The following is a 230686-nucleotide window of genomic DNA, read 5'->3' on the forward strand; positions in this document are numbered from 1 at the left end:
TATTTTATCGCGCCGCCTATTTAATCTAAAAGGCTAGCGCAGAAGCGGAGTTTATATGTACGCGGTTTTCCAAAGTGGTGGTAAACAACACCGAGTAAGCGAAGGTCAGACCGTTCGCTTGGAAAAATTAGACATTGCAACCGGTGAAACTGTTCAGTTTGACCAGGTTCTGATGATTGCTAATGGCGAAGAAGTGACTATTGGTGCACCGTTAGTTTCTGGTGGTGTTATCAAAGCTGAAGTCGTAGCTCATGGTCGTGGCGAGAAAATTAAAATTGTTAAGTTTCGTCGTCGTAAACACCATCGTAAGCAGCAAGGCCACCGTCAGTGGTTCACTGATGTGAAAATTACTGGCATCAGCGCTTAAGAGGAGATTTAACAAATGGCACACAAGAAAGCTGGTGGTTCGACTCGTAACGGTCGTGACTCAAATGCTAAACGTCTTGGCGTAAAACGCTTTGGCGGAGAAACTGTATTAGCGGGTAGCATCATCGTTCGTCAACGCGGAACCAAGTTCCACGCAGGCAACAATGTTGGTTGTGGTCGTGACCACACTCTGTTTGCAACCGCAACAGGTCAAATCAAATTTGAAATCAAAGGTCCAGACAACCGTAAATACGTTAGCATCGTTGCTGAGTAATTCGGTTATCTCCACAGGTTTACCTGTTAGGACTTAAGAATTAAAGCCCCGCAGCTTTGCGGGGCTTTTTACATTCTGATGTAAAATATCGTAGAGTACGCGAACGAATCCCTTGTTTGATCACCCATTCCTACTCACAATTAATGAGATCAAACATTACGATCCGCTGCCGGTCAGCTGATATGACCCTGGCGGACCCGCCGACCTGATTTTGGACGGTGTATGCATGACGGAGAGAAAACATGAAATTTGTTGATGAAGCAACGATCCTTGTCGTTGCGGGTGATGGCGGAAATGGCTGTATCAGCTTTCGCCGTGAAAAATATATCCCTAGAGGCGGCCCTGATGGCGGTGATGGCGGTGATGGTGGTGACGTTTGGCTTGTGGCCGACGAAAACCTGAATACGCTCATTGATTACCGCTTTGAAAAAGCCTTCCGTGCTGAACGGGGACAAAATGGCCAGAGCCGTGACTGTACCGGTAAACGAGGCAAAGATGTAACGGTAAAAGTCCCGATGGGAACGCGTGTCATCGATCAGGGGACTGGCGAAACGCTGGGCGATATGACGGTACATGGGCAAACGCTGATGGTCGCTAAAGGCGGCTGGCATGGTTTGGGGAATACCCGCTTCAAGTCATCCGTTAACCGTACACCGCGCCAAAAAACGAATGGTACGCCAGGTGAAGAGCGCGATATCCAGCTTGAGCTCATGTTGTTAGCTGATGTCGGTATGCTCGGCTTACCGAATGCGGGTAAATCAACGTTCATCCGCGCAGTGTCCGCGGCGAAACCCAAAGTGGCTGATTACCCGTTTACCACCTTAGTACCGAGCTTAGGTGTGGTACGTATGGACAATGAGCAGAGCTTTGTGGTTGCCGATATTCCTGGGTTAATCGAAGGTGCTGCGGACGGTGCTGGACTTGGGATCCGCTTTCTAAAACACCTTGAGCGCTGTCGTGTATTACTTCATCTGATTGATCTTGCGCCGATCGATGAAAGTAATCCGGTTGATAACGCTCGTATTATTCTGGGTGAGTTGGAGAAGTACAGCGACAAACTGTATCAAAAACCGCGCTGGTTAGTCTTCAATAAAGTCGACTTACTCGATCCGGAAGAAGCGGCGAGTCGTGCAAAACAGATCGCTGACGATCTGGGCTGGGAAGGGGATTACTACCTGATTTCAGCCGCCAGTCATCAAGGGGTTAAAGACCTTTGTTGGGACGTAATGAAGTTTATTAATACTCAGCCGAAAGAAGAAGCGAAGGCAGAGAAAGCCGCTGAGAAAGTCGAATTCATGTGGGATGATTATCACCGTGAAACCCTCGAAGAGCATGCCGTCGAAGAAGAAGAAGATGAAGACTGGGATGACTGGGATGACGAAGACGAAGAAGGCGTTGAGATTATTTATCAACGTTAATTAAGAGGCGGGGCAACATTGTGTTGCCCCGTTTTTTTATCCCAGTAATGCGACAGTCAGCCGGGCACTGCAACAGAGTTTTCCACGAATATTTTTAATCTCGATTTGCCAAACTTGTAATTGACCACCGAGATGAAGCGGTTGGCATACCGCCGTAACCTTGCCACTGGCTACTGCACGATGGTGACTTGCATTCACTTCAACGCCGACCACGCTTTGTTCCTCGCGACAGGTTAACCATCCCGCCATTGACCCCATTGATTCGGCTAAGACCACACTGGCTCCACCATGCAGTAATCCAAAGGGCTGTTGAGTCCGCGAGTCAACAGGCATTTCTGCTTCTAAACTGGTTGCCGTGATCGCAGTAAATCTAATTCCCAGATGCTCGATCAAACAGTTCTCCCCCATCTGATTTAGAGCATCAATATCGATCGCTTTCTTCCAAATTGTCTGCATGATCATGAACCCAAAGTCGCGCCGCCATCGACCACGATATCTTGTAAAACAATGTGGCTGGCAAGATCCGAGGCTAAAAAGAGGATCGCGTGCGTAATTTCACGAGGCTGAGCGATCTTTCTTAATGGGATACCTAATTTAAACTGATCCGGAAAGCCATTGATCATCTCTTGTTCCGCATCAGGGGTATGCCACAAGCTGCGCTGCATTGCCGTATCGGTTGAGCCAGGAGAAACGATATTACAACGCACGCCATAAGGAGCCATCTCTAATCCGACTGTTTGGCAAAGACTGCGAAGTGCTGCTTTCGAGGCTCCATAGGCAGACATTCCTACGCGGGGCGCGTGGGCGGAGTTTGAAGCAACGGTTACAATAGCGCCGAATCCTTGTTGGCGAAAACGCGGTAAGGTTTGAGAAAACAAGTTAAATGCACCGCCGGCATTGACATTTAAACAGGCCTGCCAGTCTTCAAAACTGAGTTCATCAGTCGCCCCGACGCGCAGAATACCTGCGGCATTGACCAAGACATCCAGACGAGGTTGCTGCGCTAATTGCTCTTGACAAATTTTGGCGACTTGTCGCGGGTCGGAAACATCCAGTATTTGGCAGGTAAAAGGATATTGTTCGCCAGAAAACTGTTTATCAAAGCCGATAACGTTAGCCCCCGCTTGGTGAAACGCGCAGGCCGTATCATAACCAATACCTTGACCTGCACCGGTCACCCAGACATATTTTTCGTTGAAATTAAGGCTTATCATCGGTTAATTCTCCCCAGAAAGCAGTGCCCACCAAGCATCAAAAGTCGGCGTTTTAGCCAAGGTAATGAAATCCATGCTTGGGATAGCCTGCCGCCAGCGAGAGGCGAGCGCCATCATTCGTACTGAGTCGAGACCATAGTCGATAAGGTTTTCATCGTCCTCTGGAATATCCTCATCTTCAAGCAGTGGCAAAATGGTATCGCGTAATGCCTGTTTTGATGTTGGAAGAAGTAGCAGGTCTTGAGTCATAACGACTTTACCGCTACGCCCTGCGGTATAAGTCAGCGCCATCATGTGTTCATCACGACTAAAGTCGGCTAGAGCATCGGCAACCATAAAGGGCTTTATATCACGCATAAATGCATCAGTTGCCGTGGTCAGGCAACCAATATGGGCATATACCCCAGTGATGATGAGTTGGTCACGGCCCATCGCCTTGAGCTGTTGTTCCAGATCGGAACGTTGAAAAGCGCTATAACGCCATTTAGTTAAGACGATATCATGCTCATCGGGTGCTAAAGCCTGTGTGATTTTCTGTTGCTCGGGATGACGGTTAAGCCCTGGGCCCCACATATCATTGAGTAATGCACGGTCCGTATCACTTTGCTCATTAGGTTGGGCGGTATAAAACACCGGAATACCCATCGCTTTGCACTGTTGGCGAAGTGCCGCGATATGTGCGACAACGGTATTGATAAATGCACTTTCTTCTCCCCAAAAATTGAGGAAATAATTTTGCATATCATGGATCAGTAAAGCCGCACGTTGTGGCTCAAATGTCCAAGTAACTTTGTTATGTGGTAATTCTTCAGTAGTCGGCAAGGAATAGGCCGTTAATTTAGGAATACTCATTACAACTCCAAACTGGGTATAGTAAATAAGGGTAAGAATTAAGCTTTATTCTTATTATCATCAATAAGTTGCTGACGTAATTGTTTTTTATCCACTTTGCCAACCGGTGTGAGAGGTAGCATTTCGGTAAATACAAATCTGTCCGGTAACTTGAATTCAGCGATACCTTGCTCACGTAAATGGCGGCGAAGTTGTACCGCTTTGAGGGGCTGTTTGGCGACAATGTAAGCACAGCTCTTTTCACCCAATAACTCATCATTCATCGAGACTAATGCCGCATGAATAATATCGGGATGGCGCTGTAACAGGTTTTCCACCTCTTCCGCTGCGATTTTTTCACCACCACGGTTAATTTGATCTTTTTCTCGGCCTTGAACAGTGATATAGCCTTGCTCGCTGATGGAAATCAGATCACCTGAGCAATAAAATCCTTGTTGATCAAAACAGGTCGCATTATGTTCAGGACTATTGTAATAGCCGCGAAAAGTGTAGGGCCCCCTGGTCATCAAGCGACCGGTCGTGTTTGGGGGTAATGGATTTCCCTGTGTGTCGGCGACCCAGACTTCGTCATCTGGTGAAATGGGACGACCTTGGGTGGTGAGGATAGTCTGCAAATCGTCATCAAGACGGGTATAGTTGACCAAACCTTCAGCCATACCAAATACTTGCTGTAGTTGGCAGCCTATTTCTGCGGGGATACGCGCTGCAAGCGATTCGCTTAATTTTGCGCCACCCACCTGTAGCAAGCGTAGTGAACTGAGCTGTTCGGCGCAATCCCACTCCCTGATCGATTGTAGCCAAAGACTGACTGCTGGGGGTACCAGAGCGGTTACGTTTATTTGATGGTCTGCGATTAACGTAAAACAGGTTGTTGGGCTGGGATCTGCCGCTAATACACTGACTCCTCCGGCATATAACACACCCAGAATACCCGGCGAGCTCATTGGATAATTATGGGCGATGGGTAGGGCACAAAGGTATCGTGTCTGTGCAGTAAACTGGCAGATCTCCACACTCGCTACAATGCTGTAATAATAATCATTATGTGTGCGAGGTATCAGTTTTGGTGTACCGGTGCTACCGCCTGATAACTGAAAAAAGGCGACGTTATCGGGAGAGCTAGGGGTTGGGGTAAACGTTTCATCGTGTTGTGTAAACAGGGCATGTAATCCACTGTCATCGGCGAAGGGATGATGCCAAAGCGTTTGTTCGAGTTCAGGGCACTGCGCATGCAGCTGCTCCAAGAAGCGATTATCGGTAAATACCGGATGCTCGCGATCCGCAATCAGCAGCCGCGGACGGATTTGTGTGGCATAAGCCGTTAACTCACTTTGCTGATGACTAAATAGGGCATTAACGGGAGCGATACCAAGTTTAAGTAGCGCGAAAAAGACGATATAGAATTCGCAGCAGTTGCTGAGTTGTACCAATGCCGTATCACCGGTTGTCAGTCCGCGAGCCTGTAGCTGTGCGGCCAATTGGTCGCTGTAAGTGGCTAACTGGCGATAACTTAAGGTCTGAACCTGATCGATAATCGCGGGATGATCACTCTGACGGTGACGTTCGCTGATCGCCGTTAGCGGTTTATCTTGCCAATACCCTTTTTTACGATAACGTGTGGCCAAATCCGCCGGCCAAGGCGTAAATGAAATGCTCATCAAAGATTACCTACATTAATGTAAACCAAATGCTTGCAGCATGGTGCTCAGCTTTGTACCCGTTTCATGCCATTCAGAGAGTGGGTCGGAAGCAGGAACAATTCCCGCGCCAGCAAAGAGAGTGACCAGTTGTTGATGGAGTCGCGCACAACGAATCGTGACAACCCATTCCCCATTACCTTCGTCATCACACCAACCGACCATACCGCCAAACAGATCACGAGAAAAAGGTTCTAGTTGTTGAATAAGCTGACAGGCTAATTGATGAGGGTAGCCACTTAATGCGGGAGTAGGGTGAAGTAATCCCGCAAGCTCCAGCGCATTTTCGTTGGGCTGGTTAATCTCACCCTGTATGGTCGTAGCAAGGTGCCAAAGTTTTGAGGTCGTGACTAAGTGTGGGGTTTCTGGCACGCTTAATTGTGTAGCGATAGGCGTCAGAACTTTAGTCATTCCTTCAATAACAAGTTGATGTTCATGGCGATCTTTCTGTGAAGCCAGTAAACGTTCACCGATTTCTTGGTCATCCCCCCACTCAACTTGACGTTTAGCAGAGCCCGCAAGAGGTCGGGAGCTGAATAGGCTTCCTCGTTTACGGAGTAACAGCTCAGGGCTTGCTCCTGTTAATACCTCTTGACCCGATAGGGGTACATGAAAATGATAATTATCCGGATTTTGTTCCATAATCCGTGCCATCAAAGCGGTACTATTTATCGGGGCACGAGTAGAGAGTTTCAATAGCCGTGAGAGAACGACTTTATCCAGTTCTCCGCGCTTCATTGCCGCTACCGCTTCACTGACCATATTGGTGAAGTGGTGCTGATCAGGAAAAGCCTGCTGAGCAATAACTTCAGCCAAGGAGATTTGCTGATAAGGGCGTAATTGAGTGATGAGCTGCTCGCGATCTGTTTCAGTAACATGCTCTGGAATAAACAGCGCGGTGGGCTGATAGGAATTAAAAGGAATGGCTCCGACAACTTTAGGGCGCGTAATACCAGCAGCACGCGCTAGGCGAAACTGCTCACGAAGAGCCTGCTGGAAGGCAACTTGATTTCCCGTGTTATCCAGTAGTGGTTGCGAAATTCGCTTAAAGCAGCCGCTAGTAATAAGACTGGTTTCAGGAGAAGTAAACAGAAAACGTTCGTTTAGTGCGCTCTGTTGTTGAATTTTACTGTTTAGAATATTTTCAATGGCAGTGATTTCGACCATAATAGCACCATTAAATGATAAGATAATTAATAATGATTATCATTTGAACTTTGGCGGTAAGCTACGCTTAACTCCTTTACCTGTCAACTGATGAAGCCAGCTTACATATAACTTCTCATTTAGAGCTCACGATTACGCACTAGATGCTCATTAAGGATAGCTATTATGACCCGAAGCTCAAGACTGCTTAATATTCTCTTAGCCATTGTTTTATTCCCACTAGCGGGAATGAGTCAGGCAGCGGGGTGGCCGAGGCAAGTGGTCACGGATAATGGAACGGTAACCTTAAAGAGCGAACCAAAAAGAATTGTCTCTACCAGTGTGACGCTGACGGGATCATTACTCGCTATTGATGCTCCAGTGATCGCCAGTGGCGCGAGTGTCCCAAACAGTCGGTTTACTGATAATCAAGGTTTTTTTAGCCAGTGGGGTGCGATTGCCCAGCAAAAACAGGTACAACGTTTATATATCGGTGAGGCAAATGCCGAAATGGTCGCAGCGCAGGCACCGGACTTAATCATCGTGAGTGCGACTGGGCACGATAGTGCTTTACGTTTAGTGAATCAATTATCCAGTATTGCACCGGTTATTGTGGTCAATTACGACAATAAAAGCTGGCAACAAGTCGTAACCTTATTAGGACAGGCTACCGGTCATGAAAGCCAAGCTCAAACCATTATTAAGCAGTTCGATCAACGCGTGGCACAGCTCAAACCAAAACTGCAACTACCACCACAACCCGTATCTGCCTTTGTATGGAACGGAGGAGGTAAAGAGGTGAATCTTTGGACACCTGAATCGGCACAAGGAAAATTACTTGAGCAGCTTGGTTTTACTCTTGCCCCTGCGCCGGCTGAGCTCGCCTCTAGTCAGAGTATGGGGCGGCGTAAAGATATCATCCAACTGTCAGGTGAGAAGATGACGGAGGGATTAAGTGGTAAGAGCTGGCTAATGTTTGTGGCCGATAGCGACACGCTCAAGCAGGTGAGCGAGGATCGCTTCTTACAGCAAGCTCCAGCCGTTAAGCAGCATAATGTCTATGCCTTAGGGAATGATAATTTTCGTTTAGATTATTATAGTGCAACTCAGACATTAGCTACGCTCGAAAAACTGTTTGTGCATTAAGGTGAAACTCTCTACTACGTCTTTGCTGAGTAAACCGTTTTATCTTTTTACATTACTGCTACTGGTGTTATTCGGTTTAGTTGTGATGAGTTTAGTGACGGGTGCAAAAACGATCTCCGTGTCAGAAAGCTGGAGTAGCCTTTCACTGTGGCAAGTTTGTCATAGCGAGAATTGCGATATTATTCGTTTTTCGAGGCTTCCTCGAACGTTGGCGGGCCTGGTAGCCGGTTGCGCGTTAGGCCTTGCTGGGGCGTTAATGCAGTCCCTTACGCGTAATCCTCTTGCTGATCCTGGTTTATTAGGGGTAAATTCCGGTGCCAGTTTTACTACCGTGCTGGGCTTGAGCGTGTGGGGATCACTCTCTTTTTGGCAAAGTTACTCTCTAGCTTTCTTCGGTGCGCTGCTTGCCGCTGTAATTGTGGCAGTCACTGGCGCAGGGCGTGGGGGGCGATTAAATCCAATCCGACTTACTTTAGCAGGCGTCTCTTTGGCGGCCATCTTAGAAGGGCTGACCAGCGGCCTTTCATTGCTTAATCCGGAAATTTATGATCATTTACGCTTTTGGCAAACGGGTTCCTTAGATGTACGCCAGCTTTCTGTCTTCACGCTCTTAAGTCCGTTTGTTATTACCGCGGCAGGGCTGACGCTTATGATGAGCCGATCGTTAAATGCCCTCAGCCTAGGAGAGGATTTGGCGCGTACGCTCGGAATACGTGTTGGCCTTGTACAAATATTAGGGGTGTTATTGATCGCACTATTATCTGCATCGGCGACTGCATTAACGGGCCCTATTGCTTTTATTGGTCTTATCGCTCCGCATTTAGCCCGAGGATGTTTCGGCAGCGATCACCGCTATTTTCTTCCCGGCACCCTACTGCTAACGCCCGCTGTACTCTTACTGGCCGATATCATTGGGCGTAGTATTGGCCCGGGCGAGATCCGCGTATCCATTATTACTGCCTTTATTGGTGCTCCGGTATTAATTGGACTTGTTCGGTATCGAATAGGTCGAGGGATATCATGAAAAAGCGGCCACTGTTTATTTTTGGTTTATTACTGATAGCGCTCTGTGGGGTCATGATCAGTGCGTTATCTCGTGGTGCGATGCCTCTTTCTCTCCACGATCTCTGGCAAATTCTTAACGGACAAGGGCCAGCAGGATTACGTTTGGTCGTGATGGAATGGCGTCTACCGCGCGTTTTGATTGCAGTAGTCTGTGGGGCGGCTTTGGGAATAAGTGGGGCTATTTTTCAGTCTATTTTAAAAAATCCGCTGGGGAGCCCAGATGTACTGGGTTTGAATGCAGGGGCTTTTTCTGGGGTATTAGTGGTGATGGTATTTTGGCCCACTCACCTTTTTGCGATGACCTTAGCTTCACTGGTTAGTGCAGTGATCACTGGAATTACGATTTATCTTTTGGCTTGGCGTCAAGGTATTACACCTTACCGATTGATCCTCATCGGTATTGGTATCCGTGCGTTATTAATGTCTTTTAATGGCTGGGTGATGACTTCAACGTCTTTAAGTACCGCCATGAGTGCAGGACTGTGGAGCGCGGGATCACTGAATGGCGTGACGTGGCAAAGTTTATCCCTCGTTTTCCCAATGATTGGACTCACCGTTTTTGGCGTTGCAGCTTTAGCTAAGCGTATGCGCTTGCTCGAAATGGGCGATGACTTAGCCTGTGCACTGGGCATCCACACTGAGCGGACTCGCGTAGGGCTTTTAGTGCTAGCGACCTTACTCACCGCCGTGCCCACAGCCGTGATCGGGCCGGTCTCCTTTGTTGCCCTTGTTGCCCCACAAATTGCCAGACGGCTGACAAAGAGTGCTTCAGGAGTTTTATGGAATACGGCGATTTGTGGAAGTCTATTGTTGTTAGCTGCAGATTATTTGGCTCAACATGCATTCCTTCCCTATCAACTTCCAGTGGGCGTAATTACTGTAAGTTTAGGCGGTATTTATCTGTTATCGCTTTTAGTAAAAGAGGCTAGACGTTCATGAATTCATCGCCATCTCGTCTTGCAGCCAGTGATCTTACGCTGGCTTATGAGAATAAAATCGTTACAGAACATCTCTCTGTCACGATACCTGACGGGGAATTTACCGTAATTATTGGGCCTAATGCGTGTGGTAAATCGACACTTTTAAAAGCATTGAGTCGTATCATTAAACCCAGTGCAGGACAGGTCATTTTGGATGGCCAAGCCATCCAACAACGTCCGGCAAAAGAGATTGCACGGCAACTTGGTTTGCTTCCACAAAATAGTCATACGCCAAGTGGGATTACGGTCGCGGATTTGGTTGGGCGTGGTCGCTACCCCCATCAATCGTTATTTGGTGGATGGCGCGCAGAAGATAGTCAAGCGGTGGCTGATGCGATGGTGGCGACCCATATCGAACACCTGGCCGAACGTCCCGTCGAGCAGTTATCAGGGGGGCAGCGCCAACGTGTATGGATTGCCATGGTGCTGGCACAACAAACGCCACTATTATTGTTGGACGAGCCAACTACTTGGTTGGATATTACTCATCAAATAGAGCTGATGGAGCTCCTGCGTGAATTGAATCAAAATCATGGCCGTACTTTGGTTGTCGTACTCCATGAATTGAACCAAGCCTGTCGTTACGCCACTCATCTGATTGCCATGCGTGATGGCGAGATTATTGCTCAGGGTAAACCCAACGATATTATTAGTGCGGAATTAATCGAACAGGTGTATGGCTTAAAATCCGTTATTATTGCCGACCCAATCGCCGGCACGCCGATGATCGTGCCTATTGGTAAATAAGGAGGCCTTAGCCTCCTTAAGAACTAGCGGATGAGGTTTTTTAGGCGGCGGTTAATTTCAGGGCCAATAGTTTCAAACATTTTTGGCGAAATAATCTCCACATGGGCACAATCAATGGGAACAATATCCAAGGTGTGAATAAAAGGAGCCCACGCCTGTTGTGCACTCAATGAGGGCTGTACCGTTTTTAAGGCTGAAAAGAGGGTCGCTTGCCCCTTGGTTTGACGGCTTCGAGCCGTTGTGAGTAAACGGACAGAGTGGGCATAATTTGCTTCAATCTGATCGAAAAGATGAGCAAGCTCTTCCCCTGCTTGCTGGCGTTGACTCTGTACGAACTGCTCCCGCTCGCGGTTGACCTCTTCGATGACCTGAGCATCGAGTACGTTTTTCCCCTGTTTTTCATCCCAGTTCTGTGTTTCCGGCGGCCAAGTATCCAATAGACCTAGGAAAGCGACTTCTTCGCCACGCGCTTCGAGCCGTGAAGCGATACCTTGTGCTAAGGTTCCCCCCAATGAATAGCCAATAAAGTAGTAAGGGCCTTTAGGTTGATCTGCCAATAGGGTTTTGAGATGGCGTTCGCAGACATCGTCAATATGCTGGCCCTTGCCTAGCGCGCCCTGTTCATCGGGCGATTGGATACCAATGATCGACCAAGTTGGGTCGAGGTAGCGCTGTAATATACTAAATTGCCACGCGAAGCCGGAAGCGGGGTGGAAACAGTAAAGCCGAGGCCCGTTAGTTTGGCGAAGTGGCAGGAGTGTTTGTAGTCCACTATTTTGCTGTTCAGGATTTTGTTGGATCAGCTGCGCCAATTTTTCTACCGTTGCATTGACCATCACATGTCCAACGGTCAGTGGATAATCAAGTTGCTTACGAACTTGCGCTGCTAAGCGCATGGCTAAGAGTGAGTGCCCCCCTAAAGTAAAGAAATCTTGAGTCGCACTGACGTTCGGTAACTGCAAAAGGTCGGCAAAGAGTTTGGCTAACGAAACCTCTATTTCTCCCTTGGGAGCACGCAATGTGGCATTAGGGTCGAGCTGTGGCATCGGTAAGGCTTTACGATCTAACTTACCGTTACTACTTAACGGAAATGTCGAAACAGGAATAATGACGATGGGTACCATGTGCGGCGGTAAACGATCGGCGAGTTGTTGGCGTAGCTGATCAGTCTCTTGTGGGGTTTCAGTGATAATGTAGCTCACTAACTGTCGGTCATCAGCCAGTCCCGAGAGATTTTGGTTAAGGCTGACCGCGACTGAAGTTGCTTGTTTTATACCAGGTAATGAGAGGAGAACGGCATCAATTTCGGATAGTTCGATGCGTTGTCCACGAATTTTTAGCTGATCATCATTTCTTCCTAGATACTCAATTTCCCCATTTGGTAGACGCCGGGCGATATCGCCACTGCGGTATAAGCGCTGGGTAGCATCCCAAGGTGCAGGCATAAAACGTTCAGCGGTTAACGTCGCACGTCCTAGATAGCCTTCAGCTAATTGAACTCCCCCTAACCATAGCTCGCCGGCGATGCCATAGGGGACAGGTTTACGTTGGCTATCAAGAATATGTAATTGAGTATTCCACACTGGCCAGCCAATCGGTACGCTATGCCCTGTCACTTCAGCCAATTCGCGGCCAAAAGCGGGGAACCAGCTGACATCGACAGCCGCTTCTGTTGGACCATAGAGATTATGGCACGGGATAGCCAGTGTGCGTTCCCATTGTCGTGCCAGCGCGGTAGGGAGGGCTTCACCACTACAAAATACAAGACGTAATGTTTGCGGTAATACGTCAATAGCAGAATTTGTTAAGCTCTCTAAAAAAGCGGCTAACATCGATGGGACGAAGTGAGTAACCGTTACTCGTTGTTCAATCATCACTTGCTGTAACCATTCAGGATCACGATGGCATTCCGGAGGTGCCATAAACAGTTGTGCACCAGTGAATAGTGGCCAGAAAAATTCCCAGACAGATACATCGAAGCTACTAGGTGTTTTTTGCAGTACAACATCTTGCGATTGGAGGGGATAGTGATTTTGCATCCACTTCAAGCGGTTGACGATCGCTCGATGACTGACTAAAACGCCCTTTGGTCTTCCGGTTGACCCAGAGGTGAAAATTAAATACGCACCTTGTCGTGGGGTTGGCGCGGCAATGCAAAGAGAGGCAGTCTCCTCAAATAATGATTGATAATAATAGTGAGGTGTACCGCTAATTTTCTCAAAGCGTGTGCATAACGCTTGTTCAGTAATGATAAGACGAGGGGTGGAATCTTCTAACATCATCGCCAGGCGATCATCGGGATAACCTGTATCCAGTGGCAGCCAGATGGCCCCGATACGGACGATTGCCTGCAATGCCAACGAAAGAAAAATCGAGCGAGGGAGGGCGACGGCAACGATATCGCCGGCTTGAACGCCTCGACTCACTAGTTGGTTCGCTAATGCATCAACTTGCTGCCTCATCTCCGCATAAGTGAGTGCGTACTGCGAGTCTGCTAAGGCAGTACGGTCGGGGGTTTGCTCACACTGCTGAGCGATTAATGACCATAAAGTCTCGTCACTCAGTGTCACCTCAGTGGCATTGACAGCGGTAAGTTGCTGCTGTTCTTGTTCAGTAAGAAGATTAAGATCACGCAAGGGTAGCGTCGGTTTTTGTATTAACTGCTCTATAATCAGTGGGATGCGTTGAAGATGCTGAGAAAGTTCTCGTGCATCGTAGCGATTTTTATTGGCCAAACACTCTATCGTGATAGCCCCTTCGGCATTAATGAGTAAAGCAATTTCGATATCTCGCACAGGTCCTGAGGCGAGATGCTCAGTAGTCACCGATTGACCTTCAAAGACTAAATCATAATCGAAAAGTTTGACGTTTAATACCGGGCCAAATAGTGGCGAGTTATCACCAGTAAGCCCAAGGTCACGGCTAATCTGTTCTGCATCATAGCGCTGGTGGCGACGATTTTTCTTAATTTCTTTACTTAAAATGTTCGCAAACTCGGCAAATGAATAGGTGGGTTGATAGCCAATACTCATCGGGAGAACATTAATCACCGGGCCGATGGCGCTGAGCGCCGTAGAACCCATCCGGCGCATAAAAATAAATCCAGCGCTAAAAGGCTGTTGCCCCGTCAGATGTGCCAGCCAAGTGCTAACAAGTGTTATGGCCCCTTCGACAGGGGTTAATCCCTGATCGGCTAGGTGTTGATAAAGGGGGGCAAGCGTATGGGCCGGAAAAGTGATGTGCTGGCGTATCACTTCTGGACTGGCAATCGCTCCATTAAGCGGAGTTTGCGCAAGGCTTAAGGGATCGGGCAGTTGTGAGACTTTCTCCTGCCAATATCGTTTATCCTTTTGGTACGTCGCACTTTGTTGGTAGGCGATATACTCTTCAACCACTTCATTAAATGACGTGAAAGGTGTCGCAGTTAAAGGTTGTTGTTGCCGTAAATTCGCATAAATCTCACTGATCCGTTTAGTGATTGCGACAAAACTAAATCCATCAACCTGTAAATGGTGATAGCGCTGATACCATATCCACTGCTCTTCATTAATCTGTAGGAGAACCTGCCTAATCGGGGCACCTTGATCGGTAATACGTAAAGGGCTATCAAGATCACGTTGAATTAAAGATTTTGCAGTATCAAGCGCTTTTTTCTCGTTACGTAAATCGATGCATTCTATGTAAATAGGGGTCGGCTGATCTGGAATTTGGTATATTTCGCCCTCACACTCTTCAAAGCGAAAATGTAAGGTATCCGCCTCTGCCAGACCTTGCTGAATAGCTTGTTTCATCACAGTGATATTGAGTGTGCCCGGTAAGGTAATCGCGTGGGCAACAGCGAAAGCGTTATGGTAAGGAGAAAGCTGTTCAGCAATCCATATTCCCGGTTGTGCGGCAACGAGCGGTAAGCGACTCACCGGTAAAGATGGTGACACATTCTTTGTGCTATTACTTTTAACTAACTGTTTCTCTATGACTTCTTCGATGTTAATCATATTATTCATCCTGCCATAACGCTTGTAATCCACGTAATAAACTTCCCCGCCACCAAAGTGCATCGTGCCCACCTTCAACATAACGCAATTGATGGGGGATATGGTAATGGCGCAACCACTTTTCCATTTCTTGGTTAGCCTCACAAATCAATTTTTCTCGGCGACCCGCTTCTAAAATAATATGTCGTGGGGCCAAAGGGGGAGCATGTTGTTGTAACTGCTGAATCAGGTGGCCATTGGCTTCGCCTCGGTGGGGCCACCAAAATGATCCGGATAAACTGAGGGCTTTTCCGAAGTGTTCAGGCCAGTTTAAACAGGCATAGACGGAGGCTAACCCACCAAAACTTTGCCCGGCAACGAGAGTTCGATCTGGCTGAGGCCGCCAGTGTAGAGTTTGACGGATTAAAGGCAATAGCTCTTCATGAATCGCTTGCCAAAAATTGGGATTGCAAGGGTATTCTTGTCCACGATGTTCGCGATCGATAATATCCGGCATGATGTACAACGCTGGCGGAAGTCGCCCAGCATCAGTTAATTGCTGTAATGGGCCAGCAATAGGCATAGTATTTGCCCAAAATTGACCATCTAGTAGTAGTGCTAGGTGTTGATGCTGCTGATCGGCCGGACTTGCGGTGCTATACCACCATACTTGGCGTTGGTTGCCCAATCGGGCGCTTGTCCAAGTCATTGATTGCAATGTGATCCCAGAGTGCTCGCCCTGATCCCACGCTGCCCATTCTCTTTGAGGGGGAGCATCCGGCATATGCAATGGCGAAACTGCCATTCCTCGTCCCGCAGACCACGAACGTAACCCATTCAGTTTATCATGCTCAGCTTGCCGAAATTGTTCTCGCCACCATTCACGACGCTGAAAGGTACCGTTTTGGGGTCCGCTAATTTTGTCGCAGCCATCTGGGATAAGGCAATAACTTCCCCGCCAATCGGCAGGCAAGGTAATGGTGATATACCAGACGTCCGTATTGGCGTGATGTTTAAGCGATACCGGTGGATTGGGCTGATGATGATCAGTCATCCCCGTAATGTTGATCCAGACAGCGCGCACTGGTTTTGTTTTGTCTTTGACTATCGGTTGGCGCCAAAGGAAAGTCACGTCGCATTGCTGAGGGTTAATTCGCTCAATACGCGGAATTCCATGCTGTTGCTGTCGTTGCCACCATGTTTCAGAACCGATATCAGAGGTAAACCATTCAGGAATAAGCATTTGAGTCATTATCTTTCATAAAAGTTATCAGTAGATAGCCATTAGGATCGCGATTTGTTGATAATAGTATTGATAATTATTTGCATCTGCAATAGATTGCAATATCTCTTTACGTAGTTTGTGATTTATTGCCGTCTTTATTGCAATTTTGAACAAATAGTAAAGGACTCTATTACTTTTACTTTCATACTCAGCGTTAGCCTAGGGAACTGGGATTATAAAAATGACAAAATTATCATTTCTTTCTGCTGCAATTTGTTTTGAACTCGGTAGTTCATTATTAATGTATGGTTTACCCGCTTCTGCCGCGTCTATCGATACTACAACTAATAGCTCAGCTTCAAAAGAAACCTCTGCAGAGGCCGTAGCAAGTAAAAAAAGCGAGCGTACACTCTCTACAGAAGATGAGTCGCATAATTCTATTGTCGTGACCGCTCGCCAGCAAACGCTGCAAGCACCGGGTGTCTCGACAATCACTGCGGACGCTATCCGTAAACATCCACCGGCTCGTGATGTCTCGGAAATTATTCGTACAATGCCGGGAGTCAATTTAACCGGTAACTCCACCAGTGGTCAGCGTGGCAACAATCGGCAGATCGACATTCGAGGTATGGGGCCGGAAAATACCTTGATTTTAATCGATGGGCGTCCGGTCAGCAGCAAAAACTCGGTACGTTATGGCTGGCGCGGAGAACGCGATTCGCGTGGCGACACCAACTGGGTACCGCCGGAAATGATCGACCATATCGATGTTATTCGTGGGCCTGCGGCGGCACGTTATGGCAGTGGGGCGATGGGTGGCGTGGTCAACATCATCACGAAACAAGCGAACAAAGAGTGGCATGGCTCTTGGAATGCTTACTACAACGTCCCACAACATAAATCTGAAGGGGCGACGAAACGAACCAATTTTAGTTTAATGGGCCCAGTCAGCGATAGTTTAACTCTTAGTATCTGGGGAAATATCGATAAGACGCAAGCCGATGCATACGATATTAACCAAAACCACTCTGAAGCACGAACGGGGACTTATGCAGGTAGCTTCCCTGCGGGTCGGGAGGGGGTGAGAGATAAAGATCTCCACGGTAAACTGAATTGGGAATTTGCCCATAACCAACATCTTGAATTTGAAGCAGGGACTAGCCGTCAAGGTAATATTTATGCGGGTGATACGCAGAATACTAATACGTCTGACTATGTGAAAAGTCAGTATGGCAATGAAACCAATCGTATTTACCGCCAAGATTACGCCTTAACCTGGACTGGAGTTTGGGATAACGGTGTCAGCACCAATACTTATGCACAATATGAAAGAACCCGAAATTCAAGGATCACCGAAGGACTAGCCGGTGGAACAGAAGGGATCTTCAATAATAATGCCGGGTTCTCTGATATTGATCTGACCGATGTACTGCTGCACAGTGAAGTCAGTATTCCGTTTACGGCTTGGGTAGACCAGAACCTCACCTTGGGGACTGAGTGGAACCAGCAGAAAATGAAAGATGGTACATCTACCAGTCAAGCGCTTACCGGTACTAATACCGGAGGAGCGATCAGTGGTGTCGGCACGAGCACTCGTTCGCCGTATTCTCAAGCGCAGATCTTCTCTATGTTTGCTGAAGATAATATGGATGTGACCAACTCCACGATATTGACGCCAGCAATTCGTTTTGACCACCACTCGATTGTGGGAACAAATTGGAGCCCATCACTTAACCTAACTCAGCAGTTAACCAATGAGTGGACGTTAAAGATGGGGATTGCGCGTGCCTATAAAGCCCCTAATCTCTATCAAACTAACCCTAACTACATTCTTTATAGTAAAGGACAAGGTTGCTACGGTAGCTCCAGTACCGGGTGTTATCTACAAGGGAATAGCGACCTCAAAGCAGAGACTAGCGTCAATAAAGAGATCGGCCTGGAGTATAAAGACCTTTCTGGACTTCAAGCAGGTCTGACGTATTTCCGTAATGACTACCACAATAAAATTGAATCTGGCACAGTGGCTAGCTCAATCAATAGTAAAGGAACTCGTCTTTATAAATGGCAAAATGTCCCTCGTGCGGTCGTTGAAGGGTTAGAAGGGACATTTAATGTTCCTGTGACCGATACGGTCACTTGGAATAACAATATGACCTGGATGCTACAAAGCAAAGATAAGACCAATCATGATCGTTTATCGGTGATCCCACAGTTTACGCTTAATTCTAACTTAGCATGGCAAATACGCCAGGATCTGTCTGTGCAAGCGACCTGGACGTGGTACGGTAAGCAAAAACCGAAGAGCCTTAATTACCAAGGAAATAAAGTCAGCTATCCGGACACTCGAGAAGTTAGCCCATATAGTATCATTGGCGCGAGTGCGACGTGGGATGCGACTAAAAATGTGAGTATTACAGCAGGGATCGACAATCTGTTTGATAAACGTCACTTCCGCGAGGGTAATGCACAAACTACCGGCACTATTAACTCAAAGACAGGTGTCACAAGCTACCTATACGGTGCGGGTGCCTATACTTACAACGAGTCCGGTCGAACCTTCTATATGAGTCTTAATACACACTTCTAATAAAATATGCACAGCGACTGCACCCTAAAAGTTGGAGACCTCACTGAGTAAGGTGCAGTTTTTATGGCTAATAATTACGATATAAATCACTATAGAGTCGGCTCTCAAACCGGACTAAAGGGACTCGTCTGGTTCGTTGATCCTCGGGAGGTACGGCATAGCCAGAGAGGTATTGTACAAAGGCAATACGCGTTCCGCGTGATGTCGTTAAGAAGCCTGCTAAGTTATACACTCCCTGCAGCGACCCCGTTTTTGCAGAAAGTTTTCCATCGACGCCCGCCTCATGTAATCCGCCACGATATTGTAATGTTCCATCGTAACCGGCTAATGGCAGCATGCTGATAAAATCAAGCGTCGTGTCATTTTTCGCGATAAATTGTAGGGCCTGCATCATGGTATCGGGGGCGACAAGATCATGGCGCGATAGGCCTGAACCATCGACTTGAATAGTATTCCCCATATCGACGCCGGCTTTCTCGCGTAAAATTCGGCGCACAGCATCCGATCCTGCTCGGTAAGTTCCAGGTACATTAAAATAGTGATGACCAATGGTACGAAAAATAGTATCTGCAATCATGTTGTCTGATTTTTTCAGCATAGTATGCAGGAGATCGTGTAGAGGTGCTGACTGTTCGATAGCCAGTACCGTAGTCGGTGAGCTTGGCTGCGTTTGGCGGACTAAGTGCCCTTGGTAGTCAATATCGGCTTTCGTTAATTCGTCACGAAGAATCTCACCGGCCCAAGCAGCGCCGTCTTGTACTGCAAATGCCAAGGGCAGGGGGTCATTACGTTGACGCAAGCAGCCGGTTAGGGTGTAGCGGTTAAGCTCGCCGGGATTAACATCCAGTTCACAGTATTGTGCTTCGCCAGAATTAGGGGCGAGGGTCTTTACTTCGCTATACATATGAGCAGGATAATAAGACGCGATACGAATAAACGCATTTTCTCCCGGTGTTTTTGCACTATAGAGTGAAATAGAAAAACAGTTCTTATCGATAATCGCCGCTGCAGGGGGAGCACTAAAACATTGGGTTAAATCATTCCACGGCCAACCCGGTGCCATATCATGGCTGGCGAACACTGAGGTATCGATAACCAGATTCCCTTGAATGTGGGTAACACCTTTTTGTTTGAGTTGAGCGACCATGTTACGTAAATCTTGACGGGTAAAGGTAGGATCGCCGCCAAAACGTGCGACTAAATCACCTTGTAACGTATCCCCTGATATTTTACCGCTACTTTCAAAGGTCGTTTGAAAACGAAAGTCCTTCCCGAGTTCCAACAGTGCAGCCAGTGCGGTAAAGACTTTCATTGTACTGGCCGGCAGTGCCATTTGTTTTCCGTGATAATCGACAATCGGTGTTGTATCGCCTACCCTTTGCGCCAAGAACGCGAGATTGGTACCATCAGGAAGGTATTGGGTATATTCCTCGATAGGCGTTGCGGAGGCTTGAAGCGTTACCCCAAAGGTAAGTGCTATGATGAGTCTTGAAAGTCGCATAATCTCGGCGTCATTAATAATGGAACCCGCAATACTACGTCCCCTTGAGGGGCAAAGTAAACGATGATCCGGGCGGAACTCTCGGGTAAAATATGTATCAAACTGAAAAATTTACTCGTCTTGGGTGGCATTACTATCTGAGACGGGGTTGTTTTGTTTCAAATTTATGTGCGGCTTAATACGTTAAGCTAGTCATGAATCAGGATGATTGACTGAATAACAGAATAATGAGGAGTAGAAGATGAGCCAAATTCCAATGACTCTGCGTGGTGCAGACCAGCTACGTGAAGAGCTGAATGAACTGAAAAATATTAAGCGTCCTCGTATTATTGCGTCTATCGCTGAAGCGAGAGAACATGGTGATTTGAAGGAAAATGCTGAATACCATGCTGCCCGTGAAGAGCAAGGTTTTTGTGAAGGGCGTATCCAAGAGATTGAAGCAAAATTATCTAACGCACAAATTATTGATGTGACGAAAATGCCTGCTACGGGACGCGTTATCTTTGGGGCAACAGTTACCGTTTATAATACCCATTCGGAAGAAGAAGCAACTTACCGTATTGTTGGGGACGATGAAGCTGATTTCAAACAAAATTTAATCTCCGTTAATTCACCGATGGCACGTGGTCTGATCGGTAAAGAAGTGGATGATGTGACGGTGGTTAAAACACCGGGTGGTGATGTGGAGTATGAAGTGATTAAGGTCGAATACCTGTAATCAGCAGAATACGATGATATCTCGCGATTGTTATGGCTTTTCGCCATTTCGGTCCCGCAAGGGTGATTAACCGTGCTAATATATCTATAGGAAAAGAAAAAGGCTGTAAAACAGCCTTTTAACTGGATATAAAATAATGTTATTTTTTCCAGAATTAGCGCGGTAAAGAAATTTTCTTTTCTTTAGAAGGACGATAGAGCACCAGCGTTTTACCGATAACTTGAACTTCGACTGCTGAAGTCTCGCGAACAATCGCTGCCACAATCAGAGCTTTCGTCTCTCGATCTTCAGTTGCGATTTTGACTTTGATCAGTTCATGGTGTTCTAAGGCTTGATCAAGCTCAGCGAGAACACCTTCGGTTAATCCATTGTTGCCTAACATCACGACTGGCTTCAGTGGATGGGCGAGACCTTTTAGGTGCTGTTTTTGTTTAGTACTTAGATTCATCGTATTATTTACTTACTCAGGGATTGAAAACAGGTCATTGTACCGCCATCTCTAGTATATCGCCAAATCTACGCAGCATTTTGCGTAATGATTTATCACTGCGATACAAAAATGTTGGAAAAAGTATGACGGGAAAAAAGCGTTCAGCCAGCTCGAGTCGCTGGTTACAGGAACACTTTAGCGATAAATATGTGTTACAAGCACAAAAGAAAGGTCTACGTTCGCGGGCTTGGTTTAAACTAGATGAGATCCAACAAGGTGATCGGCTATTTAAACCTGGTATGACGATTGTAGATTTAGGTGCTGCACCCGGTGGTTGGTCACAATATGTGGCTGAACAGATTGGGTCAACAGGCCGAATTATCGCATGTGATATATTACCTATGGATCCGATTGTTGGTGTAGACTTTCTTCAAGGTGACTTCCGTGAAGAAGCTGTACTAAAAGCGTTGCTCGATCGTGTGGGTGACGGTAAGGTGCAGGTAGTAATGTCAGATATGGCACCGAATATGAGTGGCACTCCTGCGGTGGATATTCCTCGCGCGATGTACCTCGTAGAACTCGCACTTGAAATGTGTCGCGATGTTTTGGCGCCAGGTGGTAGTTTTGTTGTAAAGGTGTTTCAGGGAGATGGGTTTGATGAGTACCTACGCGAAATTCGCTCCCTATTTACGAAAGTCAAAGTTCGTAAGCCAGATGCTTCGCGTTCACGTTCTCGCGAAGTATACATTGTAGCGACTGGGCGCAAAGTATAGCTCCCTACGCTTTCTGTTAACATCGTTGTAAATAAGAGGTTAATCCCTTGAGTGACATGGCGAAAAACCTAATTCTTTGGTTAGTTATAGCTGTAGTGCTAATGACTGTGTTCCAAAGCTTTGGGCCCAGCGAGTCAAATGGCAAGAAAGTTGATTATTCAACTTTCGTGACAGAAGTGAATCAAAATCAGATTCGCGAGGCGCGTATTAATGGGCGTGAGATTAACGTAACCACAAACGATAGCAATAAATACACCACGTATATTCCTGTCAATGATCCACAATTACTGCAAAATCTTTTATCTAAAAAGGTAAAAGTTGTAGGTGAGCCACCTGAAGGTCAAAGTTTGTTGACCTCTATCTTTATCTCTTGGTTCCCGATGCTGTTGCTGATTGGTGTATGGATCTTCTTTATGCGTCAGATGCAGGGAGGCGGTGGCAAAGGTGCCATGTCTTTCGGTAAAAGCAAGGCGCGCATGTTGACGGAAGATCAAATTAAAACCACTTTTGCTGACGTTGCAGGTTGTGATGAAGCGAAAGAAGAAGTCAGTGAGCTGGTTGAGTATCTCCGTGAGCCTTCGCGTTTCCAAAAGCTGGGCGGGAAAATTCCTAAAGGCGTACTGATGGTTGGTCCTCCTGGTACTGGTAAGACATTACTGGCCAAGGCAATTGCGGGAGAAGCCAAAGTTCCTTTCTTCACTATCTCGGGCTCAGACTTCGTCGAAATGTTCGTCGGTGTTGGGGCTTCACGTGTTCGTGATATGTTTGAACAGGCGAAAAAATCAGCACCTTGTATCATCTTTATCGATGAGATTGATGCGGTTGGCCGTCAACGTGGAGCAGGGTTAGGGGGCGGTCACGATGAACGTGAGCAAACACTAAACCAAATGCTGGTTGAGATGGATGGCTTTGAAGGGAATGAAGGAATTATCGTTATTGCGGCGACTAACCGTCCTGACGTACTCGATCCTGCATTGTTGCGTCCTGGCCGTTTTGACCGTCAAGTCGTTGTTGGACTTCCTGATGTACGTGGCCGTGAGCAGATCCTTAAAGTTCATATGCGTCGTGTTCCTCTGGCAACAGATATTGATGCCGCGATTATTGCTCGAGGCACGCCAGGTTTCTCTGGTGCTGATCTAGCAAACTTAGTCAATGAAGCCGCGCTATTTGCTGCACGCAGTAACCAACGTGTTGTGTCGATGGTTGAATTTGAAAAAGCGAAAGACAAAATCATGATGGGTGCAGAACGTCGCTCAATGGTGATGACAGAAGCCCAAAAAGAGTCTACCGCTTACCACGAAGCAGGACATGCCATCATTGGTCGCTTAGTGCCGGAGCATGACCCTGTGCATAAGGTCACGATTATTCCTCGTGGTCGTGCCTTAGGTGTCACCTTCTTCTTACCTGAAGGGGATGCGATCAGTGCTAGCCGCCAGAAATTGGAGAGTCAAATTTCGACGCTTTATGGCGGACGGTTGGCTGAAGAGATTATCTATGGTTCAGAGAAAGTCTCTACTGGTGCTTCAAATGACATTAAAGTAGCGACAAACCTTGCACGCAATATGGTCACGCAATGGGGTTTCTCTGAGAAATTGGGACCTCTACTGTACGCGGAAGAAGAAGGTGAAGTATTCCTCGGCCGTTCAGTGGCGAAAGCGAAGCATATGTCTGACGAAACTGCGCGGATTATCGATCAAGAAATTAAACATTTGATTGATAGTAACTACCAGCGGGCTCGCCAACTGCTTAATGAGAACATCGACATTCTTCATACAATGAAAGATGCACTGATGAAATACGAAACTATTGATGCACCGCAAATCGATGATTTGATGGCACGCAGAGAAGTTCGTGCTCCAGCAGGATGGACGGAACCAGCAGTGAAAGAGGAAGAGTCTGTTGCGCCACCGCAAGCGGCTCGACCAGTTGATGCCCCAGAGAATAATGATCCCGGCAATCCAATGTAGTGTCTGAATCATTCGATATGTAGTGTCAGTTCGCGCTACAATAAAACCCCGCTAATGCGGGGTTTTTTTTTGCATCGATAGAGTAAAAGAGGAAATTGAATGAAATTGCGTGCCAGAGGGAGCGAACTTGATCTCTCCTTTCCCCATATAATGGGGATCTTAAATATGACTCCTGACTCTTTCTCTGATGGCGGCCGTCATAAGACGTTAATTGATGCTATTACTCATGCCAATCAAATGGTTATTGCTGGGGCGACTATTCTCGATATTGGTGGAGAATCTACTCGACCGGGCGCCGACGAGGTTACTGTGGATGAGGAGTTGGCACGTGTTATTCCTGTCGTTGAGGCTCTCGCCCAGCGTTTTGAAGTCTGGATCTCAGTCGATACCTCAAAACCGGAGGTCATCCGTGCCGCCGCCGCCGCGGGCGCACATTTGATTAATGATATTCGCTCGTTAAGCGAGCCCGGTGCCCGTGATGCCGCTGCACAGGTCGATCTACCCGTTTGCTTGATGCATATGCAGGGTGAACCTAAATCGATGCAACATAATCCTAATTACCAACACATTATCGAAGACGTGGATAGCTTCCTCTCCACTGAGATTGAAAATTGTATCGCAGCGGGTATTCGTCGAGAGAACCTATTAATCGATCCCGGTTTTGGTTTTGGCAAAACACTACAGCATAACTACGAATTACTCGCTAAGCTGGGGCATTTTCATCATTTTGATTTACCATTGTTAGTAGGAATGTCTCGAAAGTCTATGATTGGTCAACTCCTTAATGTGGGGCCAACACAGCGGTTGAGTGGTAGTCTGGCCTGTGCAGTCATCGCCGCAATGCAGGGAGCACAAATCATTAGAGTGCATGATGTTAAAGAAAGCGTTGAAGCGATACGCGTGGTTGAAGCGACTCTCAGAGCAAAAGGATAATCCATGAGTGAACGTAAATATTTTGGTACCGATGGTATTCGCGGTAAAGTTGGTGAAACACCGATTACCCCTGATTTTGTTTTAAAATTAGGCTGGGCGGCTGGAAAGGTACTTGCTGGGCAAGGATCTAAAAAGGTCATTATTGGTAAAGATACCCGTATATCCGGATACATGTTGGAATCTGCACTGGAAGCTGGACTGGCAGCGGCCGGATTATCCGCCGCTTTTACAGGCCCAATGCCGACACCTGCTATTGCCTATTTAACACGGACATTCCGTGCAGAAGCAGGTGTTGTGATTTCGGCCTCGCATAATCCCTTTGATGATAATGGCATTAAGTTTTTCACTACCGAAGGGACGAAACTCCCCGATGAAGTGGAAGCCGCTATTGAAGCCGAAATGGAAAAAGTTATCACCTGTGTACCCTCTGCAGAACTCGGTCGAGCGAGTCGGATTGTGGATGCCGCGGGGCGATATATTGAGTTTTGCAAAGGTTCGTTTCCGAGTGAGCTGAGTTTAAATAGTTTAAAAATTGTTGTCGATTGCGCGCATGGTGCAACGTATCACATCGCGCCGAATGTTTTGCGTGAGCTCGGTGCTGACGTGATTACCATTGGTGTTTCACCAGATGGTATGAACATCAATAAAGAGTGTGGGGCAACTGACTTACGGTTACTTCAGCAACGTGTTTTGGCCGAAAAGGCCGATTTAGGAATAGCACTCGACGGTGATGGCGATCGTATTATGATGGTTGACCACCTTGGTAATACCGTAGACGGCGATCAAATTCTTTATATCATCGCACGCGAACGCTTACGCCAAGGTAATCTTCGTGGGGGCGTTGTAGGGACCTTGATGAGTAATATGGGTCTTGAGCTGGCGCTGAAACAACTTGGTATTCCTTTTGAACGTGCAAAAGTCGGCGACCGCTATGTATTAGAAAAACTTAAAGAGCAATGCTGGTTTGTTGGGGCAGAGAATTCTGGACATGTGATCTTGCTTGATAAAACCACAACGGGTGATGGCATTATTGCTGGACTACAAGTGCTCGCCGCCGTGGTTGGAAATAAACTATCGTTACATGATCTCTGTAGTGGAATGAAGCTCCTACCACAAGTTCTTGTCAACGTTCGCTTCTCGGCGGGCAGTGATCCACTACAACACCCAGACGTAACTGCCGCATTGCATCAAGCTGAGCAACAGTTAGCCGGCCGTGGTCGGGTTTTATTACGTAAATCGGGAACTGAACCTTTGATTCGCGTCATGGTAGAAGGCGCCAATAAAGACGAAGTAACTGCTTTGGCCCAAGGGATTGCGGATATTGTCGAGCGCTTATAGTCTGCGGTGCGAAGAGAGTGGTGGTGACTTTTCATTTTTTTAGCGTCGCTGAAGGCTGTGTGATCTCTTCAGTTATCGCTATTTTTGATCTGTACTACCGTAAGCTGCTGTTTTTTTCCGCGATCAAATACCGCAACGTAAATTGCACTTGCAGAGTCCGTTGCCTTTGGTTAGTATTCACATCCACTTCAGGGGAGTTCTTTCTCTATGAAGGTAGATGCGTTTTAAATGTACGATTATGTACAAGGAAACAGGTTAATTATGTACGAAGCTCTTTTAGTTATTTTCCTGCTGGTCGCTGTTGCGTTAATCGCTATGGTGATGCTACAGCAAGGTAAAGGCGCTGATATGGGAGCATCTTTCGGTGCAGGTGCCTCTGGAACATTATTTGGTTCAAGCGGTTCAGGTAATTTCCTGACACGTATGACCGGTATTCTTGCTGCGCTGTTTTTCATTATTAGCCTGGTGCTTGGTAATCTAAACAGTAATAAAACACATAAAGGCAGTGAGTGGGATAATTTGAGTGCACCAGCAAAGTCTGAGCAAACTCAACAGCCAGCGAAAACCTCTTCGCCAGCAAGTGATATCCCGCAGTAACGCCAAACTGATTGCAAGTATCAGCAGTGCCGTGGTGGTGGAATTGGTAGACACGCTACCTTGAGGTGGTAGTGCCCAATAGGGCTTACGGGTTCAAGTCCCGTCCTCGGTACCAAATATTGAGAAAAAAGACGCTAAATTAGCGTCTTTTTTTGTTTTTGAGAAAAAAAGGGTAATGAGTGCCATCAATACCGGATTTGTAATGACACCCTCAATAATCGCAACCTCTTCATGCTTTGCTAGGTTACCCCAAGATATAACAATGAGCGGATCAGTGATTATTCCTTTTTGTCCCCACGATGAAGTAAACACCCGCGACAATTAATCCTAAGCCTAAAAGCGACTGCCAACTTAATTCTTTTTGTTCTTCTGGGAGCAAAAAAGAAGAAGCCCATACCAATATGTAACTAATACTCAGTAAGGGGTAAGCTTGGGAGAGGGGGAGGGAACGTAATGCTTGCGTCCAACTGAATACGGATAAAAAATAGCAACCCAAGCCTAATAATAGATAGAGTGTTTCTATTTTCCCACTGAAAAGCCATGTGGGCGATAGTAGCGTAATACCACTACGGTAGGCAGCTAGACGTAGTAAAATCTGGGCAAGCGTGACTAATCCAATACTGGCAATTATCCAGTAATACTTTTTCAATATGTCGCTCCTAATAACACTGTTCCGACGATGATGAGCAATATGCCTAACCATTGTCGCGGAGTGATCCTGTCATGCCATAGCAAGCGAGAGAGTAAGGCGACCCATAAATAATTAAGACTTAATAAGGGATAGGCTATACCAACCGGAAGTACAGATAATACGCATAGCCAGCACAACATGGCGATAGCGAGTAGCCCTAATGCGACAAGCATCCAAAGGTAAAAATGGTAACTTGGTGAGTGAACATGATGGTTCATGGCTGCTTGTTTTTGACACAATTGTGCCATGCCGCTCAGTACACTCGTTAATAGTAATAACCCCCAAACCTTCATTGTGGAAAATACTGAATTAAGATCACTTTACCCTGTTGTACGTAACGATCAGCAGGTGGAAGTGCGGGAAGCGTTTTTGTATTTTCTAATTTAAGGAAAAGCGAGATTGTTCCTGTTTGTCGATGCTGAGTAAGCCATTCTGGAAATTGTGCCAAAGATACATATTTATGTTGTGCGTCAGCATAGTTGAGCCCGTAGCTTAATTCACCGTGATTATTGAGCATCATCACGTCACTCCGCTGTAGTTGCCATGCGATACCTGCAGCCATCCCCACATCATTACTTAAAACAAACTGACTGGTACGTAGCGTTATAAGATGAGGTTTGAGAAAAAACTCTGGGGATTTTGTTAGTAAGATTTTCGTCGGTATGACCGAACCAAACGTTAGGGCTATACCAATTAAGCAGCTAGCAATCAGTTGCCAGTAGCATTGAGTAATATTGAGAGCTAGATAGGCGCAGAGCCACCAGAATGCAAAGGCAAGCATAGCCAACAGCGGTTTTGAGGGCTCAGAGAGCAGCCAAAGTGGCTTATTCAGAGGCCCCCAAGGGGATACAATAATGATCGCAATGATCATGATGCTGGCAAAAATGAGGTTTATCCAAGCATTTATACGCAAAATGGAACATTTTTTTTCTAAACTGTCATACAGATAGCGTGCAATAAGTAGCGACAATGGTGCAAAACAGGGCAGTATGTATGTCAGTAATTTCCCATTCGCCAAGCTAAAAAAGAGCAATGGCATTAAGGCCCAGGCTAATAGATAGCCGCCTGTTTTTTGACGATCTTGCCATCCCTGATATAACGCACCCGGTACCAGTCCTAGCCAAGGAAGTGAACCGGCAATTAACCACGGCAAGTAATACCAGAAAGGAGCATTGTGTTGTGCATTACTTTGGGCAAAGCGTTGAATATGCTCTACCCAAAAGAAATAGTTCCAAAAATCAGGCTCTTGCCGGGCAATAATTAAGCTCCAAGGGAGCAGAGTTAATAAACAGCTGATCATCGATATAAAGCTGTAAACAATGATCTCTCTACGCCGTGATGTAATGAATAACCAAGGCATAATACTGACTACGGGGAGTGCTAGCGCAATAAAGCCCTTGGTCATCACACCCAGTCCACAGCAGACCCCTAAACAAACATAGTAAAATAGTTTATCGCGTCGACACGGGGCGTTGTGGGCAAACCAGAAGCTCACCATCGCACCTACCAGCCAGAGTGAAACGATAGGATCCAATACGGCATAAGTCCCGACACCGTAGACGAGAAATAGACTCAAATGAATCACGGCTGTTAAATAAGCAATCAGGCGGTTACGCCACAAAGTCCATGCAAAATAAGCACAAAGGAATGTTGTTAGCAATGTTGAAGCGATAGCTCCGAACCTAACGGCAAAATGACTTTCGCCAAATAACCATTGCCCAATGCTATTGATCCAATACCCCATTACGGGTTTCTCAAAATAACGAATGTCGAGAAAATGAGGGACGGCCCATTGTCCTGTGGCTAACATTTCACGACTAATTTCAGCATAGCGTGTTTCATCGGGTTGCCAGAGTAATCGACCATTGATAGGAATAAAATAATAGATGATCACTAAGGCAAAAATAATAATGAGTGATGAACGGTAGCGGCTCACGAACATTGTTCCCTTAGTTGCTGATGACCCACCCAGCCTTCTCGCCCGGGGAGAGATTGACGAACAATAGTTCCTAAAGGTAACTGTGTGATATCGTCGGGAATCAGTTCACCCAGAGGACAAAACTCAATACCTTCTTCGGTAGCTAGTTGTAATAACTGTTTAAAATATGTTGATGCAACAAGCCCTTCGACCTCTGCATGGATGGTATAAACGGGGTTTCCGCCCGCACGATGAATAGTATCTAATAAATAGCGATTAAACGCTGAGGCGGACAGTGTTCGACCCACTACTTCATCCCATGTTGGCAAGGTAACAGGAATTTGTATTGTGCTGATATCTGAAGATAAATATTGGGGTCTAAATAAGCCGACACCCCGGCAATCGCTCTGGTAGCGTAATCCAAAACGTTGTTGACTCTCAATGACTTGCTGGTCAGCTCGCCATCCAGGGGCAGCTGAACACTCGACAGGGCGGTCAATAATACGCGAAAGTTCGTTAAGGCCTAGGGTGAATTGCTCGTGTAACTGTTCTTCACTCCAGGTATCGATATGGGTTTGCCAAGCGTAGTGATCCCAAGCGTGCAAGCCAACCTCATGCTTATTGGCGGCTGCACGAATAATGGCTTCACATTCTTGACCGATTTTTTTACCCGGCCAGCAGGTTCCTGCTAACAGAATATCCCACCCATATAGCGAGGCTGCGCGAGAACGGATCATTTTTGCTAGGAAAGCCGGTCTGATCAAGCGCCAAAGGTGTCGGCCCATATTATCTGGGCCAACACTGAAGAAGAAGCTCGCTTTGCAGTGGTACTGGGATAAATCCTTAAGGAGGGCTGGAACACCGTAGCGTGTTCCGCGTAAGGTATCGACATCGATTCGTAACCCTACGCGCTTTACATTATTTTTCATCATCATTAGGCACAATTGAACGAAGGAAAAAATCAAGGGTACGTTCGATAGTTTGTTCTATAGCAATCGTCGGTTGCCAATCAAGGTAACGTTTTGCGTTAGTGATACTTGGTTTACGATGTTCGACATCTTGGTAACCTTCGCCGTAATACTGGCGACTTTCAATTGCTTTGAATCCAGCAAACGGCGGAAAGTGATGGCGTAAAGGGTGCTTTTCAAAGCTAGCTAAGAGCATCTCGGCAAGTTGGCGTATACTGACTTCATTATTCGGATTACCAATATTGATGATTTTGCCATCACAGGCATGGTCGTTGTTCTCAATAATACGAAATAGTGCAGAAATACCATCTTCGATATCGGTAAAACAGCGTTTTTGTTGCCCGCCTTCAATTAATTTAATCGGTGTACCTTCGACTAAATTAAGAATTAATTGTGTAATGGCGCGCGAACTGCCGATGCGTGCTGCATCAAGACTATCTAAACGTGGCCCCATCCAGTTAAAGGGTCTAAATAGCGTAAATTGCAGCCCTTGCTTATCACCGTAGGCCCAAATGATTCGGTCGAGTAATTGTTTTGATACGGAATATATCCAGCGTTGTTTATGTATCGGGCCGACAATGAGAGAGGAATGGTTTTCATTGAATTCATCGTCGGTGCACATCCCATAAACTTCTGAGGTCGAAGGAAAAATGACTCTTTTCTGATACCTGACACAGTCACGAATGATTTTTAAATTTTCTTCAAAATCGAGCTCAAAAACCCGTAGTGGGTTACGGGTATATTCGATAGGTGTTGCAATGGCGACTAAAGGCAAAATAATGTCACATTTCTTGATATGGTATTCAATCCATTCTGAGTGGATACTGATATCACCTTCCACAAAATGAAAATGAGGGGAGTTAAGAAAACGTGCTATTGCTTCCGAGCTGATATCTAAGCCATAGACATCGTAATCGCCCGCAGCCAATAGTCGCTCGGTCAGATGGTTTCCGATAAAGCCATTTACCCCCAAAATCAGTACTTTTCGCCGTCTTTTTTTCCGTTCAGTGGGAGCGAGTTGTAAACATGAGCCAACGACTAATCCTAAATGCTCTGCAAGCTGGACGCCTTGCATATAGAGGCCTTGTGGTGTCTGGCCAGTAATAATCTCTAGCGCATTTTCCTGACAGGCAATACGTAAGGGTGAAAGGGATAAAACTGTTCCTGGCTTTTTACCATGCTGACACGGATAGATAGCCGATTGCCAAACTACTAATGGGTTATTTCCCACATAACTGAACGCACCGGGCCAAGGTTGGGTAACTGCCCTAACCAGATTATGTAATTGTTCAGCAGATTGAAACCAGTTGAGCCGCCCATCTTGGGGATTTCGGTGTTGATAATAAGTGGCTTGCGTCTCATCTTGCGGGTAAGCGGTATAGTTTCCTTGAATAATAAGCGGTAACGTTTCTTGTAAAAGTACCCTCGCAACATCACACATTTTACGGTGCAGAGTTAATGCATTATCCTCGTCATCAATCTTAATCGGATATTGTGCAATGATTTCTCCAGCATCGGCACGTTTGACCATGCGATGTAGGGTTATCCCCGTTTCTTTTTCACCGTTCGCGATGGCCCAATTGAGTGGTGCACAGCCGCGATACTGAGGAAGTAACGATCCATGTAGATTGAATGCTCCGCAAGGGACACTATCAATGATTTCTTGTGCGAGCAGTTGGCGATAATAAAAAGAAAATATTACATCAGCCTTATATTGCGTTATTTTTTCAATCCATAAGGGATGGTTAATATTTTCAGGTGCATAAACTGGAATTCCATGTGTTGCTGCTAACTGAGCGACAGAATCAAAAAAGATATTTTCATTCTGATTATTAGTATGTGTAAATATTGCGTCTATAGAAATGCCGGTGTCGAGTAAAGAACGAATCCCTGTGCAACCAATATCGTGATAAGCAAATACGATAGCTTTCATTAATAATATTCCTTTATTTATTATTTCTTATTTGATTTTATCGTCTTTTGGATAAAATAACGGGGCCTAGCTCTGACATCATTATAAATTCGACCGATATATTCGCCGAGCAAGCCCATTCCAATAAATTGAGCACCAATAAAAATAAAAAGCAGTGCGAATAAGATAAATACACCTTCGGCTGACCATTGTGGGCCGATAATGAGTCGCATAACGATCAAGAAAAGAGAACAGAGGAAACCCATCAATGCGATGATGCCACCAAAAATACTGAGCAGTCGTAAGGGGGTTGTAGTTATGCAGGTCACTAAATCGAACATTAGATTAATGAGCCGCATGGTGTTGTACTTAGATTGCCCAAATTCACGCTCTGCATGCTTCACGGGAATTTCAATAACGCGGCGTGCGAAGGTGTTAGCAAGCAGTGGGATAAAGGTACTTCTTTCGTGGCAGCTCATCATAGCATCAATAATATGGCGCCGATAAGCCCGTAACATACAGCCATAATCTCCCATCTGTTGACCGGTCGATCGCTGAATTAAGTGATTAATTATTCGAGAAGCCGTTTTACGAAAGCGGCTGTCTTGACGATTTTTACGCACTGTTCCGACGACGTCATAACCTTCTGCTGCCTTTTTGACCAAACGAGGGATCTCTTCCGGAGGGTTTTGTAAATCTGCATCAAGAGTAATGATCAGGTCGCCCTTTGCTTGACTAAAACCAGCCATTAATGCCGAGTGTTGCCCATAATTACGATTTAGGAAAACCGCAGTAATGATGTTTTCACTTTTACAAGCGGCTTCGCTAAGGAGCTGTGCGGAACGGTCGTGACTGCCATCGTCGACCATAATAATCTCGTACGAATAATCCAGGCCTTTGCATACAGCTACCGTACGAGCAATTAACTCTTCTAGGCATAGCTCCTCATTATATACAGGGATGACCACGGATATGAGGTGTAGTGGGGAATGAGTTGACATAGTATTACCTTAAGGTATCGCGAAGTACGTTACTTACCAAGAGAACATCATCTTGTGTCATTGCTGGAAACAAGGGGAGTGAACAGACAGAATCACTGTTCCACTCACTATGGGGTAGAGAAAGGTGAGGATATTTTTGACGGTAGAAAGCATGGGTATGTGCGGCTCGAAAGTGAAGGCCACTACCAATTCCACGTAAGTGTAGTTTAGTCAGTAAAGTATCGCGGTCGAGACCACAGAGTTGCTTATCAATGCGAACAATGAACAGATGCCAAGCATGGGTGTGTTGCCATACTGGTTGTTGGAGAGGGAGCAGTGGTAAATCCTGCAATAATGTCAGGTACTGTTTGGCTAACCATTGACGTTGTTGATTAAAAGCGGCAAGTTTCTGCATCTGTACGATTGCAATTGCTGCATTGATGTCGGTGAGATTATATTTAAGACCGGGTTGTATAACTTCAGCGAATGGAGATCGCCCTAACCGAGTAGGGGTTGACGGTTCAAGACGTAAACCATGGAATTTTAAACTTCTTACTCGTTCAGCCAATTCATCATCGTCGGTGACGATCATCCCACCTTCTCCGCAGGTAATATTTTTAATCGCGTGAAAGGAGAAGATTGCGGTGCCCTGTTTGCCAATCCGTTGCTGCTGATATTCACTGCCCAAGGCATGGGCGGCATCTTCAATAATAGGAATCTGATAGCGCTTGCCGAGTGCATAAATAGGCGATAAGTCAACGGGTACACCAGCGAAATGTACCGGGATAATAGCTTTAGTTTGCGGAGTGATAGCCGCTTCAATCGCCTGAGGGGTGACCATTAATGTCTCACGGTCAATATCAATCATAATCGGGGTAGCACCGACCATTTCGATCATATTAAGGGTAGAAACCCAAGTAAAAGAGGGCGTAATCACTTCGTCCCCTTTTCCTATTCCAAGGGCCAATAAAGTGACATGCATTCCTGCTGTGGCAGAATTAACGGAAATCGCATGTTGATTACCGGTATAATGACGAAAAACCGCCTCTAACTCGTTATTTTTAGGTCCAGTGGTGATCCAACCGGAATCAAGCACTTCTTTAACAGCGAGTAATTCCATTTCGTCGAATGTTGGTTTCGCGAACGGTAAATAATCACGCATAAATCTTCCTTGAAATGTAGAGTGGTATTATTCATTCGCTACATGATTATTTTTATATTATTGAATGAGCGATGGTGATAGTAGAGTGTTTGTTTTCTTTTAAACGAGAGATAAACGAAGAGAAATTGTCTTATTATTTTTTAAATTTCAATGATCGTAATTAATATTTTTAATGATTATCAATTATTGAGTTTTAATAATATAATTTTATGGTAATAACCGGATGGGAAATGAATGATTAATGAATCTAACTATTTATTAATGGATTAATTATTTTTCTTTTTCTTATAAATTTAATATCAACTTGGCAGTTTTGCCTACACTTCGTCTTTTATCAAGAAACGTGCATTTTCCTCGATGCGGCCATCAGTTAAATTTGCTTTTGTTCTTTTCTAGGCGTAATATTGAGCTGTTTTTCGGACGCGGGGTGGAGCAGCCTGGTAGCTCGTCGGGCTCATAACCCGAAGGTCGTCGGTTCAAATCCGGCCCCCGCAACCATTTTCTTAGTTTTTTTTCCAAATCGACGTCGCATTGCAACGGGTTTTAGAAAAATGTCTATCGAAAATGGCTCCTGTCTTTGACAGGCCCATACAGGATTCTGATTAAAACCCCGATTTTTCGGGGTTTTTTATTATCAGAAAAGCGTTGTTATACTGGGCGTTAGCCCTTTTTTTATGTCTTGGGGGTGGCTTTGTCCACGTTAGAACAAAAATTAACAGAGTTGATTACAGCACCAGTTGAAGCACTGGGTTATGAATTGGTCGGTATAGAGTTTGTGCGGGCTCGCACCTCTACGCTTCGTATCTATATTGATAGCGAAAATGGTATCAATGTTGATGACTGTGCCGATGTCAGTCATCAAGTGAGTGCTGTCATGGATGTTGAAGATCCGATTACTGTGGCTTATCACCTTGAAGTGTCTTCCCCAGGGCTGGATCGACCCTTATTTACCGCAGCGCATTACGAACGTTTTACTGGCCAAGATGTCAGTGTGGTATTACGTATCGCTGTACAAAATCGTCGCAAATGGCAAGGCACTATCAAATCTATTGAAGGTGAGATGGTCACATTGTCTGTTGATGGCAAAGACGAAGTGTTTGCACTGAGCAATATTCAGAAAGCAAACATTATCCCCCGTTTTTAAACGTTCTGATTGAGGCTAACCAGGATGAATAAAGAAATTTTAGCGGTTGTAGAAGCCGTTTCAAATGAAAAAGCCCTGCCGCGTGAGAAAATTTTTGAAGCGTTAGAAAGCGCGTTGGCGACGGCAACTAAGAAGAAGTATGAGCAAGAAATTGAAGTTCGCGTCGAGATTGATCGTAAAAGCGGTGACTTTGATACCTTCCGTCGTTGGGTGATTGTTGATGAAGTCACGATGCCAACGCGCGAAATTACGCTTGATGCGGCACGTTTTGAAGATGAAAGCCTGCAGCTTGGTGAATATGTCGAAGACCAAATTGAATCGGTAACTTTTGACCGCATCACTACACAAACGGCGAAACAAGTTATTGTTCAAAAAGTCCGTGAAGCGGAGCGTGCATTAGTTGTTGACCAATTTCGTGAGCAACAAGGTGAAATTATCACCTCGATTGTCAAGAAAGTGAATCGCGATAATATTATCCTTGATTTGGGTAATAATGCAGAAGCGGTGATCTTACGTGAAGATATGCTGCCACGTGAAAACTTCCGTGCTGGCGATAGAATCCGCGGTGTATTATATGCGGTACGTCCAGAAGCACGTGGTGCCCAGCTGTTTGTTACTCGCTCTAAACCAGAAATGTTGGTTGAATTGTTCCGCATTGAAGTACCTGAAATTGGTGAAGAAGTCATCGAAATTAAAGGTGCTGCACGTGATCCGGGATCTCGGGCGAAAATTGCAGTAAAAACCAATGACAAGCGTATTGATCCAGTTGGCGCTTGTGTAGGGATGCGCGGTGCACGTGTACAAGCCGTTTCAAGTGAATTAGGCGGTGAGCGTATTGATATCGTACTGTGGGATGATAACCCAGCGCAGTTCGTCATCAATGCAATGGCGCCAGCGGATGTCTCGTCAATTGTCGTTGATGAAGATAACCACACTATGGATATCGCGGTTGAAGCCAGTACATTAGCTCAGGCTATTGGACGTAACGGCCAAAACGTTCGTCTCGCCTCTCAACTGAGTGGTTGGGATCTGAACGTGATGACGGTTGAAGATTTACAAGCTAAGCACCAAGCGGAAGCGCATGCCGCAATCGCAACTTTCACCAAATATCTTGATATTGATGAAGAGTTTGCCACCGTGCTAGTAGAAGAAGGGTTCTCTTCTCTCGAGGAGTTAGCTTATATTCCAGTTGATGAATTACTGGACATTGATGGCCTTGATGAAGAGATGGTAGAAGCTTTGCGTGAACGCGCTAAGAATGCGTTGACCACCTTAGCCCAAGATACAGCTGCTGGAGCCATTAAACCTCCTGCAGAAGACCTGTTAAACTTAGAAGGAATGACTCCTGAGTTAGCTGGACGCTTGGCCGCTATTGGTGTTTCCACCCTGGAAGATCTTGCGGAGCAAGGTGTTGACGATCTCGCAGATATTGAACAACTGGATGAAGGAAAAGCCGGTACGCTGATTATGGCGGCTCGTAATATCTGCTGGTTTGGCGACGACGCATAACACACAGGAAGGAAAAGCATGACTGACGTAACAGTAAAAGCGCTAGCAACACAACTGAATACTCCGGTCGATCGCTTAGTTCAGCAATTGGCTGATGCGGGTATTCGTAAATCGGATAATGATTCTGTGACGCAAGAAGAACAAGACACCTTGCGTACTCATCAGAAAAATACAGCGTCAAGTAAATTGACGCTACAACGTAAAACCCGTAGTACGCTTAACGTCCCGAGTACCGGTGGGAAAAGCAAATCGGTACAAATTGAAGTCCGCAAAAAACGTACTTATGTGAAAGAAGATGCCGAGGCTGAGCGTAAGGCTCAAGCGGAAGCACAGGCACAACGTGAAGCGGAAGAAAAGGCTAAGCAAGCAGCTGAAGAAGCCAAAAAAGCAGCTGAAGAAGCGAAGCGTCAAGCGGAAGAAAAGGCTAAACGTGAGGCGGAAGAAACCGCTAAACGTCAGGCGGTGGAATCAAATAAAGTGACCCAACAGAATCAAACTATGAATAAAGACGCACAGTCAGAAAAAGCACGTCGCGAAGCTGAAAATGCTGAGCTAAAACGCAAAGCGGAAGAAGAAGCCCGTCGTAAAATTGAAGCGGAAGCACAACGTGTTGCCGAAGAAGCTCGTCGCCTTGCTGAAGAAAAAGGCGAAGAGTGGGAAAAGGCAAGTCAGAAGACTGAAGAGGATACTGACTATCACGTCACCACTTCACAGCATGCACGTCAAGCTGAAGACGAAAATGACCGCGAAGTTGAAGGCGGCCGTAGCCGTACCCGTACAGCGAAGGCACCTCGCGCGAAGAAAGGTAATAAACACTCTGAAGCCAAAACTGACCGCGAAGAAGCGCGTGCAGCTGGCCGTGGTGGTAAAGGTAAACAACGGGGTAAAAGTTCACTTCAGCAAGGTTTTAACAAACCTGCTCAAGTCGTTAACCGTGATGTGCAAATTGGTGAAACTATCACCGTTGCTGAACTGGCTAACAAAATGGCCGTTAAAGGTTCACAAGTTATCAAGGCGATGATGAAAATGGGCGCAATGGCGACCATTAACCAAGTTATCGACCAAGAAACTGCACAACTCGTTGCGGAAGAAATGGGTCATAAAGTGATCTTACGCCGTGAAAATGAGCTTGAAGAAGCGGTAATGAGCGACCGTGATACGGGGACTACTGCAGAGTTAGAACCTCGTGCTCCAGTTGTGACGATCATGGGTCACGTTGACCACGGTAAAACTTCATTACTGGACTACATTCGTTCAACGCGTGTTGCCTCAGGTGAAGCAGGCGGGATTACTCAGCACATCGGTGCTTACCACGTTGAAACTGATAACGGTATGGTCACGTTCTTAGATACTCCAGGACACGCCGCGTTTACCGCAATGCGTGCACGGGGCGCACAAGCGACCGATATCGTTATCCTTGTTGTTGCGGCTGACGATGGCGTAATGCCACAAACTATTGAAGCCGTTCAGCATGCGAAAGCGGCTGGTGTGCCGGTTATCGTTGCAGTAAACAAATGTGATAAGCCTGAAGCTGATCCGGATCGTGTTAAAAACGAACTGACTCAGTTCGGTATCGTGCCGGAAGAGTGGGGCGGTGAGAACATGTTCGTTAATGTCTCAGCGAAAGCAGGTACAGGGATTGACGATTTACTGCAAGCAATTCTGTTACAAGCCGAAGTATTAGAACTGACGGCTAACCGTAATGGTATGGCAAGCGGTGTAGTCATCGAATCCTTCCTAGACAAAGGTCGTGGCCCGGTTGCTACTGTCCTTGTCCGTGCAGGAACGTTAAACAAAGGCGATATCGTTCTTTGTGGTTTTGAATACGGTCGCGTCCGTGCGATGCGCGATGAATTAGGTCGTGAAGTGCTGACTGCAGGTCCATCTATTCCAGTCGAAATCCTTGGGATGTCGGGTGTGCCGGCTGCAGGGGATGAAGCGACTGTTGTTCGTGACGAGAAGAAAGCGCGTGAAGTTGCCCTGTATCGCCAAGGTAAATTCCGTGAAGTTAAGCTTGCGCGTCAGCAGAAGTCTAAGCTGGAAAACATGTTTGCTAACATGACCGAAGGGGATGTTTCTGAATTAAACATCGTCCTGAAAGCGGACGTTCAAGGTTCTGTCGAAGCGATTAGCGATTCATTACTGAAACTCTCTACGGATGAAGTTAAAGTGAAAATCGTTGGTTCAGGTGTAGGTGGAATCACCGAGACTGATGCAACCTTAGCGGCAGCCTCTAATGCAATTCTGGTCGGATTTAACGTTCGTGCGGATGCCTCAGCACGCCGTGTGATTGATACCGAAAGCTTAGATCTTCGTTACTACTCCGTCATCTATAACTTGATTGATGAAGTTAAAGCGGCGATGAGTGGTATGTTAGCTCCAGAATACAAACAGCAAATCATTGGCTTGGCACAAGTTCGTGATGTCTTTAAATCGCCGAAGTTTGGTGCGATTGCTGGCTGTATGGTAACTGAAGGGATCATCAAGCGTCACAATCCAATCCGTGTGCTACGTGATAACATCGTTATCTACGAAGGTGAGCTCGAATCATTACGCCGCTTTAAAGATGACGTCAATGAAGTGCGTAACGGTATGGAATGTGGTGTCGGCGTTAAGAACTATAACGATGTTCGCGCGGGTGACCAAATCGAAGTCTTTGAAATCATTGAAATCAAACGTACTATCGATTAATTGTTAGCTATGCTGGCAGTATTTGGGAGGCCTTTGGCCTCCCGAATTGTTTGAGAGGAAGACAAAATGGCAAAAGAATTTGGACGCTCGCAACGCGTCGCTCAAGAATTACAAAAAGAATTAGCGCTGATTATTCAACGTGAAATCAAAGATCCCCGTGTTGGGATGATGGTTACCGTTTCAGGTGTTGAGGTTTCTCGTGACCTCGCCTACGCAAAAGTGTTTGTGACATTTTTAAACGATAAAGATGAAGATGCCGTGAAGCAAGGCGTGAAAGCGCTTCAAGATGCGTCTGGTTTTATTCGCACTTTACTGGGTAAAGCGATGCGTCTGCGTATCGTACCTGAGCTAACTTTCTTTTATGACAACTCCTTAGTTGAGGGGATGCGCATGTCGAACCTCGTCACGAGTGTCGTAAACAAAGATAATGAACGTCATGTAAAGGATGAGAGCGAGGATAAGGAGGACTAATGGGTCGTCCACGTCGTCGCGGTCGCGATATCCACGGTGTGCTATTGCTGGATAAACCACAAGGCATGTCGTCGAACGATGTCCTACAAAAAGTTAAGCGGCTCTACAATGCCAATAAAGCGGGGCATACCGGAGCGTTAGATCCTTTGGCTACGGGTATGCTGCCAATCTGCCTCGGTGAAGCAACGAAGTTTTCACAATATTTGCTCGATGCAGATAAGCGATATCGGGTGATTGCGCGCTTAGGGCAACGCACGGATACGTCAGATGCAGACGGGAATATTGTCGAAGAGCGGCCAATTCAGTTTAGCCAAGCACAACTCGACCAAGCATTGGCACATTTTCGGGGAGATACAGAGCAAGTCCCGACCATGTTTTCTGCGCTAAAATATCAAGGCCGTCCGCTCTATGAATACGCGCGGCAAGGCATTACTGTGCCACGTGAAGCCCGACCTATTACTGTGTATGAGCTACTGTTCATTCGGTGGGAAGGTGAAGAGTTAGAGCTTGAAATCCATTGCTCGAAAGGGACCTACATTCGTACCATCATTGACGACCTTGGTGAGCGGTTAGGCTGTGGGGCACATGTAAGCATGTTGCGTCGTTTACAGGTTGACCGTTATCCGGCCGAAAAAATGGTGACCTTGGCACAACTCCAACAATGGGTTGCTGAGGCGGAATCTGCAGGTACTTCGGCTGCCACGCAGCTGGATCCATTACTATTACCTATGGATACTCCGGCTGCCGCTTACCCTATGGTCCACCTACCGCAAGTCAGCAGTCACTGGTTCAAACTAGGTCAAGCTGTACAAGTCGCTGGTGCGCCTATCGAGGGTTTAGTGCGTGTTTTTGAGACTGAGAGTGAAAAGTTTTTAGGGATGGCACAAATTGATGATCAAGGTCGTGTTGCACCAAAACGCTTGGTCGTTGAATTTCCTCTCTGAGTCATTTGCACTCTTGTCTAGCGCAGAGTAGAATGGCTGCGCTAAAAGTGAGTCGCTGAATTAGAGATCGGCGGCTCGAATTCATTTAATTTATTTGGAGTATATTATGTCTCTAAGCGTAGAAGCTAAAGCTGAGATCGTTGCTAAATATGGTCGTGATGCTAACGACAGTGGTTCAACTGAAGTTCAAGTTGCTCTGTTAACCGCGCAAATCACTCACCTGCAAGGTCACTTTTCTGAGCACAAGAAAGATCACCACAGCCGTCGTGGTCTGCTGCGTATGGTTTCACAACGTCGTAAGCTACTGGATTACCTGAAGCGTAAAGATGTTAAGCGTTACACTGACCTGATCGCAAGCCTAGGTCTGCGTCGCTAAGTTAAAAATCTTTACGCGAAACTGCCTTGTATTTATACAAAATGCAGAATCAATGTTAAGATTAGAACGCACAAGATGTGTAAGGGGCCTTCAAGGCCCCTTTTTTTGAATACTCGTTGTCCATTTTGTAACGAGCGTTACAGTGTTATACTGTTATTGAGTGAAAAAAAGTTGCACGATTCGCGCGGCTAATGATAGGGCTTAACATGAATAATGAACCTTACCATTAGTCGCGAGGATGCAAACCACTCTAATAACCACTAATAATTGCTTTACTCTCCTCGATAAAGGAAAAGATTTTGCTTAATCCGACAATCCAAAAATTCCAATACGGTCAACATACCGTTACCATCGAAACCGGTATGATGGCTCGTCAAGCCACCGCCGCAGTGATGGTCAGCATGGACGATACCTGTGTATTTGTTACTGTTGTAGGCCAGAAAAAAGCGAAAGCAGGCCAAGACTTTTTCCCTTTAACAGTTAACTACCAAGAGCGTACTTACGCCGCAGGCCGTATTCCAGGCAGCTTCTTCCGTCGTGAAGGCCGTCCAAGTGAAGGCGAGACATTAATTGCTCGTCTTATCGACCGTCCGGTACGTCCATTATTTCCAGAAGGCTTCGTTAACGAAGTACAGGTTATTGCGACGGTTGTTTCCGTTAACCCACAAGTACACCCTGACATCGTTGCGATGATCGGTGCTTCAGCAGCGCTGTCGCTGTCAGGTATCCCATTTAACGGTCCTATTGGTGCTGCACGCGTTGGTTATATCAACGATCAATATGTTTTAAACCCAACGGCTGACGAGCTGGCGACCAGCCGCTTAGATTTAGTGGTAGCGGGTACTGAAAACGCAGTATTGATGGTTGAATCTGAAGCTGAAGTTCTGTCAGAAGACCAAATGCTAGGTGCAGTGGTCTTCGGTCACGATCAACAACAAGTTGTTATTGAGAACATCAAGCAACTGGTTGAGAAAGCGGGCAAACCACGTTGGGATTGGCAGCCAGAAGCTGTTAACGAAAGCCTTAACAGTCGTATCGTAGCACTGGCAGAAAGTCGTTTAAGCGAAGCTTACCGTATTACTGAAAAACAACAGCGTTATGCTCAAGTTGACGTTATTAAAAGCGAAACAACCGCGACTTTATTAGCAGAAGATGAAAGCCTAGACGAAGGTGAAATCAGCGATATTCTGCACGCGATTGAGAAAAACGTAGTACGTAGCCGTGTCTTGAACGGTGAACCGCGTATCGATGGTCGTGAGAAGGACATGGTTCGTGGCCTCGATGTCCGTACCGGTGTTCTACCGCGTACCCACGGTTCAGCGCTGTTTACGCGTGGTGAAACTCAAGCGTTAGTGACTGCAACATTAGGTACAGCCCGTGATGCACAGAGTCTTGATGAGTTGATGGGTGAAAAATCCGATGCGTTCTTGTTCCACTATAACTTTCCTCCATACTCAGTGGGCGAAACCGGGATGGTTGGTTCACCTAAGCGTCGTGAAATCGGTCATGGCCGTTTAGCGAAACGCGGTGTATTAGCAGTAATGCCTAAGCAAGATGAATTCCCGTACACTGTGCGTGTTGTATCTGAAATCACAGAGTCTAACGGTTCTTCTTCTATGGCTTCTGTATGTGGTGCTTCGTTAGCGCTGATGGATGCAGGGGTACCGATTAAAGCAGCGGTAGCCGGTATTGCTATGGGTCTTGTGAAAGAAGATGAGCGTTTCGTCGTGCTGTCTGACATCTTAGGTGATGAAGACCACCTGGGCGATATGGACTTTAAAGTTGCGGGAAGCCGTGAAGGTATCACTGCACTGCAAATGGATATCAAAATTGAAGGTATCACTCGCGAAATCATGCAAGCGGCCCTCAGCCAAGCGAAAGGCGCTCGTTTACATATTCTGAGTGTGATGGAAGAAGCGATCGGTACTCACCGTGGTGATATCTCAGAGTTCGCTCCACGTATCCATACCATTCGTATCAGCCCAGATAAGATTAAGGATGTCATCGGTAAAGGCGGTTCAGTGATCCGTGCACTGACTGAAGAAACCGGCACGACTATCGAAATCGAAGACGATGGTACCGTCAAAATTGCTGCTACAGATGGCGATAAAGCGAAAGAAGCTATTCGTCGTATTGAAGAAATCACTGCAGATATTGAAGTTGGCCGTATCTATCAAGGTAAAGTTACTCGTATCGTCGATTTCGGAGCATTCGTTTCAATCGGTGGCGGTAAAGAAGGTCTAGTGCATATTTCTCAAATCGCGGATAAGCGCGTAGAGAAAGTGTCAGATTACTTACAAATGGCGCAAGAAGTACCTGTTAAAGTATTAGAAATCGACCGCCAAGGCCGTGTGCGCTTAAGCATGAAAGAAGCTGTGGAAAAACCACAGACCGAATCGAATGAAGCTACCGAAGCGCCGACCTCAGACGCAGAGTAATCTTTATTATTTCTCCTGCTTCAATGATGAAGCAGGAATTATTTTTTAAGGTGTCAAGCTAATGAGACACCTTAATGTTGACTGCATCCGCATGCTGGTACCTGGGAGTGGAAGAATGAAGCCTTATTTACGCTGGGGTTTTATTGCGACAGCTTTGTTGCTGGCTGGATGTAGCAACGCAAATTGGCGTAAGGATGAAGTATTAGCGGTTCCGCTACAGCCCACCTTACAACAAGAAGTGATGCTCGCACGTATGGAACAAATACTTGCCAGTCGCTCACTTACAGAAGATGAACGTGCCCAGTTGTTATATGAGCGCGGAGTGTTGTATGATAGTCTAGGTTTGAGGGCACTTGCGCGGAACGATTTTTCCCAAGCATTGTCCATAAGACCTGATATGCCCGAAGTCTTCAATTATTTAGGCATTTATTTAACGCAGGCGGGCAACTATGATGCTGCCTATGAAGCGTTTGATTCTGTACTGGAACTTGATCCAACTTACAATTATGCGCATCTTAACCGCGGCATCGCTTTTTATTACGGTGGTCGGTATAAGCTAGCGCAAGATGATCTGCTGGCGTTTTATCACGACGATCCCAATGATCCTTTTCGGAGTTTATGGCTTTACTTGGCAGAACAGAAAATCGATGCCGACAAAGCAAAAACTGCACTGCAACAACGTTACAATGCAGCGAAGAGAGACCAATGGGGATGGAAAATTGTCGAATTCTACCTGGGAAAAATCAGCGAAAAGCAGCTGATGCAGAGCCTACAGGCAGATGCTACGGATAACACCTCGCTCGCTGAACATCTCAGTGAAACCAACTTCTATTTAGGTAAGCATTACCTAAGTCTGGGGGAGAAGGATAGCGCAGAAGCGTTATTCAAACTGACGGTCGCTAACAACGTAAATAATTTCGTTGAGCACCGATATGCATTGTTGGAGCTGGCGCTACTTGGCCAAGCACAAGACGACTTATCAGAATCTGACCAGCAATAGCTGACAAACTTTTCACCGAGGAATTTATTTTCCATCATCGTTTACGATGAGAGTGTTTATTTGTCAAAAACTTCTAATTTGAGCCGGTTCACACTTATCAATGAAAAGACCTGAAAGTTTTCATGACGAGTTATGTAGACTGGCCGCCGCAATCTAAGAGGCACTTGTACTACATGACTGATATTCAAACCACTTTTTCCGATCTTGGCCTAAACGAATCTATTCTTTCTGCATTGAATGATCTGGGTTACGTAAAACCATCTCCTATCCAAGCTGAGTGTATCCCACACTTATTAGCGGGACGTGATGTATTGGGTATGGCGCAAACCGGAAGTGGTAAAACTGCAGCATTCTCGCTGCCATTACTGCACAACATCGATCCTACCTTAAAAGCCCCTCAAATTTTGGTGTTAGCACCAACTCGTGAGTTAGCGGTACAGGTAGCTGAAGCGTGTAACGAATTTTCTAAACATATGCGTGGCGTTAACGTTCTGGCACTTTATGGTGGCCAACGTTATGACGTACAGCTACGCGCATTACGCCAAGGTCCACAAATTGTCGTGGGTACCCCTGGTCGTTTACTTGATCACTTAAAACGCGGTACGCTTGATCTGTCTAATCTGCGTGGCTTAGTCCTTGATGAAGCCGATGAAATGCTACGTATGGGCTTCATCGAAGACGTTGAAACCATCATGGCGCAGATCCCAGAAGGTCATCAAACTGCACTGTTCTCGGCAACTATGCCGGAAGCGATTCGTCGTATTACGCGTCGTTTTATGAACAACCCGCAAGAAGTTCGCATTCAATCGAGCTTAACAACGCGTCCTGATATCAGCCAATCTTATTGGACTGCTTACGGTCGTAAGAGCGATGCACTTGTGCGTTTCTTAGAAGCTGAAGACTTCGATGCGGCAATTATTTTCGTACGGACTAAAAACGCAACGCTTGAAGTCGCTGAGACGTTAGAGCGTAGCGGTTATAATAGTGCAGCATTAAACGGTGATATGAACCAAGCTCTACGTGAACAAACGCTTGAGCGCTTGAAAGATGGCCGTTTAGATATCTTGATTGCAACTGATGTTGCTGCGCGTGGTCTGGATGTTGAACGTATCAGCCTGGTTGTCAACTATGACATTCCATTAGATGCGGAGTCTTACGTTCACCGTATCGGTCGTACTGGCCGTGCAGGCCGTGCAGGTCGTGCATTACTGTTCGTTGAGAACCGTGAGCGTCGTTTACTGCGTAATATCGAACGTACGATGAAACTGACCATTCCTGAGGTTGAATTACCTAACGCTGAATTGTTAAGTACTCGTCGCCAAGAAAAATTTGCAGCACGTGTTCAACAGCAATTAGAAAGCAGCGATTTAGATCTCTACCGTGGTCTGTTAACTAAACTTTCTCCACAAGAAGATCTTGATATGGAGACGTTGGCTGCAGCATTACTGAAAATGGCTCAAGGCGAACGTTCACTGATCGTTCCTGCTGAAGCACCACGTCCTCCACGTCGTGAATTCCGCGAGCGTGACGATCGTCGTGATGAGCGTCGTAGTGATGATCGTCGTGGTAACCGTGACAGCGGTCCACGTGAAGATCGTCCACGTCGTGAGCGTCGTGATGTCGGTGATATGCTGCTATATCGTATTGAAGTTGGCCGTAACGATGGTGTTGAAGTCCGTCACATCGTGGGTGCGATTGCTAACGAAGGTGATATCAGCAGCCGTTACATCGGTAACATCAAATTGTTCGATGGTCACTCTACTATTGAGCTGCCTAAAGGCATGCCTGGCGAAGTGTTACAGCACTTCACCAAAACACGTATTCTGAATAAGCCTATGAACATGCAGCTAATGGGCGATGCTCAACCGAGCGAACCACGTCGTGGACGTGGCGGTCGTGACGGTGGCGGCGCTGGACGTGGCGGCCGTGATGGTGGTGCAGGTGCGGGTCGTGAAGGTGGACGTCGTTTTGGCGGCGGAAACCGTAATGAAGGTAACCGCGGTGAAGGTCATCGTGGACGTCGTGAAGAATCGCGTCGTTAATCATTACGTATGATGACTATCTAGGGAGCCTATCGGGCTCCCTTTTTTTATGCCGATAATCGGTGTATGGCTTGATGGGCTTCCATCGCCAGTTGATAAGAATAGATCCGCGCATCATTATCGTAAATCTGCCCATTAACGATCATCTCATCAACTTGGTACTGGTGTTGTAACGTTTCAAGTCCATGCATTATCGTGGCGAGATCACCGACCAGTGACAAACTTAATGCACGTTCTACCCCAAATTTTTCTGCTGGTGTCCAAATTTTGTCCATCGTTTCTATTGGTTCGGGCAACTTACCCGGCACTCCACGACGTAAATTAATAAATTGCTGTTGTTGAGATGTAAATAAATAGCGCGCTCGAGCGCGACTCTCAGCCGCAATAATATTTACGCCAATCATCACGTAAGGATGTGATAGGCGTGATGAAGGGACAAAGGCTTCTCGGTAAAGTGCGATAGCTTGGCTTATCACATCGGGTGCAAAATGAGAGGCAAACGCAAAGGGAAGTCCTAATTTTGCCGCGAGTTGTGCGCTGTACATACTGGAACCCAATAGCCAAATAGGTACCTGTAATCCAATACCGGGAACGGGTTGGACATTGAAGTGCTCATTGGCGGGGGCATCAAACCACGTTATTAGCTGTCGAACATCCTCTGGAAAATGTTCTTCTCGCAGGACAGAGGTATCACGACGTAACGCATGCATCGTGGTGGGATCACTACCTGGTGCACGGCCAATACCTAAATCAATACGCCCGGGATACAGTGATTCCAAGGTGCCAAACTGCTCGGCGATCACTAATGGTGAGTGGTTAGGTAACATTACTCCCCCAGATCCTAAGCGTAAATGATGAGTGTGAGCGGCTAAATAGCCAATCAATACGCTAGTGGCTGCACTGGCTATACCGGGCATGTTGTGATGTTCAGCTAACCAATAACGATGATAGCCGGATTGCTCTGCAAATTTCGCTAAAGCTAAAGAACGTCTGAATGCCTCTTGCGCGTCACCCATCTGCGGAATGGGGGCAAGATCGAGTACAGATAATTTAAAAGGACGATTCTCAGACATAGGACACCTTCGTTAAAAGGGATGGCTTTGATGGTGATACTCTACGCATAGCAAGCAAAACGTAACGCACAGTTTGTGCGAACTTCGATTTCACTGTATTGATGCTTCACAATTTTTAGTGTCGCTGGGCAGTGCCTTGCGCGATTACCTTGATAGAAAGGAGTATGCTATGCTCACTTTTTATTAAGGTAAACTGATGGGCGTCACGACTCTCTTTTTACCCGTTGCCAATATTTTCACGCTTAGCAGAGGAAAAATTATGCTTCTTCGTACTGAAATTGGTCTCGACGCAACAGGCATTGATACGCTCATCCGTCACGGCCTTCAACGCCCTGAACTTGCTGAGCATATTCAGGTTTTACGTGAGGCGGGGCTGATTACTTTAGGGGTAGTGGCGACTGATGACGAAGGTAGAGTATTAGGCTATGTGGCGTTTAGTCCAATATTAGTCGAAGGTGAAGAGCAAAATTGGGTTGTTATCTCGGCAATCGCCGTTGAACAACATTACACCTCGACCTCTTTAGCCAAGGATCTTCTTTTTGAAGGACTTGATAGCTTAAATGAATTTAGTTATCACGCCGCAGTTGGCTATCAAGACCTTGAATGGTTGAAGGTGCAAGGTTTCCAGCCGGCAGCCAATCTGACTATCGATACTCTTACCGATAAAGTGATGGTTTACCCTCTTAACGACAATGCTGCCGCGCAACAGCAGGGGGTATTAACTTTACCCAATGTCGAGGTATCTACTTTAACCACTCACTAATGTCAGCGGGCTGCACACGAACTATCTCGAGTTTTTTTAAGTGACTCAGTTGTTTAATCCGGTATTCGAGGCGTAATGCATCGGCGCGGTCACCGACAGAACATTGAAAGACTAATGTTAGCGGACCTCGACCCCGTAATGCTTTGGCACCGCGACCCCGTTCATGCTCGCCGAAACGACGGAAAACATCTGTGCTGATACCGGTATAGAATGCGCCTTTCGCTGTTTGAATAAGATAAACAGACCATTGCGGTTTGTAATCTTGTAGTGGCGTATTCTGATACATTTCAAGGGGATCCTTATGGATGAGTTAACACATTGTCTTGACTATTTAGCGCGTCAGCATGTACTGACACTCTGTACTTACAGTGGTGACGAGTGTTGGGCGGCCCACTGTTTTTATGCATTAGACCGCGAGAATATCAGTTTTTGGTTGATGACAGAACCAAGCACCTGTCATGGGCGCTTAATGGTGGCTTCGCCGCAAGTTGTTGGAACAGTCAGTGAACAAACGGAATCGGTATCGACATTACAAGGCGTACAGTTTCGAGGCGAAATAGTGTTGGCTGAAGGTGAAGACTATCAACGAGGTTTAGCTGCCTACCAACAGCGTTTTCCGATAGCGAAGAAAAAAATTGCACCGCTTTGGGCGTTACGGCTCGATACATTAAAAATGACGGACAACAGTTTAGGTTTTGGTACTAAGCTACACTGGCAGAGACCGGAGTAATGGCCTCTGCCTGATATTAATTTAACTACGCAATGCAATAGCTTCAATTTCAATGCCGACATCTTTTGGCAGGCGTGCAACTTCTACGCAGGACCGTGCAGGAAAAGGAGCATGGTGTTCAGTAAAAAACTGTTCATAGGTCGCATTAACCGTCGCGAAATCGTTCAGATCTTTCACAAACACTGTTGTTTTCACGATATTTTTCACACCTAACCCAGCTTGCTCAATGATAGCTCTAACATTTTCTAAAGATTGTCGCGTTTGAGCGGCAATATCTTTAGCCACTTCCCCAGTCTTGGGATCGATGGGAATTTGGCCAGATGTAAGGACCAGTTGTCCCAAATCGACAGCTTGTACGTAAGGCCCGATTGCGGCAGGTGCGTGCTCAGTATTGATTTCACGTGACATACTATTTCCTCATGACGATAACAGTAAAGTGAGTTCCATTATAGGGAGCCCTCTGTTGATTACCAGTGTCCGATAACCGCCTGACGTGAAAACTCTTTTTCACAATAATGGCAGCGTAAGTAGAGGTCGTTACGGCGCGTTTTTACGGCAAAACGTGAATTCACCGGTTCATTGTGGCTTATACAGTTGGCATTGGGACATACCAGAGCGGCCTTGATTTCGTCGGGAAGTGTCGGCCGTAACTTCGCGACGACTTTGAAATTTTCGATTTTATTAATCGTAGCGTTGGGGGCGTAAATCGCGAGCTGGTTGATCTGATCTGCCGTAAGAAACGTGTTTTCAATTTTAATTAGATCTTTGGTGCGCCCTTCACTTGTTGGGAGATTTAGGCCAATGGTGACACGCTGATCCGTTTCAGTGAGGCGAAATAACGTTAATAGTCGAAAACCTAATCGCGCCGGAATATGGTCGATAACACTACCATTATTAATGGCTTCAACTTGTAGTTTATCTTGATTCATGACGCCTCTCCGAGTAACGAATTATTTAAGACCAATGACAAGAGTGCTTGTCGCGCATAGATACCATTTCCCGCCTGTTGGAAATACCATGCATGCGGTGTTTCATCGACATCTGTGGCAATTTCATCTACGCGAGGTAGCGGATGTAAAACTTTCATATTAGGTTTTGCAACGTCTAAATGTGAGGCTTGTAAGATAAACTGAGCCTTCATATTGGCATATTCAGAAGGGTCTAAACGCTCTTTTTGGACGCGAGTCATATAGAGAATATCCACTTTAGGAACGATCTCTTCGATACTTTCGTGTTGTGACCAAGGGCAGCCGCTTTCTTCCAACATATCGGTTATATAAGTCGGCATTGCCAAGGCTTGTGGTGCGATAAAATAAAAGTGATTCCCTGAAAATTTAGACAAGGCTTGTGCTAAAGAGTGTACGGTACGGCCATATTTCAAATCACCGACCATTGCGATATGTAAATTATCAAGACTCTGTTGCGTTTCTTGAATCGTAAAGAGGTCTAACAACGTTTGAGTCGGATGCTGATTAGCTCCGTCCCCAGCATTCAAAATGGGAATATTACCGGAAAACTCGGTAGCGAGGCGCGCAGCGCCCTCTTGGGGATGCCTCATAACAATGGCATCTACGTATTGGCTGATAACCGATATCGTATCAGCCAGCGTCTCTCCTTTTTTCCCAAGTGAAGTGTTCCCGCCATCAGCAAAACCGACCGCAGAGGCACCCAAACGTTGGATCGCTGTTTCAAATGATAAGCGAGTACGCGTTGAGGCTTCAAAAAAACAGCTACCAATCACCTTATGCTTTAATTGTTCTGGCTGTGGGTTTGCTTTTAGGTAGGCAGCTGTTTTCAATACCAGTTCTAGCTCACTACGGCTGAAATCATTAATTGAAATTATATGTTTTCCATAAAGGGGGTTAGCCATGAATTACGTCCTCGACATGGTTAGGAAATAGCAAAAAAAAAGCCCCTAAATTAGGAGCTTTTTTCTGAATGGACGAGCTTAGGGAACCAAAACGCTTACTCCCGCTGCAAAGCAGGAAAAAGACAGGTAGTGGCCGAGTATGGGTGAGCATAACAATTTTTCTCTAAGCTGAATGCCCCATATTATACGCAGAGAGCCAAGGTTGGAAAATAGCTAATCGTCACTTTTTCCTTCGTCGAGTAGCCAATTGCGTAAACCACGACAAAGTTGGGGAGTGCGTTGACAATCTTTGGGCGCAATCCAGACATTATCATTTCCCGCTACGACGCCTAAAATATCTTCAGCATGTTGGCAGTCGATCAATCTTGCAATGGCTTGACTATACCCGGGTGCTGTTTGTACTAGGACAAAACTTTCACTACTCACGATATCCAGAACCATTTCAGCCAAGGGTTTTTGTGGGGTCAAACTGGGTTGATGTGACCCATCAATCGCATAAATACGTTGCCCTCGCGCATTTTGAATTTTAACTACCCCGAGTTGATGCAGTAATCGAGAAATCGTTGCCAAACTAATACTGCCTACTCGCTTTGCTAAGGCCTGTTGTAATGCGGTTTGATTGGTATAAACACCTTGTGTAATCAGTCTCTGACAAAGATTCAGTAATTCTTTCTCTGTAATACCTTTACGTTCCATGTCGTGGTCTCCTAATGAGAAGGAAATTACGTAATTAAATCAAAGCACTAATACTTAATAAGAGAAGGTTGACGATAATTAATCCCAGCATGAGCGGAGCGACCCATTGCAGATAACGCACATAGGGAACTTTAGCAATGGCCAATCCACCCATCACAACACCTGAGGTAGGGGTGACGAGATTAATAATCCCTGAGGCTGATTGATAGATGGTTACCATCAAATCACGCGGTAATCCTGCAAAATCTGCCAATGGGGCTAAAATTGGCATACTCATCACGGCCAAACCGGATGAAGAGGGCACAAGGATAGAGAGGATCGCTTCTAGACACCAGCTAACGAAAACGAAGATTAATGCAGGCAATCCTGACACTAAACTCTCTGCAGCATGGAGTAGAGTATGTGTAATCATACCGTTATCCATCATCACCACTATCCCTCTCGCAATACCAATAATCAACGCAACACCGAGTAATTCTTTTGCACCCTCGATAAAGGTTTCGGTAAAGAGGCTTTCACCCATGCGTGCGACAAGACCAATCAGTATTGAAAACCCTAAAAACATGGCCGAAATTTCAGCCATCCACCATCCCTTGGCGGACACGCCATAAATCATTACGGCAAAAGCACAGGCAAAAAGAATCAGAATAATTTTATGTGTGCGAGTGAAGGGGATGTGTGTGGGCGCGCTGGTTTCAATCGGACTCTCACCGGGCAGCGATGCCAAGCAAGAGGCTGCGGGATTTTTTCTAACGGCAATTGCATAACGTAGCACCCATGCGACAGCAAGGCACCAACAAATGACGAGTAAGAGGATACGAAGGCCCATTCCTTGAGTGAAGGGGATCCCCGCAGCATTTGCCGCGATCACTGTGGCAAAAGGGTTAATCGTTGAACCCAAGGTTCCTATGCCTGCTCCGAGTAATACCGTCGCGGCAGCAACCAGTCGATCAAAACGGGCAGCAACCATAACGGGAACTAAGAGTGAATAAAAAGGGAGTGACTCTTCTGCCATTCCATAAATGGTGCCGCCTAACGCAAAGAGAGCCATCAGAATCGGGATCATGAACTCTTCTTTCCCTGCTAAGCGACCGGTAACTCTTTGGATCCCTGCATCAATGGCGCCAGTTTTATTGGTGACTCCTAAGAAACCACCAATAATTAAGATGAAAAGAGCAACATCAATAGCTGCCGCTTGACCCGTACGGTGGTTCCAAAGACCATCTATAGGGGCGAGTAGAATATCGGCGATACCTTGTGGATGGGATTGCGTCACAGCATAAGTGCCAGCAACGGGGACTTCAGTGCCAAGCAAAGGGTTAACGACGAGCTGATATTGCCCAGCAGGGATCACCCATGTTAATAGTGCAACGAAAATAATTAACCCAAACAGAATGGTGTAAGCAGAGGGAAATTTAAGGCTTTTCATAACTGAGCTCCAGGGTGGGACACCGGCCCCACCCTTACAGGTTAGTCAGCGAGTGTCGCAACCATCACCGCTTTGATGGTGTGCATACGGTTTTCAGCTTGGTCAAAAACAATAGAGTGGTCAGACTCGAAGACCTCCTCTGTTACTTCCAATCCAGTCAGTCCAAATTGCTTCTCAATTTTTTTCCCAACGGTCGTCTCGGCATTGTGGAAGGCCGGTAGACAGTGCATGAATTTAACTTGCGGATTGCCGGTAGCATCGAGTGTTCGCTGGTTCACTTGATAAGGCTGCATGATACCAATACGTTGTTGCCAAGCCTCATCGGCCTCTCCCATTGAGACCCACACATCGGTATAGAGAAAATCGACGTCCTTAACGCCGAGTGCTACATCGTCGGTCAGTGTGATTTTTGCATGGCTTTTTTCAGCTAATACTCGGCATGTGGCAACAAGATCGGCATCAGGCCAATATTCGCGAGGTGCAACAAGGCGAATATCCATTCCCATTATTGCTGCGCCAACCATCAATGAGTTCCCCATATTATTTCTAGCATCACCGAGATAGGCGAAACGGATATCTGCCAGTTTTTTACCTGGCGAATATTCCAGCATGGTCATTAAATCGGCTAGAATTTGTGTGGGGTGGAATTGGTCAGTAAGGCCATTCCAAACGGGCACACCAGCAAAGGTTGCTAATTCTTCAACGATATCTTGCCCGAAACCACGATACTCAATCCCGTCATACATTCGGCCTAATACCCGGGCGGTATCTTTCATTGTCTCTTTATGGCCGATTTGTGAGCCAGAGGGGCCGAGATAAGTAACCTGAGCCCCTTGATCAAAGGCGGCGACTTCAAAGGCACAGCGTGTACGCGTCGACGTCTTTTCAAAAATAAGAGCGATATTTTTATGCATTAGCTTAGGTTGCTCACGGCCCGCGCGTTTGTCTGCTTTAAGTGATCGAGCGAGGTCGATTAAGCCGGCAATTTCATTGGCATTGAAATCAAGAAGTTTTAAAAAATGCCTGTTTTTTAGTGAGAGAGTCATGCGCTATTTCCCTATATGATTTACTGTGGATGAATACGAGTTCCTTGTTGGCCTCTTAAAATATCAAGTGCGTCCTCAAGAGCGCCAATGGCGGCAATACCCTGTGTTTTCTCGACAAATGTACAGCAGGCTTGTACTTTAGGGCCCATTGAGCCTTTATCGAAAGATAGCGCTTTTAACTCGCGAGCAGTGATATCTCTCAGCGCGGTTTGTCGAGGTGTGTTCCAATTTATATAGACGGCATCCGCATCGGTAAGAATCAGTAAGGCATCAGCTTGCAACTGTTCAGCGAGTAAGGCTGCCGCTAAATCCTTATCCACCACAGCCGGGATACCTTGTAAGCGTGAGTCTTGTTCGACGACCGGCACTCCACCACCGCCACAACAAATCACTAAATGGTCATGATGGAGTAGATCGAAGATGGCGGAGGCTTCGAGGATTTTTTTCGGTTGTGGCGAGGCGACGACACGTCGAAAGTAGTCGCCATCTGCTTTGATGTGCCAAGTAGGGTCGAGATGCTGTAGTGCTTCGCGTGAATATATTGGGCCAATATATTTACTGGGTGAGAGATAGGCCGGATCATCGCTATCAGTCAATACTTGTGTTAATAAACAGGTCACCGATTGGCCAGGTAGACAATTTTGTAATGCTTGCTGTAATAGGTAACCAATCATCCCTTGGGTTTCAGCGACTAAAATATCCAGTGGATAGGGACGAGTATCGCGGTAAGCCTCATTTTGTAAGGCTAATAAACCGACTTGCGGGCCATTGCCATGTACTAATACAATCCGCCAATCTTGGCTCAAGGCAGCAAGTTGTTGTGCCGCTAATTCGATATTTTGTTGCTGTAAATGGGCCTCTAATGGCTGGCCCCGTTTCAGTAAGGCATTGCCACCTAGGGCGACGATTAATATCGGTTTTTGGCTCATCAGCGATTTCCTTCTAAACCATCGCGCTCGATTGGGCAGCTCATACAGCGAGCTCCGCCGCGTCCCCGACCGAGTTCGTCACCACGAATTGTTAATACGGTAATACCGGCTTTATCGTATTTTTCGTTGGTGCGTAAATTACGGTCATAACCCACGACAACGCCTGGGCGTAGGGTGAGTACATTATTTGCGTCATTCCACTGTTCACGTTCTGACTCAAAAATATCGCCGCCTGTGGTGATGAAGCGAATTTCAGTGACCGCTAGCACCTCTTCTAATATTTTGACTAAGGGGCGAGGTGACTGATGAGTAATACTTCCCTGCCCATCCGGGGTCAGTACCCAGCATGGCATATTAGGTTGGATGACTTCCGGGTAAATGGAAAACGTATCATGGTCAAGATGGGTCATCACCGTATCAAGATGCATACAAGAGCGATGTTTAGGGAGTTCAACCAAGATGATTTTATTCGCTTGATGATGTTGGAAAAGAGAGGTCGCCAAGAACTCGACACCTTGCAGCGTTGTACGTTCGGAGAGCCCAATTAATACCGCACCATTACCGATGACTAAGACATCACCACCTTCCAGTGTTGCATGATCATAACGACGCTCTTCATCACCGTAATAATTGATGTAGTGATTACCTTGGAATAATGGATGCCAACGGTAGATAGCACGTAAGTTATCGGTCTCTCTTTGACGCGCTGCTTTTGCCATCGGATTAATGCTAACTCCTTGGTAAATCCAGCAGGAAGTATCCCGTGTAAATAAGTGATTAGGTAGAGGTCGAGTAATAAACGGAGAGTGTGCCTGAGGAGTGATACGCTGTAAGATCAGGGATTCAGGGATCTCTTGCCAAGTCAGCCCGCCGGTTAAATAGCGTGACAGGGCATCGGCAGGCATTTCCCCTAACCACTCCCTTAAGGGCTGGGCAAAGGTTGGGCCTAATCGGTAGTCAGAAAGCTGAGCCTCAAGTAACCATTTCCGGGCGTGTGGATTTTCTAACGTCTCGGTCAGTAACTCACTCAGCAAGAGAACATTAATATTTTGATCACGTAATAGTTGTGCGAACTGATTGTGCTCTTCGACTGCACGTTCAACGCAAAGGACATCATCAAATAAGAGCTCTTGGCAGTTTGACGGTGTTAAACGTTGTAGACTTAAGCGCGGACGATGCAAGAGAACGGTTCTAAGCTGTCCAATTTCCGAACCAACATAATGACGTTCCATAGAAATTCCTTCTTCTAAATGATGAGGTGGGAAAGCCCCTGCGTGGCAGGCGTAAGAGCATTGCCGCGGAGTATGCGTTTCGCAAACGGTAGAAAAAGAGATCTCAATCACATTAAATCGGGGATTTTGAGGTAATCGATGGGGGGCTGACATAGGTCACAGAACAGAAGGTTTTCTTCATGCAAGAGTTGAGTAACTATGCAAGTAAATAGCGTTTTCTCTCTTAGAGTCTAATGAGAGTAAGGGGATAATTTCCCGTCATCTGTCAATTATTCAAGACTTATGCAAGGATTATTCATCTCTACTCAAAGTGGCTGGAAATTAAAGGAAAATTTACCCGCTAATACCGATAAAATCATTGTTTTATATTTGTGATTTAACGCATATTTTTTATTATTACTCTTTATTTTCAATGGGATAAAAATAATTTATATGGCTCTTTTTTTGCTAGATAAACTTTTTCTGCATAAAATTACTAGGTAGTGAATGACGAAAAGATCTCCTAGTGATATTTATGCACAGGAAATCTAAGTTATTAGTGATTGATGCTAAGGGTAAGAGTCACTAAGAAGTTAAGTCGTAGGGCTTGGCATAAAATCTATTAGAAGAATAGCCTCATTTGAGGCTATTCTATTGAGGGCGATTAGGCTTGTTGACTCAAGGTCGCCACGATCAATGCTTTTATACTGTGCATTCTATTTTCAGCTTGATTAAAGACAATGCTGTGCGTGGATTCAAAAACCGCATCGGTGACTTCAATACCATCAGGTAAGTTGTATTGCTCAGCAATTTGTTTGCCTACGACGGTCTCAGTATCGTGAAAGGCTGGCAGGCAGTGTAGGAATTTGACTTGAGCATTGCCGGTTGCGTTGATGACCTGCTGATTCACTTGGTAATCACGTAACAGTGCAATACGTTCTGCCCAGACTTCTTTTGGCTCGCCCATTGATACCCACACATCGGTATAAAGAAAATCAGCGCCACTCACGCCTTCTTCGACATTCTCGGTCAGGGTAATCGACCCGCCATGCTGGGTGGCGAGAGCTTGGCACTCAGCAACCAGTGATGCCTCAGGCCAACAGGCTTTAGGCGCAACCATCACCAACTGTAATCCCGTCAGTGCAGCGGCTTCTAATAAGGTATTACCCATATTATTTTTCGCATCACCTAGATACGCCAACTTCATCTTATTCCACGGTGTATCAGGCAAGTGTTCTTGCATTGTCAGTAAATCGGCAAGTAGTTGGGTAGGGTGAAACTCGGTGGTTAATCCATTCCAGACAGGGACTTGTGCATGAGCAGCCAAGGTTTCGACAATAGTTTGCCCATATCCCCGATACTGAATGCCATCGTACATCCTGCCGAGAACTCGTGCAGAGTCTTTAATGGATTCTTTGTGGCCAATTTGGCTACCACTCGCGCCGAGATAGGTGACGCGAGCACCTTGATCATAAGCGGCAACCTCAAACGAACAGCGGGTACGTGTTGAATCTTTTTCAAAGATCAGCGCGATATTTTTTCCCTCTAGATAACGTTGTTCTTTCCCCTCTTTTTTCGCTTTTTTTAACTGTGTAGCGAGTTCAAGCAGGTAAGTTAACTCTTGTGGTGAACAATCGAGTAATCGTAGAATCGACCGCTGGTACAATGAGGACATGACAAACTCCCTAATTATGAATTGATATTCAATTTATATGAGTAAGAATTCACATTCAACTTATTTCGATGATTATCGATTTAGGGAGTAGTGCCAAGACGCGGTGTGTGGGAAAATAGCATCATAATTATAGTCTGTTGTGAAAGAGGTGTTGTATGTCCAATGAAGAGTTATTAGCCGAGCAACGGGAAGATACGTTAGCGATTATCGAAGAGCTACTGGAAGATGGCAGTGATCCAGATGCGCTCTATACGATTGAACACCACTTTTCTTGTGACAGCTTTGATGCGCTTGAGAAAGCAGCGGTTGACGCGTTCAAAGCAGGCTATGAAGTGACTGAGCCTGAAGAGCTAGAGCTTGAAGATGGCACGACAGTGATGTGCGTCGATATTATTAGCGAATCAGCGTTAAAAGCCGAACTGATCGATGCACAAGTGGTTCAACTTGTTGCGATTGCAGGTAAGCACAACGTTGATTACGACGGTTGGGGAACATATTTTGAGGATCCTGACGCACAAGACGAAGATGGTGATGAGAGTGATGAACACGACATCGATGAAGATGATAACGGTGTTCGCCATTAATGATGTGAATACAGCAGCATTCGCTGCTGTATTATTCTCGACCGATAAGATGCTATGAACACCCAAATTTTACTGCAACCTATCCAACACTTCCTACATTGCTCAACGCCTGAATCTTGGATTATCGAAGCCCGTAAACCTGAAAACTTACCGCTATTATTAACGGATCATCTTGTCTGTGAATTAAAGGCAGCGTTGACTGCAACTTGGCTAATCCGTAAATATGTTGCCGATAAACCCAGTAGTGAAGCTATTCTTGAGTGGTTAAAGCCTTACGAGGCGTTTGTTTACCGGGAACTACCTGATCCAGATTTTCTTGCTGCACATAAGGGATTGAGTCGACCTATTACGGTGGCGACGGAATTTTCTTGGGCTGGTGAGTTAGTCGAAAAAATGATGTTATTGATTAAAGAAGAGTTACACCACTTTTATCAAGTATGGGAAATCATGCAGCAGCGTGGGATTACCTATAAAAAAATGACCGCCAGCCGTTATGCCAAGTCGTTAATGCGTGAAGTCACTACTCATGAACCGATGACGTTGGTGGATAAACTAATTTGTGGGGCCTATATCGAAGCCCGCTCGTGTGAGCGCTTTGCGGCATTGGCTCCTTATCTAGATACTGAGTTAGCGAAATTTTACCGCTCACTGTTACGCTCTGAGGCCCGTCATTATCAGGACTACCTCAATTTAGCACAGCAAATTGCCGATTTTGATATTTCTGCACGAGTCAATGCCATTGGACGTGCGGAAGCGCAGCTAATTACTTCGCCTGATCCTGAGTTACGTTTTCATAGTGGATGCCCCATCGTCGGCGCTTAAGGCTTTATCTATTAAGAAAGATGGCGAAAATTCGCCATCTTTACCAGTGGGACGAGGGACTGATGAACCTAACGTTTACACTACGAAACGTGCCGTAAAAAGGTTTGTAGCCGTTCGCACCCTTGGCCTTCACTGAGTAATTCTCGTGGTGAACCATCTTCAGCAATTGTGCCACCATCAATAAAAATTAGTCGTGAAGCAACATCCCGAGCGAAGCCGATTTCATGCGTCACAATCACCATTGTCATTCCTTCTTCTGCCAGAGACTGCATCACCTGCAAGACTTCATGGCGTAATTCTGGATCCAATGCTGAGGTAGGCTCATCGAATAACATCATTTTAGGCTTGATCGCTAGAGCCCGTGCGATGGCAACACGCTGCTGCTGCCCGCCTGAGAGTTCAGCTGGATAGTGATGTGCTCGACTGGCTAATCCAACGCGCTCAAGCAGGTCGAGAGCTAATTTTTTCGCTTCACGCTTACTACTGTTGCGGACTCTCAACGGGCCGAACATGACATTTTCTAAGGCAGTCAGGTGCGGAAAAAGGTGGAATTGTTGAAAAACCATTCCGGCCTCTCGGCGAATCTCACACTCATTGAGATGTGGATCGGTCATATGCATTCCGGCGACGATCAATGTGCCGGAACTAATCTCTTCGAGCTTATTAATACAGCGTAGTAGCGTTGATTTTCCTGAGCCAGAAGGGCCGATAATGACGACAACTTCACCGCTATTAATTTGTAGATTGATGTCGTGTAACACTTCTGTCTTACCGAATCGCTTAGAGACATTTTGAAATTCCACCATATTCATAAGATATGCATCCTTTTCTCTAAGACCTTCAATAAGAAACTTAAACATAGGGTAACTGCTAGGTACAAGACTGCGACAGCCGTCCACACTTCTAATGCGCGGAAGTTACCGGCGATAATTTCTTGCCCTTCGCGAGTCAATTCAGCCACACCAATAACGATAAATAAGGACGTGTCTTTAATACTGATAATCCATTGATTTCCTAATGCGGGGATCATTCTGCGAAGTGCAAGCGGCATAATAATATGCCAAAGGGTCGCCTTCGATGAGAGCCCCATTGCAAGGCCAGCCTCTTTAAATCCTTTATTAATGGAAAGGATCGCACCACGGGTAATTTCAGCGATATACGCGCCAGAGTTAATCATAATCGTGACGACCGCTGCGGTAATAGGTTCTATTCTGATTGGCAATAGCAGCGGTAAGGCAAAATAGATAAACATCACTTGCACCATAATCGGCGTGCCGCGAATCAGTTCAACAAAAATGAGCGATAGGGTTTTACTGAAACGTCCGCCGAGTGCCCGGGCGATACCGGCAACTAGCCCAATAAAAAACCCGCCGCATAATCCAACCAGTGAGATGAAGAGGGTGAGTTTAAGTCCCTGTAGTAAAATAGGGATTGCTTGCCACACATAAGTAAAATCAAAATTCATAAACTGCGTCCATTAAGGATGACAAAAAAGTTGGCCAGCTTAGCTGGCCAACAAGACTACTTAGGCGCTTTATCAAACCATTTTTCATAAATTTTTGCGTAAGTCCCATCTGCCTTAAGTGCTGCTAAAGCTTTATTGACTTGTGCGGTGTAAGGACTATTTTTCTGTAGTGCAAAACCATATTGTTGCGGTAACACGCTATCATTCTGACCAGCAGCTTTGATTTTGCCGTTACCTGAAACCTTGATGTAGTACATCACGTTTGGTGAGTCATGCACGACGGCGTCGATATTGCCTGCTTGCAGGTCAAGGTATGCGTTATCGATATTCGGGAATTCTACATAATCTGCCTTAACATGCGCTTTCATATAGGTTGCTCCCGATGTGCCTTGCTTGAGGCCCACTCTTTTTCCGGCTAAATCACTAAACTTGGTGATTCCGGTAGCGCTACTCTTAACCGCCATAAGTAAGTCAGCATCGTAGTAAGGAGCACTAAAATCAACGGCTTGAGCACGTACAGGCGTAATAGTAATACCCGCCATCGCAACATCTAAGTTGCGAGATTGCAGGCCAGGAATCAGCCCAGCGAAGTCCATAGGTTGTAAACGGTAATCAACGCCCATTTTTTTGGCAATCGCATCCCATAAATCGATATCGAAGCCAACATATTTGTCGCCTTGTTTAAACTCGAAAGGAACGAAGGCGGTATCGACGCCGACGGATAAGGTTTCTTTTGCAAACAGGCTGGCACTGAATAAAGAAGAGAGTAGCGTTAAACCAATACTGACCTTTTTGACGGTATTAAACATGTTTATTTCCTTCGGTGGCGTTAACAGGTGTTTGAATAGAAATAAGCAAAATACATGCCAAAAAATCATAAGTCAGTGCTAGAGCGGCTTTGAGAATAAAATAATAAAGAGGGAATAATAGGCGTTATGTTATGAAATTATACTAAGCCTGCTATTTATCTCAGTTTTTTTATTAAAAATAGGTAAAAAAATCGTAGAAAAGTTGAGGTGTGCGAGTTTTTTCACCTATCGAGCGACGATTTATTTTTATGCTTTGCGCTATTTCAGTGCAGTAAAAGAGGGGGGTGCGATAATAGGGCGCAGCTACGTATTGCTTTAATTTATAGAGAGACAATGAATTATAGATAATAAAATCAGTATCTTAATAAATTTATAGTAAATAAGTGCAGAAGCGATAACTTAACTTGTCCTCGCTGAGCGGGTCATTGCACTGAAAAGATCCGGCATGTCAAAGATACTTAGCGATTAGCGATATAGCTACCGGAGTCAAAAAGGTATTTCTCCGACTTCTCAATACTTTGCACTGCCGGTTCGCCGTGTTTAGCGACTAAGCTGGCGAGCAGCGCTTCAGCAATTGCCATGCCTGATACGACCGAAGGAAAAAAGGAGGCACTTTCGATGGAGAAAAGCAGCGTACAGTCAGCAACTTGGGCAAGAGGGGAAGAGGGGGAGTCAGTAATGGCGACAATATTCGCGCCTACTTGTTGTGCCGTTTCTAATATTTGCAGTGTTTCCCGCGAATAAGGTGAAAAGCTGACTAACAGTACGCTATCTTGCGCGGTCAGTTCTCGCGTAAAAATTTGTTGGCTGTTGGCTAGATTATCGATGAGAGTCACGCGTTGCTGAAAAAGGCGGTAAACGTAATACACAGACCAAGCGATGGAGAAACTGGCTCGAAAACCACAGACATAAACTTGATTAGCACCATCAAGCAGTGCGACCGCACGATGGAGTGAATCTTGATTGAGTGACTGGGTATCTTCTAACGAATGTCCGAGTGTCGAAAAAACCGCGTCATAAGCTGATTCTTGTTGTAAATTTTGCTGTAAGCGTACCGCCCGGCTAGCATAGCTACTGCGCGTTAACTTCAACGAATAGATAAATTCTGCTTTCAAGGCTTCCCAGCCTTCATAGCCCAGTTTTTTGGCTAGCCGAGAGAGAGTTGCTGGTTTGAGATCTGCATTGTGTGCAATGGTCCGCATTGAGATCAGAGCGACATCATTAATGTTTTCCAATACAAAAGCGGCTGCCCGTTGCAGTTCAGGGGTGAGCGCGGGGTAATGATCAATGATTAATTTGCGAAGATCCATGCGTAAGCCTCAGTAAAATCATCCTACAGCAAAAAAGCCGGGACGATGCCCGGCTATTATGCAGTTTTTTTTGCTTAGAGTGCAGCAATCACACCCTGTTGTTCGATAATTTTTGCCTTAGCATGTTCTAAATCGGTTAACCGCTCACGCTCTTTTGCGACGACCGCTTCGGGAGCGCGGGCGACAAAGCCCTCATTAGCCAATTTCGTGGCGATTTTTTCAATCTCGATATCGATTTTACTCAGCTCTTTCGCAAGACGCTCCAACTCCACGTCTTTATTGATTAAGCCCGCCATTGGAATTAGAAGCTCCGCGCCGTCGACGAGTTTAGTCACGGAGACTGGACCTTTATCCTCTGAACTCAGGATAGTAATAGTTTCCAGCTTCGCTAAACGTTTCAGGAACGTAAGGTTTGCTGCGACGCGTCGCTCAACTTCGGTAGTGGCGCCACGTAGCAGTAATTCCAGTGGTTTACTTGGCGAGATATTCATCTCGGCACGAATATTACGTACTGCGATAATGGCTTGCTTGATCCATTCAATATCGCTTTGTGCTTGCGGATCTTCCTTTTGTGCAGACCACTCAGGGAAGGCTTGCAGCATTAAGGTATCATCAGTAATCCCTTTCAGCACTTTCACCCGTTGCCAGATAGTTTCTGTAATGTACGGGATGATCGGATGAGCTAAGCGTAAAAGTGCTTCTAGCACATTGACTAAGGTATTACGGGTTCCACGTAATTCCGCTTCGCTACCACTATTCATGACCGGTTTAGTGAGTTCTAAATACCAGTCACAGAATTGGTTCCAAGTGAAATCGTAAAGTAAGTTTGCGGCAATATCGAAGCGGTAAGTATCTAGGGCCTCGCGGTAGGCTTTTACTGTACGGTTAAATTCACTCAGAATCCAACGATCGGCCAAAGACAGCACTTGCTCACCTCCTTGGAAACCGCAATCTTGCTCTTCGGTATTCATCAGAACAAAACGGCTCGCATTCCATAATTTATTACAGAAGTTGCGATAGCCCTCAAGACGCTTCATATCCCAATTAATATCGCGTCCGGTTGAGGCTAATGCGGCAAGGGTAAAACGCAGCGCATCCGTACCGGAAGGCTCGATACCATTAGGGAACTGCTTCTCGGTCCGTTTACGGATTTTTTCAGCCAACTGTGGCTGCATCATATTACCGGTACGTTTCTCAAGAAGTGCTTCTAAAGAGATACCATCCACCATGTCTAAAGGATCGATCACGTTTCCTTTAGATTTGGACATTTTTTGCCCTTCTTCATCGCGGATCAGACCGGTCATATAGACGGTCTTAAATGGAACCTGTGGTTTACCTTGTTCATCTTTTATAAAGTGCATGGTCAGCATGATCATGCGGGCAATCCAGAAAAAGATAATATCAAAGCCGCTGACAATCACATTGGTCGGATGGAAAGTTCGTAGTGCTTCAGTATTTTCTGGCCAACCCAAGGTTGAGAACGTCCACAGTCCAGAAGAGAACCAGGTATCTAAGACATCTTCGTCTTGTGTCAGAACAATGGTATCGGCAAGGTTATTTTCGTGACGGACTTCTTCTTCATTACGTCCGACATAGACGCGCCCAGCTTCGTCATACCATGCGGGGATGCGGTGTCCCCACCAAAGTTGTCGAGAGATACACCAGTCTTGGATATCGCGCATCCATGAGTAGTACATATTCTCATATTGCTTCGGTACAAACTGGATATCGCCATTTTCTACTGCTTCTACCGCGACTTTTGCTAAAGGAGCCGTACGTACATACCATTGGTCAGTCAGCATTGGTTCGATCACGACACCACCACGGTCACCATAAGGAACGGTTAAATCGTGAGGCTTAATCTCTTCCAGTAATCCTAGCTTTTCAACTGCGGTGACAATCGCTTTACGGGCGGCGAAGCGCTCGAGACCAGCAAAAGCGGTAGGGATATCGCAGGAGTACGCATCACATTCTTCACCATTAGTATCAAACACTTGTGCTTCTTGGCGAATATCGCCATCAAAGGTCAAGATATTGATCATCGGTAGTTTATGACGGCGTCCAACTTCATAGTCATTGAAGTCATGGGCAGGCGTAATTTTAACGCAACCCGTGCCCTTGGTCATATCCGCATGTTCGTCCCCTAAAATAGGGATACGACGGTTGACCAGCGGAAGCAGAAGTTCCTTACCAATCAGCGCGGCATAACGAGGATCTTCTGGGTTGACGGCTACACCGGTATCCCCTAATAGGGTTTCAGGGCGCGTAGTCGCCACTACAATGTAGTCTTTTCCATCTGCAGTCTTAACGCCATCGGCAAGAGGATAGCGGATATGCCACATTGAGCCTTTTGACTCGCGGTTTTCAACTTCAAGGTCAGAAATCGCTGTACGGAGTTTCGGGTCCCAGTTAACTAAGCGCTTGCCACGGTAGATCAAATTCTCATTGTATAAGCGGACAAAGACTTCTTTTACTGCATTGGAAAGCCCATCATCCATGGTGAAGCGTTCACGTTCCCAATCAACAGAGTTACCAAGGCGGCGCATCTGGTTGGTAATGTTGCCGCCTGATTCGGCTTTCCACTGCCAAATTTTATCAATAAAGGCATCACGGCCATAATCCTGACGGGTTTTGCCTTCTTCCGCAGCGATTTTACGTTCAACCACCATTTGGGTAGCGATACCGGCATGGTCGGTACCCGCTTGCCATAAGGTATTTTTGCCTTGCATGCGTTGGTAACGCACTAAGGTATCCATAATGGTTTGTTGGAAAGCATGACCCATATGTAAGCTGCCGGTGACATTCGGCGGGGGGATCATGATGCAGTAGCTTTCTTTACTCTGATCGCCATGCGGTTTGAAGTAGCCTTGCTTTTCCCAGTGCTCATAAAGCGGCTGTTCGATCTCTTGCGGGTTATATGTTTTATCCATAGGAATTATGCCGATGCTGCCGTTACAGTATTCAATTGAAATCCAGCACTGCGATACGCTTTATAGCGATCACGGGCCAGTTGTTTTAAGGTGTTTTCTTCGGGAACAAAGTCTACCACTTCATAGAATCCGGTGGCAAAGTCTGCAAAGTAGGGAAGTAGGCTAATTAATACTTCTCTCGCGCTACTTCCTCGCTTTTGTGGCCAAGCTAGCTCCACTGGCGCACCTTGACGTGGGCCTTCGCCCGCCAAATTATGCGGAACAAAAGCCTCTACTGGGCGTTGCCATAGCGCTTCATCCATCCGTAAGGCCTGTGCTTCGTCGTTACAGGCGATGAGAATACGTTTACCGTCACGCCAAAATTTAGCAGCGAGTTCACAGGCCTCGATTTCAGCTGCAGTAAGCGGCTGGTTCTCAGGATCTGCAGGGAGCAGGTAAAACGTCGCATTTTTCATGGTTAGCCTGTTAACGATAAGAGGAGAAAAGGAACCTTATAATAGGCTCCTCAATTCCGTTTACTCTTCAGGGATTAATCCCGCCCGATTGAGTAAAAATTGCGAAAGTAATGGGACTGGGCGACCGGTCGCTCCTTTCGCTTTACCTGAACGCCAAGCCGTACCCGCAATATCGAGATGAGCCCAGTTATACTTACGGGCAAAGCGAGAGAGATAACAGCCTGCCGTAATCGCACCACCAGCACGCCCGCCAATATTAGCGATATCGGCGAAATTAGACTCCAGTTGTTCTTGGTATTCGTCGGCGAGTGGTAAACGCCATGCCCGGTCACCGGCTTGTTCTGACGCACTGACTAATTCGTGAGCGAGTGGATTATGGTTAGACAGGAGTCCGCTAATATGGTGGCCTAATGCTACGATACAGGCACCGGTTAAGGTTGCGACATCAATGACCAACTCTGGGTCGAAACGCTCAACATAGGTGAGGGCATCACACAGTACCAGTCGACCTTCTGCATCAGTATTGAGTACCTCAACGGTTTGTCCTGACATGGTGGTCAGAATGTCACCAGGACGCAGGGATTTGCCATCAGGCATGTTTTCACAACCCGCCAAAATACCGACAACATTGAGCGGTAATTTAAGCTCGGCGACCATGCGCATTACACCGTAGACGGTGGCGGCTCCACACATATCGTACTTCATTTCATCCATGGCTTCGCCTGGTTTGATAGAAATCCCACCTGAATCGAATGTGAGACCTTTCCCTACCAAAACAATAGGTCGGCTGTCGGCGTCGGGATGGCCTTTATATTCAATCACCGACATCAAGGATTCAAAGTGCGACCCTGCACCGACGGCTAGGTAAGCGTTCATGCCTAGCTCTTTCATCTGCTGTTCACCAATGACACGCGTAGTAATATGGTTACTGTTAGCATCGGCTAACTGACGCGCTTGCGAAGCAAGATAAGCTGGGTTACAGATATTGGGCGGCATGTTGCCAAGATCTTTTGCGGCTTGCACACCAGAGGCAATGGCTAAACCATGTTGAATCGCACGTTCACCACTGGTGAGTTCACGACGAGTCGGGACATTAAACACTAATTTGCGTAGTGGGCGACGTGGTTCAACTCGATTGCTTTTTAGCTGATCAAATGAGTAAAGGGACTCTTTCGCAGTCTCAACGGCTTGGCGTACTTTCCAATAGTTATTACGTCCTTTAACGTGTAACTCGGTCAGAAAGCATACCGCCTCCATTGAGCCGGTTTCGTTTAACGTGCTAATGGTCTTTTGAATGATTTGCTTATATTGACGCTCATCTAACTCACGTTCTTTACCACAACCGATCAATAAGATACGTTCTGAAAGTACATTTGGCACGTGATGAAGTAACAGCGTTTGACCCACTTTGCCTTCAAGCTCGCCACGACGTAAAAGGGCGCTAATATAGCCGTCGCTGATTTTATCAAGTTGTTCCGCGATCGGTGATAACCGACGAGGATCGAACACCCCAACGACGATGCAGGCACTGCGTTGTTTCTCTGGGCTACCGCTTTTTACACTGAACTCCATGTATTCTCCTGAATCTTAAAGACAACGACCTCGACACTCAATTAACATGCCTAACGGCTTCGGTGTATAATGACCGTTAGTGCTTCACTTTATGTTATTGTCGCTCATAATGAAGGGTGAGTCAGCTTAAGCGCTCACCACTAAGGCTTAGGGTGTATGATACACTGTAACAGCAAAAATGTGTTGATGAAGAAAACCGACATATAAACGTTGAAATTATCGACTTTCCTGCAAAAAGACAAGTTTTCACAGGCGTATTTAGCGTGATAATAATCAGATATTTGGTTCGTGAGACGCTTAAGAGTCAACTAGCGATTCTCTTTATCCTATTACTAATTTTCTTTTGTCAGAAATTAGTCCGTATTTTAGGGGCTGCCGTTGATGGCAATACTCCCGCAGATCTAGTGCTAACGCTTCTAGGGTTAGGTGTACCAGAAATGGCGCAGTTAATCTTACCCTTAAGTCTCTTCCTCGCTATTTTAATGACGCTAGGCAAACTTTATACCGACAGTGAAATTGCGGTCATGCATGCTTGTGGCTTAGGCAAAAGCGTATTGGTGAAGTCTGCGCTTATCTTGATGCTTTTCACTTCAGCCGTTGCCGCGGTAAACGTGATTTGGGCAGGCCCTTGGTCTGCGCGCTATCAAGACGAGATCATGAAAAATGCGCAAGCAAACCCCGGTAGCGCTGCGCTGGCAGCAGGGCAGTTCCGTCCTTCTTCTGATGGGAGTTTCGTGTTATTTATCGATAACGCGAAAGGTAATCATTTTAGTGATGTCTTTTTAGCTCAACTTCATCCGCGTAATAATACCCGTCCTTCAGTAGTTGTTGCGGATCGCGGCCATATGGTTCAGCAGAAAGACGGTAGCCAAGTTATCACTCTAGATAACGGTACACGTTTTGAAGGCACTGCGATGTTACGGGATTTCCGTATTACGGATTTTACTCAGTACCGTGCTTACGTCGGGTATAGAGAATCTGTGCTTGATCCGAACGACTCTGATGAAGCTTCTTTTACCACGTTATGGCACAGCAATACGCCGGCGTTTAGGGCTGAACTACATTGGCGTTTAACGTTAATTTTCTCGGTGTTAGCGATGGCATTGATGGTTGTTCCGTTGAGCGAAGTGAATCCACGCCAAGGGCGAGTGTTGTCGATGTTACCGGCTATTCTCCTTTATCTTATCTTCTTCCTGATACAGAGTTCCTTTAGAACGAATGCCAGTAAAGGACGGCTCGATCCGGCAATTTGGATGTGGACAGTTAATGCCGCTTATTTAATATTAGCCATCATCTTAAACGCTTGGGACACCCTGCCTGTTCGTCGATTGCGTGCAAAATTTAGTCGTAAAGGAGTCGCGTAATGTTTGGCGTATTAGACCGATATATCGGTAAGACTATTTTCAATACCATTATGACGACACTCTTTTTGTTGGTGTCGCTGTCAGGCATTATTAAGTTTGTTGAACAGTTAAGAAAGACAGGGAAAGGGGCTTATAGCGTTTGGGACGCGGGGTACTTCACTATCCTAAGCGTGCCTACCGATTTAGAGCTTTTCTTCCCGATGGCGGCTTTACTTGGCGCTTTGCTTGGACTCGGTAACTTGGCGCAGCGCAGTGAATTAGTCGTTATGCAAGCGGCTGGCTTTTCTCGCTTACAAGTTGCGGCCTCCGTTATGAAAACGGCAATACCCCTTGTGTTCTTATCGATGGCAATTGGTGAATTTCTTGCCCCAGCAGGCGACCAATTAGCGCATAACTATCGTTCCGAACAAATTGATGGTAGCTCACTACTCGCCGCTCAAGGGGGATTATGGGCGAAAGACGGTAATGATTTTATCTTTATTCAGAAGTTGCAGGATGAGCGGCATCTGGAGGGCGTGACGGTTTATCATTTTAATGATCAACGTCGGCTTGAGAGCGTACGCTACGCCGCCAGCGCTCAGTGGGATCGGCATGCGAAAGCCTGGAGTTTATCGCAAATTGATGAGTCCAACCTGACTAATCCTGAACAAATTACTGGCAGTCAACAAGTCAGCGATATGTGGAAAACCGCCTTAACCCCCGATAAATTACAAGTCGTCGCGTTAGATCCGGATTCACTGTCGATTCGTGGGTTACATGACTATATTCAGTATTTGAATCAAACGGGGCAAAAATCAGATATTTATCGTCTGAATATGTGGAGCAAAATCGTTCAGCCGTTATCGGTGGCCGTGATGATGCTAATGGCACTTTCTTTTATTTTCGGGCCATTACGCAGTGTGTCGATGGGGCAGCGTGTTGTCACTGGAATCAGTTTTGGTTTTGTATTCTACGTCCTAGATAAAATTTTCGGTCAATTGAGTCTAGTAAAAGGTTTACCGCCCGTGCTCGGTGCCATCGTACCGAGTGCTGTGTTCCTTGCGTTAAGCTTAGTATTGTTGATTAAACGTAAATAAACAGAAAAGGCCCCGTTCACTAAACAGGGCCTTTTTCGTTAAAGCATTACATATTAAAGCTGTTGAAGCAGCCAAGGTAACTGCGATAGCGCAAAGAGTAGCAATCCAATTAATCCTCCTACTACCGTACCATTGATACGAATAAACTGTAGATCTTTACCGATATTCATCTCAATTTGGTCAACCAATAGTTTATCGTCCCAACCCTTGATGGTATCGCTGATATGACGCGTTAAAAATCGAGCACTTTCTGGGCCAATGGTACGAACAGTTTGTTCGATATGCTGATTGAAGGAGGCTATGAGTTGCGGGTCTTGGCTCAGTGTTTCCCCCATCCAGCTGGCAGCCCGTTGTAATTGTAATCCAATCCGTGACGCATCCTGATCCAAATCTTTGTGTAGCCAACCTCTAAGATCCTGCCAAATCTGATTAATATACAGCGCGAATTGCTCATCCTCTTTGAGCCACTGTTTCATACGCGTCATACGCTCGGCCATTTTTGGGTCATGTTCTAGGCTATGGATAAATACCTTCACCGCACGGTTGAACGTTCGTCGCAGCTGGTGGTCAGGGTCACGTGCGACGTCCAACAATATCTGGTCTGTGAGGCTGGCGACTTTTCGCGCGCCTTTTTCACCTAGCCATTCACTGGAGACTACCCGTGAAATCGTGGGATATTCCCGCTGAAACCATGCGCTGATCTGCCCGGCGACAAACTGGCGCGTTTGCGGTTTTTCCAATAATTTCACCACCTGGCGAATAATCGTATCAAGCACGGCTTGATGGCGATTTTCACGGGTTAGACTTTCTAATAAAATGACCGCACTGTGTCGAAAATCGACCTTTTCTATTGCACGGTTAACGGCCTGACGTATAAAACGATTAATCGAGTCATCGTTGCTGGCGGCGAGCATCCCCCGTAAGACGGTTTTGATGGCCTGAGCAAAACGTTGCTGGTTAGCCGGTACAAGCAACCAATCTGCGAGTTTTTGTGAGAGGTTATGCTGTTTAACCAATCCTGATAACGCGTCGGCGTTGAGAAAACGCTCCTCAACAAAAGCCCCTAAATTATCGGCGATACGCTGTTTGTTACGCGGCACGATAGCGGTGTGACGACTGATAAAAGGAATGGGAATCCGGCGAAATAGCGCGCTAACGGCAAACCAGTCAGCTAATCCCCCGACCATCGCCGCTTCAGCTACGGATTTTAATGCTTCTACACCTAATGTTGGAGGTAGAAATAAGCTAAGGATAAAGAGCCCTGTCGCACTGATAAGAAGGAGTAAGGCAATTCGCTTAGTACGATAGAGGGCTTGATATTTTTGCATAGCACCTGCTTAGTCAATGAAAAGAGGTCATTGACGCGATGACCTCTTGATAAATACTTATTTACGGCCGCCAAAGAGATTGCCAAGAATGCCTCGAATAATTTGGTGAGCAACTTGGCGTCCGGCACTTTTTGCCATATCTTGCACAACGCCATCGTGGCGACCTCCGCGCGGGCCGGTATAACCAAAGAGGAATTTTTTTAACTCCCCCATGAGCCCCTCTTCTTCATTATTCGAGGACGGATTATTAGCCGACGATGTTTGGCCATTACTCTTCTCAACCCCTTTTTGCAGCATTTCAAATGCAGACTCTCGATCGATCACTTCATCATATTTTCCATAAAGTGGAGAGTGATTAATCAAGCCATTGCGTTCGTCCAAGGTTAATGGTCCCATTCGTGATCCTGGGGCGATAACCATCGCGCGTTGAACGACAGACGGACTGCCTTTTTCATCGAGGAAGGAGATCAGTGCTTCACCGGTAGCTAGGGATTGAATCGCTTCTGCGGTGTTGAATTCAGGATTAGCGCGCATGGTGTCTGCGGCAGCCTTAACCGCTTTCTGATCACGAGGGGTAAAAGCGCGCAGGGCATGCTGTACCCGGTTACCGAGTTGCCCCAAGATGTTATCTGGGATATCGGACGGACTCTGGCTAACAAAGTAGACCCCTACGCCTTTGGAGCGGATCAGGCGCATTACTTGCTCAATTTTTTCGAGCAGCACGTCTGGAGCGCCATTAAAGAGAAGGTGTGCTTCATCGAAGAAGAAGACTAACTTTGGCTTTTCAATATCACCTACCTCGGGTAGCTGCTCATAGAGCTCGGAGAGCATCCACAATAAGCTGGTCGCGTAGAGTTTAGGCATTTGGTACAGTTTTTCTGACGCCAGGATATTAATAATACCTTTGCCCTGCTCGTCGGTACGCATCCAATCCTTAATATCGAGCATTGGCTCGCCAAAGAAGTATTCGGCACCTTGCTGTTCTAAGCCCAAGAGTCCTCGCTGAATCGCACCAACCGACGCACTATTGATATTGCCATATTGTGTAGTAAAGGATTTTGCATTATCTCCGACATACTGCGTAAGCGCTCGCAGATCTTTAAAGTCGAGCAGCAGTAGCCCTTGCTCATCGGCGATGCGGAAGATAATGTTCAGCACGCCGGTTTGAATATCATTAAGGTTGAGCAAGCGGGCAAGCAGTAGTGGCCCCAAATCGGTGACGGTAGCGCGAACCGGATGGCCTTTCTCGCCGAAGATATCCCAAAATATGGCAGGGTTCTCGACGGGCTGCCAATCGGTAACCCCGATAGCCTCCAGCCGTTTGATTAGTTTTTCTGACGCTTGTCCCGCCGCCGCGACACCGCTGAGGTCGCCCTTAACATCGGCCATAAAGACGGGGACACCAATCGATGAGAACGACTCCGCTAATTTCTGTAGCGTGACAGTCTTACCTGTTCCCGTCGCCCCCGTGATCAAGCCGTGGCGGTTGGCAAGGGCAGGAAGTAAATCGAGCGATAACTCTTTGGTGCAGGCAATACGCAGCGGTGCAGTCATAATTAGGGTCTCATCCATGCTTAAATCCTAAGCATGCAATGATCCCGAGGTAGGTGTCAATCGGTAGGATCTGTAACCAAGGCTAATCAATGTAGATGAGTCGCGACGTCTACCACGCCGTTGATCACAAATTGAATACCCATACAGACCAGTAAGAAGCCCATTAAGCGGGAGAGGGCTTCGATACCGCCTTTGCCGACTAACCGCATGATCGACCCAGAGCAGCGTAGCGCTACCCAAAGCATAATTGCCACCAGTAAGAAGCAGATGACAGGGGCTACTGTCAGGATCCATGCCGGATAGTCGACACCGGATTTGACCGATGCTGCCGTGCTGATGATCACCGCGATAGTCCCCGGACCGGCAGTTCCCGGCATGGCAATAGGAACGAAGGCAATATTGACCGTTTGTGGGCTATGTGGCGCTGCATCCAGCTCGTCTTGTTTATGTTGCACTTCCGGGGCTTCATGCACTTGCTGAACCGGGAACAACATACGAAAGCCGATAAACGCGACGATCATCCCACCGGCGATGCGTAGACCAGGAATCGAGATACCAAAGGTATTTAATACCGCACTACCCGCAAACCAGGTGATCAGCATAATCAGAAAAACATAGACTGCCGACTGTAGCGCTTGTCGATTGCGTTGCTGGAAATTCATCTCATCGGCGAGGCTGAGGAACATCGCCACAGCAGTCAACGGGTTAGCCAGCGGCAGCAGGATCAGTAATCCCCAGCCGATAGCATTAAGCAGCGTCATCATAGTCATTCCTTAACAGCAACAGTTAAGGTTAAGAGTAGAGAGTGGAAAAGCGTGTTGCAATGGAGAGGACGAATATTAGGCACAAAAGGGCATTACTGGCTGGCGAGACCTTAGCTCGCCAGTCAGAGCATTACATGCCGAGGTATTTTTTGCCTTGGTTTAAAACGACATTACAAGCCTTCGTTTTTAGTTTTTGTCCCATCTGTGTATCGCTTAAAGATTTCAGATCGATTTTTTGGTTATTACCGGTAGTCAGTAACCCCTCAACCCCTTGTAAGTAACTATTCTGTTGTTGAGAATTGCTTGCTTGCGAGGTAGTTTGAGTAAGCCCTAATTTACTTTTAAGCTGATCGGCAACAGAAGTGACGTTGTTATCGACAATATTGTTTTTGACACAATATTGCAGGATACCAGTGACGTTAGACATATTTTTGGCACTCACGGCTTTATTACTTCCACCGAGTAATTCAGTAATAGTACCGAGTGATAGGCCGTTATTTGCGCTCGAGGTTGTGGTATTGGTTTGGCCGCTATTCGTACTGTTCATCAGGTCAGTCGCCGTGCTGCTCAACTTATCTTGCCAGCTTGTCGCATGGGCAAAAGAAGTGAATGCCGATACAGCGATGCCGAGTACGAGAAGAGATCTAGATGGAAAACGCATAGTGTTGCCTCATTGCAATAAAAAAGGTGTCCAGTAACGATTAGGGATGTTGTCGCCAATTAAGTTCCCTATTTCGTATCTAAACAGTGTTCTATCAGAATTATCTGCCTAACAGAAGGCGTTAAAGGTAATAGGGCGTATCCGCCGTTTTTTTCAGCAATCGAACACTGCTTGGTGTTAATCTCCTTGCGCCTATGAGCCAGGTAGGTATAATCAGCCACGTTTACACATCCCCTTCAGTGCCGAAGTGGCGAAATCGGTAGACGCAGTTGATTCAAAATCAACCGCCCTTTGGGTGTGCCGGTTCAAGTCCGGCCTTCGGCACCAATCACTCTTCCGGCAACGTCCGAGAAAGTCTGAAAAATCCTTTTAAATCATACATTATCATCAATTTATCGTCCGAATACGTCCAAGAAGCCCCGTTGCAATCCAGGCTCTTCTGGAAGCATAATTGGGAGCATATTAACTTCGATGGAAAATATGCCCCCAAATGAAGCTGAACGCCAGACAGGTAGAGACTGCGAAGCCAAAAGATAAAGCCTACAAGATGGCTGAGGGGGCATTGACCTGCGAGACTATCATCGACCAGTGTATAGGCGAGGACGAAGTCGCTAAGGCCGAAAGCGAAGCAAAACCTGTTAGGCCAGTGCTACCCGCGCAGGATATGACCTAGTGTGGTTAGGTGTAGTGACAGGTAGCAGCCAGCAATCCGATTACCGCCGTGACCAGTTACACTGCCCTGAATCTGCAAAAAATGACGATCAGAGGTTGTACAGTATTTACACACTGATCTTTCCCCGCGTAGTATTCCCTGTGAAGATTAAACGGACAATGACACAAGGAATGTATCACGATGGCTGCACTGCAGTTTCCCTATACACTTTTTCAAACGCGAAACCGGATGGACGACTACGGCGCTAAGGATATGCGCTGCGGCGATCTGACCGAAGCACAGTTAACCTCTCATTACGGGCTGGTGGACGTTTCAACTAGGGCCAACCCCTACACATTCACAAAGATCACTCCGTTCAATCAGCCTCAATCTATGTTTTATGGCTCCCGTGGAGAGGGCGAGAAAATTACCCGTCAACAGTGCGTCGCCATGTTGTTTGATGAATTCCGCGATTTATCGCGTCTGTTCTCAGTATATGGGCCATACCGCCATCTGATCGAGAAGATGATTACTCATATGCAGTACGGCAATGGTAAGCCGTTTCGGGATATGTTGTTGAACAGCGCGTTGGAGGCGCATATTCTCAATGACAAGACTGAGAACAGTACGTTGTCAAAAATAAAAAATGCTTTAATCGAGAATATTGACTGGGTAAATAAGTATTACCCGGAAAAAGAGACAGATGAATTGCGAAAAGCTATTCTCAGTGGAAAGCTCCCTAAGTTTGACAGATTCCAGGATAACTTTAACGGCATGGGCATAACCGTCCATGATACCTGGGCAACACATATCACCTTAAAATCACTGCATATTGACAATGATCGATACCGGGCAGTGGTGAATTACAAGATGCAGGATCACTTTGGGCTGGATAGTGATGATATTCTGAAAATAAAATTCAGGCAGTTTCATTTCTTTCGTATTTGGTTTGTTCTCCAGCGGTACAATCAATTTGGCTTTAAGCCATTTATGACCGATATGGACGCCATTGTAGAAATTATTGGAGACCGCAAGTGAGAGTAAAAAATAAGAAATCTATTGTCTTACTCACCTTGGCTGGCTGCGTATTACTTGGTTACTGGCTTTGGTTGTCTCTGCGTCCGGTGGAGATTATTGCCGTTCATGACAATGGTAATCATAGCTATGTTTTAGTCAGGAGTTTCCCATCAACAGATAACGGAAAAATTAACTGGTGGCTTGAAAATAAATCTAGCCTTAAAGAGAAATATAGTATCCCTAGACCATCCTCCTCGGGTAATTTTACTATTATATTCTGGCTATTCGGTGAAGGATATAAAGAAACTGATGGGTATGACAGACTATGCTTTGATGATATGCCGCCCCCACTAAACTGTATTGATAAAGAGGCTGTTTTCTCTGTCAACAATAGCAAGAATTTGGGGACGATCTTTGCAACATATGATGGAAAATATCAGCGACAAAAAAACGGTGATATAGTTAAATTCACAGATGAATTTGAATTTAAATAGCACTCCCGCCCTGAATCTGCAAAAAATGACGCAGGGACTGTACAATATTTACACGCTGACCTTTCACCGCGTAGTATTCCCTGTGAAGATTAAATGGACAATGATACAAGGAAGGTATCACTTTGGCCTTGATGTTGAAAATATTTCAAAGTTTACGTTTAACCAGTTTCTATTTTTCCGTATCTGGTTCGTACTCCAGCGATACACTCAGTTTGGTTTCAAGTCATTCATGACTAATATGGAAACTACAATTGAAATATTCGGGGGCCGAAATACTGGCTAAAAATAAAAAAGTTATCAGTATGCTGTTATTGATGTGTTGCGTTGCATTATAACAGGATACATATTTTGGCGATCACTTCGTCCTGTAGAGATCATCGCTGTCCATGAAGAAGGGGAATTTAACGATATTTTAGTGAAAAAATTTCCTTACACCGACCAAGGAAAAATAAAATGGTTGTTGAAAAAAAATCCATATTAAAAGAGAAATATAAAATCCCTAACCTTGCAACGGATGGTTTCTTCTCTATGACATTTTGGTTGTTTGGTGATGGATATAAACAAGAAGGAAAAATGACAGATTGTGTTTTGATGATATAAAAACCAAAGAAAAATGTATTGAAAAAGGCCCTATTTTTTCTGTCAGCAACAGCAAAATAAGGGGAACTTTACTTACAGTTTATGATGGGACGTATCATTAAAAAAATAATGGAGAGGTAGTTAAGCTTAAACGTGAATAAAACCGTTCATCCCGCGTAGAGGCAGCAATAAAACCTCGCTCCTACCCGACTTGCACCAGCCATGCATAAGTAGCCAAATGCCGTCGAGGCTATCTCGACGGAACGCCAGCGCCATCCCCCCTATTTATTTTAAGAGGGAATGACTGTAGCTAACGATTGAGGGCTACTCTACTTTATCATTTAGCAGGCCAACAATATCGTCATCAATGGAGAAATTATCCGTTTTTGCCAAGATAAACTGACCTCCTTGAACACTGGTTAGGCTGAGTGTTTCTAAATACTCAAACACCAGTTGGGGTACCAGCTTTACGCCCAACGAAGTGGCTTTTCCACTCCCCAGTAGGTCATATTCAGAAACTGAGAACACTTCATCCATGGTTAACAGCCTGTTCATCGCTAGACCGCTGCGGCTGATAAATACCACGATAAGCCTGCGGTAGATTCCAGATCTCTTGATCATAGGCTTTGAGCTCGTAAGCCATTGTTTGGTGATCATGGCGCCGTAAAGCATGGTTACTACCAAAAAGTGTATCCAGATCGTCGGTTTTCTCAATCACAAATTGCAGGCTGTCGTCTTGCTTTTGGTTGTCTGCCAGCACCAACCTGATCTTGTTCCAGTCATCGAAAAAGTATTCCTGTAAAAGCGGAATGATTTTTTCTGAAATGCGATCTTCAATTGTTTAAACGCAGCTTCTTCATCACCGACATCGAGAGCCTTTTTTACCGGCATAAAGAATGCGTGTCCCAGCATGTGTTCACGATCGTAAAGTGCTTCGATGCGGTGATTGAGTTTTTCTAACAACGACTCGATGTCTATACCCTTTACCTTGACACCACTGAGTAACGCGAGATCCGGCATCATCTCGAGAAAGTCAAAGCGGCGGCGTAATGCTGTATCCGTGACCTGCATAAAGATGAAAAGATGGCCGCCATCCATAAAGCATTGGACGAATTTAGCGCAGAACATCCGGTATTTTATGAAGATGAGGTGGAGATCCATCTCAATCCTAAAATCGGCGCGAACGGGCAACTACGCGGACAACAAAAACGTGTGATAACACCGGGACAGAATGAAAAATATTATCTGGCAGGCGCGCTGCACAGCGGAACGGGAAAAGTCAGCTATGTAGGCGGGAGCAGTAAACGTTCGCTGTTGTTCATCAGTCTGCTAAAACACCTTAAAGCGACGTACCGGCGGGCAAAAACAATAACGCTGATCGTGGATAACTACATAATCCACAAAAGCCGAGAAACGCAGCGCTGGTTGCATGAAAATCCGAAGTTCAGGGTGATTTACCAACCGGTTTACTCACCATAGGTGAATCATGTTGAACGGTTATGGCAGGCACTTCATGACACGATAACGCGTAATCATCAGTGCCGTTCAATGTGGCAACTGTTGAAGAAAGTTCGTCATTTTATGGAAACTGTCAGCCCGTTTCCCGGTGGGAAACATGGACTGGAAAAAGTGTAGCGGTATTAGGCGCAGCTATTTAGTCATACAGGACATCAAAATATTATAAATAATTTATATTCATACTTATCGCCCTTAGATTAATACATTTTATTATGTTTCCCCTCAAAGAAATCTTAATAATTCATAGAGGAATGGAAATTTTTCAATTTATTTTTAATATAGAGAAAAATTCAAATGTAAATAATAATAGTGATATTTTACATTATATCTATACAAGGGTGCTTTTGAAAATAATTAATTGTATTTTTACTTTTTGACTTGAAAGGTTCTCAATACATAATATGTTAAGTAACCAAAAGGGATTACGGTATGCTAGAGCCAAATATTGGGATACTAACTTTTAGGGCAGAGGGGGATAATGTTAAATCAAGCAGAGATTACTCCAAGAAAATACACTGGCCTGGGAATTCGATATCTTGCAGAAAGAATAACTCTGGTGTAACTATTGGCCGAGGATTTGACCTTGGCGATAGGACAAGATCTGAGATATTGATGTCATTACAAATAGCGGGAGTCGAAAAGGAAAAAGCCGAGAGAATATCTGATGCGGCCAAGTTGAAAGGGTGCTTAGCATATAAATTCGTCCTTGAAAATAGAGATGCTATAGGTGAAATTACAGATAGACAACAATTATCACTATTTATAGTGACTTATGGAAAAATGAAAAAGGATGTGGAAAGAATATGCAAAACTAAAAAAAATATAGTGGATTACCATCCAAATCCAGACATTTCACCAAGCTTAGCTTGGGATAATATTCCAGAAAAAATAAAAGATATTCTAATTGATTTACGCTATCGTGGTGATTACAATATTTCAACAAGATCTTACTTACAAAAATTAGCCTATGAAGGGGACCTTGAAAAATTTGGTAAGATCCTTTCAGATAGATCACTTTGTCTATTCGTTCCCAAAGATAGGTTCAAAAGAAGGGTCGATTTCTATGAAAATTTTTAGTGCAGTTTTAGTTTATACTTTAGTCTCCCCGTATGCCAGTGCGGCATTTACTGAAACAGAGCTAAATCAATTACAAGAGATAAACGAAAAATATATTAGGAAAGCTGAAGCTTCTAAAGTTCTGTTGGATAAAAAAGTACAAGAAACAATTCAAAATCTCCCAGAGCAGAAGAGCAAGATAGTCAACTTGAAAAAATCATGGGATAAAACAATAGAGAAAAAATGTCATCTTTTTATTTTTGAATCTATAAACACGGATGCAGAGATAGCAAGAGAAAATGATTGTTTGGCCAATGAATATCTATCCGAAATGGATTTTTTTGAACGACTGAATAAATAGTCATTGAGTTAATATGCTGTCAATGAGGTAGTCACTTAGCTAATCGATAGCACTTTACTGTCGTTCAATAGCCTACCTATTCATCTTTAAACTCCTACGCTACAGTTGCCTGTGTAGGTATAGGGTTTATAATGAACGATGTGACTCAAATTACATGGAAAAAACTCAACGATATAATCTAAATACAAAAAAGAGTGACAAATTATGGTAAAAAAAAACGCACAAGATGCGGTATTCGCATGGTATGACCAGAGCTATAACGTTAAACCCCTTCTTTCAAAAAATAAGCCGCAAGTCACTCTCGATACTGGTCTATCAACAAGTAGATATCCTTGAGCCGGAGAGACCGTTAATGAGGTCATGAATGACTTTTTTAAACGTTTTAACGTGGGGAGTCGTCAGTTTGAATTCTTACTATACTGGCCTTATGAAAAAGGCTTATTACCGAACTTCTTAAGGCCTTTATCTCAAAAGGTTCCTTATATCTCACCAAAACTTCTTACGACTCGTATGTTGGTGGAATCAGCAAAAGCTGGACGCTGGATTTTTAAATAAGCTAATGATAGCGACAATCAACACTACATAAATTCAAAGTCATGGTAATAGTCTATTCGCTGTCTATAACGATTGATCAGGCAACTATATTTTGTTGAGAAAAAAGCATAACTATCTTTTTCGTAAACATATGCCTCCAATAAACAATCAGTATTTACAGAACTCTGCCAATTTCTTTTAGAATCGGCTAGTTTTCTTTTAATAATATTGTAATGAGTAATATATTTCTGTTGTGATTCTATTTTTTTTGTTTAATTCTATAAATGTTAAATAAAATTCTTTTCTTATTTCATTGTAGCTATCATAAAGACAGTTATTAATAGCTGAAGATATAGTCGTTAAGGAGTAGCAATGAGTGATTCTTTCTTCGGCAGTAAGCGATGCATAGACCGTATTACTTATTAATAATAGCGATAGTATTAGTATTTTCACCGGTTATTTCACCAATTAAGCCACACTAAGATATTATTAACATTCACACTGAATGGCAAAATTTTTCCGCTCACCAATCTGATAGTGGGTTGATCGCAATATTTTCCAATGGTATGGGTTCCTTGTTAGGAGTAATTCCATTACATTAATTTAATATAAAAAGCTAGAAACTACAACTCTATTTTTATTTATTTCTTTATTGCTTACGTTTTCACTTCCTATCACTAAATAGATGAAATACTCATTATTTGGTATAAGATCCAAGGGTTTCATTTTAAGGCAGTAATTATCACCTTCAAACTTACCGTGAATTTTATTTTTTATATTTATCGATGGTTCTTTTTTATTATATATTAAGGAGTATGTAATGAATTCGTTGTCCTTTATAAATGGATTTAAACATATTTCCCTGTTTGTTATATGAGCAATAACATTGGTTTCTTCTCTATATCTTCTACTTAAGTCATCACCTAAAATACAGCCACTGATAGAAAGGATGAATAAGAGAGATAATTTTTTTAATATTATCATGAATTTAGAAAGTCCCGCATAATATGTTTATAATCTTCATATAGATTGGGTTTTATAGGTCCTATATAAGAGACTATTTTATGAATTCCTCTATTATTTAACCAGATATCCACTCCGAATTTATCTAATAGGAAAAAGTCTGCAATAATCTGTGCTTGCAGCTCTAACCTATAATCAAGAAGTTTTTTGCTTTTTTCTAATCTATATTCATAGCTAATAAATCCACTTGCCAGTCCCCGCATTCTAACCCATTTCCCGTGTTGAAACTGCCAAACATGGACCATCTCATGTATGAAAATATGCTGGTGCTGAAATGATTTTTTTGAGAAATCATCACAATACCAATTTTGAAAATAAATTTCCCCATTTGGACTCATGGCTGTATTTTTTCCTTGTAGGTTAAAGGGTAGGTAACTGCCTTAATGAATCCAGGTGCAGGAATAAATAACTAAATTTCTGAAAATACTTTTAGATAGTGCTATCTCCCCGCTTGTTAATAACCTTAATGAACCTTTGCTCATAAAAACCTTCTATTATTATATTTAAATTTATATAGTATGCCGAGATTTTTTATATATGAAGATTTAATAATTAATGGATGGGTGATGGTAAATCAAAATTCCCTTTCAATAGTCAAATACCCATTAAACCGAACGGAGCATTCATATTTATTTTGCAGGCTAGAAGTAATAAATATATTTTTTTGATTTTTTTCATTACGGTAGGTATATTTTGCGATAATAACTTCGGTGTTGTCTGTAGAGTAACCTTCAATATAATTATCAAGACTGAGGATATGTGTATTTAGTTTTTTATAGTCCTCCTTAGCCAGTTGTTCAGCATAAACCTTCGTAATTGGTAATACTGAAAGAACATCCACACTGACATTTTTCTGGATAATCTGATTTCGGCTAATATTTAGATCCTCCACGATTGCATCGGTTAACCCTATATACATTGAGGCTCCGACTTTAGCGCAGCCCACATCATTACTCGCGACTGACTGGGTGGATAATACGACTAAAAAAAGCCCAATAATTTTTTTCATTACTCAACCTCTAAGTAAAGGATCATCGCTCTCAGGTATTAATCGTCTAAAATAATGCAACCATCGGAAGCCTCGCCAGGATGCTTTTGGCTGGAGGGTGTAAGCATCAGACTCTTAATATCAAATAACTGGTTTGGAAGGATGGAGGGGTTGTTCATGGATTATCCCCACTTAGAGGGGGGAATTGCCAGAAATCAAAATTCCCTATCAACAATCATATAACCATTAAATCGTAATGAGCATTCATTGTTATTTTTTAAGCTTGATGCAATAAATATATTTTTCTGATTTTTTATATTACGGTAAGTATATTTGGCAACAACAATTTTTACATCTTTTGTCGTATAACCTTCTACATAGTCATCCTTGCTGAGCACATCTAAGGGCTGATGTTTGTAATCGTAATCAGCCAGTTTTTCAGCATAAAATTTTGAGATTGGCAATACAGATAGGACTTCGACGGTTACGTTATTTCTAATTATCTGATTTGGGCTAATTTTTAGATCTTTGATGATAGCATCGGTTAAATCTATATACATCGAGGCACCGACTTTGGCGCATCCTACATTGTTGCTTGCAATAGTTTGCACAGATACTAGCCATAAAATTATTCCAATAATTTTTTTCACTGTTCTACCTCAAGTAAGGTAATACCCGATTCGGCTAACATTTTTCTATAAAAGAAATCTAAAATAATACACCCATCCGAAGCCTCGCCAGGATGTGTTTGACTGTCACCATGGATCATAAAACCGCCTCGACCACACATCTGGTTGGAGGGAGAAGGCGTCAGTCTTAGTGTCCAACGGCCTGTTTTCGGATGATGGAAAGGTCTGCCGATGGTATAGGATCCTTTAGGTATGGGCCCTTTAGATTTCACACACTGGTGGTCACTATTATCTTGATAGCCGGGGCGGCCTGAGTATTTTGCTGAAAACCGATAATGTCCATTAAGCAAAAACTGTTTAGTATTGACGCGATATAACCATGCCATCACTCTATCCCTAAGTTTTGGTTATCATCATAGTGTTATAAAGTTTCAGTTTGATTTTGTATAGCCGATTATTTTTAGAATAGAATTATTTATCAGTTTTTATCCTAATAGCTATAAGGTTATCGTTAGTGAGTGGGAATCGATTAGTTTAGATGGCTTATTAAGTCGGTGTAAAACTAAGGATAATTTCTCTTTATGAGATTATTGGTAGAAACAGAAAATCATAATCAAAACAAGAATGATAAGGGTTAGTGAGGTGTATCTTTTCATCGTTTATGAAGCGGGAGTAATTTTTCGCGATACGGCGTGGCAAAGAGAAGTATTTTCATCATAACCCTCCTGACTGTTCATACTACTATAGAGTGGTAATTAAGGATTTATTGAGAGGACGATTACAGATGAAGTTAATATTTTTGATAAAAAAGATTGAGGGGAAGGTATGAAGAGGGGGGTTGAAGTATCGCCCAGTAAGTATAATTTATCATGCTTCACTGGGCGATTAGAGAGTGACTTATTTATTCAATAATTCATTACGAACAATCGCAGCGCCGGCACTTAGCGCACGTAATTTAGCATTAGCGATATCACGAGATAGCGGTGTCATCCCGCAGTTAGTACTTGGATAAAGCTTATCCGCGTCAACAAATTGTAATGCCTTGCGCAGCGTTTCAGCCACTTCTTCTGGTGTCTCGATTTCGTTGGTGGCCACATCAATGGCACCGACCATCACTTTCTTGCCGCGGATTAATTCGATTAAGTCCATCGGTACGCGGGAATTATGACACTCCAGAGAGACGATATCGATATTCGATTTTTGTAACTTTGGAAAAATCTCTTCGTATTGACGCCACTCTTCGCCGAGGGTCTTTTTCCAATCGGTATTTGCTTTAATACCGTAGCCATAGCAAATATGGACCGCCGTCTCGCATTTTAAGCCTTCGATAGCTCTCTCTAAAGCTGCGATGCCCCATTCGTTGACTTCATCGAAGAACACGTTAAATGCAGGTTCGTCGAATTGGATGATATCGATACCCACTGCTTCTAGCTCTTTCGCTTCTTGGTTTAAGATCTTAGCGAATTCCCATGCCAGTTTTTCGCGGCTCTTGTAATGCCCATCATACAGGGTATCAATCATGGTCATTGGACCAGGAAGTGCCCATTTAATCGGCTTATCGGTCAGCTGACGTAAGCGTTTTGCGTCTTCAACAAATACCGATTTTGGACGAGAAACAGGGCCGACTACGGAAGGAACACTCGCTTCATAGCGGTTACGGATTTTGACGATTTCGCGTTTTTCAAAATCAACGCCGTCTAAGTGTTCGATAAAAGTAGTCACGAAGTGTTGGCGTGTTTGTTCACCATCGCTCACGATATCGATGCCAGCGCGTACTTGATCATCTAAGCAAAGGCGTAACGCATCGTTTTTACCATCGATCAGTTCTTGGCCTTCTAGCTTCCAGGGTGACCATAATTTTTCTGGCTCAGCAATCCAAGACGGTTTCGGTAAGCTGCCCGCTGTGGAGGTAGGGAGTAAAATTTTCATAACAGGTGACCTTATTGTTTTAATTTATTAGAGGACTTGCTGAGCTGACCATTGTTCAAGTTGTGCTTCGTTCGGCTTGATAAAATATTCTTCGGTAAATTTACCTTGTTCGGTCGCCAAACGCGTACGTTCTTCACGGTCGTATTCAATAACGGTTAATGAATGATCTTGATGATTCAATGCCGGTTGATAACGTAATCCTGCCGGTGAGTTGGCATTATAAATTTCAGGACGATAGATTTTTTGGAATGTTTCCATCGTACTAATGGTACTGATTAATTCAAAGTTACTGTAATCACTGAGTAGATCACCGTGGAAATAGAAGGCTAAAGGTGCAACGCTATTTGCAGGCATGAAATAACGAACATGTAACCCCATTTTTTCAAAGTAATAGTCAGTGAGTGATGGCGCATCTTGTTGATATTCAATCCCTAATACTGGATGAACATTCCCCGTACGGTGATATACGTTTTTACTGGAAACGCTTAAACAAATAACGGGTTGCTTGCTGAAATGCTGGGCATAAACTTCAGAATCGACGAAAGCCTTGAAGATATTACCGTGTAACACACCATAATTATCAGGGATGGAAAAATTCTCTTTATTCTTATTAAAGTCTGGAAGTACTACGCTGAAATCGTAATCACGGACGTATGAAGAGAAGTTGTTACCCACGATGCCTTCAATATGTTGACCGGTTTTGGTGTCGACAATAGTGGTCTTAAGGATTTCAATCACAGGAAAACTATCGTCACTGCCTGCATGAATTTCCATGCCTACAGAAATAATATCCAGTTCAACGGCATACCGGTCAGAATTTGGATTATCCCAAGTGACTAAAGAATTAAAACGGTTGTTGATCATCGTTAAAGCGTTACGCAAGTTTTGTTGGCGTTTTTCGCCTCTCGCTAAGTTAGCGAAATTAGTCGTGATGCGTGTGCTTTCTGACGGATTGTAATGCTCATCTAAGCGAAGGCTCTTAATACTAAAGGAAAATGCGTTATTCATTATTATTGGTATCCTAATTCTGTTGTGATGCCTGATCCGCACGCCGGCTTTAATTGTTCTTTGAGCGCGCTGAGTTCAGTGATACATGCTGTCTGCCGCCAATGACTTATTTATGCCAGAGTCGAGGCGACAGGGGAAGTGACTTAATTTCATTTCTGTATGAGTCATCTTCATGTTGCAAAATGCTCAAGATTATATCGGTACTATACTGAGAGATGAATAATAACCGTTACATCTATTTAATTGATTTTATTTATTTTTATTGAAATCTCAGTTGTAAGCTGGCGGTACATGGTGCTAGGTAGGCGATAAGAACTGTTGAATAATATTCACTAATCGCTCAACGGCATCAGCGATCGATGACGTTTCAGTGTTACCGTAGCCAATCACCAATCCAGATTGTTTTTGCTGTGGATCCTGAAAATATTGAGAGTAAGCTCGCACACCTAACCGCTGCTGATTGGCTGCCGCCGCAATAGAGATATCATCACTGTTACTAGGTAGACGTAACGTGAGATGCATTCCCGATTTTCCCCCAAGAATATTGTAGTCAGAAAAATAGGTATTTAAGGCTCGGCGAAGCGCTGTCTGGCGTTGTCGGTAGAGCCTACGCATACGAGCAAGATGACGAGCAAACTCACCACTGTCGATAAAATCAGCCAGTGCAACTTGTTGTAAGCGATTGCTACTTCTAAAAATTTCATGCAGTACGGATTCGGCTTGCTCGATAACCGTAGCAGGAAGAACGATGAAGCCTAAGCGTAGTGTAGGGAAAAGGGTTTTACTGAACGATCCAATATAAATAATGGGCGCGTCCTTGGTAATGCCCTGCATCGATGCGATGGGTTCTCCTTGGTGACGAAACTCCCCGTCGTAATCGTCCTCAATAATCCAACTACCGTGTTGGCGTGCATGGTGGATAAGTGACAGGCGCCGAGAGATGGAAAGGACGGCGCCGGAAGGATATTGGTGGGCAGGGGTTGTATAGATTAAAGAAGGGGAAAGATGCTGCCATGTACCTTCAGGAATATTGAGTCCTTCTTGATCAACAGGAAGGGGATGGGTAGTAAGGTTACCCCCCTGAAAGATCGTTGCCGCTGCACGATAACCTGGATCTTCGACCCAAACATGATCACCGGGCTGCGTAAAAAGCATCACACAGAGTTCAAGTGCCTGTTTTGCCCCTTCGGTAATAATAATCTGTTCTGGCCGACAGACCACGCCTCGCGCGAGATAGAGATGCTGGGCAAGGGCTTGGCGTAAGCATTCTTCCCCTAGAGGGTGGTTAAAACCGAGTTGCGGGATATGCAGTGATTGGCAAGCGCGTTCTAAGGAACGGCGCCATTTCGCCAAGGGAAATTGACTCAAGGCGGGCATACCAGGTGATAGCATCATATTTGCTGATAGTTTCTGCCGAGCACTTAATGTCTGTACGAACCGAGTCGGAAGCGGATAAGACGTTGTGACGTGTTGCTGAGTAGGCGAGGTATTTACTGCGAGGCGGGGCGCCACGCGAGTCCCTGTTGAGTCAGTAACCACGTAACCCTGAGCAAGTAAATGTTCATAAGCGTTCACGACCGTATTACGCGATATATTTAATTCTTTAGCCAGTAACCGCGTCGGTATCAACAGCGTCCCAGCGGGAAGGTCGCCGTATAAAATAGCCTGCTGTAAACGTGTCACTAACTGCTTTTGTAATGAGGCTTTTTTCTCTCCCAAAGGCGAAGAGGTTTTATCTAAGGGTAGCGAGAAATCAAACATTCATATGGTCCTATAAAATACCCCAGTCTTGGTACTTTAAACCCTACCAAGGGTTTGTCATCTTATTGTTCTCACACCATGAACTCAGGATCATAAGGATCAGTATGACGCACTATAATCAGTATCAACAGCCTATTGGTGAACCGATTGAAAATTGGCAGGGGGCACAACGCCCAGCGAAAAAGCCGCTTAGTGGTAGATATTGTCGACTTGAGCCCATCAATGCGACTAAACATGGCGAAGATCTGTATAGGGCGTTTGCCGAGGCTAAAGACACGCGGGATTGGACCTATTTACTCTCCGGCCCTTTCGATCAGCAAGGGGATTATCTAACCTATCTTACTCATTTAGAGACACTTAACGACCCATTACATTATGCGATTATTGATCTTACGACGCAGCGAGCGATTGGCAGTATTGCACTTATGCGGATTGATGCATTACAGGGTGTGATTGAGATTGGCAGCGTTACTTACTCATCTAAACTTAAACGTACGCGCCTAGCTACTGAAGCCATCATATTATTATTACGTTACACGCTTGAAGACCTCGGTTATCGCCGGGTGGAGTGGAAGTGTAATGCGCTAAATCAGCCATCGCGCGCAGCAGCGCTACGCCTGGGCTTTACATACGAAGGTCTCTTTCGCCAAGCGATGGTGGTACGGGGACACAACCGTGATACGACATGGTTTTCGATCATTGACCACGATTACCCTACGTTACAGGCGGCGTACCAGCGGTGGTTGGCCCCAGATAACTTTGATATGCAAGGACAGCAGCGACAGAAACTCAGTGTATTGATTGCACAACAGCTCGCTATCACGACTGGTCTATAACCGGAGTAGCGCCGTTAGCCTTGCGTGAATAGCAGATAGCTTCGTGATGGCGATCTGCCCACTGTACCAATTGTTGTAAAGGATACAGGAAGGATTCACCCAACGTCGTCAGCCGATACTCCACACGAGTTGGAACCTCAGCGAATACTGTGCGAGAAATATAGCCATCAAATTCTAACCGTTTTAGCGTTACCGTCAGCATCTGACGTGAAATATCACCAATTTCTCGATGCAGCTCGTTAAAACGAAATGCTTTAGTCGCCAACGATTCTAGAATCAATAAACTCCATTGGTCACCAATACGATCCAACACATCACGGATCGGACAGGGATGCCCGTATTGCGCATATTTGTTTGCCATCACTCATCCTTCATTTGATCAAGTAGTCACTTTGGCGTGACTTAGGTGCAACAGGCCAACCTCTTGCAAAGAATCAGGCGGCACAGTAGCATCAAATTAAGCAGTCTACAATTAAGACTAGGTTTCGTTCTCTTCAGGAGGTTTATATGGTTTCGGTTGCAGTTGTTGGTGCGTCAGGTCATGTAGGGGCACGTATTCTAAAAGAGCTTTCTCAGCGCGGTCACAGCGTCACGGCGATTGTTCGCCAGCCGGATTCCGTGCCCCATCTACCTCATGTCACAGTAGTTCAAGGCGATATTAATGATACACAAGCGTTTATCGAGAAGTTAAGTGGTCACCAGGTTGTGGTGAGTGCGGTGAAGTTTGTACAAGTTTCACCAACGCGACTTATTGATGCGGTAAAAGCATCTGGGGTACCTCGCTATTTAGTTGTAGGCGGTGCAGGGAGTTTGGAGGTAGCACCGGGTGAGCTACTGGTCGATCAACCTAACTTCCCAGAAGCATATTTGCCGGAGGCGCGTGCCGGCCTTGATTTTCTCAATCAACTTCGTAGCGAGAAAGCCTTAGATTGGACCTTTATTTCTCCCTCTGCGCTATTTGAGCCGGGAGAGAGAACCGGCCATTTCCGGTTAGGGAAGGATTCATTATTAAGTAATGAGCAAGGCAGTCGCATCTCTTTCGAGGATTTTTCGGTGGCATTAGTGGATGAAATTGAAAAACCTACCCATTCTCGTCAACGTTTTACAGTCGGTTATTAAGGTCAGAGACGATAATGCGTAATTGCAAAGCATTAGCGATTGGCGTTAGCTTACTAATAGTCAGCGCTTCACTATTCGCCGCACCGAATGATAGTGTGGCGAGCTCACAAAGTGAGGCGAATCGTCAGCTAGTCGTTACTTTCTATAATCAATTTTTTAACCGACACGATACTGATGCGGCGGCGAAAGTCGTTGCAGAGGGGTATCGTCAGCATAATCCACAGGTATCGGATGGTAAGAAGCCTTTTGTTAGTTACTTTAAAGGTTATTTTCAGCAGCATCCGCAGTCCCATGCGCAGATTATCCGAAGCGCGGTAGACGGCGATCTTGTATGGCTACATATTCATTCTACGGAAAGTCCACAAGATCGGGGGCAGGCGATTGTCGATATCTTTCGTGTCGACCATGGGAAAATTGTTGAGCATTGGGATGTCATTCAAGCAATACCCGAGAATGCTGCCAACGGAAATAGCATGTTCTAGGTAATAGTGCGGTGTAATAGATAGAAAATATAACTGTCTCCCTTGTTTCTGCGAGATGAGTTAGGTACGTTCTCTGGCGATTTATTTATTTTAAAGGAACGTCCCTTGCTTTATGTCTATTATTTCTTTCTATTTATTGTCACCGCTATTGCCGAAATTATTGGCTGTTATTTACCGTGGTTAATCGTTAAGCAAGGTAAGTCTCTGGTTCTCTTTATCCCCGCGATGCTTTCATTGTTGATTTTTTGCTTGCTGCTGACTTTGCACCCTGCGGCCGCTGGTCGTACCTATGCTGCCTATGGAGGTGTCTACATTCTTGTCGCACTAAGTTGGTTACGATGGGTTGAGGGCGTTAATCTAATACGTGACGATTACCTGGGCGCATTCGTTATTTTTCTAGGTGTTATCATCATCATGGCGCAGCCCTTATCTCGATTATTCGGCAAATAACTGAGTCTTTGCGTAACCCCTCGGGGGCGCTGAACTATGGGGCATTTATAGGGCTCGGAACTTCCCACGTACTTTATTCCATAGGGTAATGACTTACCCGAAATCGGGGACTACTCAGCGAGAGTAATTTAGGTGACTCATATTGAGTAAGAAACTCTCTTCCCATCACATTTTGAAAAATTCTCATCATTACGATCGCAAATAAGTGTGCTGAACGATAGATTTCGATATTTATTCGCGGTTTGATTGCACTTTCTACATCCTCATCATTTTTAGAAAGGCGGCAAGTATGACAATAACGACTCGCTCTTGTGTGGTGAAAGGAAAACAAGCTGTGGAGGTCGTGACACAAACCGTCACTTATTCAGGGCAAGGGACACTAATCAAGGTATTGCGTGGCGGAATTTGTGGCTCAGATCTGCACTATTATCAGCACGGAAAGGTCGGCAATTATGCCATCAAGATGCCAATGGTGCTCGGTCATGAGGTGATTGGTACGGTAGAGCAGAGTGATAGTCCTTCGCTACACCCTGGACAAAAAGTCGCGATCAATCCCGCTAAAGCCTTTGGACAATACCAATATTGTTTAGCTGACGAATCGAACCAATGTCTTGCCATGCAGTTTTTTGGCAGTGCGATGAGGGAGCCCCACGTCGATGGCGGCTTTACCCAATATAAAGTGGTGGAGACATCGCAGTGTATTCCGTTCGCTGCCTCATTGGATGAACGTGTAATCGTCTTTTAGTTTTTTGATATTGGCATCGAATAGGTATTGATCTCCATTAAAAGACAGCCTGTCGTGTGTTCATTTAACCAATAATTATTTAAAAGGTAGTTATATGCCTATTACTATTATTGCTTTGGGTGTTGTGCTGTTGCTTGTGTTAATGATTGTTTTTAAGGTTAATGGATTTTTAGCGTTAATTTTTGTTTCCGCTGTCGTTGGGATCGCTGAAGGGATGACGCCTCTACAGGTGATAGCGTCAATTCAAAAAGGGGTGGGTAGCACCCTTGGTAGCTTAGCCATGATCCTCGGTTTTGGGGCGATGCTCGGTAAATTAGTCTCTGACACCGGCGCAGCGCAACGTATGGCAATGACATTAATTGACGCCTTTGGGAAGCAACGCGTCCAGTGGGCAATGATGGTTACTGGCTTGGTCGTTGGGTTAGCCATGTTCTATGAGATTGGCTTTGTCTTGCTGCTACCCTTGGTCTATACCGTTGTGGTCTCAGCGGGTATTCCACTCCTCTATATTGGCGTCCCCATGGTGGCAGCGCTATCTGTTACGCACTGCTTTTTACCTCCTCATCCTGGTCCAACCGCGATAGCGACTATCTTTGGCGCAAATCTAGGTACAACCCTGCTTTATGGCATGATATTAACCTTACCGACGGTCATTATCGCTGGGCCTATCTTCTCCCGTTTTTTAAAAAAATACGAGAAGACACCGCCAGAGGGCCTCTATAATACAAAAATATTTACTGATGCTGAGATGCCGGGGTTCTGGACCAGTATCTTTGCCGCGGTAATCCCCGTGGTCCTTATGGCCCTAGCGGCAGTATTTGAATTAACAGTCGCCAAAGAAAATCCTATTCGCCAATTCTTCGAGTTTATCGGCAACCCGGCTGTCGCCTTATTTATTTCGGTGATTATTGCAGCGGTAACATTAGGTTTACGTAATGGCCGTAACATTGAAGAGGTCATGGAGATGTGCGGGTCGTCGATCGCCGCTATCGCCATGATCGTATTTATCATTGCAGGGGGTGGGGCTTTCAAACAGGTCTTGGTTGATAGTGGTGTCGGGGAGTATATTGCGGAGACGATGCGTAACTCCTCGCTTTCACCCTTACTGATGTGTTGGACCGTTGCCGCAATGTTACGTATTGCACTAGGGTCTGCGACGGTAGCCGCTATTACCACCGCCGGAATTGTGACACCTATTATCGCAGTTACCCATACAGATCCCGCTCTGATGGTCCTTGCCGTGGGGGCTGGTAGCGTCATCGCTTCCCATGTTAATGACCCTGGTTTCTGGTTATTTAAAGGGTATTTTAACTTAAGCGTGGGGGAGACGCTTAAAACGTGGACGGTGATGGAGACCATTATCTCAGTTATTGGTTTAGTTGGGGTGTTGGTGCTTGAGGGTATTGTGGTGTAAGTAAGGGGTATCGCGAGGAGTGGCTGTCTGCTCGCGGTGGATTTACGGCTAATTCAGCAGTGCTGCGGGACAAGTAGAGTATCACCGCTAGGCAGTCCAGGACGATGGTGAGAAAAAGAGACTCTTGAAAGGCTGTTTATGTATTTCACGTCGAAAGAGTTGTTGAGCAATAAGACTTTGTAGCCAGCCAGTAAGCAATAAATGGCTTTGTTGAGCAAATCGAGCTTTTGCTGAGTTGGAAGATCAGATCATGCATCCCCTGACAACACAGGCCGTACCGTGGCAAGCAGAAGTTCAAAATCACTAATAGGAAGGCCTGCAATAAAGTCCTCATCAACCGTGGTTCCCTCACTTTTTGGCTCGATGATGAGACGATTAAGTCGTGGTGTGACCATACAGCCACACCTTCAGCACGGGGAAGACCCCAGCGTTATTCTGATCTTGCCATCACCACCGCTCTGATGAGTAAACGCTTATTCCGGCCGAGCCTGCGGGCTGCACTGGATTTCATTAATTCTATTTTCGCCCTGATGAACGTTCCGTTGCCCGGATTACACTTGCGTTAGCAAACGGGCGAAGTCGGTCAATATCAGTTTCAAAACAGCTACCCGGAGCGAAATCGTGCATCTTGTGATTGATTCCACCGGCCTGAAGGTCTTCGGTGAAGGAGAGTGGAAAGTCAGGAAACACGGCAAAGAGCGGCGTCGGGCCTGGAATAAGTTGCATCTGGCCGTTGATGCGAAGACGCATGAAATTATCTGTGCAGACCTGTCGCTGAACAATGTCACGGGCTCGGAAGCCTTCCAGGGCCTTATCCGACAGACTTACAGAAAAATTAGGGCGGCGCTTACGACACCCGGTTGTGCCACGATAAACTTCGGCGTAAGCATATCAGCGCACTGATCTCTCCCCGTAAAGGAGCGGGTTACTGGCCCGGAGAGTACGTGGACTGAAACCGTGCAGTAGTAAATCAGCGTCTGAGCGGGAGCAATGTGCGGTGGAAACGGATAAGAGATTACAACCGTCGCTCGATAGCGGAAACGGCGATGTACAAGGTAAAACAGCTGTTTGGAGGTACACTGACACTGCGTGGTTATGATGGGTAAGTAGCGGAGGCTATGGCCATGGTGTGTGCACTGAACAAAATGACGAAGTCTGCTATGCCAGAAAGCGTCAGAATTGCCTAAAATCTGGCCAACTGCAGAGATGCTTATCCGAATACTGATTTATTTAACAGAGCCGCGATCGACTATTCGGCGCAGTTATTTAGACTGTTAGCACATGAAATTAATATGTTGACTTACTGATTTATAGAAAAATTAAGCTATCTAGTTAGATTAATTTGAGAAATATCCAAAAATTAATGTGCATAATTTCAGTTTAGTCTAAGAAATCTATATAATTCTACCCATAAAGCTTACTATTCGCATAGTGGCTTGAAGTTAATACTACATAGAAAGACTCTAAGTTACTGAGTTTAAATTAGATTAGTGCTGGGGGTCATAATTTTCACCCGTGATTTGGTAACGACAACCAAGGGCGGTAGCATGCATAAGATAGATTAATCGGTATCAACGACCATAAGTGAGAACATAGTTTAATGAAAGTGATTGTAACGGGAGGCGCAGGCTTTATTGGCTCAGCCGTAGTCAGACATATTATTGAGCAGACCGATGACTATGTGCTTGTATTGGATAGCTTAACTTATGCTGGCAACTTGACGTCTTTAAAAGATGTGTGTGATAACCCACGATTTAGCTTTACGCGCACAGATATCACCGATAAGCAGGCCGTGGTTGAGCAATTTACCAAGTTTCAGCCTGATATTGTGATGCACCTCGCAGCAGAAAGCCATGTAGACCGATCTATTGATGGACCCGCTGAATTTATTCAGACCAATATCATTGGAACTTTCACACTATTAGAAGCGGCTCGAGACTTTTACAATAAACTATCGGATGATAAGCAGGCACAATTCCGTTTCCACCATATATCTACTGATGAAGTGTATGGCGATTTAGAAGGAACAACAGACCTTTTTACCGAAGAAACACCTTATGCGCCAAGTAGTCCTTACTCTGCTTCAAAAGCCAGCAGTGATCACCTAGTTAGGGCATGGCATCGTACTTACGGTTTACCAGTGGTTATCACTAACTGTTCTAATAATTATGGTCCTTATCATTTCCCTGAGAAATTAATCCCGCTGACTATACTAAATGCTTTAGCAGGCAAAGCTTTACCCATTTATGGTAATGGGCAGCAAATACGGGATTGGTTATATGTTGAAGATCATGCACGTGCACTCTATTTAGTCGCAACGACTGCACAATTCGGTGAAACTTATAATATTGGTGGCAATAATGAGCGCAAGAATATTGAAGTTGTAGAAACTATTTGTAGTATTCTTGACAAGAGAATAATTAACAAACCTAACGATATCAAAAGCTTTTCAGAATTGATGTCGTTTGTAAAAGACAGGCCTGGTCACGATGCTCGTTATGCAATTGATGCGTCAAAAATAACGAAAGATTTAAATTGGCAACCTCAAGAAACGTTTGAAACAGGGATAGAAAAAACGGTGGATTGGTATTTAGCCAACAAAGACTGGTGGCAAAGTGTACTAGACGGTTCTTACACAGGTGAAAGTTTAGGCTTAGATTCGCAAAATGAGGGGAATCCATAATGAAAGGGATTGTTCTGGCAGGTGGGTCAGGAACTCGACTCTATCCGATTACACAGGGTGTATCTAAGCAATTGCTTCCTATTTACGATAAGCCAATGATTTTTTATCCAATCTCTGTATTAATGCTAGCAGGGATTAGAGACATTCTGATTATTTCAACACCTGATGATATGCCGAGTTTTCAACGCTTATTAGGTGATGGAAGTCGTTTTGGCGTTAGTTTTTCCTATGCTATTCAACCTTCTCCTGACGGTCTAGCACAAGCGTTTCTTATTGGTGAGAAATTCATTGGTAATGATACGTGTGCATTAGTGTTAGGAGATAATATTTATTTTGGCGAAAGTTTCGGTAAAAAATTAGAAAATGCTGCGAACTTAGAATCAGGGGCTCTAGTTTTTGGTTACCAGGTTCCAGACCCAGAGCGGTTTGGCGTAGTAGAATTTGACCAAAATTTCAAAGCCATCTCTTTAGAAGAAAAACCCACCTCACCAAAATCTCTTTGGGCGGTGACGGGACTCTATTTCTATGATAACCACGTTGTAGATATGGCGAAAGCAGTCAAACCATCTCCACGTGGTGAATTAGAAATAACAAGCTTAAATCAGATGTACCTAGAGAAAGATCAACTGCAAGTTGAGTTATTAGGGCGTGGGTTCGCTTGGCTTGACACAGGAACACACGATAGCTTAATGGAAGCTTCACAGTTCATTCATACAATTGAAAAACGCCAAGGTATGAAAGTTGCCTGCCTTGAGGAAATTGCCTTAAGGAAGGGCTGGCTTTCGAATGAACAAGTCGCCAAACAGGCCAAATATTTAAGCAAAACTGAGTATGGGCGCTACTTAGCACATTTATTGGCAGGCCATTAAATTACATCATGAAAATATTACTATTGGGTAAAATTGCTCAGTTTTGATGGGTACTATAGCGATTGTTACCTACCTTGTGTGTTATTGCTATATTTAATAGAAGCAGCACTATTTATTGTGGCGAATAGCCCAGGTATCGTAGACACTTTTTTGCTTCATAATGGAGGCCTAAAGAGGAGTGTTTATGTCAGTCAAAACGTTCACTGAATAGTTCAAAATTGAAGCTGTGAAACAGGTCACTGAGCAGGGGTACCCTGTATCTGAGGTTCCCTCTTGATTTGGTGTATCCACTAATAGTCTTTACGCCTGGTTTAAGCGCTACCATGTAGTGGTACAGTAAATTTGGCCACCTGAATAGAGGTGATATCATCACCTCACAGTAAAAATAGGTGACATTATGACCGGACGTAACAGACGCAATTTTAGCCCCGAGTTTCGCCTCAAAGCTGCCCAGCTTGTACTCGATCAGCATTACACCGTTGCTACCGCTGCTACGGCAATGAATGTCGGGAAATCCACAATGGACAAATGGGTTCGACAACTGAAAGAAGAGCGAGCGGGAAAATCACCCACTGCTTCACCCATGACACCTGAGCAGATTGAAATACGCGAGCTAAAGAAAAGACTTCAACGCGTTGAAATGGAAAGGGATATATTAAAAAAGGCTACCGCGCTCTTGATGTCAGACTCCCTGAACAATTCTCATTAGTTGAGAAGCTCAGGGCGCGGTTTCCTGTTGCCGTTGTGTGCAACGTGTTTGGGGTTCATCGCAGCAGTTATAAATACTGGCGGCAGCCCAAGAAGCCTGATGCCACGAGAGTGAAATTACTGAGCCTTGTGCGTGAAGTTTATCGCGAAAGTAACGGCTCAGCAGGAGCGCGAGGCATTGCCGCGATGGTCACCACCAAAGGTATAAAACTGAGCCGCTGGCGGGCAACAAAGCTAATGCAAGCGCTCAATATTATCAGCGGTCAGCAACCTGGCCATCGTTATAAGAAGGCGTCTAAGGAACACATTGAGATCCCTAATCATCTAGATCGCCAGTTTGCTGTTACCGAGCCTAATCAGGCCTGGTGCGGTGATGTGACTTATATCTGGACGGGAAAACGCTGGGCTTATCTGGCTGTAGTAATCGATTTGTTTTCCCGTAAACCGGTTGGCTGGGCGATGTCATTTTTCCCTGATTCAACACTGACAGGTAAAGCCCTCTCGATGGCCTGGGAAGTACGGGGAAAACCGGCTAATTTACTGTATCACTCGGATCAAGGCAGTCACTATACCAGCAGGAATTTCAGGCAGTGACTGTGGAGATATCAGATAAAGCAAAGTCTGAGTCGTCGGGGAAATTGCTGGGATAACAGCCCAATGGAACGGTTCTTCAGAAGTCTGAAAACAGAGTGGGTACCGGATAATGGCTACGCTAATTTTAGCCAAGCCAGCACGGCAATAATAAATTACATCACAGGATATTACAGCCAGCTCAGACCTCATCAATATAATGGTGGTTTGACGCCAAATGAATCAGAGCGATTGTTCTGGAAAAACTCTAAAGCCGTGGCCAGTTTTTGTTGACCACTACACCAGAAGCCCGAGCTGCAGCGTAAGTAGGACGATACACTTCAGCATGAAGTACGCCTTCATTAAAGAAATGTCGTCTTTTTATGCTGTACGCCGATTATTTCTGGTTCTTGCCCTCCATCACAGCGGTTATTACTAGTGGCTAAAGCGGCCCAAATCTTTGCGCACCCGGTAAGATGAACAGCTAACAGGCTTGATTAACTAACTGTGGCTTGAAAGAGGTACGGTTTACGGCTATCGAAAAGTCTGGCTCGATATGAAAGATCTAGGTGAGTGCTTCGGACCTAACATGATCGCGCGCCTGATGAGGCGCGCTGAACTAGCATCTCAGACTAGATACCGAAGATGCTTGCCGATTCAAATTACTTTGAACGCCAGTTCGTTGTCCCAACCGCAAATACGCATTAGGTGAGTGACATGACTTATATAAGGACGCATGAGTGTTGGCTATATCTGGCTGTTATTCTTGATCTCTTCTCAGGCAGGGTTATCGGTTGGAGCATGAGTGGACGAATGTCCGCTGTTTAGTAATGGATGCATTATTTATGGCGGTATGGCGATGTAAACCCACGTTGGAAGTATTAATCCATTCAGATCAGGGCTCTCAATATAAGAGCGAAAGATGTCTGAATTTTATGACAGCACACAATTTGAGAAGCAGCATGCGTCGTCGAGGTAATTGCCATGACAACGGCCGTGGCAGAAAGCTTTTTCCAGTTGCTAAAACGGGAACGCATCAAGAAACGGATCTACAAAAATAGGCAAGAGGTGAAGGCCGATATCATCGATTATGTCGAGATGTTTTATAATGTTAAACGCCGCCACAGTGTCTGTGAGGACTAACCCTGTAGTTTATGAGGCACGGAAGAGTCTAGGAAACTAAGGTTGATTCAATCTGATCCTCCAATTCAACAAGAGTTCGATTTATTCAATAAAGCTATAAATTCAAAAAATAAAAATCATGGTCAATATTCAATCGAAATTAGTGATTAAAAATTACCTGTGCAAGTTAGGATATCGACCACCAACACTTCATTATCATGGTCAGTAACTAGAGGTTTCACAACCGCTGAGCCGATAAAACATACACTATCAATAACTAAAATATTCATAAATATTAGTATGTTGTTGTACAGCCGATTCATCTCATGCCATATTAAACTGACGTCAATAATTTATCATCATGGCGGGTTAATACAACTCTCAACAGTTAAAAAATCAAAAGCATAGAAAAAAGCAAGAATTTTTAACAAAAATAATGTTAGTGAATGCATTAATAGATTACATATAACAACTTTGTTTATTTAATTAACAATTCTACACTATGAACCAATTTTTTATGCAGAAGAACACCACATAATCCCTCTGTCATATTCCTAATAAAAGTCCTCCCGTGTTAGAATTGTATTGTTTCAGGGCAGGCATGGCATGGGTTGTATTTTTTACCGGGAAAAGTAAAAATATCAAAAACTTAAGTTTTTTAAACCACACTAGTAATGTTTTGATGAGGACTTTAGTTACTACAGCTAAGGGCGGTAGCCTGCTGATTTTCATGATCTTTTTCTGTGTACTCGACCTATCTTAGTTGAGAAATTACTGCTTAATTGATTGGTATTTTTAGGGTTAATCTTATGGAAATTAAAAAGGTAAATCAGTTTATCCGTGGGTGGTTTGTTGGCGGTTTTGAGCCTACTCTTTACAAAACAACTGATGTTGAAGTTGCTGTTCAGCACTTCAAATCCGGTGATAAAGAAGCCAGTCATTGCCATAAAATCGCCACAGAGATCACTGTGATTGTCAGTGGTCGAGCTTTAATGAACGGTAATCTCATCAGTGCGGGAGAAGTTGTTAAAATCTCACCGGGTGAGTACACAGATTTCGAAGCACTCGAAGACACTGTGACAACAGTCGTAAAAGTTCCCGGCGTATTAAATGATAAATATCTGAAGGCAGAATAAAATGTTAAATATCGTTGTTCCTATGGCTGGTCGAGGTAGTCGATTCTCTAGAGAAGGTTATACTGATCCAAAGCCTTTGATCCCCCTTAACGACAAACGCATGATAGAAGTAGTTATTAATAACCTTAAACCCAATCAGCCTCATAAATTTATTTTTATCTGCCAGCAGGATCATATCGAAAAATACGATTTATCAACAAAGCTCAATGAATGGGCACCAGGGTGTAAAATTGTTTGTATCGATGGTATTACTGATGGGGCCGCCTGCACTGTGTTGTGTGCAAAAAAATTCATTGATAATGATCAGCCGTTGATGATTGCCAATTCTGACCAGTGGATCGATATCGATATTAACGATTATCTGAAATATATGGGTGATGAAAATCTGTCAGGTCTGATTATGACTATGTCAGCTAACGATCCTAAATGGTCTTACGCTGAGTTAAACAGTGGCGACAGAGTTATTCGCGTTGTCGAAAAGGAAGTGGTATCGGAAGAAGCTACGGTAGGTATTTACAATTTCAAACATGGCGCTGACTTTTGCCGTAACGCTAATAAAATGATTGAACTGAATGAGCGTACTAACGGTGAATTTTATGTAGCTCCTGTATACACCTGGATGTATCGTGAAGAAGATGCAGACATTGGTGTCTATAACATTGGAGCTGAAGCAGATGGAATGTATGGTTTAGGTATCCCTTCTGATTTGAAATTATTTTTATCACTGGATATTTCAAAGAAAGCGTTGGACTTTTAAGTATGACAAATGCCAAGAAAAAGATATGTCTCATTGGTCATGAGTGTGGCTATTACAAAGGACAAGGTGGTATTGCTACTTACATAGAACATACTGCTAAAGGTTTTAGTAAGTTAGGATACGAAGTCCATACCATTTTTTTGCATGGCAGCGATCTTGATGATCCAGCGATCAAATGTTGGAAAATTAATGATAATTTCAGCATTTTCAAAAATTCTAAAGCAGTGGATGAGGTCCTCTCACAGATAAAACCTGACTTTGTTGAAGTCACCGATTTCATCGGTCTAGCGAGTTACACACTTGCAAAGCGCGCGATCGAGGGACTGGATTATTCATGTCGTTTTATCACGAATAATCATACAGGCATCCGTGAGGTTTGGGAGTGGGGTACAGCACTTGATTTTATGGAGTGTGCACCACCATGGATGATTGAGATGTATCAGTATGAGAGAGCACAATCAATTCTGAGTGATGCTAATTTTTCAACATCTCATTTTCTTGCCAATTATCTCAGCGCCTTACACGAAACTAACGTTCATACATGTCCATCTTATTATCCGCTAGAAGAACGAGCTATTCCACCTGTTAGGGATAATAATAATGGTACTATTCAGATTCTTTCTCTGGGGCGGTTTGAACTCAGAAAAAAACAGGAACTGCTTATACTTGCGGCCTGTGAATTAATGGTCGAGGGTTATGACCTGCATGTTACATTAATCGGCAACAGCGGAGATGATTTTTATGATCGCAGAGATTATATGGACACATGCTATGGACTTATTCCCCTAGAACTAAAAAAGAACTTTAGTTTTTATGATTTTATTCCCTATAAGGAATTACAAAAGCAATATAAAAACTATGATCTGTTCGTCATTCCATCTCCTTATGAGAACTTCCCTAACACTGCGCTTGAGGCCATTAACTATGGTTTAATTGTGGCAGGAAGTAAAACTAGCGGCATCAAAGATATGAGCGGATCAGCTGCTAATAAACTCTGTTTTGAGAAAAACTCTGCCGATTCTATCAAGCATATGCTGACAAGTTTTAGTAGTATGAGCCGTGACGAAAAAGAAGAAATCAGAAAAGTTCAAAGTGAATCACTAAAAGCCCTAGTCAGTTTTGAAGTTGCTATTGTCAATAGGGTTAGCAAGTACGAGAATATTGAAATTAAATCCCGCACTGTCCAACCACTCCGCGAAAAATGTCTCTACGTTACTATGAGAGATGATGCACGTCTCGAATACATGCTGTTAGGTGATAAGAAAATTCATATTGATAGCAATGAGGCTTATCAACTAGTGAATGCAGCAGAATATATGATTATTTTGCCTTCTGATAATTTTAAAGATACAATTCTAGAAAAAAATTATTTTCCTGAAAAAAATATTATTTCTGCATTTTCTTATCATCATCCTTATGGGACCATTCTGGATATCAATAAATCTAGAAAAGCATTCTCACAAATAACTATCAACGTCGCTGATGTTTTTATCAGTAAACATGTCAAAACGTCCAGATTAATTGCAGAAATACTTTTCTCCTGCAAAGATGTCGTCTTCTTCAGAGAGGACTCATCGAGGGTAGAAAAAGGCATTGGAATTGACTTAATGTATGAACTTGACCTGTTGAGATATAAATATAATGGTTAATAATATTTCTGTGATTATCCATGGTCCTCTTGAAGAGGATTTTTTAGAAAAAAACTTAAATGCAATTTACAGACAACTTAAAAATGCGAAAGTAATCATTTCAACATATAAAAAAGATGCAGAAAAAGTTAATATTCTTCTAAAAAAAACAAAAAATTATACATGTGAAAATATTGAGGTATTAAGTTGCGATGATGTTTTTAACCCTGGTTTTTTTAATATAAATCGTCAGATCAATCTGGTTAATGCTGCACTTGATGCTATAGATAAAGAATCATTTATTATTAAAGTAAGGATGGATCAGACGATTAACTTTACGTTATTGATGAAATTGGTAAATGTTTTTTCTTCGGACATTAAGGGTAAGTTAATTACGACTAACTGTTATACCCGGGCAGATCGCTGGTATCATCCATCAGATATGTTACTAGCAGGTGACTACAAGATATTAAGAGATTATTATCCTGTTGAATTCTTCAGAGAAACGCACATGGATAATATTCTTCTGATCAGAGAATTAGTTAAAAGTAACCATGTGAAAGATTTCCATAGTTACTGGCCAGAGTCTCGACTTTTTACGAATTTTGTAAAAAAGAGAGGAGATATCATTAAAGAGTCCGCAGAAGATAGTCTTGAAAAACTAAAAACACACGTTTTCGTAATAAATAGCTGGGACATTTCTCTGAAATGGAAGAAATTCCTGAAAGGGTGGATCCCTGTCCTGCCATATACTTTTAAAATGGCTCCTTTCAGAGATGGTCCTGAAGAAGATGCTTATAATTTCAAAGCAAGCGATCTGAATAGAGTCCCCTCGAAAAATAAAGAAAGTATGTTTATCAGAATTTCAAAAATTTATTTTAAAACGGGAATGTATCACTTTAATCCGCTCTTCTTTAGCTATCGAAAATTTCTACTGAGAGTCGGACGAAAAGCATTTGATATTTCTTTAAAGTTCATCCCACCTATTTTTCATCGCACTCTCGTTACAATAGGTCGAAAATTTTATTATGCTATCAAGTAATATTTATATCGTTGGTTGGCGTGGTTACATTGGCCAGTCTCTGTTGAGTTATTTGAGCAGGACTGGTTTTAAGAAGCAGGTATTTCTTTATAGTCGTAACAATGAAGCTAACGACCTTACTCCTGACTTTATTGATGCTATGCTATGTCAGCATGAGGATTTCGTTAGTAAGATAGTTCACGATATCAACCCTGTTGTCTATTATCTTGCTAACTACCTCTCCCCAGCCGAATCGCAGAGTCATGCTTTTGAGAGTGTTAACTCTAATCTCTTACCATTTATCCGCTTTATTGAAGATATAAAATTAGTAGCTAGTAACGTTACGTTTATTTTCGCTTCATCGGGTGGTACGATTTATGGAGATATGGGAGGTGAGAAATGTCGTGAAGATCACATTCTTTCGCCAAAAACTATTTATGCTGCCAATAAACTTGCTCAGGAATCTTACCTTCAGGTTTATAGGTGTAACTACGGGTTGAATTATCGGGTATTACGAATTGCTAACCCTTATGGACCCGGGCAGGTTTTCAAAGGTGGGCAGGGGCTTATTCCTGCAATCATGGACTCATATACGAATAAGGCTCCAGTAAAAATCTATGGAGACGGTTCGGCTTCACGTGATTACATTTATATTGATGATCTTCATGATTGCTTTATAAAATCTGCTTCTTATCAAGGTGATATAAGAATCTTTAATGTTGGTTCTAATTCGAAATATTCTATTTTGGATATTATCGAGAGCTTTAATCGGCATGGTATTATTTTCGATACTGTTAAAGTGAAAAGTGATATATCAGTTGTTAATTCTATATCCTTAGATATTACACGAGCTAAAAGAGAGTTTAATTGGTCCCCTCAAACAAGTTTTGATAATGGTTTAAAAAAATATATTGAATGGTATAAATTAACCTCACAACAAATTAAGCTATGAAAAATAAGTAATATGTACAATGCATCTTGATAATTTAATCTCACAGAGTGAAGTTTCCATCGTCATTCAGGGGGGGATTCTAAATTCCTCAGGCGAATTAGATAATGACTTCATTTTCAATCTCGACTTGATATTAAAAAACTTCCCCCAATCCGAAATTATTGTGTCAACATGGAAGACCGATGATGTTACTCAAAATAAACTCATAATTTCCTACCCGGGTATCTTATTTTTGTTTAATGAGGATGTAGGTTCGATATCTGAGAATATTGATGGTGTGAATGTTGTCAGTAATGTCAATCGAATGCTGGTATCAAGTCTTAATGGCTTAAGATTCGCCTCAAAAAAATATTCAATAAAAATCAGGACAGACTCATACTTATATAACGATAATATTCTTTCGTGCATGAGTGATTATTTTCTAAAAAATAAATTCTTATCAGTTGAGAATATTTTACGGCAAGAGGAATATACGGTTTTTAGTCGACATTTAATTAACTGTAACTTATTCGCCCGTAATCCCTACAGCCATCTTCCTTTTCTTTATCATCCTGGTGATATTATGGTGGCAGGTTTGACGCAGGATGTTTTGAATTTCTTTGACATTCCACTAGCTGAAGAAAGTATTTTTAAACATTGCAGAAGCATGATGAATGCATGTTATATGCGTTTTGTACCAGAACAATATGTTTGGATAAAAAATCTTGAAAGATCAATACATGGTTTCAAATTTCCGGGTAATTTTTCAAGAAATGCTGTTGAGGTGGAACGCTCTGAAAAAATGTATCTTAATAATTTTCTACCTTTAGATTCAGCACGACTGGGATTTGTTTGGCGTAAACATAAGGAGGTCTACTTCAATAAAGGATGGTCCAGTCTTTATCAACCATTCGACTGGATTTATTTGTATTCTAGATACATCAGAAAACAGAAATATTTTCGTCCATTAATCTGGAGTTTAAGATTTATTCAAATAATGCTGATGAAAATTTATTTCTTTATCAGGACACAACTGCTTAAGTTGCCTTGTGTGCGTAAAATTGCGTATCGTTTATTTGTAAAGAGAGGAAATTGATGAAAGGTTTTATATCCACTCCGCAAAGTAGAACGACTTTAGCGGAAGTATTAAAATCCAGGAATTTGATAAAGGAGTTTATTCTAAGAGATTTCAATGTTCGCTATAAACAGACAAGCTTAGGCATCTTGTGGGCAATTATCAATCCTGGTGTAAATATACTCCTTTACTTGTTCGTGTTTGGATTGCTGGTGAAAGTCCCAACACCAGAATATAATGCATCTTATGCAGCGGTTTTAATTTCTGGTATCCTTTTTTGGAATCTTTTTGCTACCAGTATGATGGCTGCAAGTGATGCAGTAATCAATAATATGCATCTTTTGACAAAGGTCTACTTTCCCAGAATCTCGTTATGTATTGCTAGTGTTTTTGTAGCGTTTATTGATTTCATTATCGCTTTTTTTGTTTTTATACCCCTCGCGATTTTCTATGGCGTACACTTCGACTTCTCACACCTGATTTTCCTTATCCCCTGCATAATTATTACGCTTATGTTCGGATGCGGTGTAGGTTGTTTCATGGCAATATTGAAATTACGTTTTCGTGATTTACGACATGTTCTACCATTAGCAACACAGGCCCTGTTTTTTGCTTCTCCTGTTGTTTATACGCTCACAATAGTGCCGAAAGAATTTCATCAATATTACTCTTTCAATCCGATGACAGGCATCGTTGCGCTCTCCCGCTGGGCATTACTGGGTGGTAGTAGCATCGATATTACTACACTAGTATATAGTTTTATCACTGCCATTGTTTTAGTCATCTTTGGTGTGTACTACTTTATCAAAAATGATAGATTAATTGCGGATTACGAATGATTACCTTTGAATCTGTTACACGCGAATTTAGTGTTGGAAACTATCAGCATACCACTCTTAAAGAGCTTTTTTCATTTAGTAAAAAACCTCCACAATCAGGAAAAATTTACCGGGCTGTTGATGATGTCTCTTTTTCAATTGCACCAGGACAAGCCGTGGGTGTCCTAGGGAGAAATGGAGCTGGTAAGTCAACTCTACTAAAGCTATTGACCCGAATCATTGCCCCTAGCTCCGGTAAAATAACAGTCGAAGGTTCAATATCCTGTTTACTTGAAGTCGGCGCAGGCTTTCATCATGAGCTATCAGGTTATGAAAATATCTTTCTGAGCGGTTCAATATTAGGTATGAGCCGCAAAGAAATTGAAACTAAAATTGAAAGTATTATTGATTTTGCTGAGGTACGAGATTTCATTTATGAGCCGGTGAAATATTATTCATCTGGTATGTATGTCAGACTTGCTTTTTCAATTGGCGTACATCTTGACTCTGAAGTTCTTGTCATCGATGAAGCATTAGCTGTAGGCGATGCAAACTTTCAGTCGAAGTGTTTAAATAAAATAAATGAAGTTAAAAAAAGCGGGAAAACTATTTTTTTTGTAAGTCATAATGTTCATCAGGTAGAGAATATCTGTGATGCATGTCTCGTTATGGAAAAGGGGAAGCTTATTTATCAGGGTGAAACTGCTCAGGCTGTAGAAATCTATAATCAACTAATTAAGTAAAGAAGGTTAAAAATGATAGTTATTTCTCATCGTGGCTACTGGAAGTCTTTACAAGAAAAAAATACTGAAGCAGCTTTTATCCGTTCATTTCAGCTCGATCTTGGGACTGAGACTGACTTACGTGACTTCAATGGCGAAATCGTTATCAGTCATGATATTCCTGATGCATCATGTATCTCATTCCATCACATGCTGGAACTGTATAAAACACATACCAGTAACAATCCACCTTTAGCACTTAATGTTAAAGCTGATGGTCTACAAGATGAAGTCAAAAGCATTCTTGAAAAAATGAACATCACAAATTATTTCTTCTTTGATATGGCATTGCCTGATTCTCTTACTTATAATAAGCGCAACTTAAATGCTTTTGTCAGATACAGTGAATATGAAAGCCTTAATGCACTTTATGATGTTTCTAAAGGTGTCTGGTTAGACGGGTTTGAAAAAGATTTGGTTGAAGAGGATCTGTTACAAAAGATAATCTCCGACGGAAAAAAAGTTTGTATCGTTTCTCCTGAACTACATAAAAGGAACCATATTGTAAGTTGGGAAAAATATAGAAAATTCGATGATAAATTGCTTTCCTCATCTGATTTAATCATTTGTACCGATTATCCTGAAGAATGTATGGAGTTTTTTAATGGCTACTAATATTAAAGCTGTTATTTTCGATATGGATGGTGTCCTTATCGATGCGAAAGATTGGCATTATGAAGCATTGAATACTGCTCTGGATCTGTTCGGGTTGACGATCTCTCGCCAGGAACACCTAACTACTTATGATGGACTACCAACCAAAGACAAGCTCATCATGTTAAGTAAAGATAAAGGCTTATCAACTACTCTTCATGGCTTCATTAATGAAATGAAGCAGCAATACACCATGGAGATTGTTAACAACAAATGTAAGCCTATGTTCCATCACGAATATGCCCTTTCCATGCTAAAAAAAGATGGCTATAAAATGGCCATCGCTTCTAATTCAATTAAACATTCAATCGAAGTAATGATGGAACGTGCACACCTTGCGCAGTATCTGGAATTTTACGTTTCTAACCAGGATGTTGTGAAAGGTAAGCCCGATCCGGAAATGTACAATAAAGCTATTTCAATGCTGGGATTAACACCTGCAGACTGCGTCATTGTCGAGGACAATGAAAATGGAATCAAAGCGGCCAGAGCAAGTGGAGCACATGTATTAGAAGTTGAAACCGTTAATGACGTTAATTACACGAACATAAAACGATTTATCTCATTGGTAGAGAGCGAGGTTTGATGACATGTTAAATATTATTATTCCAATGAGTGGAGCCAGCCTTTATGAAACCAGTGCTGATTTCATCTACCCAAAAATTCTTACGGAAGTTAATAATCGCACTCTACTGGAATATTCTCAGGATATATTTTCTACGTTAACCGAAGAATATAAAAGTCTTTTTGTTGTTCCTACGGATAAGCTATCTAAGCTGGGACTGGGTAACATCATTGAGCTGATCTCACCTCAGGCAGTTATCATTCCGTTGCACGGTATGACGAAGGGTGCTGTTTGTAGCAGCATGATGGCCATCGACGAAATAAATCTTGATGATGAGTTGATTATCTCTTCTGCCGATCATTACATCAATGATGACTTGCAAGAGGTTCTGGAGCATTTTAGAAGTGTGGAGGCTGATGCGGGTGTCCTCACCTTTGAATCAGTCCATCCAAAATGGTCTTTTGTTAAAACGAATGAAGAAGGCTTAGTCATTCAGACTGCAGAAAAAAATGCGATCAGTCGCAACGCCGTTGCAGGGCTTTATTATTTCAAACGAGGCTCTGATTTCATCGAGGCCGCTAAAGAACTTATCCGTAAAGATAACTCGATTGATAATAATTTCTATCTCTCTTCTTCATTAAATGAATTGGTGCTGAAGGGTAAAAAGATAGTAATGTGCCCACTGGGCGATTCTGTATATCACAACTTCTATGATGCACATGCTGTTAAAGCATTTGAATCATGTCACGCTAATCAGTTACCACCCGTTAAAAAATTAACGGAAAAATATATCGCAGCTTTCAATTCCCGTTCTTTACATGAAGTGGTCGAAATGTTTGACCATAATGCTACGCTGACCGATCCTGGCAATCACAAAATAGGTCGGGAAAATATTCGTAGTATGTTACTACAACTTTTCAACGATACTAAGATACTCGAATTTAAAGCTCTCTCTGTGCTGGCTGAGCAAAACAGATCCGTCATTGAATTTGAGCTTAAGCTTGATGATAAATTGCTGCGTGGTATTGATCTGATTGACTGGAATAATAAAGGCCATATTATAAAAATTAATGCTTACTTGTATTAGTTTACCAATAGGTATGCATGGTAATGAACCAATTAGTAGAACATGAGTTTTTCAATGAAGGCCCCGATGACCTTTTCATGTAGCTCAATTGTGCGTGAGAAGCAGATTATTTTCCGGCTAAATGCTTAATACGGATCCTTAGCGTCAGGTTGTTAAGCTCAATATGCTGAATGAGTATTTTGCCTGTCGGAGGCTTTGGAACTTCTCGGGCATAACTTTCCCAGTCATCGCTTGTTATCATACCGATAGTAAACGGAGTGAGCTGGGTAAGTCGTTTACGACAGTTATCATCCATCCGTTATCCAAACGTATAAGCCAGCGTTGCCGGGCTTTACTGCCGACAAAGCTCCATTGCTAATCAAGTTCGCAAATAAGCAAAACCTCTGCATGAGCGACCGGAGAGTAAGTCATTCGCCTAGGACGGGTTTTTAAAGTGCGAATGACAGTGTTAATGCCAATTTTGAGCGTTCTTGCAGTATCCCGGACACCGACACCTTTGAATGACATTTCGTTACTTTATTCTTTGACGCCGGGCTTGTGGACTTCATAAGCATAGGTGAGCAGAAATACCGGTAGCACTCACGACAGTGAAATCGGTCACGGCCTTTAGGGTTCTCTCAATGACGGTAAAACTGAGCAGGCTTAAAACGTGGAGACAATGAACGGTAGAGTTGGCTATGATGAAACCTCAAAGCGGTCATTATACATCAATTCAACTAATTTTATGTATTATCTATTTTAGTAATAGCATTTGCATACATATTGCACTGGGTAGTCGAGTTGCCATTTATTTAAATCGGAAAAAAGTCACACGGAAAGGCTATGCATTAAATTAATATTCTGGTTCACCGGGCCACGTTACAGTGCTTGAAATATCAGTATCTATCCGGCTTGGCAAAACGGGGCACTTCTTACATAATGTAAGCCCTGCAATTTCATCATCGGTCGCCATCCCAATATCCACTGCACCCTGAAGAGAGCTTATACGCGGACCGGCTTCTTTCAATAGCGTGGGTTTCAGAGTAATCACTACCACAGAACGAATATCAATACCTAACATAACCATATGTCAGTTTTTTGGTGTTTATTTTTAAGATTGGTCTGAATATGTTTCATTAATCCAGTTAACGGTTTTATGGAGATGCCCTAAACAGAACTTGCGATGCAAGGACACTTGACCATATTCTTTGGATCCTAGATGAACAACTACCGCATAAATCTTGATATTGAGATGCTACGTGGCGTAGCCATTGTCATGGTACTTTTTCAGCACTACCCTTCCCTTTATTTTTGGAGCGATCACTCTTTTTTCAGCTGGATTTCTCAGTATTTTACCTTCTGGACAGGTGTTGATTTGTTCTTTTGCATATCGGGCTTTGTGGTGGGAAAGACTCTAATAAACAAGCTTGATGAAAGTATGTCAATAAAATGTCAGAGAAATATAGTGATTAAAGACTTCTTCATAAAAAGGGCTTTTCGTCTCCTGCCAACCTCAATATTTTGGGCGGTGGTTGTGGTCCTACTTTCGAAACATTTTAATAACTCAGGAGCTTTTGGTATATATCATGAAAACCTAAAACAGGCCCTTTCTGTTATAACCTATAATTACAATTGGTATGTGAAAACGGTCAATGAAGCTGAAATTCCGGCAACCTTCGCGCCTTTTTGGTCTCTGAATCTAGAGGAGCAGTTCTATTTTGTATTTCCCCTCTTCCTAATTATATGTCCTCGGCGGTTTAGGATTGCACTTCTTTTAACAACTTGCGCTGTTCTTTTCTTTATAAAAAGACAAGGCTTCTTATCTTTTAATTTTCGTATTGACGCAATTTCATATGGAGTCATCTTGGCTATCCTATCATCTCGTGAAGAATACTCAAGGCTAAGAGACTCGATCAGATCTAAAGTTAGATCTCCCGTTATCATAACGATTACGTGTGTGGCATTGCTAATTGTCATCCCCAAAGTATTATGGAACACATCCATAATGGTTGGTGTCATTGCCTTTATATGCTTTTTTATGATTTACATGGCATCAATTAATTCAGGCGAAATCAACCATCCAAACGTTATAAGGAAGCCAATGATTTACATTGGCAACAGGTCATATGGTATTTATGTGATACATATGCCTTCGATATTTATAACACAGGAAATTTTCGCTCGTCACTTTGCTTCACAAGGTGTGAACCCACATGGCGGGCTATTAATAGATTTCGCGATTACCATTGTTAGCATCGCCATAACATGGACTCTTGTAGAGTTTAATTACAGAATAATTGAAACTCCATGCAGAAAGATTGGCGCTTCAATCGTTGCTCGACGAAAGATTATATGTGCTTGTTGAATCGACCCTAAATAGCTGCGCCTAATACCGCTACACTTTTGCCAGTCCATGTTTCCCACCGGGAAACGGGCTGACAGTTTCCATAAAATGACGAACTTTCTTCAACAGTTGCCACATTGAACGGCACTGATGATTACGCGTTATCGTGTCATGAAGTGCCTGCCATAATCGTTCAACATGATTCACCTATGGTGAGTAAACCGGTTGGTAAATCACCCTGAACTTCGGATTTTCATGCAACCAGCGCTGCGTTTCTCGGCTTTTGTGGATTATGTAGTTATCCACGATCGGTGTTATTGTTTTTGCCCGCCGATACGTCGCTTTAAGGTGTTTTAGCAGACTGATGAACAACAGCGAACGTTTACTGCTCCCGCCTATATAGCTGACTTTTCCCGTGCCGCTGTACAGCGCGCCTGCCAGATAATATTTTTCATTCTGTCCCGGTGTTACCACACGTTTTTGTTGTCCGCGTAGTTGCCCGTTCGCGCCGATTTTAGGATTGAGATGGATCTCCACCTCATCTTCATAAAATACCGGATGTTCTGCGCTAAATTCGTCCAATGCTTTATGGATGGCGGCCATCTTTTCATCTTTATGCGGGTCACGGATACGCAGAGTTGGCGCGGCTCTTCGCCATACCAGACCCGCTAAAGGTAGCCAGCGGCGGATTGTTCCAGGATGAAGTTTACATCCGGTTATCTCATTAATTTTTATTGCCAGAAGTTCTGTGCTCCAGCGGGAACGCTGGTAGCCAAAATCACCAGGAGCATGTCTGATTAGTTCGCGTAATAGTGTGCAGATATGCTCAAATGGCCAGCGACGGGCCCCCCCGGCGGGTAAAGACTTCAGCCCTTCAACACCTGACAGCGTGAACCCGTTAATCCAACGTCCAACGGAAGAACGGGCACAGCAGAGCGTTCTGGCAACGTGACTCACACGGTCACCCCGATGTAGCATCAGCATGGCAGTCAACCTACGGGTATAATTTTTATCCTGCGTTTTATGGATTGCTTTTTGCATCATACGTCGTTCGTTACGAGAAATTGGTGCGATGATCGACATCGCTCAGTCCGGTTAGTGGTTTGTTTCTTGTTGGCGATTGATCAGATCGCATAATCCGGGCTGAGTTCCCTTAAAGTGATCGACTATTCGGCGCAGCTATTTAGCAATTGGATACCCTATTAGTGTTAGCAAAGCTTGGTGCTACTCATAAATTTTATTGAATTTCAACTTTAATGGTATATATCTTGTTGACTAATAGTGTTCTTGTTAGGTGTTCATCGGTGCTATAGGCCCTCCTTAGTGAGTAGGCTCAGGTGCACCCAATGCTATATATTTTCTCACGAATTAGTGCTCACTGGTGGTTGGACCTAATGATTTTACTACTCAATTAACGAGGCCTCAAATGCAAGGTACTTGCTTATGCACAACCATTCAGTTCACTCTTACTTACAGCCCCAAAAAGTTCTACCGCTGCCATTGTTCCTTATGCCGGAGGCAAACTGGAACAAAGTCCAATTATGCAACGTTAGTCCATATCGATAATTTTTCATGGGTTTCGGGAGAAGTAAGCATTCACTCTTGGAAGAAGTCTTCCGGTTATCGTAATGATTTTTGTTCATGTTGTGGGAGTACCGTACCTAACGTATTAGAGGGTGTCCCCTATGTTTGGGTACCGCTAGGGTTACTCGAATTCACGGCGAATGACGATTATTCCTGTGTTGCAGACTTCTGTATTGACCAACACTCTTCCTCTATTCCTCCTATACCTCCGCAAAAATTTAATGAACCGGTACAATCCTTAGCGGCACTCATTCATATACTTGGTATCAATTGATAAAGATAGTAGGCGCTCACTTTAGTATTGTTTCATAAATATTCATCCGCTTTTAGAACAATTCTGAGGTTCCACTCGTACCATACTCAGGATTTTGACTTACTCAACAAAAGTATCGTTAGTGAGGGATGTCGTTGCTAAGAGTAGAAAAGAATTTCTTAATTAACCGGTAGAGTCATCCATACCCCAGTGTACGACGTTGCTTTTCTGCTTTATGGGAAGCAATTTTCAGGGAGGGGTGATTATAGAGAGCAGTAGCAGGGAGAGGGCCGCTTAAATTTTTCTTGATATTTTGGTTCGTGTAGTCAGATGAGTTTTTAACATTTTGTCGGTTGCCGTATTTTTCATCGTAAGGCTAGTTATACTGACAGCGAAGGACGGTCAGTCTGTTAGTAATCACTTACAATCGTCAATTTCTTTTTTAGAACCAAACACGATAAAAACATCCCTAATCATTCTTTTTTCTTTAGTATGTACATTTTATGTTAAATAAAAATTGAGTGATTCATAAAAATTGTCAACGAACTGTGCAATAAATCATATTTTGTATAGAAATTTTTTATTAATAAGCCATACTAACCGCAGTTTTGGGAAAAGCGTAAACATTGGTTACAGTTTGGTGCTTTTTTCATCACAGGTGAATGTGAAAAATCGGAGATTGGCGCGGCAAACTGTATCCGACTTGAGTAATTAATAAATATAAATTTTCTGCTTTAGGGCGGTCTTATTGCTCCGATTTTTACATTTTAAAATAGCTGTTTTATTTAAGGTAGATTTCGATGTCTAGGGAACGCAGAGGCTTACGTCTCATAACGTTGTTATTCTCTCTGTTCTGCTGCTTATGGTTAATCATTGGTGGTGGATACTTGTTATCTCTTGGTGGAAGTAGTTACTACTTAATCACCGGTCTTGTCATGGCTCTCTTTACGGCACTACTTGCTAAACGTAAAGGCGGTGCTTTCTTTGTTTATGCCTTGATTCTGATTGCGACGGCCATCTGGTCTTATGTCGAATGTGGTATTGATTTCTGGGCATTGGCACCTCGCTTAGGTATTTGGACGCTGTTTGGTGTCTGGATGCTGCTGCCTCCTGTATACCGTCAGATTTCACGTCCTGAGACCGGCAACACACCTCGTACAGCAATGTTAATTGGCGTTATCGTTAACTTGCTAATGGTCGCAGGGAGTTTTGTGGTTAAAGATCCTCAAGAAATTGATGGAACCTTAAATATCAATAACGAAGCACCTGCAACGCCAAGTGTTGCCGCACAAGATTGGCCGGCTTATGCTCGTACTCAAGATGGTGTTCGTTATTCGCCGTTAACGCAAATCAACGATCAGAATGTCAAGGACTTACAAGTTGCTTGGACATATCGTACTGGTGATCTTAGGCGTGCGGATGACCCAGGCGAAATCACTAACGAATCAACACCGATCAAAGTCGGTAATCTACTTTATACATGTACCGCGCACCAGATTCTTATTGCCTTGGATGCGGCAACAGGTAAAGAGAAATGGCGTTTTGATCCTAAGATCAAATATGACCCTACCTTCCAGCATATGACCTGTCGTGGTGTTTCGTACCATGAAGTTTCTGCAGTACCTGCAAATGGTGCTCAGCCTGCAGCTTGCTCACGTCGTATCCTGTTACCCGTCAATGATGGTCGTCTCTTTGCGGTCGATGCAGAAACTGGACAAGTGTGTAAAGATTTCGCGAATAATGGTGAAATTGACTTACAACACAAACAACCTTACGCATACCCAGGGGGCTATGAGCCAACTTCACCACCGATTATCACTGATAAAGTGATTATCATTGCGGGTGCAGTAACCGATAACCTGTCAACGAAAGAACCATCAGGTGTTATTCGTGGGTATGATGTTAACACCGGGCAACTCCTTTGGGCGTTCGATCCAGGTGCAAAAGATCCGAATGCTATTCCTGCCGATGGTCAAAGCTACACCCCTAACTCGCCAAACTCATGGGCACCTTCTGCTTATGATGCGAAATTAGATATTGTCTACATCCCTATGGGAGTCAGCACACCAGATATCTGGGGGGGTAACCGTACACCTGACCAAGAGAAATTTGCGACAGGTATTTTAGCACTACACGCTTCTACAGGTAAGTTGGCATGGTTCTACCAAACCGTACATCACGACCTGTGGGATATGGATGTGCCAGCGCAACCGACATTAGCTGACATTAAGGATGAGCAAGGGAATACTGTTCCTGTTATTTACGCTCCTGCTAAAACCGGTGATATTTTTGTTCTGAACCGTATTACAGGGAAACCTGTCGTTCCGGCCAATGAGCACCCAGTTCCACAAGGTGCGGCAGAAGGCGATCATGTCTCAGCAACCCAACCTTACTCCGAATTCAGCTATCGTCCTAAAGCGATGCTGACGGATAAGAAAATGTGGGGTGCGACCATGTTCGACCAAATGATCTGTCGTATTATGTTCCACCGTTTACGTTACGAAGGTCCATTTACTCCTCCTTCCGTCCAAGGAACATTAGTCTTCCCTGGTAACTTAGGGATGTTTGAGTGGGGCGGTATTTCAGTTAACACTGATAAACAGTTTGCTATTACTAACCCAATGCAACTGCCGTTTGTCTCTAAACTGATTCCACGTGGTCCTAACAACCCGATCGAACCTGGTGAAGATGGTGCGAAAGGTTCAGGTAGCGAACATGGCCTTCAACACCAATACGGTGCGAAGTTTGGTGTAGAATTAAATCCATTCTTATCACCGCTTGGCCTGCCATGTATGGAACCTTCATGGGGCTTCGTTTCTGCAGTTAACCTGCAAAACCATGAAATTATTTGGAAGAAACGTATCGGTACTGTTCGTGATAGCTCACCAATTCCATTGCCACTGACAGTGGGTACCCCAATGTTGGGTGCACCAATTACAACAGCAGGAAATGTGTTCTTCATTGCGGCAACACTTGATAACTACTTACGCGCTTATAGCGTGAAAGACGGTAAATTGTTATGGCAAGGCCGTCTGCCTGCAGGTGGACAAGCAACGCCAATGACTTATGAAGTGGATGGTAAGCAATATGTAGTGATTAATGCTGGTGGTCACGGTTCATTCGGATCGACTATGGGCGATTACATCGTTGCGTACAAACTTCCTGATGCGAAATAAGCTCATCAAATCATCCCATTAGGGATGATTTGAGCGCAATATAAAAAGCCCCGAATAAGCTCATTTATTCGGGGCTTTTTTATGGGGTTAAAATAGGTATTTGGCGATAGATTAGCGAAGAGTGTGCAGCAAGAAGAAAAGAGGGGGGAAGCCTTGTAGACTATGACCATCGACTTCCCATACCCATTAGAGGGGTTATAAATTATTGCTGATGTAAATATCGGGTGATTGCTGTAGAGCGTAGTTGAAGGCATCGGTTGCGACATTGGCTATAGATTGCCAATTTTGCATAGTTAAATCGATACCAAAAAGACTAATAACGAACCAGCAAGAAGTACATAGCCCCAGCCCGGAGAACGCAACACTTGCCGCTTTTAAGCTACGTTGCTGGCATTTAATTTTCATTGCGCTTGCCATATACATTAATCCCGCACTCACCAGGCCCCAACGCATAATCAACAAACTTGTTGCGAACGTGGTCATTAACACTCCTCATAAGTTATCGATAGATAAGGTCATTGATCGATAGTTATACAATCAATAAACGTTAAAATGTGATTTAGCTCACATTATAACCAGAGAATGGATAAAATTGAAGGCGAGGTTAAAAAGTTAGCACTTTAGGCTCGCTATTGTTAACGAGCCTAAAGAGACAAAGCAGCAGTAGACTAAGCAATAAGCATCTTACTGAAAATTTTGCAGGCATTGGCAGTGTTGTGAGTGGCGGTATGCAGTCGGCGTAAGATCGAATTTACGACGAAAAACGCGCGAAAACGTTTGCTGAGACTCATAGCCGTATTGTAATGCAATGTCGAAAACGGGACGCTGACTAGAGCAGAGGGCTTCAGCCGCCTTAGCAAGTCGCTTGTCGCGGATATAGTCGCCAAGTGTTTGGCGCGTCATGACACGAAACATTCTTTGTAAGTGCCATTTAGAATATCCGGATTTTGCGGCAACTTCATCAATAGAAAGATTATTTCCAAGATTCTTATCGATCCACTCGGTGAGTGAGATGATGATTTCTTTTTGCATTTGGCGTCATTCCTCTGTTTAGTCATCACATACTGTGATCTCGAACAAGTTTTTAAAGTATAATTCCTCAAGTTAACTTGAGGTAAAGCCCAAAAATGAAAAAACAACGATCTCAATTAAAATCAAGACTTTCACCTGGCGAAGTGGCTAAACGAAGTGGAGTTGCGGTGTCAGCATTACATTTTTATGAGGCAAAAGGGTTAATTGCCAGTAGCCGCAATGCCGCTAACCAGCGGCGGTATAGTCGAGATGTCCTTCGTCGGGTGGCAATCATCAAAATTGCTCAACGGATAGGGCTTCCTTTGGCCACGTTAAGTGAGCATCTGGCGAGTTATCCACCGGATAAACGTATCACAGCAAAGGAGTGGGAACAGCTTACGGCTCAGTGGCGTGACGAGCTAGATAAGAGAATAGAAACCCTGATAAGACTGCGCGATGATCTCAATGGCTGTATTGGGTGTGGCTGCTTATCAATGAGTGATTGTCCGCTGCGTAATGCGGATGATCACCTCGGTAATCAAGGTAAGGGAGCTGTGTTACTTGAGCAAGATACAGACGATTCAGAGCTTTCAGCTGGGGATTTGCTTAATGAACTGTTAGTCTCCACAAAGAAGTTATAATAGGCTATAGGGGTGTTGTATTATAAAAATCGTTAATAACACGTTATTCAGCATACTCTTGCACTGAGTTCGGATTGACCGGTGTATTGTTAAGTCAATAAGAGAGCCTGTGACAGTTAATAGGTTTTGTTTTCTTCTGGAAAGGTTACAAGGAAAGCATGGAAATTTTTTTCACCATACTCATTATGACGCTAGTGGTGTCACTCTCCGGTGTCGCGGCACGAATCATTCCCTTTCAAATTCCGTTACCACTAGTACAAATTATCGCGGGTGCATTGCTGGGGTGGCCAAGTTTCGGATTACATGTCAATTTTGATCCGGAGCTTTTTTTAGTCCTCTTTATCCCGCCGTTACTTTTTTCTGATGGCTGGAAAACACCCATCAGTGAATTTCTGCACCATGGCCGAGAGATTATTGGCCTCGCGCTCGTTCTGGTGTTGATCACCGTAATCGGTATTGGATACCTTATTCATTGGACGGTACCCGGTGTTCCTCTTATTCCTGCATTCGCTCTGGCGGCAGTCTTATCACCGACCGATGCAGTAGCCCTTTCCGGGATTGTCGGTGAGGGCAGAATTCCCAAAAAGATTATGTCGATAGTCCAAGGTGAAGCATTAATGAATGATGCCTCTGGACTGGTATCGCTTAAATTTGCGATAGCGGTTGCAATGGGCTCAATGGTCTTTACTTGGTCAGGGGCTTCTATCGAATTTCTGAAAGTTGCTTTAGGCGGGTTGCTAGCTGGAGTTGTCATTTGCTGGCTATACGGTAAGTCCTTACGCCTATTTAGTCGCTGGAGTGGTGATGATCCGGCAACGCAAACTGTATTATTAATGTTGTTGCCCTTTGCCTCTTATCTAATCGCCGAGCATTTTGGTATGTCGGGCATTCTTGCTGCGGTAGCTGCGGGGATGACAATCAGCCGTTCCGGCATTATTCGACAAGCTCCACTGGCTATGCGTCTAAGAGCAAATAGTGTTTGGCAAATGTTAGAGTTTGTTTTTAATGGCATGGTCTTCTTGATGTTGGGCCTACAACTTCCCGGTATTTTGCAAACGACGTTGACGGAAGCCGAAGTTGATAACAACGTTAATATCTGGATTTTATTGCTAGCGGTTGCGATGATCTATACCGCATTAATTATCGTTCGCTTTGGCTGGCTGCTACTGATGCAACGCATAAGTAAGCGCTTACTTAATAAGCGGCCGATGGAGTTTAGTAACTATTCACTGCGCGAACTATTAGTCGCTACTTTCGCAGGGGTTCGCGGAGCAGTAACGCTTGCCGGTGTACTATCGATTCCTCTCTTCTTACCGAATGGCGAAAATTTTCCTGCACGTTATGAGTTAGTTTTTCTCGCGACGGGGGTGATTCTTTTTTCACTGTTAGCGGGGGTAGTAGCTTTGCCAGTATTACTGAAAGGTGTATCAGGGATCGATAAGGGAGAGACTGGACGTGAACTGCGTAATGCGCGAACTATTATGGCTAAATCCGGTATTGATAGTCTGTACAAAATGGAGGCCCGGTTAGCGAAAGACTCAACAGAGAATATTGACCCTGAATTACTGAAGGAAGTCAGCTCGCGGGTTATCGGTCAGCTACGTCGCCGGTTAGATGATAAGGACGATGTTGAACAAGCAATGTTCATGGAAAACCTAGAGAGACGCCTACGACTCAATGCACTGCGTGCGGAGCGGGCTGAGGCCTATCATTTGCGAGCGACAAAGCAGATCTCCGATGAGTCGATGCGTAAATTACTCCGCGATTTAGATCTCTTAGAAGCATTGTTGATCGAAAAAGAAGAGTAATGATGTCCCTATCCGGTAAGGATAGGGAACATGCTGTTTATTATCGATAATTTTTATTCATTTCACTGTTGATAAGCCTCGCTATATACTTAACTTTTATTAAGACAATAACGAGGCTCTCGTATGTCCACTTTATGGCGAACGCTCCGCCAAAAGTTGGTAACCGGTTCCATATGGCAAATTCCACTGCAACTCTGTATTTATATTGGGTTGTACCTTCTAGCCGGTATATTGGTGAACATTTTGCATCTTCCTCTTCCTGCAAATGTGGTTGGCCTAGGTATTTTATTGTTGCTGATCATGCTTCGCATTATTCCGGTTAAGTGGATTCGTGCGGGAGGGAATTGGTTATTAGCAGAGATGCTTCTCTTCTTTATTCCTGCGGTGGTCGCGGTGGTTAACTATGGACCGCTATTACGTACTGAAGGGTGGAAAATTGTTGCAGTGATTGCCTTAAGTACCGTTTTAGTCTTGGCCGCAACAGGCTGTGTGGTCGAGCGGGTCTTTCGTTACGAGATGTCCAGGGCTCAACGTCAACTAGGATCACATGATGAGTAGTGTGATGGTTAACTTTTTCTACTTACTGCTCACCGTCGTAATTTACTATTTAAATAAACGACTCTATCGGCGCTGGCGCTTACTACTGCTGATGCCGCTGGTCTTCACGCCATTGGTTTTAGTGGCCATACTAATGACCACGCATATTCCTTGGCAAAACTACATTGGCGACAATCATTGGTTAATCTGGCTGCTGGGCCCTGCAACTTTAGCATTCGCACTACCGGTCTATGAAAATTTACATTTAATACGTCGGCATTGGATGTCATTGGCTGCTGGCGTACTGACGGCAGTAACAGTCGCGGTATTGAGCTCGGTCTGGTTAGCTCGTTTGTTCTCATTGCCCGAGATGGTCGAACGAAGTTTGGCCGTTCGTTCGATAACCACCCCATTCGCATTAGCCGCAGCAAAACAAGTGGGAGGACAACCGGACTTAGTCGCCTTATTCGTGGTCATTACGGGGGTTTTTGGTATGGCCGTTGGCGATATCCTTTTTCTTCGCCTAATGATCACTCAGAGTATCGCCAAAGGGGCGAGTTTGGGGGCAGCTTCACACGGTGCGGGCACAGCAAGGGCTTATCAATTAGGGCCAGAAGAGGGGGTGGTATCAAGCCTTGTCATGATGTTGGCAGGAATTGTCACGATCTTATTTGCCCCCTTAATTCGCTTTATTTTTTAAAGCCGTAAAAAAGGGTCACACTCTTGTTGTGACCCTTGTCAATGATTAACGTAGTTGGATACTTTGTTTCTCTTCCAGTAATTTTTCTACAACACCCGGATCAGCCAAGGTCGAAGTATCACCAAAGTTACTCGTATCTCCAGCAGCTATTTTTCGTAAAATACGACGCATAATTTTCCCAGAACGGGTTTTGGGAAGCATTTCTGCCCAATGAAGAACATCTGGGGTGGCAATAGGGCCAATCTCTTTGCGTACCCATTGGCGAACCTCATTATAAAGTTCACTGCTCGGCTCTTCACCGCTATTGAGCGTAACATAAGCATAAATAGCCTGACCCTTAATCGAATGGGGAATACCCACTACTGCAGCTTCCGCAATTTTAGGATGAGAAACCAGGGCAGATTCAATCTCAGCGGTCCCTAAGCGGTGCCCGGAAACATTTAGGACATCGTCGACACGTCCAGTAATCCAGTAGTAACCCTCTTCATCACGACGAGCGCCATCACCACTAAAATAGTAATTTTCAAAGGTCGAAAAGTAGGTCTGTTCGTAGCGTTGATGATCACCAAATAATGTACGTGCTTGACCTGGCCAAGAATCGGTAATGACCAAGTTGCCTTCACATACCCCTTCCTGAATGATCCCTTCGTTATCGACCAACGCAGGGTTAACACCAAAGAAAGGACGTGTTGCAGAACCCGGCTTCAAAGGCGTCGCACCTGGTAAAGGGGCGATCATAAAACCGCCGGTTTCTGTTTGCCACCAAGTATCCACGATTGGACAACGGCTATTTCCCATTTTAGAGAAAAACCATTCCCACGCTTCTGGATTAATCGGTTCACCCACAGATCCTAATATTCGTAGAGAGCTGCGATCTGTACCTTGAATAGCTTTGTCGCCCTCAGCCATTAAGGCGCGTATTGCGGTAGGTGCGGTGTAAAGAATAGTGACTTGATATTTATCGACGACTTCAGCCATCCGCGAGGCAGTTGGCCAATTTGGTACGCCTTCAAACATTAAGGTGGTCGCCCCGCAAGCTAATGGGCCGTACAGCAAATAGCTATGGCCAGTTACCCAACCGACATCAGCGGTACACCAATAAATATCGTCGGGTTGATAGTCGAAGACATACTTGAAGGTCGTTGCAGCATAAACCAGATAGCCACCAGTAGTATGCACCACGCCTTTGGGTTGCCCTGTTGAGCCTGAGGTATATAGAATAAACAGTGGGTCTTCGGCATTCATGGCGAGAGCTTGGTGAGTCACCTCCGCCTGCGCCATTAATTCATGCCACCAGAGATCGCGTGATGCCTGCCAATTTGATACTTGTCCGGTGCGTGATAAGACCACTACGTGGTTGACGCTGGTCACCGAAGGATGAGCCAAAGCATCATCGACATTCTTCTTTAGGGCAATCGAGCGGCCTGCGCGTAAGCCTTGGTCAGCCGTGACAACCAATTTTGCCTGGCTATCTATGATGCGACCCGCGACGGCTTCCGGTGAAAAACCAGCAAATATCACCGAATGAATGGCACCGATACGTGCACAAGCTAGCATGGCGACGGCCGCCTCCGGTACCATTGGCATATAGAGGGCAACAACATCGTGTGCCTGAATTCCTAATGACGTTAGTACATTGGCAAATTGACATACCTGTTGATGTAATTCACGGTAAGTCAGCGTGCGGCTTTCTGAACCGTCATCACTTTCCCAGATAATGGCAGGCTTATCGGCATGTTGCTCAAGGTGGCGATCTAAGCAGTTGGCCGCGAGGTTAAGTTTTCCATCTTCAAACCAGCGGATATCAATATTACCGGGTGTAAAACTAGTATTCTTTACGGTAGTAAAAGGGGTCATCCAATCAATGATTTTTGCTTGCTCACGCCAAAATGAGGTGGGGTCTTCGACTGATTGACGATACAGTGCAGAGTATTGTTCTTGATTGATCAACGTATTGGCAGCGATGGTATCCATAATAGGATGGGTAATAGGTTGGCTCATGACAGGTCTCCTTTTCTTGTTAGTTTTATGTAAAAAAGCGCATGATAAAAGACCAAGCCAGTGATTTGTTCGGGTTATGTGCCAGAGATCACGGGATTGCATCATTAATTACCGAACTCTCTTTTTTATCGGTATTCTCAGCCATTCTGGCAAAATCAATCCTTATTGCCTAGCCAGTGACGAGAACAATAAATTTTTTTTTTCAAAACGTGCGCTTTTTTGAGGCTCAGAAATTATTCTTTTATAAGATAGGGTTATAAAAAACTATCGTTTATATAAGATAATTGATTATTAAAAGAGAATAATCTGATGTTCATCAGAGCTTGCGCTAGGTCAATAGAAAATGGTAATACATAGCACACAAAATCGCAGGGAGCGGTTTTAGCACACAAACATCAAAGACTTGCCTGTTTTAACTTTGGCATTTTTATTTCTGCGTACGTCTCTTGTCACTGAAGAGTAAAAGGCAGTTTGACTGAGGAAACCACTATTCTATGAAAGGCTTCAAAATCACCCTTGCTTGGCAAATCCTAATTGCATTGGTCTTAGGGGTTATTGCTGGCAGCATCCTCCATAACGCACCCGATAGCCGTGATTGGCTGGTGGTCAACATTCTGAAACCTGCGGGTGATATTTTTATCCATTTGATAAAAATGATTGTTATCCCAATTGTTGTTTCTTCTCTGATTGTTGGCATCGCGGGTGTTGGTGATGCGAAAAAATTAGGTCGTATTGGTCTTAAAACGATTATCTATTTTGAGGTCATTACAACAATCGCGATCGTCGTAGGACTGACATTAGCGAATGTCTTCCATCCGGGCACGGGTATTGATATGTCGGTATTAACCGCGACAGACATTTCAAAATACGAAGCGACGACGCAACAGGTTCAGAGTGGACCGCACAGTTTAGTGACCACTATTCTGTCGATTATCCCGCAAAACATTTTTGTCTCCTTTGTAAATGGTGACATGTTAGCGATTATTTTCTTCTCTGTTCTATTCGGTTTAGGTCTCTCTTCTCTTCCAGCCGAACATCGCGATCCCTTGGTTTCCGTTTTCCGCTCAATTTCGGAAACTATGTTTAAAGTAACCCACATGATCATGCGTTATGCACCAGTTGGTGTATTTGCGCTACTCACTGTGACGGTAGCTAACTTCGGATTTGCCTCACTCTACCCACTTGCGAAGTTAGTGATCTTAGTGTACGCAGCTATCCTACTGTTTGCATTTGTGATTTTGGGGTCTGTTGCTAAGATCTGCAAACTCAACATTTGGACGTTGATGCGTTTGTTAAAAGATGAACTGATCCTCTCTTATTCAACTTCGAGCTCAGAGACAGTGCTTCCACGGATCATGGAGAAGATGGAAGCCTACGGAGCACCGAAATCGATTACCAGTTTTGTGGTTCCAACCGGCTACTCGTTTAACTTAGATGGCTCTACGTTATACCAAAGTATTGCTGCGATCTTCATTGCTCAACTTTATGGTATTGAGCTCTCGCTAACGCATCAGATTATTTTAGTCCTAACCTTGATGGTGACATCTAAAGGTATTGCTGGAGTACCAGGTGTCTCCTTTGTCGTACTTCTTGCAACCCTTGGAAGCGTGGGAATTCCTCTCGAAGGACTTGCCTTTATCGCGGGTGTTGACCGAATCATGGATATGGCGCGTACGGCATTGAATGTTGTGGGTAACGCATTGGCCGTATTAGTGATTTCCTGCTGGGAAAAACAGTTTGATGTCAGCAAAGCTCGAGCTTATGAACAGAAAATGTTAGGAACTTCTCAAGCAAAATAACTGATTATTGATCCATAATGAGTCGGGAGTGACGGCGGGGTATAATGCCCACCATCACTCCCGTTTTTTTTGTCCAAAATAAGGTTTCATTATGTCAATTAATCTCCATCGCTTAGTGACAGAGGGCCGCAATGTTGCCAGTGAAAACATTGACCAGTTATCGACGGAAGAGATGCTGAAAGTCATTAATGATGAAGACAAAAAAGTGGCCTTAGCCGTCGAAGCTATTTTACCGCAGATAGCACAAGCTGTTGAGGCTATTACAACAGCCTTTGCTAACGGGGGGCGTTTACTCTATTGCGGTGCCGGAACCTCAGGGCGTTTAGGTATCCTTGATGCGAGTGAGTGCCCACCTACATTTGGTACACCGCCTGACCAAGTAATAGGGGTTATTGCTGGAGGACATAAAGCAATTTTACAAGCAGTTGAAAACGCTGAAGATAATATGGAGAAAGGGGCTGAGGACCTACGTGCATTGGGGCTGGGAGAGAACGATGTTCTTGTTGGAATTGCGGCCAGTGGTCGCACACCTTATGTACTTGGTGCATTAGATTGGGCAAAGCAATCTGGTACCGTCACCATTGCGTTGAGTTGTAATCCCGAGAGTGAAATGGCAAGCCGCGCGGATATCGCGCTGAGTGTAATTGTGGGGCCGGAGGTGGTGACTGGGTCCTCACGAATGAAAGCCGGGACAGCGCAAAAAATGGTTCTAAATATGCTCACAACCGGGGCTATGATCCGCAGTGGCAAAGTCTTTGGAAATTTGATGGTCGATGTGGAAGCCACCAATCTGAAACTTATCCAACGACAAAGGAACATAGTTATTGAGGCGACAGGTTGTCAGCCAGAGCAGGCGCAGGCAGCATTAACCGCTTGTGGTGGCCATTGCAAAACGGCTATTGTCATGATCCTCGCCGAGATAAGCGCTGAACAAGCGGTGGCAAGGTTAGCGAAGTACAAAGGATTTATTCGTGCGGCGTTAGCCAACGAGAATAATAAATAACGAAATGATTATATTTATCATTTGAAAAATCGATTACACTCTTAGCGTTTCTCAACATGACAAGCGCTAAGGACTCTGTTTTTATTCCCCATCGCGCAATTACAGAGGTAATGATTAATGCAACGCAATACTCTTTTTCGTCCGCTGTTGTTGGTGACTGCACTCCTTTCAACAACTGCTTTTGCTAATGAATCAAACGTCATAAGCCACCCTATTTCCAAAGGGCTTTATGAACTGTCTTATGGCCAATCACCTCAGCAATTGTATGTTGCCAGTGCAGGTGCTAGGCAGGAAGCTGGCGGTGCCGTATACGTTCTTAACCCTCAAGATCTAACTGTTGAGCAAATAATCAAAGAGCCGCTTAAACCTTTTGGTATGGCGATCGATAATGCCCAACATATCCTCTATACAGGTAATACGCGTGATGGTTCGATTACCGCGATTGATTTAAAAACGCAGAAAATTATCGCGCAACAGGTTGTTGAATCACGTCAACGTAGCGAAACATTTAGACCACCACAAATCCGTGAAATTGCGGTCGATCCGACGACTCATCAAGTCTACGCTACCGGTGTAGGGGCTGATAGCGTGGTATGGGTTCTGGACGGAAAATCCCTCAAGGTGATAAAAACGATCACTGGTGTGGGTAAAATGGCTACCGGGTTAGCGTTAGATCCACAGCAGCATACACTTTATTTGACCAATGCTGATGCAGAATGGATCAAAATTGATACTCAGCGCAATACCGTTGTCCAACGGACTAAACTCGCGATCGATGGCGAACATATGCTGTTAAATATTAGCCTAGATACCGCGGGACATCGGGCCTTTGTTTCTGACTTTAAACAGCCGCAAGTGTTAGTCATCGATACGCAAAACAGCAAGGCATTAACCAGTATAAAAGTGCCAGAGTCGTTAGGCGTGTTATTTAACCCTCATCGTCAAGAGTTGTATGTCACTCACCGTCAAGCAGGTCTGATTAATATTATTGACACTAAAACCTATCAAGTTAAGCGTACTATTAAGGCAGACGGAATGCCAAATAGCTTAGCGCTCTCTGATAAAGGTGACGTGTTATATGTCAGCGTTAAGCAGGCTTCTTCGCGTGAAAAAGAAGCCACGCAACCGGACACGGTACTTCGTATTACGTTATAAATACGCTGTTCAAGGCCTCGTGTTGAGGCCTTGAATACCGATTATTTGCCGTTAAATAAGAACGATATCTTCCCGCCGGGTTCCGCTAATTTCGCTAATTTTTTCTCATTCACTGTTTTACGTTGCCCCAACTGGTACAGTGTGGGCGATTGAGCACTCTGTGTTGCTGGCGAGCTCCCTTTTGCTGCCACGAGTTTTTCTGCCGCGCGATGAAGATAAGCCATGTAGCCAGCTTGGGTTGAAAGCTGTTGTGCGGTGACTGGCTGTTCGCTGCGAAGCCAGCTACCAAGATAAAACTCTAAAAAAGGTGGTGCGTGCTCTGGCTTATCGTAGGCGATGCCTCGTAAAAAATAGACGACTGAACGATAAGGATCATTTTGCATGGCCTGCATACTGACCTGAAGGGGTAACTGGTCAGGTGAGATCGTTTTTCCTTGGGGATCTTTCAGCCAAGCTAAATGCTGCTGCTGCATTATCTCCCAAAATGCTGCCATTGAGGGGAGATGACTAAAATTGTTGGTGATCCGTACAGAGAAAGGAAAATCTTGGTCATTCGCTAAAGCACGATAAGTTGAAATGGTATGGTGACCATCAGTGAGATAGATATGGTGGTCAGGCCCTATCACGGCGCTTTTAACTTTCTTTGCCTCGGTACCCTGAGCGGCTAAACAGGTAAAACTATCAGGGCGGCTCAATGACGAACTATCATCAAACTTTTTTATCCCTTTTGCGCCAATATCCTGACAGAAACTTTCAAATAGCGCTTGCCGATCGAGGCGTAATTTAGCCACCTTGATCTTAACTTCATCATCACCAATTGCTGGTTGTGTCGGGCGAATCTGGCTCACATTGATGGTTTCAATCGTCTGAGCTTGAGTGACAACACTGCACGTTAAACCGGTGGTCAGTAATGAGCTGAGAAGAAGGGATGTGGTATATTTCATCGTTATCATCTTGTTCCAAGAAGGAGAAATAAAAGGCGAGTCCTTTCACCTTTTATTCTCGTTAGTTATTCGCAAGCATCATCGATTAAGTCTTGATGAGGCTTATCTTTGAGGATCATTTCAAAGCTATGGAGACGTTTGTAGATGGACATCAATTCTACCAATGTTGACCACGAATTAATCAAATATTGGAATGACGAGCGAACTTGGTCAAAAACGTTAGAGATTTGATTCATCAATCCCAGTGTGATAGTTCCTGCCACTATCGCTGGGAAAAGAACAAAAAGTCCAAAAATATTATCCACTTGCAGGTATAAAATACGTGTAATATTAAAATAGAGATAGTGGAAATAGAGACGAAAGTAGTTATAGCGAACTTGATGGAACAGCGCTTTTACCGTGGGAGGAGTCGCCCGGTCTGGGTTATCTTCACCGTAGACTAACTCTTTACGATAAGCAGCTTCAACCCGTTGATTTTTAAATGATAGTCCCGGCAATTTTATCCCGACCACGGCCAATAGTGCCGTACCAAATAATGACCATACAATCGCAATAATCACCAAGGCGTAAGGGATATTGCCAATAATTGGAACCTCTTTCACATGCACTGAAAGTTGTGCCAAAATCGGCAGGAAAGCGATAAGCGTCATGATGGCTTGTAATAAGCTTACACCCCAACTTTCTAATGTATCCGCAAAGCGCATGGTATCTTCCTGAACCCGCTGTGAAGCCCCCTCAACATGACGTAATTGTTTCCAGTTCGACATAAAAAAGTTATTCATCGCCGTCCGCCAACGGAATACCCAGTGGCTAACGAAAAAATTATTCAGCACACCGACTACAACCGCAACCAAGGCAATACCTAAAAAAGTATAGATTTGGTGATAAAAGGTTTCTATTTTTACCGATCCTGCTTTACTCAGCGCCTGTTGGATAAGATCACCGAAAGGTGCGTACCAGGCATTGATCGCGACACCGACCTGCACACCAAACCATGTGGAAAAAATAATCAGTGCCGATCCCCATACTGACCATCGTTGCCAAGGGTGCTTATCGATAATCCACCATACTATCGCAAAGAGTCCGACCGCAGTCCAAAAATAGAAATAAAACCAGAGGTAATTTAGCTGCCAGAAACGCGCAACGGAAGTGGGTAGTGGTGCCAGAAAGGCTTTGGCCATTAGTGGGATGTGCGCGGGAAATTGCGCGGCAACACCGAACCAAAATAGAACCACGACCAGACTCCACATCGCTGCGCTTATAAAAAAGAGCAGAGGGCGTGGAAAAAAAGACTTAAACATGAGAACTCCCTGAAAATTAATTTCTACGACGACTATACTAGATAGACCGGCTGGAGAAGCATCTTAGCGGCGATTAAAAAATATATTCCTATAACAAGATGTTAAATCTCGTCACAAAAAATAAGTGTATATAATTTTTGGTGTTACAAAACTGTGATATAATTGAATTGTTACCGGTAACCAACTTATAAAACCCTACAGAATTGCCGGACAATACCGTCACGCTATCTTTCAATTTTTTCATGCTGCATCATTTGCAGTATTAAGGCAATGTCATGTCAGAACAAAAAAACGGCCAGTCACGTCGTGATTTTCTGCTGAGAACTATCGCTATTGCTCCCGTTATGGCCGTTGGAACTGCCGGGATAGGAGCCCTAGAGAGTCGAAGCGTCTTAGCGGCAGATAACACTTCTTCCCTCGACGCTCCTGCGCGAGACTATCAGCCGACGTGGTTTACCGCTGAGGAGTTTGCATTTATCACGGCAGCCGTCGCGCAACTTATCCCGAAAGATGAGCGTGGTCCCGGTGCGCTAGAAGCGGGGGTGCCTGAGTATATCGATCGTCAAATGAGTACCCCTTATGCCACCGGTTCCAACTGGTATATGCAAGGACCTTTTACGCCGGATGTTGATAAAGATTTTGGTTATCAGCTCCCATTGGTACCCCGCCAAATCTATCGTTTGGGGATCGCGGAAGCTAATCAACAAAGCCAAAAGCTCTACGGCAAGGTTTTTGCTGAGTTAACGCCCGCACAACACATTGAATTTCTGACTGCCTTAGAAGCAGGTAAAGTTGAATTCCAACAATTACCCTCAAAGACTTTTTTCTCATTCCTTTTACAGAATACGCGCGAAGGCTTTTTCAGTGATCCAATCCACGGTGGTAACCAAGGACTGGTCGGTTGGAAGCTGATCAATTTTCCAGGTGCGCGAGCAGACTTTATGGATTGGGTTGAGCGTGGTGAACGCTACCCATTACCGCCAGTATCAATTCGGGGTGAGAGAAGTTAATTATGGCTAATGAACAGCAAAAAGTAGATGCAGTCATCGTCGGTTTCGGTTGGGCGGGGGCAATTATGGCGAAAGAGTTGACCGAAGCTGGCCTTACCGTTGTCGCACTGGAGCGTGGACCACATCGTGATACCTACCCAGACGGATCCTATCCGCAGTCGATTGATGAATTGACCTACAACGTGCGGAAAAAACTTTTCCAAGACTTATCAAAAAGTACCGTGACTATCCGCCACAATCCTTCACAGACAGCTGTACCTTATCGTCAGTTGGCCGCTTTTTTACCCGGTACAGGGACTGGCGGTGCAGGATTACACTGGTCTGGCGTGCATTTTCGTGTCGATCCTGTAGAGCTGCGCTTACGGAGTCATTATGAAGAGCGCTACGGTAAAAGTTTCATTCCAGAAGGGATGACGATTCAAGATTTTGGTGTGACTTACGACGAATTAGAACCTTTTTTTGACCAATCGGAAAAGGTTTTTGGAACGTCAGGCACAGCATGGTCCATTAATGGCAACGTTGTGGGGAAAGATAAGGGAGGAAACCCATTTGCGGGTGACCGCTCAAATGATTTCCCATTACCCGCACAAAAAAGAACCTATTCAGCTCAGCTCTATTATAAAGCCGCCCAAGCGGTAGGCTATCATCCTTATGATATGCCTTCTGCTAATACCTCGGGGCCTTACACCAATACCTATGGGGCTCAGATGGGGCCGTGTAACTTCTGTGGTTATTGCAGTGGTTATGCCTGTTATATGTATTCAAAAGCCTCGCCTAACGTCAACATACTGCCTGCTCTTCGCCAAGAACCGAAATTTGAACTGCGTAACGACTCTTACGTGTTAAAAGTGAATCTGACTGACGATAAAAAACGTGCGACAGGTGTGACTTACGTCGATTCGCAGGGTCGTGAGCAAGTACAACCGGCAGATCTGGTTATCCTTTCTGCGTTTCAATTCCATAACGTCCACCTCATGCTATTGTCGGGTATTGGTAAACCGTACAACCCGATCACTAACGAAGGCGTTGTGGGGCGTAATTTTGCTTATCAAAACATCTCGACCTTAAAAGCCTTATTCGATAAGGACACGACAACGAATCCTTTCATTGGTGCGGGAGGTGCAGGTGTCGCAGTGGATGATTTCAATGCCGATAATTTTGACCACGGTCCCTACGGCTTTGTCGGTGGCTCGCCATTATGGGTAAACCAAGCGGGAGTTAAACCTATCTCTGGGTTGCCTGTTCCTGCAGGAACCCCCGCGTGGGGTAGTCAATGGAAGGCGGCTGTTGCTGATACCTACACACACCATGTCTCAATGGATGCACACGGTGCTCATCAGTCTTACCGAAATAACTATTTAGACTTGGATCCTAATTACAAAGATATTCATGGTCAGCCACTACTGAGAATGACATTCGATTGGCAAGAAAATGATATCAAAATGGCCCAGTTTATGGTGTCTAAAATGCGTAATATCGCGGAAGCGATGAACCCGAAATCAATCATCGGTTCTGCAAAAAAGGAAGGAACGCATTTTGATACCACGGTTTACCAGACGACCCATATGAACGGTGGTGCCATTATGGGTGAGGACCCTTCAACGAGTGCGATAAACCGTTACTTACAAAGCTGGGATGTGCATAACGTCTTTGTACCTGGTGCGTCTGCTTTCCCTCAGGGATTGGGGTATAACCCAACCGGATTAGTCGCCGCTCTGACTTATTGGTCGGCAAAAACTATCCGTGACGTCTATCTTAAGAACCCAGGCCCGTTGGTTCAGGCATAAGGAGAGGCTAATGAAAAAGACTTTTTTGACGTTATTATTAACGATAACCTCTTTCAGTGTGCTGGCTGATGATTCCGGTGATTTGGTTAAACGGGGCGAGTACCTCGCTCGTGCAGGAGATTGTACCGCTTGTCATACAGCTAAAGGTGGAAAACCTTTCGCAGGGGGATTACCGATGGTTACCCCAATTGGCACAATTTATAGTACCAACATCACTCCGGACAAACAGACAGGGATCGGCGATTACAGTTACGACGATTTCCAAAAAGCAGTGCGTCAGGGCATTGCTAAGACTGGTGAAACGCTTTATCCAGCGATGCCTTATCCATCCTATGCCGTTGTAAGCGATGACGATATGCACGCACTCTATGCTTATTTTATGCAGGGTGTGCCAGCCGTGAATCAAGAGAATAAAGCGACTGATATTCCGTGGCCGCTGTCGATGCGCTGGCCGCTTGCTATCTGGCGTAAGATGTTTGCCCCAGACGTGAAATCTTTCGTACCGAACGCGCAAGATGATGAGAGCGTTAATCGAGGACGCTACCTTGTCGAAGGCTTAGAGCATTGCGGTGCTTGTCACACGCCACGCAGCATTACAATGCAAGAAAAAGTACAGAACGGTGAAGGCAATACCCTTTATCTTGCAGGGAGTAGTGCGCCGATAGAGGGTTGGACGGCCAATAATCTACGTGGGGATAACCGCGATGGATTAGGACGTTGGAACCAACAAGAGATAGAGCAATTTTTGCGCTATGGGCGTAATGATCAAACGGCCGTTTTTGGCGGTATGACGGATGTTGTTCAGCATAGTCTTCAATATTTGACCGACGCTGATATTACAGCGATAGCGCGTTACTTAAAAACCCTCTCCCCTCATGATCCGCAGCAAGCACCGTTTACTGAAAATAATACAGTGGCTAAAGCCTTGTGGCAGGGCGATGATCAGATAACAGGAGCGAGCGAATATGTTGATAACTGCGCCGCTTGCCATAAAACGGATGGTACGGGTTATAAGCGCTTTTTCCCACAACTAAAAGGCAATCCGGTTGTTTTAACTGAGGATCCAACCTCGTTAATTCATATTATTTTGACGGGGGCTCATTTACCGGGCGTTAGCGGTGCACCTTCGGCAATCACCATGCCAGCTTTCGGATGGCGGTTGAATGATCAGCAGGTTGCTAATCTGGCTAATTTCGTTCGCACCAGTTGGGGCAATACTCAATCTTCAGCAGTGACGGCGGAGGATGTCGCGAAAATACGTAAGCAAGACAATGTAAAAGACCAGCTAGGAAGCAGTAGTATTGGAACGCTAGAAAAACAGCAATAGTCTTTCTTTAATTGAAAAAACGCGGTGATGAGTATCATCACCGCATTTTTTTTAGATATTTTCGAGATCTTTCCCCCGAGTTGTTGGACCAAAAATCGCGACGGACAGCATGACCATCAACATACTAAAGACAATAAATAGTATAACGGCACTGCTTCCGGCAGAGGTCAGAATCAAACCAATCAGGATACTACTTAATGCTGTTGAGAGGCGGCTAAACGAGTAACAGAAGCCGACTGCCCGAGCACGGATAGCGGTCGGGAAAATCTCGGTTTGATAAGCATGATAGCTATAGGTTAACCATGCATTGGAATAGGTAATTAGGAAACCACAGAGCACCATTATCCAAGGTTGATGGGTGAGCGCAAAACCTGTCCCGCAGATTACGGTCATTAATGATGCCGCTACAATCTGCCATTTATTTTCGAGTTTATCGGCATAAAGCGTACAAAGTAGTGACCCCAATGGGTAGGCAAGGGTGATAAAGAACGCATACAACAGACTGTGTGAAAGCGAAGCCCCTTTACCGGATAACAGGGTTGGTAGCCAGTTACCGAAGCCAAAAAAGCCAATAGCTTGAAAGAAATTCATCACCATCAGCATCAGAGTACGCCGACGCCATTTAGCTGACCAAATATCGCGAAATTGACCTTTAATGACTTCCGCATGGGCATTAGTGGGTAAATCGGTCACTATCTTTGCACCGCAGCGTTTTTCCATAGCCATCATAATATGATGTGCCTCTTGAACCCGGTTTTTCTCCATAAGCCAACGTGGTGACTCAGGAAGATGCCGTCTTATCAACCATATTATTGCGGAAAAGAGTGCACCAATAATGATGACCCAACGCCAGCCAGCTAAGCTAAACCATTGGTGAGGGATCAACCACCAAGATAATAGCGCTACGGCAGGTACAGAGAGAAACTGGATAAAGAAGGCGAAAGCAAAGGCTTTGCTGCGTAAATGGGCCGGTGTCCATTCAGCTAAATAAGTATCGATCGTGACGAGCTCAACACCTAGACCCATACCGACTAAAAATCGACATAGCAATATCCCTTCACTACTTTGTTGAAAAGCCATGATAAGTGAAAATAGCCCGTACCAGCCTAGCGCAAAAATAAACGTTAACCGGCGACCATAACGATCAGCAAAGGGGGCGAGGAGGCTGGCGCCAACGAATAGTCCCAAAAAAGTTACTGAGGCAAAAGCAGCCTGATCAGAAATACCGAAGAGACCCTCTTCTCCAAGATGAAAAATATGATCAGCGACTAATCCACTGCTGATATAGCCCGTTTCAAACAGGTCAAACAGCTCAAAAAAACCACCGATTGCGAGAAGGCTGATAAATACCCACAGTGGTCGAGTTGCTGGCAGGGCATCAATACGTGCGGCGATGGTTTGAGGGGGGAGAGCATTGAAATCGACAGTCATTAGCAGGTTCCGTTAATATTCTGTTTGCATAAAAATTATTATTTTTTTAGTTCAGTGATGGCATACGTATTCGTTACCAGCATAAAGCAAGTTAACAATTGAAGTTATGAAATTTGAATTGTTGAACGATAAAATTATCTTAGCGCGGTTGATCCTGCAAAGAGACCCGATGAAAATTTTAGTTCAGCAATACCCAGTAGTCTATCGCTCAATATTTAACCGAATAGAAGTATTGTTTGGTTATTGATCGTAGAGAAGAAAGGCGGCGCGAAGGGCATTGGTAACAATCAATGAAAATACCATAATGGATGACTATAAAAACAACTGGCCACATTATGTGGCCAGTATTTATCACAGCGATGAGGGTAAATGGAGGGAGAGTATTAGAAACTGTAACCGGCAACTAGATAGTAACCCCAACCTGTGTTATTAGTTTGTGAACTTCCCAGATCTGCACTACCTTCCCATTGACCGCCATTATGGAAATAACGAGCGACAAAAGAGTAATGCCAATGATCGTAACTCAACGATAAAATATGGCTAGAAGCGATCGCATTTTTAGTGCGTACAGTACTGTTATTACCTAAATCCGACCCCCAATCAAAATTGGTGAAACCAATATAAGTCAGATTTCCGCCCCAGAGTGGGGCAATTGGGTACATATATTTTACTTTGAAGCGATAACCGTCCCAGCTATTTTCATTTACTGCACCGTAGTTTTCCCATTGATATTTGGCATAGACATTCAATGAAAGCGACAGTTTTGTTCCGGTATCGATATCGGTACCTAAGCCCATATACCATGTATTTTGACGGCTTTTATTATTTGGACCCATATCGTAGATATAGTTGTTTGCAAAATACCACTGCTTAATTGGGCCAATACTGAGGTCTGTGTTAGTCAGTTTATCAATAGAGAAACGGGGTTCTATTTCCATAAATAATGGCGAACCTTTTCCTTTATCCCATATACCGACATCGTTTGCGTTACCTGTACCAAAAAATTTTGGTACATCAATATAGCCATAAAAATCTAACCAATCTTTATGAGCAAAAGCTTCATATTCTAAATAAATATCATTATTAGGATGAGGTCCAAAACGCGTATGGTAACTACCAACGATATTGGCACTTTGGTGCCACCAATCAGAAAGGTATTCTGGAGAATCGTCTGCCCAGACGGAGGTTGCAGCTGTCGTCGCTAATACAGTTGCGGCTATCAGTGATTTATAGTTCATTATTATTTGCTCATCGATGGTGTAAAACGCGAAAAAAATAGGTCTTACAGATCGTTATGGTTTGTTCCATTGCGAAAGATCTGTTTGACGGAGGGGATTTTACCCGTAAAAGAACCGTTGTGCGGAACTATAAAAAAATTATAATGTGATCAATGTCTCATTTTTTATTCCTAATAATGAACTTTTCACAAAATTTTTACTATGTGATGGAAAAATAACCACTATTTTCTACCTGATAAGGGATATACGTCGATTGTAAGATAAAGCCATGCTAATATTAAAAAAATGAATAATTAATCGGTTGATTGTTAAAACCTTCTTAATATAAGTGCTTGCTATTGCAACATTAGGGCGTACGTTTGCTTTAAAGGATGCTATTTATGATAAATTCTGCCTCAGAATCGTCTTCATTACGTGAGGACAGATTTGAACTTGCGTCAATATTGCGAACATTCCAAAAACAAAAGCAAACGCTAGTTTTGGGTTGTCCTGACAATGAGACGGAGAGCTTTAAACTAATAAGAATGGAAGCTAGCCGTATTCGATTTGCGCCTATACATACCTGCGAGACTTTAGGAAAGTCCTTAGTTTTAGTGGCTGAAGGTAGCGAAGCAAAAATTATATTTAGCGTCACCAACATAATCAGTGTCGAGCAACAAGGTGAGAAACAGTGGTTAGGTGAACTCGTACCTAAGTTTTCCTATATTCAACGTCGCATCAATTTGCGTGTTCCTGTTCCACTGCGCGAAGCTTTTTCGCTGTCTATCCATCTTCCTGGTTACGTAGAATTACAGCGTTTTTTTATCGATAACTTCTCAAATGCCGGTATTGGTTTATTTAGTCATGGTGAACCCAATGAAGCCTTTAAGATTGGTGCTATTTTTAAAAAAGTAGACCTAGATTTAGGGGAATATGGCAAATATAAAGTTAATATAGAGGTTATTTCTCTTGGTGAACTGGACGAACCGTTACCTGAACATCCAGAGTTTACACATCGGCTCTCCGTACGATTTTTAAATCTATCACTCATTACGCAGCGCACATTTAATAAGATCGCCTATACCTTTGAGGTCAATTTTAACCGTCGGCGCTAAGCAGAGAGTAGGCATGAGTACTCTTTTGGTGTATTAATTATCCTTAACTAACTCGTTTTTCTGCTTAGAGAAAGATTAATTTTAAGGGGTGGTCATGGTGCTTGAAACAGAACGTTTGCGATTACGTCAGTGGCAAACCTCTGATTTGATCCCGTTTCGGGAAATGAATCAAGATCCCGCAGTGATGCGCTTTTTTATGAATCCTCTCAGTGCTGCACAGAGTGATGAATTGGCGAAAACATTTCGTTTAATCATTCAACGTAAAGGATGGGGATTTTGGGCGGTTGAGTTAAAGTCTACTGCCCAGTTTATCGGCTTTTGTGGACTGCATGAGCAGCCAGATAAGTTTACGTTTTCACCTTGCGTCGAAATCGGTTGGCGGTTTGCTTCGCCATTTTGGTCACAAGGATTGGCGACAGAGGCTGCCCAGCGAGTGCTACAATTTGCTTTTGAAAGTCTTAGTCTTCAGCAGGTCGTGGCTTTCACTTCTGTGCATAACCATCGTTCAGAACGGCTAATGCAGCGGCTTAATATGTCGCGACAACGCACTTTTAAACATCCCCATATCCCTGCCGATCATGAATTATCCGAACATCTTTTGTACGCAATACAACATTCTGAGTTTTTATTGCCCTAAAACAAGGTATCCGGATAAAAGAGGGGTTTCTGACGATCTATCTCACGTTTTATCGATAACCGACTTGAGGCTCACTGACGAGTCTGACAAATTACGTCGATTAAGGTAAAGGGGTGTGATGAAGATCGTCAAAATTTTGAACAACAATGTGGTCGTTGTTCAACAAGGCTCTCAAGATGAGCAGATTATTATGGGTCGAGGTATCGCCTTTCAAAAACGTTGTGGCGACAGCATTGATCACAGCAAAATTGAGAAAGTTTTTGCTCGGCAAAATAATCCACTTTTCGACCATTTTATTGAACTGATCAAACAGATTCCGCTCAATGTGCTGCTCACCTGTGATCGTATCGTGGCCTATGCACGTGAACAACTTGGTCCATTGCAAGAAAGTCTATTTATTTCCCTTGCGGATCATTGTTTTGGTGCTTTGGAACGAAAGCGTAAAGGACAAGAACTTCATAACCGTTTGTTGTGGGAAACGCAGCATTTATATCCGAAAGAGTACCAAGTTGCAGTGACGGCATTACAGATTATTGAACGAAGACTGGGGGTTCTACTAAAGGAGGACGAAGCGGGGTTCATTACGCTCCATTTCGTGACTGCCCAGCTTCAGGGAGATATGCGTGAGATCACTCAAGTCACTCGTCTCATGCAAGAAATATTAAACTTGGTCAAATACCACTTAAGTATTGATTATGACGATAAAAGTTTTAGCTATCATCGTTTTGTCACACACTTGAAATTTTTTGCACAACGTTGTCTTAATCATACCGATGTAAGCAGTGACGAAGGAGAATTGACCGAAACGATCCAAAAGCAGTACCCCGTTGCGTGGGCGGCGGCGGAATTAGTCGGTAAACATCTTTTTCAACACTACCAACATCAAATTCAGCCTGAAGAGTTACTGTTTCTCTCCTTACATATAGAGAAACTTCGTAAAGAAGCGCAGCGTATTCAATAAATTAACAGGGTTGTTACTACCTCGGTAGGCAAAACCTGGAACCGGCCCAATAGTGGCAGGTTCCGGGTTTTTTTGTTTTTAAGGGATATAAACCGTATATGGGATTATTGGAGGAAAGATGGATTATCAATCACTCGCGAAAAAGATTTTGGCAGGAGTGGGGGGCAAGGACAATATTAGTCACTTTGTTCACTGCGCCACACGCTTGCGTTTTAAATTAAAACAACCTGAACTCGCTGACACAAAGGCGCTAAAACAGTTACCGGAAGTGATAGCGGTGGTGAATAGCGGTGGTCAGTTCCAAGTGGTTATCGGTAATCAAGTGAATGAGGTCTGGGAGGCTATTAAGGCTCTTTCCGGTGAAGGAACAAATAGCCCAAACACTGCCAGCGAGACAGAAACTCAGTCGCGCGAAAAAACAACATTATTAGCAAGGCTTATCGATATTGTTTCGGGTATTTTCACACCTTTTATTGGCGTGATGGCGGCATCGGGAATTATGAAAGGGTTGCTTGCCCTAGCCATTGCTTGTGGTTGGCTTACCGATAAAAGTGGTACCTATCAAATTTGGTATGCGGCCAGTGATGCACTTTTCTTCTTCTTTCCGCTTTTTATTGGCTATACCGCCGGGCAAAAATTTGGTGGAAGTCCATTTATCACGATGGTTATTGGTGGGGCACTCACGCATCCATTGATGATTCAGGCATTTGAAGCTAGTCAGTCCGCTAGCGGCGTAAAAGAGTATTTCCTCGGAATACCGATTATTTTTATCAACTACAGCTCTTCGGTGATCCCAATTATTTTATCGTCCTGGGTCAGCTGTGAGATAGAGAAGCGTGTCAAGTTACGTCTGCCTCTGGCAGTGCGAAGTTTTTTAACTCCGGTTGTATGTTTAGCGGTGGTCGTCCCGTTGACATTTCTTGGCATCGGTCCATTAGCGACTTGGTTGAGTCAACTTTTAGCGGAAGGGTACGAACTGATTTACCGTTTTGCACCTTGGCTGGCAGGTGCTGCCTTAGGTGCCGTATGGCAAATTTGCGTTATTTTTGGCCTACATTGGGGGTTAGTCCCACTTATCTTCAATAACCTTGCGGTATTGGGGCAAGACTCTATGTTACCGATGATCTTACCTGCGGTAATGGGGCAGGTCGGCGCAGTGCTGGGGATCTTCCTTTACAGCAAGGATCCGCAACAAAAAGCGCTCGCAGGATCGTCCTTTTCTGCTGGGATCTTTGGGATAACAGAGCCGGCTATTTATGGCTTAACCTTGCCGCTACGACGCCCTTTTATTATTGGATGTGTGGCCGGATCAGTCGGTGGCGCTATCGTTGGTTTTGCGGGGAGCCACAGCTACTCTTTTGGAATGGCGAATATTTTTACCCTGATACAAATTATACCTTCTACCGGGATCGATAGCACAGTATGGGGAGCATTTATCGGTAATGCCTTAGCCATTATGATTGGTTGCGTGGGAACTTATTGTTGGGGACGTAGCGTCGGAACTTCGCTACCCACAACGATCGCTGAAACATCACCGCCTGAAGCCACGGTGAGCGATGAACCCTCCTCTTCTATTATCCTTACCCCGCTTGTCGGGCAGATTGTTCAAGTCGAGGAGATCCCTGACCCAACATTCTCAGGGGGCCTTTTAGGCAAAGGGATTGGAATATTGCCGAGCAAAGGTGAAGTACGAGCCCCCTTCTCTGGAACGGTTGAATCCCTCTTTCTCACTAAACATGCTTTGGGACTTCGCAGTGATCAAGGCGTTGAATTATTGATTCATGTCGGTATTGATACCGTCAAATTAGCCGGAGCGCCTTTTACGGCTCATGTACAAGAAGGGGATCGTATTCACCCGGGAGACTTGCTACTGACCTTTGACTGCCAAGCTATTATTGATGCCGGGCTCTCTTTGGTGACGCCAATTCTTATCACTAACAGTGATGATTTTGGCGAGGTTGATTGTCTAGCAAGCGGTGAAGTCACAGAGCAACAGCCATTATTACTGATAAAAGCCTAAGTTAAGGAGATGACAATGAAACAGTTTCCAACCGATTTTCTGTGGGGGGGAGCCGTGGCGGCTAACCAAGTAGAAGGTGCTTGGCAAGAAGGCGGTAAGGGGGTATCGACGTCAGACGTACAACCTCATGGTATTTTTGGTGAAGTCAATCAGCGGCATGACAACACATTTAGTCTTAAAGATAAGGCGATAGATTTTTACCATCGCTATCCTGAAGACATTGCGTTAATGAGTGAGATGGGATTCGGGATTCTTCGTATCTCTATTGCATGGACGAGGATTTTCCCTAAGGGAGATGAATTAACGCCCTGTGAGGCTGGACTCGCTTATTACGATAAGTTGTTTGATGAACTGGAGAAACACGGCATTCAGGCGATGGTAACCCTATCTCACTATGAAATGCCGTGGCATCTAGTTACCGAGTATGGTGGTTGGGTGAATCGTGAAGTGATTACCTGCTTCGAGCGCTATGCCAAAGTGGTCTTTAAGCGATACGGAGAAAAAGTGAAATGGTGGTTAACCTTCAATGAAATCAATATGTCGTTACATGCCCCATTGACGGGTGTCGGCCTGCAAGCCGGATGTACGGAAAGTCATGTGTATCAAGCCATTCATCATCAATTAGTTGCCAGCGCATTAGCGGTACGTGCTTGTCATCTTCTTATTCCAAATGCAAAAATCGGTAACATGCTACTTGGTGGCTTAGTCTATCCACTGACCTGTAAGCCCAATGATGTCTTTGAAACGCTACAAGAAAACCGTAAATGGTTATTTTTCGGTGATGTGCAGTGCCGAGGGACTTATCCTGGTTATATGTTGCGTTATTTTCGAGATAAAAAAATTGATGTCGTGATCACGGATGAGGATAAGCAGACCCTTAAACATACCGTCGACTTTATCTCTTTTAGCTATTACATGACGGGCTGTGTTACTGCCGATAAGACCTTAAATAAACAGATCCGCGGGAATATCCTCGATATGGTGCCTAACCCTCATCTCCGTGCTTCTGAATGGGGGTGGCAGATTGATCCTGTTGGTTTACGAACATTACTCAACGTGTTGTGGGATCGTTATCAAAAACCACTCTTTATCGTTGAGAATGGATTAGGCGCGAAAGATCAGCCTGATGCCCAAGGAGAGATCAGTGATGATTATCGCATTGATTATCTTAACGATCATTTAGTGCAAGTTCGAGAGGCACTGCAAGACGGTGTTGAAGTGCTTGGCTACACCTCGTGGGGGCCTATCGACTTGATCAGTGCCTCGAAAGCAGAAATCAGTAAGCGCTACGGATTTATTTACGTTGATCGTCATGATGATGGTTCGGGGACGTTAGCCCGGTCACGTAAAAAAAGCTTTTATTGGTATCAGGAAGTCATTCGTACGCACGGTGCGAGTTTAAAAGAATCTTAATGGTAAAACGCAGGGAGGCGATATTTCAGCCTCCCTTTTTTTCAGTACATCCCGCTTAGAGTTAGAATATCATCATCATCCACGGATAACCGATAAGCAGTAGGGCGAGTAGAAAAATCAATCCAAAAATCGATCCGAGTCGCCAATAATCTTTTGTGGGGAGATAGCCGCTGCCGTAATAAATGGGGCTTGGGCCTGTGCCATAAGGCGTGATAATTCCCATAATGCCGAGAGAGGTAACGAGCAATAAGCAGAAGATCGGCATATTTATGCCCGGTATTGCGGCTCCAATGGTTAATATTGCCGGAAGTAGCGCAGTGGTATGTGCTGTTGAGCTGGCAAAAAGATAGTGGAGCAAGTAGAACGCTAAAAATAGCATAATGGTTGCAACGGTAGGGCTAATGCCGGTTAATAAGATTCCAGCTTCTTGGCCTAACCAACGGATGAAGCCGACACGGGCGAGTCCATCGGCGAGCGCCACTAAGGTGGCAAACCAAGCAAATGTGTTCCAGGCAGGTTTATTGCTCGTAATGTCATTCCACGAGAGCACGCCTGTCCATAACATCAAGACGACCACTAACAATGCCGCCATAGCCGGCTCAATCCAAGCAGCAGCGAAGATCCACATGAGTAGTGCACAGCATACAAAACAGAGCAGTAAAATTTCGTTACGCGACATTTTACCTAATTTTTTAAGTTCGTTAGCGGCCCATTGTGGTACTTGTTCATTGATTTTTACTTCAGGCGGATAGAGCCAGTAAGCAAGAAGAGGCATTGTTGCAATCAGGATAATCCCTACCGGAAGAAAGGCTAAGAACCAAGTTCCCCAACTAATATCAATTCCGACCACACTCTTCACTAATGCAAGAGCTAATAAGTTAGGGGCTAAAGCGGATAAAAACATTGAGCTCGTGATACATGCTGCCGTAATCGCTACCCACATTAAGTAAGAGCCAATTTTGCGCGCACTCGGATCATTTGGCTTTGAGCCATAAAGCGGTGGAAGATTTGCGATAATCGGGTAAATCGTTCCACCACTTCGGGCGGTATTCGAGGGCGTAAAAGGAGCCAACAGAAGATCTGCAAGGGTAATTGCGTAACCAAGCGTGAGGCTTTTTCGACCTAAAAACTTCACTAAAATTAAGGCTAAACGTCGACCCAAGTTAGTTTTGTCATAACCTGCGGCAAACATAAAAGCACCGAAAATTAACCATACTGTCGAGTTACTAAATCCACTGACTGCCCATTTAAAGGCTTGGTTGGCCGTTTTGAAATTCGGATCGGCTAACTGTTCCGGGCTGAATAACAGCCATTGATTAAAGATGGCTACAATGACGATTCCGGTCAAACCAATAACTGCACCTGGTAAGGGTTCAAAAATTAAGCCGACTATCACGGCGGCAAAAATAGCAAAAAAATGCCAAGCGTGAGGCGATAAACCATTTGGAGTCGGTGTCACTAATAATAATAGAGCGACCAGAGCGGGAAGGAGAAAAATAATAATCTTTTTAGTCTTCCCTTGCATAGGAGGGGGCTGGGAAGACAGCATTTTTTCATTGTTTTTATTCATGAATAATTACTCAGTAATATAGCGATGAAGGAAATAATACAGTCGAATATCTCTTCACCATCATCGATTTTTTAATCGCTCGGGTGTTGATTTCTATCAAAAGATAAAGGGGTGTTTTGCATCCTACTATAAACTTGATTTATTTATTGATCCTAAACAAATTTATATTCATTTAATACAAAATAAAGAAAAATCATATAGTTAAATAAATGTTAACAGTTATTTAAATTTAAGAGTTATTAATTTTTTAGACCTTTAATTTTTGCTCTTTATTAATATTCTTTGATCTAGACAAAGAGGAGACAAAATCAGTTCCGCTTATAGTGGAGGGAAGTAAATGTCTTAGCAATCCGATAACTGCTCTGGAGCGCCAATGAACCTTCCTACAATTTTTAATACTGCACTGCGTTTTTCAAAGGGAAAAACCATCAAAAATAGATTATTGATGGCCCCCATGACGACCTGTAGTGGTTTTTATGATGGCAGCGTGCCGCAAGAATTGGTCGAGTATTACGGTAAGCGCGCACAAGGATTAGGGGCAGTCATTGTTGAGTGCTGTTTTATTGAACCTCTCGGTCCGGCATTTCCAGGAGCGTTAGGGATTGATAGTGATAAAAAAATCCCCGGGCTTGCTCGGATTGCAACAGCGATTAAGCAGCATGGTGCACTGGCTATTCTACAAATCTATCATGGCGGGCGTATGGTTGAGCCTGAACTGATCGGTGGTAAAACGCCTGTTGCCCCCAGTGCAATTGCCGCAGCGCGGGAAGGTGCCGCGATACCGCGGGCACTCAGTAGCCAAGAGGTGGAAGCGCTGATTACTAAATTTGGCGATGCAGTCAATCGTGCAATTAAAGCAGGATTTGATGGCGTAGAAATTCATGGGGCCAATACCTACTTAATACAGCAATTTTTTTCCCCACATTCTAATCGTCGTGATGATTATTGGGGAGGTGACCGAGAAAAACGTAGCCGTTTTCCATTGGCAGTATTGGATATCACCCATCAGATGGTTGATCGTGCAGAAGCCTCGAATTTCATTATTGGTTATCGCTTTTCGCCAGAAGAAATGGAAAAACCGGGAATTACATTTGAAGATAGCCTTTATCTACTTGATAAGTTAGCAGAACGGGGTCTGGATTATATCCACTTCTCTCTCGGTCATTGGTCTCGATCCTCCATTATCGATCTTGATGATCAGATACCGTTGATCACTCGGTATCGGCAAGCCATAACTACCACCAAGTTTCTTGCCAATGTCCCAGTTATCGGTGTTGGTGGTATTGTTAACCGATCAGATATCGATCAAGCCTTCGACGCCGGCTACGATCTCCTAGCCGTAGGTAAAGCCTGTATTGTTTATCCCGATTGGTATCAGCGTATGAACGCGGGTGAAGAGCTGCGCCTTGAGATGGCGAGTACACAGCGTCAAGTCCTCTGTATTCCAGAGCCCTTATGGCATTTCTCATTAGTCGACGCGATGATCCGTGATGTGCAAAGTGCCGGTAAGAAGTTTAAAGCGGGGATCTATCATGAGAAAGTGGAAGCTGAGGCTTTAAAACTCAATATCGACGTCCAGCTTGATACGGATCGCATTACGGATATTAGGCTGCAACCGGATAGTTGTCTTGATGTGGATTTCACTCAAACCTTTGAACAATTGCGTACACGTATGCTAGTCGCTAATAGTCCTTATGTTGATGCTATTGCGGGTGCGACTACTCAAAGTGAGGCACTTAAGAAAGCGGTATCACGCGCACTCTCAACCTCCAGTAAAAACTGGGTGCTGGAGTCGGGCAAAGATCTTGCAAGTATTGAGCAGTACGATGTTATTGTCATTGGGAGTGGTGGAGCGGGGTTAGCGGCAGCGATAAATGCCCATGATTTAGGGGCAAAAGTTGTTATCGTCGAGCGTATGCCAACTCTAGGCGGCAACACAATAAAAGCCTCTGTAGGGATGAATGCTGCTGAAACTCGCTATCAAGAAGAAAAAGGGATCCACGATTCCAAAGTCTGTTTTTACGAAGAAACGCTCAAAGGGGGAAAGTATAAAAATGACCCTGCTCTATTACAGCAATTTGTTGAAAAGGCTCCTGATGCTATTACTTGGTTAGCGCAGCAGGGTATTACACTCAGTGATATTACCATTACTGGAGGGATGAGCATTGACCGTACCCACAGACCTGCAGACCGCTCAGCAGTAGGGGCATTTCTTATTAGTGGTTTAGTGAAAAATCTTAACCAGAGACATATTGAAGTCTTACTGGATACGAAAGCCGAACAGATTGAATACCATCAAGGAAAAGTTACCGGCCTGAGGGTGGTGGATGAATATGGAGAAAGTCGTATTTTACAGACCAAAGCGATCATCGTGGCTACGGGAGGATTTAGCGCCAATACGAAAATGGTAGAGCATTATCGCCCTGAGCTGGCCGGGTTTGTCACGACAAATCATAAAGGTGCAACTGGAAGTGGTATTACACTGCTACAAGCCTTAGGTGCGGCAACTGTCGATATGGCTGAAATACAAATTCACCCAACGGTTGAACAGCATAGCGCTTATCTAATATCTGAATCGATTCGCGGTGGAGGAGCAATACTGGTTTCACAAGCGGGTGATCGTTTTTGTAATGAGATGGAGACGCGGGATAAGGTCTCAGCGAAAATTATTGGGCTACCAGAGCACAGTGCCTGGATCGTCTTTGATGAACAAGTCAGATCCCAAAATAAGGCCGCTGATGAATACTTAGCTAAAGGTTTTGTGATCCAAGGTGAGGGTATTAATGATCTTGCCTTACAGATCGCGATGGATCCGGCCGCGTTAACTCGTACGCTAACGACCTTTAATCAAGCTGTTCGTCAGCAACATGACCCCCAATTTGGCCGTACGACAGCATTACGGCATCCCTTAGAGCAGGGCCCTTTTTATGCGATTAAAATTGCCCCCGGTGTTCATCACACTATGGGCGGCGTCGCCATCACAACGCGTGCACAAGTTTTAGACACACAGCATGAGCCGTTAAACGGAATATGGGCTGCTGGGGAAGTCGTGGGGGGGATTCATGGTGCTAACCGTATTGGCGGTAATGCCGTGGCCGATATTATTATCTTCGGGCTCTTAGCTGGCGAGCAAGCGGCTACTTGGGTTAAAACGGCTTAACTTTCAACTGAACTAGGCACTATGATTCATTATGAAGCAGTAATGATGGGATCGCCGATCCGTTTATCGTTATCAACGGATAAGCCAGATCGTGCACGATCGGTTTTTCAACTGATCCGCCAACAAGAGCAACTATTAACGGTTAATCGGAATGACTCTCTGTTAATGGCGGTAAACAGATCTGCGGGGCAGTGCCCCGTCGTTGTCCCCAATGATGTATTTCAGCTAGTTTCACTTGCTAAGCAGGTCAGCCTATTACCGGGGAGTCTTTTTAATGTTGCAATAGGCCCCTTGGTGAAAGCCTGGCGTATCGGTTTTACCGGTTGTTCACCACCGCCCACGAGTGTACTCCGTTGTGCGATGCAACATATTGATCCACAAGATGTTGTGCTTGATCCTGATCGCCAATCGGTATTTTTACGCAAAAAAGGGATGGAAATTGATCTGGGGGCGATTGCTAAAGGCTATATTGCAGATAAGATCTGTCAGTATTTAAGTGAGCAGCAGGAACCTTATGCTCTGATCAATTTGGGAGGCAATATTCATACCCTCGGACAACCTGAGCACGGGCCTTGGCAGATTGGTTTGCGTAAACCATTTGCAGCAGCGACGACCTTAAGCGCACGTTTAGCTGTTTGCGGACGTTCGGTGGTGACTTCGGGTATTTATGAACGTTTTTTTCTCCATCAGCAGCAGTGTTACCACCATATTCTTGATAGTCGCAGCGGCTATCCCCTGAATAATGATTTATTGAGTGTCACTGTTGTGAGTGAATCTTCTTTAATGGGCGATATATATAGCACGCTGTTGTACGGAATGGGATTGGCAGGCAGCCTAGCATGGCTAGCTCATCATCCGGAGCTCGAGGCCATCATGATCACACGAGACAATGCAGTGATCTGCTCCTCACAGCGAAACTTCCACTGTCAGGTGCTTAATGAGCTTGTCTAACTCGCTATCCAGGGAAACGGGAAAGTGGCGATATTCAGTGCAAGAGATCATTAACTACATTCTCCCTTCTTTGAGGTCACCTCAAAAAAGGGAGTGGCTGGCTAGGCGACGGCCTGCTGTTGCAACGGGCGGCGTTTCAATGCTTGATGGAAAGCCTCAAGATTATCGTGAAGCCGTGTTTTTACGTCTTCATCAATTCGCGCTGGGTGTGTCGCATCGCCATAGTGAATTTGTTGATCACAGGTATAGACGCCACTAATGATCTCTTCCGCTTTTAATGCTGCGACCAAAGGTTTTAAAGTGAAATCAAGCGCTAACAAGTGATTTGAACTGCCTGCGGTCATCAAAGGTAAAACCACTTTATGTGCAAAAGCACGTTCTGGCAGTAAATCAATTAGCGCTTTAAGAATGCCGGTATAGGCAGCTTTATAAACGGGCGTGGCGATAATAATGCCATCTGCTTGCGCGACGTCTTCCCGGAACTGAGCAATCGTTGGATGTGAAAATTGTGCATGAAGCAAGACCTCTGCAGGAATATCAGTTGCACGCCAAGTTAAGGTTTTAGCTCCACGGTGGCTTAACCAATCGGCAGAGTGCTCTAAAAGAATTTGGGTGCGTGACCGATCGGCAGGACTACCCCCTATTAATAAAATTTGCATTAGTTAGCCTTCTTTATGTGAGATAGATCCCCAGTGTGGCGATATTTTTCCTCTGTGTGAAGCAAAAAAATTAGCAAAGTTTATCAATAAAGAGCGTTTAGCGATCTAAGGCGTGAATATCCATGAGCATTAGGGCGTTCTCGAAAGGGGGGAGAGAACGGAATTATTACTCGTTACAGAGCAACTGAGGGGGTTGGGTAGGCACTAGAGTAGGGCGGTTGCCAACGTCTTATCCAGTGGTAATAGGATCTTCGGGTCAATGAGTTAGGGGGATCATGGCAAGATCGCCATGATCCGTGATATTTAACGGGCCGTCAGTGGCTCGGTGCAGGGTAACTGTGCAATAATCCGCTCCGCAGCTTGAGTAAACTGTTGGTGATTGAAATGATTCCTCACATATTTACGGGCGGAAGCACCATAAATACCCAAAATTGAGGGGTCGATAAATATCTCTTGCAGTGACGAGGCAAGCGCTTTTTTCAGGTCACCAGATAATACAAAGCCAGTTCTTCCCGCTTGTACAGCATCTCGCATTTCACCGACCGGTCTTGCCATAATGGGTAAACCTACATTCATCGCTTCATGTACGGCTAAACACATCCCTTGCTGATCTGACGGCTGTACATAAAGATGCAGTCCAGATAAGAAGCTCGTGATATCGGAAGAAAAATCGGGAAGTCGCACAATACCCTGAAGATTGCGCTCAATGACTTTATCTTCTAATCGCTCACGCTCAGGCCCATCGCCGAGGATGGTTAATTGTATCCGCTGACGCAGATGAGGATACCTCACTAAATAATCACCTAAAGCATCAATCAGTGCTAAATACTGTTGAGCCTTATAAAGCGGGCCCACGCTGCCAATTTGCAGACGAGATTGCCCATCCCAGGGTTTGGCTTGCGGTGTCTGTTCATTATATTGAAATAGCGGCCATGTCATCACTCTCTCAGCAGGAATATGCATACGGTGTTGTAGATAATCGACAACCGTTTGTGAATCCCCGACCCACAGTGTGGAACAATGACGTAAGCAATAGGTGTAGCTCTTTACGTTCGCACTGTGCTGAAAACTAATCACTGGGATCCCCCGCATTTTTCCAGCACATTGGCCAACTAAATTACCAAAACTCGAGGAAGTCCAGATTATATCTGGGCGCTCTCGATGGATTACAGAAAGATAGCTGGCAAGAACAATAGGTAAAGCACGACGTCGAGAAGAGAGCTCAGTATAACTCAGTCCTGCTTCCATAAAATGAGGCGCTATATTGAGCTCGCGGGGCTGGCACGCAATAATCGATACGTCATGGCCGAGATCTTTTAACGCAGTAACGATATCAGGGATAGCGAATTTAGCTTCCCCGGTCTCTAAACTTGTAATGAGATAATGAATTTTCATCAGCTTGCACCTGTTTTCGAGGTTTATGCGGTAAGTTGGCGATATCGTTTGGGATGCCAAGCTGTTTTCACTGCTTTCCCGCAATTTCCTCTATTCTACCGGTTGTAAGTTAAACAATTCTTATACATTACAGAATAAGGGTACCGTTACGTTGATCCATGAGAAGATAAATATTTTTTCGGGTAAAAAGAAACAATGAGTAATAGAAAATAGTATTTAATTAGATTTTATCATAAATAAACATAGAGTCATTTATAGGGCTAAACTAGTAATATTATATATATTATTTTGAGTAGGTGACGGGGTTATTATTATTTTTTATCAAAATAGAAATTATAAAATTCAATCAAATTTACCTCATTACATATTATAGCATTAACTTAGCACTGTACGATAGTACGTCAGTCTTTGGGTGATTTTTTCCTTCTTCACCTATTTTTATAAATAATAACAATTTATTTCTATATTAGACGGAAACTTAACATTCCCTATTCCTGATTTTCCCACTGTGGCAGATAAAGACAATATTACAGGAGTCCCCCCTCTTGCATTACTTAGTGGCAGGCTACCAAATACTGTCACCTTAATCACATAGGCGATTTATCAATAACCTTTACAACGCGAAGGTATCAACGACTACAGTGTGACGCGAGGCGTTTACATACGGTTTTAATGATGCGAGTAGCCCTTAAATATATCGATTCTATTCAAGGGCACTTGGCGACAATCATCGGTCATGGTTACAAATATAGCGAGGCTTCTTCAGTGTGTTTTTGGTGGTATTAACGTTATACACACAGATAACTGCGACCAATAGTGCGCTTGCCATAAAGCAGTACGAAGCGTTGGGACTCCCCATTGCCCCGTTGAGGAATCCTACAAAATAGGCCCCTAAGAAAGCACCTAATGCTCCAAAACTATTAATGAGCCCAATAGCAATACCGGACACATTTCTGGGAAGTAACTCGGGGATTAGGGCGAAAAAAGGGCCATATGGCGCGTACATACAAGCAGTGGCAATAATCAATAAGCCATAAGAAAGCCAAAAGTGACTATCCGCAAGCAGACATGAGGCGATAAAAGCTAAACTGGCGATCATCAATATAGGCCAAATAAATACTTTACGATTCAACAGATTATCAGATAACCACGAGACGATAACCATCAGTATCACGGCCGCTAAATAAGGGGGTGCCGATAACCATCCAACCGAAACAATATCTATTGATGAAGCGGATTTGATAATCGAAGGGAGCCACATCATCAATCCATACACACCAATACTCCATAGCGTATAAGCGAAGGAGAGCAGTATGACATTGGTACAACGAAGTCCTTGGACGTAATTGGCTATTGGTTTGATGGAGGCTTGTTCATTATCCATGACTTGTTGTAGTTCAGCTTTTTCTTTAGCAGATAGCCAATTCACGTCAGCCGGTTTATCCCTAACTAGCCACCACCATATTGCCGCCCAAAGTAGTGCAGGGATCCCCTCGATAATGAACATCTCTCGCCAACCGTAGGATTGAATGAGATAGCCGGATAACACGGACATCCATAATACGGTTATCGGATTACCTAAAATTAAAAAGGTGTTAGCACGTGAACGTTCTTCCTGTGTAAACCATGTACTGATATAAATCAGCATCGCCGGCATCGCCGCGGCTTCCACAATTCCCAGTGTAAAACGAATAACTAATAAAGCCGGAATATTGTTTACCATGCCGGTTGCTGTCGCACAAAGGCCCCAAAGTACTAAGCAAATAAACAGTAGCTTTCTGACGCTTCGCCTTACAGCGTAAAGCGAACTGGGGACTTGAAAGATAAAATAGGCTAAAAAGAATAGTGCGCTCATCAACGATGCGGTATTTTTAGAAATGCCTAAATCATTCTCTATCCCTGCTACGACTGCAAAACCGAAGTTAGCCCGATCTAAGTAAGCGAAGCTGTACGTCGTAAAAATGATCGGCATTAAATACCACCACCGACGTGCACTAAGTATTTTTGCTTTGTGAGACATGGTATGCCTGTTGCTCATGAGTACATAAGAATAAGTGATAACTAAACCGCTATGTAATGGTTAAACTCTTCCTGTCCTGACTTTTTATATTCATAAATTTTGTTACTAAATATGTGAGTGCGGGTAAATAGTAGCAGAGTCCATGATGGAAGCGAGTGAATACGATGAGCCGACGGAATAAAACGCAATGGAACCGATTGCGTTCGCCCATGAGTTGTAAAACCCGAGGAGCCAGTAATGATAAATATCGATTTGAACGCTGATTTAGGCGAGGGAAGCCCGCATGATGCCGAACTCTTAGCTCAGGTTTCCTCCGCCAATATCGCTTGTGGATTTCATGCCGGGGATGCCACCACAATGCTTAACAGTGTTCGCGAAGCAATTAAAAGAGGGGTTGCTATTGGCGCCCATCCGAGCTTTCCGGATCGAACGAATTTTGGTCGAACGGCAATGACATTGCCTGCTGAAACGGTCTACGCACAAGTACTTTTTCAGATCGGTGCTTTAGCCGCCATGACACAAGTACACGGTGTTCGTCTGCAGCATGTTAAACCTCACGGTATGTTATATAACCAAGCAGCACGTGATCCCCAGTTAGCCGATGCCATAGCGAAAGCCGTGTTTGATTTTAATCCCAAGCTGAGGTTAGTCGGACTTGCGGGGAGTGATTTGATCCGTGCCGCAGAGCACTATGGATTAGCGACGCGCCAAGAAGTCTTTGCCGATCGCCGCTATCAATCGGATGGTAGTTTGGTGCCCCGAACACAAGTTGGAGCGGTGATCGAGGATGAAGAGCAAGCGGTGGCGCAAAGTTTGCAGATGATTCAACGCGGAGAGGTTCAGGCAATTAGCGGTGAACGAGTTGCCGTTGTGGCACAAACTCTCTGTTTGCACGGAGATGGAGAGCATGCGTTACGTTTTGCTCGCCGTTTACGTCAAACGTTTCAGTCCCTGAATATCAATGTGGTTGCTTGATGCGAACGATAGAGAGAGGAATTTGAAGTATGACAGAGAGTATTTCTTTGTGGCCGTTAATCGGCATTGCCGTAATTGTCATCGGGTTTATTTTACGTTTTCATCCCGTGCTAGTGGTTGTGGTTGCGGGTATTGTGACAGGGTTGGCGGCACAAATGTCCCTGCTCACTCTCTTGGAAAAGATGGGTGCGGGCTTTCTTAACACGCGTAATTTACCGTTTATTTTGCTGTTACCTCTTGCAGTGATCGGATTGTTAGAACGCCATGGCTTGAAAGAGCGTGCACAATGGTGGATCAGTAAGATAGCGGGGGCGACCACCGGACGTTTGCTGATTGTTTACCTTTTGATTCGCGAGCTTACTGCTGCATTGGGTCTTACCAGTTTAGGTGGCCATCCACAAATGGTTCGTCCTCTGTTGGCCCCCATGGCCGAAGGGAGTGCCGAGCGTGTTTATGGTCCACTTCCTCCAGATGTTCGTTACCGCATTCAAGCCATGGCTGCCGCGACGGATAATGTTGGATTATTTTTTGGCGAGGATATTTTCGTTGCCTTCGGTGCTGTGCTTTTTATGCACAACTTTATGTTTGAATCGGCGGGCTTACAAACTGAACCCTTGCATATCGCGTTATGGGGGATACCGACAGCCTGTTTTGCTTTCGTGATCCATAGCGTACGTCTTTCTCGATTAGATCATTATTTACGTCGTGAAATCGCCAAGGCTGCACAAGGTGACACGGGAGAAAAAGCATGATTTTCCAGCAGAACTATCTTTACTGGCTGGCCGGAGCTGTGTTGTTGGGCGTCGCGGTAATGTCGTGGCGAGATAAAAATAATCCTCGACGTATTACCACTGGGCTATTTTGGGGAATTTATGCTGTTCTATTTTTTATCGGTGATTGGACTTATCAGCTGATAGGGAGCACGCGGCAGGTCAATATCATGGTAGGGATTGCGGTAGTGATTATGGCATTAATGGCTGGGTTAGGAGGAGTAAAATTAGGGAAATATACGCAGCGAACCCCCGAACAAAGAGAAAAGAGTGCACGACGTCTTGGTGGGCGCCTTTTTCTCCCGGCATTAACCATCCCGCTCGTCACCGTGATTGGTGTTTTACTCTTTACTTTTTTCCCCTCGCTTCAAGCCGGTTTCTTTGGCGCTGAGCACTCTGCAACGTTAGTGACACTTTTTTCAATGACACTCGGATGCGTGATAGCGTTGGTGATGGCTCTGGTTATTACCGGTGATAGAGTTTCTCAGCCTTTGCAAGAAGCTCGGCGACTACTGGATTCTGTTGGCAGTGTTTTTATTCTACCGCAAATTCTTGCGATGCTTGGACTACTGTTTACTGCTGCAGGGGTAGGGCACAGCCTCTCTTGGCTTACCGAACACTATTTGGCCGTCAATAATCGTCTTATCGCGGTAATGGTTTACGTAGGAGGGATGGCGCTATTAACCATGATTATGGGGAATGCATTTGCCGCTTTTCCGATTGTTACCGCTGCGGTGGGGATCCCTATTTTAGTCTTACAACAAGGGGGAAATCCTGCAGTGATGGCCGCTATCGGTATGTTTTCCGGATATTGTGGCACGTTAATGACACCGATGGCTGCTAACTTCAATATTGTTCCTGCTGCCTTATTAGACTTGCCAGATAAAAATGCTGTCATTAAGGCACAGATCCCCACAGGGCTGTTGTTATTAGTCGTCAATGGGGTCCTGCTTTATTTCTTCATGTTTTTATAAGGATGGAACAGTGAAAACGGTATTGCTAATGGGTTTTGAACCCTTTGAACAGGAAGTTGTGAATCCTTCATGGGAAGCGATAGCGGGATTTCATGGTCAAATAATGGCTGGCTATCATATTATTTGCCGCCAACTTCCGTGTGTATTTGGCGAATCTCTCGATATGCTTTTCACGGCTATCGACCGTTTTTCACCTGCTTTAGTTATCGCGGTTGGCCAAGCAGGGGGGCGAACGGATATATCGATTGAGCGCATTGCCATAAATATTGATGACGCACGCATTGCGGATAATAAAGGGAATCAGCCTATCGACCAGCCTGTGATAGCTGACGGGCCAACTGCATGGCTGAGTACGTTACCCATCAAATCAATCGTGTGGGCGTTACAACAGGCAGGTATTCCAGCTTCTGTCTCTCAAACAGCGGGAACCTTTGTTTGTAATCATGTCATGTATGGATTACTTCATATGCTCAGTCAACGTCCAATGAGTAAAGGGGGATTTATCCATATTCCGTATCTTCCACAGCAAGCCGCAGCACATCTTGGTGCGGCGAGTATGTCTCTTGAAACGATGCAGCGAGGGATAGAGATTGCCATTCTGACTGCCCTTAGTGTTGAGACAGATATTCCATTGACCGGAGGAGCAACGCATTGAAAACTATCCCTCTTCAGAGTGATACAGAGAACGAATTATGTGCGCCTCATAAAGGGGTTGAGTAGACGCGCGATATTTTCCATGGTAGCAGTGATATCCGCTTGCCCTTGCTCAAGGGCTTCTTCTTGAGAGCATACTCGACGAAGAATACTAAATATCGCGGTGAAGTTTTCATCATAGAGATCCTCAATCTGATCACCCACACATCCCGCCAGCGCAATGACTGGGATCAGCGGTGAGATGTCTTTCGTTACTTGGGCGACACCATAAGGTGTCTTACCAAATTTTGTTTGAAAATCAATGCGACCTTCTCCGGTAAACACGATGTCGGCACCGATAATTTTTTTAGCTAATTCAGTGTGTTCGATAACAATATCAATACCTTTTTGTAGCCGTGCGTCAGCAAAGGCAACAAGTGCAGCACCAAGGCCTCCCGCGGCACCCCCACCGGCTACTTTCGCAATATCTCTGCCTAAGGTTGCTTTAATTTTTTCGGCGTAGAGGGTAAGATTTTTATCGAGTATATCGACCATCTCAGTCGTTGCGCCTTTTTGTGGTCCAAAGATAGCAGAAGCGCCCTCAGGACCGATTAACGGGTTTGTGACATCACAGGCGACTAAAAACTCGGTCTGCGTAAGGCGTGAATCGATATTACTCATATCGATGTGTGCGATCTTATGCAGAAAGCCCCCACCCAGGGGGACTGATTGCCCATTATTATCGAGAAATTTCACACCTAGAGCACAGGCCATTCCTTGCCCGCCGTCATTAGTTGCACTGCCACCGAGCCCAAGAATAATTTTACTTACCCCGTTATCTAGCGCGTGCGTAATGAGTTCACCTGTTCCAAAGCTGGTGGTAAACAGTGGATTGCGATCTTTCGGTAGGATATGGCAAATACCACTGGCTGAGGCCATTTCAATGACGGCAGTCTTGCCATCACCTAAAATACCCAATTGTGCTTGCACGGGGTGGTGGTGTGGGCCGGTAACGGTTACCTGAATAATTTTTCCCGCAGTGGCATCGACCAGCGATTGCACAGTGCCTTCGCCACCGTCTGCCATCGGTACTTTCACAATATCACAATTGGGAAAGATACGTTTCAACCCTTTTTCCATGCTGTCTGCCACTTCCTTTGCGGTCATACTTTCTTTAAATGAATCAGGGGCTAGGACAAATTTCATTACTTACCTCACCGTGAGTTTTTTCATTTTCCTATAGGCCATCGTATTCTTCAGCCCAAGCAAATCCCTCTTTTCTCTGCAAGGTTTATCACCACGTTATCTATTAACTCTCTACCGATAAGCGGCGTATTCACGCCGCAGGCTGTGATCTCAACCTATCATACTGGAAGAGGGGATCGAGGCTGTGAAATGTTGAAGGTGAGCGCTAACGGAGAATTTAGTAGTGAAAAGCTCTTAGTTAATACAGAACCCCGGCCAATGTAATTAACTTACCTAAAGGCCAGGTATTCTCGTGGCAAAGCAGAATTCAGAAGTACTAGCTGCCGCGCTGGTATGGTGGCTGGGCGTCGTTATCTTGGCGATGTTGGCTTCTGCTATACCGGACAATTAGCGCGATGAACTGAGAGCGTAAATTGCGTTCAGCTAGACCTACTGCAACCACTATGTCATGCGCCAGATCTTCTGGCTGTTTTAGTACATAGGCTCAACATTCCAATGCACGGGGATTTCGGCTACACCCGCTTCAAAAGGCAGTTTAAGAACGGTTAAAATGAGGGTCGCGATTGATTCCGGCTGAGTCATCTTTTCAGGGGATAGATCAGTAATTGATTTCGCCATATCAGTGGCGACGTAACTCGGGCAAATTGCTGTTACCCTGATTCTTTCTTCTGCTCCTGTAAGACGAAGCGCATGGGTCAGACCGGTCAGCGCAAACTTACTCATTGAATAGAGGCCTGATCCGGCGCTGGCGACCCTTTTTCCTGACAAAGAGGACATGATCACAATCTTACCATTACCTGATTTTTTCAGAGCAGGCCAGACGAGTTTTGATAGTCGCCAAGGCGAAGTGACATTAATTTCAACGATTTGCTGATATTCGTCATCAGTTGCATCGATGACCGTTCCCGGCGTCATAATGCCAGCATTAATGATTAATGCGTCAACCCGGCCAAATTTACTGATGGTATCCGAGAACCATTGTTTTTCTGATTCAGGGTCCTGTGCATTGTAATAAAACACACTGACACTCTCGCCCTTTGATAGATCAGAAATTTCTGTCTGGCGGCAGCCGATACTCACATACCAGCCTTCTGCCAGTAATTGCCTTGCGGTGGCTAGGCCAATCCCGCGATTTCCACCACTTATCATGGCGACTTTTGGTACTGAATGCATGATTAATTCCCTCTTGCGGCACGTTCACCTGTCTGACTTCACCAGTTTGCCATTCTGCATAATATGGGTAATGTATTTTTCGCCTTCAACCAGTAGATTGATATCATCGGCTGGATTTCCGTCAACGACCAATATGTCTGCGATAGCACCGGACTTAATACAACCCAGTTTACCTTCCATATTCAGTATTTTAGCCGCAATAGTTGTGGCGCTTTGTAGCGCTTTTAAATTGCCAAGAATTTCGGCACGAATCAAAAACTCATGACTCTGGTATTGGTGCATTTCACCTAATAAGTCGGACCCGAAGCCCATTTCCACACCAGCATCATCAAAATACTTAATCGCTTTACGTCCAGCCTCTCGAACATCTTCAATTTTGGCGACAGACTCTGCTGACAGTCCCCCTTCTTCGCCGAATCTGGCCAGCATTTCATAGGTGACCTGGGTCGGAACAGCAAATACATTATTAGCAGCCATAAGTTCGGCGGTTTGCTGATCGGCCAGATTTCCATGTTCAATCGTTCTTACCCCGCACTCCACCGCACGTCTGATCGCCCTTGGAGTATAGGCATGTGCCATAACATAAGTATTTGCCGCTGTCGCCTCATCTACGATCGCGCGGATTTCCGCTTCGCTATACTGGGTATTTGCAATAGGATCGGTGGGCGATGCCACCCCGCCAGACGCCATGATTTTGATTTGATTGGCACCTTGCTGGATTTCTTCACGAACTGCCAGACGAACGTTATCTACCCCGTCCACCACACGGGCTATCGCTCCGGCACGAAAACAGCAGGAACAAGGTTCAGAAAGCAGTAGGCTTCCCCGGGCTCGCATGTCCCCGTGTCCTCCCGTTTGTGACAAAGCCTTACCGGATGCAAATATACGCGGCCCCTTAATAAGGCCTAGCGCCACAGAACGCGCCAGTGACCAGTCAGCGCCTCCGGCATCGCGTACCGTCGTAAATCCACGCATCAGCATGGCTTTTAAGACTGGAATGGCTCTGTACATGACTATAGCATTAGGCTGTAATGCATTTAATCCAAGGTTTGCTTCTGAAGCCAGTACATGAACATGGCAATCGATAAGTCCTGGGATAACCGTTTTCCCCCGAATATCGATTTCCTGATACCCGTTATCTGTCAGAGAACCTTGTGGCACCACATCGCGAATTTTATCTTTCTCAACATAAATATCATATCCTTCAAGAATTTCTCCTGTCGCAATATTCAGTATGTTTCCGTTTTTAAAAATAATTTTATCAGACATAAGATTCACTTTTTATCGTTATAGAAGTTTCAGATTCCCGGTAAAAATAGGCGCCAATAGCACTGATTAAGGCGGCAATCATAATATAATAGGCGGGTGCAACATTATCTCCGGTAGTCGCTATCAGCCATGTAATAATTAAACCGGAAAACCCCCCGAATAGGGTTACGGCAAAGTTATAAGCAATTGAGATGCCTGAAGACAGAACTTGCGTCGGTAATGTTTCGTTGAAGGCCGCTAAAATAGCACCGATATATCCTGAAATTAAAATACCCATCACCACCTGAAAAATACTCACGGTAAATAATGACGGGTAGATATTAATAAATTTAAACAGTGGGTAAGTTACCAGCAGCGTGATTATCGAGGAATAAAGTAAAAATGGGCGTTTTCCCCATTTATCAGCATAATATCCAACTATGGGTGTAAATATTATTAATGCCAGGCCGCCAATCATGCCGCACATAAAGCCATCTGAACGCGATAAACCCAATAACCGCGTACTGTAAGAAGGTACGTAAAATAAGATTGCATAAGTAAATACGGTCCATAGCGCGACCAACATAAAGCTTATGACTATTTTTGTCTTGTGCTGTGTCAAGGCCTCTCTTACCGGGGCATTGCTTACCCTAACTTTCTTAAAGGTCTCTGGTTCTTCAATACGATGCCTGATATACACTCCAATTGGCCCAATAAGGGTGCCAAGGAAAAAAGGAATCCGCCAGCCCCAGCTTTCTAACTGTGTCTGTGTGAGGGCCTGGGTCAGACATAAGCCAATGAGCGAGCCCAGTAAAACTGCAACACCGACGCTGACCTGTATCCAGCTGGAGTAGAATGCTTTTTTATTTTCGGGGGCATGTTCCGTTAAAAATGCCGCCGCACTCCCCATCTCTCCGCCGGCAGAAAATCCTTGCAGTAATCTGGCAAAGACAATTAGCACCGGAGCCATAAAGCCAATTTTGTCATATGTTGGTGCAACCGCAATCAACAGGGTACCAACCGCCATCAGAATAACAGTCAGTGATAATGCAGATTTTCTGCCATAACGGTCGCTATAGCTTCCGAGAATCATTCCACCCACCGGACGCATAAAAAAACCGACACCAAAGGTGGCGAGTGCCAGTAAATATGACGTCATATCACTGCCACTGGGGAAAAACAGTTTAGCTATCGTGGATGCCATAAAACTATAAATAGTGAAATCGAACCACTCCATGCCATTTCCAATCACCGTAGCGATGACGACTTTTACACCTGATTGTTTACTTTGCATATTATTCCCGTCTATCGTCATTCATTTCTCTTATTTTTTATATAAGAAAAATAAAGCAATAAATATGCCACCCTATTCAACACCCTTTTTATAACGTTCTGACAGAGAGAGTTCCGGTTCTAATAATGTCCGAGGACAGCATACAAATACAAAAGGATGCTGGTGGGTAAAGAATCGTTAGTTGAAGGCATGAATGTTATCGAACAGTGGTAGGTGTAATTTTTTTCTGGACAGGAGTTCTCAGGATGAAAAAGAAGCGTATTTTTATTCTGATGACACGGGTTGGTGTGCTGGATGGCATGGTCAGATGTGACTTGCGGCGTTATGGGGCGGGGTATGAGTCGAGTTCCTTTATTATCACGCCAAATGGATTTAAAACCTGCCGTATGTATTTCCTGCCGCACTACTGATGGGATTGGCGGTATCGGTGACGATGGGGAGTTTCAAAAAGTATTTATGACGTATGGTGCAATCTTCCGGGTGGCGGTCGCTTTTCTCAGGGATATTCTTGGCGGGCATGAAGAACATCAAGAATTTCAATGCACTCTGCCTGTACCCGATAGACCACTACATAATTGGGATGAGCGATAATTTCGCGTGTGCCGGGAACTCTTCCCGGACGAAATATATAGGGATTTGTCGTCGCCGGAAGGGTCGAGTCTTCAATACGGTGAAGTAATGATTTAGCAGCGAAGGGATTCTGTTCTGCAATAAACCCGATTAATGTATAGAGTGAGACTCTGGCATTGTCAGTCCATTTGACGGGTAACATTATGCTTGCTTCTTTTTTGCTTTCGCCTCTTCAATAATTTCCCATGCCCCAGCCATCACTTCATCGTGAGGGATAGTAGGCTCATTACTGCTCATCGCAGCCTGAACTTTAGCCCGGAACCAGCGATCGTAGCTGTCAGCCTGCTCCTGAGTCTCAAACTCGGACACGATTGGGGACAGTTTAGTGGTCATATTTTCGTTCCTTATATTGCTGGTATTTTGACCAGTATAGCGCTTAATATCTTCCAGTCCAAGCCGGGATACTCGGTAAATTAATTAAGGTGGAATGGATAAAAATCGGCTCAGAAAAAGTCTATCAAGCTGAACAGGTAAGCTCAACACCTCTTCAGCAAGAGCACTATGCAGTGTTCTTTTTCCACTTACCGGAGACCCCGATGGGAATTCGTTATGATACCGATGTCGTCGCCTGGGCAAATGAACAAATGGCTATCCTGCGTGCCGGTAAATTGAATCAACTGGACATTGAAAACATTGCCGAGGAGATTGAAGTCGTGGGCAAAAGTGAAAAGCGTGAACTGGCCAGCCGAATAGCAGTTTTACTGGCCTACCTTCTTAAGTGGGAATTTCTACCCAGTTGTTGTGGCTCTAGTTGGTAGCGGACCATCAAATAACAGCGTAAAGCTGTTGGTTTACGGATACGTAAAACGCCTCTGCTGAGCAGGTACTGGATGAGAATTTTTATCCATAGCAATAGACTCTGACAATAGTACCCCTCGCCAACGATTCATATTGGCGTTTTTTTTGATTTCAATACAGCTGTAGTGGTCAAGTAGTTTTGGCCACAGTTTTACAGTAAAAATGCTATCTGTTCTCTGACTCTTGCGGCATAACCCACCGTTATAATGGTGAGGTCTGACGCTATTGTAGTAATTCAATATGTAATCATTAATTTACTGTTGGGCCTCGTCCTTGCCTTCGTAACCATCCTGTTTTCAGACTGTGGAAGAAGCGTTCCATGGGGCTGTTATCCCAACAGTTTCCACGTCGGCTGACGCTTTGACTTATTCTGTAACGCCAGAGGAGTTGTTGATAGTTAAGCCCGGTATACTGGCTTCCTTGATCGCTATGGAATATGACATTACGGGGTTGGTCTCGCATCTCATAGGCCATCCGCAGGGCACTGCTTACTAACGCTGCATCGGCATTTGCTGACTGACAACCGTGTGGCTTGGACTCAGTCTGGCGGCTATCGTGAACCGTTCAGTGAGTCAGACATCAAGAGTGCGATAGCCTTTTTTCATGTTGTATTTTATTCCTCCAAGCATCGAACTTGCTTTTCAAGCTCGCGAATACGTTGCTGCTCTGCAGTCATGGGGGTTGCAGAAGGAGTCATCCCCTGGTGCTCTCACCTGAACTGGTGCACCCAGCTCTCAAGCGTTGTAGAACCGACATCCATTGCTTCAATAGCTTGCCGATATGAGTAGCCCTTATCAACAATCAGCTGTGTACATTCCAGTCTGAACTCAGGAGTGAAAGTACTTTTGGTTTTTTTGTTCATTATGTCACCTGTTTTATGCAGAGGTGAGAATATCACCTTTAATCAGGTGGCCAAATTTACTGTGCCACTACAAGTCATTCTGGTTGGAAATTTAGGCCAGGATCCTGAAGTGCGCTATATGCCCAACAGTAACGCTGTGACCACGCTGTCGATCGCGACTTCAGAGAGCTGGCGCGATAAGCAAACCGGCGAAATGAAAGAGCAGACCGAATGGCACCGTGTTGTGCTGTTCGGCAAACTGGCGGAAGTGGCCAGCGAATATCTGCGTAAAGGCTCACAGGTGTATATTGAAGGCCAGTTACGTACCCGTAAATGGCAGGATCAGCATGGTCAGGATCGTTATTCTACCGAAGTGGTGGTTAACGTGGGTGGTACCATGCAGATGTTGGGGAGTCGTCAGCAGTCGGGTGGCTCCCCTTCCCAACACCAGGGTTCTCAACAGCAGGGGTGGGGGCAACCTCAGCAGCCTGTATCAGGTGGCCAGCCGTCCCAGGTTGGGCCGTCGTCAACCGGAAGCTCTGCTGCCGGCATGCCGATGGATTTTGACGACGACATCCCCTTTATCGGATATGGTTATGGTGTTAATTGGGTAACCATACACGCAATCTGACAGGGAGAGTATTATGCCAACAGTAGTAAGGATCGGCGCCTATCGGTTTTACTTTTACAGCCATGAACCTAATGAACCGGTGCATGTCCATATTGATAAAGGCAATGCAACCGCTAAAATATGGTTACATGATATCAGCATCGCGCGTAGTGTAGGTTTTGCTTCGCACGAACTTCGTGAACTACAACGTCTGGTTAAAGAACATCAGATAACACTCCGGGAGGCCTGGGATGCTTACTTTGCAAAGTGAGAATGATATTCGCGTAATGAATGTCTGCATTGATGATGATCGTCTGACGGTTGATCTCATGGATGGACGCAGTATCTCTGTGCCCGTTGCCTGGTTCCCGCGTCTTGCTGCGGGTACAACTGAGCAGCGACAAAACTGGGAGCTGTGTGGTGCTGGTTATGGTATCCACTGGCCTGAACTGGATGAGGACCTGAGTACCGAAGGGCTGCTTCGTGGTGCTAAAGGTGCAATTCCACGACATTAACCGGTGTAATTTGACAAACAGAACGCTGACCTTACGGTCGGCGTTTTTTTCATCTGTGGAAAATCAGTTGTTAATTGAGTGAATGCGGGGGGATTTCGCACAGTGAGGCCTGTTAATCACTGTAAAGGAAACCGCGGATGAAATTTCAACCCCGTTATAAGACCCTGTCTGTTGTTCTGCCGCTGCTTTTACTGGCCAGCTGCGCCTCTCCAACTGAGAAGCTACAGCAGCGTGAAGCCGCTGTACCCACGCCTTCCGTGAGTGTCACCCGCAATGTTCAGACCGTTGCGCCTGATGAATATGCCAGAACGCCGGAAGTGGTGCGTTATGGTCGCTATCTGCTGGTCAGCACGGATCCAATGGCTGCCCAGCGAGATCCGCTGTCGCAGATTATTGATATACGTATCCCGTCATCCCTGCATCCGACCGTGGCGGATGCCCTGCGCTATGCCCTGAAGCAGTCCGGCTATTCACTTTGCGTCACGGGAACAGCAAACAGCGTGCTGTATCGCCAGCCACTGCCGGCCGTGCAGTATCAGTTAGGGCCCATGCGCTTGCGCACCGCCCTGCAGGTGATGGCTGGCTCGGCCTGGCAACTGGAGGTTGATGATGTTCAGCGCGTGGTCTGCCACAGTCTGCGTGACGGGTATCAGTTACCGGCCAGCCAGTTACCACCGGCATTAACCCCCTCGCAGGTCACTCCCCCGGTTAAGGGAGGGTTTCTGAAAAAATGAGCGAAAAGAAAATCACTGAGTCTGTTCCCGCCGGGGAAAAGAGGCGTCAGTGGTCATGGTGGTCTGCTGCCGGCGTCTGTCTTTGTCTGATGATGGCAGCGGCCAGCTTTGTATTATACGTGCTGGTCAGTGGCGTGACTGACCTGGATACACGTCTTTCACGTCTGGAAGCTCAGGATAATACAGCCACAACCAGCACGATGTTATCCACTCTTCAGTCGCAGGTCTCAACGCTGCAGGCCGGGCTGGGCGATAATCAGCAGCGCGTGGCCGTACTACAGAAAGAGACTGAAGCCCGGACCGGGCCCTCGCAGGAACTGGCCACTCTGCAGGCATCTGCAGCACGGCTGCAACAGGAGATGGAGACCCGGCTGAGTGCGCTTGCTGACCAGCTGAATGCCCTGAAAGCGGTACCGGCTACTGCGACTCCGGTTCCAGAAAAAACACCGACAGAAGTCAAAAAACCGTTACCGGTTAAATCCCGTTCGACGTCTGTTGTTGCACGTCATGCTCCGTTTGCGCTGACCGGCGTGGAAAGAAGAGGCGCGGAGTCCTGGGCGGCGGTGGCCCCCCGCGGTTATCACAGCCTGTCGCAGATAACGCTTATCGGGGAAGGGGAAACGGTCTCTGGCTGGACGCTGGTTCGTGCCGGTTACAGCGAAGCGACTTTCCGTGTCAACGGGCGCCTGACCGTCCTTAAGGTGGAGTAAGCCATCATGCAATTGAAACTGACTTTTCTGGCGCTGGTCATGCTGAGTTCGCAGGCTCTGGCGGGCACAGATATCTCCGTCGTTGAAAACTCGCAAACCACACAGAGCCAGACACAGTCCCTGCAGCAGAAAGCTGGCGAATGGGGGCTAAGCCCGGAGGATTACCAGCGGTATCAGCAACTGATGAATGGCCCCAGGGGGATTCAGTCCCCGGGGCTGGACCCACTCTCGGCGCTGGGGATTGAGGCCCGCACGCCGGCAGAGCGCCGTCAGTACGCGGAAAAATGGGTTAAAGAGGAGTTTGCCCGTACGCAAAAAGAACTGGATTTCCAGCGGGAAATCAATACGGCATGGCAACGGCTTTATCCGGACAGGCTGCTGGTGAATTTGAGGAATGCTGCCGGTGTTGCCCGGGATACCGGGGAGCGTCTGGCGTTGTTCGTTAAGTCGAAGAATTGTCCAACCTGCGATGCGCGGCTGTCTGCGGTGCTCAGTGACAATCGTCCGGTTGATATTTACCTGGTCGACAGCGAGGGGAGTGACGATAAATTACGCCAGTGGGCCCGTGCTCACCGTATCCCGGCGGAAAAAGTACGTTCCCGCCAGATTACGCTGAACCATGACGGTGGCCGCTGGCTGCGCTTTGGCGACGGAATGATGCCGGTGTTGCTGCAACAGGGAGAAAAAGGATGGCATATCGCCGCATTCTGATCGCCCTGATACTGGCTGTAAGTGGCAGTGCAACGGTAGCAGGTGAGACTGTACCGGAAGGGTATATCCGGGTGGCCGTTGCGCATGAGGTACCGCCGGAAGCGCTCTATTCTGTCTCGCTAACGGAAACCGCTATGGCGCCACGATCAATTGCCGCGGTGGTCAGGCAGAAGACAAACCTACCTGCGGTGAGTCGTCCCTGGCCGTGGACGATTAACGTGGCGGGTAAGGGATACCGCTACGCCAGCCGTCTGGAGGCCTGGCGGGCGCTGCAGGTGTTTATATCACGTTATTCCCTGAAACGTATTGATGTCGGTCTGGCTCAGGTAAACCTGGGCTGGAACGGGCATCACTTTGTGTCGACCTGGGCGGCGTTTGACCCGTACACCAACCTCAATGCCGCAGCCAGCATTCTGCGCGAGTGCTGGCTGCGTAAGCCGGGTAGCTGGCTGGATGCGGCCGGTTGTTATCACCATCCGGCGGGTGGGCAAGCTGCAGCACGATACAAAACTATCGTGGAACGTCATCTTGTCCGTCTCAGCGGCACGACCCGCCAGCCCCTTTTGTTGCAGCCTTCTTTATTACAGCAGACAGGGGCAGCCATTGCCCCTGAATCTGGTTTTATCTGGACTGAGCCCAGGAGTGAACCCTGATGAAAAAACGGTTTTTAATAATGTGTCTTTTTCTGCCCCTGACGTGCCATGCCGAACTGAACGTCCTCGCTGACCTCGGCGGGGAGGATGCCACGCCTTATTTTGATGGCATTAATAAACAACCCGGCCTGCCGGAGGCGTCACCGGCAACCCCGCCAGTTTCTGCGATGGTAGCGATGTTTCCTATCAGCACGCCGGAGATGACGCCAGGGACGGTGGAAAATCGTCCGCTGCAATTGCCGGGCATTGGTGTGCTTTTCCTTATCGGTGATGACGAACAGTCACGCTACTGGCTGGCGGAGAATGCGCAGGCGCTAATTGCCCGACATGCGGCAGGCATGATTGTCAGTGTTGACAGTGCGTCGGCTGTTGAATCATTGCGGGATCTAGCTCCCGGTGTTCCGATGGCGCCGGCATCCGGCTCTGAGCTGGCCCGCCGTTTACAGTTACGGCATTACCCGGTGCTTATCACCGATACCGGATTGTCCCGACAGGTGTGGCCGTGATGAGCTCACTGCAACTGAGTGCTGCGCTGTTGGTCAACCCGTTGCCGGCCCTGCTTCTGGCGGCGCTGTTTATCATGGTGATGCTGCGTCTGAGCTTTCGCCAGCGGGAGAAAGCCAGCGTTCGTCGCCACCGTCGCTATCAGGCTGCGGCGGCACGGGTACTGGAAAAACTGGGCACTCTGCCGGGGGACGGCCAGCGTATGCGCTACCTGCGCAAAATTAACCCTTATGTATTTGAGGAATTGCTGTTGCTGGCGCTGAAACGACAGGGGCTGACGGTCGTTCGTAATGCGTCTTACAGCGGTGATGGCGGCACTGACGGACAGGTCATTATTGATGACGAATGCTGGTTGATCCAGGCCAAACGCTACAGTCGGGCGATTACACCTGCCCATATTCGTGACTTTGACCAGCTTCTTGAACAGCGCACCTGTTGCGGTTTTTTCATTCACACCGGGCGGACCGGACACATGAGTCGGGCGGTCTGCTCCACCTCTCCGCGTCTTTTTATCATCAGCGGTCAGCGCTTGATGGATCTGCTTGCCGGCCGACATAGCTGGCTGTCAGGTTGTTCATATTTTCAGAGGAAATCTGTATGACATTTTCTTTACTGAGGACCTGCCGCCTTATCCACGGGGAGGAAGATAATGAGTAACCGCTATGTGATTGAAGCCCTGTTGCGTCCGGCGGTTGAGCTGAATACTGCTGTCGTGGCCGGTATGGCGGCATATGTTTGTGTAAAGGCTCCCTGGGCTGTGGCGCTGGCACCTTCAGTCAGTTATGTGACCGCGTCTGGCTTCGCGGTGTTATCCGTTGTGCGTGCCCGGCAGGGGATGAAGATCCTTCGTTATCGCCGCAATCTGACCCGGCTCCCCCGCTACGTCATGAGCGCCGGACAGATACCGGTCAGCCATCAGCGCCTATTTCTCGGGCGCGGGTTTCGCTGGACGCAAAAACACACCCAGCGACTGCAGGATACGCTACGTCCGGAAGTGGCGAAGTACCTGCAGCCAGGCTGGCTGTATCAGACCGCTCGCTGGCTGGAAATGAGGACGGAGCACTCAGCTCCGGGGCTGGGGAAACTGCTGCGTACGGATTCGCCCCTGAACCCGGTTCGCCCATTGCCGCAGGTGGGTGGTAATCCGGTGCTGCATGGCATTGAGCCGAATGAGCAGGATGTCTGGCTGACGCTGCTGGAGCGTGTGGGGCACACCATCGTCTATGGCACCACCCGCGTGGGAAAAACACGCCTGGCAGAGCTGCTGGTTACCCAGGATATTCGTCGCGGTGAAGTTACCATTGTTTTTGACCCGAAGGGCGATGCCGATCTGATGAAGCGCGTCTGGGCTGAAACATACCGTGCCGACCGGGGCGACGCGCTGTATATTTTCCACCTGGGCTGGCCCGAAATCTCCGCCCGCTATAACGCAGTAGGACGTTTTGGTCGTGTTTCCGAAGTGACGTCCCGCGTGGCGGGGCAGTTGTCCGGCGAAGGGAACAGTGCGGCGTTTCGCGAGTTTGCCTGGCGGTTCGTCAACATCATCGCCCGGGCTCTGGTGGCACTGGGGGAGCGTCCGGATTACACGCTGATTATGCGCTATGTGAATAATATTGCCGATCTGTATATTCGTTACGCTGAGAAGGTTATCCGTGAGCAGCTTCCCTCGTTACAGGCACAAATTCAGAATAACGAGCAGGTTCTGGGGGATGATGATGTTCCACGGAATATGCAGGGGCAGCCGGATGCGGTACGTATCTGGTCCATTGAGGTGGCACTCAGTTCAGAAGAAGGAAAGCAGCTTTATGATCCCATTCTGGATGGTCTGCGTAGCGCAGTACGCTATGACCGTACCTATTTTGATAAAATTGTGGCTTCCCTGCTGCCTTTGCTGGAGAAATTGACAACCGGGAAAATAGCGGAGTTGCTGGCACCGGACTATCTGGATATGAGCGATTCACGACCGATTTTTGACTGGGAGCAGATAATCCGCAAAAAGGCCGTGGTGTATATCGGCCTCGATGCGCTCAGCGACAGTGAAGTGGCCAGCGCCGTGGGAAACTCCATGTTTGCCGATCTGGTGAGCGTGGCGGGTCACATCTACAAGCACGGTATTCATGCCGGGCTACCGGGAGAGGGGGAGAGCAAGGTCCCGATTAACCTGCACTGTGATGAGTTCAATGAGCTGATGGGTGATGAATTTATCCCGCTTATTAACAAAGGGGGTGGCGCTGGCATGCAGGTGACGGCCTACACTCAGACCTCATCGGATATTGAGGCCCGGATCGGCAATACGGCCAAAACGGCTCAGGTCCAGGGCAACTTCAACAATCTGATTATGTTACGTGTCAGGGAGAACCGTACCGCCGAACTCCTGACCACGCAGCTGCCGCAGGTGGAGATTTACACCAAGACGCTGGTCTCTGGTCATCAGGACACCGATATCAGTGCAGGCCAGGATTTTACCTCCAGTACGCAGGATCGTGTTGGGACGGTTAAGGTGCCGTTGTTGGAGCCGGCTGATGTGGTAACACTACCGAAAGGGCAGGCATTCGCCCTGCTGGAAGGCGGGCAATTGTGGAAAATCCGCATGCCGCTGCCTGCCGGTGATGTGGATGATAAACTGATGCCGCAGAGTATTGCGAAAATTGCCGAAGAAATGCGCCGCAATTATCACAGTGGTGAAGCGTGGTGGAATGATGCACCGACCATGCCAGCAGGAGGTGAACGTGGCTGAACCTCAGCGTAATAGTCCTCCTCCGTCCCGGCCGGAGAAGCCACATGGTTTGCTTTATAATGTGTTCTGGGGCTGGCCCTGGGCACTGATCGGCATGCTGCTGGGTTCGCTGATGCTGAGCCTGCTGATTGAGTACACCGGCATAGCATTTTTCTGGCCGGAAGCGGGGGCAGCGCACAGTGAGGCGGTGATGAATACCGAACTGGGCTGGCTGTCGACAGAATTCACCCGTAGCCTGTTGCTGTCTGAGCCTTCTGTGACTGTTGTTAAATGGGTAACAGCAGCGTATCAGTGGCTGTTTGTTGACAGTGGTTTTACTGGCTGGATAAAGCAGCAGAATGTGTTGCAGACTGGCAGCGATAACGAGCTGACCCGTAATCTGAACAACTGGAGTGGGTGGCTTGCGGGCTATCTGCATGAATATCTGATGGCGACCGTATGGATATGCGTGATTACCCTGGTACGGGTAACCATACTGGTTCTGTCAGTCCCGCTGTTTCTGATGGTGGTGCTGGTTTCGCTGGTCGAAGGGCTGGGGCGCAGGGATCTTCGGCGCTATGGGGCGGGTTATGAAAGTTCGTTTGTTTATCACCATGCTAAAAAGATGGTGAAACCAGCGATCGTAGTACCCATGATGCTGTATCTTTCCTGGCCGACGGCAGTATACCCCAACCTACTGCTGTTGCCTGCTGCCATATTGCTGGGTGTTGCTATCACGGTCACCACGGCTTCATTCAAGAAATATCTTTAGTTATCAGGGCTGGACGAAGACGCACAAAACTTGCTTTTGTGCGTCTTCGTCAGCAGACAAGCCGATGAACGGTCATTTACAGGCGCGTCAGACTTATTTTGCTGTCGTTCTTGCTAGCATCGGATACTATCGACGTTTCCTTTGCCTTGGGCGTTGTTACACCACAGCGCTAAACTTAATCTGACAGGCTGTTCTGTGCCAAAAGCGTATGTTGCTAACATCAGTCTGTTTTAATCAACGGGGAGCAGGTCGATGATGCTGAATTTTCAAAAATTAAGCTCACAGTACACAATATGACCGATTATTTTGTTTACCAAATGAAGTTGCAAGTGGATAAAGAGTATGAACATTAACGAACAATGGTACTGACAAAATTTCCGCAGGATTAAAAGCCCTTCAGGGCTTTTTGTCGTTGTCAGCTGGCGGCTGTTCATGAGTAAAACTCTTAACGCCTAATCCAGTTGGATCATCCGCAGGCAACAATTTATCAACCAATCCCTTTGCTAGAGAATTAGCAGTGGCGCTTAAAGTTGGGTTTATAATTGCCAATAAACCTACTATACAAGCTGTTGCAATTGCTCCACCTAAAACACTTATTACTGAGCCGCCAATGACTTTCAATAAAGCTAGTGAATTTCTTTTCCACCAACCTGGCTTAGTCTGGTTAACAGCCCAATCATTTGTTTTTACAGCCCATTCTTCACGCGCTTTTTTTTCAGCATCTAACGCACGTTGCTGCAACTCATCAACTTCAATTTTATGAGCATTTTCGAGAGCAGTAATTGCCCCTTGATGGGCCAAATTGATGTCAGGCATAGCATTCTGAACCGCCTGTATCTCTATCTCTTTGATAAGTAAATCGGCTTTGCTTCTGTAGGTATCGAGCCATTGGAAATCGTTCGCAACGCTATCGTGCCATTCTTGTAACTTCTTAGGGACTAATGCTTCTCCAAAGTTAGCGTGAAAAAACTCTGCCCTTTCGTCTTTATGGGATTTATAGATTGCATATGATATTAATTGCGGGGCATCTGTTCTGTTTTTAACCAGTTCCCTGAATACATATTTCTTTTGCTGTCCCGTCATAATCAATCCATAAAAAGCGCCCCAATCGGGGCGCTTAATGATAACCGTTATTGTGCTGCTATTTTGGAGCTCGAGGCTGACCCAACAGCTATATTTTCGCCATGATCGGCAGAATCCAGCTGGCAATCAAATTCATGAATTGTCACACCAATCTCATATTCTTGATGGACATCTGTGACTAAACGACACTGGCGAAATGACTTATAACCTGCGCTTATTAAGGCTGCTTGTGTGCGGTTTAGATTGGTTGTATTCAAGCCGTAGAACACTTCATATGGCTCATTCAGATTCACAATGTGCATGTCCAGCACAGCACGATTTGGAACTTCATGTTCGTGCTTACCGAGGTTTACCCTCCTTTCATGAATCTGTTTCAGCGCGGATTTCGCCATATCGCGGATTTCATCAGGTTCAAAACCTGGAATGAAGTAGTTGTCTTTCATAGTTACTCCCCCGACATTTCCCTTATTTTACACGTTCGACAACCGTTTGTGCAAATAATCCTCAGTGCAAGAACTGTATGAAGGTTTTTGCCATAACTTGTTGCCCGTAGCTTAGCTCGATAACTCTGATGATATTGGCACAAACCGCACGCGACACTTAGGTGAGATGATGCTGGAACACTTCGCGAAGAAAGACATTCGCTTTCGACCCCATACAATACAAACAACTCAGATGTTCGTCTGATAGATGTCTATCTTTGTAAAAAATCCGAATGACTTCAGCCGTCATATGATTGAATTTGTCTTCCTTCTCAATGTTGGCATTTCCTACTTCTCCACAAAATTTTCAGAAACGCAAAAAGAGTTTATCGCTGACTTGCCTTCCTCTCCAGCCCATTCTGTAAGCACCTGTTAATACTCAAGGAGGCGCGTATGAATCATCCCCGTCCGGCCTGGCGATATATTGCCTGCATACCGGGCATCACTGGCTTATTGCTGTTGGCCACATTGTCCACGACGGCACATGCAGCAGAAAAAGACGAGCTTGCCTCGGTCCAGCGCCAGCTGGATCAGGTACAGGCCTCCCTTGAACGCGCCCGTGTGGCGGCGGCTCAGTCAGATCCTGCTGAACAGGGGCGCTTCTTTTTTGACTACCGTCAGGCCACATCCGATTTAAACACCATTCGTGCCGGTATTGACCGCTATCTGGAGCCATCCCGGCCCCAACCCCGGGCTTCATCTGTCAGCGGCAATTATCGTCGGGAGCGTCCCTGATGGGCATGACCTCCGCACAATCGACCGCCTTTAAAGCGGCCTCCGGCAATGTCGAAGTCAGCATTCTGCACCTGGTCTGCATCGGTGTGTTGCTGGCCTTTCTGTTTCTGTGGGCCGCATGGGCACTGTCCGATGTGTGGACCGGCTGGAGTAACGAGAAAGTTCGGAATGCTGCGCTGGGTCGCTTTGCTATCCGGGCCGTGCTCCTGCTGGTTGTAAGTATCTGGATGTTTGCCAGTTGAATTAAACAATCAATTTCTGGAGAAAAATTTATGTATCACTTTGCGTCTATTGCCACCCGCGTGCGTCGTGGTATTGACCGCGTTATTAACCGTGCTTTCACGTGGGCGTTACTGGTCTGGCTGACCTGTAAACCCGCATTTGCTGACCTGCCAACGGTTGAAGCGCCAACCTCTAATGGCGGATCTGGTCTGATGGGACAGATCAAAGGCTATCTGCAGGATGGTGTCGTTATTGGCGGACTGGTAGTGGCGGCCATTGCGTTCATTAATGTAGCGATTGCTGCAGTCCATACCTTTACCGAGGTCCGGAATGAGAAGTCAACCTGGACGAAGTTTGGCTCCATCATCGTAGTGGGGGTGGTGTTACTGGTTGCCGTTATCTGGCTGCTGGGCAAGTCCGCCAGCATTATTCTCTGAGGCGGCCCCATGCAGACCATTCGCTTTTTACCTGACCGCCTGAACAGTGAACCTGTCGTGTTTCGCGGATTCACTACACCGGAGATGGGACTGGCCGCCCTAGCCGGTCTGGGCGTGGGGCTGCTCCTGTCTCTGCCATTTATCCCTCTTGCCGGCTGGGTCATTATCCCGACCGGCATGTTACTGGCGCCGCTGATGGTTACCGGTTTCGGCGGTCGGTGGCTAAGCCGCATCAAACGCGGTAAGCCGGAAAACTATATCTGGCAGCGACTTGAGGTGTTCAAACGTCGCCATAGTCTGGGCAACCCGACACTGATCGTTGATGCCCGGGGATGGTCCCTGAAACGAACCGGGAGAGAAAAATGAGCCGTTTTCGTCATGCGGTCAAAGACCGGGATCAGCATATTATGACACTGCGTATTGCCTGCTGTGTGCTGGTCTTTTTCCTGTTAATCACCTGCGCCGGCTGGATGCTGGCCCCAAACAAACTGACTGTCCATAACCCGCCGGATTTACGTACTGGCAGTACCCGACCCTGGTGGGAAGTACCGGCGTCATCGGTCTATTCCTTTGCCTTCTATATTTTCCAGCAGCTCAACGCTTGGCCGAAAAATGGTGAAGTGGATTATCCGGCAAAAATTCATGCGTTGTCAGCCTATCTGACCCCGGGGTGCCAGGATTATCTGAATACCGAGGCCCAGAAAAGAAGCAACGCTGGCGAACTGACTGACCGTGTTCGTGTGGTGTATGAAATTCCCGGTCGGGGTTATCAGTCGAAGAGCGTCAGCGTTATCAGCAGAGATAACTGGGTGGTGCGTCTCGACCTGGTGGCGGATGAGTATTTTCATGCTGAACCGGTAAAACGCGCCCTAGTCCGTTATCCACTGAAAGTGGTGCGCTGGGAAGGGGATGCTGAGCGCAATCCGTTTGGTCTGGCGCTGGATTGCTATGACGGTGTACCGCAGCGACTGGAGGCGGCATTACCGACGGAAATCCCTGCGAAATCAGGAGTATTTCAGTAATGAAGATCCGTAATCATACCCGCGCTGGGCTGATGGCGCTGTCCCTTTTGCTGTTGCCGCTGGTCTTTCTGCATAGCGAGCCGGCTAAGGCTGATAAATTTATGAAATGGGAGCGTATCCCGTTGCAAATCCCGTTGCAGGTGGGGCAGGAACGGGTGGTATTTGTGGATAAAAATGTCCGGGTGGGGTTTCCTCCGGCACTCAACGGTAAGCTGCGTGTGCAGAGCACCGGCGGGGCAGTCTACCTGAAGGCCGACAGCGCTTTTCCTCAGACACGGGTGCAGTTGCAGGATGTGGAAAGCGGTGAGGTTATTCTTCTCGATGTCGCCGCCGGTGAAAAAGGTCCTTCCGAGCCCGTTCGCCTGGTCTACAGCGGCGAGGTGAACATGGTAAGCAGTACGGCCGATACCCGTCGACAGACAGAAAACAGCAGCGGCAGTATCCAGCCGGGAAGTGATGACGGTACGCAGGCGAAGCGTAAAAAGGTGCAGTACAGCGCTCCCGTTCCGGTATTGCTGACCCGTTATGCTGCACAGAACCTGTATGCGCCGCTGCGTACGGTCGAAGCCGTGCCGGGTATCCGCCCGGTGAATCCGCATCTGCCCAAACGCCTGACAACGCTGTATCCCTCCGAAGCCATAACGGCCACGCCGCTGTCCGCCTGGGGCGTGGCAAATCGCGCCGTCGTGGCTGTTCGCCTGCAGAACAACACCAGCCGCAGGATTGTACTAGATCCCCGTGCCCTGCAGGGGCAGTTTGTCGCGGCGACGTTCCAGCACCGCTGGCTGGGGCCGGTGGGCACGCCGGAAGATACCACCACAGTCTATATCGTGACGGGCACGCGGCCGAAGAGCGCTTTTATCGCTGAACCTTCCTCGATGCGTAAGGCTGTTCGTACCGCGAAGAAGGAGGTCAGCCATGCAGATTAAATCCAATCCCATGGTGAAATTTATTGTTCCTGCCGTGGTGATGGCGGGGCTGGCCGTGGGCCTGAAAAGCTGTAAGGGAGAGCAACCGCCTGAGAATGCCTCGGGTGATGTGACGACGGTACTGAAAAATCTTTCACAGGATGAGCTTAAGGCGCTCGGGGTGGAAGGCGATACGCCAGAAGATACCCTGCGCACACTGATAGGTCGGCTGAATGACGTTCGCGATCGCCAGAAAACGCTGGATAAACAGAATGCCGATTTGCTGAAAGAGAATGAGCAACTGCGTAAGCGCGGCACGAATGTATCCGGGCAAGTTGACGAGGCTGTGCAGGGGTTGCGTAAAGAGTATGACAAACGCCAGCAGCAACTGCAGAACGAACAGACCAGCCTGCTGGCAAAAGTGCAGGCTCTGTCTGAACAGCTGAAAACTACCGGCAGTGGTTCCGCAGGTGTAAAACCGGCTTCTGACAGCGATATTCCTCTGGGCCTCGGTCTGGATGGTCTGGGTGGTAGCACCCATGGTACCGCCACTCGGGGCGATGATGGTCTGATGTGGGTGACGCCAGGCGATCAAAAAGCGGTCGATCCGCGCGATGCCGCCAGTGGTAAGGCTTCACCGCAATTTCCCACTTCATTTATGGACAACAATCCTCTGACCCGGCAGAAAGCGGTCTATGAGCAACAGGTTAAGGGGCACACGAATGAGAAGGGGGCACAGGACAGCGCTGAATCTGTTTACACTCTGCCGGAAAATTCCACTCTGGTGGGCAGCCGGGCGATGACGGCGTTACTGGGCCGCATCCCGATTAACGGCACGGTGACTGATCCCTATCCTTTCAAGATCCTGATTGGCAAAGACAACCTGACCGCAAATGGGATTGAACTGCCGGATGTGGAGGGGGCGATTGTCTCCGGCAGCGCCAGCGGTGACTGGACTCTCTCCTGCGTTCGTGGGCAGGTGAACAGCATCACCTTCGTTTTTGCTGACGGTACGGTCCGTACCGTGCCCCAGCCAGATGCCAGTGGGAAAAACACAGGTAACGGCAATACGCAGAATAAAACCGGTACCGACGGCGGCATCGGCTGGATTTCGGATAATGACGGTATTCCCTGTATCAGCGGTACCCGCAAGTCTAACGCGTCAACGTATCTGCCTACTCTTTTTGCGCTCTCTGCTGCCGGCGCTGCCGGGGAAGCTCTCAGTGAGGGCCAGTACACCACGCAGAACAATGTTAACGGGATTTCATCCACGCTGACCGGCAGTGCTGGCGAAGCGGCACTGGGGAAAGCCCTCTCCGGTGGCATGAGTGAGACCACTGACTGGGTTAAGCAGCGCTATGGGCAGACGTTTGACGCGATTTATGTGCCGCCGGGTGCGAAGCTGGCCGTACATATTACCCGCCAACTTGCCATTGACTATGAAGATAACGGCCGCAGGGTTCGCTATGATTTCACCCTGCCGGGTGGTGTCAGCGACAACGGCGGTCTGGACTAAGGTGCTAAAATGACTCAGAACCTGAATTGTAAAATGCTGGCCGCTCTCTGCTTCGTCGTTCTCTTAGTTGGTTGTTCCACGTCAAAAGAAGAGATGCTGCCGACTGGCGAGCATACCATGCTTGAACTGTGGAACGGGGCAGACGGTGAAGGGGGAACCACTCGTCAGTCCGCTGTTGCGAGGGACACGCTGCGTCGTCCGTTAACCGACGATGAACACCGGAAAGGTACACAGGACGATCGCAGCTACAGCCGCTCGCAGGAGAGTGAAATTTCACAGCAATTCTCCCGGTTGCCCAACCCGGATATGGTGATGTACCTGTATCCCCATCTGGCTGGCGGCAACACGCCAGTGCCTGGCTATAGCACTGTATTTCCTTTCTACAGCCAGACACAGTATGCGATGCCAGGTGAACGTACGGAGGCGCTGTAATGTTTTCTCTTTTCGTCCGTAAAAATGAAGTGAAACCAGACGGCACGCCAGGGCAGCCAGAGGGGAAGGATTCTCCTCTGGTTATTCATGGTCGGGAGCCACTGACGCGACCGGGCCGGATGACCCGGCAGGAAGAGTCAAAAGTGTATCACGCCAACCCGTCCATCATTGATTATCTGCCCTGGGTGGAATTCCTGGATGAAGAGGAGTGTCTTCTGCTTGAGGACGGTATTTCTGTCGGTGCGGTTTATGATGTGACGCCGGTGGCCACGGAGGGACGTACGGATGACAGGCTGGAGCAGATCCGCGATACGGTGGAAGATGCCCTGCAGGACAGTTTTGATGAATATGACGAGAACCCCTGGGTGGTACAGTTCTTCTGCCAGGATGAAGATGATGCTGAATCGTATCTGGACCACTTACGCGGTTACGTGAAACCGCATGCGCAACGCACGGCATTTACGGAAGCCTGGCTGGGCGAAATGGCGCGTCATATCCGCAGTATCTCGCGGCCGGAAGGGCTGTTTACCGATGCGTTGATCACCGGTCAGCCCTGGCGCGGCCAACAGCGTCGCACCCGTATGGTTATTTATCGCTGGATAGGGAAGTCTGCGTCCCGGGACCCGATGCCGCCGGTGGCGATGCTCAACCAGGCGTGTGAACGTGTGGTAAGTGCGCTGGGTGGGGCCGGTATTCGTTGTACCCGTCAGAATGGCCTGCAGGTGCACAGCTGGCTGCTGCGCCTGTTTAATCCGTCTCCGGACTGGGTGGAGAAATCCACACTGTATCATCAGGCGGCGTATGTCGATCCGCGCAACTTCCCGGCGGGCGTGGCGCCGGTCAGCAATGATTTTGCTGAAACGCTGTGGTTTACGCCACCCGTTTCGGATCCGGAAAACGGCGTATGGTGGATAGATAATAAACCCCATTGTGCGCTGCCGGTTGAAAGGCTGCGTACTCCACCAGAGCCGGGTACCATTACCGGTGAACAGGCCCGTGGTGAGAAAAAAATCAACGCGCTGATGGATATGTTTCCGGAAGGGACACTGCTGTGCATGACGATTGTTGTGCAGCCGCAGGACAGGCTGGAAGAACAGTTTAACCGCCTGTCGAAAAATGCCGTCGGGGAGAATACCGAATCCGGCCGTGCCCGCCAGGATGTGAAAACGGTGAAAGAGTATCTGGGAAACCGGCATAAGCTGTATCGTGCCGGGATCACCTTCCTGCTGCGCGGGGATGATATGGATAATCTTAAGCGTAAACGTCTTGATTTGACCACCGTATTGCTTGGGGCCGGTCTGCAGCCGGTTCGACCGGAATTTGAGGTGGGGCCACTGAATACCTGGCTGCGGGCGCTGCCAATGTGTTTTAACCCGGACAGCGATAAAAAATACTGGTACACGCGTCTGACCTGGGTACAACACCTTGCGGGGTTGCTGCCGGTTACCGGGCGGGAAACCGGTACCGGCAACCCGGGTTTAAGCTTTTTTAACCGCGGCGGCGATATTCTGACGTTTGATCCACTGAACAAGTATGATCGTACCCAGAATGCGCATCTGTTGTTGTTCGGACCGACGGGGGCAGGTAAGTCGGCCACGCTGTGTTATGCCTTTTCTCAGCTGATGGCGGTTCACCGGCCACGTCTGTTTATCGCTGAAGCCGGGAACAGTTTTGGCCTGCAGGCTGATTATTTTGAAAGCCTTGGACTTTCTGTCAACAAGATAAGCGTCAAACCGGGTAGTGGGGTCAGCCTGCCGCCGTTTGCCGACGCGCATAAACTGGTCGAAGAAGGGCTGGCAGCACATGCTGTTGATGAAAGCGACCTCCCTGATATCGATGCCGACAGCGATGGAGAGGGTGAAGACGAGGATAAACGGGATATTCTCGGTGAGATGGAGATTTCAGCCCGGATGATGATAACGGGCGGCGATCCGAAAGAAGAAGCCGAAATGAAGCGTGCCGACCGGGCTATGATCCGTGAAGCGCTGCTGATGGCCGCGCATGCAACATATAAAGAAGGGAGGCAGATGCTGCCTTCTGACCTGCAGAAAGCATTATACAGCATTGCTGGTGATGACAGCGATAAGGGGCAAAATGTCCGTAATGCCCAGCGTAAGGCGAAAGCCGCAGAGATGGCGGAGGCGCTGGGGATGTTCACTCAGGAAGGCAGCTTTGAGGCGGAGCTGTTCAACCGCGAGGGGGAGTTGTGGCCTGAAGCGGATGTGACCTTGGTGGATCTCGGTCATCTGGCGCGTGAGGGTTATGAAGCGCAGATGGCGCTGACCATGGTGTCAATGACCAACATGATTAACAATATTGCGGAGCGGGACCAGTATCTCGGCCGCGATATTGTCTTCGCGGTGGATGAGGCGCATATCGTGACGGTTAATCCACTGTTGTCGCCGTATATGACCAAAGTGGTCAAAATGTGGCGAAAGTTGGGGGCCTGGCTGTGGCTGGCCACGCAGAACCTGAAGGACTTTCCGGATATTGCGGAGAAAATGCTGAACATGGCGGAGTGGTGGATTTGCCTCACCATGCCACCGGAGGAGGTGAAAGATATCAGCCGGTTCCGTGCGCTCACGCCTGAACAGGAAGCCGTACTACTTTCCGCCCGCAAGCTGTCGGGTTGCTATACCGAAGGGGTGGTGCTGGCCAAGCGTATTGAGGCGCTGTTTCGTGCTGTTCCCCCCAGTCTGTATCTCGCGCTGGGCATGACGGAGAAAGAGGAAAAGGCGGAACGCCGGGCGCTGATGCGTGAGCATCACTGTAGCGAACTGGATGCGGCGAAGCTGATTGCCCGTAAACTGGACCGGTTGCGAGGACTGACTGACGCACACGACGAGGAGAGCACAGCAGCATGATGACGCTGAAGTATCCGGTTCCCTGTGTCTGTGGTAGTGACAGCCCGGATAACACTGTTTTCAACCTGCCCCCGCAGGGTGAACCCGGGATATCAGTGGTGACGCAGGCTAATCTGCAACGTCTGAGCGAACACATCAGACAGCGAATGAACGGCCCGGTGACCGTTACCTATCACCCTCATCGGGTGGGCCTGAGAAGCTGTATGGCGGTGACGGTGGAGAGCAGATTCCGCAGAGCGGTTAATATTCTTATCACCGTTAGCGGGCAGGGAAGCTGGCCGGCAGAGGAGGAGTACGAACATCCCCGCTGGTATATTACCGTGACGGACGCGGCGGATATGGTTTACCTGGTGCTTTGGTTAGGTGATATATTAGGCTAACTTTTAAATAACCTGATGGTTTGGCCATTCTATACTGGCCTACTATCAGGCGACAATGGCGGCGGACTTGCGGAGAAATTCCGGGTAGGTGATCAGGAACCAAGTCAGTCAATGGTAAGGAATTGGTATGGCTCTATTGGATGTAATAAAAGGCTGTTGGTCAGCAAAAGAAACTGGTGCTTCGATTAATGAACAACAGGGAATTTACGATACCTTAACGCCGAAAATAATTACTGATAGCAGTGTTGAAGCTTATTTTGATGCGCTGGATTTTGCTTTTTCTAAATCAGATGTGAAAAATATTGCTATTACTGGGCCTTATGGTGCAGGTAAAAGCACAGTTATTCTTTCTTATCTTAAGTCTCGTCTTAAAAAAGAGTTTATCAATGTGTCACTTGCTGATTTTTCCTTATCCGGAAAGAGTGAAGAATCAGAATCAGATAACGTAGAGATTGAATTAAGCATACTCCAGCAGATCCTGTACAAGGAAAATAAAGATAATCTTCCTGATTCACGTATTGATCGGATTCAGGATAGAAATGAAAAACACATTCTTTCTCTGTTCGCTACTGTATTAACAATAGTTGGGCCGATATTATTGTTGGCTGTGACGCTGTTTCCTAAAAAAATCCTGTCCTTATTTAGTGTAGATGAAGTTACGCTAAATTCGATCATTGATGCCTATCCAGCGCGGTTGCTATCTAGCGCTGTTATGGGAACGGTTGGTTTGTTTTTTATCGTTCGGGCTGCTTCCAAAGCCGGTATTTTCGATAAGAAAATCAAGCTTAGCAAGATAGCATTGCTTCAGGGCAGTGCCGATATGGCATCCCAGGATGCTTCTTCACTGCTTAATAACTGCCTGGATGAGATTGTCTATTTCTTTTCCCGTTCACAACATAAAATTGTGGTATTTGAGGATTTAGACAGGTTAGGTAACACCGAAGTATTTGTTAAGCTAAGAGAGATTAACCAGATAGTTAATAATAATATCCAGGGTGAGCCGGTTAGATTTGTCTATGCCTGCCGGGATGATATTTTCCTTGGTGCAGATATCCGGACTAAATTTTTTGACTTTATTTTGCCAGTAATCCCGGTGATGGATTCCCGGAATGCCTACACTCATTTAAAAAACAAACTAAATGATTTTCCGGCCAATGAGCAGGCGCTTCTTAAGCAGATGTCATTGTATATAAGTGATATGCGCTCTTTGCAAAATATTGTCAATGAGTTCAATCTGTTCAAAAAGGTGGTTGATGACAATAGGAATCAGGCGAAGATTTTTTCACTTATCTTTTATAAGAATATCTACGCACAAGATTATAACCTGACGGATAAAAAATCAGGTGTTTTGTATTCATTTATCCACGACTATCGTCTGCGTCGTCTACATGAAAATTATTTCATTAGTTTGGATGAACGATTGCAGCAGCTTAATACTAAATTAGCAAGGATAAAACAGGAGTCTGCTACCTCTGATGCAGATTTGCGTAAACAAATTATTAGTCGCTTTATTTCTCCGGAGTTGTGGCCATTAATCTCATTTGCTAAACAGAACCCTAATTATCATGGGCAATATAACAAATATTCAGCACAGAATTTTTATGAAAGTGAGAGTGGTTTTAAAAGTTTCTTTTCTAATTCTGCACAGTTATATATTGGATGTGAAACTAATAGAGGACTGCATTTTTTTCAAATTGACACAACTTCAATATTAGAAGAGTACAACAAAAGAGTTGAAGTTATCGCCAAAGATAAAGCAGCAGAATATCAAAAAATCATCAGTGAAATTGATGAGGTAAAAGAAAAAATTCGTACCCGAAATTCCATTTCTATGGCGGATTTATTAAATTTAATTGGATGGGAAAGATTTAAAGAAATTGCTGAAGGTTATATTGAAAAATGTGATGATCGCACGATTATTGACTTGGAACAGCTGGAAACTATCCGCAATGGATTCCGCTTTGGTGGCTTAGAGGCTCTTTATTACCTGTTGACCAATGGTCATATTATGCAGGATTTCATGATGTTCCGGTCTGTCTTTCATCAGGGAACCATCTCTATTAATGATAATGACTATATAAAAGCCGTTGGTCGTCATATGGGTTGTGAAGAAGTAAATCAAAAATTCTTACTGGACAACCCGAAAGATGTGTTGGCGGAATTGATTGGCCAGCGTTATCAATATCGCGCTGGTGCTATCCACCATCAAATCGTAGCACTATTGCTAGATAGCCGTCATAACGTTGACAAGAATACTTTGTCTGAAATGGTTGCGATGATATTTCAGCAATCTTCTACAGACATTCTGGCTATATTTAATGTTTTAGAGTCCAGATTTTTTGATGCCGAACATTTCACCCGGTTAGTGGTCTTTTCCTTGGGAGATAGCCGCTATCTGGATAAGATGATCGTGGTGATTGAGGAACAGGAACGCAGCAGTATCGTCACGTCAATTGTTGCGAAGATGATAGCTTTAATCTCACCTGAGATATCAGCCAATCAGGAAAATTATCGACAATTTATTGTCGAGCAAGGGTTTAGTTTGATTTCTTTTGTAGAAGGTAGCAATCTTGAACCATTTCTTAATAATATAAAACTGCTGGGTGTTATTTACCAGGATATTTCTTTGCCGATCACTCCCTCTGAAACTCAGGCATTAAACTTTATCGCCGAAAATCAGATGTATACTCTGGATAAGAAAAGTTACAGAGTTATCGTCGCTGGATTATTACAACATGAAAATATATCTTGCGATCGGGTAGATGAGTTGCCATGGTCATTACTGGAGAAGTACCAATTATCCAGCGTAAAAGAGTACGTGAATGACAATATCGATATTTTTGTTCGGGAAATATTTATAGACTCTAAGAAAAGTAGTGAGGCTATTGTATCGGTGCTTACTCACCCAAATTTAAGTGATGACCTTAAAATTGGTATGCTGAAAAAAATGCAATTTACTGTGGTGGATTTACATGATTTCCCAGAGCATATTGATGCTGATATGGATGAATTATCATACCATGATCTGTTCTACCGCTACGATCGCATAGCGCCGGGATGGGATGCTTTATTAAATTATATTTGCGAAGGGTGCAACCTCGAGGTATTAACCCAGTATATTGAAGAGCATGCTCAGGTTTTGAGCCAAAAGGAAGTGAGCCTGGTTGATGGGGATCGCTATGATCTTCTTTATATGAAAGTTATTTGCAATGATAAACTCAGTGATAGTGCATATTCCTCAGTGTTAAAACCAGTTTATATTAATATTCATCACTGGGATGAAAGGTTGAGTCTGGTTAACTTTCTGCGCCTGATAAAAAATAGCAAAGTAGAGTTGAATGCAGAATCCTTTAAACAGGCAGTGCAATGTTTCATTTCGGATACTGCTAAAGGACGTATTGAACCATTTGCACTGTGGTTTTCTCAATTTAAAGAAACCTTTTTCTCCGATACAGATTATTATCTTCGGGATGAGCATGACGATACTTTTCTTGAGGAAATGTTGGTTGCTATTCATAACTCCCAGTGCTTCACTTTTTCGGAAAAAGCTACGCTACTGTTCAAATACCGTGAGCGTTACCATGAGTCCTTCCTTGATGAGCTAACTATCTCTAACGAAGGTTTACTTGCTATAACTGCGCTTTCTACTGATGATGATTTTTCCATGAATCTGATAGTCAGGCTGTTAAAAAATGGCTATCGCAGTCGAGTGGAGATCGGCCGTCTGGTGTGTAGGCTTGAAGAAAAAGAATTCTCTAAAATATTTAATCAAAAAAGCGCAACACTGAATCTCAGTAATGGTCAACAAGCGGAGCTATTCCTTTCTGCTTTACAGCAAGCTGGTCTTATTAAGAAATGGTCATTTCGGGAAGCAGGCAAATATCACGTACACTGCTGTTATGAAGAGGATGAGAGCTACATTGATTGAGAATAAGGGCAACTGCCTTCTCCCGTTTCTATGCTGACGGGAGAAAAGAAACTGTTCTGCATCTGAATAGCGCTACAAAAAGCAAGTTATGTGTTGTCCTACGACAGCTACATGCTCATAAATGGCAAGTATAGAGGTATCAGGAATGGCTATATTAGCAGTTGTAATTAGCAGGACATAACATTTACTGGTAAAAGGCAAGCTCAGCGTAACACCAGTAACTAATCTTTATTTTTGGATTTTTAGTTTTTCGATGTTTTATTGAGCGTTGGCGAGCACGCTGTCAGGCGATTCAGTCTGATGGAGTCTCCCTAATGAAATTACGCAACTTTCTCCCTCTGCCGGCATTGCTGCCGGTATCCGTTCTGGCCGGCACGGTGGTTTATACCGACAGCCAGCACTTACCTGAAAATCTTTCCCCGGATGTTGTGGTTGTGTTGCTGGATGAACCTGAACGCCTGCAGGCGAAAGTGTTTGGTCAGCTTCCGGCTGACCCGGATCTGGCAGCAATGCAGGCCAGGCAGGTGATGTCCTCCCCCCAGTGGCAACAAAAACAGCAGCAACTGGTTACGGCATATCGGCAGGTAGTGAATGCTCAGGAACTCGGTATCCGCAAGGTGCCCGCTGTCGTTTTTGACGACCGGGATGTGGTTTATGGCACAACCGATGTGGCGCAGGCTCAGGCACTACGGCGGCAGGCAGGAGGTGGCCAGTGAATCAGCCTCCTTCCCGGCTCAGAAAAACGTTCTGTTCTGCTGCTGTCGCCACTGTTCTGGCCACAGCTTCAATACCTGCAGCGTTTGCTGCGCTGAATACGGCACAGATAGTGGCCAGCGCAGTGACGCAGGATTGCATTAGTTGGCGGGTAAGCGGTATCTGCTACTGGTTGTTCTGTACTGCATTCGGCTGCAGCGTAAAAACCTCTGTAAAGGCCACCCATTTTATCCCGGAAGCGGTGGTTTCGACCTACGTTGCGCCCGGTGGAAATCCCTGGACAGAGATGGCTTTTGTCAGCCAGACGGCAGGCGGGCTGGAAAATCTCGTTACGGGTGCTTTGTCCGGTGTGGCAGCCGGTGGAGCCAACCCGGCCGATATGAAGAACCCGGGGCAGCGCAAATCCAGTATTCGCTTCAAATATGCCGATGCCATCGGGCATCCGGCCACGTCTCTCATCGGCGGCAGTATCGCCGGGTATTCCTGCGACAGCGTCGCCACACCTCTGATGCCGTATTTCCTCAGCACACTGGACTCGATTGCTTGGCGAACGGGTGTACCGGAATCGCTTTATCCCGAGGCACTGATCCCCGGTCGACGGGAAATCGGTAGCCAGGCATCCGGCAACATGTGGGGCAACGTCTACCCGCGCTCCGGGTTTGTCAGCCAGACCGATGATGACAAAGCGTCGGCGGTGGTGGCACAGCGTGTGGCAGACATTATCACCCGGACAGGCCAGCCGCACGTTTATCAGGTGCTAAAGGGGACCCGCCGCGACGGGTACTGGCCACCGGGAGAAGTCACGGAAAACACCGGTACTAAGAACCATAAATGGCAGCGTCTGGCGCCTCAGATGACCCAAAGCTGTGCGGTATTCCCGGACGGGAGTCACGGCGTGGCTAATGATAATAACGAGGCCTTTGCGCTGTGGCAGCCCTACAGCTGTTGTAAGCGTATGGGGCAGAGATTTCTGAGCAGCACGGATTTTTGACGAGGTAAAACATGAACATCGAAGTATTGAAATCGGCAACCCTCGCAGTGTTACTGCTTGCCGGCACAGTGGGTACCATCTTGCCTGTCCGGGCTGAAATTTCGCTACCGCAGGTTAATGACAGCGCCTTTGGTTATGGCAAATCCGTGGATGGCGCGGTATCCGATAAATTGTTTTATACCCTAGGCGGTGGGTCGGTGATATCGCAGCCAGCGACGCGTAGCAATATGAAAAAAATGGGTCTGGATGTTGGGTGGAGCAGTGACCTGATGTGCGGCAACTTTGACCTCAAAACCACAATTGGCAACCAGTTAAACGGCGTAACCGATGGCTTTAAAAACCTGATGGGCGACGTTATTCAGGGGGCAACTGGCGCGGTGGCCAGCCTGCCGGCGATGCTTATTCAGCGGGCCAATCCGGGACTGTATGACATGCTGACCAACGGTGTGCTGCAGGCGAACGTCTCGTTCGACAAAGCACAACTGAACTGCCAGAACATGGCGAAGAAAATGATGGATTTCAGTGATACCAGTAAATGGAGCCAGGCAGCTATAGCTGAAGAATATAAATCTCTCGTCAATAGTGGGGAAACGGATGCAATACGTGCAGACCAAAAATATCAGGATGCAGATGGAACCGCTGGCAAAAAATGGATTGGTGGTCAGATAAGAGGAGGAAAAGGGCAGAGGGCGATCCGGCCGACCTATGATTTGGCATCTGCTGGTTACAACATGATGAACAGCCTCAACGTACTAAGTTCAGAAACCGTGAGTAGCACCAGTTGTAACGGTGGTGCCTGCAGTAAGTTCAGTAATGCTGAAGAAGCTGCACAAGCCGTGGTGAGAGTTCTTGGTGATCGCTCAATGCGCACCTGCAGCAATGCGTCGCAATGCACCAGTGGAGATACTGATGATCAGCCCGGTCTGTCCGTTGCTGGTACAGGATTTGCCCCGATGCTGGAAGAAGCCACAAAGCACAATACAGAGCAACTGGTGAAACTGGTTAATGGTGCCGTAAAACCCACGGCTACTGAACTGGCGAAGCTGAAGACGGGTGGTTTGCCAGTAACGGCCAATGTCATTAAAGCTCTGCAACGCGACCCGGATAATACTGCGCTGACAGTTCGTCTCGCCAGTGAGCTTGCCATGTCTGATACGGTCGAAACCGCTTTGTTGATGCGCCGGATGCTGACAACAGGTATGAGTGAGCCAAATGCTCAGGATCAACCTATTGCACTGGAAGATGGTGTTCGCCGGATTGATGCACTCGATCGCGAAATCATGGCATTGAAGAATGAAATGGACCTTAAACGAGAGCTGGCGAGGAACTCGGTACTGACCATCATTGAACGAGACAACGAACGTGTCGGCACAAACCCGATGATTCAGCAGACGGATAATGCCGATAGTCGGTTCCAGAAGCTCGATTCTCCGGATGCAGAATAAGGGCGTTGTGAATATGGAAATCAATCACCGTGACCTACTGCGTAAATCAGGAAAAGGGTTAAAAGTCGGGATGCCTTATCTGCTGGTTCTGGCATTGGTAATGGTCCTGGGATTCTGGCTTGCCGATACGGGAATGCGTCATCCGGAGAGCGTGGCATCCCTGAAGCGATGGATGCACGCAACGCGCTACGGCTGGCTGGCGTGGCGGCTGGTTATCTACTGTGCCGTCGGGTGGGGGCTGTGGAAAATCTGGCATGCACCGGGCTTTCGGCAGGAATATCGTCGGCCACTGCTGAGCATCGCCGGCGCCAGCACATTATTCTTTCTGGTCTGTGAGTACTCCATTTTTTCCGGCGTAGGAGGCTGATTCACTATGACAACGAACAGCTATCTGGAGTATTTCCTGACCTTGCTGGGCTGGCTGGTCAATAATGGCCTCTGGGATGTCCTTGTCAGTACCGGACTGTTTGCGCTACCGCTGGCTTTTAAAGTCGTAGGTATCTGGCTGAAGGTCCGCGAGGAAGGGGAAGATGAAGGTAACAAGGGCATGCTGTCACTGCCCCGTATTGAGAATGCGCTTTATGGTACGTTCTTCGTGATGATTGCCTGTTGCGTTCCGCTGATTCAGGTGAGCCTGACTACGTTGGAGTTTGATAAAACCCGGGCGAAAACGTGTGGAACCTGGACACCAAAAGCGCCTGATGAAAGTGGTTACAACAACATTATCTCCAGTATGGACGGCGAAAGCGCAGCTGCGCCGGTCTGGTGGGTGCTGGTCCATAAGTTATCCAAAGGTGTGACTCAGGCGGCGGTGGCCAGCATTCCCTGCCGACCGGATCTGCGGCAACTGCGGTTTGAGGTGCAGCGGACGTTCATTGAGAACCGCGCACTGGCTGATGAGTTGCAGGATTTTACCAACGATTGCTACTCGCTGGCGCTTTACCAGTGGAAACGACGTGATCAGGGTCAGACAACGGATAAAGCCGTTTTGTCAGACCTCAGTTGGATAGGCAGCAGCACCTTTCTGAAAGGGGACTACACCACCCTGCAGTCGAAATTGCCGCGCGGGATATTCTCCTGGAATGATGCCCGTGACAGCGGTCGGCCGAATACTGGTAATGGGGGATACCCTTATTGTTCCGAGTGGTGGTCGACATCTGACACCGGGCTAAAGGACAGGGTAATGAAGCAGGTTGATGACAGCTACTGGCTGCGGTTATCTGCGGGGATGAAGATGATTGGCAGCAGCCAGACTGATTATCAGGAGGAGGTAATACGCCGGCTCGTCAGTCCGGCGAACCTGACGGTATCGCATGGTGGTGAAGTATATAACGGCTATGGTGGTAATGCGGATATGACGGCAATGAATGCGATTTCCCGCATCATCGGAACGGCAGGCGCTTCGGTGGCCTCATTGGGCGCGTTCCCGGCTCTGGACGCGATGCGTCAGGCATTGCCGATGGTACAGGCCGTTATGCTGATGGCCATTTATATTATGGTGCCATTAATCCTGGCCTTTGCGGCCTATGAGTTCAAGACGGTGATCACCCTGACGTTTGTCATTTTTGCCGTGAACTTCCTGACGTTCTGGTGGGAACTGGCCCGCTGGCTCGACAGCTGGTTGCTGACGGCGCTATACAGTTCTGATACCCACTCACGCTTTAATATGATGGGATTCCAGAATACATCGGATGATCTGATTATGAATCTGGTTATGGGGACGATGTTTATCGTGCTGCCAACCGTATGGATCGGTGCATTGTCCTGGGCGGGTGTAAATATTGGTGTGGCTATCAGTAATGCATCTAAAGAAGGGACTGGCAGTTCACATCAGGCAGCTCAGAATGGTGGAAACCTTGTGAAAGGAGGGATTAGCACTTTCCAGGCAGGAATAAGTAAGGGAATGAACAAATAACTACCGAAACACAGCGCTGGTATGAGCAGCGCTGTTAGTTGTTATCGTTATGCCATTGCTCAGAATCTAAGTAAGAGCGTGTATCAAACAATGCCGGCGTCTCTTCCGCTTCATCGTTGAAACTTGTTAGTAAAGATCTGTCGTCAGCGTGATTGTCTGGCTGAGGGTCAGGTAGCACCGCATTCAGTAGCTTTTTCATGAAAATATTCATATCCCAGTTTTCTCCAGTTTGACTGAGCGCTGTTTTTTTGTTCGAATCACCCTTGTATCATAAAGATTGTTGAAGAAGTGCGCAACCTCAGCGTGGCTGGAGATAGCGACATTAATTGGATTTTAAATAGTTTTTAAGGAGGAAAGCATGTTCAGGAAGAAAGTACTGGTTGTTTGTATTGTCTCTATGTTTATAACAGCATGTTCCATGGATGAGTTATCTTCAGTAAATAAGAAAATTAGTGATTTTGGATCGTCAATAGCAGGTAATCAGTCATCGCAGAATGAATCAGGTATGCCTAAGTTAGCACCTAAAGTTGAAGCCAGTCAGGATTCCACATCAAAAGATTTATCTATTCCAGTTGATGTCGATACTGCTGCTGCTCGTTTACGTCGTTATTATAAATTTATGACGATAGACGAGTTAAATAGTATTAAAAATAGAGAAAGTACTTCTGCCCGTTTGACTGCTGCTGCGATTGAGGAACAAAGGCCTGAATGGTCGGCATTGGCAGGAAGTTATTATAAAATGGGGCGAAACTGGGGAGATGGTAAGGATCATATTACACTGGAGGTTGAAAAGAATGGTGTCGGAAGCCGTGTTTATATTCAGTTCTTTTCTTCAAATCCTCAGCATTTAACAGAAGCCTATTTAGGTAATTTGTTTGCACAGGTGAAAGGCGTTGCAGAGGGTAAGGTTCGATAATATATGTAAAAATAAGAAGAAATTTCCTTCTTGTTTTTTATGTTTATGAATGGGGTTAGGTATTATGAGCGGAAATGATGATAGTATTATTGATTATATAAAGCTGTTAAAAGACCATGAGTTAAAATATAAGGAAAAAATAAAACCGAATAAAATAAGTAAGATTGATAAGGTATTATTTTCTTCCCTTGTATCTTTAGTTTTTATTTCGTTCATTTTTATTGGTGTTTATGCAATATTTAAGCCCGATTATAGGTTTTTGCTAAATATATCAATCGTGTTGATATCTTTCTCTTATGTACTCTTGCTTCTTATGCCGATCGTTAAAGTTTTTGAGGAGCGTAAGACGATAAAACATTTCTTTACTATGCCATTGAGTTCATCTATAGATCAAAACATAAAAAGAGAATCTTTGATAGATAATGATTTCCTTCCAAGGTTTATATCTCTAGGGAAAGAGCTTCTTGAGTTGGGTTTAATGGAAGTAAGACATGAGAGAGAGTTTTTGAATAAGAGAATTACACTTTTGGTTGGTCCAATTGATAAGTTGGGGATTTTGCCTGGCATCATATCTATGATTATAACTATTTCAAAACCAGTGGGCGGGTATGATTGGGTAATGGGATTAGCATACGGATATATTGCTTTAATTGTTATATCTCTGTCGTTTTTCAATCTATTGGTTAAATATGACCGTATAATTGCCTTAACAGAACTTGCTTTATCACGATGTGAGTCGAGGGATTAATTTGACTGGCTAAATTCAGATTGCTAATATCGATAGCGTTGTAATGTCGCTATGGCGACCACCAATGTTCCGTGCAGTCTGTGAGGAACGCCTTCGGGTGACTGCAAAAGAATTCTCCTGTAGCCTGAAAGGGAGATCATCAATGTGGTACATCTGCACACCTTTGGAAGCAGATATCGTCAATACAAGCGCACTATGACGCGGCGATGAGGGTTTCTTTCTCTTTGCTCAGTTGCACACCGGTTTGGGTGTTGCACAACGGGCTGGCAGCTTCCAGTCAGACAAATATCGTCTGTGGAAGTCACATCAACATTTCGTTTCTTCAGTGATACGTCCTGAGTTTCGTACAAATTTTGCATCGACCGTATAAGGCCATTTGGTACATTTGGCTGCTTACGGCGTTGCATTATGAGCACGAAACTGCGCGGCGTCACTTGTGTGCAAGCGAAGCGAACACCAAGTGACGCGCGCAGCGCATACCATTCAAACACACGCACAGCGTGCTTTTCATCGTTTTCGTACCATCTGACACACACGTAGTCCGTGCTATTCGGAGAGAAAACGTCTTCACATCAACGTTTACACGACGTAATACCCGTCTGAACGTCTCAAATTTAATAAGGAGAAAATCGGCTCGATATCGATGGCGACACTACGCAGGTAGTGTTGGAGGCAGCTTGACGAACGTCAGCTCTGCATTAGCAGCAAACAGGTCAGAGACCTGCGGTGCCTCGCAAGAACTCAACATTTCGCCGCCCCGATGCACAGATATCAGCTGAGACGCAGGAAGCGCAAAAGTAACCATGTCGTCGGGGGGAAATTATGGCTACAAATCCGTCCGTTTTGTGAAAAGCAGAAGGCTGTGTATGTCATATGGAGGTATAGCGATGTCCAGATTCAGCAAACAACTCAAAAAACAGCTTGTCACGCTTGCGCGTCAGGGGCAGGGCAGTTTTAAAACTGTTGCAGACCGTTCAAGAATTGCCGAACGGTTATCTGAACATCTGGAAAAGTTAAATATTCAAATTCGGGATGTAAAACACATAAAAATAGTGCATATCCAAAAATATATTCGTAGTCGACAGAATGAAAATATATCAAGGCGTACGCTGCAAAATGAAATGGCGGCTGTGCGTGCAATCATGTCTGTCGCCGGCAGGAATAAACTGGCTGATCCGCAGCATGAAATGTTGAGTAACAAAGCGCTGGGCATTTCTGGCGCAAGCCGGGATGGCACTAAAAAACCAATATCTGATGAATTACTTCGGAATGTCGTTAATTATGCTTCCAGTAAAGACGAAGGTGTAGCCCTCGCGGTTCAACTGGCACGTTATATTGGACTTAGAACTGAAGAAACTGTTCAGTCAGCTAAATCATTAAAAACGTGGCAGCAGTCACTTTTAAGTGGAAATGAACGTGTCCGGGTTGTATTCGGAACAAAAGGGGGGCGCTCCCGGGATACCACGATATTTGACAGGGAGAAAGTCCTGGTGATCTTAAATATGGGTATCGAATATTGCGATAAAAATAATGGAAAGCTAATTGATAAACCAACATTGCACACTGCGATAGAACGGTATCGTAACATTATTCGTGATGCCGGAATGACAGGAGAAAATGCTCCACATTCTTTGCGCTATGCCTATGCAAAAGATGCTGTGAATTTTCATGTCAAAAATGGCATGAGCAGGAATGAGGCGGAGGCTTTAGTATCGATGGATTTAGGTCATGGAGATGGACGAGGACGTTATATAAAGCAGGTGTATTTTAAAGAGGGTTTGGATGAGTGAATGTTTATAAGTTAGAGCATGAATATTCCCGCTCGCATAAGCTTTATGGTGTGCGTACAACATTGACATTTCACGAACTGAATGTCCTGTGCGCATATCTACAATTGTTACATTTTGAACTTCCCCGTATTGATGGTGCAGAAGATACCATCGCAGAGGATAATGGAGGGAAATTACTTAAAACCATCTTTAATGCTGAGTCTGTTTATGAAGAGGAAAACTATTCACAAACACTGGTTTTTCATGATAACTGGAATGAATACTGTGGTGGCCGTTTGGCAGATGATGGGTGGTGCTTCGTGTACAGGACGTGTTTATGTGCGTAATGATAATCAACCCGACGTGCTGTCTCCGTATGATGACTGAAGAAGTTTGTCACCGTCGCTCACAATAGGCGACGGTGACTTGAAATCACCTTGCGGGTGTGCTTATTATTTAAACGCTAACCTGTCGCTTAAGCGACCACCAATGTTTCAGCAGTCTGTGAGAAACGCCTTCAGGTGACTGTAAGAAAATCTCCCTCAACCTGAAAGGGAGAGCATATCGAATGCGGTACATCTGCGCACCTTTGGAAGCAGATATCGTCAATACAAGCGCACTATGACGCGACGATGAAGGTTGTTTAAACTAACCAGACAGTCAGAACAAAGTCGTTTCTGACTCCCCGACGGGAAATATCTTCCCGATCGGGCAGGTGTTTCCCATTTTTTTACAGGAGAAACACGATGCCCGAATCATCCGGTTTAGCACTTTCCCTCATTGTTCACTGGCCTTATCGCTTAAAAACGCTCATCCAGCGAATAATCCGGGGCAGACGGTTAACCCATGACAGTAAGTGATCTTGCTCACTTTCGTTATCGCTTCCAGCCATAACAGTCATCCATTACCTCATAAAGCAGCTCATCATCTGCAACGCCGAACAGAATGTGTTTCACCTGACGGGGTGCTGCTGCTTCTGAACGCCTGATTTAACGATCACCCGCCTGCGGCGTGCCTCACGCCCGCAGGGGAGGGGCACGCCTGTTTTAAGGAGTGCTCCATGAAAACGAATAAACGCAAAACCACTGCCACGGTTTGTAAAAAGCCGGCGGCACGCAAAACCTCCTCCTCCGGCAAACGTCGCAAGGCAGGAACGATCGCGACGCTTACTGGTAACAGCGATATTTACCGACTGGTCACCGACCGGATAATTGTCGCGCTGGAAAATGGTACTCCGCCCTGGCGACGGCCGTGGCGAAATGCGCAGCAGGGGATAAACACCCTGATGCCGGTCAATGCGCTTACCGGCCGGGGCTACAGCGGCGTGAATGTTCTGCTGCTGTGGCTGGCGGCTGAAGAGCGTGGTTTTACCAGCGACCGCTGGCTGACATACAACCAGGCACGGGAGGCCGGAGGTCAGGTCCGCAAGGGCGAAACCGCCACGCTTGCGGTGATATACCGCGACTGGACAAAGCAGGCTGAAGACAGCAACGGCAATAAGCTGTTTGATGCTGACGGCAAGCCGCAGATGGAAACGGTGCCGATGTTGCGTCAGTTTCCGCTGTTCAATGCTGAACAGTGCGATGCTCTTCCCGACCAGGTGCGTGGCTCTGCCACTGTCACCCGGCCGCAGGAGGATTTAACTGATGTCAGCCCGGTACAACTGCAGCAGGTTCTGTCGGTGGTGAACGCCACCGGCGTGCAGTTTTCACCCAGGCCGCAGAACCGGGCGTATTACCGTGCTGCCACAGACCAGATAGTGCTGCCCCTGACATCGCAGTTTGATGCTGAGGGTGACTACTGGTCCACGGTGCTTCACGAGCTGGTGCATGCCAGTGGCCATGCGAAGCGACTGAACCGTGAAGGGATAACGCGGGAGTCAAAGAAATTCGGCGACCCGGTGTATGCCTTCGAGGAGTTGATAGCCGAAATCGGCAGTGCCTTTCTGTGCGCACATCTCGGGATAACCGGTGATTTGCGGCATGAAAGTTATGTTGACGGATGGCTGTCAAAACTGAAGTCCGACAAAAAGGCGCTGTTCAGTGCCTGCCGGCAGGCCCGGGAAGCGTCGGAATATTTGCTCGCGCCACTCAGCTGTCAGGCTGAGACGGTGTAATTAATCTACCGGGTGACGGCAGTAATACCATCGTCACTCTCCCGTGAGGGCATTGTTCCTCACGGGACGATGCCCTCTTTTTTTACTGAAAAAAGGAGTATCAACTTATGTCTGAATGGTGCAAGAACCGTTTTGAAATTACCGGTAAATCTGTCTGTATCGATGTGTTGTTGCAGTGGATAAACGGCGCAGACACGCCGCGTTATCGCCACGCAATACTGCAGAGTATACAGCTCTTCCTGGCAGGGTGTGCGGGGATACTGAAACCGGTGAAAACTGTCTCGTATATCACTTTTCAGGGGCTGGTTCGACACGGTGTCGGACAGGCGACGGCCGCTAACCTCGCGTTTGAGCAGTGGCTGGAACTGCTGCAGAAAGACGTGGCGCTGGATACGGAGAGTATACGCCGGATTGACCGGCTGTATCACCAGTCCGGCCTGGGGGCGCTGAAGTGGGAAAATATCCCTCAGGCGTCACGGGACATCATGGCTATGCTGATGAAAAGGCAGTATGCGGACTGGTTCGGTCTGGCAGGCCTGAACGGTGAGCCTGATGCTACGGTTTGCTGGGAACGTCTGCGGGAATACCCGGAATGGTCGCAGCCCTGCGATATGCTGACGGTTATTCCGACGCGGCTGGCCACAGAGCTTAATGGCTCCGGTGGGCTGCTGGTGGGCATTCCCACAACGGTGAGCTTCTACAGCCGTATTTATGGGATGGAGTGGCCTGCCGGGCATAATGTAAACCTGCACCGTCATGCCACTAACGGGTTAACGTTGCGGCTGGATTCACCCTGGTATCCGCCGTCAGGTGAGGTGGTGGCCGGTATTTCCGCTCTCTTTGAGTGTGAAGTGCGACATACGTACAGCGAACCGGTCAGCGGCCTCAGTGGTTATGACTGTTATGACCTCGGGGCGCATGTGGATGGCCACCGGGGGTTGCCGGTGGACACTCTACAGTCCGCTCCGGCACTGTATCTGGTCAGTAGTGAACAGTCGCATTCTGAACCAGAGATAGCTGGTTACAGCGAAGTCCGGGGATAACCGGTTTCTGACCAATTAACCGCGCTACAGCCTTCACCGGCTGTAGCTTTTTACCCTCAGGGGAACACTGTTCTCCTGCCGGGGATACGTGTTCCCTTTTTTATGGAGAATGCGTATGGCCGATTTTATTGACCATGAAAAAGCGTTTATCTCACTTTTTAATCAGACCGCACGATATCATCACCGCCATAAGGTATTCGAAGATTTTGTCAGTTGCAGCGTTATTGCGCTGGAGAACCGTCTCTGTTTCAGCGAAAAGCGGGAAGGTAAATATCTGCGAATAATCGGTGGTTATGAAAAGCCGGATGTTGTCCGTATGGCGCAATTGCTGGCTCATGTGGTTAACGGGCTGCAGAATGGGTTCTGTGATTTTCTGGGTAACGTGTTTATGCAGCTGGAACTGGGCGATAAGTATCGCGGCCAGTTCTTCACCCCCTGGGATGTGGCCAGAACGATGGCGCAACTGCAACTGGGGGATGTGAAGGCTATGTTTGATGAAAAGCCTTTCATCACTCTCAGCGAGCCTGCTTGCGGTGCCGGTTGCATAATACTGGCTTTTGCCGATGCTCTTAACCAGGCAGGCTATGCGTCACACCGCTATCTGTGGGTTTCCGCAACGGATATCGATCCGCTCGCTGCCGGGATGGCCTATATCCAGCTATCGCTTTGCGGAGTAGCCGGTGAGATCGTCATTGGTAACGCATTGTCTGATGAACGACGCCGCGTCTTGCTGACGCCAGGCCATTACCTTGGCAACTGGTCAATTCGTCTGCATTCACTGCGAAATAAGGTCGCATAATCACACTATAGCGCTCCCGCCCGGGAGCGTTTTTTTGTTCAGAATCGCTGACGGATGTAAGGCAGCGAATCGTCAGCTAAGTGCGAGGAGCTGAAGTTGGCAGAGTTGTTAAAGTGAATGGTTCGTATTGCGGAGGTGCTTACATCATGATACCAGTTCGTTAGATACGAACTGGTATCATGATGTTATGGATTGTTAATACCATAAGATTTTTTAGTACAGATCATATAACTGTATGAAAAACATACCTATCGTATTAAAGTTAACCTTCATGTGCCCTAGCTCAAGGAGGTATAAAGAAGGCTGATTGGGCGAAAGTAATCAAGCAGGCGTAGACAACAAAGATTAATCATTACTATCAGTGGATTATGAATACCGTGGACAGATTAAGGATAGTCAGATGCAAACAGCAGAGATGTTTCGAATTTTTTTGGACAATTTGAAAATTCCAGACGAACGTATGCAGGCAATTGCGACACATTATAAAAATGCCACAAGAAGACTTAACATCGAGTTCCGGGGGGCAGCGAATGGATTCAACAATCGATTGAAAGTCGGTTCAGCAGGTCGTCGAACAGCGGTTAGTAAAACTTCAGACTTGGATATGCTGTATATTATGCCTGCGAGATTGTGGGGAGACTACCAATCCGGAATTAATCCACAGCGCCGTTTGCTTCGCGATGTAAAAGAAGCATTAAAACTTTCCTTTACCCAGCAAGAGATCAAGGTTGATAGATTAGTTGTGCAGATTATTTTTGACTCTTTCCATATAGAAGTGCAACCAGTCTTTGAGACTGATGAAGGGCATTTTAAATATCCTGATACTAAGGCCAACGATGGTAATGGCGGGTGGCGAGTAACAAAACCTCGGATGGAAATTACCGAGATGAGGTATTTCCGTAATAATAAAAGTAGTAATCTTCATAATCTTTTCCGCATATTAAGAGCCTGGAAAAATAGAAATACCGTTAATATGGGAGGACTTCTCATTGACACATTAGCGTGGAGGTTTCTGAAACAAACAGATGCTTATGATAATACCGGAATGGTCAGTTATGGACTCATGTGTCGAGACTTCTTTGACTTTTTGCATAAAGAAGATGCCCATGAACATTATTCAGCGATAGGAAGTGGGTAGAGAGTTAAGGTCTATAAAAATTTTCAGCGGCAAGCAAAACGAGCCTTTAAATTATGTACAAAAGCGATTGAAGCTTATGAGAATGGCTCGATAACGAAATGCCATGAACACTGGCGAGAAGTTTTCGGACTAAATTTCCCTAAAGTAGTTGTAGAAATGCGTGACTCTCAGGGGTTAAAGTCAGCTAATTTCATCAATGAGTCCTATATGGTTCAGACATGGCGCAATACGGAAGAGTTTACAGATGAAAAGTTTGGTGATGTTGATATAAGATATCCCCTCGAAGTTGACTGCATTGTCAAAGAAAACGGGTATAGGGAGCGTTCTATTAAGGCTTACCTGTCGGATATAGCTCGTTATTGGCTACCATCGAATAGAATTTTATCATTTTCGATCAGCCAGGCAAGTTTGGATCTCATTCCCGAACCTTATGATATTTACTGGAAAGTATTGAATAGAGGTCTAGAAGCTGAACAGCGTGATGAAGTTCGAGGCCAAATAGTTTTAGGTCAAGTAACTCATACTGAACATACAAAATTCAGAGGTGCTCACAAGGTTTGGTGTTACATAGTTAAAAACCATATAGTAATTGCCCAAAACGTTATCGACATACCAATTGAGTAATTATTATGCAAAAAAATGACCTGTTATCTCATATTGCTTCTGCTGGATATAATGTTGGATTTGGTGCTAAGAAAATTTTGCTACATTCGATATTGTCAGCAAAATTCCTGGCTGGATTGGCATCATATCACTAGCAGTCTCTATTTTAGGCCTTTACATGGACGAAATGAGTTCTAAGCATATTGCAGCCATTTTCATCATCCTGAGTATTGGCAGTTTTTACATCAATTTCTATGATGGTGATAAAAATAAATATGAACAAGCAGGGAAGAAGCAAACAGCAATATTCAGAAAGATTGAAAGATTGTATTACGATGCGAAATCAGAAAACAAACCGGATTCTGTTAAATATATTGGACAACTTGACATTCTGATGAAAGAATTTGATGGAACCACTATCACCAAACAAATTTGTGGGAGCAATTGGTATGCTCATTATAAATTATTTAGTGAAATGGAAAAAAGGTGGATTGAAGATCAGTTGTCATTGACTTTCTGGAAGGATAAATTTCCTAATACATTGAAAATTTTTATCCTGATAGTTTTCTGCGTCATCCTGCTTTCGATAATTTATAGGTTTAATTGATTGTCGTGATAGAGGAGTTGTACTCCTCTATCATTTCTAGGAAGTTACTGGCTCTGCTTTTCCCGCCTCGGATAATATACTGTATGTTTTCGACTTCCACTTCTGGCACGAGAAGACATGCTAAGAGGGCAAGATGTCTGCAATGAACGAAAGTGGGAGTTTTAATCATGACTACATCGAGTATAATATCTCCTAGTGGCCTCCCTGAACGCACCTTAGCGCGTTTCTGACGCGGGCGGAAGATGAGTTGCCGCAGATTCACCTCTGAACTGCTCAGCAGACTTATTAATAAAGAAGCTTATATCAAAACATTCTTCATCAATGATTATTCGCGTTAGTTCATCAATGAGAGAGCTGAGAGCAAGGATAACCTCTCGCTTGTTCTCCTCGAACCTCTCCTCGTATTTTTCCTGTGAAATGCTTCCCCAGGGTAAATCATCTTCTCCATTATCAGGATCGTATCGTTCGGCACTGACTTCCTCTCTGAGTTTATCATCATCAATCACCAAATCGGCGAGATGTTCGGTGCACGTATCCGTCATTCCCGAAAGAAATTCTTTTGTCAGCTCGTGGTTAAAATCATCTTCGTCGTCATCATCCTCCTCACCATCGCCGGAAGAGAATTTAATAAAGCCGGGGCAATTCAAGGCAAGAAAATCAGTAATAAAAACCTCACCGTCATTTACCTGAAAATAACGAACCGTTTTTTCAACCTCATCTTCGGAAAAAACTTCATTTTCTAGCCGGTAGTGGGCGTTAATGTCTAAAATATGCCTGACAGTTGAAGAAACCTGCGAACGTATCAGCGCTGGCAATAGCTCCATTAGTGATTTAGTATTTTTCTCATCAAGTGCACGCTGCTGAAGCAATTTCGTTTCCCGGGTTCTGCCGATAGTTGTTCTTGTGCGTTCCTGAAGGTACTGCGTTAACTTACTGCGGTAGTTGGACCTGTTGATTTCAAAGTCGATGGAGTCAGTTAACCCTCTGATTTTGTTAAATAGGTTTTCGGAGAATCTTTTACCTCCTCGGTTAAAGTAAAAAAGCACTTCATGGTTGAAGAAGCTTTCTTTCTCGTCAGTTAGTCCGTCATTTTGCGCAGAATCAGCGGTAGAACTGTAATTCATCGACCCCATGTATAGTGTGTCATCAACCTGCAGCATCTTGATATGCGTGTGGGGATTGACGATGACCTGAATAGTCAGGTCTTGCCTGCTTTCAAACAGTTTATTGAAGGCGGAGATAATGCCGGATATATTTTTGCCCTGATAGCAGAAGGCGATGCGCAGTGAGGCCTTTTCTGATGCGCGTTTTATGAGCTCAGTAACGTCTGCTGAAAAAGCGTTCACGACGGTGTAGGTTATGACGGTAATCTCTTCAGGTAAAGAACAAGAAGTCTTTTTTTCATGAGGGAAGCGGTTGCCCATTAACTCTTTTAGACCCGTGCCTTTTTCGCGAAAGATAACCTCGGAAGGCTGAATGAGCGGTAACAGGGAGTTCTCACGTACAGATAGAGGCTTATGTTCAGGCACGTCTTCAAAATATTTAGCACCTATTTCTTCATCTAATAGTAAGTCTTTCATACCACCCATGATGCGTTCCTTATTGATTAAGCTGACATCCGACGACGGATAAAATATGGAAAGGGGTAAACATACTTAATAACAGAATGTTGTTTCATAAAACAAATATTTTATGCACTTTCTTATTACAGACATACTGAACAAGCACATTTCTAGTAATAATGGTGTTTTCAAGAAAGATTCTACTTCAGCCTCTGGCACTTAGCTAACTGTCAGGGCTTCGATAAGCTCGATCGTTACCAGTAACATTACTAATTATTGATTGGTGCCTTTATCTACGACTAAGTCATACTTTTTCCCGGAAATTTTTTAATTTCTGAAAATACATATCTGGTTTTTTATTGCCGAAAGGCCCCCCGGGTGACAGTGTGATTGTTCCAACTGTCACTCCCGGAGAAACCAATGGCCCGGAAAACCACACCAGAGCAAAATGCCATCATCACATGGCGGGGAAATCAGCTTGTGGTCAATGCTTTTGCTGGCAACGGTAAAACAGCCACTCTGGTAACGTTTGTACAGGCGAGCCCGGACAGTAAGATGCAGTGCCCAGCCTTTAACAAAGCCATCCGACACGAAGCCGAACAAAAATTTCCCTTCAACGTTGAGTGCAACACTTCCCATCAACTGGCCTGGTCGCATTTAGGCCGACATTTCAGAAACCGACTGACAGCGAATCTGCGTATTACCGATGTGGCCCGGAAACTGAACACCCGGTACTGGTTGCTGGTCCGTCTGCTGCTGAATGAGTTGATGCAGTGCCTGAAGGCTGGTGAAGAGCAGAAATATTGCGAACAACCTGCAACGGATGATGTTGAGAACGATGGGGAGACGCGGTTTTCCCATGTTAAATAAAATAAAAACGTTTTTGTCCGGTAAGCCGGCTATCACAGAGCCCTCCGGCAAACACCCTGTTTCGGCGCCGATGGGGTATTTCTCTCCGGTTAAGGCTGAAGAACTGACCATCAGCGCATTACGCCAGGATGCCCTGCAGAAAATCCGGGAAAATAATGCGCTATCGGGCGAAGTATATCAGCGACTTTATCTGGATCCTGTGCACCTCCTGCTTGAACGGACCCAGAATGTGCCGGCGGTACCTGATGGCCGGTGGGCTTATGCAGGGGGATTTGGTGATTTAAGCCTGCGTTTTACCGCTTATGCCGTCAGGCTTGCCCGGGGGTATATGTTTCCGCCAGGCGCGGCACCGGAAGAACAGGCCGCTCAGGGTGTTATCTGGCAGGCCGTTATTTTCTGGGCTGCGTTGTGTTATCACCTGCCGTTACTGGCCAGTATTGAAGGCGAAACCACCGGCGGCGTTAACTGGCAACCTGGCATATCTGTGCCTGATACACCTTATCGCTTCCGGTTTCGTCATTCTTCTCCGAACGCGCATGATGCTTCTGCTCTGGCGTCGTTGGCCGCCGGTCAGTTGCTCCCTACTGAAGCGATAAACTGGCTTTCAGGTACCCCGGCAGCGTTGTTCAGTCTTGCCTGTGCATTTCGCAATGGTTCTCCTGATATACCCCTCATCAGGATATTGCTCGACCAGGCGGCAGAGAAGGTTGATTCGCCAGTACTCTGGAAAGAGACAGGTGGCTCTTCTATGGTAATTGCGACGCCAGATTCGGTAACGTCACAGAAGGGGACGTCGGTCGTTCAGACGGACGATAACTTATCCTCTTCCGCAGTAGAGTTGGTAGCTTCGGAGCTGATGACGTCACTCAACGATACCGGTGGCGGGGACTGTCAGCCACAGCTGAACGGAGTGAGTAGAGTTGGTCCGCTGGAAGAGCAGGCTAACGGCAACCCGGGCAAGGGGGATGCTGACGTGTTGCTCAGTCTTTTTTCCGCAGTATCGGATGCTGAGGTCACGGATGACGCCGATGTGAATACACCAGCCACTATAGTGCCGGATGAAACCGTGGTGGTCATCGGGAAAGACGTTCCTGATGAGTCTGCTGAGACGGAAGAAGTCTCCCGACGTAACGATATCGATGCCGATTGTTTGTTGCTTGGCACACAGGAAGATCAGGGGCACCCGGTTAATGTCGGTGCTGATGCCCGTCGGTCGGGTGAGGCGTTTCTCGCCTGGCTGTCGGGCGGCATGGCATCCGGTAGGATCACCGTCAACCAGCCTGATTCACGGGTGCATTCCGTTGCCGGTTTTATTTATCTTCTGGTGCCGGATATTTTCTTTCTTTTTCTGAAAGATACCGGAAGTGACAGTCACAGGGAGCAGATTCAGACATCGTTTGAAAAACTGCGACTCCATCGCATTCGCAAAGGGGAACGTTTCACTCAGGCAAAATTGTATTGTTCAGAAGAAAAACAGGGGCGATTTATCAGGGTTAATGGTTATCTTATTAAAGCTGGCCACCTGAAAGGGGGAAAACCTCTGGAGGACAGCAAACTCCTGTTCTTCCCATAAGGAAGGCAACCTACAGGGATCTGTTATGATTTTTAGGGAAAAAAAATGTGTAATGAAATAACCTGGGACGAACTGCTTGAAGAATACTTTTTTTCGCACTGGCTTAGGCCCGCCACTGAGTGGAGCTACAACAAGGTTGTCAGAGGATTCAGACGTTATTCTGCCAATACCCTGCCAGCGCAAATCACGCACCGTCAGATACTCGAGTGGCGGCGTTACTTGCTTCAGGAAAAGCATCAGTCAGCGCAAACATGGAACAATAAAATTGCCCATCTGCGGGCACTGTATAATTACGGGATTGAGCATGAGATGTTTCCCGCGGGAAAACATCCGTTCAGAAAATGCAATGTCCAGCGGGATACCAAGAGGAAAAAAACGCTTACTCGCGCACAGCTGATTCGAATTTATCTGGTCATGCAGCAGTTTGAAGAGGCTGAACGCGCAGGACATGGTATCCGGGGAGGACGTAATGCTCTCTGGCCGGCAGGGTACTGGCTGACGGTTCTGGATGTGTTCAGATACACGGGCATGCGATTAAATCAGCTGCTGCATATCCGGCTGGGTGATATCAATCTCAGTGAGTGCTACCTGGAGCTCTGCCTTGAAGGGAGTAAAACACACCGGGAATGGCGGGTGCCGATTGTCAGTGCGTTAAAACCACGCCTGCTTCACCTGGTCGAAAAATCAACAGAGTTCGGAGCAAGAAGTGAAGATTATCTGTTTGATGTGAACAGAATACAACTCAGCCAGCAGGTCACATGGGATGCTGATACGGTCCATCAGAAGACCCGATCATTTTTTCGGCGACTTTCGAAAGAGTGTGGCTTTGCGGTGTCATCCCATCGTTTTCGTCACACGCTGGCGACAGAGCTGATGAAATCTCCTGAACGGAACCTGCAACTGGTAAAGGAGCTACTGGGACATCGAAGCGTCAGTACAACCATGGAATATGTAGAGCTGAAGATGGATATCGTCGGAAAAGCACTGGAGGCTGAATTATCACTTCATACAGATATTATGGTCGAAAGGAATTTGCATTTGTTGACACAAGCCTAATTGGCTGAGATGATAATCATTGATCGAGAAAAGGGAGTCTGGTAGGACAGACTCCCTATCTTGAGGGACAAGTTCCGAATATTAACCAGTGCAAACGCTCTTGAAACACCGGAGGACATTCCGTATGACCGGCCCCTGCATTTATCGCCCGTCAGGTTTCTCATTTCCTGACCAGCGTGCTTTGATGCAAATTAGTGGTGCCCGAACTCGGAATCGAACCAAGGACACGGGGATTTTCAATCCCCTGCTCTACCGACTGAGCTATTCGGGCAACGGGGCGCATTAAACCGTAATCGGGCTGTCTCGTCAATGCCTTTTGATGAAAATAGTTAATTTAGTGACTGTTTGTACTGTTTTTATGCGATATGAAGAAAAAACAAACGAGAATAGTGGGTTTTATTAAAGGCGTAAGAAAAACGTCTTAACCATGGCTGATTTTCCATCCAAATAATTATAGTGGGGAGAAAAGCTCTCCCACTAATTAGTAGGAGGCGGGTAGACGTTTAATAAACGCTTCCGGGGGCAGAAAGCCAGTAATCCGTGAGTTGGGAATTTCGTGCCCTTGTGCATCAAAAAAAAGTAATGTGGGGAGCCCTAGCACCTTCAATGAAGAAAGCAGTGCGACGTCTTGGGGGTTATTCTCAGTTACATTCGCCTTTAAACGCTGCATTGAGCTCATTGCTTGTTGAACCGTTGGGTCAGAAAACGTGTATTTCTCAAATTCTTTACACGCAACACACCAATCGGCGTACAAATCGAGGATTGTCACCTTTTGCTGTGGGTTATTGAGTTTCAGATCGAGTTCCTGACGATTAGCGATAGGAGTAAATAGAGAAGCCGGAGCTTTAACGGTGACGGCTGGCGGATAAAAAAGCTCCTGGAGGGGATGAGCGGCAACTATGGCAAGTATTAGCCAGACGAGAGCTAACCAACGGGCCCCGGTTTTAGTACTCTTTACCGATAAAATAAACGCCCAACCAGCGGCGGCGATAATGAGTAATGCCCACAGACGTTCACCCCAAACTTCGCCGATAACCCTCTCTAACAAAAATATCGGCAAGGCGAGAATCACAAAGCCAAAGCCTTCTTTAACCGTTTGCATCCAAGGCCCGCTACGTGGCAATAATCTATTACCGAACAGTGTCACGACGATGAGGGGTAAGCCCATACCTAATGCGTACAGATACAGTGTCCCAGCACCATTTAGTATCTTTCCGCTTTGTGCGATATATAACAAAATTGCACTCAATGGGGCGGTCGTACAAGGGGAGCAAATTAATCCCGCTAATACCCCCATACACAGTACTCCGGGGACTGAGCCTCCACGTTGTTGATTACTCCAGAGAGCTAAACGGGTTTGTAAAGATGCCGGGAGTTGTAAACTGAATGTACCAAACATCGATAGGGCGAGTAAGATAAATGCCCCGGATAGTAGAATTAATAAAATCGGATTTTGTAGTGCGGCTTGGAATTTCATGCCAGCGGCGGCTACAACTACCCCAAGGATCGTATAAGTGATCGCCATACCTTGGACATAGACGACGGCGAGCAAGGCAGTACGTGTAAAGGAAAGCTGCTGATGTCGACCTAAAATAATTCCCGAAATTAAGGGGTACATCGGTAAGACGCAAGGCGTAAACGCAATCCCAATACCTATTAACAGTGCCCAAAGTGGCGTGTAGGGAAGGTGGTGTGAAGACGATGATGATAACGTTGTCGATTGTGCTGGTTGAGCAACCCCCTCATTTAAGGGAACGGTCTTTGTCTCAGGGGGATAGCAAAAACCTGCCGCCGCGCAGCCTTGGTAAGTCACGACTAACGTTGGATTACTTCCGTTCTGGGTCACGGTTAGCGGCACACTGATATCTTGCGGGTAAATTTCACTCTCCCCGAAAAATTCATCATGGTGTGGCTTTCCTTTGGGAAGCTGCCAATCGCCTAGGGATGCATTACGAGACTCAATATTGATTTTTTGTCGGTAAAGATAATAGCCTGGTTTTATTTGCCAATGCAGCGTAACCGTATTGGCTTGCTGAGAAAAATCAAAGGAAAAGGCTTGGTCGACCGGAACAAACCCTTTATTTTGCCCAAAGATATCCGCTTGTGCCGCTACAGGTAATAGCGTGAGTAACAGTAAAAAAAAACGAAAAAAGAGGCCTGAACACATAGAAGAATTCACTATTGTTTGGGGACGAAGCATGTTGAAAATGAGGATTCGGCGAGCATAACATGAAATCAGCACTGCTGAAAAAGCCAGCAATGCTGATTGAGTCATCAGGGGTCAAGAATTAAGCATCTTCATTAAACAATTTTGCTTTATAGGCAGGATGCATCAAGTTCTCAACAGAAAATATATCGTCGAGTTCAGCTTCGGTGAGTAATTCACGCTCAAGCACAACTTCACGCACACTTTTCCCTGTTTCCGCACAAATTTTACCGACAATATCACCGTTGTGGTGACCAATGTAAGGGTTTAAATAGGTGACTATCCCGATCGAATTAAAAACATAAGATTCACAGATCGCTTGGTTAACAGTGATACCGTTAACACATTTTTCCAACAGATTATAACAAGCGTTACTCAGAATCGAGATAGACTCGAACATCGCTTGACCAATCACAGGCTCCATTACATTGAGCTGTAACTGCCCAGCTTCAGCTGCCATAGTCACGGTAGTGTCGTTACCAATAACTTTAAAACAGACTTGGTTGACCACTTCTGGAACCACAGGGTTGACTTTCGCGGGCATGATGGAAGAGCCAGCTTGTAGCTGTGGTAAGTTAATCTCATTCAGCCCAGCGCGGGGGCCGGAGGAGAGTAAACGTAAATCATTACAGATTTTCGACAGTTTCACCGCTAAGCGTTTGAGTGACGAGTGAACCATTACATAGGCACCACAGTCAGAGGTTGCTTCAATAAGGTCTTCTGCTGCCACTACCGGTAGTTGGGTGACTTGTGCTAGATAGTTAACCGCAAGTGTTTGGTAGCCTTCAGGTGTGTTTAACCGAGTGCCGATTGCTGTTGCGCCGAGGTTAACTTCCAGTAAAAGCTGTGCGGTATGTAGAATACTTTTAGTCTCTTCTTTTAGTAACACACTAAAGGCTTTGAATTCTTGACCGACCGTCATTGGCACAGCGTCTTGTAACTGAGTCCGGCCCATCTTGAGGATATGCGAGAACTCTTTTGATTTCCGATCAAAGCCCTCACTAAGGCTGTTAATGGCATCAATTAATTTAAGCAGAGAGTGATATACCGCAATGCGAAAGCCAGTTGGGTAAGCATCGTTAGTTGACTGACACATATTAACGTGATCGTTCGGATTGAGATGCTGATACTCCCCTTTTTGATACCCCATCAGTTCTAATCCAATATTCGCCAGAACTTCATTGGTATTCATATTGACCGAGGTGCCTGCACCGCCCTGGTAGACATCGACCGGGAATTGGTCGATACAAGTCCCGTTATTCAAGACTTCGTCGCAGGCTCTAATAATCGCTTCTGCGATGCTGCGAGGTAACGTTTTTAGATCACGATTAGCCAGTGCTGCGGCCTTTTTTACCATTACCATGCCACGAACAAATTCAGGAATGTCACTGATCTTGCTGCTGCTTATATAAAAATTTTCAATCGCACGTAACGTATGAATTCCAAAATAAGCGTCTGCGGGTACCTCACGCATGCCGAGTAGGTCTTCTTCGATACGAATATTTTTGGTCATGAGAGCCTTCTTATAATAGGTCGTCGTTTTCCATGTCGACGGTAATATTGCCGTATAAATTTTCAGCGGTATTGCGCTGCACTGCCGCTCACCGTGACGCGATCATAGGGTGTTTTTTAAAAAAATCAGCCGCACAGATCACTATATAATAACTTTATTTTTACATTTGTTCCTTCGGTAATCGTTATTACCGAATTATTGTGCTTAGTGTAGGGATAGCTATCGATATTTAACAATAGTAAAAACGAATTGTTTACGGCATTAATTCCACTTTATCAAAACAGTCATGACAAATACTGACAAAAAAGTCCTAAGTTTCCGGTTCTTTCTGTTGTATTCAACTTGAATTGCTAGATAGACGTACCCATCATTATGGGATAAGTCGGTATTCTGTCGAAAAGACAGTTTTTTGTGAATTTGAGGAGACCACCGTGCGTTGGTTACCATTTGTTGCTTTATTTATCTTGGCTTGGATCGAGATTTCGCTCTTCATTGAAGTTGCTCATGTATTTGGTGTGCTGATAACCCTGTTGTTGGTCATCATGACTTCAGCACTAGGGATATCCTTGGTAAAAAATCAGGGCATAAAAAACTTTCGATTAATGCAGGAAAAATTGGTGAGGAATGAAAACCCTGCACCGGAGATGACGCGTGGCTTATCCCTTTTCTTAGCTGGCTTTTTATTAATCCTTCCAGGTTTTTTTACCGATTTTTTAGGGGCATTATTGCTATTACCACCCGTACAGCAGCGATTGACCCATAAGTTAATGCCTTTTATTAGCGTTTGGGGTGGACGTGGTAATGCAGGCAGTAATGCTGGATACACCATGGAAGGCGAGTTTGAGCGTAAAGAAGAACAGCGCCTTGAACATCGAGATGAAACATCATCAACTCATAAAACAGATTAGCCCTGTCTCTTCACGCTAGCGGTGCGTTAGCGTGACTTTCTTGCTGTTAATCCTCTATTTTCGCGGCGTCCTCTTTCTATTATCGCCATTAAAATAAAAAAAATTTTCTTTCTGCCCTTGAAAGTGATGGTGTTCGGCCCTACCTCTGATGTCACGAAGCCTTAATGGCGTCAAAAATTTAAAATAATGCGTGATTAGCTATCTCATAGGAGAACGATCAAATGAACATTCGTCCATTACATGACCGTGTAATTGTTAAGCGTAAAGAAGTTGAAGCAAAATCAGCAGGCGGCATCGTCCTGACTGGTTCTGCAGCTGGCAAATCAAGCCGTGCAGAAGTATTGGCTGTGGGCAATGGTCGCATTCTTGAAAATGGTGAAGTAAAACCGCTGGACGTAAAAGTCGGTGATGTTGTGATTTTTAACGAAGGTTACGGCGCGAAAACTGAAAAGATTGATAACGAAGAAGTTCTTATCATCTCTGAGAACGATATCCTTGCCGTAGTCACTGCGTAATTACACGAAATATTTCATCTATAACATTTTGAGGAAATTAGAAAATGGCTGCTAAAGACGTAAAATTTGGTAATGATGCACGCGTAAAAATGCTACGTGGTGTGAATATTCTTGCCGATGCAGTAAAAGTAACCTTAGGCCCTAAAGGTCGTAACGTTGTTTTAGATAAATCATTTGGCTCACCGACTATCACCAAAGACGGCGTTTCGGTAGCACGTGAAATCGAACTTGAAGACAAGTTTGAGAACATGGGTGCCCAAATGGTAAAAGAAGTTGCTTCTAAGGCGAATGATGCTGCGGGTGATGGTACAACTACTGCAACCGTTCTTGCACAATCTATTGTTAACGAAGGCCTAAAAGCGGTTGCTGCGGGTATGAACCCAATGGACCTAAAGCGCGGGATTGACAAAGCGGTTATTGCTGCTGTTGAGCAGTTAAAAACGCTATCTGTACCATGCTCTGACTCTAAAGCTGTTGCTCAAGTTGGTACTATCTCCGCAAACTCCGATGAGAGCGTAGGTACCCTGATTGCACAAGCAATGGAAAAAGTCGGTAAAGAAGGTGTGATTACCGTAGAAGAGGGTACTGGCTTACAAGATGAGTTGGATGTCGTTGAAGGTATGCAATTTGATCGTGGTTACCTCTCTCCTTACTTTATCAATAAACCAGAAACGGGTGCCGTAGAGTTAGAACAACCTTTCATCCTGTTAGCTGATAAAAAAATCTCCAATATCCGTGAGCTGTTACCGGTGTTGGAAGCGGTAGCAAAATCAGGAAAGCCGCTGTTGATCATCGCAGAAGATGTGGAAGGTGAAGCATTAGCAACGCTAGTGGTTAACACCATGCGCGGTATCGTCAAAGTTGCGGCAGTTAAAGCACCAGGCTTTGGTGATCGCCGTAAAGCGATGTTACAAGATATCGCAATTTTAACCGGTGGTGCCGTTATCTCTGAAGAGATTGGTATGGAACTGGAAAAAACCGCGTTAGAAGATCTGGGTCAAGCAAAACGTGTTGTGATCAACAAAGACACCACGACTATCATCGACGGTATCGGTGAAGAAGCGAATATTAAAGGCCGAGTGACACAAATTCGTCAACAAATTGAAGAAGCAACGTCTGACTATGACAAAGAAAAACTGCAAGAACGTGTAGCGAAATTGGCTGGCGGCGTTGCGGTTCTGAAAGTCGGCGCAGCGACTGAAGTGGAAATGAAAGAGAAAAAAGCACGTGTTGAAGATGCGTTACACGCAACTCGTGCAGCAGTAGAAGAAGGTGTTGTTGCCGGTGGTGGTGTTGCCCTAGTTCGTGTTGCAGCGAAAATTGCTGGCCTGAAAGGTGACAACGAAGACCAAAACGTAGGTATCCGTGTTGCACTGCGTGCAATGGAAGCGCCACTGCGTCAAATCGTTTCTAACGCCGGTGAAGAGCCGTCTGTTATTGCCGATAAAGTGAAACAAGGCGACGGTAATTTTGGTTACAACGCAGCGACTGAAGAATACGGTAACATGATTGATTTCGGTATTCTGGATCCAACTAAAGTGACGCGTTCTGCACTGCAATACGCTTCTTCTGTTGCCGGTCTGATGATCACTACTGAGTGTATGATCACTGATTCACCAAAAGAAGATAAAGCTGACTTAGGTGCTGCGGGTGGTATGGGCGGCATGGGTGGAATGGGCGGTATGATGTAAGGTGACTTTCGTCACAATTTGATATTGTCTTTCTGTCGTTGCCCTTCAAATGGGCAACGTCACCCTACTGAGACCCTAGCAAAGCTAGGGTTTTTTTTGTCCGTAATAGTGATCATGTTTTTATCACACATCTTATCGCCTGAATAAACGCTCTTGCTGGTGATGTTTGCTTTGCTTAGCTCTACCGAACAGGGGCCTCTGCGGGACTTTTCATACATGGCTGGAATTTAGTGAGAATTGCCGATATTCTAACGGCTCAGAAGTGAGCCGAAGTGTTTTCAAACCTGCATCAGGTCACAGGGAAGACACTCATACGTATAATAATGAGGAATACAATGCGTTTACTTTCAGGCATCTCAGTTCTATTCGCTGTAATGGTAGTCGCTGGTTGTAGTTCGTCTGGGAATCAACTTAATTCAGCAGGGAAAAATGTACGTTTTGTTGACCAACAACCTGGGGCCGAATGTCACTATATTGGTACGGCTAGCGGGGAGCAAAGCAATTGGTTCTCTGGTCAGCAAGTTGAGGGTGGTAATTCACTACGTGGTGCGGCGAATAGTCTTCGTAATCGTGCCGCTGAAATGGGCGGAAACGTAATTTATAATGCCAGCACTCCAGGGTTAAGTTTGGTGTCGAGTTTTGTCCCGGTTGCAACAAAAATGTCCGGGCAAGTTTATAAGTGCCCTTAATGCTTGAGTCATAAGCGTATCAAGTCTTTTTGATACGCTTATGTATAAATTAGTTTAGCTGACGCAAACCTTGCTGTTTCTTTTGCAGTTCTGTAGTGATTTTTTCAATATCACTCTGCTTATCAGCAATTTTTTCTTTATATTTCGCTATTTTCTCAGCATTATTTTTAGCTGTAGCTTGCTGAAGATCATGCTGACTCTCTTGTAAATCTTGTTGTTTCTCTTTCAATTTATGCTGTAATTTCTGAATATCTTGTTCCGCATCACGTCGAACACTTGATGCCGTACAGTGATCTTTCACTTCAGCTAAGGCCTTTTTCAGTCCAGCGACTTGGTAGCTATTGTTGTGCTGTTGCGCTTGGTTAATTTGCTCGTTTAATGCTGCTTCTTTTTGGGCACAGGTTTGTACCGCGAACGCTTGCTGCGCACCAACAAGTGTGACCAAGGAAAATAATGTGGCAGATAATCGCTTTTTCATAGAAACCCTTTTCTTGAGTGATTAACAGTTAAGTGTAGCCATCTCTTGCTATCAAACCTGACGGAGTTGTAAGTCCAATGGGGTTTTACTCGGCTCTCCACCAATTTCTCTTGCAAGGCGAGGAACCAGATAGCCTGACACTTTACCTAATAAGCCATGCATAATGCTGCGGGCTTGTTCGTCGGAGACATAAAAGTGTGCGGCCCCCTGCACTTTATCCAGAACATGGAGATAGTACGGGAGAATTCCGATATCGAAGAGACGATTGCTCAGCGTAGCAAGAATAGAGGCATTGTCATTGATACCGCGCAATAAAACACTCTGATTAAGTAATGTTACATTCGCTGCTTTTAATCGAGAGATTGCTTGCGCTAATTCATCATCAATCTCTTGAGCATGGTTAATATGTGTGACCATTATTACTTGTAACGGCGATGCGGCAAGCCGTTGACAGAGCGTATCAGTGATACGAGCAGGAATAACCACTGGCAACCGTGAATGGATTCGTAAGCGTTTGAGATGAGGAATAGATTCCAATTCACTGATTAAATAATCGAGTTCGTGATCCTTAGCCATTAAAGGATCGCCGCCGGAGAAGATAATTTCGTTTAATTCTGGGTGTTGGCGGATATAATCAAGCGCGACTTGCCAATTACGTTTATTACCTTGGTTATCTTGGTAAGGAAAATGGCGGCGGAAGCAATATCGGCAGTTAACAGCGCAGCCGCCTTTCACTAGTAATAGTGCGCGATTAACGTATTTATGGAGTAGCCCAGGTACTGCGGCAGTTTGTTCGTCCAAGGGGTCAGTGCTATAGCCGGGGGTTAAGGTAAACTCGCTGGCTTGTGTTATTACTTGACGTAGTAGGGGATCATTAACGTCTCCTGGTACCATACGACGAATGAATGAACGAGGAACACGCAGGGCAAATAAGCGGCGTGCATCAGCGCCTGCTTGGAGTTCAGGATGGTGTGAAAGATTTAAAAGTTGCAGTAATTCAGCAGGTTCTGTCACAACGTCTGCAAGTTGCTGCAACCAATCTTCTCTCGCAGGGGTATTTAGGGTTACAATGTTTGCCATTTTTGGCTTCATACCAGTGATTATTTATAGAGGGCCTTCATGGCAACATATTCTAGCAACGATTTTCGTAACGGTCTTAAAATCATGTTCGACAACGAACCTTATGCTATCGAAGCAAGTGAGTTCGTTAAACCCGGTAAAGGCCAAGCTTTCGCCCGTGTAAAAATGCGTCGCCTGTTAACCGGTAAACTGATTGAGAAAACCTTCAAATCGACTGACACAGCTGAAGGTGCTGATGTTGTTGATGTGACCCTCACTTACCTTTATAACGATGGTGAGTTCTGGCACTTCATGAACAACAACACTTTCGAGCAATTGGCTGCAGATGCTAAAGCTGTCGGCGAGAGCAACATCTGGCTACAAGACCAAGCTGAATGTATCGTTACTTTATGGAATGGTAACCCGATTAGCATTCTTCCACCAAATTTCATTGAAGCTGAAATCGTTGAAACCGATCCAGGTTTAAAAGGCGACACCGCAGGAACGGGTGGTAAGCCAGCTAAACTCACTACTGGTGCAGTGGTTAAGGTTCCATTATTCGTCCAAATCGGCGAAGTTGTCCGTGTGGATACGCGTTCAGGCGAATACGTTTCGCGCGTCAAGTAAGAGTAAGCGCGCCTGTATGGCGCGTTTTTTTAATAGGTAAAGCGCTATGAAATCGTTAATAGTAAAAATGGCCGTTTTATTCCTGTTTAGCACATCGCTCACTGCTTGTAATACGTTTCGTGGGATGGGTGAGGATGTTTCAAGTTTAGGTCACGCTATTTCCCATGTTGCCAGCTAATGGCCCATCATTTTTATTTACCGCTATGTTGAACCCCCTATCACTGTAAGGATATTTTTGATGAATGAATCGGACCTTTGGCAGCCGAGCGCCCCTATTGCGAATTTGCTTAAGCGCGCAAATTTGCTAGCTGATATTCGGCGTTTCTTTGCTGATCGTGGAGTTCTGGAAGTTGAAACCCCCGCTATGAGCCAAGCAACGGTTACAGATATTCACCTGGTTCCTTTTTCTACGCGTTTTATTGGCCCAGGTGCAGCGCAAGGCCGTGATCTTTGGTTAATGACTAGCCCTGAATATCATATGAAGCGTTTACTTACAGCCGGTAGTGGGCCGATTTATCAAATGAGTCGCTGTTTTCGTAATGAAGAAGCAGGTCGTCATCATAATCCAGAATTTACTATGCTCGAATGGTATCGCCCGCATTACGATATGTACCGTTTGATGAATGAAGTGGATGACTTACTGCAACAGATCATTGAGTGTGAACCCGCAGAAACCCTCTCTTATCAGCAGGCTTTCCAGCGCTATCTGGGTGTCGACCCCCTTACGGCGGATAAAGAACAATTAGTTGTTTGTGCAGAAAAGTTGGGTGTTGGCGATCTGGCTGCCCGTGAAGAGGATCGCGATACATTATTACAACTTTTATTTATGCTTGGTGTAGAGACGCAAATTGGTCAAGAGAACAAGCCGGCATTTGTTTATCATTTTCCTGCATCACAAGCGGCTTTGGCCGAGATTAGTACCGAAGATCATCGTGTGGCAGAACGCTTTGAAGTCTATTTTAAAGGCGTAGAGCTGGCAAATGGCTTTCGCGAGTTGACGAACAGCGATGAACAACGTCAGCGCTTTGTTGCTGATAACCGTCGTCGACAATTGATGGGGCTGCCGGAGCAACCGATTGATGAGCGTCTTTTAGCGGCATTGAGTGCAGGAATGCCTGATTGCTCAGGCGTGGCACTGGGTATTGATCGTTTGGTGATGCTGGCGTTAAAAGCGGACTCCTTAAAAGAAGTCATGGCCTTCACGGTCGACAATAGCTAAAAATCTAGCCAGTCATAGTGACTGGTTTTTTTTATAACCCCCCGGCTTGATAGCGTGCTGACTGCATTGCCGCACTGGTTTTGCCCACTTGTTCCATCCTTACTTGTACAGGTGGGTAAGGGAGCTCAATGTTATGCTCGCTAAAACTGCTTAAAATTTGCTGATGTAAGTCGTGGCGCAGTGGCATACGATGGCCGATTTCTGCCGCATAAATCCTTAATTCAAAAAGTTGGATACCTTGATGAATATCAACGAGAAATGCTTCTGCTGCAGGGGTCTTTAAGACGTAACTGCAACGGTTCGCTGCCGACAGCAATAAGTCTGTGACTAAAGCGCTGCTCACGTGGGATGGGGCTGGAATATTCAATACCACACGTGTGTGTGCATCAGATAAAGACCAGTTGATAAACTGTTCAGTAATAAAAGCCTTATTCGGCACAATAATCTCTTTTCTATCCCAGTCAGTAATGGTTGTTGCTCGCGTATTGATCCGTGAAATCGTACCGGTGAGATCACGGAGTGTTACGGTATCACCAATTCGGATGGGCTTTTCAAACAAGATAATTAGACCAGAAATGAAGTTCGCAAAGATCTCTTGCAGACCAAATCCTAGTCCCAGACCCATAGCGGCAACGAGCCATTGTAATTTAGACCAATCGATGCCTAGCATCGAGAATCCCATCATTACACCAATGATCATCAATAAGTATTTGGTCAATGTGGTAATGGCGTACCCTGTTCCGGGGGCCAAATTCAGGTGTTGTAAAATGGCGAGCTCAAGCATCGCGGGCATATTTCGGACTAATTGTAGCGTAACCACTAGGACTAATATGGCGATGAGTACCGCGCCTAAGGTGACATCTTGGACGCTCTCAACACCTTGAATTGATGAGTTAACTCCCCACAATGGGATATTTTCTAGGAAGGCGAAAGCCGAGTGTAGTTCTGACCACAGCAAGATTAACGCGAAAAGTGCAACCAACGTAAGTAAAGAACGTACTAAGCGTAAAGACTGTGCACTAATAGTATCAAGGTCGATAACCGGTTCGTCGATAGTTTCTTGGGCCTCGCTATTACTTCCTATATTTTCATCGTCCTGATGATTACGCGCGCGGCTAGCTAAAATTTCTGCGCGACGTTGGCGCGCGCGGTCGAACTCTATACGACGACGTTGGATCAGCATCCAACGACGAATAATATGGTAGATAATCAGTAATACAAACCAGATACCTACAGAGCTTTCTACCCGTGCCAGAAGCGCTTGTGCTGTTGCCAAATACCCGAGTAAGGAAGCGACGATGGCGACCGGTGGAATAAGGATCATTACATCCCACAGTAAGCGATTAATCATATTATTACTATTGCCTTGCCGGTCAAAGTAGAGCGGTAATCCTGCACGGCGCAGTGCGTTGGAGACGATTGTTAAGGCAATACAAATAAGAATAAAAGTTAACCGTCCTAATGATGCGGTAAAAGGGCGTTCTTCAATATTATCGAAGGTGATGAGCATCATGGTCAGTGGGACAATAAAGCCAATGCTGAGCGAGTAATAGCGTACTGCGCGTGAAACAGCTTGTGGCGGCCACCGGAAATGCGCAATAAATAGTCCGTTTGGGTGGGCGAATGTAGCACTGATCATAAATGCCCAAAGCAAAGGTAGCGTAGCTGTGATTCCATCTCCAACGGCGACAGCGATCGGATAAGGCCAGGCTCTTTGTAGCCCATAACCTAGTGTTGCCCATAGCACTGGTAAGGGGAGAGCGACGAGAATTGACCAGAAAACGGTTCGTAGTGTTAATGAAAAGCGATCTTGTGTCACTTTACCTATACGACTGGCGGAACGTGCTAAAAATGCATGGTAATGCCGACGTGAACTAAGGCTCACAATTACCAAAATGAAAGCGCCAATTACGGGTAAGATTGATTCTCGACTGGTAGCGACCATGACTAGAGCTTTACCCAATTGCCCGAGGCTATCAAGCGAAAGTAAGCGAGTCAGGTCTTGAACAACTTGGAGAGGGTAGTGCAGGGTGATGGGGTTAATATCTGCTGTCCAAAACAGATAACGGTGAGTCGCGTCAGTCACATCCCCTAATGCATCTTGTAACTGTGTATTGGCGACTTTTAGTTTCGTAATTTCTAGAATTAATGCATCACAACCAGAAATTAACGAATTAAGCAGTTCACCTTGGGTATTAAGTTGTGAATCTAAAATGCGTCGTTGTTCATTGGTCAGTGATTGACCACTGATTTGCCGAGTCTCACGTAATGCATGTTGTCGTGCTAATAGATCTTCATAGTGAAGCCGTTGAACACGTAACTCGCCCATTTCGCTATCAATTTGCTGAGATTTCGGCGCATCCGGTAAACGGGCAACTTGAGCCCTAAGAGCTTCACCGAGTAATGTTGACTCGCCTAACCATTGCGACTGTTCTCGCAGCGTAGAAAGGGCTTGCCGAACTTGTTGGGTTTGGTTAGCAACCAGTCGTTGTTGAGAAGAAACAAGCTCCATATGCTGTGCTTGCTGGTTGAGTGCCGCTGACAATTCTCTATTAACAGTGAATTGTTCGTGAATGACCGGAGGTAAGTCACCACTGTTTTCTGCCAACTGCTCTGTCCGTTCAAGTGCGCGCTGCGCTTCATCTTGGCGCAAGCTACTTTGTCGGGTGCGTAATGCTTGGAGATACGCATCAAGCTGAGCAATAGTCTTTTGATGAAGTTCCGCCCGCAATTTAGCCAATTCTTGCCGGTTATTCGCAGAGAGTTGAGCTAATTCCAGTTCATTGACACGCGCTTTATTAGCCGCATTTTCGGCTTCGTAAGCATCGCCGCGAGCTTGACCTATCGGTGTTGAGGAGACTTGAAAATTTTGCAGACGTCGATCACTCTCAGAAAGTGCCCGTCTTGCATCGGTTTGGTTGGTCGGTAGTTGATTTAACGAGTCGCTAATTTCGCGCACACGATCTTGTTCTTGTTGCGCTAAACGGCCCTCTTCTAACAATTGACTACTCACCCGCAGGATTTCTTGCTCAATATCACTGCTGGACAATGCAGGATTAACGCGTTTGCTTGTTTCGTTTAGCGTGGTAATTTGTTGGCGTAGCGTGGCAGCAAGTTGGGGGTAATTATCAATAACTTCTTGATATTGTCGAGCATTTTCTATCGATTGATTACGTTGGTTCACGTAATCCAGCGTGCTTCGTAGTGCCTGTATAACATCGGTTTGCGCCGTCGGGGTTTTGCTGTTTTGCGCCTGTTCGAGTGCTTGCCTAATTTGTGGGGGTTCTGGCAGTGCATAAGTCGCGAAAGCGACACTGAATCCTAAACTCAGTAGAATAACGGTTAGTATACGCACTGCCATGCTCTCCAGAATTAGGCGTCAGTTTGTTCAGACAGGGTATGTCCACTTTGTGTTGGCGGAGTCTTAACGTGCTTGTCGGCAATATTTTCTGCTAAAGGTTGTCCTAATCGTGTAGGGGCTTGAGCTTCTAACGCTTCACTCAAACGTACTTGATTGGGTGGGAACAAGTTGATCACCGTTGATCCCAACTTGAAGCGTCCCATTTCTTGTCCCTTGAGCAACACAACTGCGCCTTTTTCATCGGCGTGAGGGTAGTGCCAGCGTTGAATAATCCCTTCACGGGGAGGTGTAATTGTACCGGCCCAAACAGTTTCGATACTTCCAACAATAGTCGCGCCGACAAGAATTTGTACCATCGGCCCTATATCCGTATCGAAATAGCAGATAACGCGTTCGTTACGTGCAAATAAGTTAGGAATATTTTGTGCTGTTAACGGATTCACTGAGTAAAGATCACCAGGAACGTAAACCATTTCACGAAGGATACCATTGCATGGCATGTGTACACGATGATAGTCACGTGGTGCAAGGTAGGTTGTCACAAATTGACCGTTATAGAAATGGCGTGCACGCTCTTCATTACCGGCAAGCAGTGCCTCTAGCGAATAATAGTGGCCCTTAGCCTGAAATATCTGGTTCTCATCAATTCGTCCACATTGACTGACCGCACCGTCGGCGGGTTGGATCAATATATTCGGGGCATGATCGATGAGCCGTGCTTCATCTTTTAAAGGACGGACAAAAAAGTCATTAAAGGTACGATAGCTCGCGGTATTGGGATTTGCGGCTTCTTGCATATTAACTTTGTAGTACCAGACAAATATGTCGATTACCGCTTTGGTTAACCAACCTGCTTGCCGACTTGCTCCCCAGCCAGCCAGCTCGGTGAGTTGTCTTTTAGGAAGGATGGCGTTGATACCTAATTTTAACTTGTCTAACACGGTCGCCTCCTGGCGTACATAATATCGGTCTAAACCTTCGTAGGGCAAATGCCCCACAATAGAGAAAGGAAATGATGTAAGGACTTAGCCTTGGTAGTGTTTACTCTTTACTGCTGAAATTTTTTCTTATCTTCACCGAAGACATACTTTCTAAGATGCGATGATAATTCTCGAAACGTTGTTCATCAATCTCACCGATTTCAACCGCGTGACGTAACGCGCACCCTGGATCATCAAGGTGTTTGCAATCTCTAAATTTGCACAGGCCGAGATACGGTTTAAATTCGACAAACCCTTGGGTGATTTGTTCCGGCTCTAAATGCCATAAACCAAACTCACGGACACCTGGAGAATCGATAACATCTCCACCCTGTGGGAAATGATAGAGCCGAGCCGCTGTGGTGGTATGTTGACCTAACCCCGAATTATCGGACACATCGTTGGTTAAAATAGCGTTATTATCTATCGCATTGAAACCGAGTAGTGCATTGAGCAGACTGGATTTTCCAACTCCCGACTGACCTGCAAAAATACTTACGCGATCGGTCAGTGCTTCTTCGAGAGGTACTAGGCCTTCACGCTGATGGCTAGAGACTTTCAAAACTTGATAACCAATATCTTGATAAATAGCCATTTGCTCATCGACAAATGCTATGGCCTCATCATCGAGTAAGTCGGTTTTATTTAATACCAGTAGTGGGGCAACATTCAGTGTCTCGCAAGCCACTAAATAACGGTCAATAATATTTAAAGACAACTCAGGCAATATGGCGGAGACAATGATGATTTGGTCGATATTTGCCGCAATAGGTTTGATACCATCATAGTAATCGGGGCGCGTCAGCACAGACTGACGGTCATATACCGCTTCAACAATCCCTTTACCTTGTCCTTCTAAAGGCGCACGCCAGACGACACGATCACCGGTGACCAGCGAACGAATTGTACGGCGTAGATTACAGCGCCAAATTTTGCCTTGTGGATCTTCGACATCCGCATGCATACCGAAACGGCTAATAACGCGGCCATCTTGAGGTTCAGCAAATAGGCTATCATCCGGTTCCGCTTTTCCTTCACGTTGTTGTAACCGACGTTGATGGTTGGCATTAACACGCCTTTGCTGGCCTTTTGATAGTTTATTTTTACTCACATAACCTCTCACATAACATGATATTTCGCCCTAGGTGGGCAAAAGGTCTATGATACACCTTAATGTGAACAAATGGCGAATTTAGCGGGTAAGGGAACGCGATGACAACACAAAGTAAAGATAATCTTGTTTGGATTGATTTAGAAATGACAGGGCTCGATCCGCTTCGGGATAGAATCATTGAGATTGCCACTATTGTTACCGATGCACACTTAACGGTATTAGCCGAAGGCCCCGTTTTAGCGATCCATCAAACCGATGAGCAGTTAGCGTTAATGGATGAGTGGAACGTCAATACTCATACACAAAGTGGATTGGTTTCGCGTGTGAAACAGAGCACTGTAACGGAAGCGGATGCTCAAGCCTTAACGATCGAATTTTTAAAACAGTGGGTACCGGAAAATTGCTCACCGATTTGCGGCAACTCTATAGGCCAAGATCGTCGATTTTTAGTCAACTATATGCCGCAGTTGGAAAGCTATTTCCACTATCGCGCCATTGATGTGAGTACGCTAAAAGAGCTGGCGCGTCGTTGGAAACCCGAAATCTTACCGCAGTTTCATAAAAAAGGTACGCATCAAGCATTGGATGATATTCGTGAATCTATCGCCGAGTTGGCCTTTTACCGCGAAAACTTTATAAAACTGTAGGGCATTAGAATAATAACTATACAAACTGCCGAGTTATTCGGCAGTTGGCACAAAAAAATAAAAAAAGCGGTGTCTGGGGGGTTGCGTAGGTAAATTATTCTCGTATAATTCGCACCCCATAACGGTAGAGAATATTTTACTGTGTCGGTGCGGGAATAGCTCAGTTGGTAGAGCACGACCTTGCCAAGGTCGGGGTCGCGAGTTCGAATCTCGTTTCCCGCTCCAAATTTTTCAAGCATTTTATCATTCCTATGAAGTGACGTTTCTCACGTCTCTCCTTCAATCTTTGTTAGTTTCATTGTTATTTTCAACAGACTTATCCACAGGTCGTTATTCCTTTTTTGTCGTCCACTATTGCGGCTCAATATTCGATAATCAATTGATTTAATTATTATTATTTTTTTTCTCTAAAATAATATTAGGGTTGTCCCCCCTCGAGATAAAAAATCTATTCACAGGACAATTATCTTTGTATTTCTGTCGCTTAGCATAAATTAGACCTATTATTCTTACTTCTATGTGTCGAAAGTTGGGTACTACTTATAAGTGGGGGAGGTAACATGCGTGCAATATCAATGATAAGTGATCAGCTGCCGAGTGATTGTTGGCCTGTACAGCAAATAGCGGAGCTTGAGCAGCATTTGTGCCAGCGCGCAAAGTGTTCTCCTTACCAATTAATGTGGCGGGCGGGCGAGGCATTATTGGCCCTTATCTCGCAACATTATGCGACAACACAACATTGCCTAGTGTTATGCGGTAGAGGTAATAATGGTGGTGATGGGTTTGTCCTGGCATATTTACTCAGACAGGCGGGGGTGAAAACGACTGTCGTTGAGGCGAGTCTCTATCGAGAGCGACCGAGTGAAGCCACCCAAGCCCACTCAATCTGGCAAGTCGGACAGCAGAATCCCTCTCTTACCCCTTACGACCCTTGGCCGACAGATATCGACTTAGTTGTTGATGCCCTCTATGGTATCGGTCTTCGACACGCGCCACAGACAGAAATACAATCTTTGATTGATCGAGTGAATACTCATCGCGCCCCTGTTGTCTCAGTCGATATTCCTTCTGGTTTAGATGCTCAGACAGGACAGCCATTAGGGCGGGCAATTTATGCCAGTTCGACCCTGACTTTCATAACACTAAAACCGGGGCTATTAACAGGTAAGGGGCGCGATCATACTGGAAAACTCTATTTGGCTGACTTAGGGTTTGGCAATTGGTGTTCCGATCTGACCGCACCCATCCAGTGTCTCACCGGCCAAGATTTATGTACTTGGCTACCTCAGAGAGCTGCCAGTGCACATAAAGGGGATATGGGTAAAGTTGTATTAATCGGTGGTGCTGAAGGCTCGGCAGGAGCAATACGATTGAGTGGCGAAGCCGCTTTGCGTAGTGGGGCAGGCTTAGTTCGGGTACTTACGCATCACTCTACTATTATGCCCATCTTGACGGCAAGACCTGAACTTATGGTTGCCGAGTTGACCCCCGAATCTTTAAACGCAGCCCTTGAGTGGGCCGACGTTATTGCGATTGGGCCGGGTTTGGGACAATCCGACTGGGCGAAAAATGCACTAAATCAGGTAAAATTAAGTAAAAAAATCATGTTATGGGATGCAGATGCGTTAAACCTCCTAGCAATCGACCCCGATAAACGTCAAAATCGGGTCTTGACTCCACATCCTGGAGAAGCGGCTCGGTTATTAGGCATTTCGATTGCTGAAGTCGAAGCGGATCGATTATCCGCAGCGAATCGACTGGTTGAACGTTTTGGTGGGATAGCCGTCCTCAAGGGGGCGGGTACTATTATAGCCGATGATTCGTTCTCTCCCGCTATTGCGTATGTTGGAAACCCGGGCATGGCGACGGGGGGGATGGGGGATGTACTGACCGGCGTAATAACAGCCTTTATTGGGCAAGGCCTAGAATTATCCCATGCTGCGAGGGCGGGCGTTGTGGCACATGGCCATGCGGCAGACTTAGTGGCAGAAGATAATGGAATGCGCGGTATGCTTGCTCTGGATGTGGTTGATAAACTAAGAATAAGCGTCAATCCACTTCACGATAACGATGATTAACATGACTACAAAAACAGTGATCCTTGCCGATTTATCGGCAACTTTAGCCTTGGGGGCGCAATTAGCAAAAGCCAGTGATAAAGGCACCATTATTTATTTAGTGGGTGATTTAGGGGCAGGGAAAACAACGTTTAGTCGAGGTTTTCTGCAAGCTTTAGGTCATCAAGGTAATGTTAAAAGCCCCACTTATACACTGGTTGAACCTTACGACATTCACGGCCGTTTAGCTTATCATTTTGACCTTTATCGTTTAGCTGACCCCGAAGAGCTCGAATTTATGGGGGTGCGCGACTACTTTACTGGTGACAGCCTCTGTTTAGTGGAGTGGCCACAACAGGGAGCCGGTCTCCTGCCTTCTCCTGATCTGACGGTAGTCTTACACTATCAAGATGATGGACGAAAAGCTGAAATAACCGCTAGCTCGTCTTGGGGGGATGTTTTGTTACAGCATATAGCTGCCGATGGGGAAGAGGCATGACGTTATTTCGGCGGCTGATTTTAGTCGTCTTGGGTTGCTTAATGAGTTATGTAAGTCTGGCGGCACCACTTTCCGAGATTCAGGTCGACAATCGTGAAATACAATCGATTCTTACGTTGAATTTCGCTGATAAACCAACGGTATCTTGGTTTGATCTCCATCGACCTGAGCGTTTTGTGATGGATATTCATGAAAGTGGAGTCATCAAAGGACTGCCGCTGAATTTTAGTGGGGCAAATTTAGTCACGCGTATTCGCACCAGCCAGCCGCCAAATAATAAGGCGGTCCGCTTGGTCGTTGAATTAACTCAGTCCTCCAAAGCCACAGTTACGACTCAGCAAAAGGGTAAACTCTGGCAGACAGTGATTACCCTAACGAGTAAAACGCCACTCTCGGCGAAAATAGCGACAACAAAGGCCGATAAAAATCCTTTTACTCCGGCTAAAACAATCGTCACTAATTCAAACACTACCAGTTATCCTGGGGGGAAAGTCACTCGCAATCAAGTGGTGATCGTGGCAATTGATGCAGGCCATGGAGGACAAGATCCGGGTGCCATTGGGCAACATGGACTGAAAGAAAAAAATGTCACTATTGCTATTGCCCATAAATTGAAGGCCCTTCTTGATGCCGATCCAATGTTTAAACCGGTGATGACTCGAAAAGGCGATTATTTTATCTCGGTAATGGGTCGCTCAGATGTTGCCCGTAAAGAAAATGCTAGTGTATTAATCTCTATACATGCCGACTCTGCGCCCGTACATTCAGTGAGCGGGGCATCCGTTTGGGTATTGTCGAATCGCCGCGCAAACTCAGAAATGGCAAACTGGCTAGAGCAGACGGAAAAACAATCGGAATTATTAGGAGGGGCGGGTGATTTATTGGCGAATAGTCAATCTGACCCTTATCTCAGCCAAGCCGTACTCGATCTTCAATTCGGTCATTCACAGCGAGTGGGTTATGATGTTGCGGTAAAAGTATTGCAAAATCTTCGTCCGGTCACGCCATTACATAAACGTTTACCGGAACATGCGAGTTTAGGCGTGCTTCGTTCGCCAGATATTCCGTCGCTATTGGTTGAAACAGGTTTTATCAGTAATGCTCAAGAAGAGAAACTATTAGGTAGCCCTGCATATCAAAACAAAATAGCTCATGCGATATACCGAGGGTTACGTGCCTATTTTCGTAGCCATCCTTATCAACACATTGCGACGACTGAAAATCGTCCGCTTACGCCAAGTACGCCTTCAGCGACGGTGAAACTACAATCCACTGTGCATACCGTACAGCGGGGAGAGACATTGTCGGGTATTGCAGCACATTACGGTGTTAGTACCAAAGCTATTATCGTACAAAATCGATTGAAAAAGTCCACGGTATGGGTGGGTCAGCGTTTACGAATCGATACGAGTGCGCCGGTAGTCTCCCCTGCTGCTAAGATGATTAAACATAAAGTCATACGGGGCGACTCGTTAAACGCGATAGCATTGAAATACGGTGTGAGTGCCCAAGCTATCATTGCTAGGAATAATCTGCGTTCCGCAAACGTGATGTTAGGGCAAACCTTAATTATTCCATTGCCTTGATGCATCGAACGTTGCTGAGGATCTAGAATGCCTATTCAGATTTTACCGCCGCAGTTGGCTAACCAAATCGCGGCTGGGGAAGTAGTGGAGCGCCCGGCCTCTGTGGTCAAAGAGCTGATTGAAAACAGTCTTGATGCGGGTGCTACCCGTATCCATATCGAGATCGATAAGGGTGGTACAAAACGGATTGCGATTAGGGATAATGGCTACGGAATAGCTAAAGACCAACTTGAATTAGCACTTGCGCGACATGCGACCAGTAAAATCGCCTCTCTTGATGATCTCGAGGCGATTATGAGCTTAGGCTTTAGGGGGGAAGCGCTGGCCAGTATCAGCTCAGTCTCTCGGTTAACGCTAACCTCTCGTCCTGAAAACCAAAATGAGGCTTGGCAAGCCTACGCCGAAGGACGGGAGATGAATGTTAGTTTAAAACCTGCCGCTCATCCTCGTGGTTCAACCCTTGAAGTTCTCGACTTGTTTTATAATACGCCAGCGCGCCGCAAGTTTTTGCGTACCGAAAAGACTGAGTTTACCCATATCGACGAGGTTATTCGACGTATTGCTCTTGCACGTTTCGATGTTGAATTTATATTGACGCATAATGGAAAACAGACGCGGCATTATCGTGTAGCAAACAATGAGAAGCAGAAGCAGCAGCGGTTGAGTGCAATTTGCGGTTCAAGTTTTGTCTCGCAGGCAGTGCATATTGATTGGCAACACGATAGTTTGGGTATTGAAGGATGGGTTATCTCTCCAAGTCATGTCCAGACAGCCACTGAAATTCAATACTGTTACGTGAATGGCCGAATGATGCGAGATAAGCTTATTAATCATGCTATTCGTCAAGCCTATCAAGAGCATATCGGACAACAGCAAATACCCGCTTATGTCCTTTTTTTAACGGTTGATCCGCATCAGGTTGACGTCAATGTGCATCCTGCAAAACATGAAGTGCGTTTCCATCAATCGCGTCTCGTACATGATTTCATTTATCAAGGCATTACCAGTGCGCTGACACCGGCCGATATTCAATCTGTACATGAAGAGCATCAGGCTTCATCACTTTCTCAGCCGGTTATCGCCGAAAATCGAACAGCGGCAGGCAAAAATATGTTTGCTCAGCCAAGTGGATCTGCATCCGGGCGTCATCATTCCTTGCCGGAACCTTATCGTAAGAAAGAGGCGGAAGTTTACCAACGTTTAGTGAGTTCGACGCTCCAAGCACAAGAGGTCAGTCGTGATGCCTTGTCGGTAGAGTCTAACGCTGAGCCATTAGAGGGACATTTACATAGTTTTGGCCGAGTGCTGACGGTCTGCCAACAGCGTTTTGCGTTGCTTGAAAATAAGAATGGGTTAGCGTTACTGGCACTAGCAAAAGCGGCAAAGTTAGTGCTAACACAGCAGCTTTATCCTGAAACTCAACCCCTTGTTTCGCAACCGTTGCTTATTCCTTTAAGAGTGAAATGTACGGCAAAAGAAAAGCAGATCATTACTGATAAAACAGCGTTCTTACAGCACTTTGGTATTGAGTTACATAGCGATGGTCAATACAGCACGCTACGCGCGGTACCTTTACCTTTGCGCTCGCAAAATTTACAAATTTTGATTCCAGAAATGATAGAGTGGTTGTCTCAGCAAACTGAAGATCGGCCACTGGCTTTAGCGACGTGGTTAGCTGAAAAAAGCGTCACTATTGACGAGACATGGACACATTCTCAAGCGATTACATTATTAGCCGATTTAGAACGGCTTGTACCGGGACATGTTGTATCACCGCCAGCAGGTCTTGTTCAACCCGTAGACTTAGACTCTTATTTTGAAGCATTATTAAATGAATGAATTGATACCGCAATTACCGAAAGCCATTTTTATTATGGGTCCGACGGCTTCGGGTAAAACGGCCTTGGCTATCGAGCTTGCACAAACATTACCCGTTGAAATTATCAGTGTTGATTCGGCTTTAGTCTACCGGGGAATGGATATTGGTACCGCAAAACCAACGGTAGCAGAACAGGCTGCCGCCCCTCATCATTTACTGGATTTGATTGATCCTAGCCAAAGTTATTCTGCGGCGGATTTTCGTCGTGATGCGCTACAAAAGATGGCCGAAATTACCGAGCGTGGAGCGATTCCTATTTTGGTCGGTGGGACAATGCTTTATTTTAAGGCCTTACTCGAAGGGCTGTCCCCGTTACCTTCTGCCGATCCTGACATTCGTCACCAACTGGAACAGCGAGCAAAATTAGAAGGCTGGGAAACTCTTCACCGAGAACTTTGTCTGATAGATCCAAAGGCAGGAAAAAGAATTCATCCTAATGATCCGCAAAGACTGACGCGAGCACTGGAAGTTTTTCGTATTTCAGGTAAAACTCTAACAGAGTTAACTGAAACAGCAGGAGAAGCTCTTCCCTACGAAGTGTTTCAGTTTGCTATTGCTCCTCAAGCTCGTGAGGTACTACACCAACGGATTGAACAGCGTTTCCAGCAAATGCTCGATGAAGGATTTGAACAAGAAGTTAAAGCGCTCTATCAGCGTGGGGATCTTCATGTGGATATGCCGTCAATACGTTGTGTCGGTTATCGACAAATGTGGTCATGGCTTGAAGGCGAAATAGATTATAATGAAATGGTTTTCCGTGGCATATGTGCCACCCGCCAGTTGGCTAAGCGACAAATGACATGGTTACGAGGGTGGGATTCACTTGTTTGGCTTGATAGCCTACAACCCGATCAGGCTCGTGACAAAGTTTTGAACGTTATTCGTGCTATAACTGATTGATTATTTGGAATCTTCAGGCATGGTATGTCATAACGGCTTTTAAACTCTATAATAATTACACTACGAACGTATAAGGAAAAGATAGAATGGCTAAAGGGCAATCACTACAAGACCCGTTTTTAAACGCTTTGCGTCGCGAGCGTGTACCTGTCTCAATTTACTTGGTGAACGGTATTAAACTTCAAGGGCAAATTGAGTCTTTCGATCAGTTCGTCATCTTATTAAAAAATACTGTTAGCCAAATGGTCTATAAGCACGCCATTTCAACAGTTGTGCCATCACGCCCTGTCTCTCACCATACTAATGCACCAGGTAGCAGCAATTATCATAATAATGGAACTGCTGGTACGGGTTCACACCATGATGGCGAGTCTGCAGAGTAATTTTCTTTCGACCAGGGGGTTTAGGCTCTCTGGTTGTCCACCTTTTAGTGAGGTTCTCGCTTGTTTGAGCGTTATGATGCCGGCGAACAGGCCGTCTTAGTTCATATCTGGTTTTCTCAAGATAAAGAAAGTGAAGATTTGCAAGAGTTTGAAACTCTCGTTTCTTCCGCGGGGGTTGAAACCCTTCAAGTTATTACGGGAAGTCGTAAATCCCCACACCCCAAATACTTCGTTGGCGAAGGTAAAGCTGAAGAGATCGCTCAGGCGGTAAAAGCGACCGGTGCAAGCGTTGTCATTTTTGATCATGCTTTGAGCCCTGCTCAAGAGCGAAATGTAGAACGATTATGCGAGTGTCGGGTTATCGATCGCACAGGCTTAATCTTAGATATCTTTGCGCAGCGCGCCCGAACGCACGAAGGCAAGCTACAAGTTGAATTAGCGCAGTTACGCCATTTAGCGACCCGTTTAGTACGAGGATGGACCCACCTTGAACGCCAGAAAGGCGGTATTGGCTTACGCGGCCCGGGAGAAACACAGCTCGAAACGGATAGGCGTTTATTACGTAATCGAATTACGTTGATTCTTTCTCGATTACAGCGTGTCGAAAAGCAACGTGAGCAAGGGCGACAAGCACGTGCAAAAGCGGATATTCCAACAGTTTCGCTAGTGGGTTATACCAATGCTGGGAAATCTACGCTCTTTAACAGTATAACCTCTGCCGACGTTTATGCTGCTGATCAGCTCTTTGCCACACTCGATCCGACATTACGGCGATTGGCGGTCACAGATGTGGGTGAAGTTGTATTAGCCGATA

Annotated in this window: 208 protein-coding genes, 5 tRNA genes and 16 pseudogenes (1 of these 229 running past the window's edge); 147 read left to right on the forward strand and 82 right to left on the reverse strand. The window is 45.5% G+C overall.

Features of this window, described 5'->3' with window-relative positions; translation table 11 throughout:
- Positions 1–55 precede the first annotated feature (55 nt).
- The 3 genes from rplU to cgtA all read left to right on the forward strand — a co-directional run bounded on the left by rplU (position 56) and on the right by cgtA (position 2058).
- The gene (gene rplU / locus HGT73_RS00280) at positions 56–367 is read left to right on the forward strand and encodes a 50S ribosomal protein L21 (protein ID WP_048911376.1); all 312 of its coding nucleotides are present in this window, start codon (positions 56–58) and stop codon (positions 365–367) included.
- A gap of 15 nt (positions 368–382) precedes the next feature.
- Positions 383–640: a 50S ribosomal protein L27 gene (gene rpmA / locus HGT73_RS00285; RefSeq protein WP_214211600.1), complete on the forward strand. Its 258-nt coding sequence runs from the start codon at positions 383–385 to the stop codon at positions 638–640.
- Between the two features lie 242 nt (positions 641–882).
- Positions 883–2058, forward strand: coding sequence for an Obg family GTPase CgtA (gene cgtA / locus HGT73_RS00290; RefSeq protein WP_214211602.1), 1176 nt, complete (start codon positions 883–885; stop codon positions 2056–2058).
- Between the two features lie 36 nt (positions 2059–2094).
- Here cgtA and HGT73_RS00295 read toward each other — a convergent pair whose 3' ends face one another.
- The 5 genes from HGT73_RS00295 to HGT73_RS00315 are packed head-to-tail and all read right to left on the reverse strand — an operon-like array spanning position 2095 to position 6970.
- The gene (locus tag HGT73_RS00295) at positions 2095–2514 is read right to left on the reverse strand and encodes a hotdog fold thioesterase (RefSeq protein ID WP_214211604.1); all 420 of its coding nucleotides are present in this window, start codon (positions 2512–2514) and stop codon (positions 2095–2097) included.
- Between the two features lie 2 nt (positions 2515–2516).
- Positions 2517–3272, reverse strand: a complete 756-nt coding sequence (gene dhbA, locus HGT73_RS00300; protein ID WP_214211605.1) for a 2,3-dihydro-2,3-dihydroxybenzoate dehydrogenase — start codon at positions 3270–3272, stop codon at positions 2517–2519.
- Between the two features lie 3 nt (positions 3273–3275).
- Positions 3276–4124, reverse strand: coding sequence for an isochorismatase family protein (locus HGT73_RS00305; protein WP_214211607.1), 849 nt, complete (start codon positions 4122–4124; stop codon positions 3276–3278).
- A 38-nt stretch (positions 4125–4162) separates the two neighbouring features.
- Positions 4163–5782 (reverse strand): (2,3-dihydroxybenzoyl)adenylate synthase, encoded by a 1620-nt coding sequence (locus HGT73_RS00310; protein WP_214211608.1) that lies wholly within the window; start codon positions 5780–5782, stop codon positions 4163–4165.
- 15 nt (positions 5783–5797) lie between these two features.
- Entirely contained in the window at positions 5798–6970 is a 1173-nt protein-coding gene (locus HGT73_RS00315; RefSeq protein ID WP_407073132.1) for an isochorismate synthase, read from the reverse strand.
- A 183-nt stretch (positions 6971–7153) separates the two neighbouring features.
- On the opposite strand from HGT73_RS00315, the gene fepB reads away from it, so the two are divergent.
- The 4 genes from fepB to HGT73_RS00335 are packed head-to-tail and all read left to right on the forward strand — an operon-like array spanning position 7154 to position 10905.
- Positions 7154–8113, forward strand: a complete 960-nt coding sequence (gene fepB / locus HGT73_RS00320; protein WP_214211611.1) for a Fe2+-enterobactin ABC transporter substrate-binding protein — start codon at positions 7154–7156, stop codon at positions 8111–8113.
- Position 8114: 1 nt separating this feature from the next.
- Positions 8115–9137 (forward strand): iron chelate uptake ABC transporter family permease subunit, encoded by a 1023-nt coding sequence (locus HGT73_RS00325; protein WP_338110766.1) that lies wholly within the window; start codon positions 8115–8117, stop codon positions 9135–9137.
- Entirely contained in the window at positions 9134–10117 is a 984-nt protein-coding gene (locus HGT73_RS00330; protein ID WP_214211612.1) for an iron chelate uptake ABC transporter family permease subunit, read from the forward strand. The genes HGT73_RS00325 and HGT73_RS00330 overlap by 4 nt, the downstream gene beginning before the upstream one ends.
- Positions 10114–10905: an ABC transporter ATP-binding protein gene (locus HGT73_RS00335; protein WP_214211614.1), complete on the forward strand. Its 792-nt coding sequence runs from the start codon at positions 10114–10116 to the stop codon at positions 10903–10905. The genes HGT73_RS00330 and HGT73_RS00335 overlap by 4 nt, the downstream gene beginning before the upstream one ends.
- Before the next feature lie 23 nt (positions 10906–10928).
- Here HGT73_RS00335 and HGT73_RS00340 read toward each other — a convergent pair whose 3' ends face one another.
- Positions 10929–14900 (reverse strand): amino acid adenylation domain-containing protein, encoded by a 3972-nt coding sequence (locus HGT73_RS00340; protein ID WP_244968384.1) that lies wholly within the window; start codon positions 14898–14900, stop codon positions 10929–10931.
- A gap of 1 nt (position 14901) precedes the next feature.
- On the reverse strand, positions 14902–16131 hold the full coding sequence (gene fes / locus HGT73_RS00345; protein ID WP_241608012.1) for an enterochelin esterase: 1230 nt from the start codon (positions 16129–16131) through the stop codon (positions 14902–14904).
- Positions 16132–16345: 214 nt separating this feature from the next.
- Between fes and HGT73_RS00350 the strand changes: the two genes are divergently transcribed.
- Entirely contained in the window at positions 16346–18691 is a 2346-nt protein-coding gene (locus tag HGT73_RS00350) for a TonB-dependent siderophore receptor (RefSeq protein ID WP_214211616.1), read from the forward strand.
- A gap of 67 nt (positions 18692–18758) precedes the next feature.
- On the opposite strand, the gene dacB is transcribed toward HGT73_RS00350, so the two are convergent.
- Positions 18759–20192, reverse strand: coding sequence for a serine-type D-Ala-D-Ala carboxypeptidase (gene dacB, locus HGT73_RS00355; protein ID WP_214211618.1), 1434 nt, complete (start codon positions 20190–20192; stop codon positions 18759–18761).
- A 241-nt stretch (positions 20193–20433) separates the two neighbouring features.
- On the opposite strand from dacB, the gene greA reads away from it, so the two are divergent.
- Complete coding sequence (gene greA / locus HGT73_RS00360) at positions 20434–20910, forward strand: transcription elongation factor GreA (protein ID WP_214211619.1); 477 nt, start codon at positions 20434–20436, stop codon at positions 20908–20910.
- 154 nt (positions 20911–21064) lie between these two features.
- Here the strand turns inward: greA and yhbY are convergent, their stop codons facing one another.
- Entirely contained in the window at positions 21065–21358 is a 294-nt protein-coding gene (yhbY, locus tag HGT73_RS00365; RefSeq protein WP_214211621.1) for a ribosome assembly RNA-binding protein YhbY, read from the reverse strand.
- A 125-nt stretch (positions 21359–21483) separates the two neighbouring features.
- Here yhbY and rlmE point away from each other — a divergent pair, with 125 nt between their 5' ends.
- The 6 genes from rlmE (at position 21484) to HGT73_RS00395 (ending at position 27063) form a co-directional block, all read left to right on the forward strand.
- The gene (gene rlmE / locus HGT73_RS00370) at positions 21484–22113 is read left to right on the forward strand and encodes a 23S rRNA (uridine(2552)-2'-O)-methyltransferase RlmE (protein WP_214211623.1); all 630 of its coding nucleotides are present in this window, start codon (positions 21484–21486) and stop codon (positions 22111–22113) included.
- 56 nt (positions 22114–22169) lie between these two features.
- Positions 22170–24080: an ATP-dependent zinc metalloprotease FtsH gene (gene ftsH / locus HGT73_RS00375; RefSeq protein ID WP_214211625.1), complete on the forward strand. Its 1911-nt coding sequence runs from the start codon at positions 22170–22172 to the stop codon at positions 24078–24080.
- A 99-nt stretch (positions 24081–24179) separates the two neighbouring features.
- Complete coding sequence (gene folP, locus HGT73_RS00380) at positions 24180–25013, forward strand: dihydropteroate synthase (protein ID WP_214211626.1); 834 nt, start codon at positions 24180–24182, stop codon at positions 25011–25013.
- Between the two features lie 3 nt (positions 25014–25016).
- The gene (gene glmM, locus HGT73_RS00385) at positions 25017–26351 is read left to right on the forward strand and encodes a phosphoglucosamine mutase (RefSeq protein ID WP_214211628.1); all 1335 of its coding nucleotides are present in this window, start codon (positions 25017–25019) and stop codon (positions 26349–26351) included.
- A gap of 261 nt (positions 26352–26612) precedes the next feature.
- Complete coding sequence (gene secG, locus HGT73_RS00390; protein WP_048911398.1) at positions 26613–26948, forward strand: preprotein translocase subunit SecG; 336 nt, start codon at positions 26613–26615, stop codon at positions 26946–26948.
- Positions 26949–26976: 28 nt separating this feature from the next.
- Positions 26977–27063: transfer RNA gene (locus HGT73_RS00395), tRNA-Leu, on the forward strand.
- A gap of 156 nt (positions 27064–27219) precedes the next feature.
- Here HGT73_RS00395 and HGT73_RS00400 read toward each other — a convergent pair.
- From HGT73_RS00400 to HGT73_RS00430, 7 genes are read right to left on the reverse strand one after another with little or no spacing between them, the layout of a single operon-like run.
- A complete protein-coding gene (locus tag HGT73_RS00400) occupies positions 27220–27597 on the reverse strand; it encodes a DMT family transporter (protein ID WP_214211630.1) in 378 nt (125 codons plus the stop codon).
- On the reverse strand, positions 27594–27932 hold the full coding sequence (arnE, locus tag HGT73_RS00405; protein ID WP_214211631.1) for a 4-amino-4-deoxy-L-arabinose-phosphoundecaprenol flippase subunit ArnE: 339 nt from the start codon (positions 27930–27932) through the stop codon (positions 27594–27596). The genes HGT73_RS00400 and arnE overlap by 4 nt, the downstream gene beginning before the upstream one ends.
- A complete protein-coding gene (gene arnT, locus HGT73_RS00410) occupies positions 27929–29581 on the reverse strand; it encodes a lipid IV(A) 4-amino-4-deoxy-L-arabinosyltransferase (protein WP_214211632.1) in 1653 nt (550 codons plus the stop codon). The genes arnE and arnT overlap by 4 nt, the downstream gene beginning before the upstream one ends.
- Entirely contained in the window at positions 29572–30486 is a 915-nt protein-coding gene (gene arnD / locus HGT73_RS00415) for a 4-deoxy-4-formamido-L-arabinose-phosphoundecaprenol deformylase (RefSeq protein WP_214212076.1), read from the reverse strand. The genes arnT and arnD overlap by 10 nt, the downstream gene beginning before the upstream one ends.
- Complete coding sequence (gene arnA, locus HGT73_RS00420; RefSeq protein ID WP_214211634.1) at positions 30476–32458, reverse strand: bifunctional UDP-4-amino-4-deoxy-L-arabinose formyltransferase/UDP-glucuronic acid oxidase ArnA; 1983 nt, start codon at positions 32456–32458, stop codon at positions 30476–30478. Before arnA ends, arnD begins: the two co-directional genes overlap by 11 nt.
- A 20-nt stretch (positions 32459–32478) precedes the next feature.
- On the reverse strand, positions 32479–33438 hold the full coding sequence (gene arnC / locus HGT73_RS00425) for an undecaprenyl-phosphate 4-deoxy-4-formamido-L-arabinose transferase (RefSeq protein ID WP_214211635.1): 960 nt from the start codon (positions 33436–33438) through the stop codon (positions 32479–32481).
- Between the two features lie 4 nt (positions 33439–33442).
- Positions 33443–34579, reverse strand: coding sequence for an aminotransferase class I/II-fold pyridoxal phosphate-dependent enzyme (locus tag HGT73_RS00430; RefSeq protein WP_214211637.1), 1137 nt, complete (start codon positions 34577–34579; stop codon positions 33443–33445).
- 421 nt (positions 34580–35000) lie between these two features.
- Here HGT73_RS00430 and HGT73_RS00435 point away from each other — a divergent pair.
- From HGT73_RS00435 to HGT73_RS00485, 11 genes are all read left to right on the forward strand, one after another.
- Positions 35001–35077: transfer RNA gene (locus tag HGT73_RS00435), tRNA-Met, on the forward strand.
- A 193-nt stretch (positions 35078–35270) separates the two neighbouring features.
- The gene (gene rimP / locus HGT73_RS00440; RefSeq protein WP_214211638.1) at positions 35271–35723 is read left to right on the forward strand and encodes a ribosome maturation factor RimP; all 453 of its coding nucleotides are present in this window, start codon (positions 35271–35273) and stop codon (positions 35721–35723) included.
- Between the two features lie 24 nt (positions 35724–35747).
- Positions 35748–37232, forward strand: a complete 1485-nt coding sequence (gene nusA / locus HGT73_RS00445) for a transcription termination factor NusA (protein ID WP_214211640.1) — start codon at positions 35748–35750, stop codon at positions 37230–37232.
- 18 nt (positions 37233–37250) lie between these two features.
- The gene (infB, locus tag HGT73_RS00450) at positions 37251–39923 is read left to right on the forward strand and encodes a translation initiation factor IF-2 (RefSeq protein ID WP_214211641.1); all 2673 of its coding nucleotides are present in this window, start codon (positions 37251–37253) and stop codon (positions 39921–39923) included.
- Positions 39924–39989: 66 nt separating this feature from the next.
- On the forward strand, positions 39990–40394 hold the full coding sequence (gene rbfA / locus HGT73_RS00455; RefSeq protein WP_214211642.1) for a 30S ribosome-binding factor RbfA: 405 nt from the start codon (positions 39990–39992) through the stop codon (positions 40392–40394).
- Positions 40394–41338, forward strand: a complete 945-nt coding sequence (gene truB / locus HGT73_RS00460; protein ID WP_214211644.1) for a tRNA pseudouridine(55) synthase TruB — start codon at positions 40394–40396, stop codon at positions 41336–41338. Before rbfA ends, truB begins: the two co-directional genes overlap by 1 nt.
- A gap of 106 nt (positions 41339–41444) precedes the next feature.
- Positions 41445–41714: a 30S ribosomal protein S15 gene (gene rpsO, locus HGT73_RS00465; protein ID WP_048911407.1), complete on the forward strand. Its 270-nt coding sequence runs from the start codon at positions 41445–41447 to the stop codon at positions 41712–41714.
- 299 nt (positions 41715–42013) lie between these two features.
- The gene (gene pnp, locus HGT73_RS00470) at positions 42014–44152 is read left to right on the forward strand and encodes a polyribonucleotide nucleotidyltransferase (RefSeq protein WP_214211646.1); all 2139 of its coding nucleotides are present in this window, start codon (positions 42014–42016) and stop codon (positions 44150–44152) included.
- A gap of 115 nt (positions 44153–44267) precedes the next feature.
- Entirely contained in the window at positions 44268–45152 is an 885-nt protein-coding gene (nlpI, locus tag HGT73_RS00475) for a lipoprotein NlpI (protein WP_214211648.1), read from the forward strand.
- A gap of 100 nt (positions 45153–45252) precedes the next feature.
- The gene (gene yrbN / locus HGT73_RS15025; RefSeq protein ID WP_157725418.1) at positions 45253–45309 is read left to right on the forward strand and encodes a protein YrbN; all 57 of its coding nucleotides are present in this window, start codon (positions 45253–45255) and stop codon (positions 45307–45309) included.
- 16 nt (positions 45310–45325) lie between these two features.
- The gene (locus HGT73_RS00485) at positions 45326–47194 is read left to right on the forward strand and encodes a DEAD/DEAH family ATP-dependent RNA helicase (protein WP_214211649.1); all 1869 of its coding nucleotides are present in this window, start codon (positions 45326–45328) and stop codon (positions 47192–47194) included.
- Positions 47195–47241: 47 nt separating this feature from the next.
- Here the strand turns inward: HGT73_RS00485 and HGT73_RS00490 are convergent, their stop codons facing one another.
- The gene (locus tag HGT73_RS00490; RefSeq protein ID WP_214211651.1) at positions 47242–48267 is read right to left on the reverse strand and encodes an MsnO8 family LLM class oxidoreductase; all 1026 of its coding nucleotides are present in this window, start codon (positions 48265–48267) and stop codon (positions 47242–47244) included.
- Positions 48268–48463: 196 nt separating this feature from the next.
- Between HGT73_RS00490 and HGT73_RS00495 the strand changes: the two genes are divergently transcribed.
- On the forward strand, positions 48464–49030 hold the full coding sequence (locus HGT73_RS00495; RefSeq protein ID WP_214211653.1) for a GNAT family N-acetyltransferase: 567 nt from the start codon (positions 48464–48466) through the stop codon (positions 49028–49030).
- Here the strand turns inward: HGT73_RS00495 and HGT73_RS00500 are convergent.
- Positions 49011–49316, reverse strand: coding sequence for a GIY-YIG nuclease family protein (locus tag HGT73_RS00500; RefSeq protein WP_214211654.1), 306 nt, complete (start codon positions 49314–49316; stop codon positions 49011–49013). The genes HGT73_RS00495 and HGT73_RS00500 overlap by 20 nt on opposite strands.
- Positions 49317–49331: 15 nt before the next feature.
- Here HGT73_RS00500 and HGT73_RS00505 point away from each other — a divergent pair, with 15 nt between their 5' ends.
- Positions 49332–49760 carry a YhbP family protein gene (locus HGT73_RS00505; protein WP_214211655.1) on the forward strand — a complete coding sequence of 143 codons (429 nt, stop codon included), beginning with the start codon at positions 49332–49334 and terminating at the stop codon, positions 49758–49760.
- A gap of 21 nt (positions 49761–49781) precedes the next feature.
- Here HGT73_RS00505 and ridA read toward each other — a convergent pair whose 3' ends face one another.
- The 9 genes from ridA to argF (HGT73_RS00550) form a co-directional block, all read right to left on the reverse strand.
- Positions 49782–50168, reverse strand: coding sequence for a 2-iminobutanoate/2-iminopropanoate deaminase (gene ridA / locus HGT73_RS00510; protein ID WP_214211657.1), 387 nt, complete (start codon positions 50166–50168; stop codon positions 49782–49784).
- 59 nt (positions 50169–50227) lie between these two features.
- Entirely contained in the window at positions 50228–50689 is a 462-nt protein-coding gene (gene pyrI / locus HGT73_RS00515) for an aspartate carbamoyltransferase regulatory subunit (RefSeq protein ID WP_214211660.1), read from the reverse strand.
- Positions 50686–51630: an aspartate carbamoyltransferase gene (gene pyrB / locus HGT73_RS00520; RefSeq protein ID WP_214211662.1), complete on the reverse strand. Its 945-nt coding sequence runs from the start codon at positions 51628–51630 to the stop codon at positions 50686–50688. The genes pyrI and pyrB overlap by 4 nt, the downstream gene beginning before the upstream one ends.
- 213 nt (positions 51631–51843) lie before the next feature.
- Complete coding sequence (locus HGT73_RS00525; protein WP_214211663.1) at positions 51844–52326, reverse strand: arginine repressor; 483 nt, start codon at positions 52324–52326, stop codon at positions 51844–51846.
- Between the two features lie 34 nt (positions 52327–52360).
- Complete coding sequence (locus tag HGT73_RS00530) at positions 52361–53755, reverse strand: YfcC family protein (RefSeq protein ID WP_214211664.1); 1395 nt, start codon at positions 53753–53755, stop codon at positions 52361–52363.
- A 41-nt stretch (positions 53756–53796) separates the two neighbouring features.
- A complete protein-coding gene (gene argF, locus HGT73_RS00535; RefSeq protein WP_214211666.1) occupies positions 53797–54801 on the reverse strand; it encodes an ornithine carbamoyltransferase in 1005 nt (334 codons plus the stop codon).
- 20 nt (positions 54802–54821) lie between these two features.
- The gene (gene arcC / locus HGT73_RS00540) at positions 54822–55730 is read right to left on the reverse strand and encodes a carbamate kinase (RefSeq protein ID WP_214211667.1); all 909 of its coding nucleotides are present in this window, start codon (positions 55728–55730) and stop codon (positions 54822–54824) included.
- Positions 55730–56962: an arginine deiminase gene (arcA, locus tag HGT73_RS00545; protein ID WP_214211668.1), complete on the reverse strand. Its 1233-nt coding sequence runs from the start codon at positions 56960–56962 to the stop codon at positions 55730–55732. Before arcA ends, arcC begins: the two co-directional genes overlap by 1 nt.
- A gap of 643 nt (positions 56963–57605) precedes the next feature.
- Positions 57606–58616, reverse strand: a complete 1011-nt coding sequence (argF, locus tag HGT73_RS00550) for an ornithine carbamoyltransferase (protein WP_214211669.1) — start codon at positions 58614–58616, stop codon at positions 57606–57608.
- A gap of 155 nt (positions 58617–58771) precedes the next feature.
- Between argF (HGT73_RS00550) and rraB the strand changes: the two genes are divergently transcribed.
- Positions 58772–59200, forward strand: a complete 429-nt coding sequence (gene rraB / locus HGT73_RS00555; protein WP_214211670.1) for a ribonuclease E inhibitor RraB — start codon at positions 58772–58774, stop codon at positions 59198–59200.
- Positions 59201–59254: 54 nt separating this feature from the next.
- Positions 59255–60022: a tRNA isopentenyl-2-thiomethyl-A-37 hydroxylase MiaE gene (gene miaE, locus HGT73_RS00560; RefSeq protein WP_214211672.1), complete on the forward strand. Its 768-nt coding sequence runs from the start codon at positions 59255–59257 to the stop codon at positions 60020–60022.
- Between the two features lie 80 nt (positions 60023–60102).
- Here the strand turns inward: miaE and glnQ are convergent, their stop codons facing one another.
- The 7 genes from glnQ to pepA form a co-directional block, all read right to left on the reverse strand.
- Entirely contained in the window at positions 60103–60828 is a 726-nt protein-coding gene (gene glnQ / locus HGT73_RS00565; protein ID WP_214212077.1) for a glutamine ABC transporter ATP-binding protein GlnQ, read from the reverse strand.
- 2 nt (positions 60829–60830) lie between these two features.
- Positions 60831–61487: a glutamine ABC transporter permease GlnP gene (gene glnP / locus HGT73_RS00570; RefSeq protein ID WP_214211674.1), complete on the reverse strand. Its 657-nt coding sequence runs from the start codon at positions 61485–61487 to the stop codon at positions 60831–60833.
- A 56-nt stretch (positions 61488–61543) separates the two neighbouring features.
- On the reverse strand, positions 61544–62296 hold the full coding sequence (glnH, locus tag HGT73_RS00575; protein WP_214211675.1) for a glutamine ABC transporter substrate-binding protein GlnH: 753 nt from the start codon (positions 62294–62296) through the stop codon (positions 61544–61546).
- Positions 62297–62754: 458 nt separating this feature from the next.
- A complete protein-coding gene (locus HGT73_RS00580; RefSeq protein ID WP_214211677.1) occupies positions 62755–63606 on the reverse strand; it encodes a MurR/RpiR family transcriptional regulator in 852 nt (283 codons plus the stop codon).
- A gap of 74 nt (positions 63607–63680) precedes the next feature.
- On the reverse strand, positions 63681–66536 hold the full coding sequence (locus tag HGT73_RS00585) for a valine--tRNA ligase (RefSeq protein WP_214211679.1): 2856 nt from the start codon (positions 66534–66536) through the stop codon (positions 63681–63683).
- Between the two features lie 5 nt (positions 66537–66541).
- Positions 66542–66991, reverse strand: coding sequence for a DNA polymerase III subunit chi (locus HGT73_RS00590; RefSeq protein ID WP_214211681.1), 450 nt, complete (start codon positions 66989–66991; stop codon positions 66542–66544).
- Positions 66992–67051: 60 nt separating this feature from the next.
- Positions 67052–68563, reverse strand: a complete 1512-nt coding sequence (pepA, locus tag HGT73_RS00595) for a leucyl aminopeptidase (RefSeq protein ID WP_214211683.1) — start codon at positions 68561–68563, stop codon at positions 67052–67054.
- 263 nt (positions 68564–68826) lie between these two features.
- Here pepA and lptF point away from each other — a divergent pair, with 263 nt between their 5' ends.
- Both lptF and lptG read left to right on the forward strand, forming a co-directional pair.
- Positions 68827–69927: an LPS export ABC transporter permease LptF gene (gene lptF, locus HGT73_RS00600; RefSeq protein WP_214211684.1), complete on the forward strand. Its 1101-nt coding sequence runs from the start codon at positions 68827–68829 to the stop codon at positions 69925–69927.
- A complete protein-coding gene (gene lptG / locus HGT73_RS00605) occupies positions 69927–71003 on the forward strand; it encodes an LPS export ABC transporter permease LptG (RefSeq protein WP_214211685.1) in 1077 nt (358 codons plus the stop codon). The genes lptF and lptG overlap by 1 nt, the downstream gene beginning before the upstream one ends.
- A gap of 53 nt (positions 71004–71056) precedes the next feature.
- On the opposite strand, the gene HGT73_RS00610 is transcribed toward lptG, so the two are convergent.
- The 4 genes from HGT73_RS00610 to HGT73_RS00625 form a co-directional block, all read right to left on the reverse strand.
- Complete coding sequence (locus HGT73_RS00610; protein WP_214211686.1) at positions 71057–72331, reverse strand: DUF445 domain-containing protein; 1275 nt, start codon at positions 72329–72331, stop codon at positions 71057–71059.
- Positions 72332–72388: 57 nt separating this feature from the next.
- Positions 72389–73885, reverse strand: a complete 1497-nt coding sequence (locus tag HGT73_RS00615; protein WP_214212078.1) for a helicase HerA-like C-terminal domain-containing protein — start codon at positions 73883–73885, stop codon at positions 72389–72391.
- An 86-nt stretch (positions 73886–73971) separates the two neighbouring features.
- Entirely contained in the window at positions 73972–74649 is a 678-nt protein-coding gene (locus HGT73_RS00620; RefSeq protein ID WP_214211687.1) for a MarC family NAAT transporter, read from the reverse strand.
- A gap of 130 nt (positions 74650–74779) precedes the next feature.
- Positions 74780–75310 carry a DUF2501 domain-containing protein gene (locus tag HGT73_RS00625; protein WP_214211689.1) on the reverse strand — a complete coding sequence of 177 codons (531 nt, stop codon included), beginning with the start codon at positions 75308–75310 and terminating at the stop codon, positions 74780–74782.
- Between the two features lie 241 nt (positions 75311–75551).
- Here HGT73_RS00625 and HGT73_RS00630 point away from each other — a divergent pair.
- The 6 genes and pseudogenes from HGT73_RS00630 to HGT73_RS00655 all read left to right on the forward strand — a co-directional run bounded on the left by HGT73_RS00630 (position 75552) and on the right by HGT73_RS00655 (position 78174).
- Positions 75552–75637: transfer RNA gene (locus tag HGT73_RS00630), tRNA-Leu, on the forward strand.
- Positions 75638–75800: 163 nt separating this feature from the next.
- Positions 75801–75869 (forward strand): annotated as a pseudogene (locus tag HGT73_RS14710) (hypothetical protein); the annotation flags it as partial.
- Positions 75870–76163: 294 nt separating this feature from the next.
- A complete protein-coding gene (locus HGT73_RS00640) occupies positions 76164–77000 on the forward strand; it encodes a YPO3983 family protein (RefSeq protein ID WP_214211691.1) in 837 nt (278 codons plus the stop codon).
- Positions 76997–77473, forward strand: coding sequence for a DUF943 family protein (locus HGT73_RS00645; RefSeq protein WP_214211692.1), 477 nt, complete (start codon positions 76997–76999; stop codon positions 77471–77473). Before HGT73_RS00640 ends, HGT73_RS00645 begins: the two co-directional genes overlap by 4 nt.
- A 100-nt stretch (positions 77474–77573) precedes the next feature.
- The gene (locus HGT73_RS00650) at positions 77574–77756 is read left to right on the forward strand and encodes a DUF3289 family protein (RefSeq protein ID WP_407073133.1); all 183 of its coding nucleotides are present in this window, start codon (positions 77574–77576) and stop codon (positions 77754–77756) included.
- 19 nt (positions 77757–77775) lie between these two features.
- Positions 77776–78174, forward strand: a pseudogene (locus HGT73_RS00655) (DUF943 family protein).
- 202 nt (positions 78175–78376) lie between these two features.
- Here HGT73_RS00655 and HGT73_RS00660 read toward each other — a convergent pair.
- Entirely contained in the window at positions 78377–78589 is a 213-nt protein-coding gene (locus HGT73_RS00660) for a hypothetical protein (RefSeq protein WP_407073129.1), read from the reverse strand.
- Positions 78582–79123, reverse strand: a pseudogene (locus HGT73_RS00665) (restriction endonuclease); the annotation flags it as partial. The gene HGT73_RS00660 and the pseudogene HGT73_RS00665, both read right to left, overlap by 8 nt.
- On the opposite strand from HGT73_RS00665, the pseudogene HGT73_RS00670 reads away from it, so the two are divergent.
- The 4 genes and pseudogenes from HGT73_RS00670 to HGT73_RS14715 all read left to right on the forward strand — a co-directional run.
- Positions 79109–79687 (forward strand): annotated as a pseudogene (locus HGT73_RS00670) (IS630 family transposase); the annotation flags it as partial. The pseudogenes HGT73_RS00665 and HGT73_RS00670 sit on opposite strands and share 15 nt — an antisense overlap.
- Positions 79688–79999: 312 nt before the next feature.
- Positions 80000–80647 carry a pesticin C-terminus-like muramidase gene (locus tag HGT73_RS00675; protein WP_214211694.1) on the forward strand — a complete coding sequence of 216 codons (648 nt, stop codon included), beginning with the start codon at positions 80000–80002 and terminating at the stop codon, positions 80645–80647.
- The gene (locus HGT73_RS00680) at positions 80634–80987 is read left to right on the forward strand and encodes a hypothetical protein (protein WP_214211697.1); all 354 of its coding nucleotides are present in this window, start codon (positions 80634–80636) and stop codon (positions 80985–80987) included. The genes HGT73_RS00675 and HGT73_RS00680 overlap by 14 nt, the downstream gene beginning before the upstream one ends.
- A gap of 354 nt (positions 80988–81341) precedes the next feature.
- Positions 81342–81542: pseudogene (locus tag HGT73_RS14715) on the forward strand (DUF1493 family protein); the annotation flags it as partial.
- 582 nt (positions 81543–82124) lie between these two features.
- On the opposite strand, the gene HGT73_RS00695 reads toward HGT73_RS14715, so the two are convergent.
- The 8 genes from HGT73_RS00695 to pdxR form a co-directional block, all read right to left on the reverse strand.
- Positions 82125–82505, reverse strand: a complete 381-nt coding sequence (locus HGT73_RS00695; protein WP_214211698.1) for a hypothetical protein — start codon at positions 82503–82505, stop codon at positions 82125–82127.
- The gene (locus HGT73_RS00700) at positions 82502–82882 is read right to left on the reverse strand and encodes a type VI secretion protein (protein ID WP_244968385.1); all 381 of its coding nucleotides are present in this window, start codon (positions 82880–82882) and stop codon (positions 82502–82504) included. Before HGT73_RS00700 ends, HGT73_RS00695 begins: the two co-directional genes overlap by 4 nt.
- A 236-nt stretch (positions 82883–83118) precedes the next feature.
- Positions 83119–83553: a Shiga toxin A subunit gene (locus HGT73_RS00705; protein ID WP_214211700.1), complete on the reverse strand. Its 435-nt coding sequence runs from the start codon at positions 83551–83553 to the stop codon at positions 83119–83121.
- A 194-nt stretch (positions 83554–83747) separates the two neighbouring features.
- Positions 83748–84182: a Shiga toxin A subunit gene (locus tag HGT73_RS00710; protein WP_214211702.1), complete on the reverse strand. Its 435-nt coding sequence runs from the start codon at positions 84180–84182 to the stop codon at positions 83748–83750.
- A complete protein-coding gene (locus tag HGT73_RS00715) occupies positions 84179–84547 on the reverse strand; it encodes a tlde1 domain-containing protein (protein WP_214211703.1) in 369 nt (122 codons plus the stop codon). The genes HGT73_RS00710 and HGT73_RS00715 overlap by 4 nt, the downstream gene beginning before the upstream one ends.
- A 511-nt stretch (positions 84548–85058) precedes the next feature.
- Positions 85059–86090 carry a methionine synthase gene (locus tag HGT73_RS00720; RefSeq protein ID WP_214211705.1) on the reverse strand — a complete coding sequence of 344 codons (1032 nt, stop codon included), beginning with the start codon at positions 86088–86090 and terminating at the stop codon, positions 85059–85061.
- Between the two features lie 27 nt (positions 86091–86117).
- A complete protein-coding gene (locus HGT73_RS00725) occupies positions 86118–87098 on the reverse strand; it encodes a DUF1852 domain-containing protein (protein ID WP_214211707.1) in 981 nt (326 codons plus the stop codon).
- A gap of 297 nt (positions 87099–87395) precedes the next feature.
- Positions 87396–88859 (reverse strand): MocR-like pyridoxine biosynthesis transcription factor PdxR, encoded by a 1464-nt coding sequence (pdxR, locus tag HGT73_RS00730; RefSeq protein WP_214211709.1) that lies wholly within the window; start codon positions 88857–88859, stop codon positions 87396–87398.
- 104 nt (positions 88860–88963) lie between these two features.
- On the opposite strand from pdxR, the gene HGT73_RS00735 reads away from it, so the two are divergent.
- Entirely contained in the window at positions 88964–89695 is a 732-nt protein-coding gene (locus tag HGT73_RS00735) for a GNAT family N-acetyltransferase (RefSeq protein ID WP_214211711.1), read from the forward strand.
- Here the strand turns inward: HGT73_RS00735 and HGT73_RS00740 are convergent.
- Positions 89679–90056: a winged helix-turn-helix transcriptional regulator gene (locus HGT73_RS00740; protein ID WP_214211712.1), complete on the reverse strand. Its 378-nt coding sequence runs from the start codon at positions 90054–90056 to the stop codon at positions 89679–89681. The two genes, HGT73_RS00735 and HGT73_RS00740, sit on opposite strands and share 17 nt — an antisense overlap.
- 146 nt (positions 90057–90202) lie before the next feature.
- On the opposite strand from HGT73_RS00740, the gene HGT73_RS00745 reads away from it, so the two are divergent.
- The 22 genes and pseudogenes from HGT73_RS00745 (at position 90203) to HGT73_RS00850 (ending at position 110311) form a co-directional block, all read left to right on the forward strand.
- Positions 90203–90814, forward strand: coding sequence for an NAD(P)-dependent oxidoreductase (locus HGT73_RS00745; protein ID WP_214211714.1), 612 nt, complete (start codon positions 90203–90205; stop codon positions 90812–90814).
- Between the two features lie 14 nt (positions 90815–90828).
- Positions 90829–91296, forward strand: a complete 468-nt coding sequence (locus tag HGT73_RS00750; RefSeq protein WP_214211716.1) for a nuclear transport factor 2 family protein — start codon at positions 90829–90831, stop codon at positions 91294–91296.
- A 105-nt stretch (positions 91297–91401) separates the two neighbouring features.
- The gene (locus tag HGT73_RS00755) at positions 91402–91746 is read left to right on the forward strand and encodes a YnfA family protein (RefSeq protein ID WP_214211717.1); all 345 of its coding nucleotides are present in this window, start codon (positions 91402–91404) and stop codon (positions 91744–91746) included.
- 289 nt (positions 91747–92035) lie between these two features.
- Positions 92036–92488: pseudogene (locus HGT73_RS00760) on the forward strand (alcohol dehydrogenase catalytic domain-containing protein); the annotation flags it as partial.
- 97 nt (positions 92489–92585) lie between these two features.
- Positions 92586–93905, forward strand: a complete 1320-nt coding sequence (locus HGT73_RS00765; RefSeq protein ID WP_214211721.1) for a gluconate:H+ symporter — start codon at positions 92586–92588, stop codon at positions 93903–93905.
- A gap of 279 nt (positions 93906–94184) precedes the next feature.
- Positions 94185–95092 (forward strand): annotated as a pseudogene (locus HGT73_RS00770) (IS5 family transposase).
- Between the two features lie 413 nt (positions 95093–95505).
- Complete coding sequence (rfbB, locus tag HGT73_RS00775; protein ID WP_214211723.1) at positions 95506–96588, forward strand: dTDP-glucose 4,6-dehydratase; 1083 nt, start codon at positions 95506–95508, stop codon at positions 96586–96588.
- On the forward strand, positions 96588–97457 hold the full coding sequence (gene rfbA / locus HGT73_RS00780; RefSeq protein WP_214211725.1) for a glucose-1-phosphate thymidylyltransferase RfbA: 870 nt from the start codon (positions 96588–96590) through the stop codon (positions 97455–97457). The genes rfbB and rfbA overlap by 1 nt, the downstream gene beginning before the upstream one ends.
- Before the next feature lie 184 nt (positions 97458–97641).
- Positions 97642–97731: pseudogene (locus HGT73_RS00785) on the forward strand (transposase); the annotation flags it as partial.
- Positions 97732–97854: 123 nt separating this feature from the next.
- Positions 97855–99029, forward strand: a pseudogene (locus tag HGT73_RS00790) (IS3 family transposase).
- Between the two features lie 52 nt (positions 99030–99081).
- Positions 99082–99878, forward strand: a pseudogene (locus HGT73_RS00795) (IS3 family transposase); the annotation flags it as partial.
- 788 nt (positions 99879–100666) lie between these two features.
- Positions 100667–100993 carry a hypothetical protein gene (locus tag HGT73_RS00800; protein ID WP_214211727.1) on the forward strand — a complete coding sequence of 109 codons (327 nt, stop codon included), beginning with the start codon at positions 100667–100669 and terminating at the stop codon, positions 100991–100993.
- 1 nt (position 100994) lies between these two features.
- Positions 100995–101750 carry a glycosyltransferase family 2 protein gene (locus tag HGT73_RS00805; RefSeq protein ID WP_214211729.1) on the forward strand — a complete coding sequence of 252 codons (756 nt, stop codon included), beginning with the start codon at positions 100995–100997 and terminating at the stop codon, positions 101748–101750.
- A 2-nt stretch (positions 101751–101752) separates the two neighbouring features.
- Positions 101753–103399: a glycosyltransferase family 4 protein gene (locus HGT73_RS00810; RefSeq protein WP_214211731.1), complete on the forward strand. Its 1647-nt coding sequence runs from the start codon at positions 101753–101755 to the stop codon at positions 103397–103399.
- Positions 103392–104420, forward strand: coding sequence for a WavE lipopolysaccharide synthesis family protein (locus tag HGT73_RS00815; RefSeq protein WP_214211733.1), 1029 nt, complete (start codon positions 103392–103394; stop codon positions 104418–104420). The genes HGT73_RS00810 and HGT73_RS00815 overlap by 8 nt, the downstream gene beginning before the upstream one ends.
- A complete protein-coding gene (locus HGT73_RS00820; protein ID WP_214211735.1) occupies positions 104407–105351 on the forward strand; it encodes an NAD-dependent epimerase/dehydratase family protein in 945 nt (314 codons plus the stop codon). Before HGT73_RS00815 ends, HGT73_RS00820 begins: the two co-directional genes overlap by 14 nt.
- A 19-nt stretch (positions 105352–105370) precedes the next feature.
- The gene (locus tag HGT73_RS00825; RefSeq protein ID WP_214211737.1) at positions 105371–106426 is read left to right on the forward strand and encodes a WavE lipopolysaccharide synthesis family protein; all 1056 of its coding nucleotides are present in this window, start codon (positions 105371–105373) and stop codon (positions 106424–106426) included.
- The gene (locus tag HGT73_RS00830; protein WP_214211738.1) at positions 106426–107244 is read left to right on the forward strand and encodes an ABC transporter permease; all 819 of its coding nucleotides are present in this window, start codon (positions 106426–106428) and stop codon (positions 107242–107244) included. Before HGT73_RS00825 ends, HGT73_RS00830 begins: the two co-directional genes overlap by 1 nt.
- Positions 107241–107966, forward strand: coding sequence for an ABC transporter ATP-binding protein (locus tag HGT73_RS00835; RefSeq protein WP_214211740.1), 726 nt, complete (start codon positions 107241–107243; stop codon positions 107964–107966). The genes HGT73_RS00830 and HGT73_RS00835 overlap by 4 nt, the downstream gene beginning before the upstream one ends.
- A gap of 12 nt (positions 107967–107978) precedes the next feature.
- Positions 107979–108620 carry a PI-PLC domain-containing protein gene (locus HGT73_RS00840; protein WP_214211742.1) on the forward strand — a complete coding sequence of 214 codons (642 nt, stop codon included), beginning with the start codon at positions 107979–107981 and terminating at the stop codon, positions 108618–108620.
- Entirely contained in the window at positions 108610–109245 is a 636-nt protein-coding gene (locus tag HGT73_RS00845; RefSeq protein ID WP_214211743.1) for an HAD family hydrolase, read from the forward strand. The genes HGT73_RS00840 and HGT73_RS00845 overlap by 11 nt, the downstream gene beginning before the upstream one ends.
- Before the next feature lie 4 nt (positions 109246–109249).
- Positions 109250–110311, forward strand: coding sequence for a nuclear transport factor 2 family protein (locus HGT73_RS00850; RefSeq protein WP_214211744.1), 1062 nt, complete (start codon positions 109250–109252; stop codon positions 110309–110311).
- Positions 110312–110343: 32 nt separating this feature from the next.
- On the opposite strand, the pseudogene HGT73_RS00855 reads toward HGT73_RS00850, so the two are convergent.
- Positions 110344–110990, reverse strand: a pseudogene (locus HGT73_RS00855) (IS1 family transposase).
- A gap of 153 nt (positions 110991–111143) precedes the next feature.
- Positions 111144–111377, reverse strand: coding sequence for a tail fiber assembly protein (locus tag HGT73_RS00860; protein ID WP_214211746.1), 234 nt, complete (start codon positions 111375–111377; stop codon positions 111144–111146).
- A gap of 132 nt (positions 111378–111509) precedes the next feature.
- Between HGT73_RS00860 and HGT73_RS00865 the strand changes: the two genes are divergently transcribed.
- Positions 111510–112655: an acyltransferase family protein gene (locus HGT73_RS00865; protein ID WP_214211748.1), complete on the forward strand. Its 1146-nt coding sequence runs from the start codon at positions 111510–111512 to the stop codon at positions 112653–112655.
- A gap of 30 nt (positions 112656–112685) precedes the next feature.
- Here the strand turns inward: HGT73_RS00865 and HGT73_RS00870 are convergent.
- Positions 112686–113717: pseudogene (locus HGT73_RS00870) on the reverse strand (IS630 family transposase).
- Positions 113718–114060: 343 nt separating this feature from the next.
- On the opposite strand from HGT73_RS00870, the gene HGT73_RS00875 reads away from it, so the two are divergent.
- Positions 114061–114492, forward strand: a complete 432-nt coding sequence (locus HGT73_RS00875; protein WP_214211750.1) for a GFA family protein — start codon at positions 114061–114063, stop codon at positions 114490–114492.
- A 779-nt stretch (positions 114493–115271) separates the two neighbouring features.
- Positions 115272–117647, forward strand: a complete 2376-nt coding sequence (locus tag HGT73_RS00880; RefSeq protein ID WP_214211752.1) for a glucose/quinate/shikimate family membrane-bound PQQ-dependent dehydrogenase — start codon at positions 115272–115274, stop codon at positions 117645–117647.
- 195 nt (positions 117648–117842) lie between these two features.
- Here the strand turns inward: HGT73_RS00880 and HGT73_RS00885 are convergent, their stop codons facing one another.
- Together HGT73_RS00885 and soxS are read right to left on the reverse strand one after the other, a co-directional pair.
- A complete protein-coding gene (locus tag HGT73_RS00885; protein WP_214211754.1) occupies positions 117843–118130 on the reverse strand; it encodes a YjcB family protein in 288 nt (95 codons plus the stop codon).
- A 201-nt stretch (positions 118131–118331) separates the two neighbouring features.
- Positions 118332–118679, reverse strand: coding sequence for a superoxide response transcriptional regulator SoxS (soxS, locus tag HGT73_RS00890; RefSeq protein ID WP_214211756.1), 348 nt, complete (start codon positions 118677–118679; stop codon positions 118332–118334).
- A 95-nt stretch (positions 118680–118774) separates the two neighbouring features.
- Here soxS and soxR point away from each other — a divergent pair, with 95 nt between their 5' ends.
- The 4 genes from soxR (at position 118775) to HGT73_RS00910 (ending at position 122344) form a co-directional block, all read left to right on the forward strand.
- Positions 118775–119299, forward strand: a complete 525-nt coding sequence (gene soxR, locus HGT73_RS00895) for a redox-sensitive transcriptional activator SoxR (RefSeq protein WP_214211758.1) — start codon at positions 118775–118777, stop codon at positions 119297–119299.
- Between the two features lie 158 nt (positions 119300–119457).
- Positions 119458–121107, forward strand: coding sequence for a Na+/H+ antiporter (locus HGT73_RS00900; protein WP_214211760.1), 1650 nt, complete (start codon positions 119458–119460; stop codon positions 121105–121107).
- 123 nt (positions 121108–121230) lie between these two features.
- Complete coding sequence (locus tag HGT73_RS00905) at positions 121231–121665, forward strand: CidA/LrgA family protein (RefSeq protein WP_214211762.1); 435 nt, start codon at positions 121231–121233, stop codon at positions 121663–121665.
- Positions 121658–122344: an LrgB family protein gene (locus HGT73_RS00910; RefSeq protein ID WP_214212080.1), complete on the forward strand. Its 687-nt coding sequence runs from the start codon at positions 121658–121660 to the stop codon at positions 122342–122344. The genes HGT73_RS00905 and HGT73_RS00910 overlap by 8 nt, the downstream gene beginning before the upstream one ends.
- A gap of 45 nt (positions 122345–122389) precedes the next feature.
- Here the strand turns inward: HGT73_RS00910 and acs are convergent, their stop codons facing one another.
- Complete coding sequence (gene acs, locus HGT73_RS00915) at positions 122390–124345, reverse strand: acetate--CoA ligase (RefSeq protein ID WP_214211764.1); 1956 nt, start codon at positions 124343–124345, stop codon at positions 122390–122392.
- Positions 124346–124839: 494 nt separating this feature from the next.
- Between acs and gltP the strand changes: the two genes are divergently transcribed.
- The 3 genes from gltP (at position 124840) to yncE (ending at position 128302) form a co-directional block, all read left to right on the forward strand.
- Complete coding sequence (gltP, locus tag HGT73_RS00920) at positions 124840–126144, forward strand: glutamate/aspartate:proton symporter GltP (protein ID WP_214211766.1); 1305 nt, start codon at positions 124840–124842, stop codon at positions 126142–126144.
- Between the two features lie 91 nt (positions 126145–126235).
- Entirely contained in the window at positions 126236–127147 is a 912-nt protein-coding gene (gene murQ / locus HGT73_RS00925; protein WP_214211768.1) for an N-acetylmuramic acid 6-phosphate etherase, read from the forward strand.
- Between the two features lie 117 nt (positions 127148–127264).
- Positions 127265–128302 carry a 7-bladed beta-propeller protein YncE gene (yncE, locus tag HGT73_RS00930; protein ID WP_214211770.1) on the forward strand — a complete coding sequence of 346 codons (1038 nt, stop codon included), beginning with the start codon at positions 127265–127267 and terminating at the stop codon, positions 128300–128302.
- A gap of 41 nt (positions 128303–128343) precedes the next feature.
- Here the strand turns inward: yncE and HGT73_RS00935 are convergent, their stop codons facing one another.
- Complete coding sequence (locus HGT73_RS00935) at positions 128344–129246, reverse strand: ParB/Srx family N-terminal domain-containing protein (RefSeq protein WP_214211772.1); 903 nt, start codon at positions 129244–129246, stop codon at positions 128344–128346.
- A 65-nt stretch (positions 129247–129311) separates the two neighbouring features.
- Positions 129312–130547 carry a peptide antibiotic transporter SbmA gene (gene sbmA, locus HGT73_RS00940; RefSeq protein ID WP_214211774.1) on the reverse strand — a complete coding sequence of 412 codons (1236 nt, stop codon included), beginning with the start codon at positions 130545–130547 and terminating at the stop codon, positions 129312–129314.
- A gap of 275 nt (positions 130548–130822) precedes the next feature.
- Between sbmA and HGT73_RS00945 the strand changes: the two genes are divergently transcribed.
- From HGT73_RS00945 to HGT73_RS00955, 3 genes are read left to right on the forward strand one after another with little or no spacing between them, the layout of a single operon-like run.
- Positions 130823–131557 (forward strand): gluconate 2-dehydrogenase subunit 3 family protein, encoded by a 735-nt coding sequence (locus HGT73_RS00945; protein WP_214211776.1) that lies wholly within the window; start codon positions 130823–130825, stop codon positions 131555–131557.
- A gap of 2 nt (positions 131558–131559) precedes the next feature.
- A complete protein-coding gene (locus tag HGT73_RS00950; RefSeq protein WP_214211778.1) occupies positions 131560–133344 on the forward strand; it encodes a GMC family oxidoreductase in 1785 nt (594 codons plus the stop codon).
- 10 nt (positions 133345–133354) lie between these two features.
- On the forward strand, positions 133355–134671 hold the full coding sequence (locus tag HGT73_RS00955; RefSeq protein ID WP_214211780.1) for a c-type cytochrome: 1317 nt from the start codon (positions 133355–133357) through the stop codon (positions 134669–134671).
- A 51-nt stretch (positions 134672–134722) separates the two neighbouring features.
- Here HGT73_RS00955 and HGT73_RS00960 read toward each other — a convergent pair whose 3' ends face one another.
- Both HGT73_RS00960 and HGT73_RS00965 read right to left on the reverse strand, forming a co-directional pair.
- Positions 134723–136102 carry an MFS transporter gene (locus HGT73_RS00960; RefSeq protein WP_214211782.1) on the reverse strand — a complete coding sequence of 460 codons (1380 nt, stop codon included), beginning with the start codon at positions 136100–136102 and terminating at the stop codon, positions 134723–134725.
- Positions 136103–136485: 383 nt separating this feature from the next.
- Entirely contained in the window at positions 136486–137340 is an 855-nt protein-coding gene (locus HGT73_RS00965) for a nucleoside-specific channel-forming protein Tsx (protein WP_214211783.1), read from the reverse strand.
- Between the two features lie 380 nt (positions 137341–137720).
- Here HGT73_RS00965 and HGT73_RS00970 point away from each other — a divergent pair, with 380 nt between their 5' ends.
- From HGT73_RS00970 to HGT73_RS00990, 5 genes are all read left to right on the forward strand, one after another.
- The gene (locus HGT73_RS00970) at positions 137721–138434 is read left to right on the forward strand and encodes a PilZ domain-containing protein (RefSeq protein ID WP_214211785.1); all 714 of its coding nucleotides are present in this window, start codon (positions 137721–137723) and stop codon (positions 138432–138434) included.
- A gap of 97 nt (positions 138435–138531) precedes the next feature.
- Positions 138532–139071: a GNAT family N-acetyltransferase gene (locus HGT73_RS00975; protein ID WP_214212081.1), complete on the forward strand. Its 540-nt coding sequence runs from the start codon at positions 138532–138534 to the stop codon at positions 139069–139071.
- Positions 139072–139189: 118 nt separating this feature from the next.
- Complete coding sequence (gene licT, locus HGT73_RS00980) at positions 139190–140032, forward strand: BglG family transcription antiterminator LicT (protein WP_214211787.1); 843 nt, start codon at positions 139190–139192, stop codon at positions 140030–140032.
- A gap of 118 nt (positions 140033–140150) precedes the next feature.
- A complete protein-coding gene (gene bglF / locus HGT73_RS00985; RefSeq protein ID WP_214211789.1) occupies positions 140151–142052 on the forward strand; it encodes a PTS beta-glucoside transporter subunit IIABC in 1902 nt (633 codons plus the stop codon).
- A 15-nt stretch (positions 142053–142067) separates the two neighbouring features.
- Entirely contained in the window at positions 142068–143465 is a 1398-nt protein-coding gene (locus HGT73_RS00990) for a glycoside hydrolase family 1 protein (protein ID WP_214211791.1), read from the forward strand.
- Between the two features lie 61 nt (positions 143466–143526).
- Here the strand turns inward: HGT73_RS00990 and HGT73_RS00995 are convergent, their stop codons facing one another.
- The gene (locus HGT73_RS00995) at positions 143527–145014 is read right to left on the reverse strand and encodes an anion permease (protein ID WP_407073134.1); all 1488 of its coding nucleotides are present in this window, start codon (positions 145012–145014) and stop codon (positions 143527–143529) included.
- A 394-nt stretch (positions 145015–145408) separates the two neighbouring features.
- Here HGT73_RS00995 and HGT73_RS01000 point away from each other — a divergent pair, with 394 nt between their 5' ends.
- Positions 145409–148195 (forward strand): flavocytochrome c, encoded by a 2787-nt coding sequence (locus tag HGT73_RS01000; RefSeq protein ID WP_214211793.1) that lies wholly within the window; start codon positions 145409–145411, stop codon positions 148193–148195.
- 21 nt (positions 148196–148216) lie between these two features.
- Positions 148217–149146 carry an FAD:protein FMN transferase gene (locus tag HGT73_RS01005; protein ID WP_214211795.1) on the forward strand — a complete coding sequence of 310 codons (930 nt, stop codon included), beginning with the start codon at positions 148217–148219 and terminating at the stop codon, positions 149144–149146.
- A 101-nt stretch (positions 149147–149247) separates the two neighbouring features.
- On the opposite strand, the gene ssuE is transcribed toward HGT73_RS01005, so the two are convergent.
- The 3 genes from ssuE to HGT73_RS01020 all read right to left on the reverse strand — a co-directional run bounded on the left by ssuE (position 149248) and on the right by HGT73_RS01020 (position 153172).
- The gene (gene ssuE / locus HGT73_RS01010; protein ID WP_214211797.1) at positions 149248–149805 is read right to left on the reverse strand and encodes an NADPH-dependent FMN reductase; all 558 of its coding nucleotides are present in this window, start codon (positions 149803–149805) and stop codon (positions 149248–149250) included.
- 303 nt (positions 149806–150108) lie between these two features.
- Positions 150109–151200, reverse strand: coding sequence for a glycosyltransferase family 4 protein (locus tag HGT73_RS01015; protein WP_214211799.1), 1092 nt, complete (start codon positions 151198–151200; stop codon positions 150109–150111).
- Positions 151201–151927: 727 nt separating this feature from the next.
- Entirely contained in the window at positions 151928–153172 is a 1245-nt protein-coding gene (locus HGT73_RS01020) for an MFS transporter (RefSeq protein ID WP_407073130.1), read from the reverse strand.
- 288 nt (positions 153173–153460) lie between these two features.
- Between HGT73_RS01020 and pxpA the strand changes: the two genes are divergently transcribed.
- Genes pxpA through pcp form a run of 4 tightly spaced genes read left to right on the forward strand, consistent with a single transcriptional unit; the run spans position 153461 to position 156594 of the window.
- Positions 153461–154195 carry a 5-oxoprolinase subunit PxpA gene (pxpA, locus tag HGT73_RS01025; RefSeq protein ID WP_338111569.1) on the forward strand — a complete coding sequence of 245 codons (735 nt, stop codon included), beginning with the start codon at positions 153461–153463 and terminating at the stop codon, positions 154193–154195.
- A 29-nt stretch (positions 154196–154224) separates the two neighbouring features.
- A complete protein-coding gene (locus HGT73_RS01030) occupies positions 154225–154947 on the forward strand; it encodes a DUF969 domain-containing protein (RefSeq protein WP_214211805.1) in 723 nt (240 codons plus the stop codon).
- The gene (locus tag HGT73_RS01035) at positions 154944–155939 is read left to right on the forward strand and encodes a DUF979 domain-containing protein (RefSeq protein WP_214211808.1); all 996 of its coding nucleotides are present in this window, start codon (positions 154944–154946) and stop codon (positions 155937–155939) included. The genes HGT73_RS01030 and HGT73_RS01035 overlap by 4 nt, the downstream gene beginning before the upstream one ends.
- 10 nt (positions 155940–155949) lie before the next feature.
- Complete coding sequence (gene pcp, locus HGT73_RS01040) at positions 155950–156594, forward strand: pyroglutamyl-peptidase I (protein WP_214211810.1); 645 nt, start codon at positions 155950–155952, stop codon at positions 156592–156594.
- 35 nt (positions 156595–156629) lie between these two features.
- Here the strand turns inward: pcp and HGT73_RS01045 are convergent, their stop codons facing one another.
- The 4 genes from HGT73_RS01045 to HGT73_RS01060 all read right to left on the reverse strand — a co-directional run bounded on the left by HGT73_RS01045 (position 156630) and on the right by HGT73_RS01060 (position 161493).
- Complete coding sequence (locus HGT73_RS01045; protein WP_214211812.1) at positions 156630–157778, reverse strand: glycerate kinase family protein; 1149 nt, start codon at positions 157776–157778, stop codon at positions 156630–156632.
- Between the two features lie 471 nt (positions 157779–158249).
- Positions 158250–158951, reverse strand: coding sequence for an SDR family NAD(P)-dependent oxidoreductase (locus tag HGT73_RS01050; protein WP_244968388.1), 702 nt, complete (start codon positions 158949–158951; stop codon positions 158250–158252).
- 24 nt (positions 158952–158975) lie between these two features.
- Entirely contained in the window at positions 158976–160220 is a 1245-nt protein-coding gene (locus HGT73_RS01055) for a metal-dependent hydrolase family protein (protein WP_214211814.1), read from the reverse strand.
- Positions 160213–161493 (reverse strand): MFS transporter, encoded by a 1281-nt coding sequence (locus HGT73_RS01060; RefSeq protein WP_214211815.1) that lies wholly within the window; start codon positions 161491–161493, stop codon positions 160213–160215. Before HGT73_RS01060 ends, HGT73_RS01055 begins: the two co-directional genes overlap by 8 nt.
- Positions 161494–161738: 245 nt before the next feature.
- Here HGT73_RS01060 and HGT73_RS01065 point away from each other — a divergent pair, with 245 nt between their 5' ends.
- The gene (locus HGT73_RS01065) at positions 161739–161903 is read left to right on the forward strand and encodes a DUF4400 domain-containing protein (protein ID WP_241607350.1); all 165 of its coding nucleotides are present in this window, start codon (positions 161739–161741) and stop codon (positions 161901–161903) included.
- A gap of 86 nt (positions 161904–161989) precedes the next feature.
- Here the strand turns inward: HGT73_RS01065 and HGT73_RS01070 are convergent, their stop codons facing one another.
- The gene (locus HGT73_RS01070) at positions 161990–162265 is read right to left on the reverse strand and encodes a type II toxin-antitoxin system RelE/ParE family toxin (protein ID WP_214211816.1); all 276 of its coding nucleotides are present in this window, start codon (positions 162263–162265) and stop codon (positions 161990–161992) included.
- On the reverse strand, positions 162265–162456 hold the full coding sequence (gene relB / locus HGT73_RS01075; protein WP_214211817.1) for a type II toxin-antitoxin system RelB family antitoxin: 192 nt from the start codon (positions 162454–162456) through the stop codon (positions 162265–162267). Before relB ends, HGT73_RS01070 begins: the two co-directional genes overlap by 1 nt.
- Positions 162457–162659: 203 nt before the next feature.
- On the opposite strand from relB, the pseudogene HGT73_RS01080 reads away from it, so the two are divergent.
- Positions 162660–162893, forward strand: a pseudogene (locus tag HGT73_RS01080) (DUF29 domain-containing protein); the annotation flags it as partial.
- 193 nt (positions 162894–163086) lie between these two features.
- Here the strand turns inward: HGT73_RS01080 and HGT73_RS01085 are convergent.
- Positions 163087–163819: pseudogene (locus HGT73_RS01085) on the reverse strand (DDE-type integrase/transposase/recombinase).
- Between HGT73_RS01085 and HGT73_RS01090 the strand changes: the two are divergent.
- The 11 genes from HGT73_RS01090 (at position 163785) to HGT73_RS01140 (ending at position 171687) form a co-directional block, all read left to right on the forward strand.
- The gene (locus HGT73_RS01090) at positions 163785–164393 is read left to right on the forward strand and encodes a single-stranded DNA-binding protein (RefSeq protein WP_244968389.1); all 609 of its coding nucleotides are present in this window, start codon (positions 163785–163787) and stop codon (positions 164391–164393) included. The pseudogene HGT73_RS01085 and the gene HGT73_RS01090 overlap by 35 nt on opposite strands.
- Before the next feature lie 13 nt (positions 164394–164406).
- The gene (locus HGT73_RS01095; RefSeq protein ID WP_214211819.1) at positions 164407–164643 is read left to right on the forward strand and encodes a DUF4160 domain-containing protein; all 237 of its coding nucleotides are present in this window, start codon (positions 164407–164409) and stop codon (positions 164641–164643) included.
- Positions 164624–164887, forward strand: a complete 264-nt coding sequence (locus tag HGT73_RS01100; RefSeq protein WP_032191376.1) for a DUF2442 domain-containing protein — start codon at positions 164624–164626, stop codon at positions 164885–164887. Before HGT73_RS01095 ends, HGT73_RS01100 begins: the two co-directional genes overlap by 20 nt.
- A gap of 137 nt (positions 164888–165024) precedes the next feature.
- Positions 165025–165621, forward strand: a complete 597-nt coding sequence (gene pilL2 / locus HGT73_RS01105) for a PFGI-1 class ICE element type IV pilus protein PilL2 (RefSeq protein ID WP_214211820.1) — start codon at positions 165025–165027, stop codon at positions 165619–165621.
- 359 nt (positions 165622–165980) lie between these two features.
- On the forward strand, positions 165981–166331 hold the full coding sequence (locus HGT73_RS14720; protein ID WP_244968390.1) for a hypothetical protein: 351 nt from the start codon (positions 165981–165983) through the stop codon (positions 166329–166331).
- Between the two features lie 6 nt (positions 166332–166337).
- On the forward strand, positions 166338–167042 hold the full coding sequence (locus HGT73_RS01115; RefSeq protein WP_214211822.1) for a TIGR03759 family integrating conjugative element protein: 705 nt from the start codon (positions 166338–166340) through the stop codon (positions 167040–167042).
- The gene (locus HGT73_RS01120) at positions 167021–167695 is read left to right on the forward strand and encodes a transglycosylase SLT domain-containing protein (RefSeq protein ID WP_214211823.1); all 675 of its coding nucleotides are present in this window, start codon (positions 167021–167023) and stop codon (positions 167693–167695) included. The genes HGT73_RS01115 and HGT73_RS01120 overlap by 22 nt, the downstream gene beginning before the upstream one ends.
- A complete protein-coding gene (locus tag HGT73_RS01125; RefSeq protein WP_214211824.1) occupies positions 167695–168201 on the forward strand; it encodes an integrating conjugative element protein in 507 nt (168 codons plus the stop codon). Before HGT73_RS01120 ends, HGT73_RS01125 begins: the two co-directional genes overlap by 1 nt.
- Positions 168201–168800 (forward strand): restriction endonuclease, encoded by a 600-nt coding sequence (locus HGT73_RS01130; RefSeq protein ID WP_214211825.1) that lies wholly within the window; start codon positions 168201–168203, stop codon positions 168798–168800. Before HGT73_RS01125 ends, HGT73_RS01130 begins: the two co-directional genes overlap by 1 nt.
- A 48-nt stretch (positions 168801–168848) precedes the next feature.
- Positions 168849–170936, forward strand: a complete 2088-nt coding sequence (gene traD, locus HGT73_RS01135) for a type IV conjugative transfer system coupling protein TraD (protein WP_214211826.1) — start codon at positions 168849–168851, stop codon at positions 170934–170936.
- Complete coding sequence (locus tag HGT73_RS01140; RefSeq protein ID WP_214211827.1) at positions 170929–171687, forward strand: TIGR03747 family integrating conjugative element membrane protein; 759 nt, start codon at positions 170929–170931, stop codon at positions 171685–171687. The genes traD and HGT73_RS01140 overlap by 8 nt, the downstream gene beginning before the upstream one ends.
- A gap of 396 nt (positions 171688–172083) precedes the next feature.
- Here HGT73_RS01140 and HGT73_RS01145 read toward each other — a convergent pair whose 3' ends face one another.
- Both HGT73_RS01145 and HGT73_RS01150 read right to left on the reverse strand, forming a co-directional pair.
- Positions 172084–172770, reverse strand: coding sequence for a hypothetical protein (locus HGT73_RS01145; RefSeq protein ID WP_214211828.1), 687 nt, complete (start codon positions 172768–172770; stop codon positions 172084–172086).
- 47 nt (positions 172771–172817) lie between these two features.
- Positions 172818–173213: a hypothetical protein gene (locus HGT73_RS01150; protein WP_214211829.1), complete on the reverse strand. Its 396-nt coding sequence runs from the start codon at positions 173211–173213 to the stop codon at positions 172818–172820.
- 432 nt (positions 173214–173645) lie between these two features.
- Here HGT73_RS01150 and HGT73_RS01155 point away from each other — a divergent pair, with 432 nt between their 5' ends.
- From HGT73_RS01155 to HGT73_RS01230, 16 genes are all read left to right on the forward strand, one after another.
- The gene (locus tag HGT73_RS01155; protein ID WP_214211830.1) at positions 173646–173987 is read left to right on the forward strand and encodes an integrative conjugative element protein, RAQPRD family; all 342 of its coding nucleotides are present in this window, start codon (positions 173646–173648) and stop codon (positions 173985–173987) included.
- Positions 173987–174229, forward strand: a complete 243-nt coding sequence (locus tag HGT73_RS01160) for a TIGR03758 family integrating conjugative element protein (RefSeq protein ID WP_016190712.1) — start codon at positions 173987–173989, stop codon at positions 174227–174229. Before HGT73_RS01155 ends, HGT73_RS01160 begins: the two co-directional genes overlap by 1 nt.
- A gap of 30 nt (positions 174230–174259) precedes the next feature.
- Positions 174260–174646: a TIGR03745 family integrating conjugative element membrane protein gene (locus HGT73_RS01165; RefSeq protein WP_214211831.1), complete on the forward strand. Its 387-nt coding sequence runs from the start codon at positions 174260–174262 to the stop codon at positions 174644–174646.
- 9 nt (positions 174647–174655) lie between these two features.
- A complete protein-coding gene (locus HGT73_RS01170; protein WP_214211832.1) occupies positions 174656–175012 on the forward strand; it encodes a TIGR03750 family conjugal transfer protein in 357 nt (118 codons plus the stop codon).
- Entirely contained in the window at positions 175009–175668 is a 660-nt protein-coding gene (locus HGT73_RS01175) for a PFL_4703 family integrating conjugative element protein (protein WP_214211833.1), read from the forward strand. Before HGT73_RS01170 ends, HGT73_RS01175 begins: the two co-directional genes overlap by 4 nt.
- Positions 175668–176597 (forward strand): TIGR03749 family integrating conjugative element protein, encoded by a 930-nt coding sequence (locus HGT73_RS01180; protein WP_214211834.1) that lies wholly within the window; start codon positions 175668–175670, stop codon positions 176595–176597. Before HGT73_RS01175 ends, HGT73_RS01180 begins: the two co-directional genes overlap by 1 nt.
- The gene (locus HGT73_RS01185) at positions 176587–178092 is read left to right on the forward strand and encodes a TIGR03752 family integrating conjugative element protein (RefSeq protein ID WP_214211835.1); all 1506 of its coding nucleotides are present in this window, start codon (positions 176587–176589) and stop codon (positions 178090–178092) included. Before HGT73_RS01180 ends, HGT73_RS01185 begins: the two co-directional genes overlap by 11 nt.
- 9 nt (positions 178093–178101) lie before the next feature.
- On the forward strand, positions 178102–178524 hold the full coding sequence (locus tag HGT73_RS01190) for a TIGR03751 family conjugal transfer lipoprotein (RefSeq protein ID WP_214211836.1): 423 nt from the start codon (positions 178102–178104) through the stop codon (positions 178522–178524).
- Positions 178524–181388: a conjugative transfer ATPase gene (locus tag HGT73_RS01195; protein WP_214211837.1), complete on the forward strand. Its 2865-nt coding sequence runs from the start codon at positions 178524–178526 to the stop codon at positions 181386–181388. Before HGT73_RS01190 ends, HGT73_RS01195 begins: the two co-directional genes overlap by 1 nt.
- The gene (locus HGT73_RS01200) at positions 181385–181768 is read left to right on the forward strand and encodes an acetyltransferase (RefSeq protein WP_214211838.1); all 384 of its coding nucleotides are present in this window, start codon (positions 181385–181387) and stop codon (positions 181766–181768) included. The genes HGT73_RS01195 and HGT73_RS01200 overlap by 4 nt, the downstream gene beginning before the upstream one ends.
- A 127-nt stretch (positions 181769–181895) precedes the next feature.
- Entirely contained in the window at positions 181896–185696 is a 3801-nt protein-coding gene (locus HGT73_RS01205) for a YobI family P-loop NTPase (protein ID WP_214211839.1), read from the forward strand.
- 314 nt (positions 185697–186010) lie between these two features.
- Positions 186011–186412: a TIGR03757 family integrating conjugative element protein gene (locus tag HGT73_RS01210; RefSeq protein WP_214211840.1), complete on the forward strand. Its 402-nt coding sequence runs from the start codon at positions 186011–186013 to the stop codon at positions 186410–186412.
- Positions 186409–187401, forward strand: coding sequence for a TIGR03756 family integrating conjugative element protein (locus tag HGT73_RS01215; RefSeq protein WP_214211841.1), 993 nt, complete (start codon positions 186409–186411; stop codon positions 187399–187401). The genes HGT73_RS01210 and HGT73_RS01215 overlap by 4 nt, the downstream gene beginning before the upstream one ends.
- 11 nt (positions 187402–187412) lie before the next feature.
- Entirely contained in the window at positions 187413–188846 is a 1434-nt protein-coding gene (locus tag HGT73_RS01220) for an integrating conjugative element protein (RefSeq protein WP_214211842.1), read from the forward strand.
- Between the two features lie 13 nt (positions 188847–188859).
- Positions 188860–189213, forward strand: a complete 354-nt coding sequence (locus HGT73_RS01225; protein WP_214211843.1) for a hypothetical protein — start codon at positions 188860–188862, stop codon at positions 189211–189213.
- Between the two features lie 6 nt (positions 189214–189219).
- Positions 189220–190761 carry a conjugal transfer protein TraG N-terminal domain-containing protein gene (locus tag HGT73_RS01230; protein ID WP_214211844.1) on the forward strand — a complete coding sequence of 514 codons (1542 nt, stop codon included), beginning with the start codon at positions 189220–189222 and terminating at the stop codon, positions 190759–190761.
- A 34-nt stretch (positions 190762–190795) separates the two neighbouring features.
- Here HGT73_RS01230 and HGT73_RS01235 read toward each other — a convergent pair whose 3' ends face one another.
- The gene (locus HGT73_RS01235; protein ID WP_214211845.1) at positions 190796–190960 is read right to left on the reverse strand and encodes a hypothetical protein; all 165 of its coding nucleotides are present in this window, start codon (positions 190958–190960) and stop codon (positions 190796–190798) included.
- Positions 190961–191119: 159 nt separating this feature from the next.
- Here HGT73_RS01235 and HGT73_RS01240 point away from each other — a divergent pair, with 159 nt between their 5' ends.
- The 10 genes and pseudogenes from HGT73_RS01240 (at position 191120) to HGT73_RS01280 (ending at position 200500) form a co-directional block, all read left to right on the forward strand.
- The gene (locus tag HGT73_RS01240; protein WP_244968391.1) at positions 191120–191677 is read left to right on the forward strand and encodes a hypothetical protein; all 558 of its coding nucleotides are present in this window, start codon (positions 191120–191122) and stop codon (positions 191675–191677) included.
- Between the two features lie 64 nt (positions 191678–191741).
- Positions 191742–192425 (forward strand): hypothetical protein, encoded by a 684-nt coding sequence (locus HGT73_RS01245; protein ID WP_214211846.1) that lies wholly within the window; start codon positions 191742–191744, stop codon positions 192423–192425.
- An 887-nt stretch (positions 192426–193312) separates the two neighbouring features.
- Positions 193313–194215: an integrase domain-containing protein gene (locus HGT73_RS01250; protein WP_214211847.1), complete on the forward strand. Its 903-nt coding sequence runs from the start codon at positions 193313–193315 to the stop codon at positions 194213–194215.
- Positions 194216–194265: 50 nt separating this feature from the next.
- Positions 194266–194541 carry a hypothetical protein gene (locus tag HGT73_RS01255; protein ID WP_214211848.1) on the forward strand — a complete coding sequence of 92 codons (276 nt, stop codon included), beginning with the start codon at positions 194266–194268 and terminating at the stop codon, positions 194539–194541.
- Positions 194542–195254: 713 nt separating this feature from the next.
- Positions 195255–196310: an ArdC family protein gene (locus HGT73_RS01260; RefSeq protein ID WP_244968392.1), complete on the forward strand. Its 1056-nt coding sequence runs from the start codon at positions 195255–195257 to the stop codon at positions 196308–196310.
- A gap of 107 nt (positions 196311–196417) precedes the next feature.
- The gene (locus HGT73_RS01265; RefSeq protein ID WP_214211849.1) at positions 196418–197353 is read left to right on the forward strand and encodes a DUF1281 domain-containing protein; all 936 of its coding nucleotides are present in this window, start codon (positions 196418–196420) and stop codon (positions 197351–197353) included.
- 115 nt (positions 197354–197468) lie between these two features.
- A complete protein-coding gene (locus HGT73_RS01270) occupies positions 197469–198152 on the forward strand; it encodes an N-6 DNA methylase (RefSeq protein WP_214211850.1) in 684 nt (227 codons plus the stop codon).
- 400 nt (positions 198153–198552) lie between these two features.
- Positions 198553–199290: an SMODS domain-containing nucleotidyltransferase gene (locus HGT73_RS14725; RefSeq protein WP_244968393.1), complete on the forward strand. Its 738-nt coding sequence runs from the start codon at positions 198553–198555 to the stop codon at positions 199288–199290.
- 207 nt (positions 199291–199497) lie between these two features.
- Positions 199498–199914, forward strand: a complete 417-nt coding sequence (locus tag HGT73_RS14730) for a nucleotide-binding domain-containing protein (protein ID WP_244968394.1) — start codon at positions 199498–199500, stop codon at positions 199912–199914.
- Positions 199915–199919: 5 nt separating this feature from the next.
- Positions 199920–200500 (forward strand): annotated as a pseudogene (locus HGT73_RS01280) (SLATT domain-containing protein).
- A 215-nt stretch (positions 200501–200715) separates the two neighbouring features.
- On the opposite strand, the gene HGT73_RS01285 reads toward HGT73_RS01280, so the two are convergent.
- Positions 200716–202089 (reverse strand): phospholipase D-like domain-containing protein, encoded by a 1374-nt coding sequence (locus HGT73_RS01285; RefSeq protein ID WP_214211851.1) that lies wholly within the window; start codon positions 202087–202089, stop codon positions 200716–200718.
- 393 nt (positions 202090–202482) lie between these two features.
- Between HGT73_RS01285 and HGT73_RS01290 the strand changes: the two are divergent.
- The 3 genes and pseudogenes from HGT73_RS01290 to HGT73_RS01300 all read left to right on the forward strand — a co-directional run.
- A pseudogene (locus HGT73_RS01290) lies at positions 202483–202860 on the forward strand (DNA helicase); the annotation flags it as partial.
- Between the two features lie 61 nt (positions 202861–202921).
- Positions 202922–204505, forward strand: a complete 1584-nt coding sequence (locus HGT73_RS01295; protein WP_214211852.1) for a TraI domain-containing protein — start codon at positions 202922–202924, stop codon at positions 204503–204505.
- A gap of 45 nt (positions 204506–204550) precedes the next feature.
- The gene (locus HGT73_RS01300; protein ID WP_214211853.1) at positions 204551–205561 is read left to right on the forward strand and encodes a tyrosine-type recombinase/integrase; all 1011 of its coding nucleotides are present in this window, start codon (positions 204551–204553) and stop codon (positions 205559–205561) included.
- A gap of 195 nt (positions 205562–205756) precedes the next feature.
- Here HGT73_RS01300 and HGT73_RS01305 read toward each other — a convergent pair.
- From HGT73_RS01305 to aspA, 3 genes are all read right to left on the reverse strand, one after another.
- Positions 205757–205832: transfer RNA gene (locus tag HGT73_RS01305), tRNA-Phe, on the reverse strand.
- A 210-nt stretch (positions 205833–206042) separates the two neighbouring features.
- The gene (locus HGT73_RS01310; protein ID WP_214211854.1) at positions 206043–207728 is read right to left on the reverse strand and encodes a protein-disulfide reductase DsbD; all 1686 of its coding nucleotides are present in this window, start codon (positions 207726–207728) and stop codon (positions 206043–206045) included.
- 121 nt (positions 207729–207849) lie between these two features.
- On the reverse strand, positions 207850–209280 hold the full coding sequence (gene aspA, locus HGT73_RS01315; protein ID WP_214211855.1) for an aspartate ammonia-lyase: 1431 nt from the start codon (positions 209278–209280) through the stop codon (positions 207850–207852).
- A gap of 431 nt (positions 209281–209711) precedes the next feature.
- Between aspA and HGT73_RS01320 the strand changes: the two genes are divergently transcribed.
- From HGT73_RS01320 to HGT73_RS01335, 4 genes are all read left to right on the forward strand, one after another.
- Positions 209712–210188, forward strand: coding sequence for an FxsA family protein (locus HGT73_RS01320; RefSeq protein WP_214211856.1), 477 nt, complete (start codon positions 209712–209714; stop codon positions 210186–210188).
- Between the two features lie 221 nt (positions 210189–210409).
- Complete coding sequence (locus HGT73_RS01325) at positions 210410–210703, forward strand: co-chaperone GroES (RefSeq protein WP_048911342.1); 294 nt, start codon at positions 210410–210412, stop codon at positions 210701–210703.
- A 44-nt stretch (positions 210704–210747) separates the two neighbouring features.
- Positions 210748–212394, forward strand: coding sequence for a chaperonin GroEL (groL, locus tag HGT73_RS01330; RefSeq protein WP_214211857.1), 1647 nt, complete (start codon positions 210748–210750; stop codon positions 212392–212394).
- Between the two features lie 335 nt (positions 212395–212729).
- A complete protein-coding gene (locus HGT73_RS01335) occupies positions 212730–213083 on the forward strand; it encodes a DUF4156 domain-containing protein (RefSeq protein ID WP_214211858.1) in 354 nt (117 codons plus the stop codon).
- Positions 213084–213132: 49 nt separating this feature from the next.
- Here HGT73_RS01335 and HGT73_RS01340 read toward each other — a convergent pair whose 3' ends face one another.
- A complete protein-coding gene (locus tag HGT73_RS01340) occupies positions 213133–213561 on the reverse strand; it encodes a DUF1090 domain-containing protein (protein ID WP_214211859.1) in 429 nt (142 codons plus the stop codon).
- Positions 213562–213612: 51 nt separating this feature from the next.
- Positions 213613–214641: an EF-P beta-lysylation protein EpmB gene (gene epmB, locus HGT73_RS01345; RefSeq protein WP_214211860.1), complete on the reverse strand. Its 1029-nt coding sequence runs from the start codon at positions 214639–214641 to the stop codon at positions 213613–213615.
- 39 nt (positions 214642–214680) lie between these two features.
- Here epmB and efp point away from each other — a divergent pair, with 39 nt between their 5' ends.
- From efp to epmA, 3 genes are all read left to right on the forward strand, one after another.
- Positions 214681–215247 carry an elongation factor P gene (efp, locus tag HGT73_RS01350; protein WP_214211861.1) on the forward strand — a complete coding sequence of 189 codons (567 nt, stop codon included), beginning with the start codon at positions 214681–214683 and terminating at the stop codon, positions 215245–215247.
- 67 nt (positions 215248–215314) lie between these two features.
- On the forward strand, positions 215315–215425 hold the full coding sequence (locus HGT73_RS01355) for an entericidin A/B family lipoprotein (RefSeq protein WP_407073135.1): 111 nt from the start codon (positions 215315–215317) through the stop codon (positions 215423–215425).
- A 60-nt stretch (positions 215426–215485) separates the two neighbouring features.
- The gene (epmA, locus tag HGT73_RS01360) at positions 215486–216466 is read left to right on the forward strand and encodes an elongation factor P--(R)-beta-lysine ligase (RefSeq protein WP_214211862.1); all 981 of its coding nucleotides are present in this window, start codon (positions 215486–215488) and stop codon (positions 216464–216466) included.
- Between the two features lie 31 nt (positions 216467–216497).
- Here epmA and mscM read toward each other — a convergent pair whose 3' ends face one another.
- The 3 genes from mscM to rsgA form a co-directional block, all read right to left on the reverse strand.
- A complete protein-coding gene (mscM, locus tag HGT73_RS01365) occupies positions 216498–219827 on the reverse strand; it encodes a miniconductance mechanosensitive channel MscM (RefSeq protein WP_214211863.1) in 3330 nt (1109 codons plus the stop codon).
- Between the two features lie 11 nt (positions 219828–219838).
- Positions 219839–220768: an archaetidylserine decarboxylase gene (asd, locus tag HGT73_RS01370; RefSeq protein WP_214211864.1), complete on the reverse strand. Its 930-nt coding sequence runs from the start codon at positions 220766–220768 to the stop codon at positions 219839–219841.
- Positions 220769–220868: 100 nt separating this feature from the next.
- Positions 220869–221918 carry a small ribosomal subunit biogenesis GTPase RsgA gene (rsgA, locus tag HGT73_RS01375; RefSeq protein ID WP_214211865.1) on the reverse strand — a complete coding sequence of 350 codons (1050 nt, stop codon included), beginning with the start codon at positions 221916–221918 and terminating at the stop codon, positions 220869–220871.
- Between the two features lie 101 nt (positions 221919–222019).
- Between rsgA and orn the strand changes: the two genes are divergently transcribed.
- From orn to hflX, 9 genes are all read left to right on the forward strand, one after another.
- A complete protein-coding gene (orn, locus tag HGT73_RS01380; RefSeq protein ID WP_214211866.1) occupies positions 222020–222568 on the forward strand; it encodes an oligoribonuclease in 549 nt (182 codons plus the stop codon).
- Between the two features lie 149 nt (positions 222569–222717).
- Positions 222718–222793, forward strand: a tRNA-Gly gene (locus tag HGT73_RS01385).
- 335 nt (positions 222794–223128) lie between these two features.
- Positions 223129–224646 (forward strand): NAD(P)H-hydrate dehydratase, encoded by a 1518-nt coding sequence (locus HGT73_RS01390; RefSeq protein WP_214211867.1) that lies wholly within the window; start codon positions 223129–223131, stop codon positions 224644–224646.
- Position 224647: 1 nt separating this feature from the next.
- Entirely contained in the window at positions 224648–225124 is a 477-nt protein-coding gene (tsaE, locus tag HGT73_RS01395) for a tRNA (adenosine(37)-N6)-threonylcarbamoyltransferase complex ATPase subunit type 1 TsaE (RefSeq protein WP_214211868.1), read from the forward strand.
- Complete coding sequence (gene amiB / locus HGT73_RS01400; protein ID WP_214211869.1) at positions 225121–226710, forward strand: N-acetylmuramoyl-L-alanine amidase AmiB; 1590 nt, start codon at positions 225121–225123, stop codon at positions 226708–226710. Before tsaE ends, amiB begins: the two co-directional genes overlap by 4 nt.
- Before the next feature lie 27 nt (positions 226711–226737).
- Positions 226738–228549, forward strand: a complete 1812-nt coding sequence (gene mutL, locus HGT73_RS01405; RefSeq protein ID WP_214211870.1) for a DNA mismatch repair endonuclease MutL — start codon at positions 226738–226740, stop codon at positions 228547–228549.
- Complete coding sequence (gene miaA, locus HGT73_RS01410) at positions 228542–229489, forward strand: tRNA (adenosine(37)-N6)-dimethylallyltransferase MiaA (protein ID WP_214211871.1); 948 nt, start codon at positions 228542–228544, stop codon at positions 229487–229489. The genes mutL and miaA overlap by 8 nt, the downstream gene beginning before the upstream one ends.
- 86 nt (positions 229490–229575) lie before the next feature.
- Entirely contained in the window at positions 229576–229872 is a 297-nt protein-coding gene (gene hfq, locus HGT73_RS01415) for an RNA chaperone Hfq (protein ID WP_214211872.1), read from the forward strand.
- Between the two features lie 60 nt (positions 229873–229932).
- On the forward strand, positions 229933–230686 hold the 5' portion of the coding sequence (gene hflX, locus HGT73_RS01420; RefSeq protein ID WP_214211873.1) for a ribosome rescue GTPase HflX. Its footprint extends 530 nt past the window's final position; 754 of the gene's 1284 nt are visible here — the first part of the coding sequence; the start codon lies at positions 229933–229935; its stop codon lies off the right edge, out of view.

The organism is Rosenbergiella australiborealis (assembly GCF_018494035.1).
Taxonomy (GTDB): domain Bacteria; phylum Pseudomonadota; class Gammaproteobacteria; order Enterobacterales; family Enterobacteriaceae; genus Rosenbergiella; species Rosenbergiella australiborealis.

What these genes read in the sequence shown, in the direction of transcription:
- rplU (WP_048911376.1), top strand. Translation starts at nt 56, where the DNA reads ATGTACGCGGTTTTCCAAAGTGGTGGTAAACAACACCGAGTAAGCGAA.
- rpmA (WP_214211600.1), top strand. Translation starts at nt 383, where the DNA reads ATGGCACACAAGAAAGCTGGTGGTTCGACTCGTAACGGTCGTGACTCA.
- cgtA (WP_214211602.1), top strand. Translation starts at nt 883, where the DNA reads ATGAAATTTGTTGATGAAGCAACGATCCTTGTCGTTGCGGGTGATGGC.
- HGT73_RS00295 (WP_214211604.1), bottom strand. Translation starts at nt 2,514, where the DNA reads ATGCAGACAATTTGGAAGAAAGCGATCGATATTGATGCTCTAAATCAG.
- dhbA (WP_214211605.1), bottom strand. Translation starts at nt 3,272, where the DNA reads ATGATAAGCCTTAATTTCAACGAAAAATATGTCTGGGTGACCGGTGCA.
- HGT73_RS00305 (WP_214211607.1), bottom strand. Translation starts at nt 4,124, where the DNA reads ATGAGTATTCCTAAATTAACGGCCTATTCCTTGCCGACTACTGAAGAA.
- HGT73_RS00310 (WP_214211608.1), bottom strand. Translation starts at nt 5,782, where the DNA reads ATGAGCATTTCATTTACGCCTTGGCCGGCGGATTTGGCCACACGTTAT.
- fepB (WP_214211611.1), top strand. Translation starts at nt 7,154, where the DNA reads ATGACCCGAAGCTCAAGACTGCTTAATATTCTCTTAGCCATTGTTTTA.
- HGT73_RS00330 (WP_214211612.1), top strand. Translation starts at nt 9,134, where the DNA reads ATGAAAAAGCGGCCACTGTTTATTTTTGGTTTATTACTGATAGCGCTC.
- HGT73_RS00335 (WP_214211614.1), top strand. Translation starts at nt 10,114, where the DNA reads ATGAATTCATCGCCATCTCGTCTTGCAGCCAGTGATCTTACGCTGGCT.
- HGT73_RS00340 (WP_244968384.1), bottom strand. Translation starts at nt 14,900, where the DNA reads ATGATTAACATCGAAGAAGTCATAGAGAAACAGTTAGTTAAAAGTAAT.
- fes (WP_241608012.1), bottom strand. Translation starts at nt 16,131, where the DNA reads ATGACTCAAATGCTTATTCCTGAATGGTTTACCTCTGATATCGGTTCT.
- HGT73_RS00350 (WP_214211616.1), top strand. Translation starts at nt 16,346, where the DNA reads ATGACAAAATTATCATTTCTTTCTGCTGCAATTTGTTTTGAACTCGGT.
- dacB (WP_214211618.1), bottom strand. Translation starts at nt 20,192, where the DNA reads ATGCGACTTTCAAGACTCATCATAGCACTTACCTTTGGGGTAACGCTT.
- greA (WP_214211619.1), top strand. Translation starts at nt 20,434, where the DNA reads ATGAGCCAAATTCCAATGACTCTGCGTGGTGCAGACCAGCTACGTGAA.
- yhbY (WP_214211621.1), bottom strand. Translation starts at nt 21,358, where the DNA reads ATGAATCTAAGTACTAAACAAAAACAGCACCTAAAAGGTCTCGCCCAT.
- rlmE (WP_214211623.1), top strand. Translation starts at nt 21,484, where the DNA reads ATGACGGGAAAAAAGCGTTCAGCCAGCTCGAGTCGCTGGTTACAGGAA.
- ftsH (WP_214211625.1), top strand. Translation starts at nt 22,170, where the DNA reads ATGGCGAAAAACCTAATTCTTTGGTTAGTTATAGCTGTAGTGCTAATG.
- folP (WP_214211626.1), top strand. Translation starts at nt 24,180, where the DNA reads ATGAAATTGCGTGCCAGAGGGAGCGAACTTGATCTCTCCTTTCCCCAT.
- glmM (WP_214211628.1), top strand. Translation starts at nt 25,017, where the DNA reads ATGAGTGAACGTAAATATTTTGGTACCGATGGTATTCGCGGTAAAGTT.
- secG (WP_048911398.1), top strand. Translation starts at nt 26,613, where the DNA reads ATGTACGAAGCTCTTTTAGTTATTTTCCTGCTGGTCGCTGTTGCGTTA.
- arnE (WP_214211631.1), bottom strand. Translation starts at nt 27,932, where the DNA reads ATGAAGGTTTGGGGGTTATTACTATTAACGAGTGTACTGAGCGGCATG.
- arnT (WP_214211632.1), bottom strand. Translation starts at nt 29,581, where the DNA reads ATGTTCGTGAGCCGCTACCGTTCATCACTCATTATTATTTTTGCCTTA.
- arnD (WP_214212076.1), bottom strand. Translation starts at nt 30,486, where the DNA reads ATGAAAAATAATGTAAAGCGCGTAGGGTTACGAATCGATGTCGATACC.
- arnA (WP_214211634.1), bottom strand. Translation starts at nt 32,458, where the DNA reads ATGAAAGCTATCGTATTTGCTTATCACGATATTGGTTGCACAGGGATT.
- arnC (WP_214211635.1), bottom strand. Translation starts at nt 33,438, where the DNA reads ATGTCAACTCATTCCCCACTACACCTCATATCCGTGGTCATCCCTGTA.
- HGT73_RS00430 (WP_214211637.1), bottom strand. Translation starts at nt 34,579, where the DNA reads ATGCGTGATTATTTACCGTTCGCGAAACCAACATTCGACGAAATGGAA.
- nusA (WP_214211640.1), top strand. Translation starts at nt 35,748, where the DNA reads ATGAATAAAGAAATTTTAGCGGTTGTAGAAGCCGTTTCAAATGAAAAA.
- infB (WP_214211641.1), top strand. Translation starts at nt 37,251, where the DNA reads ATGACTGACGTAACAGTAAAAGCGCTAGCAACACAACTGAATACTCCG.
- rbfA (WP_214211642.1), top strand. Translation starts at nt 39,990, where the DNA reads ATGGCAAAAGAATTTGGACGCTCGCAACGCGTCGCTCAAGAATTACAA.
- truB (WP_214211644.1), top strand. Translation starts at nt 40,394, where the DNA reads ATGGGTCGTCCACGTCGTCGCGGTCGCGATATCCACGGTGTGCTATTG.
- rpsO (WP_048911407.1), top strand. Translation starts at nt 41,445, where the DNA reads ATGTCTCTAAGCGTAGAAGCTAAAGCTGAGATCGTTGCTAAATATGGT.
- nlpI (WP_214211648.1), top strand. Translation starts at nt 44,268, where the DNA reads ATGAAGCCTTATTTACGCTGGGGTTTTATTGCGACAGCTTTGTTGCTG.
- HGT73_RS00485 (WP_214211649.1), top strand. Translation starts at nt 45,326, where the DNA reads ATGACTGATATTCAAACCACTTTTTCCGATCTTGGCCTAAACGAATCT.
- HGT73_RS00490 (WP_214211651.1), bottom strand. Translation starts at nt 48,267, where the DNA reads ATGTCTGAGAATCGTCCTTTTAAATTATCTGTACTCGATCTTGCCCCC.
- HGT73_RS00495 (WP_214211653.1), top strand. Translation starts at nt 48,464, where the DNA reads ATGGGCGTCACGACTCTCTTTTTACCCGTTGCCAATATTTTCACGCTT.
- HGT73_RS00500 (WP_214211654.1), bottom strand. Translation starts at nt 49,316, where the DNA reads ATGTATCAGAATACGCCACTACAAGATTACAAACCGCAATGGTCTGTT.
- HGT73_RS00505 (WP_214211655.1), top strand. Translation starts at nt 49,332, where the DNA reads ATGGATGAGTTAACACATTGTCTTGACTATTTAGCGCGTCAGCATGTA.
- ridA (WP_214211657.1), bottom strand. Translation starts at nt 50,168, where the DNA reads ATGTCACGTGAAATCAATACTGAGCACGCACCTGCCGCAATCGGGCCT.
- pyrI (WP_214211660.1), bottom strand. Translation starts at nt 50,689, where the DNA reads ATGAATCAAGATAAACTACAAGTTGAAGCCATTAATAATGGTAGTGTT.
- pyrB (WP_214211662.1), bottom strand. Translation starts at nt 51,630, where the DNA reads ATGGCTAACCCCCTTTATGGAAAACATATAATTTCAATTAATGATTTC.
- HGT73_RS00525 (WP_214211663.1), bottom strand. Translation starts at nt 52,326, where the DNA reads ATGGAACGTAAAGGTATTACAGAGAAAGAATTACTGAATCTTTGTCAG.
- HGT73_RS00530 (WP_214211664.1), bottom strand. Translation starts at nt 53,755, where the DNA reads ATGAAAAGCCTTAAATTTCCCTCTGCTTACACCATTCTGTTTGGGTTA.
- argF (WP_214211666.1), bottom strand. Translation starts at nt 54,801, where the DNA reads ATGACTCTCTCACTAAAAAACAGGCATTTTTTAAAACTTCTTGATTTC.
- arcC (WP_214211667.1), bottom strand. Translation starts at nt 55,730, where the DNA reads ATGAGCCAAAAACCGATATTAATCGTCGCCCTAGGTGGCAATGCCTTA.
- arcA (WP_214211668.1), bottom strand. Translation starts at nt 56,962, where the DNA reads ATGGAACGTCATTATGTTGGTTCGGAAATTGGACAGCTTAGAACCGTT.
- argF (WP_214211669.1), bottom strand. Translation starts at nt 58,616, where the DNA reads ATGTCCTCATTGTACCAGCGGTCGATTCTACGATTACTCGATTGTTCA.
- rraB (WP_214211670.1), top strand. Translation starts at nt 58,772, where the DNA reads ATGTCCAATGAAGAGTTATTAGCCGAGCAACGGGAAGATACGTTAGCG.
- miaE (WP_214211672.1), top strand. Translation starts at nt 59,255, where the DNA reads ATGAACACCCAAATTTTACTGCAACCTATCCAACACTTCCTACATTGC.
- glnQ (WP_214212077.1), bottom strand. Translation starts at nt 60,828, where the DNA reads ATGGTGGAATTTCAAAATGTCTCTAAGCGATTCGGTAAGACAGAAGTG.
- glnP (WP_214211674.1), bottom strand. Translation starts at nt 61,487, where the DNA reads ATGAATTTTGATTTTACTTATGTGTGGCAAGCAATCCCTATTTTACTA.
- glnH (WP_214211675.1), bottom strand. Translation starts at nt 62,296, where the DNA reads ATGTTTAATACCGTCAAAAAGGTCAGTATTGGTTTAACGCTACTCTCT.
- HGT73_RS00580 (WP_214211677.1), bottom strand. Translation starts at nt 63,606, where the DNA reads ATGGATCTTCGCAAATTAATCATTGATCATTACCCCGCGCTCACCCCT.
- HGT73_RS00585 (WP_214211679.1), bottom strand. Translation starts at nt 66,536, where the DNA reads ATGGATAAAACATATAACCCGCAAGAGATCGAACAGCCGCTTTATGAG.
- HGT73_RS00590 (WP_214211681.1), bottom strand. Translation starts at nt 66,991, where the DNA reads ATGAAAAATGCGACGTTTTACCTGCTCCCTGCAGATCCTGAGAACCAG.
- pepA (WP_214211683.1), bottom strand. Translation starts at nt 68,563, where the DNA reads ATGGAGTTCAGTGTAAAAAGCGGTAGCCCAGAGAAACAACGCAGTGCC.
- lptG (WP_214211685.1), top strand. Translation starts at nt 69,927, where the DNA reads ATGTTTGGCGTATTAGACCGATATATCGGTAAGACTATTTTCAATACC.
- HGT73_RS00610 (WP_214211686.1), bottom strand. Translation starts at nt 72,331, where the DNA reads ATGCAAAAATATCAAGCCCTCTATCGTACTAAGCGAATTGCCTTACTC.
- HGT73_RS00615 (WP_214212078.1), bottom strand. Translation starts at nt 73,885, where the DNA reads ATGACTGCACCGCTGCGTATTGCCTGCACCAAAGAGTTATCGCTCGAT.
- HGT73_RS00620 (WP_214211687.1), bottom strand. Translation starts at nt 74,649, where the DNA reads ATGATGACGCTGCTTAATGCTATCGGCTGGGGATTACTGATCCTGCTG.
- HGT73_RS00625 (WP_214211689.1), bottom strand. Translation starts at nt 75,310, where the DNA reads ATGCGTTTTCCATCTAGATCTCTTCTCGTACTCGGCATCGCTGTATCG.
- HGT73_RS00640 (WP_214211691.1), top strand. Translation starts at nt 76,164, where the DNA reads ATGGCTGCACTGCAGTTTCCCTATACACTTTTTCAAACGCGAAACCGG.
- HGT73_RS00650 (WP_407073133.1), top strand. Translation starts at nt 77,574, where the DNA reads ATGATACAAGGAAGGTATCACTTTGGCCTTGATGTTGAAAATATTTCA.
- HGT73_RS00660 (WP_407073129.1), bottom strand. Translation starts at nt 78,589, where the DNA reads ATGGATGAAGTGTTCTCAGTTTCTGAATATGACCTACTGGGGAGTGGA.
- HGT73_RS00675 (WP_214211694.1), top strand. Translation starts at nt 80,000, where the DNA reads ATGCTAGAGCCAAATATTGGGATACTAACTTTTAGGGCAGAGGGGGAT.
- HGT73_RS00680 (WP_214211697.1), top strand. Translation starts at nt 80,634, where the DNA reads ATGAAAATTTTTAGTGCAGTTTTAGTTTATACTTTAGTCTCCCCGTAT.
- HGT73_RS00695 (WP_214211698.1), bottom strand. Translation starts at nt 82,505, where the DNA reads ATGATAATATTAAAAAAATTATCTCTCTTATTCATCCTTTCTATCAGT.
- HGT73_RS00700 (WP_244968385.1), bottom strand. Translation starts at nt 82,882, where the DNA reads ATGAGTCCAAATGGGGAAATTTATTTTCAAAATTGGTATTGTGATGAT.
- HGT73_RS00705 (WP_214211700.1), bottom strand. Translation starts at nt 83,553, where the DNA reads ATGAAAAAAATTATTGGGCTTTTTTTAGTCGTATTATCCACCCAGTCA.
- HGT73_RS00715 (WP_214211703.1), bottom strand. Translation starts at nt 84,547, where the DNA reads ATGGCATGGTTATATCGCGTCAATACTAAACAGTTTTTGCTTAATGGA.
- HGT73_RS00720 (WP_214211705.1), bottom strand. Translation starts at nt 86,090, where the DNA reads ATGAAAATTTTACTCCCTACCTCCACAGCGGGCAGCTTACCGAAACCG.
- HGT73_RS00725 (WP_214211707.1), bottom strand. Translation starts at nt 87,098, where the DNA reads ATGAATAACGCATTTTCCTTTAGTATTAAGAGCCTTCGCTTAGATGAG.
- pdxR (WP_214211709.1), bottom strand. Translation starts at nt 88,859, where the DNA reads ATGTTTGATTTCTCGCTACCCTTAGATAAAACCTCTTCGCCTTTGGGA.
- HGT73_RS00735 (WP_214211711.1), top strand. Translation starts at nt 88,964, where the DNA reads ATGACGCACTATAATCAGTATCAACAGCCTATTGGTGAACCGATTGAA.
- HGT73_RS00740 (WP_214211712.1), bottom strand. Translation starts at nt 90,056, where the DNA reads ATGGCAAACAAATATGCGCAATACGGGCATCCCTGTCCGATCCGTGAT.
- HGT73_RS00745 (WP_214211714.1), top strand. Translation starts at nt 90,203, where the DNA reads ATGGTTTCGGTTGCAGTTGTTGGTGCGTCAGGTCATGTAGGGGCACGT.
- HGT73_RS00750 (WP_214211716.1), top strand. Translation starts at nt 90,829, where the DNA reads ATGCGTAATTGCAAAGCATTAGCGATTGGCGTTAGCTTACTAATAGTC.
- HGT73_RS00765 (WP_214211721.1), top strand. Translation starts at nt 92,586, where the DNA reads ATGCCTATTACTATTATTGCTTTGGGTGTTGTGCTGTTGCTTGTGTTA.
- rfbB (WP_214211723.1), top strand. Translation starts at nt 95,506, where the DNA reads ATGAAAGTGATTGTAACGGGAGGCGCAGGCTTTATTGGCTCAGCCGTA.
- rfbA (WP_214211725.1), top strand. Translation starts at nt 96,588, where the DNA reads ATGAAAGGGATTGTTCTGGCAGGTGGGTCAGGAACTCGACTCTATCCG.
- HGT73_RS00800 (WP_214211727.1), top strand. Translation starts at nt 100,667, where the DNA reads ATGGAAATTAAAAAGGTAAATCAGTTTATCCGTGGGTGGTTTGTTGGC.
- HGT73_RS00805 (WP_214211729.1), top strand. Translation starts at nt 100,995, where the DNA reads ATGTTAAATATCGTTGTTCCTATGGCTGGTCGAGGTAGTCGATTCTCT.
- HGT73_RS00810 (WP_214211731.1), top strand. Translation starts at nt 101,753, where the DNA reads ATGACAAATGCCAAGAAAAAGATATGTCTCATTGGTCATGAGTGTGGC.
- HGT73_RS00815 (WP_214211733.1), top strand. Translation starts at nt 103,392, where the DNA reads ATGGTTAATAATATTTCTGTGATTATCCATGGTCCTCTTGAAGAGGAT.
- HGT73_RS00820 (WP_214211735.1), top strand. Translation starts at nt 104,407, where the DNA reads ATGCTATCAAGTAATATTTATATCGTTGGTTGGCGTGGTTACATTGGC.
- HGT73_RS00825 (WP_214211737.1), top strand. Translation starts at nt 105,371, where the DNA reads ATGCATCTTGATAATTTAATCTCACAGAGTGAAGTTTCCATCGTCATT.
- HGT73_RS00830 (WP_214211738.1), top strand. Translation starts at nt 106,426, where the DNA reads ATGAAAGGTTTTATATCCACTCCGCAAAGTAGAACGACTTTAGCGGAA.
- HGT73_RS00835 (WP_214211740.1), top strand. Translation starts at nt 107,241, where the DNA reads ATGATTACCTTTGAATCTGTTACACGCGAATTTAGTGTTGGAAACTAT.
- HGT73_RS00840 (WP_214211742.1), top strand. Translation starts at nt 107,979, where the DNA reads ATGATAGTTATTTCTCATCGTGGCTACTGGAAGTCTTTACAAGAAAAA.
- HGT73_RS00845 (WP_214211743.1), top strand. Translation starts at nt 108,610, where the DNA reads ATGGCTACTAATATTAAAGCTGTTATTTTCGATATGGATGGTGTCCTT.
- HGT73_RS00850 (WP_214211744.1), top strand. Translation starts at nt 109,250, where the DNA reads ATGTTAAATATTATTATTCCAATGAGTGGAGCCAGCCTTTATGAAACC.
- HGT73_RS00860 (WP_214211746.1), bottom strand. Translation starts at nt 111,377, where the DNA reads ATGGTTATGTTAGGTATTGATATTCGTTCTGTGGTAGTGATTACTCTG.
- HGT73_RS00865 (WP_214211748.1), top strand. Translation starts at nt 111,510, where the DNA reads ATGAACAACTACCGCATAAATCTTGATATTGAGATGCTACGTGGCGTA.
- HGT73_RS00875 (WP_214211750.1), top strand. Translation starts at nt 114,061, where the DNA reads ATGCAAGGTACTTGCTTATGCACAACCATTCAGTTCACTCTTACTTAC.
- HGT73_RS00880 (WP_214211752.1), top strand. Translation starts at nt 115,272, where the DNA reads ATGTCTAGGGAACGCAGAGGCTTACGTCTCATAACGTTGTTATTCTCT.
- HGT73_RS00885 (WP_214211754.1), bottom strand. Translation starts at nt 118,130, where the DNA reads ATGACCACGTTCGCAACAAGTTTGTTGATTATGCGTTGGGGCCTGGTG.
- soxS (WP_214211756.1), bottom strand. Translation starts at nt 118,679, where the DNA reads ATGCAAAAAGAAATCATCATCTCACTCACCGAGTGGATCGATAAGAAT.
- soxR (WP_214211758.1), top strand. Translation starts at nt 118,775, where the DNA reads ATGAAAAAACAACGATCTCAATTAAAATCAAGACTTTCACCTGGCGAA.
- HGT73_RS00900 (WP_214211760.1), top strand. Translation starts at nt 119,458, where the DNA reads ATGGAAATTTTTTTCACCATACTCATTATGACGCTAGTGGTGTCACTC.
- HGT73_RS00905 (WP_214211762.1), top strand. Translation starts at nt 121,231, where the DNA reads ATGTCCACTTTATGGCGAACGCTCCGCCAAAAGTTGGTAACCGGTTCC.
- HGT73_RS00910 (WP_214212080.1), top strand. Translation starts at nt 121,658, where the DNA reads ATGAGTAGTGTGATGGTTAACTTTTTCTACTTACTGCTCACCGTCGTA.
- acs (WP_214211764.1), bottom strand. Translation starts at nt 124,345, where the DNA reads ATGAGCCAACCTATTACCCATCCTATTATGGATACCATCGCTGCCAAT.
- gltP (WP_214211766.1), top strand. Translation starts at nt 124,840, where the DNA reads ATGAAAGGCTTCAAAATCACCCTTGCTTGGCAAATCCTAATTGCATTG.
- murQ (WP_214211768.1), top strand. Translation starts at nt 126,236, where the DNA reads ATGTCAATTAATCTCCATCGCTTAGTGACAGAGGGCCGCAATGTTGCC.
- yncE (WP_214211770.1), top strand. Translation starts at nt 127,265, where the DNA reads ATGCAACGCAATACTCTTTTTCGTCCGCTGTTGTTGGTGACTGCACTC.
- HGT73_RS00935 (WP_214211772.1), bottom strand. Translation starts at nt 129,246, where the DNA reads ATGAAATATACCACATCCCTTCTTCTCAGCTCATTACTGACCACCGGT.
- sbmA (WP_214211774.1), bottom strand. Translation starts at nt 130,547, where the DNA reads ATGTTTAAGTCTTTTTTTCCACGCCCTCTGCTCTTTTTTATAAGCGCA.
- HGT73_RS00945 (WP_214211776.1), top strand. Translation starts at nt 130,823, where the DNA reads ATGTCAGAACAAAAAAACGGCCAGTCACGTCGTGATTTTCTGCTGAGA.
- HGT73_RS00950 (WP_214211778.1), top strand. Translation starts at nt 131,560, where the DNA reads ATGGCTAATGAACAGCAAAAAGTAGATGCAGTCATCGTCGGTTTCGGT.
- HGT73_RS00955 (WP_214211780.1), top strand. Translation starts at nt 133,355, where the DNA reads ATGAAAAAGACTTTTTTGACGTTATTATTAACGATAACCTCTTTCAGT.
- HGT73_RS00960 (WP_214211782.1), bottom strand. Translation starts at nt 136,102, where the DNA reads ATGACTGTCGATTTCAATGCTCTCCCCCCTCAAACCATCGCCGCACGT.
- HGT73_RS00965 (WP_214211783.1), bottom strand. Translation starts at nt 137,340, where the DNA reads ATGAACTATAAATCACTGATAGCCGCAACTGTATTAGCGACGACAGCT.
- HGT73_RS00970 (WP_214211785.1), top strand. Translation starts at nt 137,721, where the DNA reads ATGATAAATTCTGCCTCAGAATCGTCTTCATTACGTGAGGACAGATTT.
- licT (WP_214211787.1), top strand. Translation starts at nt 139,190, where the DNA reads ATGAAGATCGTCAAAATTTTGAACAACAATGTGGTCGTTGTTCAACAA.
- bglF (WP_214211789.1), top strand. Translation starts at nt 140,151, where the DNA reads ATGGATTATCAATCACTCGCGAAAAAGATTTTGGCAGGAGTGGGGGGC.
- HGT73_RS00990 (WP_214211791.1), top strand. Translation starts at nt 142,068, where the DNA reads ATGAAACAGTTTCCAACCGATTTTCTGTGGGGGGGAGCCGTGGCGGCT.
- HGT73_RS00995 (WP_407073134.1), bottom strand. Translation starts at nt 145,014, where the DNA reads ATGCTGTCTTCCCAGCCCCCTCCTATGCAAGGGAAGACTAAAAAGATT.
- HGT73_RS01000 (WP_214211793.1), top strand. Translation starts at nt 145,409, where the DNA reads ATGAACCTTCCTACAATTTTTAATACTGCACTGCGTTTTTCAAAGGGA.
- HGT73_RS01005 (WP_214211795.1), top strand. Translation starts at nt 148,217, where the DNA reads ATGATTCATTATGAAGCAGTAATGATGGGATCGCCGATCCGTTTATCG.
- ssuE (WP_214211797.1), bottom strand. Translation starts at nt 149,805, where the DNA reads ATGCAAATTTTATTAATAGGGGGTAGTCCTGCCGATCGGTCACGCACC.
- HGT73_RS01015 (WP_214211799.1), bottom strand. Translation starts at nt 151,200, where the DNA reads ATGAAAATTCATTATCTCATTACAAGTTTAGAGACCGGGGAAGCTAAA.
- HGT73_RS01020 (WP_407073130.1), bottom strand. Translation starts at nt 153,172, where the DNA reads ATGCCGATCATTTTTACGACGTACAGCTTCGCTTACTTAGATCGGGCT.
- HGT73_RS01030 (WP_214211805.1), top strand. Translation starts at nt 154,225, where the DNA reads ATGACAGAGAGTATTTCTTTGTGGCCGTTAATCGGCATTGCCGTAATT.
- HGT73_RS01035 (WP_214211808.1), top strand. Translation starts at nt 154,944, where the DNA reads ATGATTTTCCAGCAGAACTATCTTTACTGGCTGGCCGGAGCTGTGTTG.
- HGT73_RS01045 (WP_214211812.1), bottom strand. Translation starts at nt 157,778, where the DNA reads ATGAAATTTGTCCTAGCCCCTGATTCATTTAAAGAAAGTATGACCGCA.
- HGT73_RS01050 (WP_244968388.1), bottom strand. Translation starts at nt 158,951, where the DNA reads ATGCATTCAGTACCAAAAGTCGCCATGATAAGTGGTGGAAATCGCGGG.
- HGT73_RS01055 (WP_214211814.1), bottom strand. Translation starts at nt 160,220, where the DNA reads ATGTCTGATAAAATTATTTTTAAAAACGGAAACATACTGAATATTGCG.
- HGT73_RS01060 (WP_214211815.1), bottom strand. Translation starts at nt 161,493, where the DNA reads ATGCAAAGTAAACAATCAGGTGTAAAAGTCGTCATCGCTACGGTGATT.
- HGT73_RS01065 (WP_241607350.1), top strand. Translation starts at nt 161,739, where the DNA reads ATGAAAAAGAAGCGTATTTTTATTCTGATGACACGGGTTGGTGTGCTG.
- HGT73_RS01070 (WP_214211816.1), bottom strand. Translation starts at nt 162,265, where the DNA reads ATGTTACCCGTCAAATGGACTGACAATGCCAGAGTCTCACTCTATACA.
- relB (WP_214211817.1), bottom strand. Translation starts at nt 162,456, where the DNA reads ATGACCACTAAACTGTCCCCAATCGTGTCCGAGTTTGAGACTCAGGAG.
- HGT73_RS01090 (WP_244968389.1), top strand. Translation starts at nt 163,785, where the DNA reads ATGTCACCTGTTTTATGCAGAGGTGAGAATATCACCTTTAATCAGGTG.
- HGT73_RS01095 (WP_214211819.1), top strand. Translation starts at nt 164,407, where the DNA reads ATGCCAACAGTAGTAAGGATCGGCGCCTATCGGTTTTACTTTTACAGC.
- HGT73_RS01100 (WP_032191376.1), top strand. Translation starts at nt 164,624, where the DNA reads ATGCTTACTTTGCAAAGTGAGAATGATATTCGCGTAATGAATGTCTGC.
- pilL2 (WP_214211820.1), top strand. Translation starts at nt 165,025, where the DNA reads ATGAAATTTCAACCCCGTTATAAGACCCTGTCTGTTGTTCTGCCGCTG.
- HGT73_RS14720 (WP_244968390.1), top strand. Translation starts at nt 165,981, where the DNA reads ATGGAGACCCGGCTGAGTGCGCTTGCTGACCAGCTGAATGCCCTGAAA.
- HGT73_RS01115 (WP_214211822.1), top strand. Translation starts at nt 166,338, where the DNA reads ATGCAATTGAAACTGACTTTTCTGGCGCTGGTCATGCTGAGTTCGCAG.
- HGT73_RS01120 (WP_214211823.1), top strand. Translation starts at nt 167,021, where the DNA reads ATGGCATATCGCCGCATTCTGATCGCCCTGATACTGGCTGTAAGTGGC.
- HGT73_RS01125 (WP_214211824.1), top strand. Translation starts at nt 167,695, where the DNA reads ATGAAAAAACGGTTTTTAATAATGTGTCTTTTTCTGCCCCTGACGTGC.
- HGT73_RS01130 (WP_214211825.1), top strand. Translation starts at nt 168,201, where the DNA reads ATGAGCTCACTGCAACTGAGTGCTGCGCTGTTGGTCAACCCGTTGCCG.
- traD (WP_214211826.1), top strand. Translation starts at nt 168,849, where the DNA reads ATGAGTAACCGCTATGTGATTGAAGCCCTGTTGCGTCCGGCGGTTGAG.
- HGT73_RS01145 (WP_214211828.1), bottom strand. Translation starts at nt 172,770, where the DNA reads ATGACGGGACAGCAAAAGAAATATGTATTCAGGGAACTGGTTAAAAAC.
- HGT73_RS01150 (WP_214211829.1), bottom strand. Translation starts at nt 173,213, where the DNA reads ATGAAAGACAACTACTTCATTCCAGGTTTTGAACCTGATGAAATCCGC.
- HGT73_RS01155 (WP_214211830.1), top strand. Translation starts at nt 173,646, where the DNA reads ATGAATCATCCCCGTCCGGCCTGGCGATATATTGCCTGCATACCGGGC.
- HGT73_RS01160 (WP_016190712.1), top strand. Translation starts at nt 173,987, where the DNA reads ATGGGCATGACCTCCGCACAATCGACCGCCTTTAAAGCGGCCTCCGGC.
- HGT73_RS01165 (WP_214211831.1), top strand. Translation starts at nt 174,260, where the DNA reads ATGTATCACTTTGCGTCTATTGCCACCCGCGTGCGTCGTGGTATTGAC.
- HGT73_RS01170 (WP_214211832.1), top strand. Translation starts at nt 174,656, where the DNA reads ATGCAGACCATTCGCTTTTTACCTGACCGCCTGAACAGTGAACCTGTC.
- HGT73_RS01175 (WP_214211833.1), top strand. Translation starts at nt 175,009, where the DNA reads ATGAGCCGTTTTCGTCATGCGGTCAAAGACCGGGATCAGCATATTATG.
- HGT73_RS01180 (WP_214211834.1), top strand. Translation starts at nt 175,668, where the DNA reads ATGAAGATCCGTAATCATACCCGCGCTGGGCTGATGGCGCTGTCCCTT.
- HGT73_RS01185 (WP_214211835.1), top strand. Translation starts at nt 176,587, where the DNA reads ATGCAGATTAAATCCAATCCCATGGTGAAATTTATTGTTCCTGCCGTG.
- HGT73_RS01190 (WP_214211836.1), top strand. Translation starts at nt 178,102, where the DNA reads ATGACTCAGAACCTGAATTGTAAAATGCTGGCCGCTCTCTGCTTCGTC.
- HGT73_RS01195 (WP_214211837.1), top strand. Translation starts at nt 178,524, where the DNA reads ATGTTTTCTCTTTTCGTCCGTAAAAATGAAGTGAAACCAGACGGCACG.
- HGT73_RS01200 (WP_214211838.1), top strand. Translation starts at nt 181,385, where the DNA reads ATGATGACGCTGAAGTATCCGGTTCCCTGTGTCTGTGGTAGTGACAGC.
- HGT73_RS01205 (WP_214211839.1), top strand. Translation starts at nt 181,896, where the DNA reads ATGGCTCTATTGGATGTAATAAAAGGCTGTTGGTCAGCAAAAGAAACT.
- HGT73_RS01210 (WP_214211840.1), top strand. Translation starts at nt 186,011, where the DNA reads ATGAAATTACGCAACTTTCTCCCTCTGCCGGCATTGCTGCCGGTATCC.
- HGT73_RS01220 (WP_214211842.1), top strand. Translation starts at nt 187,413, where the DNA reads ATGAACATCGAAGTATTGAAATCGGCAACCCTCGCAGTGTTACTGCTT.
- HGT73_RS01225 (WP_214211843.1), top strand. Translation starts at nt 188,860, where the DNA reads ATGGAAATCAATCACCGTGACCTACTGCGTAAATCAGGAAAAGGGTTA.
- HGT73_RS01230 (WP_214211844.1), top strand. Translation starts at nt 189,220, where the DNA reads ATGACAACGAACAGCTATCTGGAGTATTTCCTGACCTTGCTGGGCTGG.
- HGT73_RS01235 (WP_214211845.1), bottom strand. Translation starts at nt 190,960, where the DNA reads ATGAAAAAGCTACTGAATGCGGTGCTACCTGACCCTCAGCCAGACAAT.
- HGT73_RS01240 (WP_244968391.1), top strand. Translation starts at nt 191,120, where the DNA reads ATGTTCAGGAAGAAAGTACTGGTTGTTTGTATTGTCTCTATGTTTATA.
- HGT73_RS01245 (WP_214211846.1), top strand. Translation starts at nt 191,742, where the DNA reads ATGAGCGGAAATGATGATAGTATTATTGATTATATAAAGCTGTTAAAA.
- HGT73_RS01250 (WP_214211847.1), top strand. Translation starts at nt 193,313, where the DNA reads ATGTCCAGATTCAGCAAACAACTCAAAAAACAGCTTGTCACGCTTGCG.
- HGT73_RS01260 (WP_244968392.1), top strand. Translation starts at nt 195,255, where the DNA reads ATGAAAACGAATAAACGCAAAACCACTGCCACGGTTTGTAAAAAGCCG.
- HGT73_RS01265 (WP_214211849.1), top strand. Translation starts at nt 196,418, where the DNA reads ATGTCTGAATGGTGCAAGAACCGTTTTGAAATTACCGGTAAATCTGTC.
- HGT73_RS01270 (WP_214211850.1), top strand. Translation starts at nt 197,469, where the DNA reads ATGGCCGATTTTATTGACCATGAAAAAGCGTTTATCTCACTTTTTAAT.
- HGT73_RS14725 (WP_244968393.1), top strand. Translation starts at nt 198,553, where the DNA reads ATGCAAACAGCAGAGATGTTTCGAATTTTTTTGGACAATTTGAAAATT.
- HGT73_RS14730 (WP_244968394.1), top strand. Translation starts at nt 199,498, where the DNA reads ATGGTTCAGACATGGCGCAATACGGAAGAGTTTACAGATGAAAAGTTT.
- HGT73_RS01285 (WP_214211851.1), bottom strand. Translation starts at nt 202,089, where the DNA reads ATGGGTGGTATGAAAGACTTACTATTAGATGAAGAAATAGGTGCTAAA.
- HGT73_RS01295 (WP_214211852.1), top strand. Translation starts at nt 202,922, where the DNA reads ATGTTAAATAAAATAAAAACGTTTTTGTCCGGTAAGCCGGCTATCACA.
- HGT73_RS01300 (WP_214211853.1), top strand. Translation starts at nt 204,551, where the DNA reads ATGTGTAATGAAATAACCTGGGACGAACTGCTTGAAGAATACTTTTTT.
- HGT73_RS01310 (WP_214211854.1), bottom strand. Translation starts at nt 207,728, where the DNA reads ATGTGTTCAGGCCTCTTTTTTCGTTTTTTTTTACTGTTACTCACGCTA.
- aspA (WP_214211855.1), bottom strand. Translation starts at nt 209,280, where the DNA reads ATGACCAAAAATATTCGTATCGAAGAAGACCTACTCGGCATGCGTGAG.
- HGT73_RS01325 (WP_048911342.1), top strand. Translation starts at nt 210,410, where the DNA reads ATGAACATTCGTCCATTACATGACCGTGTAATTGTTAAGCGTAAAGAA.
- groL (WP_214211857.1), top strand. Translation starts at nt 210,748, where the DNA reads ATGGCTGCTAAAGACGTAAAATTTGGTAATGATGCACGCGTAAAAATG.
- HGT73_RS01335 (WP_214211858.1), top strand. Translation starts at nt 212,730, where the DNA reads ATGCGTTTACTTTCAGGCATCTCAGTTCTATTCGCTGTAATGGTAGTC.
- HGT73_RS01340 (WP_214211859.1), bottom strand. Translation starts at nt 213,561, where the DNA reads ATGAAAAAGCGATTATCTGCCACATTATTTTCCTTGGTCACACTTGTT.
- epmB (WP_214211860.1), bottom strand. Translation starts at nt 214,641, where the DNA reads ATGGCAAACATTGTAACCCTAAATACCCCTGCGAGAGAAGATTGGTTG.
- efp (WP_214211861.1), top strand. Translation starts at nt 214,681, where the DNA reads ATGGCAACATATTCTAGCAACGATTTTCGTAACGGTCTTAAAATCATG.
- HGT73_RS01355 (WP_407073135.1), top strand. Translation starts at nt 215,315, where the DNA reads ATGGCCGTTTTATTCCTGTTTAGCACATCGCTCACTGCTTGTAATACG.
- epmA (WP_214211862.1), top strand. Translation starts at nt 215,486, where the DNA reads ATGAATGAATCGGACCTTTGGCAGCCGAGCGCCCCTATTGCGAATTTG.
- mscM (WP_214211863.1), bottom strand. Translation starts at nt 219,827, where the DNA reads ATGGCAGTGCGTATACTAACCGTTATTCTACTGAGTTTAGGATTCAGT.
- orn (WP_214211866.1), top strand. Translation starts at nt 222,020, where the DNA reads ATGACAACACAAAGTAAAGATAATCTTGTTTGGATTGATTTAGAAATG.
- HGT73_RS01390 (WP_214211867.1), top strand. Translation starts at nt 223,129, where the DNA reads ATGCGTGCAATATCAATGATAAGTGATCAGCTGCCGAGTGATTGTTGG.
- tsaE (WP_214211868.1), top strand. Translation starts at nt 224,648, where the DNA reads ATGACTACAAAAACAGTGATCCTTGCCGATTTATCGGCAACTTTAGCC.
- amiB (WP_214211869.1), top strand. Translation starts at nt 225,121, where the DNA reads ATGACGTTATTTCGGCGGCTGATTTTAGTCGTCTTGGGTTGCTTAATG.
- mutL (WP_214211870.1), top strand. Translation starts at nt 226,738, where the DNA reads ATGCCTATTCAGATTTTACCGCCGCAGTTGGCTAACCAAATCGCGGCT.
- miaA (WP_214211871.1), top strand. Translation starts at nt 228,542, where the DNA reads ATGAATGAATTGATACCGCAATTACCGAAAGCCATTTTTATTATGGGT.
- hfq (WP_214211872.1), top strand. Translation starts at nt 229,576, where the DNA reads ATGGCTAAAGGGCAATCACTACAAGACCCGTTTTTAAACGCTTTGCGT.